At 65.9% G+C, this 223470-nt stretch carries 225 protein-coding genes and 1 riboswitch (1 of these 226 cut by a window edge); of the genes, 109 read left to right on the top strand and 116 right to left on the bottom strand.

What is annotated here, in order from left to right:
• The first annotated feature begins 18 nt into the window (after positions 1-18).
• Entirely contained in the window at positions 19-447 is a 429-nt protein-coding gene (locus L7H23_RS12510; RefSeq protein ID WP_237836200.1) for a DoxX family protein, read from the top strand.
• 3 nt (positions 448-450) lie between these two features.
• On the opposite strand, the gene L7H23_RS12505 is transcribed toward L7H23_RS12510, so the two are convergent.
• Positions 451-1722, bottom strand: a complete 1272-nt coding sequence (locus tag L7H23_RS12505) for a dipeptidase (RefSeq protein ID WP_237836199.1) — start codon at positions 1720-1722, stop codon at positions 451-453.
• A gap of 78 nt (positions 1723-1800) precedes the next feature.
• Between L7H23_RS12505 and L7H23_RS12500 the strand changes: the two genes are divergently transcribed.
• The gene (locus tag L7H23_RS12500) at positions 1801-2976 is read left to right on the top strand and encodes an acyl-CoA dehydrogenase family protein (protein ID WP_237836198.1); all 1176 of its coding nucleotides are present in this window, start codon (positions 1801-1803) and stop codon (positions 2974-2976) included.
• Here L7H23_RS12500 and L7H23_RS12495 read toward each other — a convergent pair.
• Positions 2973-3290 (bottom strand): metalloregulator ArsR/SmtB family transcription factor, encoded by a 318-nt coding sequence (locus tag L7H23_RS12495; RefSeq protein ID WP_237836197.1) that lies wholly within the window; start codon positions 3288-3290, stop codon positions 2973-2975. The genes L7H23_RS12500 and L7H23_RS12495 overlap by 4 nt on opposite strands.
• Positions 3291-3374: 84 nt before the next feature.
• On the opposite strand from L7H23_RS12495, the gene L7H23_RS12490 reads away from it, so the two are divergent.
• The 5 genes from L7H23_RS12490 to L7H23_RS12470 all read left to right on the top strand — a co-directional run bounded on the left by L7H23_RS12490 (position 3375) and on the right by L7H23_RS12470 (position 7645).
• On the top strand, positions 3375-4331 hold the full coding sequence (locus L7H23_RS12490; protein ID WP_237836196.1) for an acyl-CoA desaturase: 957 nt from the start codon (positions 3375-3377) through the stop codon (positions 4329-4331).
• Positions 4328-5704, top strand: a complete 1377-nt coding sequence (locus tag L7H23_RS12485) for a hypothetical protein (RefSeq protein WP_237836195.1) — start codon at positions 4328-4330, stop codon at positions 5702-5704. Before L7H23_RS12490 ends, L7H23_RS12485 begins: the two co-directional genes overlap by 4 nt.
• Positions 5688-6890, top strand: coding sequence for a M20 family metallopeptidase (locus L7H23_RS12480; protein WP_237836194.1), 1203 nt, complete (start codon positions 5688-5690; stop codon positions 6888-6890). Before L7H23_RS12485 ends, L7H23_RS12480 begins: the two co-directional genes overlap by 17 nt.
• Complete coding sequence (locus L7H23_RS12475; RefSeq protein ID WP_237836193.1) at positions 6887-7132, top strand: GlsB/YeaQ/YmgE family stress response membrane protein; 246 nt, start codon at positions 6887-6889, stop codon at positions 7130-7132. The genes L7H23_RS12480 and L7H23_RS12475 overlap by 4 nt, the downstream gene beginning before the upstream one ends.
• 78 nt (positions 7133-7210) lie before the next feature.
• A complete protein-coding gene (locus tag L7H23_RS12470; RefSeq protein ID WP_237836192.1) occupies positions 7211-7645 on the top strand; it encodes a hypothetical protein in 435 nt (144 codons plus the stop codon).
• On the opposite strand, the gene L7H23_RS12465 is transcribed toward L7H23_RS12470, so the two are convergent.
• Both L7H23_RS12465 and nadB read right to left on the bottom strand, forming a co-directional pair.
• Positions 7642-8334 (bottom strand): Crp/Fnr family transcriptional regulator, encoded by a 693-nt coding sequence (locus tag L7H23_RS12465; RefSeq protein ID WP_237836191.1) that lies wholly within the window; start codon positions 8332-8334, stop codon positions 7642-7644. The genes L7H23_RS12470 and L7H23_RS12465 overlap by 4 nt on opposite strands.
• Complete coding sequence (gene nadB, locus L7H23_RS12460; RefSeq protein ID WP_237836190.1) at positions 8331-9908, bottom strand: L-aspartate oxidase; 1578 nt, start codon at positions 9906-9908, stop codon at positions 8331-8333. Before nadB ends, L7H23_RS12465 begins: the two co-directional genes overlap by 4 nt.
• Positions 9909-9980: 72 nt before the next feature.
• On the opposite strand from nadB, the gene L7H23_RS12455 reads away from it, so the two are divergent.
• Positions 9981-10805 (top strand): endonuclease/exonuclease/phosphatase family protein, encoded by an 825-nt coding sequence (locus L7H23_RS12455; RefSeq protein WP_237836189.1) that lies wholly within the window; start codon positions 9981-9983, stop codon positions 10803-10805.
• 3 nt (positions 10806-10808) lie between these two features.
• Here the strand turns inward: L7H23_RS12455 and L7H23_RS12450 are convergent, their stop codons facing one another.
• Positions 10809-11729 carry an ABC transporter ATP-binding protein gene (locus L7H23_RS12450; RefSeq protein WP_237836188.1) on the bottom strand — a complete coding sequence of 307 codons (921 nt, stop codon included), beginning with the start codon at positions 11727-11729 and terminating at the stop codon, positions 10809-10811.
• A gap of 101 nt (positions 11730-11830) precedes the next feature.
• Here L7H23_RS12450 and L7H23_RS12445 point away from each other — a divergent pair, with 101 nt between their 5' ends.
• Positions 11831-12385 (top strand): DUF4402 domain-containing protein, encoded by a 555-nt coding sequence (locus L7H23_RS12445; RefSeq protein ID WP_237836187.1) that lies wholly within the window; start codon positions 11831-11833, stop codon positions 12383-12385.
• 2 nt (positions 12386-12387) lie between these two features.
• On the opposite strand, the gene L7H23_RS12440 is transcribed toward L7H23_RS12445, so the two are convergent.
• Complete coding sequence (locus tag L7H23_RS12440) at positions 12388-12825, bottom strand: cupin domain-containing protein (RefSeq protein WP_237836186.1); 438 nt, start codon at positions 12823-12825, stop codon at positions 12388-12390.
• A 164-nt stretch (positions 12826-12989) separates the two neighbouring features.
• Here L7H23_RS12440 and L7H23_RS12435 point away from each other — a divergent pair, with 164 nt between their 5' ends.
• The 12 genes from L7H23_RS12435 (at position 12990) to L7H23_RS12380 (ending at position 23945) form a co-directional block, all read left to right on the top strand.
• Positions 12990-13184, top strand: coding sequence for a zinc-finger domain-containing protein (locus L7H23_RS12435; protein ID WP_237836185.1), 195 nt, complete (start codon positions 12990-12992; stop codon positions 13182-13184).
• Between the two features lie 83 nt (positions 13185-13267).
• Entirely contained in the window at positions 13268-13819 is a 552-nt protein-coding gene (locus L7H23_RS12430; RefSeq protein WP_237836184.1) for a DUF4402 domain-containing protein, read from the top strand.
• A gap of 39 nt (positions 13820-13858) precedes the next feature.
• Positions 13859-15301 carry a metalloprotease TldD gene (gene tldD, locus L7H23_RS12425; RefSeq protein WP_237836183.1) on the top strand — a complete coding sequence of 481 codons (1443 nt, stop codon included), beginning with the start codon at positions 13859-13861 and terminating at the stop codon, positions 15299-15301.
• A gap of 152 nt (positions 15302-15453) precedes the next feature.
• Positions 15454-16662 carry a hypothetical protein gene (locus tag L7H23_RS12420; RefSeq protein WP_237836182.1) on the top strand — a complete coding sequence of 403 codons (1209 nt, stop codon included), beginning with the start codon at positions 15454-15456 and terminating at the stop codon, positions 16660-16662.
• 85 nt (positions 16663-16747) lie between these two features.
• Positions 16748-17149 (top strand): hypothetical protein, encoded by a 402-nt coding sequence (locus L7H23_RS12415; protein ID WP_237836181.1) that lies wholly within the window; start codon positions 16748-16750, stop codon positions 17147-17149.
• 132 nt (positions 17150-17281) lie between these two features.
• Positions 17282-17851, top strand: a complete 570-nt coding sequence (locus tag L7H23_RS12410) for a DUF924 family protein (RefSeq protein ID WP_237836180.1) — start codon at positions 17282-17284, stop codon at positions 17849-17851.
• A gap of 28 nt (positions 17852-17879) precedes the next feature.
• Positions 17880-18458, top strand: a complete 579-nt coding sequence (locus L7H23_RS12405; RefSeq protein WP_237836179.1) for a pyridoxamine 5'-phosphate oxidase family protein — start codon at positions 17880-17882, stop codon at positions 18456-18458.
• The gene (locus tag L7H23_RS12400; RefSeq protein ID WP_237836178.1) at positions 18458-18670 is read left to right on the top strand and encodes a DUF2007 domain-containing protein; all 213 of its coding nucleotides are present in this window, start codon (positions 18458-18460) and stop codon (positions 18668-18670) included. Before L7H23_RS12405 ends, L7H23_RS12400 begins: the two co-directional genes overlap by 1 nt.
• Positions 18671-18740: 70 nt before the next feature.
• Positions 18741-19433, top strand: a complete 693-nt coding sequence (locus tag L7H23_RS12395; protein ID WP_237836177.1) for an endonuclease/exonuclease/phosphatase family protein — start codon at positions 18741-18743, stop codon at positions 19431-19433.
• 163 nt (positions 19434-19596) lie between these two features.
• Positions 19597-19935 carry a P-II family nitrogen regulator gene (locus tag L7H23_RS12390; RefSeq protein ID WP_003043080.1) on the top strand — a complete coding sequence of 113 codons (339 nt, stop codon included), beginning with the start codon at positions 19597-19599 and terminating at the stop codon, positions 19933-19935.
• Between the two features lie 17 nt (positions 19936-19952).
• Entirely contained in the window at positions 19953-21314 is a 1362-nt protein-coding gene (locus L7H23_RS12385; RefSeq protein WP_237836176.1) for an ammonium transporter, read from the top strand.
• Between the two features lie 267 nt (positions 21315-21581).
• Positions 21582-23945 carry a TonB-dependent receptor gene (locus L7H23_RS12380; RefSeq protein WP_237836175.1) on the top strand — a complete coding sequence of 788 codons (2364 nt, stop codon included), beginning with the start codon at positions 21582-21584 and terminating at the stop codon, positions 23943-23945.
• 235 nt (positions 23946-24180) lie between these two features.
• Here the strand turns inward: L7H23_RS12380 and L7H23_RS12375 are convergent, their stop codons facing one another.
• Together L7H23_RS12375 and L7H23_RS12370 are read right to left on the bottom strand one after the other, a co-directional pair.
• The gene (locus tag L7H23_RS12375; RefSeq protein WP_237836174.1) at positions 24181-24657 is read right to left on the bottom strand and encodes a hypothetical protein; all 477 of its coding nucleotides are present in this window, start codon (positions 24655-24657) and stop codon (positions 24181-24183) included.
• Positions 24654-25028 carry a VOC family protein gene (locus L7H23_RS12370; RefSeq protein WP_237836173.1) on the bottom strand — a complete coding sequence of 125 codons (375 nt, stop codon included), beginning with the start codon at positions 25026-25028 and terminating at the stop codon, positions 24654-24656. Before L7H23_RS12370 ends, L7H23_RS12375 begins: the two co-directional genes overlap by 4 nt.
• Before the next feature lie 95 nt (positions 25029-25123).
• Here L7H23_RS12370 and L7H23_RS12365 point away from each other — a divergent pair, with 95 nt between their 5' ends.
• Positions 25124-25663 carry a winged helix-turn-helix transcriptional regulator gene (locus L7H23_RS12365; protein WP_237836172.1) on the top strand — a complete coding sequence of 180 codons (540 nt, stop codon included), beginning with the start codon at positions 25124-25126 and terminating at the stop codon, positions 25661-25663.
• A 10-nt stretch (positions 25664-25673) separates the two neighbouring features.
• Here the strand turns inward: L7H23_RS12365 and L7H23_RS12360 are convergent, their stop codons facing one another.
• The 12 genes from L7H23_RS12360 to L7H23_RS12305 all read right to left on the bottom strand — a co-directional run bounded on the left by L7H23_RS12360 (position 25674) and on the right by L7H23_RS12305 (position 37331).
• Positions 25674-26231, bottom strand: a complete 558-nt coding sequence (locus tag L7H23_RS12360; protein ID WP_237836171.1) for a DUF3617 family protein — start codon at positions 26229-26231, stop codon at positions 25674-25676.
• A 67-nt stretch (positions 26232-26298) separates the two neighbouring features.
• Positions 26299-27888 carry a GMC family oxidoreductase N-terminal domain-containing protein gene (locus L7H23_RS12355; protein ID WP_237836170.1) on the bottom strand — a complete coding sequence of 530 codons (1590 nt, stop codon included), beginning with the start codon at positions 27886-27888 and terminating at the stop codon, positions 26299-26301.
• A gap of 172 nt (positions 27889-28060) precedes the next feature.
• Entirely contained in the window at positions 28061-28975 is a 915-nt protein-coding gene (locus tag L7H23_RS12350; RefSeq protein WP_237836169.1) for a sterol desaturase family protein, read from the bottom strand.
• Entirely contained in the window at positions 28968-29375 is a 408-nt protein-coding gene (locus L7H23_RS12345; protein ID WP_237836168.1) for a hypothetical protein, read from the bottom strand. The genes L7H23_RS12350 and L7H23_RS12345 overlap by 8 nt, the downstream gene beginning before the upstream one ends.
• Positions 29372-29806 (bottom strand): TIGR01244 family sulfur transferase, encoded by a 435-nt coding sequence (locus tag L7H23_RS12340; RefSeq protein WP_237836167.1) that lies wholly within the window; start codon positions 29804-29806, stop codon positions 29372-29374. Before L7H23_RS12340 ends, L7H23_RS12345 begins: the two co-directional genes overlap by 4 nt.
• A 51-nt stretch (positions 29807-29857) precedes the next feature.
• The gene (locus L7H23_RS12335) at positions 29858-30463 is read right to left on the bottom strand and encodes a hypothetical protein (protein WP_237836166.1); all 606 of its coding nucleotides are present in this window, start codon (positions 30461-30463) and stop codon (positions 29858-29860) included.
• 71 nt (positions 30464-30534) lie between these two features.
• A complete protein-coding gene (locus tag L7H23_RS12330; RefSeq protein ID WP_237836165.1) occupies positions 30535-31347 on the bottom strand; it encodes a sterol desaturase family protein in 813 nt (270 codons plus the stop codon).
• 74 nt (positions 31348-31421) lie between these two features.
• Positions 31422-32486 carry an AraC family transcriptional regulator gene (locus L7H23_RS12325; RefSeq protein WP_237836164.1) on the bottom strand — a complete coding sequence of 355 codons (1065 nt, stop codon included), beginning with the start codon at positions 32484-32486 and terminating at the stop codon, positions 31422-31424.
• 44 nt (positions 32487-32530) lie between these two features.
• Positions 32531-32830 (bottom strand): UrcA family protein, encoded by a 300-nt coding sequence (locus L7H23_RS12320; protein ID WP_237836163.1) that lies wholly within the window; start codon positions 32828-32830, stop codon positions 32531-32533.
• A gap of 145 nt (positions 32831-32975) precedes the next feature.
• Entirely contained in the window at positions 32976-34754 is a 1779-nt protein-coding gene (gene recQ / locus L7H23_RS12315) for a DNA helicase RecQ (protein ID WP_237836162.1), read from the bottom strand.
• A gap of 69 nt (positions 34755-34823) precedes the next feature.
• Positions 34824-36461, bottom strand: a complete 1638-nt coding sequence (ybaL, locus tag L7H23_RS12310) for a YbaL family putative K(+) efflux transporter (protein ID WP_237836161.1) — start codon at positions 36459-36461, stop codon at positions 34824-34826.
• Between the two features lie 105 nt (positions 36462-36566).
• Positions 36567-37331, bottom strand: coding sequence for an SDR family oxidoreductase (locus L7H23_RS12305; protein ID WP_237836160.1), 765 nt, complete (start codon positions 37329-37331; stop codon positions 36567-36569).
• Between the two features lie 119 nt (positions 37332-37450).
• On the opposite strand from L7H23_RS12305, the gene L7H23_RS12300 reads away from it, so the two are divergent.
• Positions 37451-38353, top strand: coding sequence for a LysR family transcriptional regulator (locus tag L7H23_RS12300; RefSeq protein WP_237836159.1), 903 nt, complete (start codon positions 37451-37453; stop codon positions 38351-38353).
• Positions 38354-38356: 3 nt separating this feature from the next.
• On the opposite strand, the gene L7H23_RS12295 is transcribed toward L7H23_RS12300, so the two are convergent.
• The 6 genes from L7H23_RS12295 to L7H23_RS12270 form a co-directional block, all read right to left on the bottom strand.
• Positions 38357-38908: a hypothetical protein gene (locus L7H23_RS12295; RefSeq protein ID WP_237836158.1), complete on the bottom strand. Its 552-nt coding sequence runs from the start codon at positions 38906-38908 to the stop codon at positions 38357-38359.
• A gap of 41 nt (positions 38909-38949) precedes the next feature.
• Positions 38950-40764 (bottom strand): ABC transporter ATP-binding protein/permease, encoded by a 1815-nt coding sequence (locus L7H23_RS12290; RefSeq protein ID WP_237836157.1) that lies wholly within the window; start codon positions 40762-40764, stop codon positions 38950-38952.
• 42 nt (positions 40765-40806) lie between these two features.
• Positions 40807-40959, bottom strand: coding sequence for a hypothetical protein (locus tag L7H23_RS12285; RefSeq protein ID WP_237836156.1), 153 nt, complete (start codon positions 40957-40959; stop codon positions 40807-40809).
• Positions 40960-41062: 103 nt separating this feature from the next.
• Positions 41063-41638: an LptA/OstA family protein gene (locus L7H23_RS12280; RefSeq protein WP_237836155.1), complete on the bottom strand. Its 576-nt coding sequence runs from the start codon at positions 41636-41638 to the stop codon at positions 41063-41065.
• Positions 41635-42276 (bottom strand): LPS export ABC transporter periplasmic protein LptC, encoded by a 642-nt coding sequence (lptC, locus tag L7H23_RS12275; RefSeq protein ID WP_237836154.1) that lies wholly within the window; start codon positions 42274-42276, stop codon positions 41635-41637. The genes L7H23_RS12280 and lptC overlap by 4 nt, the downstream gene beginning before the upstream one ends.
• Positions 42277-42300: 24 nt before the next feature.
• Entirely contained in the window at positions 42301-42918 is a 618-nt protein-coding gene (locus L7H23_RS12270; RefSeq protein WP_237836153.1) for a ribonuclease H-like domain-containing protein, read from the bottom strand.
• A 261-nt stretch (positions 42919-43179) separates the two neighbouring features.
• On the opposite strand from L7H23_RS12270, the gene L7H23_RS18550 reads away from it, so the two are divergent.
• Positions 43180-43965, top strand: a complete 786-nt coding sequence (locus tag L7H23_RS18550) for a cold-shock protein (RefSeq protein ID WP_275671200.1) — start codon at positions 43180-43182, stop codon at positions 43963-43965.
• Positions 43966-44050: 85 nt separating this feature from the next.
• Here L7H23_RS18550 and L7H23_RS12255 read toward each other — a convergent pair whose 3' ends face one another.
• The 4 genes from L7H23_RS12255 to L7H23_RS12240 form a co-directional block, all read right to left on the bottom strand.
• Positions 44051-44506, bottom strand: coding sequence for a DNA starvation/stationary phase protection protein (locus tag L7H23_RS12255; protein ID WP_237836152.1), 456 nt, complete (start codon positions 44504-44506; stop codon positions 44051-44053).
• 119 nt (positions 44507-44625) lie between these two features.
• Positions 44626-45186: a TMEM165/GDT1 family protein gene (locus L7H23_RS12250; RefSeq protein WP_237836151.1), complete on the bottom strand. Its 561-nt coding sequence runs from the start codon at positions 45184-45186 to the stop codon at positions 44626-44628.
• Between the two features lie 42 nt (positions 45187-45228).
• A complete protein-coding gene (locus tag L7H23_RS12245) occupies positions 45229-45558 on the bottom strand; it encodes a hypothetical protein (protein ID WP_237836150.1) in 330 nt (109 codons plus the stop codon).
• A 52-nt stretch (positions 45559-45610) separates the two neighbouring features.
• Positions 45611-46255: a diguanylate cyclase gene (locus L7H23_RS12240; protein ID WP_237836149.1), complete on the bottom strand. Its 645-nt coding sequence runs from the start codon at positions 46253-46255 to the stop codon at positions 45611-45613.
• Positions 46256-46446: 191 nt separating this feature from the next.
• Here L7H23_RS12240 and purE point away from each other — a divergent pair, with 191 nt between their 5' ends.
• The 9 genes from purE to L7H23_RS12195 all read left to right on the top strand — a co-directional run bounded on the left by purE (position 46447) and on the right by L7H23_RS12195 (position 55720).
• Positions 46447-46944 (top strand): 5-(carboxyamino)imidazole ribonucleotide mutase, encoded by a 498-nt coding sequence (gene purE, locus L7H23_RS12235; protein WP_237836148.1) that lies wholly within the window; start codon positions 46447-46449, stop codon positions 46942-46944.
• 4 nt (positions 46945-46948) lie between these two features.
• The gene (locus L7H23_RS12230; protein WP_237836147.1) at positions 46949-48022 is read left to right on the top strand and encodes a 5-(carboxyamino)imidazole ribonucleotide synthase; all 1074 of its coding nucleotides are present in this window, start codon (positions 46949-46951) and stop codon (positions 48020-48022) included.
• Positions 48019-48513, top strand: a complete 495-nt coding sequence (locus L7H23_RS12225) for a dihydrofolate reductase (protein WP_237836146.1) — start codon at positions 48019-48021, stop codon at positions 48511-48513. The genes L7H23_RS12230 and L7H23_RS12225 overlap by 4 nt, the downstream gene beginning before the upstream one ends.
• Positions 48510-49691, top strand: coding sequence for a dipeptidase (locus L7H23_RS12220; protein WP_237836145.1), 1182 nt, complete (start codon positions 48510-48512; stop codon positions 49689-49691). The genes L7H23_RS12225 and L7H23_RS12220 overlap by 4 nt, the downstream gene beginning before the upstream one ends.
• On the top strand, positions 49688-50617 hold the full coding sequence (locus tag L7H23_RS12215; protein WP_237836144.1) for a bifunctional riboflavin kinase/FAD synthetase: 930 nt from the start codon (positions 49688-49690) through the stop codon (positions 50615-50617). The genes L7H23_RS12220 and L7H23_RS12215 overlap by 4 nt, the downstream gene beginning before the upstream one ends.
• Before the next feature lie 15 nt (positions 50618-50632).
• Positions 50633-51673, top strand: a complete 1041-nt coding sequence (locus L7H23_RS12210) for a glycerophosphodiester phosphodiesterase family protein (RefSeq protein ID WP_237836143.1) — start codon at positions 50633-50635, stop codon at positions 51671-51673.
• A 114-nt stretch (positions 51674-51787) separates the two neighbouring features.
• Positions 51788-54748, top strand: coding sequence for an isoleucine--tRNA ligase (gene ileS / locus L7H23_RS12205; protein WP_237836142.1), 2961 nt, complete (start codon positions 51788-51790; stop codon positions 54746-54748).
• Positions 54748-55272 (top strand): signal peptidase II, encoded by a 525-nt coding sequence (gene lspA, locus L7H23_RS12200; protein WP_237836141.1) that lies wholly within the window; start codon positions 54748-54750, stop codon positions 55270-55272. Before ileS ends, lspA begins: the two co-directional genes overlap by 1 nt.
• A 28-nt stretch (positions 55273-55300) precedes the next feature.
• Positions 55301-55720, top strand: coding sequence for a DUF3035 domain-containing protein (locus L7H23_RS12195; protein ID WP_237836140.1), 420 nt, complete (start codon positions 55301-55303; stop codon positions 55718-55720).
• Positions 55721-55784: 64 nt separating this feature from the next.
• On the opposite strand, the gene L7H23_RS12190 is transcribed toward L7H23_RS12195, so the two are convergent.
• The 4 genes from L7H23_RS12190 to L7H23_RS12175 form a co-directional block, all read right to left on the bottom strand.
• Positions 55785-56453: a hypothetical protein gene (locus L7H23_RS12190; RefSeq protein ID WP_237836139.1), complete on the bottom strand. Its 669-nt coding sequence runs from the start codon at positions 56451-56453 to the stop codon at positions 55785-55787.
• Positions 56450-56917 carry a hypothetical protein gene (locus L7H23_RS12185; protein ID WP_237836138.1) on the bottom strand — a complete coding sequence of 156 codons (468 nt, stop codon included), beginning with the start codon at positions 56915-56917 and terminating at the stop codon, positions 56450-56452. Before L7H23_RS12185 ends, L7H23_RS12190 begins: the two co-directional genes overlap by 4 nt.
• Positions 56918-56989: 72 nt before the next feature.
• Positions 56990-58918, bottom strand: a complete 1929-nt coding sequence (gene dxs, locus L7H23_RS12180; RefSeq protein WP_237836137.1) for a 1-deoxy-D-xylulose-5-phosphate synthase — start codon at positions 58916-58918, stop codon at positions 56990-56992.
• A 46-nt stretch (positions 58919-58964) separates the two neighbouring features.
• Positions 58965-59192 carry a hypothetical protein gene (locus L7H23_RS12175; RefSeq protein WP_237836136.1) on the bottom strand — a complete coding sequence of 76 codons (228 nt, stop codon included), beginning with the start codon at positions 59190-59192 and terminating at the stop codon, positions 58965-58967.
• Positions 59193-59365: 173 nt separating this feature from the next.
• Between L7H23_RS12175 and L7H23_RS12170 the strand changes: the two genes are divergently transcribed.
• The gene (locus L7H23_RS12170; RefSeq protein WP_237836135.1) at positions 59366-60394 is read left to right on the top strand and encodes a MipA/OmpV family protein; all 1029 of its coding nucleotides are present in this window, start codon (positions 59366-59368) and stop codon (positions 60392-60394) included.
• Here L7H23_RS12170 and L7H23_RS12165 read toward each other — a convergent pair.
• Positions 60391-61284, bottom strand: a complete 894-nt coding sequence (locus L7H23_RS12165) for a LysR substrate-binding domain-containing protein (RefSeq protein WP_237836134.1) — start codon at positions 61282-61284, stop codon at positions 60391-60393. The two genes, L7H23_RS12170 and L7H23_RS12165, sit on opposite strands and share 4 nt — an antisense overlap.
• A gap of 146 nt (positions 61285-61430) precedes the next feature.
• Here L7H23_RS12165 and L7H23_RS12160 point away from each other — a divergent pair, with 146 nt between their 5' ends.
• The 3 genes from L7H23_RS12160 to L7H23_RS12150 are packed head-to-tail and all read left to right on the top strand — an operon-like array spanning position 61431 to position 62953.
• Positions 61431-62057 (top strand): pyridoxamine 5'-phosphate oxidase family protein, encoded by a 627-nt coding sequence (locus L7H23_RS12160; RefSeq protein WP_237836133.1) that lies wholly within the window; start codon positions 61431-61433, stop codon positions 62055-62057.
• Positions 62054-62464 (top strand): VOC family protein, encoded by a 411-nt coding sequence (locus tag L7H23_RS12155; RefSeq protein WP_237836132.1) that lies wholly within the window; start codon positions 62054-62056, stop codon positions 62462-62464. The genes L7H23_RS12160 and L7H23_RS12155 overlap by 4 nt, the downstream gene beginning before the upstream one ends.
• Before the next feature lie 12 nt (positions 62465-62476).
• Positions 62477-62953: a nuclear transport factor 2 family protein gene (locus L7H23_RS12150; RefSeq protein ID WP_237836131.1), complete on the top strand. Its 477-nt coding sequence runs from the start codon at positions 62477-62479 to the stop codon at positions 62951-62953.
• Here the strand turns inward: L7H23_RS12150 and L7H23_RS12145 are convergent.
• The gene (locus L7H23_RS12145; RefSeq protein WP_237836130.1) at positions 62950-63390 is read right to left on the bottom strand and encodes a DUF6265 family protein; all 441 of its coding nucleotides are present in this window, start codon (positions 63388-63390) and stop codon (positions 62950-62952) included. The two genes, L7H23_RS12150 and L7H23_RS12145, sit on opposite strands and share 4 nt — an antisense overlap.
• A gap of 83 nt (positions 63391-63473) precedes the next feature.
• Between L7H23_RS12145 and L7H23_RS12140 the strand changes: the two genes are divergently transcribed.
• Entirely contained in the window at positions 63474-64157 is a 684-nt protein-coding gene (locus L7H23_RS12140; RefSeq protein WP_237836129.1) for a helix-turn-helix domain-containing protein, read from the top strand.
• Here the strand turns inward: L7H23_RS12140 and L7H23_RS12135 are convergent.
• Positions 64154-64537: a helix-turn-helix domain-containing protein gene (locus L7H23_RS12135; RefSeq protein WP_237836128.1), complete on the bottom strand. Its 384-nt coding sequence runs from the start codon at positions 64535-64537 to the stop codon at positions 64154-64156. The two genes, L7H23_RS12140 and L7H23_RS12135, sit on opposite strands and share 4 nt — an antisense overlap.
• Before the next feature lie 105 nt (positions 64538-64642).
• Here L7H23_RS12135 and L7H23_RS12130 point away from each other — a divergent pair, with 105 nt between their 5' ends.
• Positions 64643-65245, top strand: a complete 603-nt coding sequence (locus tag L7H23_RS12130) for a flavodoxin family protein (RefSeq protein WP_237836127.1) — start codon at positions 64643-64645, stop codon at positions 65243-65245.
• Between the two features lie 46 nt (positions 65246-65291).
• Here L7H23_RS12130 and L7H23_RS12125 read toward each other — a convergent pair whose 3' ends face one another.
• The 3 genes from L7H23_RS12125 to L7H23_RS12115 all read right to left on the bottom strand — a co-directional run bounded on the left by L7H23_RS12125 (position 65292) and on the right by L7H23_RS12115 (position 68579).
• Positions 65292-65588, bottom strand: a complete 297-nt coding sequence (locus L7H23_RS12125; RefSeq protein ID WP_237836126.1) for a hypothetical protein — start codon at positions 65586-65588, stop codon at positions 65292-65294.
• A 98-nt stretch (positions 65589-65686) separates the two neighbouring features.
• Complete coding sequence (locus tag L7H23_RS12120) at positions 65687-66916, bottom strand: cytochrome P450 (protein ID WP_237836125.1); 1230 nt, start codon at positions 66914-66916, stop codon at positions 65687-65689.
• A gap of 160 nt (positions 66917-67076) precedes the next feature.
• On the bottom strand, positions 67077-68579 hold the full coding sequence (locus L7H23_RS12115) for a hypothetical protein (protein WP_237836124.1): 1503 nt from the start codon (positions 68577-68579) through the stop codon (positions 67077-67079).
• Positions 68580-68717: 138 nt separating this feature from the next.
• Positions 68718-68828: riboswitch (TPP riboswitch) on the top strand.
• 43 nt (positions 68829-68871) lie between these two features.
• On the opposite strand from L7H23_RS12115, the gene thiC reads away from it, so the two are divergent.
• The 4 genes from thiC (at position 68872) to L7H23_RS12095 (ending at position 73653) form a co-directional block, all read left to right on the top strand.
• On the top strand, positions 68872-70758 hold the full coding sequence (gene thiC, locus L7H23_RS12110; RefSeq protein WP_237836123.1) for a phosphomethylpyrimidine synthase ThiC: 1887 nt from the start codon (positions 68872-68874) through the stop codon (positions 70756-70758).
• Between the two features lie 110 nt (positions 70759-70868).
• Positions 70869-72299: a hypothetical protein gene (locus L7H23_RS12105; RefSeq protein WP_237836122.1), complete on the top strand. Its 1431-nt coding sequence runs from the start codon at positions 70869-70871 to the stop codon at positions 72297-72299.
• 248 nt (positions 72300-72547) lie between these two features.
• Positions 72548-73033 carry a 2'-5' RNA ligase family protein gene (locus tag L7H23_RS12100; RefSeq protein WP_237836121.1) on the top strand — a complete coding sequence of 162 codons (486 nt, stop codon included), beginning with the start codon at positions 72548-72550 and terminating at the stop codon, positions 73031-73033.
• 311 nt (positions 73034-73344) lie between these two features.
• Complete coding sequence (locus tag L7H23_RS12095) at positions 73345-73653, top strand: hypothetical protein (protein ID WP_237836120.1); 309 nt, start codon at positions 73345-73347, stop codon at positions 73651-73653.
• A 15-nt stretch (positions 73654-73668) separates the two neighbouring features.
• Here the strand turns inward: L7H23_RS12095 and L7H23_RS12090 are convergent, their stop codons facing one another.
• Positions 73669-74424, bottom strand: a complete 756-nt coding sequence (locus L7H23_RS12090) for a hypothetical protein (protein WP_237836119.1) — start codon at positions 74422-74424, stop codon at positions 73669-73671.
• Between the two features lie 149 nt (positions 74425-74573).
• Here L7H23_RS12090 and arr point away from each other — a divergent pair, with 149 nt between their 5' ends.
• Positions 74574-74999: an NAD(+)--rifampin ADP-ribosyltransferase gene (gene arr / locus L7H23_RS12085; RefSeq protein ID WP_237836118.1), complete on the top strand. Its 426-nt coding sequence runs from the start codon at positions 74574-74576 to the stop codon at positions 74997-74999.
• A gap of 68 nt (positions 75000-75067) precedes the next feature.
• The gene (locus L7H23_RS12080; protein WP_237836117.1) at positions 75068-75508 is read left to right on the top strand and encodes a nuclear transport factor 2 family protein; all 441 of its coding nucleotides are present in this window, start codon (positions 75068-75070) and stop codon (positions 75506-75508) included.
• Positions 75509-75521: 13 nt separating this feature from the next.
• On the opposite strand, the gene L7H23_RS12075 is transcribed toward L7H23_RS12080, so the two are convergent.
• The gene (locus L7H23_RS12075; RefSeq protein ID WP_237836116.1) at positions 75522-76409 is read right to left on the bottom strand and encodes an arylamine N-acetyltransferase; all 888 of its coding nucleotides are present in this window, start codon (positions 76407-76409) and stop codon (positions 75522-75524) included.
• A gap of 188 nt (positions 76410-76597) precedes the next feature.
• Here L7H23_RS12075 and L7H23_RS12070 point away from each other — a divergent pair, with 188 nt between their 5' ends.
• Entirely contained in the window at positions 76598-77449 is an 852-nt protein-coding gene (locus L7H23_RS12070) for a hypothetical protein (RefSeq protein WP_237836115.1), read from the top strand.
• A 33-nt stretch (positions 77450-77482) separates the two neighbouring features.
• On the opposite strand, the gene L7H23_RS12065 is transcribed toward L7H23_RS12070, so the two are convergent.
• Genes L7H23_RS12065 through L7H23_RS12050 form a run of 4 tightly spaced genes read right to left on the bottom strand, consistent with a single transcriptional unit; the run spans position 77483 to position 79464 of the window.
• Positions 77483-78340: a TauD/TfdA family dioxygenase gene (locus tag L7H23_RS12065; protein ID WP_237836114.1), complete on the bottom strand. Its 858-nt coding sequence runs from the start codon at positions 78338-78340 to the stop codon at positions 77483-77485.
• 49 nt (positions 78341-78389) lie between these two features.
• Positions 78390-78614, bottom strand: coding sequence for a hypothetical protein (locus L7H23_RS12060; RefSeq protein ID WP_237836113.1), 225 nt, complete (start codon positions 78612-78614; stop codon positions 78390-78392).
• The gene (locus L7H23_RS12055; protein WP_237836112.1) at positions 78611-79021 is read right to left on the bottom strand and encodes a DUF1801 domain-containing protein; all 411 of its coding nucleotides are present in this window, start codon (positions 79019-79021) and stop codon (positions 78611-78613) included. The genes L7H23_RS12060 and L7H23_RS12055 overlap by 4 nt, the downstream gene beginning before the upstream one ends.
• Before the next feature lie 11 nt (positions 79022-79032).
• Positions 79033-79464 (bottom strand): DUF1801 domain-containing protein, encoded by a 432-nt coding sequence (locus L7H23_RS12050; RefSeq protein ID WP_237836111.1) that lies wholly within the window; start codon positions 79462-79464, stop codon positions 79033-79035.
• 191 nt (positions 79465-79655) lie between these two features.
• On the opposite strand from L7H23_RS12050, the gene L7H23_RS12045 reads away from it, so the two are divergent.
• The 4 genes from L7H23_RS12045 to L7H23_RS12030 all read left to right on the top strand — a co-directional run bounded on the left by L7H23_RS12045 (position 79656) and on the right by L7H23_RS12030 (position 82433).
• Positions 79656-80558 (top strand): hypothetical protein, encoded by a 903-nt coding sequence (locus L7H23_RS12045; protein WP_237836110.1) that lies wholly within the window; start codon positions 79656-79658, stop codon positions 80556-80558.
• 26 nt (positions 80559-80584) lie between these two features.
• A complete protein-coding gene (locus L7H23_RS12040; RefSeq protein ID WP_237836109.1) occupies positions 80585-81193 on the top strand; it encodes a DUF6445 family protein in 609 nt (202 codons plus the stop codon).
• Positions 81194-81222: 29 nt separating this feature from the next.
• Entirely contained in the window at positions 81223-81768 is a 546-nt protein-coding gene (locus L7H23_RS12035) for a hypothetical protein (protein WP_237836108.1), read from the top strand.
• 80 nt (positions 81769-81848) lie between these two features.
• Entirely contained in the window at positions 81849-82433 is a 585-nt protein-coding gene (locus tag L7H23_RS12030) for a hypothetical protein (protein ID WP_237836107.1), read from the top strand.
• Here the strand turns inward: L7H23_RS12030 and L7H23_RS12025 are convergent.
• From L7H23_RS12025 to L7H23_RS12015, 3 genes are all read right to left on the bottom strand, one after another.
• On the bottom strand, positions 82430-82858 hold the full coding sequence (locus tag L7H23_RS12025; protein WP_237836106.1) for an OsmC family protein: 429 nt from the start codon (positions 82856-82858) through the stop codon (positions 82430-82432). The two genes, L7H23_RS12030 and L7H23_RS12025, sit on opposite strands and share 4 nt — an antisense overlap.
• Positions 82859-82904: 46 nt before the next feature.
• Positions 82905-83108 (bottom strand): DUF2061 domain-containing protein, encoded by a 204-nt coding sequence (locus L7H23_RS12020; RefSeq protein WP_237836105.1) that lies wholly within the window; start codon positions 83106-83108, stop codon positions 82905-82907.
• An 84-nt stretch (positions 83109-83192) separates the two neighbouring features.
• Positions 83193-83534 (bottom strand): DUF962 domain-containing protein, encoded by a 342-nt coding sequence (locus L7H23_RS12015; RefSeq protein WP_237836104.1) that lies wholly within the window; start codon positions 83532-83534, stop codon positions 83193-83195.
• 99 nt (positions 83535-83633) lie between these two features.
• Here L7H23_RS12015 and L7H23_RS12010 point away from each other — a divergent pair, with 99 nt between their 5' ends.
• Positions 83634-83855 carry a hypothetical protein gene (locus L7H23_RS12010; protein ID WP_237836103.1) on the top strand — a complete coding sequence of 74 codons (222 nt, stop codon included), beginning with the start codon at positions 83634-83636 and terminating at the stop codon, positions 83853-83855.
• A gap of 250 nt (positions 83856-84105) precedes the next feature.
• On the opposite strand, the gene L7H23_RS12005 is transcribed toward L7H23_RS12010, so the two are convergent.
• Genes L7H23_RS12005 through ung form a run of 3 tightly spaced genes read right to left on the bottom strand, consistent with a single transcriptional unit; the run spans position 84106 to position 86020 of the window.
• Positions 84106-84564: a YaiI/YqxD family protein gene (locus tag L7H23_RS12005; RefSeq protein WP_237836102.1), complete on the bottom strand. Its 459-nt coding sequence runs from the start codon at positions 84562-84564 to the stop codon at positions 84106-84108.
• Positions 84561-85319 (bottom strand): sulfite exporter TauE/SafE family protein, encoded by a 759-nt coding sequence (locus L7H23_RS12000; RefSeq protein WP_237836101.1) that lies wholly within the window; start codon positions 85317-85319, stop codon positions 84561-84563. The genes L7H23_RS12005 and L7H23_RS12000 overlap by 4 nt, the downstream gene beginning before the upstream one ends.
• Complete coding sequence (gene ung / locus L7H23_RS11995; RefSeq protein ID WP_237836100.1) at positions 85316-86020, bottom strand: uracil-DNA glycosylase; 705 nt, start codon at positions 86018-86020, stop codon at positions 85316-85318. The genes L7H23_RS12000 and ung overlap by 4 nt, the downstream gene beginning before the upstream one ends.
• A 186-nt stretch (positions 86021-86206) precedes the next feature.
• On the opposite strand from ung, the gene L7H23_RS11990 reads away from it, so the two are divergent.
• From L7H23_RS11990 to L7H23_RS11960, 7 genes are all read left to right on the top strand, one after another.
• Positions 86207-86533, top strand: coding sequence for a phosphoribosyl-ATP diphosphatase (locus L7H23_RS11990; RefSeq protein WP_237836099.1), 327 nt, complete (start codon positions 86207-86209; stop codon positions 86531-86533).
• Between the two features lie 10 nt (positions 86534-86543).
• On the top strand, positions 86544-86921 hold the full coding sequence (locus L7H23_RS11985; RefSeq protein WP_237836098.1) for a histidine triad nucleotide-binding protein: 378 nt from the start codon (positions 86544-86546) through the stop codon (positions 86919-86921).
• Between the two features lie 136 nt (positions 86922-87057).
• Positions 87058-92895 carry an MG2 domain-containing protein gene (locus L7H23_RS11980; protein ID WP_237836097.1) on the top strand — a complete coding sequence of 1946 codons (5838 nt, stop codon included), beginning with the start codon at positions 87058-87060 and terminating at the stop codon, positions 92893-92895.
• Between the two features lie 4 nt (positions 92896-92899).
• Positions 92900-95041 carry a penicillin-binding protein 1C gene (pbpC, locus tag L7H23_RS11975; protein ID WP_237836096.1) on the top strand — a complete coding sequence of 714 codons (2142 nt, stop codon included), beginning with the start codon at positions 92900-92902 and terminating at the stop codon, positions 95039-95041.
• Positions 95042-95154: 113 nt separating this feature from the next.
• The gene (locus tag L7H23_RS11970) at positions 95155-96681 is read left to right on the top strand and encodes an amino acid permease (RefSeq protein WP_237836095.1); all 1527 of its coding nucleotides are present in this window, start codon (positions 95155-95157) and stop codon (positions 96679-96681) included.
• 285 nt (positions 96682-96966) lie between these two features.
• Complete coding sequence (locus L7H23_RS11965) at positions 96967-97299, top strand: hypothetical protein (RefSeq protein WP_237836094.1); 333 nt, start codon at positions 96967-96969, stop codon at positions 97297-97299.
• Between the two features lie 172 nt (positions 97300-97471).
• On the top strand, positions 97472-97855 hold the full coding sequence (locus L7H23_RS11960) for an SMI1/KNR4 family protein (protein ID WP_237836093.1): 384 nt from the start codon (positions 97472-97474) through the stop codon (positions 97853-97855).
• A gap of 38 nt (positions 97856-97893) precedes the next feature.
• On the opposite strand, the gene L7H23_RS11955 is transcribed toward L7H23_RS11960, so the two are convergent.
• The 5 genes from L7H23_RS11955 to L7H23_RS11935 all read right to left on the bottom strand — a co-directional run bounded on the left by L7H23_RS11955 (position 97894) and on the right by L7H23_RS11935 (position 107110).
• Positions 97894-99132 carry a multidrug effflux MFS transporter gene (locus tag L7H23_RS11955; protein WP_237836092.1) on the bottom strand — a complete coding sequence of 413 codons (1239 nt, stop codon included), beginning with the start codon at positions 99130-99132 and terminating at the stop codon, positions 97894-97896.
• Positions 99133-99261: 129 nt separating this feature from the next.
• On the bottom strand, positions 99262-99564 hold the full coding sequence (locus tag L7H23_RS11950) for a hypothetical protein (protein WP_237836091.1): 303 nt from the start codon (positions 99562-99564) through the stop codon (positions 99262-99264).
• A 25-nt stretch (positions 99565-99589) separates the two neighbouring features.
• Positions 99590-102469, bottom strand: a complete 2880-nt coding sequence (locus L7H23_RS11945; RefSeq protein ID WP_237836090.1) for a pitrilysin family protein — start codon at positions 102467-102469, stop codon at positions 99590-99592.
• 92 nt (positions 102470-102561) lie between these two features.
• Entirely contained in the window at positions 102562-104718 is a 2157-nt protein-coding gene (locus L7H23_RS11940; RefSeq protein ID WP_237836089.1) for an acylase, read from the bottom strand.
• Positions 104719-104845: 127 nt separating this feature from the next.
• The gene (locus L7H23_RS11935; RefSeq protein ID WP_237836088.1) at positions 104846-107110 is read right to left on the bottom strand and encodes a TonB-dependent receptor; all 2265 of its coding nucleotides are present in this window, start codon (positions 107108-107110) and stop codon (positions 104846-104848) included.
• A 222-nt stretch (positions 107111-107332) separates the two neighbouring features.
• On the opposite strand from L7H23_RS11935, the gene clpB reads away from it, so the two are divergent.
• Positions 107333-109912 carry an ATP-dependent chaperone ClpB gene (gene clpB, locus L7H23_RS11930; RefSeq protein WP_237836087.1) on the top strand — a complete coding sequence of 860 codons (2580 nt, stop codon included), beginning with the start codon at positions 107333-107335 and terminating at the stop codon, positions 109910-109912.
• Between the two features lie 50 nt (positions 109913-109962).
• Here the strand turns inward: clpB and L7H23_RS11925 are convergent, their stop codons facing one another.
• The 4 genes from L7H23_RS11925 to L7H23_RS11910 all read right to left on the bottom strand — a co-directional run bounded on the left by L7H23_RS11925 (position 109963) and on the right by L7H23_RS11910 (position 112330).
• Positions 109963-110286: a hypothetical protein gene (locus L7H23_RS11925; protein WP_237836086.1), complete on the bottom strand. Its 324-nt coding sequence runs from the start codon at positions 110284-110286 to the stop codon at positions 109963-109965.
• Between the two features lie 10 nt (positions 110287-110296).
• The gene (locus L7H23_RS11920; protein WP_237836085.1) at positions 110297-110656 is read right to left on the bottom strand and encodes a hypothetical protein; all 360 of its coding nucleotides are present in this window, start codon (positions 110654-110656) and stop codon (positions 110297-110299) included.
• Positions 110657-110691: 35 nt separating this feature from the next.
• Complete coding sequence (locus tag L7H23_RS11915; RefSeq protein ID WP_237836084.1) at positions 110692-111027, bottom strand: hypothetical protein; 336 nt, start codon at positions 111025-111027, stop codon at positions 110692-110694.
• 118 nt (positions 111028-111145) lie between these two features.
• A complete protein-coding gene (locus tag L7H23_RS11910) occupies positions 111146-112330 on the bottom strand; it encodes an aspartyl/asparaginyl beta-hydroxylase domain-containing protein (protein WP_237836083.1) in 1185 nt (394 codons plus the stop codon).
• Between the two features lie 43 nt (positions 112331-112373).
• Here L7H23_RS11910 and L7H23_RS11905 point away from each other — a divergent pair, with 43 nt between their 5' ends.
• Complete coding sequence (locus tag L7H23_RS11905) at positions 112374-113399, top strand: hypothetical protein (RefSeq protein WP_237836082.1); 1026 nt, start codon at positions 112374-112376, stop codon at positions 113397-113399.
• A gap of 109 nt (positions 113400-113508) precedes the next feature.
• On the opposite strand, the gene L7H23_RS11900 is transcribed toward L7H23_RS11905, so the two are convergent.
• The 4 genes from L7H23_RS11900 to xseA form a co-directional block, all read right to left on the bottom strand.
• Positions 113509-116571, bottom strand: a complete 3063-nt coding sequence (locus L7H23_RS11900; RefSeq protein WP_237836081.1) for a TonB-dependent receptor — start codon at positions 116569-116571, stop codon at positions 113509-113511.
• A 265-nt stretch (positions 116572-116836) separates the two neighbouring features.
• On the bottom strand, positions 116837-117772 hold the full coding sequence (locus L7H23_RS11895) for a M23 family metallopeptidase (protein WP_237836080.1): 936 nt from the start codon (positions 117770-117772) through the stop codon (positions 116837-116839).
• The gene (locus tag L7H23_RS11890; protein ID WP_237836079.1) at positions 117769-117975 is read right to left on the bottom strand and encodes a DUF2093 domain-containing protein; all 207 of its coding nucleotides are present in this window, start codon (positions 117973-117975) and stop codon (positions 117769-117771) included. Before L7H23_RS11890 ends, L7H23_RS11895 begins: the two co-directional genes overlap by 4 nt.
• 75 nt (positions 117976-118050) lie before the next feature.
• Positions 118051-119490, bottom strand: coding sequence for an exodeoxyribonuclease VII large subunit (xseA, locus tag L7H23_RS11885; RefSeq protein ID WP_237836078.1), 1440 nt, complete (start codon positions 119488-119490; stop codon positions 118051-118053).
• On the opposite strand from xseA, the gene purD reads away from it, so the two are divergent.
• Positions 119489-120766 (top strand): phosphoribosylamine--glycine ligase, encoded by a 1278-nt coding sequence (gene purD, locus L7H23_RS11880; protein ID WP_237836077.1) that lies wholly within the window; start codon positions 119489-119491, stop codon positions 120764-120766. The genes xseA and purD overlap by 2 nt on opposite strands.
• Positions 120767-120825: 59 nt before the next feature.
• Positions 120826-121647, top strand: a complete 822-nt coding sequence (locus tag L7H23_RS11875; protein WP_237836076.1) for a hypothetical protein — start codon at positions 120826-120828, stop codon at positions 121645-121647.
• On the opposite strand, the gene L7H23_RS11870 is transcribed toward L7H23_RS11875, so the two are convergent.
• A complete protein-coding gene (locus L7H23_RS11870) occupies positions 121644-122969 on the bottom strand; it encodes a hemolysin family protein (protein WP_237836075.1) in 1326 nt (441 codons plus the stop codon). The two genes, L7H23_RS11875 and L7H23_RS11870, sit on opposite strands and share 4 nt — an antisense overlap.
• Positions 122970-123172: 203 nt before the next feature.
• Between L7H23_RS11870 and L7H23_RS11865 the strand changes: the two genes are divergently transcribed.
• Positions 123173-123862 (top strand): OmpA family protein, encoded by a 690-nt coding sequence (locus L7H23_RS11865; protein WP_237836074.1) that lies wholly within the window; start codon positions 123173-123175, stop codon positions 123860-123862.
• A gap of 54 nt (positions 123863-123916) precedes the next feature.
• Here L7H23_RS11865 and L7H23_RS11860 read toward each other — a convergent pair whose 3' ends face one another.
• The 7 genes from L7H23_RS11860 to L7H23_RS11830 are packed head-to-tail and all read right to left on the bottom strand — an operon-like array spanning position 123917 to position 130021.
• Positions 123917-124543, bottom strand: coding sequence for a MarC family protein (locus tag L7H23_RS11860; RefSeq protein WP_237836073.1), 627 nt, complete (start codon positions 124541-124543; stop codon positions 123917-123919).
• A complete protein-coding gene (locus L7H23_RS11855) occupies positions 124540-125184 on the bottom strand; it encodes a hypothetical protein (RefSeq protein ID WP_237836072.1) in 645 nt (214 codons plus the stop codon). The genes L7H23_RS11860 and L7H23_RS11855 overlap by 4 nt, the downstream gene beginning before the upstream one ends.
• 20 nt (positions 125185-125204) lie before the next feature.
• Entirely contained in the window at positions 125205-126110 is a 906-nt protein-coding gene (folD, locus tag L7H23_RS11850) for a bifunctional methylenetetrahydrofolate dehydrogenase/methenyltetrahydrofolate cyclohydrolase FolD (RefSeq protein ID WP_237836071.1), read from the bottom strand.
• Between the two features lie 4 nt (positions 126111-126114).
• Entirely contained in the window at positions 126115-126414 is a 300-nt protein-coding gene (locus L7H23_RS11845) for a YggT family protein (protein ID WP_237839238.1), read from the bottom strand.
• A 43-nt stretch (positions 126415-126457) separates the two neighbouring features.
• Positions 126458-127366 carry an acetylglutamate kinase gene (gene argB / locus L7H23_RS11840; RefSeq protein ID WP_237836070.1) on the bottom strand — a complete coding sequence of 303 codons (909 nt, stop codon included), beginning with the start codon at positions 127364-127366 and terminating at the stop codon, positions 126458-126460.
• Positions 127363-128022, bottom strand: coding sequence for a queuosine precursor transporter (locus L7H23_RS11835; RefSeq protein ID WP_237836069.1), 660 nt, complete (start codon positions 128020-128022; stop codon positions 127363-127365). Before L7H23_RS11835 ends, argB begins: the two co-directional genes overlap by 4 nt.
• Before the next feature lie 43 nt (positions 128023-128065).
• Positions 128066-130021: a S9 family peptidase gene (locus L7H23_RS11830; protein WP_237836068.1), complete on the bottom strand. Its 1956-nt coding sequence runs from the start codon at positions 130019-130021 to the stop codon at positions 128066-128068.
• A gap of 147 nt (positions 130022-130168) precedes the next feature.
• On the opposite strand from L7H23_RS11830, the gene L7H23_RS11825 reads away from it, so the two are divergent.
• The 3 genes from L7H23_RS11825 to L7H23_RS11815 all read left to right on the top strand — a co-directional run bounded on the left by L7H23_RS11825 (position 130169) and on the right by L7H23_RS11815 (position 132578).
• On the top strand, positions 130169-131509 hold the full coding sequence (locus tag L7H23_RS11825; RefSeq protein ID WP_237836067.1) for a NupC/NupG family nucleoside CNT transporter: 1341 nt from the start codon (positions 130169-130171) through the stop codon (positions 131507-131509).
• A 129-nt stretch (positions 131510-131638) separates the two neighbouring features.
• Positions 131639-132253 (top strand): beta/gamma crystallin-related protein, encoded by a 615-nt coding sequence (locus L7H23_RS11820; RefSeq protein ID WP_237836066.1) that lies wholly within the window; start codon positions 131639-131641, stop codon positions 132251-132253.
• A gap of 13 nt (positions 132254-132266) precedes the next feature.
• Positions 132267-132578, top strand: a complete 312-nt coding sequence (locus L7H23_RS11815) for an MliC family protein (protein WP_237836065.1) — start codon at positions 132267-132269, stop codon at positions 132576-132578.
• Here the strand turns inward: L7H23_RS11815 and L7H23_RS11810 are convergent.
• The 8 genes from L7H23_RS11810 to gluQRS form a co-directional block, all read right to left on the bottom strand.
• A complete protein-coding gene (locus tag L7H23_RS11810; RefSeq protein ID WP_237836064.1) occupies positions 132573-133715 on the bottom strand; it encodes an epoxide hydrolase family protein in 1143 nt (380 codons plus the stop codon). The two genes, L7H23_RS11815 and L7H23_RS11810, sit on opposite strands and share 6 nt — an antisense overlap.
• A gap of 22 nt (positions 133716-133737) precedes the next feature.
• Positions 133738-134226: a hypothetical protein gene (locus L7H23_RS11805; RefSeq protein ID WP_237836063.1), complete on the bottom strand. Its 489-nt coding sequence runs from the start codon at positions 134224-134226 to the stop codon at positions 133738-133740.
• A 175-nt stretch (positions 134227-134401) separates the two neighbouring features.
• Entirely contained in the window at positions 134402-135268 is an 867-nt protein-coding gene (locus tag L7H23_RS11800) for a 3-hydroxyacyl-CoA dehydrogenase NAD-binding domain-containing protein (RefSeq protein ID WP_237836062.1), read from the bottom strand.
• A 69-nt stretch (positions 135269-135337) separates the two neighbouring features.
• Positions 135338-136324: an L-histidine N(alpha)-methyltransferase gene (gene egtD / locus L7H23_RS11795; protein ID WP_237836061.1), complete on the bottom strand. Its 987-nt coding sequence runs from the start codon at positions 136322-136324 to the stop codon at positions 135338-135340.
• A gap of 1 nt (position 136325) precedes the next feature.
• Positions 136326-137591, bottom strand: a complete 1266-nt coding sequence (egtB, locus tag L7H23_RS11790; protein WP_237836060.1) for an ergothioneine biosynthesis protein EgtB — start codon at positions 137589-137591, stop codon at positions 136326-136328.
• A 92-nt stretch (positions 137592-137683) separates the two neighbouring features.
• The gene (locus L7H23_RS11785) at positions 137684-138265 is read right to left on the bottom strand and encodes a cob(I)yrinic acid a,c-diamide adenosyltransferase (protein WP_237836059.1); all 582 of its coding nucleotides are present in this window, start codon (positions 138263-138265) and stop codon (positions 137684-137686) included.
• A gap of 13 nt (positions 138266-138278) precedes the next feature.
• On the bottom strand, positions 138279-138503 hold the full coding sequence (locus tag L7H23_RS11780; RefSeq protein ID WP_237836058.1) for an HIG1 domain-containing protein: 225 nt from the start codon (positions 138501-138503) through the stop codon (positions 138279-138281).
• 9 nt (positions 138504-138512) lie between these two features.
• Positions 138513-139364: a tRNA glutamyl-Q(34) synthetase GluQRS gene (gluQRS, locus tag L7H23_RS11775; protein WP_237836057.1), complete on the bottom strand. Its 852-nt coding sequence runs from the start codon at positions 139362-139364 to the stop codon at positions 138513-138515.
• Positions 139365-139534: 170 nt separating this feature from the next.
• Here gluQRS and L7H23_RS11770 point away from each other — a divergent pair, with 170 nt between their 5' ends.
• From L7H23_RS11770 to ppc, 3 genes are all read left to right on the top strand, one after another.
• Positions 139535-140101, top strand: coding sequence for an HNH endonuclease (locus tag L7H23_RS11770; protein WP_237839236.1), 567 nt, complete (start codon positions 139535-139537; stop codon positions 140099-140101).
• Between the two features lie 30 nt (positions 140102-140131).
• The gene (locus L7H23_RS11765; RefSeq protein ID WP_237836056.1) at positions 140132-140548 is read left to right on the top strand and encodes a YbaY family lipoprotein; all 417 of its coding nucleotides are present in this window, start codon (positions 140132-140134) and stop codon (positions 140546-140548) included.
• A 63-nt stretch (positions 140549-140611) separates the two neighbouring features.
• On the top strand, positions 140612-143281 hold the full coding sequence (gene ppc, locus L7H23_RS11760; RefSeq protein WP_237836055.1) for a phosphoenolpyruvate carboxylase: 2670 nt from the start codon (positions 140612-140614) through the stop codon (positions 143279-143281).
• Between the two features lie 37 nt (positions 143282-143318).
• On the opposite strand, the gene L7H23_RS11755 is transcribed toward ppc, so the two are convergent.
• From L7H23_RS11755 to L7H23_RS11740, 4 genes are read right to left on the bottom strand one after another with little or no spacing between them, the layout of a single operon-like run.
• Positions 143319-143840: a hypothetical protein gene (locus L7H23_RS11755; protein ID WP_237836054.1), complete on the bottom strand. Its 522-nt coding sequence runs from the start codon at positions 143838-143840 to the stop codon at positions 143319-143321.
• 58 nt (positions 143841-143898) lie between these two features.
• Complete coding sequence (locus tag L7H23_RS11750; RefSeq protein WP_237836053.1) at positions 143899-144702, bottom strand: SDR family oxidoreductase; 804 nt, start codon at positions 144700-144702, stop codon at positions 143899-143901.
• A gap of 16 nt (positions 144703-144718) precedes the next feature.
• Positions 144719-145837: an acyl-CoA dehydrogenase family protein gene (locus L7H23_RS11745; RefSeq protein ID WP_237836052.1), complete on the bottom strand. Its 1119-nt coding sequence runs from the start codon at positions 145835-145837 to the stop codon at positions 144719-144721.
• Between the two features lie 3 nt (positions 145838-145840).
• Positions 145841-147022, bottom strand: coding sequence for an acyl-CoA dehydrogenase family protein (locus L7H23_RS11740; protein WP_237836051.1), 1182 nt, complete (start codon positions 147020-147022; stop codon positions 145841-145843).
• A 170-nt stretch (positions 147023-147192) separates the two neighbouring features.
• On the opposite strand from L7H23_RS11740, the gene L7H23_RS11735 reads away from it, so the two are divergent.
• The 11 genes from L7H23_RS11735 (at position 147193) to L7H23_RS11685 (ending at position 159297) form a co-directional block, all read left to right on the top strand.
• Positions 147193-148050, top strand: coding sequence for an SDR family oxidoreductase (locus L7H23_RS11735; protein ID WP_237836050.1), 858 nt, complete (start codon positions 147193-147195; stop codon positions 148048-148050).
• Positions 148047-149501 carry an MFS transporter gene (locus L7H23_RS11730; RefSeq protein WP_237836049.1) on the top strand — a complete coding sequence of 485 codons (1455 nt, stop codon included), beginning with the start codon at positions 148047-148049 and terminating at the stop codon, positions 149499-149501. Before L7H23_RS11735 ends, L7H23_RS11730 begins: the two co-directional genes overlap by 4 nt.
• Positions 149502-149609: 108 nt before the next feature.
• Positions 149610-150899, top strand: coding sequence for an acyl-CoA dehydrogenase family protein (locus L7H23_RS11725; protein ID WP_237836048.1), 1290 nt, complete (start codon positions 149610-149612; stop codon positions 150897-150899).
• Positions 150900-150925: 26 nt separating this feature from the next.
• Positions 150926-152017: a Zn-dependent alcohol dehydrogenase gene (locus L7H23_RS11720; protein WP_237836047.1), complete on the top strand. Its 1092-nt coding sequence runs from the start codon at positions 150926-150928 to the stop codon at positions 152015-152017.
• Positions 152014-153087, top strand: a complete 1074-nt coding sequence (locus L7H23_RS11715) for a phosphotransferase family protein (protein WP_237836046.1) — start codon at positions 152014-152016, stop codon at positions 153085-153087. Before L7H23_RS11720 ends, L7H23_RS11715 begins: the two co-directional genes overlap by 4 nt.
• Entirely contained in the window at positions 153084-153860 is a 777-nt protein-coding gene (locus L7H23_RS11710) for an SDR family oxidoreductase (RefSeq protein ID WP_237836045.1), read from the top strand. The genes L7H23_RS11715 and L7H23_RS11710 overlap by 4 nt, the downstream gene beginning before the upstream one ends.
• Positions 153860-154663: an SDR family NAD(P)-dependent oxidoreductase gene (locus L7H23_RS11705; protein WP_237839234.1), complete on the top strand. Its 804-nt coding sequence runs from the start codon at positions 153860-153862 to the stop codon at positions 154661-154663. Before L7H23_RS11710 ends, L7H23_RS11705 begins: the two co-directional genes overlap by 1 nt.
• A gap of 11 nt (positions 154664-154674) precedes the next feature.
• Positions 154675-155622, top strand: coding sequence for an aldo/keto reductase family protein (locus L7H23_RS11700; RefSeq protein ID WP_237836044.1), 948 nt, complete (start codon positions 154675-154677; stop codon positions 155620-155622).
• The gene (locus L7H23_RS11695) at positions 155619-156821 is read left to right on the top strand and encodes a serine hydrolase domain-containing protein (protein ID WP_237836043.1); all 1203 of its coding nucleotides are present in this window, start codon (positions 155619-155621) and stop codon (positions 156819-156821) included. The genes L7H23_RS11700 and L7H23_RS11695 overlap by 4 nt, the downstream gene beginning before the upstream one ends.
• Positions 156822-156882: 61 nt before the next feature.
• The gene (locus L7H23_RS11690) at positions 156883-158916 is read left to right on the top strand and encodes a 3-hydroxyacyl-CoA dehydrogenase NAD-binding domain-containing protein (protein ID WP_237836042.1); all 2034 of its coding nucleotides are present in this window, start codon (positions 156883-156885) and stop codon (positions 158914-158916) included.
• Positions 158917-159060: 144 nt separating this feature from the next.
• Positions 159061-159297, top strand: a complete 237-nt coding sequence (locus L7H23_RS11685; RefSeq protein WP_237836041.1) for a hypothetical protein — start codon at positions 159061-159063, stop codon at positions 159295-159297.
• On the opposite strand, the gene mmsB is transcribed toward L7H23_RS11685, so the two are convergent.
• From mmsB to L7H23_RS11640, 9 genes are all read right to left on the bottom strand, one after another.
• Positions 159291-160163, bottom strand: a complete 873-nt coding sequence (gene mmsB / locus L7H23_RS11680; RefSeq protein WP_237836040.1) for a 3-hydroxyisobutyrate dehydrogenase — start codon at positions 160161-160163, stop codon at positions 159291-159293. The genes L7H23_RS11685 and mmsB overlap by 7 nt on opposite strands.
• A gap of 120 nt (positions 160164-160283) precedes the next feature.
• A complete protein-coding gene (locus L7H23_RS11675) occupies positions 160284-161066 on the bottom strand; it encodes an enoyl-CoA hydratase-related protein (protein WP_237836039.1) in 783 nt (260 codons plus the stop codon).
• A gap of 76 nt (positions 161067-161142) precedes the next feature.
• On the bottom strand, positions 161143-162189 hold the full coding sequence (locus tag L7H23_RS11670; protein WP_237836038.1) for an enoyl-CoA hydratase/isomerase family protein: 1047 nt from the start codon (positions 162187-162189) through the stop codon (positions 161143-161145).
• On the bottom strand, positions 162186-163331 hold the full coding sequence (locus tag L7H23_RS11665; protein ID WP_237836037.1) for an acyl-CoA dehydrogenase family protein: 1146 nt from the start codon (positions 163329-163331) through the stop codon (positions 162186-162188). Before L7H23_RS11665 ends, L7H23_RS11670 begins: the two co-directional genes overlap by 4 nt.
• A 2-nt stretch (positions 163332-163333) precedes the next feature.
• The gene (locus L7H23_RS11660; RefSeq protein ID WP_237836036.1) at positions 163334-163744 is read right to left on the bottom strand and encodes a RidA family protein; all 411 of its coding nucleotides are present in this window, start codon (positions 163742-163744) and stop codon (positions 163334-163336) included.
• Positions 163737-164039 (bottom strand): I78 family peptidase inhibitor, encoded by a 303-nt coding sequence (locus L7H23_RS11655; protein WP_237836035.1) that lies wholly within the window; start codon positions 164037-164039, stop codon positions 163737-163739. The genes L7H23_RS11660 and L7H23_RS11655 overlap by 8 nt, the downstream gene beginning before the upstream one ends.
• Before the next feature lie 25 nt (positions 164040-164064).
• Positions 164065-164586, bottom strand: coding sequence for a hypothetical protein (locus L7H23_RS11650; protein ID WP_237836034.1), 522 nt, complete (start codon positions 164584-164586; stop codon positions 164065-164067).
• A gap of 47 nt (positions 164587-164633) precedes the next feature.
• On the bottom strand, positions 164634-165545 hold the full coding sequence (locus tag L7H23_RS11645) for a polysaccharide deacetylase family protein (protein ID WP_237836033.1): 912 nt from the start codon (positions 165543-165545) through the stop codon (positions 164634-164636).
• A gap of 34 nt (positions 165546-165579) precedes the next feature.
• The gene (locus L7H23_RS11640) at positions 165580-167073 is read right to left on the bottom strand and encodes a CoA-acylating methylmalonate-semialdehyde dehydrogenase (protein WP_237836032.1); all 1494 of its coding nucleotides are present in this window, start codon (positions 167071-167073) and stop codon (positions 165580-165582) included.
• Positions 167074-167170: 97 nt separating this feature from the next.
• On the opposite strand from L7H23_RS11640, the gene L7H23_RS11635 reads away from it, so the two are divergent.
• Positions 167171-168058, top strand: coding sequence for a LysR family transcriptional regulator (locus L7H23_RS11635; RefSeq protein ID WP_237836031.1), 888 nt, complete (start codon positions 167171-167173; stop codon positions 168056-168058).
• A gap of 108 nt (positions 168059-168166) precedes the next feature.
• Here L7H23_RS11635 and L7H23_RS11630 read toward each other — a convergent pair whose 3' ends face one another.
• From L7H23_RS11630 to L7H23_RS11615, 4 genes are read right to left on the bottom strand one after another with little or no spacing between them, the layout of a single operon-like run.
• Positions 168167-169489: a mannitol dehydrogenase family protein gene (locus L7H23_RS11630; RefSeq protein WP_237836030.1), complete on the bottom strand. Its 1323-nt coding sequence runs from the start codon at positions 169487-169489 to the stop codon at positions 168167-168169.
• The gene (gene uxaC / locus L7H23_RS11625; RefSeq protein WP_237836029.1) at positions 169486-170898 is read right to left on the bottom strand and encodes a glucuronate isomerase; all 1413 of its coding nucleotides are present in this window, start codon (positions 170896-170898) and stop codon (positions 169486-169488) included. Before uxaC ends, L7H23_RS11630 begins: the two co-directional genes overlap by 4 nt.
• 4 nt (positions 170899-170902) lie before the next feature.
• A complete protein-coding gene (locus L7H23_RS11620; RefSeq protein WP_237836028.1) occupies positions 170903-172210 on the bottom strand; it encodes an MFS transporter in 1308 nt (435 codons plus the stop codon).
• Between the two features lie 23 nt (positions 172211-172233).
• Complete coding sequence (locus tag L7H23_RS11615; protein WP_345790407.1) at positions 172234-173028, bottom strand: 2-keto-4-pentenoate hydratase; 795 nt, start codon at positions 173026-173028, stop codon at positions 172234-172236.
• Positions 173029-173196: 168 nt separating this feature from the next.
• Here L7H23_RS11615 and L7H23_RS11610 point away from each other — a divergent pair, with 168 nt between their 5' ends.
• Both L7H23_RS11610 and L7H23_RS11605 read left to right on the top strand, forming a co-directional pair.
• Positions 173197-174249, top strand: a complete 1053-nt coding sequence (locus L7H23_RS11610) for a LacI family DNA-binding transcriptional regulator (protein ID WP_237836027.1) — start codon at positions 173197-173199, stop codon at positions 174247-174249.
• A gap of 4 nt (positions 174250-174253) precedes the next feature.
• Positions 174254-175768, top strand: a complete 1515-nt coding sequence (locus L7H23_RS11605) for an altronate dehydratase family protein (protein WP_275671199.1) — start codon at positions 174254-174256, stop codon at positions 175766-175768.
• Here the strand turns inward: L7H23_RS11605 and L7H23_RS11600 are convergent.
• Together L7H23_RS11600 and L7H23_RS11595 are read right to left on the bottom strand one after the other, a co-directional pair.
• The gene (locus L7H23_RS11600; protein ID WP_237839228.1) at positions 175765-177345 is read right to left on the bottom strand and encodes a family 43 glycosylhydrolase; all 1581 of its coding nucleotides are present in this window, start codon (positions 177343-177345) and stop codon (positions 175765-175767) included. The genes L7H23_RS11605 and L7H23_RS11600 overlap by 4 nt on opposite strands.
• A 95-nt stretch (positions 177346-177440) precedes the next feature.
• On the bottom strand, positions 177441-180278 hold the full coding sequence (locus L7H23_RS11595; RefSeq protein ID WP_237839226.1) for a TonB-dependent receptor: 2838 nt from the start codon (positions 180276-180278) through the stop codon (positions 177441-177443).
• Between the two features lie 252 nt (positions 180279-180530).
• Here L7H23_RS11595 and L7H23_RS11590 point away from each other — a divergent pair, with 252 nt between their 5' ends.
• Genes L7H23_RS11590 through L7H23_RS11580 form a run of 3 tightly spaced genes read left to right on the top strand, consistent with a single transcriptional unit; the run spans position 180531 to position 183276 of the window.
• Entirely contained in the window at positions 180531-181910 is a 1380-nt protein-coding gene (locus L7H23_RS11590; RefSeq protein ID WP_237836026.1) for a pectate lyase, read from the top strand.
• Complete coding sequence (locus L7H23_RS11585; RefSeq protein ID WP_237836025.1) at positions 181907-182308, top strand: cupin domain-containing protein; 402 nt, start codon at positions 181907-181909, stop codon at positions 182306-182308. The genes L7H23_RS11590 and L7H23_RS11585 overlap by 4 nt, the downstream gene beginning before the upstream one ends.
• Positions 182305-183276, top strand: a complete 972-nt coding sequence (locus L7H23_RS11580) for an alpha/beta hydrolase (protein ID WP_237836024.1) — start codon at positions 182305-182307, stop codon at positions 183274-183276. Before L7H23_RS11585 ends, L7H23_RS11580 begins: the two co-directional genes overlap by 4 nt.
• On the opposite strand, the gene L7H23_RS11575 is transcribed toward L7H23_RS11580, so the two are convergent.
• Genes L7H23_RS11575 through kduI form a run of 4 tightly spaced genes read right to left on the bottom strand, consistent with a single transcriptional unit; the run spans position 183273 to position 187421 of the window.
• The gene (locus L7H23_RS11575; RefSeq protein WP_237836023.1) at positions 183273-184823 is read right to left on the bottom strand and encodes a carboxylesterase family protein; all 1551 of its coding nucleotides are present in this window, start codon (positions 184821-184823) and stop codon (positions 183273-183275) included. The genes L7H23_RS11580 and L7H23_RS11575 overlap by 4 nt on opposite strands.
• The gene (locus L7H23_RS11570) at positions 184810-185820 is read right to left on the bottom strand and encodes a sugar kinase (RefSeq protein ID WP_237836022.1); all 1011 of its coding nucleotides are present in this window, start codon (positions 185818-185820) and stop codon (positions 184810-184812) included. The genes L7H23_RS11575 and L7H23_RS11570 overlap by 14 nt, the downstream gene beginning before the upstream one ends.
• A gap of 9 nt (positions 185821-185829) precedes the next feature.
• The gene (gene kduD, locus L7H23_RS11565; protein WP_237836021.1) at positions 185830-186585 is read right to left on the bottom strand and encodes a 2-dehydro-3-deoxy-D-gluconate 5-dehydrogenase KduD; all 756 of its coding nucleotides are present in this window, start codon (positions 186583-186585) and stop codon (positions 185830-185832) included.
• Positions 186585-187421 carry a 5-dehydro-4-deoxy-D-glucuronate isomerase gene (gene kduI, locus L7H23_RS11560; RefSeq protein WP_237836020.1) on the bottom strand — a complete coding sequence of 279 codons (837 nt, stop codon included), beginning with the start codon at positions 187419-187421 and terminating at the stop codon, positions 186585-186587. Before kduI ends, kduD begins: the two co-directional genes overlap by 1 nt.
• Positions 187422-187640: 219 nt before the next feature.
• Between kduI and L7H23_RS11555 the strand changes: the two genes are divergently transcribed.
• From L7H23_RS11555 to L7H23_RS11530, 6 genes are all read left to right on the top strand, one after another.
• Entirely contained in the window at positions 187641-188831 is a 1191-nt protein-coding gene (locus L7H23_RS11555) for an efflux RND transporter periplasmic adaptor subunit (RefSeq protein ID WP_237836019.1), read from the top strand.
• Positions 188832-188837: 6 nt separating this feature from the next.
• Positions 188838-192035 (top strand): efflux RND transporter permease subunit, encoded by a 3198-nt coding sequence (locus tag L7H23_RS11550; RefSeq protein ID WP_237836018.1) that lies wholly within the window; start codon positions 188838-188840, stop codon positions 192033-192035.
• Positions 192032-193435, top strand: coding sequence for an efflux transporter outer membrane subunit (locus L7H23_RS11545; RefSeq protein WP_237836017.1), 1404 nt, complete (start codon positions 192032-192034; stop codon positions 193433-193435). The genes L7H23_RS11550 and L7H23_RS11545 overlap by 4 nt, the downstream gene beginning before the upstream one ends.
• 79 nt (positions 193436-193514) lie before the next feature.
• The gene (locus tag L7H23_RS11540; RefSeq protein WP_345790406.1) at positions 193515-194306 is read left to right on the top strand and encodes a hypothetical protein; all 792 of its coding nucleotides are present in this window, start codon (positions 193515-193517) and stop codon (positions 194304-194306) included.
• Positions 194209-195747, top strand: coding sequence for a DNA polymerase Y family protein (locus L7H23_RS11535; protein WP_237836016.1), 1539 nt, complete (start codon positions 194209-194211; stop codon positions 195745-195747). Before L7H23_RS11540 ends, L7H23_RS11535 begins: the two co-directional genes overlap by 98 nt.
• Positions 195744-199040 carry an error-prone DNA polymerase gene (locus tag L7H23_RS11530; protein WP_237836015.1) on the top strand — a complete coding sequence of 1099 codons (3297 nt, stop codon included), beginning with the start codon at positions 195744-195746 and terminating at the stop codon, positions 199038-199040. Before L7H23_RS11535 ends, L7H23_RS11530 begins: the two co-directional genes overlap by 4 nt.
• A gap of 150 nt (positions 199041-199190) precedes the next feature.
• On the opposite strand, the gene L7H23_RS11525 is transcribed toward L7H23_RS11530, so the two are convergent.
• On the bottom strand, positions 199191-200012 hold the full coding sequence (locus L7H23_RS11525) for a flagellin (protein WP_237836014.1): 822 nt from the start codon (positions 200010-200012) through the stop codon (positions 199191-199193).
• 247 nt (positions 200013-200259) lie between these two features.
• On the opposite strand from L7H23_RS11525, the gene fliE reads away from it, so the two are divergent.
• From fliE to L7H23_RS11440, 17 genes are read left to right on the top strand one after another with little or no spacing between them, the layout of a single operon-like run.
• Entirely contained in the window at positions 200260-200619 is a 360-nt protein-coding gene (fliE, locus tag L7H23_RS11520) for a flagellar hook-basal body complex protein FliE (RefSeq protein WP_237836013.1), read from the top strand.
• 3 nt (positions 200620-200622) lie between these two features.
• Entirely contained in the window at positions 200623-202281 is a 1659-nt protein-coding gene (gene fliF, locus L7H23_RS11515; RefSeq protein WP_237836012.1) for a flagellar basal-body MS-ring/collar protein FliF, read from the top strand.
• Positions 202274-203317 carry a flagellar motor switch protein FliG gene (fliG, locus tag L7H23_RS11510; RefSeq protein ID WP_237836011.1) on the top strand — a complete coding sequence of 348 codons (1044 nt, stop codon included), beginning with the start codon at positions 202274-202276 and terminating at the stop codon, positions 203315-203317. Before fliF ends, fliG begins: the two co-directional genes overlap by 8 nt.
• Entirely contained in the window at positions 203310-203906 is a 597-nt protein-coding gene (locus tag L7H23_RS11505) for a FliH/SctL family protein (RefSeq protein ID WP_237836010.1), read from the top strand. Before fliG ends, L7H23_RS11505 begins: the two co-directional genes overlap by 8 nt.
• Positions 203903-205234: a FliI/YscN family ATPase gene (locus L7H23_RS11500; protein ID WP_237836009.1), complete on the top strand. Its 1332-nt coding sequence runs from the start codon at positions 203903-203905 to the stop codon at positions 205232-205234. The genes L7H23_RS11505 and L7H23_RS11500 overlap by 4 nt, the downstream gene beginning before the upstream one ends.
• A complete protein-coding gene (locus L7H23_RS11495) occupies positions 205231-205674 on the top strand; it encodes a hypothetical protein (protein WP_237836008.1) in 444 nt (147 codons plus the stop codon). The genes L7H23_RS11500 and L7H23_RS11495 overlap by 4 nt, the downstream gene beginning before the upstream one ends.
• Positions 205671-207002 carry a flagellar hook-length control protein FliK gene (locus tag L7H23_RS11490; RefSeq protein ID WP_237836007.1) on the top strand — a complete coding sequence of 444 codons (1332 nt, stop codon included), beginning with the start codon at positions 205671-205673 and terminating at the stop codon, positions 207000-207002. The genes L7H23_RS11495 and L7H23_RS11490 overlap by 4 nt, the downstream gene beginning before the upstream one ends.
• A gap of 17 nt (positions 207003-207019) precedes the next feature.
• Complete coding sequence (locus L7H23_RS11485; protein ID WP_237836006.1) at positions 207020-207637, top strand: flagellar basal body-associated FliL family protein; 618 nt, start codon at positions 207020-207022, stop codon at positions 207635-207637.
• Positions 207634-208548 (top strand): FliM/FliN family flagellar motor switch protein, encoded by a 915-nt coding sequence (locus L7H23_RS11480; protein WP_237836005.1) that lies wholly within the window; start codon positions 207634-207636, stop codon positions 208546-208548. The genes L7H23_RS11485 and L7H23_RS11480 overlap by 4 nt, the downstream gene beginning before the upstream one ends.
• Positions 208541-208870, top strand: coding sequence for a flagellar motor switch protein FliN (fliN, locus tag L7H23_RS11475; RefSeq protein ID WP_237836004.1), 330 nt, complete (start codon positions 208541-208543; stop codon positions 208868-208870). The genes L7H23_RS11480 and fliN overlap by 8 nt, the downstream gene beginning before the upstream one ends.
• Positions 208870-209151 carry a flagellar biosynthetic protein FliO gene (locus L7H23_RS11470; RefSeq protein ID WP_237836003.1) on the top strand — a complete coding sequence of 94 codons (282 nt, stop codon included), beginning with the start codon at positions 208870-208872 and terminating at the stop codon, positions 209149-209151. Before fliN ends, L7H23_RS11470 begins: the two co-directional genes overlap by 1 nt.
• Complete coding sequence (gene fliP / locus L7H23_RS11465) at positions 209141-209923, top strand: flagellar type III secretion system pore protein FliP (protein ID WP_237836002.1); 783 nt, start codon at positions 209141-209143, stop codon at positions 209921-209923. The genes L7H23_RS11470 and fliP overlap by 11 nt, the downstream gene beginning before the upstream one ends.
• A 3-nt stretch (positions 209924-209926) precedes the next feature.
• Entirely contained in the window at positions 209927-210196 is a 270-nt protein-coding gene (locus tag L7H23_RS11460) for a flagellar biosynthetic protein FliQ (protein ID WP_237836001.1), read from the top strand.
• Positions 210197-210212: 16 nt separating this feature from the next.
• Complete coding sequence (fliR, locus tag L7H23_RS11455; RefSeq protein ID WP_237836000.1) at positions 210213-210998, top strand: flagellar biosynthetic protein FliR; 786 nt, start codon at positions 210213-210215, stop codon at positions 210996-210998.
• A gap of 3 nt (positions 210999-211001) precedes the next feature.
• Positions 211002-212141 carry a flagellar type III secretion system protein FlhB gene (locus L7H23_RS11450; RefSeq protein ID WP_237835999.1) on the top strand — a complete coding sequence of 380 codons (1140 nt, stop codon included), beginning with the start codon at positions 211002-211004 and terminating at the stop codon, positions 212139-212141.
• Between the two features lie 60 nt (positions 212142-212201).
• On the top strand, positions 212202-213569 hold the full coding sequence (gene fliD, locus L7H23_RS11445) for a flagellar filament capping protein FliD (RefSeq protein ID WP_237835998.1): 1368 nt from the start codon (positions 212202-212204) through the stop codon (positions 213567-213569).
• On the top strand, positions 213569-213973 hold the full coding sequence (locus L7H23_RS11440; RefSeq protein WP_237835997.1) for a flagellar protein FliS: 405 nt from the start codon (positions 213569-213571) through the stop codon (positions 213971-213973). Before fliD ends, L7H23_RS11440 begins: the two co-directional genes overlap by 1 nt.
• Before the next feature lie 126 nt (positions 213974-214099).
• Here the strand turns inward: L7H23_RS11440 and L7H23_RS11435 are convergent, their stop codons facing one another.
• The 11 genes from L7H23_RS11435 to L7H23_RS11385 all read right to left on the bottom strand — a co-directional run.
• Positions 214100-215164, bottom strand: coding sequence for a sigma-54 dependent transcriptional regulator (locus tag L7H23_RS11435; protein ID WP_237835996.1), 1065 nt, complete (start codon positions 215162-215164; stop codon positions 214100-214102).
• A 187-nt stretch (positions 215165-215351) separates the two neighbouring features.
• The gene (locus L7H23_RS11430; RefSeq protein WP_237835995.1) at positions 215352-216200 is read right to left on the bottom strand and encodes a flagellar motor protein MotB; all 849 of its coding nucleotides are present in this window, start codon (positions 216198-216200) and stop codon (positions 215352-215354) included.
• Positions 216201-217064 (bottom strand): flagellar motor stator protein MotA, encoded by an 864-nt coding sequence (gene motA / locus L7H23_RS11425; RefSeq protein ID WP_237835994.1) that lies wholly within the window; start codon positions 217062-217064, stop codon positions 216201-216203. It abuts the gene before it with no gap.
• 90 nt (positions 217065-217154) lie between these two features.
• Complete coding sequence (locus tag L7H23_RS11420) at positions 217155-217985, bottom strand: flagellin (RefSeq protein WP_237835993.1); 831 nt, start codon at positions 217983-217985, stop codon at positions 217155-217157.
• A 13-nt stretch (positions 217986-217998) separates the two neighbouring features.
• Entirely contained in the window at positions 217999-219324 is a 1326-nt protein-coding gene (flgK, locus tag L7H23_RS11415) for a flagellar hook-associated protein FlgK (RefSeq protein ID WP_237835992.1), read from the bottom strand.
• Positions 219321-219632 carry a rod-binding protein gene (locus tag L7H23_RS11410; RefSeq protein WP_237835991.1) on the bottom strand — a complete coding sequence of 104 codons (312 nt, stop codon included), beginning with the start codon at positions 219630-219632 and terminating at the stop codon, positions 219321-219323. The genes flgK and L7H23_RS11410 overlap by 4 nt, the downstream gene beginning before the upstream one ends.
• Entirely contained in the window at positions 219629-220708 is a 1080-nt protein-coding gene (locus L7H23_RS11405; protein ID WP_237839222.1) for a flagellar basal body P-ring protein FlgI, read from the bottom strand. The genes L7H23_RS11410 and L7H23_RS11405 overlap by 4 nt, the downstream gene beginning before the upstream one ends.
• Positions 220709-220751: 43 nt before the next feature.
• Positions 220752-221411 carry a flagellar basal body L-ring protein FlgH gene (locus tag L7H23_RS11400; RefSeq protein WP_237835990.1) on the bottom strand — a complete coding sequence of 220 codons (660 nt, stop codon included), beginning with the start codon at positions 221409-221411 and terminating at the stop codon, positions 220752-220754.
• Positions 221392-222177, bottom strand: a complete 786-nt coding sequence (flgG, locus tag L7H23_RS11395; protein WP_237835989.1) for a flagellar basal-body rod protein FlgG — start codon at positions 222175-222177, stop codon at positions 221392-221394. The genes L7H23_RS11400 and flgG overlap by 20 nt, the downstream gene beginning before the upstream one ends.
• Positions 222178-222188: 11 nt before the next feature.
• Positions 222189-222932, bottom strand: a complete 744-nt coding sequence (locus L7H23_RS11390; RefSeq protein WP_237835988.1) for a flagellar basal body rod protein FlgF — start codon at positions 222930-222932, stop codon at positions 222189-222191.
• 35 nt (positions 222933-222967) lie between these two features.
• On the bottom strand, positions 222968-223470 hold the 3' portion of the coding sequence (locus L7H23_RS11385) for a flagellar hook-basal body complex protein (protein WP_237835987.1). The gene runs 328 nt beyond the window's last position; the window shows 503 of its 831 coding nt (coding positions 329-831); its start codon lies off the right edge, out of view; it ends in the stop codon at positions 222968-222970.

Here is a 223470-nt window from a genome sequence, read left to right as displayed (position 1 = left end):
GCGGTGTAAGGGAAGGCGATGGGCGCAAGCAAGCCGAAACAATCGCCGGTCCGGACCGTGCTGCGCTGGCTGCTCGCGCTGGCCTATTCCTATGCGGGTTATCGCCACCTTGCGACGCCCGCCCCCTTTCTCGCGATCACGCCCGACTGGGTGCCGCAGCCGGCATTTGTCGTCGCCGCGACCGGCGTCGCCGAACTGGCAGGCGCGCTTGGGCTGATGCTCCCGCAGACGCGCAAGGCCGCTGGCTGGGGCCTGGCGCTCTATGCGCTCTGCGTCTGGCCCGCGAACTTCCACCACGCACTGGCAAACGTCGCCATAAACGGCGAGACGTTGGGCTGGTGGTATCACGGCCCGCGCCTTGCCGCGCAGCCGCTGATCATCTGGTGGGCACTGTGGGCGAGCGGCGCGACCGACTGGCCCTTCCGCCGCCGCCCTGACCTTCCTTGAGCCTTACTTTGCGACCGGCGTCTCGACGGGCGGCTGGCCCTTCTGGCTCGCCGCATAGGCCTCGACCGCCTTCAGCACGCGCAACATGTTGCCGCTCGCGATCTTCTCCAGATCGGCCTGCGTGTAGCCGCGCTTCGCCAGCTCGGTGAACAGCGCGGGATATCCCGAGACATCTTCCATGCCGACGGGCGCCGAATCCATCCCGTCATAGTCGCCGCCGACCCCGATATGATCGACGCCGATCGTCTTTTTGAGATGGTCGATATGATCGGCGACCTTCTGGACATTGGTCTTGGGTACCGGGTTTGCCGCGTCCCACGCCTTGAGCGCGGCATCCGCCGCCTCCGGATCGCCCGGATACATCGCCTTGAGCCGCGCCTGTTCGGCGGTGCGCGCAAGGCCTTGCGCGCGGACGTCGGCATCGAGGAACGTCGGCAGAAAGACGACCATGACGATCCCGCCGTTTGCCTTCACCAGCGGCAGCACGCTGTCGGGAACGTTGCGCGGATGCGGATTCACCCCGCGCACGCCCGAGTGGCTGAACATCACCGGCGCCTTCGACACTTCGAGCGCGTCCTTCATCGTCGCTTCGCTGACGTGGCTCAAATCGACGATCATGCCGATGCGGTTCATTTCGCGAACGACCTGCCGCCCGAAGTCGTTGAGACCGTCGAGCGCGGGCGCATCGGTCGCGCTGTCGGCCCACGGGATATTCTTCGAGTGGGTGAGCGTCATGTAGCGCGCGCCGAGGTCGTACATCTGGCGCAGCACGGCGAGCGACGAGCCGATCGACTGGCCGCCCTCCATGCCCATCATTCCGGCGATCTTGCCCGCCTTCATCGCCTTTTCGAGTTCGGTGCTGTTCGATGCGAGCGCGAGGTCGTTCGGGTAGCGCGCGACGAGCCGCTTGGTGACGTCGATCTGTTCGAGCGTCTGCTGCACCGCCTGCTGCTCGTTGCTGTTCGCGGGCACATAGACCGACCAGAATTGCGCGCCGACATGGCCCTTGCGCAGGCGCTGGAGATCGGTGTGCATCGCGATCACCGGCGGGTTCGCATCGGGCTTCGCGGTGTCGGTGGTGTCGACGAAATCGAAGCCGTTGATGACATTATCGACGCGTCCGCGCAGCGCCCACGGCACGTCGTTGTGCCCGTCGAACACCGGCGCCTTGGCGAGCGCGGCCTCGGCGGTCGCCTCGGGCGACTTTTGTGCGGCGGCAGGGGTGGAAACGAGGGCGAGTGCGGCGAGGCCGGCGAGCAGGGGGGCTTTGTTCATGGCGCGCGACCTTACGTCCTTGGCGGCGCAGCGCAAGCCTCGCTTGACGTTCGCGTAAAGGCCGCGCAGCATCAGACCATGACAGCCTTCGACGACTGGCGCGCCCGCTCGCCCTATTATGACGAAACCCACGACGCGCTGGCGCAGAGCGTCCGCCGCTTCGTCGAGCGCGAGGTCGCGCCGCATATCGACCGCTGGGAAGCCGAGGGCGAACTGCCGCGCGAGCTGCACCGGAAAGCCGCCGAGGCAGGCATCCTCGGCCTGCGTTACCCCGAACAATATGGCGGGCACAGCGAAGGCTTCGACAATTTCCACGGCCTCGTCCTGACCGAGGAACTCGCCGCGGTCGGCGCGGGCGGGCTCGGGGCGTCGCTGATGACGCACGGCATCGGCCTGCCACCGATCCTCGCGCTCGGTTCGGACGAATTGAAGCAACGCATCGCGCCGCCAGTCCTCGCGGGCGACAGGATCATCGCGCTCGGCATCACCGAAGCGGGCGGCGGCAGCGACGTCGCCAACCTCAGGACCACCGCGGTCAAGGACGGCGACAGCTACATAGTCAACGGCGGCAAGATGTTCATCACCAGCGGCATGCGCGCCGACTGGCTGACCTGCGCCGTCCGCACCGGCGGCCCGGGCGCGGCGGGCATCTCGCTGCTGTTGATAGACATGGCGAGCCCCGGCGTCGAACGCACGCGGCTCGACAAGATGGGCTGGCGCTGCAGCGATACCGCCGCGATTCACTTCGGCGACGTCCGCGTCCCCGCCGAAAACCTGATCGGGCAAGAGAACGCCGGCTTCATCGGCATCATGCGCAATTTCAACAGCGAGCGGCTCGGTATGGCGATGGGCTGCTGCGCGATGGCGCGCGTCGCGATGGCCGAAGCCGCCGAATGGGCGCAGCAGCGCGAGACCTTCGGCAAGCCGCTCGTCGGCCACCAGTCGATCCGCATCAAACTCGCCGACATGGAACGCCAGATCGAGGCGACGCAGGCGTGGGTCGACCTCTGCGCCTGGCAGGTGAAGGAGGGCAAGGACCGCCCCGCCGACTTTGCGATGCTCAAGGTACAGGCGACGCGGATGCTGGAGGCCGTCGCGCGCGAGGCGGCGCAGGTTCTGGGCGGCGCATCCTATATCACCGGAAGCAAGGTCGAACGCATCTACCGCGAGGTCCGCGTCAACGCGATCGGCGGCGGCAGCGAGGAAATCATGCTCGACCTTGCGGGACGGCAGCTCTTCGGCGGGAAGCGTTAGCCCTCTTCGCGCCGCTTGTCGGCCAACACGCGCGATTCGGCTTTCAAAGGTCGCGACACCGGGCAGACTTCCTGCACATAACCGTTGAGCACGTTGGTCAGCGCCTCGGGCACGAGCCGGTAGAAAACGAACTGGCCGCGTTTCTCGCTGACGATCAGCCCGGCATTTTCCAGCACCGACAGATGCTGCGACACCGCAGGCTTGCTCATCTCGAAACGCGCCGCAATGTCGCCCGCACTCAGCTCGGCATGCGCGAGATAGGCCAGAATCTTGCGTCGCGGCGTCGACGCCAATGCCTGAAAAACCCGTTCCATAGGCGCCTAGATGGCCATCCATTCGCTTCTTGACAAGGATTTAGATATTTAAGTAATTTCTTATTCTCTTGAAGGAGTCGGGCGATGCGCAGCGATCATGATCCCCATGCCGTCAATTTCCTGATCGATGAAGCGGGGCCCGATCCGCGCGCGGGCCATGTTCGTGCCGATATGCCGGGCATCGTCTGGAACGGCGGCATGGCGGCCATCGCCCTGATCGCTGGCCCATTCCTTCTCAGCCCGTCGGCGGCTGCCCTGTTCGTTGTGACGACCGGCGCCGCGCTGCTGCTCGGACATAGCGTCGGCTATCATCGCATGATGATCCACGGCAGCTTCCGCGCGCCGCGTTGGCTGACCCGCACGCTCGTCTGGTTCGGCGCCTTCGTCGGCATGGCCGGCCCCTATGGCATCATCCGCGCGCACGACACGCGCGACTGGGCACAGCGGCAGGCCGATTGCCACCCCTTCCTCCGCCACGGCACAACGATACTCCGCGACGCGTGGTGGCAGATCTATTGTCGGCTCGACCTCGACCGACCGCCGCGCTTCGACTTCGCAGAGATCGACCGAGATCCCTTCTATCGCTGGCTGGAGGCGACATGGCGCTGGCAGCAGATCCCGGTCGCACTGATCTTTTTCGCGATCGGCGGATGGGGCTGGGTCGTTTGGGGGGTGGCGGCGCGCGTGGCGGTCGCGACGCACGGCCACTGGCTCGTCGGCCATCTCGCGCACAATCGCGGACCGCAGCACTGGACCGTCGACGCGCATGGCGTGCAGGCATTCGACGTTCCCTGGGCTGCGATCCCGACGATGGGCGAGGCGTGGCACAACAACCATCACGCCTATCCGGGCTCGGCACGAATCGGCCTCCATCCCGGCCAGAGCGACTGGGGTTATGCCGTCATCCGCCTCTTCGAACGGCTCGGGCTCGCCTCGGACGTCCGCACACCTGCGACGATGGGCCGGCGTGACGGCCTGAGCCGCGTCGGGCGCGCGGCGAGATGGCGTTCTCCCGCGCTGCCCCGGGCCGCCCGGCGATGAAGCGCCTCCTGTTCCCCGAAGCGCCCGGCGCGCTGCGATATGCGGCGACCGCCGGCGCGCTGATCGCGGTCCAATATGGTTTTGCGGCGCTCGCGCTCCTTTCGGTCAACGCGCCCTTTATCCCCGATCGCGACTTCTGGCTGTTCCCGATCCGCACGGTGGCGACCGTTCCCGACGCGGGCCTGTTTCTGACGATAGCGGGCTTCGCGCTCTGCCTGCTGGTTGCCGCGCAGCTGGTTGCGCTGTCGCTGCGCCGGGCCGCCGCGCTGGACCGCGGCGGCATGCTGGCCCTGATCACGATGGTCCCGACATTCCAGATCCTCGCCGTCCTTGCCCTGACGCTGCTCCCGCGCCGGCGCGTTCCGGCACCGGAATCCGGGGGCCGTCCCGTCCCGCCGCACCAGATGGCGATCGGCATACTCGCCGGCATGGCGCTGATCGTTACCGCCGTTGCCGTCTCGGCGCTGACCTTCGGCTCCTATGGCTGGGGCCTGTTCGTCATGACGCCCTTCCTCGTTGGCCTCATTACCGGCTTTCTGGTCAACCGCGGCCTCGAGCGAAGCAAGACCGATACGTTGAACGCGGTCGCCATCGCAGGCCTGCTCGGCACGCTCGCGCTGCTGATGCTGGCGCTCGAAGGCTTCATGTGCATCATGCTGATCGCCCCGCTGGCGATCGTTCTGGCGGCGATCGGCGGCCTCGTCGGACGCGCCGCGGCCAGGCAGGTCAATCCGCGCCAGCCTTTTTACAGCATCGCCATCCTGCCGTTGCTGTTCGCATTCGATGCGGCGATGCCGCCCGAGATTCCCGTCGTGACGCGAACCGCCATCACCATTGCCGCTCCGCCCGGGGCCGTGTGGCAGAGCCTTACCGCCGATCGACCCGTCGCCGAGGCGCCGGGCATCGTCGGCCTCGCGGGCCTTGCCTATCCCGTCGCCAGCCGCCTCGTGGGCGAGGGCGAGGGGGCACATCGCGTGGGCATCTTCTCGACCGGAATCGCCGACGAACGCGTCACCGTCTGGCGCCCCGGCCGCACGCTGGCGTTCCGCGTCATCCACCAGCCGCCCGCGATGGAGGAGATGAGTCCCTACCGGAAGCTGCACACGCCGCACCTCGTCGGCTATTTCGATACGGGCGAGACGCGCTTCGACCTCACCCCGCTTCCCGGCGGCCGGACGCGGCTGACCGCCACCGCCGACCATGTACTGCGCATCGATCCCGCCCCCTATTGGGAGCCGATCGCGCGTTGGGCGATCAAACGCAATGTGACACGTGTGCTGACCGATATCCGGACCGATGCCGAAGCGCGCGCCAAGACGGGTCGACAGAAAGCGCAAGCAGCGGCACATTCATCCGATGGACACACTGCATAGCTGGCCCGCAGAGGCCGAAACCTTGCTCGACGACCTCGTCGACCTTCGCCGCGCGATCCATCGCGAGCCCGAGCTCGGGCTGCAGAACCCCAAGACGCTCGCGAAGATCAAGGCGGCGCTGGCCGGGCTGCCGCTCGAATTTCGCGAGGGGCCCTCGACGACCGGGCTGGTTGCGATCCTCCGCGGCCCCGCGAACGGGCGCACCGTGTTGCTGCGCGGCGACATGGATGCGCTGCCGCTGCTCGAAGAGACCGGGCTCGACTTCACCTCGGAGATCAACGGTGCGATGCACGCGTGCGGACACGACACGCATGTCGCGATGCTCGTCGGCGCCGCGAAGCTGCTGTGCGCGGCGCGCGACCGGCTGCCCGGAACCGTGATGTTCATGTTCCAGCCCGGCGAAGAGGGCCATCATGGCGCGCGCTTCATGCTCGATGACGGGATCATCGACCCGCTCCCCGACGCGGCCTTCGCGCTCCACATCATGCCCAACGCGCCCCACGGCATCTTCGCCGGACGCGCGGGACCGCTGCTCGCCTCGTCCGACGTGCTGAACATCACCGTCAAGGGAGCTGGCGGTCATGCGTCGATGCCGCAGGATGCGATCGACCCGATCCCCGTTGCGTGCGCGATCGTCACCGCGATCCAGACCATGGTGACGCGCCGTATCTCGGTCTTCGATCCCGCGGTCGTGACGATCGCGAAGATCGCGGCGGGCACGACGAACAATATCATTCCCGAGACCGCCGAGATGCAGGGCACGATCCGGACCCTGTCGCCCGAGCGCCGGGCGATGGTCGCGCGCGAGTTGAAGCGCCTCGCCCCGGCGATCGCAGAGGCGCATGGCTGCACCGCCGAGGTCGAGATTATCGAAGGCTTTCCCGTCACCGTCTGCGATGCGCGTGCCGTGACGTTCGGCCAGTCGGTCGTCGAAGAGACCTTCGGCGAGGAAGCCTGGCTGACGATGGACAATCCGGTGATGGGCGCCGAGGATTTCTCCTATGTCCTCGAGAAGGTTCCGGGGGCGATGTTCTGGCTCGGCGCGAGCGAGGCGGGCAGCGACTGGCGCCAGTGCTGCGGGCTGCACAGCAACCATATGGTGCTCGACGAAAAGGTTATGGCGCGCGGCGCTGCGCTGCATGCGGCGCTCGCCGAACGCTTCCTCAATGAAGGATTCAATGCATGATCAACATCATCGGCGCGATCATCTCGGGCCTGATCATCGGCGCGCTCGCGCGTTTCTTCTATCCGGGCGCGGTGCAGATGGGGTGGATCGCGACGATCCTGCTCGGCGTCGGCGGTTCGCTGCTCGCGGGACTTGTCACCTCGCGGGGCCGGGCGGACTTCCATCGCGCCGGGTGCCTTGCCTCGGTGATCGGTGCGATCGTGCTGATCTTCGTCGGACGGCTGATGGGAATCGGCGGCTGACGCACCGCTTTTGACATCGGTCAAAGCACAGGCGGCAACCCGGGCGCATAGCGTGGCTCATCACCAAGGAGCCCCGCCATGAGCAAGCATATCCCGGCCAATGCCTTCCGCATCGTCGACACCCCGGCGCCATTCGCCGCCATCGCGCCCGACCATAGCGTAAAGGTCGTCCGCAGTTTCGATCTGCCCACCGGGCTGTTCGCTGCAACGGTCGCGCTCTATTTCGCCTTTCTCGGGGTGATGGCCTGGACCTTCGCCGACAAGGGGCTCGCGATCCCGATGGCGATCTTTTCCATCTATATCGCGATGGCCTTTGGCACCCCGGCGATGTGGGTGCGGATGAAGCCCGGTCACGCCGCGACGCCGCTGACATGGAACCGCTTCATGCGCGAAGGCGTCGACACGCTGACCGGCCGCCTCGACGGCAAGGGCGCCGCCGTGCAGATCCTCATGCTGCCGGTGCTGATTTTGGGGTGGGGCCTCATCGTCGCGACGATAGTCGCGACGCTCTAATCGGCGAGAAGCGCATGCAGGGCCGGCGCGTCGCGGACCTCGAGCCCGCGCGCGCCGTGCCGCCGTATCAGCCGCGCCTCTTCGAGCGCGCCGAGCTGACGGCTTACCGTCTCGATACTGATCCCGAGCAGCGCCGCCATCTCGCCGCGCGTCAGCGGCAACTCGAAGCGCGCTGCCGGCGAACAGGGCGCCGGGCCCGCGGCGTCGGATAGTGCGAGGATCAACCCCGCGACCTTCGCTTCGGCTTTCCGTCGTCCGACAAGATCGAGCAGTGCGCGCGTTTCCGACGCCGCCTTCATCGCCCGCCGCGCGACACCGGCCGCGAGGCGCGGATTTTCGGAAACCATCCGCGCATAGTCGGCACGCGGAAAGATGCACACGCGTGCGGCGCCTGCCGCGGTCACCTTGCAATCGTCGGGTGCCGTGAATATCTCGCCGGCGAACCCGGCCGGATGGATCAGCGCAACGATCCGCTCGACCCCCTCGGCATCGGTGCGCACGACCTTGAGCACGCCCGACAGCAAGGTCGCGCACGCGCTGTCGTCACCCGGGGCGAACAGCATCTCGCCGCGATCGAGGTCGCGATGCCGCCCCATCCGCGCGAGGATGGCCCGCTCGCCGTCGGGAAGCGCCGCACAGGCGGCACGATCGCGCACGGGGCAGCCGGCGCAATCGAGCGCATCGCTCACGGCACCAGCACCGTATCGCGCGCCTCCGCCAGCAGCTTCGGATAGTCGAGCGTATAGTGCAGCCCGCGGCTTTCCTTACGGTGGAGCGCGCTGCGGACGATCAGGTCGGCACATTGCAGCAGGTTGCGCAGCTCGATGAGGTCGGTCGTGACGCGGAAGTGGCCGTAATAATCCTCGACCTCGCCGGTCATCATCTTGATCCGGTGCTGCGCGCGTTCGAGGCGCTTGGTCGTGCGGACGATGCCGACATAATTCCACATGAAGCGGCGGATTTCGGTCCAGTTCTGCTTGATCACGACCTCTTCGTCGGAGTCGGTCACGCGGCTCGCGTCCCACGGCCGGATCGCCGGCGGCGGTTCGAGCTGGTCCCAGCGCGCGATGATGTCCTTCGCCGCCGCCTCGCCGAAGACGAAGCATTCGAGCAGCGAATTCGACGCGAGGCGGTTCGCGCCGTGCAGCCCGCTCTCGGTGCATTCGCCCGCTGCATAGAGCCCGGGCAGGTCGGTGCGCCCGTCGAGATCGATCAGGATGCCGCCGCAGGTGTAATGCTGCGCAGGGACCACCGGGATCGGCTGCTTCGTCATGTCGATGCCGAGCGTCAGCAGCTTTTCATAGATGTTCGGGAAATGCCCCGCGACGAAATCGGGATCCTTGTGGCTGATGTCGAGGTGGACATAGTCGAGGCCCGAGCGCTTGATCTGGTCGTCGTTCGCGCGTGCGACGATGTCGCGCGGAGCGAGTTCGGCGCGCTCGTCGTAGTCGGGCATGTAGCGGTGCCCGGTAACGGGATGCTTCAACAGGCCGCCCTCGCCGCGCACCGCCTCGGTGATCAGGAAATTCTTGACCTCGAGATTGTAGAGGCAGGTCGGGTGGAACTGCATCATCTCCATGTTCGAGACGCGGCAGCCCGCGCGCCACGCCATCGCGATGCCGTCACCCGTCGCGCCGCGCGGCGCGGTCGAGAATTGATAGACGCGCCCTGCACCGCCGCTCGCGAGGATCGTCGCGCGGCCGACATGCGCGTGAACCTTGCCGCTCTTCTCGTCGAGCGCATAGACGCCCCAGACGTGGCCGGATCCCGAATAGCGTTCCTCGTGTCGGCCGGTGATCAGGTCGATGCACGCCTGCCCCGGCAGCAGGGTGATGTTCGGATGTGCCTCGGCGGTCTTGAGCAGCGCCGCCTGCACCGCCCAGCCGGTCGCGTCGTCGACATGGACGATGCGGCGGTGCGAGTGGCCGCCCTCGCGCGTCAGGTGCAGCGCCTCGGCTTCCTTGTTGAAGGGGACGCCCATCTCGATCAGCCGCTCGATCGCATGCGGGGCGTTCTCGACGACGAACTCGACCGTCTCGCGCCGGTTGAGCCCTGCGCCCGCGACCATCGTATCCTCGATATGATTTTCGAACGTGTCGCCCGCGTCGAGCACCGCGGCGATGCCGCCCTGCGCCCAGGCGGTCGACCCGCCGGTCAGTTCGCCCTTGGCGAGGACGAGGACCTTGCAATGATCGGCGAGCGCGATCGCGGCGGTGAGGCCCGCGGCGCCCGATCCCACGATGATGACGTCGTATTCACTCATGGCGCCTCTGTTGCACAGCAAGGCGCCGCATGACAGGGGGATCGAAGACGCCGGCCAAGGGAATTTGTCGCCATGCTCAAAGCGGAACTTGACCGGCGCGTGCTGCTCGCCGCCATGGCGGGGCTTCCGCTAGCAGCCTGCGCGCATCGTATCGGGGCCGCCGGTGCCGGCGAACTTGGGGTTGCGACGTTCAACATCTGGCACGACGCGGGCGGACAGTGGCCGAAGCGCCTGCCGCTGCTGGTCACGGCGCTCCGCGGCGCCGACGCCGACGTCATCGCGCTGGAAGAGGTGCTGGAGGACGCAGGCAAAGGCCTGCCCAATCAGGCGATCGCGATCGCGCGCGAGCTCGGCTATCCGGAGGTTCATTTCGTCGCGCCCGATCCCGAGGGGGCGCCGAAACGCTTCGGCAATGCGATCCTGACGCGACTGCCGGTGATCGAGGTCGCGCGGCGCAAGCTCGAACCGCTCTCCGACTATCGCACCGCGATCCGCGTGCGCGTCAAAACCGGCCGCGGCCCGGTCGACGTCGTCGCGGCGCATCTCGCGTGGCAGCCCGAGGCGGCGGCGGTGCGCGCCGAGCAGATCGCCGACCTGCTCGGCTGGCTGCCGACCGATGGTACGCCGCTCGTCGTGATGGGCGATTTCAACGCGCCGCTCGATGATCCGGGGCTCGCCGCGATGGGACCGCCGCGCTTCACCTCGGCGCTCGCGCCCGGCGCCGTGCCTACGACGCTCAACCCCGCGCGCGGCCACGCCCCGCGCGTGATCGACCATATTTTCGCGGATTCAGCCCATTTCGCTATCGCCGTTGCAAAGGTCATCGGCAGCGAGCCGGTCGACGGCGAATATCCGTCCGACCATTTCGGGGTCGCGGCGCGCCTGATACGGCGCTGAGGCTCAGGCGGCGCTGCGCGTCAGGTTGAGGAACACATCCTCAAGGTCGGCTTCGCGCGTCGAGACGTCGACGATGCCGTGGCCCATCGCATTGACTGCGGCGAGCACCTCGCCCGCGTTCATGCGGTCCTTGTTGTAGCTGATCGCCAACCCGCGCTCGCCCTCGCGCTCGACCTTCTCGAACGCCGGATGCGACGGCAGCACGGTGACGTCCGCGTCGAGCGTCACGACTACGATTTTCTCGCGCGCCATGTCGACCAGCTCGCGCGTCGGCTTGTTCGCAATCAGCTTGCCATGGTTGATGATCGCGATCCGGTCGCAAAGCTCCTCGGCTTCCTCCAGATAATGCGTCGTCAGCACCACGGTGACGCCGCGGTCGTTCAAGGACTGCACATATTCCCAGAGCTGCTGGCGCAGTTCGATGTCGACGCCCGCGGTCGGCTCGTCGAGGACGATGATCGGCGGCGAATGCACCATCGCCTTGGCGACGAGCAGGCGGCGCTTCATGCCCCCCGACAGCGTGCGCGCATAGGCGTCGCGCTTGTCCGACAGATGCACTGCGGCGAGCAGCGCGTCCGAAATGCGCTTGTCCTTCGGCACGCCATAGAGGCCCGCCTGATTCTCCAGCGTCTCGAACGGCGTGAAGAAGGGATCGAAGACGATCTCCTGCGGCACGATGCCGATCGAATATTTGGCGTTGCGCGGATCGGCGTCGATGTCGAAGCCCCAGATGCTCGCATGCCCGCTCGTCTTGTTGACGAGGCCGGCAAGGATATTGATCAGCGTCGACTTGCCCGCGCCGTTCGGACCGAGCAGCCCGAAGATCTGCCCGCGCGGCACCTCGAAACTGACGTTGTCGAGCGCCTGTTTGCCCCCGGCATAAAGTTTGGAAACGGAGTCGATGCGGATGGCGGCTTCACTCATGGGCGCCTCCATAGCCGCGAGGAAGCGACCGCGAAAGCCGCCTTCGACTGATAAGCGCCGCGTTAACGCTAAATTGGAAAGTCGCCGCTATCTGGGGCGATGTGAGGACCAGCCACATCTTTCGCCCGCTGCATACGCAGCGGGGCCTAGCCGCCCTTGTGCTTCTGTTCGTGCCCGCCGCCCCGGCGCTGGCGCAGAACAGCTCGCAGGTGCAGACCGACGCCATCGTGCTGCGGCCGCTTTCCTTCTTCAAGGTCAACGACCTCGATTTCGGCGACATCATCGCCTCGGGAACTGCGGGCACCGTACGCATCGCGCCCGACGGGACGCGCACGCGCACCGGCGGCGCGACGCTCGCCGGCAACGCGGGCGAGCCCGCGCGCTTCGCGGGACTCGGAACGCCGAACCGGCAGGTCAATATCTCGCTCGGCGCGAACTCGATCTTCATCACCGGACCGGGCACGCGAATGCGCGTGCGCGATTTCGAGATCGGATCGACCCCGACCGCGATCCTGTCGACCACCCCGACGCGCTTCACGATCGCGACCGCGATCGGCAACTACAACTTCCCCGTCGGCGCGACGCTGGAAGTGGGGGCGAACCAGACACCCGGCGACTATGCCGGCACCTTCACGATCACGCTCAACTATCTCTGACGCTATTTCGCGTCGGGGATGGTGAGAACCGTGTCGGTGTCGTCGACGACGAACACCGCGAGCACCTTTGCGGGTTTCGTCTCGCTGGCGTTCGCGCTGACGCCGTGGTGGTCGCCCGGCATCTCGGTCCAGTTCTCGCCCGCACGATAGGTTTTGACCGGGCCGCCGTTGAGCTGGCAGCGTACCTCGCCTTCGAGCACGGTCGCGTAGATCAGCGCCGACGCGGCATGGCGGTGCGAGGGCGAATAGCCACCCGGACCATATTCGACGAGCACGCCCTTCAGGCTCTTGCCCGGCATGCCCGGAATCGGCTGCCGATAGACAGGGGTAACCGTTGCATTCTTCGCGCCCGCAAGCTGCGTAGCGGCTGGCGCACTGTCGTGCGCCATTGCGGGAACCGTCATCGCGACCAGCGCGAACGCACCCAGAATCGCTTTCATGGCCTTGCTCCTTCTCTCGTCATCTTCGGCGGAAACTGGCAGGCGGGGTAAAGCCGTTCAATCGAACGAAGGGCGGCCTGTACCTGCACCTTGGTCCAGGGTGGCGCGGCGGACCGCCGCCTCCCCCGTTGCGTTCGGCCCGCGCGCTTGCTAATCGCCCGCGCATGACCGACACCCCGGAAACGATCCGCACGCCCAAGACCCGCATCGCCTGCGACGGCACCGGCGACGGCCTCGCCAATGCGGCGCTAGGCCATCCGCGCGTGTGGCTCGAGATCGATCCCGAGCAGGGCTATGCCGACTGCGGCTATTGCGACCGGCGCTTTGTCCTCACCGGAGGCGTCGCCGACCACGCCTGAACGTTAAGCGCGGCTTTACCATCCCCGCGCATCATCGATTCATGTCCCGATGGCATTAGTCTGTTCCAGACAGGAGCAGAATCGTGGGGATTCGAGGGACCAGCAATTCGCGAGCGGCGCTCCGCCGCCTCGCCATCGCCGCCGCTGCGGCGGGCACGCTTGCGTGCAATCCGGCCTTTGCCGCGAACCAGACGGGCACCGCCACGTCGGTCGTCGTGCGCCCCAATACGCTCGTCAAGGTCGACGATCTCGATTTCGGCACGATCGCTGCGGGACCGACGGCCGGTACCGTCACAGTCAACGCGCTGACTGGCGCGCGCAGCTCGACGGGCGGCCCCACGCTGGTCGGCACGACCGCGCAACGTGCAGTGTTTCAGGGTACGGGCGGCATTTTGCTGATCACCGTGAGCGGCGACACCAGCGTCACGTTGACCCGCTCCGGCGGCGGCGGGACGATGACCGCAAGTCTTGTGCGCGCCGCGAGCACCAGCGGCGGCGGCATCGCGCTGCTCGGCGGCACCCTGCTGCCGAGCGGCGTCCAGACCTATTATATCGGCGGCACGCTCAATGTCGGGGCGAACCAGCCCGCGGGCGACTACAGCGGCACCTTCACGCTCACCGTCAATTATCTCTGAGCGCTGGCGCCGTGGCGCCCGCGTGCCTATATCGGGTGGATGACCAGTCCCACCGATCCCCGCCGTTTCCTCTATCGCGCCGACGCGCTCGACCCCGATCTGGCGCAGAAGCTGGCGCGCGAAGCGCTCGCCAAGGCCGACGACGGCGAGCTGTACCTGCAGTACCGCGCGACCGAGAGCTTCGGTTTCGACGACGGGCGCCTGAAGACCGCCGATTATTCGACCGACGCCGGCTTCGGCCTGCGTGCCGTGTCGGGCGAGATGACGGGCTTTGCCCATGCGAGCGACGTCAGTGCGGGGGCGATCCGCCGCGCCGCCGAAACGCTTGCGCTGCTCGATCCGGCCAACCAGCCGCACGCCGCCCCTCCACCGCGGACCAACCGCCACCTCTATGACGAGGCGAACCCGCTCGACCTCGTCCCCTTCGCGAAGAAGGTCGAGCTTTGCCAGAAGGTCGACGCCGCCGCACGCGCGCGAGACCCGCGCGTCGTGCAGGTGTCGGTCGCGCTCGCCGGCAGCTGGTCGGTGGTCGAGATCGTCCGCGCCGACGGCTTCCTCGCGACCGACATCCGCCCGCTCGTCCGCCTCAACGTCTCGATCGTGGTCGAGGAGAACGGGCGGCGCGAAAGCGGCTATTTCGGCCTCGGCGGCCGTTACATGTACGACCATCTGTTCGAGGAAGCGCAGTGGAACCGCGCGATCGACGAGGCGCTGTCGCAGGCGCTCGTCAACCTGCGCGCGGTCGACGCGCCCGCGGGCGAATTCACCGTGCTGCTCGGCCCCGGCTGGCCCGGCGTGCTGCTCCATGAAGCCGTCGGCCACGGCCTCGAAGGCGATTTCAACCGCAAGGGCACCAGCGCCTTTTCGGGCCGCATCGGCGAACGCGTCGCTGCGCCGGGCGTGACGGTGGTCGACGACGGCACGATGGAAAGCCCCGTCGGCGGCGGTCGCCGCGGCTCGCTCAGCATCGACGACGAGGGCACGCCGACGGGCGAGACGATCCTGATCGAGGACGGCATCCTCAAGGGCTATATGCAGGACCGCCTCAACGCACGCCTGATGGGGGTCGAGCCGACGGGCAACGGACGCCGCGAGAGCTTCGCGCACGCGCCGATGCCGCGAATGACGAACACCTTCATGAAGGGCGGCAACGACGATCCCGCCGAGCTGCTATCCCGCGTCAAGAACGGCATCTTCGCCAAGAGCTTCGGCGGCGGGCAGGTCGACATCGTGTCGGGCAAGTTCGTCTTCAGCTGCACCGAGGCGTACAAGATCGAGAACGGCAAACTGGGCGATTCGATCAAGGGCGCGACGCTGATCGGCGACGGGCCGAGCGTGCTGACCAAGGTCATGGGCATCGGCAACGACATGGCGATCGACGAGGGCATCGGCATCTGCGGCAAGGGCGGCCAGAGCGTCCCCGCGGGCGTCGGACAGCCGACGCTGTTGGTCAGCGGTCTCACGGTGGGCGGCACCGCCTAGGCGAAGTCTCGTCGGAATGACGGAGATCCGGAGCCCTGTGACCCTGCTCACTTGGCGAGGCGGGTTTCCGCGCCTATACCCCCTTCAAAGAGAAGAAGAATTGGGCCGCATCGTCATCCGCGAGGGAACCCCTTCGCAACAGGGAGGATTTCATGCGTTCGAGTCTGCGTTTCGTTTCCATTGCCGCCGTCGCCGCGATGCTCGCCGCCGTTCCTGGTTCGGCGCAAAAGACGACCGGCCCCAAGGAACGTTATGAGATGGACGTCGCGACGATGTCCGGTTTCGCCGCAATGGGCGGCGGCAAGGGCGGTCTCGGCGGCGCGATGAGCCTGGCGTTCGGCGGCGATCCGAACAGCAAGGTCGCGTATCAGCTCCTCCTCCGCCTCGGCTCCGATCAGGGACCGACCGCGCCGCCCCCGAAGGGCGACCATTTTTTCCAGCCGCAGGCGAAGCTCGGCAAATCGGTGCCGCTGATCGCCCCCGAGCGCAAGGAAGGCACCTATCCGACCGAGTTCGAACGCCCGAAGGGCCGCCTGCTCCTCTATTGGGGCTGCGGCGCAAAGGCCGGACCCGGCCAGCCGGTCGTGATCGACTTTGCCAAGGTCGCGGCGGGGCAGGTTCCGCCGAACCTCTTCTCGACCGCCGTTCCCGTGCTCCGCGAGGTCAGCCAGGCAAACAGCAAATCCTATGTCGACTGGCCGAATACGAAAGGCGGCAAACAACCCTCCTCGGGTTCGTCGCTGATCGGCGCGCACCGCGTCGCGAGCAACGTCGGATCGGACATCAACTTCACCCTCGCACAGGACTATATGCAGGGGCTCAGCGCCTCGACCACGATCCAGCCCGACCAGTCGGTGATGATCCGCTGGAACCAGCTTCCCGCCGCGACCGGCTATGTCGCGTGGACGATCGGCGGCATGAGCCGCGGCGGCGGCAAGAACGATGTCGGCGACATCGTCTGGTGGACGAGCAGCGCCTCGCAGCAGTTCGGCGGCGGGCTGTGGGACTGGCTGCCGCCCGCGACGGTCGCGAAGCTGATCACGCAAAAGATCGTGATGCCGCCCGCCCAGACGAGCTGTCAGGTGCCGGCCGAGGTCAAGAAGGCGTCGGGCGAGTTCATGCTGGGCAACCTCAACGCCTTCGGACCCGAAGCGAATTTCTCCTATCCGCCGAAACCCGCGGGCAATGCGGTCTGGAATATCGACTGGACCGCAAAGGTGCGTTTCCGCTCCTACACCATGCTGATGGTCGGCGCCGATTTCGGCGGCATGAGCGGTTCGGGCGGCGGCAGCACCCCGGCCGAGCCCGAGAAGAAGAAAAAGTGCAAGGGTCCGCTCGGTATCCCGCTGCCGACCTGCTGATCGATTCGTCGCCGGTCATTCACGGTTCATCGGCCATGGTGTACAAGGCGCGCGGGTAGGGTGTGTTGAAGACAGGAGTCTAGCCATGCGTCTACTGATCCCGACGCTTCTCGCCGCGGCCGCTGTGGCCGTAACCCCCGCCGCTTCGGCGCGCGAAAAACTGTCGCCCGAAGATCAGCTCACCAAGCTGATCGGAAATCGCGTCGCGGGCGAGCCGCAGAATTGCATCTCGCTTGCCAGCATCGGCAGCAGCCAGGTGATCGACAAGACGGCGATCGTCTATCGCGTCGGCAGCACCCTCTGGGTCAACCGTCCGCGCGGCGGCGCCGAATCGCTCGACGACGACGATATCCTCGTCACCAAGACGATCGGCAGCCAGCTGTGCAGCATCGACGCGGTGCAACTGCGCGACCGTACCAGCCATATGTACAGCGGCTTCGTCACGCTCGGCGATTTCGTCCCCTACCGGCGTCCGAAAGCCGAATAGGCCCCGCGGCAGCCACCAGGCCGTTGAATATATTTCGTCATCCCGGCGAAGGCCGGGATCTCACCGTCGCGATTTGGCGTTAGGTTGAGATCCCGGCCTTCGCCGGGATGACTTTTCAGGAAAGCGACAGACTTGTCGGAAAATGAACCCTCCCCGCCGCCGGCCGATTGGGCAAGGCAACTCCTGACCTTCTGGTTCGACGCGCATGGCTTCGACGACTGGTACGGCGGCGGCCCCGATTTCGACGCCGAGGTCGGCGCGCTGGCCGGCGAGTGGCATGAAGCCCTGCGCGCATTCCCTGCGGACCATTTTCTGACCGACCGCGACACGGCGCTCGCCGCGACGATCCTGTTCGATCAAGTGCCGCGCAACATCTGGCGCCACCACGCCGATGCCTTCGCGACCGACGATCTCGCGCGCGCCGTCGCCCGGGGGATTGTCGCGCATGGCTGGGACCGCGATTATCCCGAGGGGTGGCGGCAATTCGCCTATCTACCCTTCGAGCATAGCGAGGACATTGCCGACCAGCGCGAATCGCTGCGGCTGATGGCCGGGCTCGCCGACCCCCGCTCGCTCGAATATGCGCAAAAGCATTTCGACATCATCGACCGTTTCGGCCGCTTTCCGCATCGCAATGCGGTGCTCGGCCGTGCGTCGCGTCCCGAGGAAGCGGCGGCGATAGAAGAGGGCAAGGATTGGTGATAGGGCGGGCGGATCACGGAGAGCAGCCATGGCCGAATTCACCGACACGCTGACCGACAAGCATATCGCCTTCGTCGAGAAGCAGCCGATCTATTTCACCGCGACCGCGGCATCCGAGGGCCGCATCAACCTGTCGCCCAAGGGCTATGCCGACAGCTTTCGCGTGCTGTCCGAGCATCAGGTCGCCTATCTCGACCTCGGCGGATCGGGGAACGAAACGCACGCGCACCTCGCCGCCGATGGCCGGATCACGATCATGTTCTGCGCCTTCGACCGGACCGCGCTGATCCTGCGCATCTATGGCCGCGGCCGCGCGGTGCTGCCGCAGGATGCCGAATGGGATGCGCTCGCGGCGAATTTCACCCTGATCCCGGGCACGCGCCAGATCTTCGTCATCGACGTCGAAAGCGTCCAGACGAGCTGTGGCTGGGGCGTGCCGATGATGGAATTGCAGCACGAGCGCGACACGCTGCAGAAATATCACCGCCAGGCCGACCCGGAGCTGTGGGTCGAGAAATTCCAAGGCCGCACGAAAAGCATCGACGGCCTGCCGACGCGCCCGACCGACCGGTTCATCACCGGCGAAGCCGCCAAGACATCCTCCTGATGGCACTCGTCGAACTCGTCCGCCTGCCCAACGGCGCCGAGGCCGAGCTGCTGCGCGGCCGGCTCGAAAATGCCGGCATCCATGCCGTGTGCTTCGATGCGGGAATGAACATCGCCGAAAGCGTCGGATTGCTGATCCCGGTGCGCGTGATGGTGCTCGACGAGGATTTGGGCGAGGCGCAAGCATTGCTGGCCGAGTTCGGCGCGGGCTAGATTCGCAACCGAACCCTTCCCCGTTCGTCCTGATTATAACGAAGCCAACGGAAAGCAGCCGCTCCCGCTCATGATCAAGGTCGCCAGCTACAATATGCGCAAGGGTATCGGGCTCGACCGGCGCCGCGATCCGGGGCGGGTGCTTTCGGTGCTCGGCGAACTCGACGCCGATATCGTCGCGCTGCAGGAGGCCGACCGCCGCTTCGGTACCCGCGCGAGCGCGATTCCTCCGCACATGCTTGTCGAGCATAGCGACTATGTTCCCGTCGAACTGACCGACCGGCCGCACAGCATCGGCTGGCACGGCAATGCGCTGCTCGTGCGCAAGGGGATAGAGGTCGAGGAAAGCCACGCGCTGCACCTGCCGACGCTCGAACCGCGCGGCGCCGTGGCAGCGACGCTGCGCATCGGCGACACGCGGCTGCGCGTCGTCGGGATGCATCTCGACATTTCGGGCCTCAGGCGGCGGCAACAGGCGCGCGCGATCCTCGATCATGTCGCCGGGGGCGAAAATCTGCCGACGATCCTGATGGGCGACTGCAACGAATGGCGCAATCGCGGCGGCTGCCTCGCCGATTTCGGCGCGCAGCACCGGCTCGTCGACACCGGGCACAGCTTCCACAGCCGCCGCCCCGTGGCCAAGCTCGACCGGATATTCGCGTCGCCTGACCTCGAAGCGCTCGAGGCCGGTGTGCATCAGAGCGCGCTCGCCGCCCGCGCCTCCGACCACCTCCCGATATGGGCCCGCTTTAAAGCCTTGTGATGCCCAAAATTTAGGCAAAGCGCTGCCTCGCTTGCCCACCGAACGCACGATCCGTTGCGCGTCCGACTCAAAAACCGTCACAAAATGTTAACTTTCACGGCTCCGGCGCAATCTGGCACGGCTGTTGCACTGCAGCATGGTGCCATAAGCAAAAGGGGGCATCATGAAGCTGATCCTGGCTATCATCAAACCGTTCAAGCTCGACGAGGTGCGCGAAGCGCTGACCGGGCTGGGCATCGCTGGCATGACCGTGACCGAGGTCAAGGGTTTCGGCCGGCAAAAAGGGCAGACCGAGATTTATCGCGGCGCCGAATATGCAACCAACATGGTCCCGAAGGTGAAGATCGAGCTCGTCTGCGACGATGCGCTCGCGCCGCGGGTCGTGGAAACGCTCCAGCAAAGCGCCGGAACCGGGTCGATCGGCGACGGCAAGATTTTCGTCCTCGACGTGGGTCAGGCCGTGCGCATCCGCACCGGCGAGACCGGCGAGGCGGCTCTCTAATGACGAAGGGGGATAATATGACGTTCGCAAAGAAGATTGCGGCGAGCGCCGGGGCCGCCGGCCTCGCGCTGTTCGCGGCGCTGCCCGCCTGGGCACAGGAAGCGGCCGCCGCGGCGCCCGAACCCGTCGTCGACAAGGGCGATACGGCGTGGATGATGACCTCGACCGTGCTCGTCCTCGCGATGATCCTGCCGGGTCTTGCGCTGTTCTACGGCGGTCTGACGCGCACCAAGAACATGCTCTCGACGATGACGCAGATCGGCGCGCTCGCGTGCCTCGCGATGATCATCTGGGTCGTCTATGGCTATGGCCTCGCCTTCGGCCCCGAGGGCAATGCCTTCATCGCGTGGGGCAAGTTCTTCCTCGCCGGCGTGACGCCCGACAGCCTGGCCGATACTTTCTCGGACGGTTTCAAGCTGCCCGAATATGTGTTCATCAGCTTCCAGATGACCTTTGCCGCGATCACCCTCGCGCTGGTCCTGGGCGCGACGGTCGAGCGCATGAAATTCTCGGCGGCGCTCGTCTTCGGCATCATCTGGCTGACGATCGTCTATTTCCCGATCGCGCATATGGTGTGGGCGGCCGGCGGTTTCCTCTTCGAAGGCGGCATGTTCGGCAGTTCGCTTCCGGCGGCGCTCGACTTCGCCGGCGGCACCGTGGTGCACATCAACGCGGGTGTCTCGGCACTCGTCGCCTCGATGATCCTCGGCAAGCGCATCGGCTACCAGAAGGAAATCATGGCCCCGCACTCGCTGACGCTGACGATGGTCGGCACCGGCCTGCTGTGGGTGGGCTGGTTCGGGTTCAACGCCGGCTCGGCGCTCGAAGCCAACGGCTCGGCGGCGCTCGCGATGATCAACACGTTCGTCGCCACCGCCTCCGCCGCGCTCTTCTGGATGCTCGCCGAAAAGGTCGCCGGCCACAAACCCTCGGCGCTCGGCTTCTGCTCGGGGATCATCGCCGGCCTCGTCGCCGTCACCCCCGCGGCGGGCAACTCGGGTCCGTTCGGCGCCATCGTCCTTGGCGCGGTCGCTTCGGTGATCTGCTTCTATGCGGTGACCGTCCTCAAGCCGAAGCTCGGCTATGACGACGCGCTCGACGCCTTCGGCATCCACGGCATCGGCGGCATCGTCGGCGCTATTGGCACCGGCATCGTCTATGCACCCAGCCTAGGCGGCCCTGGCGGCGAAGATTTCGCCATGGGTCCGCAGGTCGCAACGCAGGTCGTCGCGGTACTGGTCGCCATCGTCTGGGCAGCTATCGGCACCGTGATCGCGACCTATGCGGCCAAGGCGCTCACCGGCCTGCGGGTCAGCGAGGAAGTCGAACGCGAAGGCCTCGACCTCGGCGAACACGGGGAGCGCGCCTACAATATCTGACGAGACAGGATACCCGCCGCCGCTCTCTCTCCTCTTTCAAACGGCGGCGGGATCCTACCGGGGTTCCTCCTGCGAACCACTGGCCGGCCATTGATTGGCCGGCCTCTTTTTTGGCCAGACCGTTTTGGGTGACCGTGGCCGCGATGCAACAGTCCGCCGCCATTTTTGCGCGCCGATTCGCACCCCATTGCCTTGGACTCGGCAAAAGCGCACCATCCTCTTCACGTAGGGGCAAAATAGCCCCGCGTTTGCAACTGGGAGGATATTATGGTTCGCACGACCCTATTGGCGGGGCTTTCTACGCTCGCGCTCGCAATTACCACCAACGCTGCAGCGCAAGACGCATCCAACGACGACTATGACGGCAACGCCATCATCGTCACCGCGACCAAGCGCGACACCAGCATTCAGGATATTCCCTTCTCGATCAACGCGCAGACCGCCGAGGACATCCAGAAATCGGGCGCGGTGACGCTCGAGGATCTCTCGCGCAACGTTGCCGGCCTCTCGGTCCAGAATCTCGGGCCGGGGCAGAGCCAGGTCTCGGTACGCGGCGTCTCGGCCGGCCAGGTCGTTCGCGACCAGCCGGGCGTCAAGGAACAGGTCGGGGTCTATCTCGACGAAAGCGTGATTTCGCTCTCGCTCTTCACCCCCGACATCGACCTTTACGATCTCAACCGCGTTGAAACGCTACGCGGCCCGCAGGGCACGCTCTTCGGCTCGGGCTCGGTCGGCGGCACGATCCGCTACATTACCAACCAGCCGAAGCTCGGCGTGACCGAAGGCAGCGTCGAGGCGAACCTCAACCTCGTCGACGGCGACGATATCGGGGGCCACCTCAAGGGCGCGGTCAACATTCCGATGGGCGACAAGGCGGCGCTGCGCGCGGTGGGCTATTACACGCGCTATGGCGGCTTCATCAACGCGATCGGCCCGGCGGGCGGCAACGACGTCAACAGCGGCGAACGCTATGGCGGCCGTCTCGCGCTGACCTTTGAACCCTCGGACAATTTCTCGATCACGCCGCGCTTCGTCTATCAGAAAGTGACCGCCGACGGGTTCAACCGGCAGGACATCTACAATCTCTATGGCAACCAGTTCACGACCACCCGCCCGCAAGTGACCTATGACGAGCGCGAGCAATATCTGTTGCTGCGCGAGGGCTTCAGCGACGAGACGCTGATCGCCGACCTCAACATCAACGTCGGGCTCGGCGGTGCCAAGCTCACGTCGGTGACCTCGTACATCAACCGCGACATCCTCGTCAGCCGCGATGCGAGTGCACTCACCGGTTCGGTGTCGGTCGACCTCGGCTTCCCCGATGCCGGCGTGCTGCTACCGTCGAATCTGGTCGACACGACCGACCTCGAAACCTGGACGCAGGAAGTCCGCATCGCGTCGGACAACGACAGCCCGTTCCAGTGGGTGCTCGGCGCCTTCTATTCGAAGATCGACCGCGTCTATACCCAGACGCTGCCGACCCCCGGATATGATGCGGTGACCGATGCGACGCTCGGCGCGGGAACGTCGGCGGCCGTTGCGAACGGCTTTGGCCCCAATTCGCCGTACAATGCCTTCCTGCCATACGACATCAAGCAGTTCGCGCTGTTCGGCGAGGTCAGCTACGACATCACCGACGCGTTCACCGCGACCGCGGGCGGCCGTTATTATGACTTCAAGGAAACGCGCAGCTTCGTCTCGGGCGGGCTGTTCGCCAATGGCGACAACCGCACCGACAGCACCAAGTCGAGCGGCTTTACCCCGCGCTTCCTGCTGTCGTACGACGTCGCCAAGGACGTCACGATCAACGCGCAGGCGTCGAAGGGCTTCCGCCTCGGCGGGGTCAACGATCCGCTCAACCTGCCGCTCTGCTCACCGGCCGACGCCGCATTGTTCGGCGGTTTCCAGAGCTACAACGACGAATCGCTGTGGAACTACGAACTCGGCGTGAAATCGGGCGGCCGCGGCTTCACCTTCAACGCGGCCGGTTTCTATAACGACATCCGCAACCTGCAGGTGACGCTCGACGCCGGCAGTTGCTCGTCGCGCATCGTCTTCAACGTGCCGAAGGCGCATTCGATGGGGCTCGAGTTCGAGCTGGGGCTGCACCCGACCGACGGGCTCGACTTCAACCTGTCGGGCAGCATCATCGAGGCCGAATTCGATACCACCCTGCCCGGCGCGCTCGTCACCGCGACGGGTATCCGCGACGGCAACCGGCTGCCTTCGGTGCCGAAGTTCCAGCTCTCGGCATCGGGCAGCTATGAATTCCCGGTCACCGACACCGCCAAGGCCTATGTCTCGGCATCGTTCCAGCATGTCGGCACGCGCTACACGCAGCCGGCGGACCAGGAAAACAACCCGCGGACCTTCGTCCACGGCCTGCCCTTCGGCGGCGCGCCGGCGAACGCGTCGACGACGGTCGATCTGCAGCTGCCCGACTATCAGCTGGTGAACCTCAGCGCCGGGGTCGATTTCGACAACGGCCTGTCGCTGATCGCTTACGTCAACAATCTGTTCGACGAAAATGCGCTGCTCTCGTTCGACCGCGAACGCGGCGGCCGCGCCCGCCTCGGCTACACCGTCGGGCAACCGCGGACCTTCGGGATCACGGCGCGCAAGACCTTCTAGAAAGGTAAAGGGAGCGGGCTTTTCCGGCCGAAAATCCGCTCCCGAAACTGCACAAAAACCTGCACAATTTTTGGGCGCGACTGCCGCAATTTTAGCCTTCCCAACATGACATTAATGTGGCATTCATTGCGTCAACAGTTTCAGGAGGGGAGAGCCTGAAAGGCTGGGCCGGGACGAAAGTCCCGGCCCTCTTTTTTTGTGCGCAATACGCGCCCCTTCCGAAAATCCTAGCTTTTCAGCCTTTTGTGCTGCGATAGCGCAGCATTGCAAAGACTCGCCAGCTGCCGTCGGGCTGCAGAATCGAATCGCTGACGGTAAGCGTTTCGCCGTTTTCGAGCACATAGGTCGACCGCCCGATCTCGACGTCGGCGCTGCCCCATGTCGTCCACCATGTTGCACCCTCGACGCCTCCCGAGACGGGGCGCGTGCGGCCATGGCTGTCGCTCCATTTTCCGCGCAGCCGGCCCTTCGCATCGAAGGCATATTGCGCCTCGGCCGAATAGCTCACGGGGGGCGTACCCGGGATGCTCAGGCTATAGGCAAGCCCCGTCGCCCCGCTCTCGCCCGCAGCAATTTCCAGCCTCGCGGTTGCGGGCTTGCCGAATGCCTGCCCTTCGCCCGTCCAGCTTCCGTGCCAGGCATCGAGCGATGGCGCTTCGGCCGGCACCGCCGGCGCAACCAGCGCCGCCACCACCCACCCGAGCGGCGTCATCCTGCCATCTCGGACTGCGAGAACATGAAGGCGTTGCCATCGGGATCGTAGAAGGTGATGAGCTTCACTAGCCCCGGGATATGCTGGATGTCGCCGTCCTGCCGCACGCCTTCGCTGTCAAGATGCGCCTTCGCCGCCTCGATGTCTGCGACCTCGAACACGTTGGTGGCGCCGCCGCCCTGCACGACGTCCTCGACCTCGCTCAGCCCGATATTCACCCCCGCCATCGGGGTCTTCAGTTCGCACCAACCGATCTCGTCGGCGCGATAGAGCAGCGTGCACAGCATCACCCGCTCATACCATGCGATCGACGCGGTCATGTCCTTAACCCCCATCGAGCAGGTGAGTTCGGATCCGATCTGAAGCGCCATCGACAATCTCCCTGTTTGCGAAGCGACCGGCCGCAACAGAATCGCCCGGACCATATCGCTTGCCTCTATGGTCTGGTTTGTATAGTTAGTTGCAAATGCGGTCAAGCTCGCCCGACTTCCTGCTCGCACAGCTTACCAGCCATCGCTGGCTGGTGCCGCTGCTCGCCGATCTTGCTGCGCACAAGGGAGCCCGCTTCGTCGAGTTGCTCCACCGTCTCGGGCTCTCGCGCGACAGCCTGACGCGCACGCTCGACGCCGCCGCCGCGATCGGCTGGGTGCAGCGCAACCCCGGCCACGGCCATCCGCTGCGCCCCGAATATATCCTCACCGAACAGGGTCAGGCCGCGGCCGCCCGCGCCGGGCCGATCGCCCGGGCACATGGCGCGATCGGCTTGCCCCCCGGGGCCGCAACGCGCTGGGGCCTACCGCTCGTCGCGGGAATCGGGGCAGGACACGACCGCTTCAACGCGCTGTCGCGCTTGCTGGCGCCCGCGACCCCGCGCGCCCTGTCGCAGGGACTGACCGCACTCGGCAGGCACGGGCTCGTGATGCGCGAGGTGCTCGATATGCGTCCCCCGGCAAGCCGCTATGCGCTGACCGCCAGCGGCGAACATCTGGCCGCTGCCTGCGGGTAGCGCCGGACGATCAGGTGCAGTCGCCGGTGCGTTCCGCCTTGATGCGGATGGTCAGGCTTTCCATCAGCTTGGCGCCCTGTTTCACCTGCGCCGCCTGTTCGGGAGACATTCCCGCGGTGGCCGAATCGGGAAGATCGAACTTGACCTGCCCGTCGAGCTCGACGTGGTCGGCGGCCAGCGCCCCATGAATTTCGGTCGATATCATGCCGCCCGGCGCACGCTGGCCATCGGTCTGGCAGACCGACTTGCCCGCGATGGCATTGCCCTTCCGTTCCTCCCATTCGAAGGAACAACCGGGATGGAAGGACAAATAGTTGCGCGCCAGATTGCGTGGAAACTCGCCGGTCTCGCTCGGCAGGACACAGATGCTGTCGTCGACGCTCCCCGGCCCGTCGCCGGTCTTGAAGAAGACTCCCATCTTGCCGCCCTGCATCGTCACCCGGTACTGACCGGCGGCGAGCTCGACAGGCTCCTCGGTCGCGGGATCGCGCCCGCCCGAACAGCCGGCAAGCAGCGCAGGCACGAGCGCAACCGGCAGGATCAGTTTGCAAAGCGGTGACAAGGCCATCAGCATTCTCCGGCTAGCACGTTGAAATCGCGCACCGGCGTATGGATGACAGGACTTAAAGACCGATTTACCCGGCGAGCGCCGCCTTCACGAAATCGGCTGCACGTTCGCCGATCATGATGCTCGGCGCATTGGTGTTGCCCGACACGAGGCGCGGCATGATGCTCGCATCGGCGACCCACAATCCGTCGATACCGTTCAGCTTCAGCGTCGGGTCGACCACCGCATCCGCGTCGCTGCCCATCCGGCAGGTGCCGACGGGATGATAGACGGTGTCGGCGCGGCTGCGGATCAGCGCGTCGAGCGCGGCATCGTCGTCGATATCCACCGGATGGCGATCGACCCCGGCATAGTCCGACAAGGGCGGAGCCGCGACAACGCGGTGCATCATCCGCACGCCCGCACGAAGTGTCGCGACATCGCGCGCGTCGGTCAGGAAGCCCGGATCGATTGCCGGCGCCGCGGCAGCATCGGCCGACGCGAGCGTCACCGATCCGCGGCTTTCGGGGCGCAACACACAGGCATGGACCGAAAATCCGTGCCCCTTCACTTTCGTCCGCCCGTGATCCTCGAGCATCGCGGGGACGAAATGATACTGGATGTCGGGTGCGGGCAGGTCGGGACGCGATTTCCAGAAGCCGCCCGCCTCGGCGAAGCAGGTCGTCATGATACCGGTCCGTTTCGTGCGATGCTCGAAGATCGCCTTCACCATCCGCCACGTGCCGCCGAGGCTGTCGCCGAGCGGATCGGTCGAGCGCGTCTCCCAGCTCGACACATAGTCGATATGATCCTGCAGGTCGGCACCGACGGCGCCGCGATCGGCGACGACGTCGATCCCCTTGTCCTTCAGATGCGCGGCGGGGCCGATCCCCGACAGCATCAATATCTGAGGGCTGTTGAACGCGCCGGCCGACAGGATCACGCCGCCGCGGGCCTTCAGCGTCTCGCGCTGCGAACCGCGCCGGATCACCACGCCCGTCGCGCGGCCGTCCTCGACGACGATCTTCTCGACCAGCGCTCCGGTGCGGATCGCGAAATTCGCCTTCTCGCGCAGCGGCTCGACATAGGCACGCGCCGCCGACCAGCGCTCGCCCGCCTTCTGCGTCACCTGATAGAGGCCGAAGCCCTCCTGTTGTGCGCCGTTGAAATCATCGGTGCGCGGCAGTTGCAGCGCCGCCGCGCTCTCGACGAAGCGCTTGCTCGTCACATTGGGCCAGCGCTGGTCCATGACGTTGAGCGGCCCGTCGGCGCCATGAAACGCATCGGCGCCGCGCTCGTTGCCCTCGGCGCGCTTGAAGTACGGGAGCACGTCGGCGTAGCTCCATCCGGTCGCGCCGAGCTGGGCCCACTGGTCGTAATCGAACGCATGGCCGCGGATATAGACCATCGCGTTGATCGCGCTCGACCCGCCCAGCCCGCGCCCGCGCGGCTGATATCCGATGCGGCCGTTCAGCCCCTTCTGCGGGACCGTCTCGTACCGATAGTTTGACGCGTCGGGGATGAAAGGCATGAAGCCCGGCGTCTTCACGCGGATCGTGTCGTTGCGTCCGCCCGCCTCGATCAGGCAGACGCGGCGCGATCCATCTTCGGCAAGCCGTCCCGCCGCCGCGCTGCCGCCGCTGCCTCCGCCGATAACGATGATGTCGAACTGATCCATGAAAGCGACTCTCCCTCGCGCCGCCTGCTGGCGGTCGTCCGGGTGCTTACATGAATGTCATTAAGTAGCGAAGCAAGACCCATTCCCGTCACCCCGGACTTGATCCGGGGCCTGCCTTACCTCGAAAGAAGAATAGGCGGATGCCGGGTCAAGCCCGGCATGACGGCATGTATCACTCCGCCGGCTCGTCGACCGGTCGCCCCGCCGCCCAGCGCTCCTTGATCATCGCACTCGTCGCGCGGCTGCCATCGTGGCTCCAGCCGGGTTCGCGCCACATATAGCTGAGCTTGTGCCGCCACGGCGCATGCCAGACGTCCTTCGCGATCCCGACCCATTCGTGGACCGCCGCCCAGAGGATATTGAAGCTGCCGAGCTGCTTGACGATGCCGTATCGCACCGGTTCGTCGTCGCGTTCGGCGACGAAGCTGCCGAACATCTTGTCCCAGATGATGAAGACCCCGGCGTAATTGGCATCGAGGTAGCGCGGGTTCACGCCGTGATGGACGCGGTGATGCGACGGCGTGTTCATCACCGCCTCGAACCATTTGGGCAGCCGCTTGATCGCCTCGGTATGGATCCAGAACTGGTAAATCAGGTTGAGCCCCGCACAGAAGAACACCATCGCGGGCGGGAAGCCGATCAGGAACAAAGGCAGGCGGAACAGGAAGGTCAGGCTGAAGAAGCCCGTCCACGTCTGCCGCAGCGCGGTCGAGAGATTATAATGCTGGCTGCTGTGGTGGATGACATGGCTCGCCCAGAACCAGCGCACGCGGTGCGCGCTGCGGTGAAAGGCGTAATAGGCCAGATCGTCGAGGAAGAAGCAGAGGATCCACGCCCACCACCATTGGCGAAACGCGATGCCGATGTCGAACAGGTGGAACTGATAGACCCACACCGACATGCCGACGACCGCCGCCCCGACGAGCGCGCCCGCGACCTGGCTCACCGTGCCGAGCATCAGCGAGGTCAGCGTGTCGCGCGCCTCGTAACGGCTTTTGTCGGCGCGCAGCGAGATCACCATTTCGGCGATCAGCAGCAGGATGAAGGCGGGTACCGCATAGACGACGGGATCGGGCAGCTTATCCACAGTTGAGGTCCCGCATCCGGCTCGCCCACATCCCCGCTTCCTTCCCCAGTTGCAGCGTTACCGATCCGAAGGTCTTCTCCGGCATGGTCAATGTCAGGAAATCCTTGTCGAGCCGGCCGACGACTTCGGTGTCGACGGGCCGCGCCGCGAAGTGATTGCCGTGCGCCCGCACCAGCATCATCCGCCCCCCGGCATTGCGCACGATTGCCGAAAAACCTGCACGGTCGCGCGCGACTTCGACGCCGTTGAACCCGGCCTCGGCCTCTTCGGCGAGCCGGATCGCATGGTCGGCATCCTGAATGCGCGGATCGGCGCCGAGTCCCATGCGCTTGACCAGCCAGGCAACGAAGAACACCGCGACCAGCGATGCGCCGAGCTGGATCAGATCATTGAGGCTCATTCGCCCCCCGCGAGCGCATCGAGCATCGGGCGGAGGCCCGAGAGGTCATAGCCCGCCTTCGCCGCGGCCTCGACAATACCCCCGACATCATCGCCCGCCCGCGCGCGCGTCAGCGCCCAGAGGTGCGTCGAGCGCGTCCCCGAACGACAATAAGCGAGGATCGGCCCCGTCGCATCGGTCAGCAATTTGTCGAGCGCGTCGATCTGCGCATGGCTGAACCCCGAATGGCCGATCGGGATCGCGGCATAGGCGAGCCCCTCGGCCGCCGCCGCATGCCCGATATCGAGCCCCTGCGGCGCCGACGGCTCCTCGCCGTCGGGGCGGTTGTTGACGATCATCGCAAAGCCCTGCGCCTTGGCCTCGGCAACATCCTCGATGCTGATCTGCGGGGCGACGCTGAAGCCGGCGGACAGGGGTCTGAAATCGCTCATGCCAGCGATCTACTCCCGCCGCCCGCTTGCTGACAAGCGTGAAGGTGCGCCTCAGCCGTTCGGATACTGGTTGATGCAGTCCTGCATCTCGTCCCACAGGCCCGCCGCGGCCGGAAGCCGGATCACCGTCGCTTCCTTGCCGAGTATCTTGACCCTGAGCTCGGTCCCGGCCTTGAGCTTCGGCCACACGCGGCTCTGCAGCGTACCGAAGCGATAGGTCGTCGCACCATTCTCGGTGAGGCCGAAATCGAAGCGCGCGGCGATGCCGCCATCGACGAAGAGCGCGCTGCCCGGAAAGTCGGCATAGGTCACGCCCGGGGCGAACTGCTCGACCGGATAGCCCTCGGCATCCTCGGTCACCGCGATGCCCGCGCCGTGCAGCGCACCCAGCGCCTCCATCCGGTCCTCGGGAATCTTCGGCAGCCCCTTGCCGGTCAGCGACACCGCGCCATCCTCGAAATTCGTGAAGCCGAGCCGCAGCGTAACATCCTTGCCGATCGACCGCGTCGCCGTGCAATTGTTGCCGCGCGACTGAAAGGTCCAGCCATCGCCGAAGGTCAGATCCTTTTTCGGGATCGGCGGCGGCTCGAACGCTGCCGACGGCACCGCGGCGAGGAGCAAGGCGAGCGGCAAGAGCCGCGCGGGTGATGCGCGCATGAAATCTCCCAACTTCATTGCGACCCGTCTTTCAGGCTATTGCGCCCGCCGCGCCTGTCAAGCGCCCGCCTTCAGGCGGCTGCCCCCGCCCGCTCGCCGGCGTGCGCCGGCTCGCGCGAAACGACCTCGTGGAACCGCTCTGCATATTTCGGATGCTCGGTCCCCATCCATTTGTCCCACCAGGTGAAATAGAGGCCGTAATTGCTGTTGAAGCCGCCCGAATGATGCAGGTCGTGGTGCGTCGTCGTGTTGATCCAGCGCGTTGCCGGGGTCGACAGCCACCAGCGCGGGTGCAGCTCGAAGCCGGCGTGACCCATCGCGTTGCGGATGATCTGGAAGTTGATCCACAGGAACATGACCCAGACCGGCGTCGCGACGAAGAACAGCCAGATCGGCACGAACAGGATCATTACGAACGCCTCGGGGATAGCAAAGCTATAGGCCGCCCATGGGGTCGGGGTGATCGAGCGGTGATGCGCGCGGTGGAAATGCTTGAACAGCTTCGGATGGTGCATCGCGCGGTGCACCCAATAGAAGTATGCGTCGTGCGCGACGACGATCGCCGCAAGCAGCGCTGCATCGCCCCAAAAGCCGTAGCTGCCCTGGAAGCGGTGGAGCACGCCCGAATTGGTGCCCCAGACGATGAACAGCCCGACGAACAGATAGACGCCGACGGTCTGCAGCGATTGCAGGAACTCGCGGCGCCTGTCGGCGGCGGCCGCCTCGCGCGCCTGAATCTTGCGCGCGGCGATGCTCGAGCGGCGGAGGCCCCAGACCACTGCGCTCGTGACACTCGCGGCGACAAGGTAGCGGCCGAAGTCGAAGGCGAACATCGCCGGGCCCTGTTCGAGCAAAATGGCGAGGGGAGGAATCTGGTCGATCATGCAGCCGTCCTTTGCAGCGATGACGGGCATGAAGCAGTTTCGCGCGGCCCTCGCCCCGCGATGTCGAAAATCGGCTAGCCGATTCCGGAATCGGCCAGCCGGGCGGCGCGATACTCGGTCGGCGTCATCCCTTCGGCGTCGCGGAAGGCGCGGTTGAACGGACCCAGCGATCCGAACCCCGCATCGAGCGCGATCGTCAGGATCGGCACCTCGCGCTGCGCCCGATCGGCGAGCGCCGCGCGCACCTCGTCGAGGCGGAAGCCGTTGAGGAAGGCGGTGAAGTTGCGATGCCCCATCTCGCCGTTGATCGCACGGCGCACGCGATATTCGGGCTCGCCGAGGCGCGCCGCGAGCGCGGTAATCGAAAAACCCTCGGCGCGGTACGCACGCTCGTCGGCCATGACGGCCTTCAACCGCTGCGCGAGCGATGACGGCTCGGCCGACGGAGTCGCGCGGCCTCGCGCGACCGGCGCGCCCGGCGCTGCGAACAGTTCCGCCGCGCGGAAGCGATAGAGGCCGATCGAGACGATGAAGGTCGCGACGAAAATCGCTGCGAGCGTCACCGCGCGCCAGACTTCATGGCCGCTTTCTCGGTTGTGGAACATCTCGACGAAGGTGACGAGCAGGACGAAACCGCCGATCGCGCAGATCAGCCCGAGGCGGAAGCCGCGCCGCGCCTCGACCAGATCGGCGGCGCGCCCGCGCCAGGCGATCCACATCCCGGCGAGCGCAAAAGCGAACATGCCGGCCCGCACGACCACCCAGATCGTCTGGCTGAACTGCCCCGTCACCGCGATCAGTGCGATCTGCGCCAACGGCAACATCCAGAAGGCAAGCACGATCAGCCAGCTCTGCCAGCCGATCCACTGGCGGTCGTCGAACCATGTCCGCGCGAACATCCAGAACAGCGCAGGCACCATCACCGACAGCGCGTCGAGCAGCACATAGGGGAACTCGGTCGGCCCTTCGTGGCTGAACGATTTCCCCGCAAGGTAGGCGATGATCGTGAAATTCATCGCGATCGCGACGCGCGCCGACAGCACCGCCCGATGATCGCGCCACAGGATCGCGATCCACAGCAGGAACAGCGCGATCGCGCCGCCGCGAATCATCGGGTCCAATATGTCGAGTGCCGCCATGGCCGCCTGCTAACCCAGGACCGGCGGCGGCGCCACGGGAGCGATCACCGCGCGGCCAGCTGCCGCAGCCGCTTGTCGGCGAGCTGCGCCAGCGCATCGCCGCGCACCGATTCGCGGCATTCGCGCGCCGCCCGGCGTGCCTTGATGGTCAGATGCTCGACATCGTTGCGGCAATAGTCTGCGACCGCGCGGTCGATCCGCCGCTGCGCGGCCTGCACCCCGCGCGGAGTGGTGAGATCGAGCCCGCCCAGCGCGATGTGCAGCGGCTGCATGGGTTCGGAAGCCAATGCGGCGGGCGAAAGCAGGGCGGCGCCGAGCACGGCGAGGATCGTCATCTGTTTCATGATTCTTGCTCCTTTTTCGGTCGACGCCGCAGAGGGGAGAGCGTCGATGGACAAGGGATGCGGGAGATTGTGCGGCGGGTCGCCGCAGGTTCGAAACCCGGCTAGCCGGTTTCGGAATCGGCAAGTCGCTTCGCCAACCGAGCCATCAATATTGCCGGATCACGCCCAGAAACGCGTCGCCCCATGACTCGAGTTTTTTCGTGCCGACCCCGGGAATCGCTCCGAGCGCCGAACGCGTCGCAGGCCGATCGCTCGCCATGGCGCGGAGTACCGCGTCGTGGAAGATCACATAGGGCGGCACGCCCGCCTCGGCGGCGAGCTCGCGGCGCATCGCGCGGAGGGCATCGAATAGCGGATCGCCGACGGGATTCGCCGCCGCGCCGTCGCCGCGGCGCGGCGCGCGCTGCGTGCGCTTCACCGGCGGCTCGGCGATCAACACCTGCGTCTCGCCCTTCATCATCGCGCGGCCGGCAGGGCCGAACATCAGCCCACCATGCTCGGTCGTCTCGAGCGCCTCGCGCGCGACAAGGGTGCGCACAAGCGGCTTGATCAGCCGCGCTTCCTCGCCCTCGACGATCCCGAACACCGAGAGCTTGTCGTGGCCGCGCTGGGCGATGCGTTCGTCACTCTTCCCCGTCAAAACCGCCTCGACATGCCCAGCGCCATAGCTCTGCCCGGTGCGATAGACCGCCGAGAGCAGCTTCTGCGCGAGGACGGTCGCATCGACCTGCCGCGGCGGCTCGAGACAATTGTCGCAATTGCCGCAGCGCTCGGACGGATTTTCGCCGAAGTGGCGCAGCAGCAGCGCGCGGCGGCATTCGACCGTCTCGACCAGCGCCGCGAGCGAATTGAGCCGCGCGCGCTCGCCAGCGATCCGCGCTTCGGGCAGCTCGCCGAGCCGCATCCGCGCGCGCGCGAAATCCTCGGCGCCCCATAGCATCAGTACCTCGGCCGGATCGCCGTCGCGCCCCGCGCGGCCCGTTTCCTGATAATAGCTTTCGATCGACTTCGGCAGCCCGGCATGCGCGACGAAGCGGACATCGGGTTTGTCGATCCCCATGCCGAAGGCGACCGTCGCGGTGACGATGCCGTCCTCCGACGCGACGAAATCATGCTGCACCTGCGCGCGCCGCTCGGGATCGAGACCCGCGTGATAGGCGGCTACGCTGCGCCCCGTCGCTGCAGCCAGCTTCTCCGCCATCCGCTCGGTCCCGTCGCGCGTCGGGCAATAGACGATGCCGGGTCCGGGGTTGGCGGCGATGAAATCGGTGAGCTGCCTTGCGGGCGAGATGCGCGGCGTCACGCGATAGCGGATATTCGGCCGGTCGAAGCCCGCCAGCACAAGCCCCTCGGCAGGAATGCCGAGCTGGACGAGAATGTCCTCGCGCGTGTGCTTGTCGGCGGTCGCGGTCAGCGCGAGCCGCGGCACCGCAGGAAAAGCATCGAGCAGCGGCCGCAGCAGCCGATAGTCGGGGCGGAAATCATGCCCCCATTCGGACACGCAATGCGCCTCGTCGATCGCGAACAGCGCGGGCGTCCGCGCCTCCATCAACGAGCGGAACCCCTCGCCCGTCGCACGCTCGGGCGCGATATAGAGCAGATCGAGCTGGCCGTCGCGATACGCCTGCCGCGTGTCGGCGAAATCGGCGTCAACGCTTGTCAGCGACGCCGCGCGAATCCCCGCCACACGCGCGCCGCGCAGCTGATCGTGCATCAGCGCGATCAGCGGCGAGACGACAACGACGCAACCGTCGAGCGCGACCGCAGGGAGCTGGTATGTCAGCGACTTGCCCGCCCCCGTCGGCATCACCGCGAGCGTGCGCTCGCGCGCCATGACGCGCGAAACGACCTCGGCCTGCTTCCCGCGGAAGGCGTCGAAACCGAAGGTGGATTTAAGCAGCGGGAGGAGAGCGTCGGCGGACATTGTCGGGCGGCGATAGAAAGGAAGCGGCGGCGAGGGAAGTCCAAACCCGTCCGGATTCGTCGAAGCGCGTCAGGCCCGCGCCAGCATCGCCCGTTCAGCCATCCGCGACGCGGTCTCGCGCTCGGCCATCACGACATGGTCGGCGCCGCGTCGCACCAGATCGTCGACCTCTTCGTCCGAATGCGCACGCGCGACGATCACCAGCCCGGGGTTGATCGCGCGAGCGCGCCGGACGATCGCCCCCGCCTCGGCGCCCTCGGGGATCGCGACGAGCAAGGTCTGCGCGGTGTCGAGCCCCGCCTTGCGCAGCACGCTTTCCTTTGTCGCATCGCCGATAATCACCGTCGCCCCCGCGGCCTCGGCGGCGGCGGCCATATCCTTCTGGTCCTCGATCACCGTCAGCCCCTCGCCGCGCCCGCAGATGAGGCCGCCAATATGGCTACCGACGCGGCCATAGCCGATCAGCACCACGCCCGCGTTGCACGGCGCGGGGACATCGGCCTCGTCCGTTTCGATCTCCCCGGGTTCCCCGGCGCGGATGCGCTTCACCATCAGCGTGAAGAAGATCGGGTTGAACAGGATCGACAGGATCGAGCCCGCAAGGATCAGGTCGCGCGCTTCCTCGGGCATGACTTTCAGGTCGACGCCCAGCCCCGCGAGGATGAACGAGAATTCGCCGATCTGCGCGAGGCTGACCGCGACGGTCATCGCGGTCTGGTTCGGATGGCCGAACGCGCGGACGAGCGCATAGGCGGCGAGCGACTTGCCGAAGACGATGATCGCCACCGTCGCCAGCACCGGCAGCGGCTGCTCGACGAGTACCTTGGGGTCGAAGAGCATCCCCACCGAGACGAAGAACAGCACCGCGAACGCGTCGCGCAGCGGCAGCGTCTCCTCGGCGGCGCGCCGCGACAGTTGCGTTTCGCCGAGGATCATCCCTGCGAAGAAGGCCCCGAGCGCGAAGCTGACGTCGAACACAACGGCAGCACCGAACGCGACGCCGAGCGCGATCGCCAGCACCGCAAGCCGGAACAGCTCGCGCGAGCCCGAATGCGCGACCCAGTGCAGCACCCATGGCAGCACCCGGCGCGCGACGATCAGCATGAAGGCAACGAAGGCGACGACCTTGACCAGCACGATCCCCGCCGATTGCAACAGCCCAGCGCCGTTCGCCTCGTCGCCGCGCGACCCGAACATCGCGGGCAGCAGCACGAGCGCGAGCACCATCGCCAGATCCTCGACGATCAGCCAGCCGACCGCAATGCGGCCCTTTTCGGTTTCGACCATGTCGCGCGCCTGCAGCGCGCGCAGCAGCACCACCGTACTTGCGACCGACAGCGCGAGCCCGAAGATCGCCGCGCCCGCGAGCGACCAGCCGAGCCACAGGCCGAGCATCACGCCCAGCGCGGTCGCGACCGCGATCTGCAAGATGGCCCCCGGCACCGCGATCTTGCGCACCGACAACAGGTCTTTCAGCGAGAAATGGAGACCGACGCCGAACATCAGCAGGATCACGCCGATCTCGGCGAGCTGGAGCGCAAGGTCGGTGTCGGCGACGAAGCCCGGCGTGAACGGACCGACCATCACCCCCGCGAGCAAATAGCCCGCGATCGGTGAAATCCGCAGCCGGTGCGCGAGCGCGCCCATCAGGAAGGCAACCCCGAGGCCCGCCACGACCGTGCCGATAAGGGTCGTGTCGTGTGGCATGTCCCAAGCCTAGGGGGCGGGGGCGCCGGGGGTCAAGTTTCGCAGCGCACAAAAATACGCCGGGCGCTCTTTCGAGGCCCGGCGCGGTCTTGCAAGGTCCGCCGATCAGCTGCGGGTGATCGAGGCTCCCCCGTCGAGCAGCGACGCGGTGCCGGTGACGAAGCTCGCATCGTCGGAGGCGAGATAGAGCACCGACTTCGCGATCTCGACCGGCTGCGCGACCCTCTTCAGGGCGTGCAGGTTGGTGACGAAATCCTGCTTTTCGGCGCTGTCGTTGACCGCTTCGAACATGTCGGTCGCGACCCCGCCGGGAAGCACCGCATTCACGCGGACATTCTGCGGGCCATATTCCGCAGCGAGCGCCTGCGTCAGGCCGATCAGTCCCGACTTGCTCGCCGAGTAAGCAGCGCTGCCCGGGAAGGAGAAGCTGTAGCCGACGAAGGTCGAGGTGAAGATCACCGATCCGCCGCCATGCTTCACCATCTCGGCGATCTGGTGCTTCGCGCCGAGGAAGGGCGCGGTCAGGTTGACCTGCAGCGCGTCGTTGAAGCCCGCTTCGGACACTTCGGTGCTGGGGCCGGCTTCGCCGAACACGCCGGCGTTGTTGAAGGCGATGTCGAGTCGGCCGAAGTTGGCGACCGCCGCGGCGACGAGCGCAGCGTGATAGGCTTCGCTGCGGACGTCGCCGGCGACCGCGACGGCCTTGCCGCCCGCGGCGGTGATTTCGGCCACCAGCGAGTCGAGTTCGGCCTGACGGCGCGCCCCGACGACGACGCTCGCGCCTTCGGCGGCGAAGAGCTTCGCGGTTTCGCGGCCGATGCCGGCGCTGGCGCCAGTGACGATCGCGACTTTGTTCTGCAAACGGTTCATGGGTCTTCTCCTGTTCGGCGGCGGGCCCGATGCCCGTGGTCGATGAGGAGAAAGTGGACTTTGATCGCCGTTCGGAATAGACGGCAACTCTTGTTTCTATAATTCGGAATAGCCGAACAATGATCCGCATCGAGGGAATCGCCGCATTCGTCGCGACGGTCGAGCAGGGCTCGATCAGCGGTGCCGCGCGCCAGCTTCGCCTGTCGAAATCGGTGGTAAGCGAGCGCCTCGCCGAACTCGAACGCTCGCTCGGCAGCGCGCTGCTCCACCGCACGACCCGCAAGCTCAGCCTGACCGAGGACGGCACCGCCTTCCTCCCGCGCGCGCAGCGCATCACCCGCGACGTCACCGAAGCCGCCGCCGACATCGCCGAGCGCCGCGGCACGCTTGCGGGACCGCTGCGCATCGCCGCGCCGGTGACCTTCGGCCATATGCACCTCGGCCCCGCGCTCTATCCGTTTCTGAAGAGCCACCCCGACATCCGCCTCACGCTCGACCTCGACGACCGCCGCATCGACGTCGCGTCGAGCGGCCATGACGCGATCATCCGGCAGGGGGTGATCGACGACACGCGGCTCGTCGTCTGGAAGCTCGCTAAAAGCCGCCGCATCCTGACCGCGTCGGCCGCCTATCTCGCCGAACATGGCACACCGGCCTGCTTTCAGGACCTGCGCGATCACCGCGGCATCTTCTACACCAACCGCGGCGCCAGCGACTGGCACTTCCGCACCGAAGACGGCCCCGTCACCATCCAGGCGAAGCAGGCGCTCGGCGTCAACAACGGCGACATGATCCGCGACGCGGTCGCCGCGGGCCTCGGCATCGCGATGCTCCCCGCCTTCATCGCCGGCCCGGCGATCAAGGCCGGCAAGCTCGTCGCCATCCCGCTCGCCATCGCGCCCGACGAGGAGTGGATCTATATGGCACATTCGCAGGGCCGCGACCCGTCGGCGAAGCTGCGGGCATTGAGGGATCATCTGAAGGAAGCGTTTGGCGATCCGCCCTATTGGGAAGCCGACTGAGGCTTATTCGCAGCGCGGCGCTTGCCCATTGGTCCAGGATTCGAGTCGAAAATCGGCCATCAGGATGCGCTCGGATGCATAGGGCCAATGCTCGAACGCATGCGTGCCCGGTGGCACCATGCAGACGTCGGTATATCGGTCCTCGCCCTTTACCCGGATCTGCGCCCGATAGACGAGTGCCCGGTCATAGCCGTTCGCGATGACAAGAAGCCGGTGGTCGCTGTCTCCGATCTTCCGGAAGGCAAATCCGATCTGACCCGGCACCACCGGGTCCGGCTCCTCAAGCGTCGCGTCGCCGCGAAGCGATATCGACTTCTCGCCCTTCGCCCAATCATATTTCCCATTTGTGAAATGCAGGGCGACCGACCGCACCCACGGGGTCGGCTCGTCAAGCTTCTTGCCTTCGAGCGCTGCGACACCCGTTCCGTCGTCACCGATCTGCATGACCGCACCGCTGTCGACCGCAAGCGCGACTGCGATCTTCTGCCCCTCGCGGGCAGCGGCAGGATGGGCCAGAGCGAAGGCGAGCAGCGCGCCGATCAGGAAGGACTTCATGCCCTTGGTCTATGCCGCGCTGCGCGACCGCGCAACGCCCGTCAAACCGTCCCCTCTTCCCGCTCCGCCTGCTGCCGTGCCCACATGTCGGCGTAGAGCCCGCGCATCGCGAGCAGCTGATCGTGCGTCCCCGTCTCGGCGACGCGGCCCTTTTCAAGCACGATGATCCGGTCGGCGTTGACCACGGTCGACAGCCGGTGCGCAATCACCAGCGTCGTACGCCGCTCGGCAATCCGTTCGAGCGTATCCTGAATCGCCGCCTCGGTGCGACTGTCGAGTGCGCTCGTCGCTTCGTCGAGGATCAGGATCGGCGGGTTCTTGAGCAAGGTGCGCGCGATCGCGACGCGCTGCTTCTCACCCCCCGACAGCTTCAGCCCGCGCTCGCCAACCTCGGTCTCATAGCCCTGCGGCAGCATCGCGATGAAGCCGTCGATCGCCGCGCCCTTTGCGGCTTCCGCGATCTCGTCAACGCTCGCATCGGCGCGGCCATAGGCGATGTTGTAGCCGATGCTGTCGTTGAACAGCACCGTGTCTTGGGGGACGATCCCGATCTCGGCGCGGAGACTCGCCTGTGTGACCGCCTTGATATCCTGCCCGTCGATCAGCACGCGCCCGCCCTGCGGATCGTAGAAGCGGAAGAGCAATCGCGCGATCGTCGATTTGCCTGCCCCCGACGGCCCGACGATCGCCAGCGTCTCGCCGGCTTGGGCAGCGAAGCTGACGCCCTGCAGGATCGTCCGGTCGTCCTCATAGCCGAAGACGACATTGTCGAACGCCACTGCGCCGCCGGTCACAACCAGCGCGGGAGCCCCGTCGGCATCGCGGATCTCGGGCGGGGTGTCGATCAGGCGGAACATCGCCTCCATGTCGATCAATCCCTGCCGGATCATCCGGTACACCATGCCGAGCATGTCGAGCGGACGGAACAGCTGCGCGAGCAGCGTGTTCACCAGCACCACGTCGCCGACCTTATATTCGCCGACCGACCAGCCCCAGACGGTGTACGCCATCGCCGCCGCCATCGCGGTGTTGGTGATCAGGCTCTGCCCGATGTTGAGCCAGGCGAGGCTGTTCTCGCTCTTTACCGCCGCGCGCGCATATTGGTCGGCGACGTCGCGGTAGCGCGCCGCCTCGCGGCCTTCGGCGCCGAAATATTTGACCGTCTCGTAATTGAGCAGGCTGTCGACGCTGCGCCCGACGGTCAGCGTGTCGAGGTCATTCATCCGCGTGCGCAGCGCGTTGCGCCAGTCGGTCACCTTGCGGGTAAAGACGATATAGACGACGACCATCAGCGCAGTGCCGCTGGCGAGACCGAAGCTGAATTTGGTCCAGAAGATGATCAGCACCGCGACCAGTTCGATCACCGTCGGCGCGATGTTGAAGAGCAGGAAATAGAGCATCGTGTCGATGCTCTTGGTGCCGCGTTCGATCACCTTGGTGACTTCGCCCGTCCGTCGCGCGAGGTGGAAACGCAGGCTGAGCGCATGGAGGTGAGTGAAGGTCGTGATCGCGAGCTCGCGCGTCGCATCCTGCCCCACGCGTTCGAACACGACGTTGCGGAGGTTGTCGAACAGCACCCCGGCGAAGCGCGCGCCGGCGTAGGCGAGCACCAGCCCGATCGCGAGCGCGACGCCTTCCTCCATCCCCGGCACCATCTTGTCGATCGCGGCGCCATAGAGAAAGCCCATCGACAGCTGCACGCCCTTCGACGCGAGCACGATGAGCGCCGCGAGGACGATGCGGACCTTCGCCTCGGTCTGCCCCGCAGGCCAGAGATACGGCAGGAAGCGCCGCAGCGTCGCCAGGACGGGCGGTTCTTCGCGGGGCGTGGAGGAAGAGGGTATCTGGGGCGGCATGCGCGCCCCATGTAGGATGCCGCTTCGCTTACGCCAAGCGGATCAACGCCCCTGACGCTTTCCCATGTGGCTGACAATGCGGTCGAGCAGCCGCCGTTCCTCGCGCGTCGGCGCCGCAGGTTCGGCCTCGCCGGCATCGGCGATGCGGCGGCCGAAGATCGGGCGACGGGTCGGAAGCAAAGGGGAATATCGCATGGGGACGCCTCGCTTGCGCGGCCGCCCCCCGGCACCGCAAATGGGTCTGGTCCCCGCGTGGAAAATCACCCCGCGGCGCTTTCGCAATCCTTAAAATTCAGGGTTACTGCTTTCTTTCGGGTACCGTGAAGGTGCCCGTGACGCGCCCGCCGCTCTGGCCGCTGACCGGGTTGCCGTCGGGGCCGCGCGCGGCACCCCGGCCGTCGACCGTCGCCTTGCCGCTGTTGAGGTCGATCAGCAGCCGTCCGCCGTTCAGCCGGTTCGCGCCCTGCGTCAGCTGGACGTTTCCGACCATCGTGATCAGCCGCTTGTCGAGATCGTAGATCGCGACATTGCCCTTCGCGACTTCATTGCCCTTGGTCACGACGACGCCCCCTGTCGCATCGAGCCGATTGACGTCGGTGCTGCCCGAACGCGTGTAGGCGACGGTCATGCGCTGCGACGTTACGGTCATCCCGGCCTGCGTCACCTTGACCCCGCCCGACAGCACGACGCGGTCGGCGCGGTCCTGCACCTCGATGCTGCCCGCGTCGAAATCGACCGGCGCATTGCTGTTGTGGTTGGCGAGCGCCTGCGCCTGCGCGGGGGCACCGCCTCCGGTCGCGAGGATCGCGAGGCTGGTCAGCGCGAAGCTCGCTCCTGCGAGCAGTCCGCTCTTCATCGTCCAAAGCCCCTTCATTTCTTCAGCGCTCCCTGATTGATCCTGAGCTTGGCATTGCCCTGCAGGCGGACGACCCGCGCATCAAGGTCCGCCGTCATCTGGTTGGCGGAAAACTGCCCGATATTCAATGCGCCGTTGACGCCGCCGGTCCCGGCGAGGCTGCGGCTCTTGAGGTCGATCGCGACGTTGCTCGCATCGAGGCTGTAGCCGTTCGCGCTCCGCACCCGGACCGTACCCGGCACCGAAACCTTCTCGGTATCCATATTATATTGCCCCGCCGCCGCCGCGATGGTGGCCGGACCGTCGTTCAGCCTGATCGCGCCCGAAAGCTGGCTCATCCGTACGACGGGTTCGGCCGAACTTTTCTGCACCGCACTTCCCGCGAGCAACGCGAAAGGCTGGCCCTTCGAATCCTGCCCGCGATATTCGGCGCGCGTCACCTTCATCCGCTCGCTCGCCATGTCGACCTTGTCCTTGGCGAGCAGGAAGCTGATCTCGGTGCGCTGGGTGAAGGGCGAGAAGACGAGCACCGCCGCGACGACCCCGATCACCAGCGGCAGGCCGAAGCGCAGGATGCGCACGACCCGGTCGTGGCTCGACCCGCTGGCCGCCCACATCCGGCGCATCGTGCGATCATGATCGGCGCGTTCTGACATAATCTATCTGCGAATCACTCTCAATCAGGTGTGCGCAAAGATGTCGACTTCGGGCCAACCCGCGAGATCGAGGGCGGCGCGCGTCGGGAGAAAGTCGAAACAGGCCTGCGCCAGATCGGTGCGTCCCTCGCGCGCGAGCCGGACGTCGAACACCTCCTTCATCGCGTGCAGGAAGCGCACATCGCTCGCGGCATAATCGCGCTGCGCATCCGAAAGCTCCGGCGCACCCCAGTCGCTCGACTGCTGCTGCTTCGAGATATCCTGCCCCAGCAATTCGCGCACCAGCTCTTTCAGCCCGTGGCGATCGGTATAGGTTCGAACCAGCTTCGATGCGATCTTGGTGCAATAGACGGGCGCGGTCACGACGCCGAGCGCCTGCTGCAGCGCCGCGATGTCGAAGCGCGCAAAATGAAAGAGTTTCAACCGGTTGGGATCGGTCAGGATCGCCTTCAGCACCGGCGCGCCATAGCTGCTGCCGGGCTTGAAGCGCACGAGATGCTCGTCGCCCGAACCGTCGCTGATCTGGACAAGGCACAGCCGGTCGCGCAGCGGGTTGAGCCCCATAGTCTCGGTATCGATCGCGACGGCGCCCGGCCCGAGCACGCCTTCGGGCAGATCTTCTTCATGAAAATAGACAGTCATGAAAGCCGCCTTAGGCCAAGCCGCCTTGCCGCTCAATGACTGGATTCGCGGGCGGACGACAAGCGACGCCAGGGCACGGCAAAGCGTGCAAGTTTCCGTATCGCTTTCTTGAATTTTCCGTTCGCAGCCTGTGGATAATTAGGTTATATGTTGCGCCGTTAGCGGCATAGGGCGAGTCTGTGCCCAGGGTGAACTGCGTCTCCGTCCGGCGCAAGGAGCCGGTTCAATGGGGTGTGGACGACCGAAAGCGACTATTAGACTATGAGTTTCAACAAGGATCGCCGCGGCCAGCGGGGGCGCGGCAAGCGCGACGATTTCGGCAATTTCGACAGCTTCGAACCCGCTCCCTATGGCGGCGACAGCTATGGCGGCGGCAATCGCGGCGGCTTCGGCGACCGCGATCGCGGCGGCTTCGGTGGTGGTGACCGCGGCGGCTTCGGCGGCGGCGATCGCGGCGGCTTCGGCGGCGGCGGTGGTGGTGGCTTCGGTGGCGGACGTGGCGGCGGCATGCCGGCACAGGTCGTCGGCGAAGGCCAGGGCACAGTGAAGTTCTTCAACCCGTCGAAGGGTTTCGGCTTCGTTGCGCGTGACGATGGCGGCGAAGACGTGTTCGTGCACATCAGCGCGGTCGAACAGGCGGGTCTTCAGGGCCTCGCTTCGGGCCAGCCGCTCGGCTTCACCCTCGTCGAACGCAACGGCAAGGTGTCGGCGATCGACCTCAAGATCGAGGGCGAACCGCTCCCGATCGAGGAATTCGCTCCGCGTCGCGACGATCGCGGCCCCGGCGGCGACCGTCCGGGCGGCGCCCGCGGCCGTCGTCAGCTGACCGGCGAGCGCACCTCGGGTACGGTGAAGTTCTTCAACACGACGAAGGGCTTCGGCTTCATCGCGCGTGACGACGGACAGGCCGATGCCTTTGTGCACATCAGCGCCGTCCAGCGCGCCGGCATGGCAGGCCTCGAGGAAGGCGACCGCGTCGCTTTCGATATCGAGGTCGATGATCGCGGCAAATTCGCCGCCGTGAACATTCAGCCGCATCAGGACTGAACGGCAGAATCACGAAACGGAAAAGGGCGCCCTTGGGCGCCCTTTTTTGTTGCCCGACACCCCTTCCCGCAGGGAAGAGAGGCGATCAATATCCGAGCGTAGCCTCCAGAAACCAGATCCGCTGTTCGGTTTCATCGGCCCAGGTGTCGACAAGCCCGCTCGTCGCAATGTCGCCATCACCCTCGGCCGCAGCCTTTACCTCCTTCAGCTGCGAGAGCAGCGTCCGGTTGTCGGCGGCGAGCGTACGGACCATTCCGTCGGCCTCGACCATCGCCGCGTCATCGTCGCGCACCGACTGGCGGCGTGCGATGTCCCCGATCGAACGGAGCGTCGGGGCGCCATTCTTGCGCACGCGTTCGGCGATCAGGTCGGTCGTCGCCAGAATCTGCGTCGCCTGTTCGTCGAACAGCAAATGAAGTTCGCGAAAGCGGGGTCCCTGGACGTGCCAGTGATAGTTTTTCGTCTTGAGATAGAGTGCGAAGCTGTCGGCGAGCAGCGCGTTGAGCGCGTCGGCAACGGCAGGCTGGTTGTTCTGTGACATGGGGAGCATCCTTTCTGTTGCCCCGCCGATGTAGGGAGTGCCGCCGGTAAAATCCTATTGAACCATTTGGTCGCTATCATCGAAAAAAGCGATGAAACCGGGATATCGGGCGAATGTCCCTACAACAGACCGAACGCGCCGAGCGCGGTTCGCGCGCCCCATAGTGTCAGAATGAGGGCGGCACCCCAGCGGATCAGCCGCGCGGCGCGGCGCTCCGCCAGCACAGCGCCGAAGGCAAGGAAGGGCAGCATCGCCAGAATCCAGCCGATGGTTCCGCCCGCCGCTGCCCACAGGCCCGATCCGCTCGTCGCCGCGAGCGCGCCGATCAGGAAATGGCTGCGGTCGCCGAATTGTGTGACGAGCATCCGTCCGGCAAGCAGCACCGGCGCGGTGTCCCCCGCGGCCTCGCTCGCGCCAGGGCGGCGCCACAGCAAGGCGACGGCGGCCGACAGCATCGCCATGGCGACGAGCAGGGCGACAACCCCCTGCCCGATCAGCCGGTTGGCGATCGCGCCGAAGGCGGCAGCGACCAGCGCATTGACCAGAAAGGCGCCGAAGAAGATCAGCGTGACGACCCGCCGGTCGCGCCGCACATTCAGCAGATCCGAAAGAAAGGCCCCGGTGCGTCCGTCGGCATTGGCAAGCGCGACCGCGACGAGGGCAAGCATGATGGCGTCCATGCGAAAGTCGTGCGACGTCAGCCGTTTGGCGTCAATGCCCGATCAATGCCCCAGCCGCATCGCGACCGAGGCAAGCCACGCTTCCTGCGCCGCAGCGGGCAACGGGCCGCGCGGTGCCAGAACCGCATCGCTCATCGCGTCGAGATAGGTGAGCACCGCAGCGCGATAACCGCCCGCGGCAACCGCCGATTCGAGACGGCTGGCGAGCATCTCGACCGCGGCGAAGCCATGGTCGCGCGCCAGGCAGCGGATATCGTCCACGCCTTGCACCAGTTGCCCGATCGCGCAATGCGGCAAGGCCTCGGCAAGCGCGCCGATCTGTCCGGAAATCCGGTCCTGAATATCGATGAAATGGTCGGTCTGGATACGCATCGTCCACCCCCTGTCCCTGCGACGAGGATGCGCTTCAATGGTTAATGGCAGGTTAGCGCTGGCCGGGGACGCCCGGCTGCTGCTGCTTGTTCCGATACATGTCGCGGTCGGCGGCAGCCAATATGTCGGATTCGGTCATCCCGATCTGCAGCATCGCGATGCCGAAGCAGGCCGACAGCGTGATCGCGTGCCCGTCATAGATTGCGGGTTCGGCGCTCAGCACATGGCCCAGACGATTGACCTGGACGCGCGCACCCTCCTCGGTCGACTGGTCGAGGATCAGCCCGAATTCGTCGCCGCCGATGCGCGCCGCGACGTCGGTCGCGCGAATCGCACTATCAAGGCGCTTGGCGATTTCCATCAGCGCGAAGTCGCCCGCGGCATGGCCGAAGCTGTCGTTGATGAACTTGAGCTGGTTGACGTCGACGAACACGACGGCGGCGCATTCGCTGTGCCGCTCGAAGCGCGCAAGGCGCTGGTGAATTGCGGTCAGGAAATAGCGGCGATTGAACAGCGGGGTCAGCGTATCGCGCTCGGAGACGCGCTCGAGCTCGGCGACGGCGATCTTCAATATCCGGTTTTCGCGGCGCAACGCGTCGCGTTCCCGGCGCAGTTCGCGCAGCTGATCCTCAATGGAGTCAATGGATGCGAAGCCGAGCTGGTCGACTGCGATCCTTGCCCCCCCTACGCTATCCATTCCCTAGTCCCCGGTGCATACCCAGATGGTCCGCCGGCGCGCGCCGGCACGATATACTGCCGGGACGTTAGACAGGACTTCATACCAAGAGGTAAACGCGCCGCGAACATTTGCGCGGCGTTGCCAGCGCGCGGCACAGACTCTAGGGGGATAGCGGCGGCGATTCATCGCCGGGGCAGGAGGGTCGGATAATGAGCGACAGCACGCCGCTCGTCGGGGTCATCATGGGCAGCCAGTCGGACTGGCCGACGATGGCGCATGCGGTCCAGATCCTCGAGGAATTCGGCATCGCGCACGAGGTCCATATCGTCTCGGCGCACCGCACGCCCGACCGGCTCGTCGATTATGCGAAAAGCGCCGCGGATCGCGGGCTGAAGGCCGTTATCGCCGGCGCGGGCGGCGCGGCACACCTGCCCGGCATGGTTGCCTCGATGACGCGCGTGCCGGTGCTCGGCGTTCCCGTCCAGTCGGCTGCACTCAGCGGCGTCGACAGCCTCTATTCTATCGTCCAGATGCCCGGCGGCATTCCCGTCGCGACCTTTGCGATCGGCAAGGCGGGGGCGACCAACGCCGGTCTGTTCGCTGCGGCGCTGCTTGCGAATGGAGATGCCGGCCTCGCGGCGAAGCTCGACGCCTGGCGCGCACGGCAGACCGAAAGCGTCGCGCCGACGCCCGTACGCGAGGGCTGATCCCTTGCTGCCACCCGGTTCCACCATCGGCATACTGGGCGGCGGCCAGCTCGGCCGGATGCTCGCCGTCGCTGCGGCGCAGCTCGGCTACAAGGTTCATATCTACGCGCCCGACGCCGAAAGCGTTGCTGCCGAGGTGACGGCGCATCACAGCCAGGCGGCGTGGGACGATGAACCGCGTCTCGCGGCCTTCGCTGCGGCGTGCGATGCCGTAACCTTCGAATTCGAGAATGTCCCCGTCGACACCGTCCGCTTCCTGTCGGGCCATGTCGCGGTGCACCCCGGTGCGCTCGGGCTCGAAATCGCGCAGGATCGCCTTGCCGAGAAGAATTTCGTCGCCGGCCTTGGTGGCCGCACCGCGCCCTTTGCAGCAGCGCCGAACAACGATGAACTCACTCTTGCGCTCGCCAGGATAGGCGCGCCCTCGATCCTCAAGACCGTGCGCATGGGCTATGACGGCAAGGGGCAGGCGCGCCTCGCGACGCCGGCCGACGCAGACGCCGCATGGGAGACGATCGGCCGCCACGCCGCGATCCTCGAGGGCTTCGTCGCCTTTGCGCATGAATTTTCGGTGATCCTCGTCCGCGGCATCGACGGCGAGGTGCGCTATTGGGATTCGACCGCCAACGTTCATGAAGGCGGCATCCTCGCGACGGCCAGCCTGCCCCCGCCGCAGATCGTCGCCGAGCAGCAGGACGAGGCGCGGGCGATGATGAAGGAAATCGCCGACGCGCTCGATTATGTCGGCGTGCTCACCGGCGAGTTCTTTGCGACCGAAGACGGCCCTGTCTTCAACGAGATGGCGCCGCGCGTCCACAACAGCGGGCACTGGACCATCGAGGGCGCGGTGACGAGCCAGTTCGAGAACCATATCCGCGCCATCGCCGGCCTGCCGCTCGGCAGCACCGCGACGCGCCAGCTTCCGGTCACGATGCGCAACCTGATCGGCGCCGACATCGGCCTGATCCCGGCGCTGCTCGCCGACGAAAACTGTCACGTCCATCACTATAGCAAGACCGAGGTGCGCGAAGGCCGGAAACTCGGCCACGCGACCTGGGCCGGAGCCTCTCCCGCATGAACCGCCCTGAAATCACGCTCATTCTCGCGCGCGCGGAAAACGGCATCATCGGCGCCAACGGCAAGATGCCCTGGCACCTTCCGGCCGATCTCCGTCGCTTCAAGCAGCTCACCATGGGCCGCCCGATGATCATGGGGCGCAAGACCTTCGACAGCCTGCCCGCGATTCTCGAAGGTCGGCGCCACATCGTCCTGACCCGCGATCCCGAATGGCAGGACGAGGGCGCCGAGCCGGTCGCCACCGTCGAGGAAGCCCTGAAGCTCGCCAACGCGCCGCACGTCATGGTGATCGGCGGCGCGGAAATCCATAACCTGTTCCTGCCGCTCGCCGACCGCATCGAACTCACCGAAGTCGCCCTGTCGCCCGAAGGCGACGCGTCGATCGCGGCGCCCGACAGGAACGAGTGGCAGGAAATCGCGCGCGAGGACCAACCCGCCGCCGACGGTCGCCCGGCCTTCGCTTTCGTCACCTTCGCCCGGAAACGCCCATGAAACGCTGGCTCCTCGGCATCCTGCTCCTGCTGATCATCGCCGCAGGCGCCTTCTTCGCGCTGGCGCCGGGGATGACCGAGCGCAGCCTCAACAAGATCGACGGCAAGCCGCTGATTGCGGTCAGCGAACATGCAAGGGCGCTCCACAAGACGCTGACGATCGTCGACCTCCACAGCGACACGCTGCTCTGGCAACGCAGCCTGCTCGATCGCGGCAGCCGCGGCCATGTCGACCTGCCGCGCCTGCAGGACGGCAATGTCGCGCTGCAGGTCCTGTCGAGCGTCACCAAGACGCCGAAGGGCCAGAATTATGACGCGAACGGCGGCGACAGCGACAACATCACCCCGCTGGTGATCGCGCAGCTTCAGCCGACACGGACGTGGAATTCGCTCCTGCAGCGCTCGCTTTGGCACGCCGAAAAGCTGCACGGCGCGGTCGCCGGTTCGCACGGCAAGCTGCAGGTCGTTGCCGACCCGTCCGATTTCGACGCGCTGCTCGCGGCGCGCCGCGGCGATCCCGCGCACACCGGCGCGATGCTCAGCATCGAGGGGTTGCAGGACCTCGAAGGCAATATCGGCAACCTCGACCGGCTCTACGCCGCGGGTTTCCGGATGGCGGGGCTGGCACATTTCTTCGACAATGACGTCGCGGGGTCGATGCACGGGCTGAAGAAATACGGCCTGACCCCGCTCGGCCGGAAGGTCGTGCCGCGCATGGAACAGCTCGGGATGATCGTCGATATCGCGCATTGCAGCCGCGCCTGCGTCGCCGACATTTTGAAGATAGCGCGCCGTCCCGTCGTCTCCAGCCACGGCGGGGTACAGGCGACGTGCAAGGTCAACCGCAACCTCGATGACGACCAGATCCGCGGCGTCGCTGCGACCGGCGGGCTGATCGGTATCGGCTATTGGGATGCCGCGATCTGCGACACCTCGCCCGCCAGCATCGCAAAGGCGATGAAGCATGTTCGCGATCTGGTCGGCATCCAGTATGTCGCGCTCGGCAGCGACTATGACGGCGGCACCACCGTCCGCTTCGACACGTCGAAGCTGGTACAGGTGACGCAGGCGCTGATCGACGCGGGCTTCACCGACGACGATATCCGCGCCGCGATGGGCGGCAATGCGATCCGCGTGCTGCGGGCCGGCGTGCTGCCGTTGAGCGCCGCCGCAAAATGATCCGCCTCGACGGCCATCGCCGCATCGAGGGGGACTTGCGCGGCGGGGTGATCGCGCTGGGCAATTTCGACGGCTTTCATGCCGGCCATCAGGCGGTCGTCGGCCGCGCGGTGCGCCATGCGAAGGACGAGAGCCGTCCCGCGATCGTCGCGACCTTCGACCCGCACCCAGTGCGCTTCTTCAAGCCCGACGTCCCGCCGTTCCGGTTGACCACGCTCGCGCAGCGGCTCGAACTCTTCGGCGCCGCCGGCGCCGACGCGATGCTCGTCCTGCCCTTCGACGCGACGCTCGCTGCGACGACGGCCGAGGATTTCATCACCGGACTGCTGCTGGATCGCTACGGCGCTGCAGGCGTCGTGACCGGCGCCGACTTCGTCTTCGGCAAGGGCCGCGGCGGCGATGTCGTGACGCTCGCCGACCACGCCCGCCGTCTCGGCTTCTTCACCGAAATGGTCGCGCCGGTCGACGATGCGGAGGAAGTCATCTCGTCGAGCCGCATTCGCGATGCCCTTCGCGCGGGCGACTGCGCGACCGCGACGCGGCTTCTCACCCGGCCGTTCACCGTCCGCAACGTGGTGCAGCACGGCGACAAGAACGGCCGCCTGCTCGGCTTCCCGACCGCGAACCTCGAAATGGGGCAGTATCTCCGCCCGCGCTACGGCATCTACGCGGTCACCGGAAAGCTTCCCGACGGCCGCGTGCTGAAGGGCGCGGCGAACCTTGGCATCCGTCCCAGCTTCGACCCGCCGAAGGAATTGCTCGAACCGCATTTCTTCGATTTCGCCGAAGATCTCTACGGCCAGGAAATCGACGTCGCCTTCCACGCTTTCCTTCGTCCCGAGGCGAAGTTCGACGATATGGACGCCCTGATGGTTCAAATCGCGGTGGATTGTGAGCAGGCAAAGGCGCTACTGGCCGATCTGTAATTCCGGGGGGAACGAATGAGCGACCAGGACGATTGGGCGGAAGGCCTTGAAGGGCCGAAGAAAAAGCCGCTGAAGCGCAGCACGAAAATCTTTCTCTGGTCGTTCACCGCGCTCGTCGCGTGGTTGACCCTGTCGAACGCAAGCTGGCTTGCCCCCGACGCGACGGGCAAGCGCATCCTGATCGCGCATCGCGGCGTGTCACAGCTCTTCGACCACCAAGGCATTACCGACGAGACCTGCACCGCGACGCGCATCTTCACACCCGAGCATCCCTATATCGAAAACACCCTGCCCTCGATGAAGGCGGCGATCGGCCGCGACGCGGGGATGGTCAAGTTCGACGTCGCGGCGACGAAGGACGGGCAGGTCGCGGTCTTTCACGACTGGGGGCTCGATTGCCGCACCGACGGCAAGGGGCCGATCCGCGACCGTACGATGGCCGAACTCAAGCAGCTCGACGTCGGCTATGGTTATACCGCTGACGGCGGCAAGACCTTTCCGCTGCGCGGCACGGGCGTCGGCCTGATGCCCAGCCTCGACGAGGTGCTGCACGACCTCGGCCACGCCTCGCTGCTCGTCAATTTCAAGTCGCGCGACCCGAAGGAGGCCGAGCTCGTCCTCGCCAGCTTCGCGCGCGCCGGGATCGACCCGAACCAGCCGCGCTTCGGATTCTTCGGCAAGGCGCCGCTGATGGCAGTCATCCGCGCAAAGGCGCCAAAGGCGTGGACGATGGACCCCGCAAGCGCCAAGCGCTGCACCAAGGATTATATCAAATTCGCCTGGTCGGGCTGGTATCCCGCAAGCTGCGTCGGCGGGACGATCATCGTGCCGCTCGATTATCAGTGGGCGTTCTGGGGCTGGCCCGACCGGCTGCAGGACCGCGCCGCGAAGCACGGCACCCGCGTCCTGATGACCGGTCCCTATGGCGGCGACAAGGACGGCATGGGGCTGAGCCAGGTCCAGCAACTGACCCGCGTGCCCGCCAGCTTCAAGGGCTATGTCTGGATCGACGATATCTACAATCTGGGTCCCGCGCTGCGGCCACGGCAGAAATAGAAGCTGACCCGATTGTCGATCGCCACCCCGGATCAAGTCCGGGGGTGACGAAGCGTTATGGTCCGGCTCCCAATTTCTTTGCTCGCACGCGAATCTGCGCTAAGCGCCGCGGCCATGACCGAAAGCACCTCTGCCCCCGATCAGCGCGACTATCGCGACACCGTCTTCCTGCCCAAGACCGACTTCCCGATGAAGGCCGGCCTGCCGCAGAAGGAGCCGCTGATTCTGGCCAAATGGATCGAGGGCAATCTCGAAGGGCAGATTCGCGAAAGCCGCAAGGGCCGCGATCAGTTCATCCTCCACGATGGCCCACCCTACGCCAATGGCGACATGCACATCGGCCATGCGCTCAACCATATCCTTAAGGACATGGTCGTCCGCACCCAGACGCTGAAGGGCAAGGATTCGCCCTACGTCCCCGGCTGGGACTGCCACGGCCTGCCGATCGAGTGGAAGGTCGAGGAGCAGTATCGCAAGAAAAAGCTCAACAAGGACGAGGTTCCGGTCGAGGAATTCCGCGCCGAATGCCGCGCCTATGCGCAGCATTGGGTCGACACCCAGCGCGAGCAGTTGAAGCGCCTCGGCATCGGCGGCGACTGGGACCATCCGTATCTGACGATGGACTATGAGGCCGAGGCCACCATCGTGCACGAACTGCTCAAGTTCGCCGCCAACGACATGCTCTATCGCGGCGCCAAGCCGGTGATGTGGTCGCCGGTCGAAAAGACCGCGCTCGCCGAGGCCGAGGTCGAATATGAGGATATCGTCTCGACGCAGATCGATGTGGCGTTCGAGATCGTCGAGAGCAAGTCGCCCGCGATCCAAGCGTTACTAGACAAGGGCCACCTCAAAACCTTCGCTGTAATCTGGACCACAACGCCGTGGACGATCCCGGTGAACCAAGCTTTGGCTTACGGTCCCGAAGTGAACTACGTACTCATTCCCGATGGCGGGACCGCTAATACATATTTGGTTGCCGAGCCGCTCGCTGCGGAATTCATCAAGCGGTGCGGTGATGAGTATCGCGGCTTGTATTCGCTTCATGAGAGCGAGTGGCAGGTCGTCAAAGGCGCCGAACTCGCCGGCACCATCGCCCGACATCCGATGCACGCGCTCGGCGGCTTCTTCGCACGCCCGCGTCCCTTCCTCGCGGGCGATTTCGTCACCACCGACAGCGGCACCGGGCTCGTCCATATGTCGCCCGACCATGGCGAGGATGATTTCGACCTCTGCAAGGCGAACGGGCTCGACCCCGTCTTCGCGGTCGAGGGCGACGGCAAATATCGCGCCGACTGGGGCTGGCTCGGCGGTCAGGGATCGGTGATCAACCCCAAGTTCAACGCCCCCGACGGCCCGATCTGCACCGACCTTCGCGAAGCCGGCGCGCTGCTCGCCGCCAGCGCCGATTACAAGCACAGCTATCCGCATAGCTGGCGCTCGAAAGCGAAGGTCATCTATCGCTGCACGCCGCAATGGTTCGTGCCGATGGACAAGGTGATGACGCATATCGAGCCCAAGACCCCGCGCGAAAAGCGCTGGGAGAATGAGGGCGGTGCGATCAATCCGCATGAGGAGGATCTCTGCGACGCCCCGACGCTGCGGCAGGCGGCGATGCAGGCGATCGACGACACGCGCTTCGTCCCCGCCAAGGGCCGCAACCGCATCGGTAGCATGGTCGAGGGCCGCCCCGACTGGGTGCTCAGCCGCCAGCGCGCATGGGGCGTGCCGATCACGCTCTTCGTCGACCGCAAGACCGGCCATTATCTGAACGACCCCGTCGTGAACGACCGCATCGTCGCGGCGGTGAAGGCGGGCGGCGTCGACGCGTGGAACGACGCGCGCGCGCAGGAATATCTCGGCGATCAATATGACGCCGCGAACTATGAGCGCATCGTCGACATTCTCGACGTGTGGTTCGATTCGGGCTGCACCCATGTCTTCGTGCTCGAAAGCGGCCGTTGGCCCGCGCTCGTCCGCCACGACGGCGGCACGCACAGCGCCGACCTCTATCTCGAAGGCAGCGACCAGCATCGCGGCTGGTTCCAGTCGTCACTGCTCGAAAGCTGCGGCACGCGCGGGCAGGCGCCGTACAAGGCGGTGCTGACGCACGGCTTCACGATGGACAGCAAGGGCTTCAAACAGTCGAAGTCGCTCGGCAACACGACCGATCCGGTCAAGGTAATGGAAACCAACGGCGCCGACATCATCCGCCTGTGGGCGCTGTCGGTCGATTTCACCGAGGATCACCGCATCGGCGACGAGATACTGAAGGGCGTCGCCGACCAGTATCGCAAGCTGCGCAACACCTTCCGCTACCTGCTCGGCGCGCTCGACGGGTTCAGCGAAGAGGAACGTGTTACCGACGTCGCGGCGATGCCCGAGCTGGAGCGCTACATGCTCTCGCTGCTCGCCGACCTCGACGCGAAGATGCACCGGGCGGTCGATGATTTCGACTTCAACGGCTACACGCGCCTGCTCGCCGATTTCTGCAATGAGGATCTGTCGGCCTTCTATTTCGACATCCGCAAGGACGTCCTCTACTGCGATCTCGGCCCCGCCGCACCGCTCGGCACGGACACCCGCCGCGCGTACCGCAGCGTGCTCGACATCCTGTTCCACGCGCTGGTTCGTTATGCGACCCCGGTGCTGGTCTTCACCGCCGAGGAAGTCTGGGGCACGCGCTATCCCGGCGCGGGCAGCGTCCATCTGCTGGAGTGGCCGACATTGCCAGCATTGGAACACGACAAAGGCCTGATTCTTCGGAACACCGAGCTGCGCGAGCTGCGCAGCAAAGTTACAGAAGCGATCGAACCATTGCGTCGCGATAAAATTGTACGTTCGAGCCTCGAAGCCGAGGTGACGATGAACGATCTTGAGACGATCCTCCGCGACCTCGATCCCGCGCATCTGGCAGAGACCTTTATCTCCGGGACAGTCCACCTCGTTCCGGGCCATGAAGCCATCACGATCAGGCCAACCGAAAATCACAAATGCGGCCGCTGCTGGCGCCATCTGCCCGAGGTGACCGAGGACGGCAGCTTGTGCAATCGCTGCGAGACGGTATTGGACGCGTGATGAGCCAACGTTCCCCCCATCTCGGCTTCGGCCTGTTCATTGCCGCGGTCGCCTTCGTCCTCGATCAGGTCGCGAAATGGGTCGTCACCGTGCCGCTGTCGCTCGAAACCAAGCCCGGCGGATCGATCGAGATCGTCTCCTTCTTCAACCTGACCTGGGCGCAGAATTACGGCATCTCGCTGTCGATGTTCGCCGACCAGTCGCCGACGACGCGCTGGATCCTCGTCGGCGTCACCGCGCTCGTCGCGACCGCGGTCGCTATCTGGATGACGCGCGAAAAGGCAAAGGGCGACGTGATCGCGCTCGCGCTGATCCTCGGCGGCGCGCTCGGCAATATCGTCGACCGCGTGCGGCTCGGCTATGTCGTCGACTATGCCGACCTGCATTTCGGGTCGTTCCGCCCCTTCATGATCTTCAACGTCGCCGATGCGTGCATCACGATCGGCGTGCTTTTGTTGGTTGCGCGCGCGCTGCTCTTGGGCGAAAAGGCCCCAGCCGCGGACGCCAGCCCGTCCGCCGAGTAAACGGGGCGCATTGGGAGTATTTTGTAAAGTGAACCGGACCACCGCCATTCTCGCCGCCTCGGTGCTTGCAACGACGCTTTCGGCCTGCGGGTCGAACAATCTGTTCAGCCGCGACCGGCCCGACGAGTTCGCGGTGTCGCGTCAGGCGCCGCTCGTCGTGCCGCCCGATTTCTCGCTGACCCCGCCGGCGCCGGGCGCCGCGCGTCCGGGCGGCGAAACCACCGCCGAGCAGACGCTCCGTGCGCTCTTCGGCGGCGCCGCACCGCGCAGCGCAACCGAAACCTCGATCATCGGCAGCGCCGACGGCCAGCGCGGCGACCCCGGCATCCGCAGCAATGTCGGCAGCCCCAACACGCAGGTCGTCGACAAGGGCCTCGTCACCCGTGACATCATCTTCGCCCCCGAAGGCGACGGCCGCGACGCGAGCGCCGCGATCCCGACCTCGTAAGGCGCGACCAGCAATCGACGGATGACGGCCCGGTGATCCCGGGCCGTTTTCTTTTGGCCTGCGCTCAGTTGAACAGGCTCGACAGCAATATCACCGCGACCAGACTTTCGATCATCGCACGCGACGCATGGCCGAACGCCTTCAGCCGCCCGCATTTCAGATGCTGATTGAACCAGGCGGTCTGCAGGAAACCGAACCACAGCAGGCCGAACAACCCGAGCGCGCCGCCCGCCAGCACCGACCAGTCGTGCGCCAGCTTGATCAGGATTTCGCTCGTGCCGAGCAGGATCGACAGCACCGCGGCAACATAGCATTGGCTGTAGAAGGGCGCGCGCAGCGTGTCGCGGTCGACCCGCAATTTCTGGGCACGCACCATCCGCGTCGCCATCATCACCGGAAACAGGCTGTAGCTGACGATGCGCAGAATGATCAGGTCGGTGTTGTTGCTGACCAGCGCCGACAGCCCGACCTTGCTCGCGACCACCGCATCGTTTCCGACCAGCGCGATCTCGGCCGCATGGACGAGGATCAGCGACAAGAGCAGGAACAAGGGCGGGCTCAGCGTATCGGTATATTGCTGGTCGGGCTTGTCGCCCTGTTCACCGTCCGAATAATCCATCATCTTCAGCGGCCGCACCAGCGTGCGCCACAGCGTGACCGGATAGAAAACGAGCCACGACATTACCTCGTAGAGCAGCTCGTCGAGCGACTGCAGGAGGTTGAAGAAGTTCATCCAAGCCCGGCCCAACGGGCGCCCATGCCGACGCCAACCCACGCCAAGCCGAATAGTCCGGCGAAAAGCCCCAAAAGCACGGCCGTCCTGACGATCTTGACTGGCGCGCGAGCATGCCAAGGAGATTTGCCCCGGATCAACCGGCTTCCGAGAAGGAAGAATGTAGCTAGCCCGGCCAAGAAAAACATCATCACTGGAAAACGAAAGGCGCCCGCCCAGCCCAGCGCCGAATCGAGCCCGTTATCGTTAGCCGCAAAATCGAGCAACAGCATGATGATCGACACTAACGGTGCGAAGAGTAGAGAAAGTACGGTTATGCAGCCGGGCATGCTGCTGTTCTGCAAATCGAAGCTCGCGGTCACCAGAACAACTAGCGGGACGAACAGGAGTATCTGGGTCCACGGGATGGGGTCGCGATCCGTAGACAGCAGAAAATCGACGCCGCCAAGGATCAGCACGGCCACGATAGCTAGACCAATCAACGGACCTGCCGACCGCTTCACGGACACAAGGCGCCGTCGATCACGCCGCGCCGCTCACGCCCGCGCGCCGGCCTCTTCGACGCCCGCGCTGTTGTGACGAAGCGCCTTCAGCACGGTATCGACGATCTGCGGCGCGTTGAGGCCCGCCTGGTCATATTGCAGCTCGGGCTTGTCCTGATCCTGAAAGACGTCGGGCAGCCGCATCGTGCGCAGCTTCAGTCCCGCATCGATCAGCCCCTCGTCGCTCGCCATCGTCAGCACATGCGCGCCGAGGCCGCCGATGCTGCCCTCCTCGATGGTGACGCAAACCTCGTGGCTCGCGAGCGTCTTGCGGATCAGCTCCTCGTCGAGCGGCTTGGCGAAGCGCAGGTCGATCACGCTGGTCGACAGCCCGCGCGCCTCCAGCGTGTCGGCCGCCTTCAGCGCTTCGGCGAGGCGGGTACCAAGCGAGAAGATCGCGACGGTCTTGCCTTGGCGCACGACGCGGCCTTTGCCGATCTCCAGCTTCTGCGGAACTTCGGGAAGCGGCACACCGGTGCCGTTGCCGCGCGGATAGCGGAAGGCGATCGGGCCGTCGTCATATTCGGCCGCCGTATAGGTCATATGGACCAGCTCGGCCTCGTCGGCCGCCGCCATCACGACCATGTTCGGCAGGGTCGCGAGATAGGTGACGTCGAACGAGCCGGCGTGTGTCGAGCCGTCGGCGCCGACGAGCCCCGCGCGGTCGATCGCGAAACGCACCGGCAGGTTCTGGATCGCGACGTCATGCACGACCTGGTCGTAGGCGCGCTGGAGGAACGTCGAATAGATCGCCGCGAACGGCCGCATGCCCTGCGCGGCAAGCCCGGCGGCAAAGGTCACCGCATGCTGCTCTGCAATCCCGACGTCGAAGGTGCGCTCGGGATGCGCCTTCGCGAACTTGTCGACCCCGGTCCCCGACGGCATCGCCGCAGTGATCGCGACGATCCTCTTGTCGGTGTCGGCCAGCTTCGCCAGCGTCTCGCCGAAGACATTCTGGTACGCGGGCGGTCCCGGCGGCGCCTTCGCCTGCTCGCCGGTGATGACGTCGAACTTCTGCACGCCATGATATTTGTCGGCGGCGGCCTCGGCGGGGGCATAGCCCTTGCCCTTCTTGGTCACGGCATGGATCAGAACCGGACCATGGTCGCTGTCGCGGACATTCTCCAGCACCGGGATCAGATGGTCGAGATTATGCCCGTCGATCGGCCCGACATAGTAAAAGCCCAGCTCCTCGAACAGCGTCCCGCCCATCGCCATGCCGCGCGCAAACTCGTCGGTCTTCTTCGCCGCCTTGTGCAACGGTTGCGGCAGCTTCCGCGCGAAACGCCGCGCGATCTCGCGCAGCTCGACGAACGGCCGCGACGACACCAGCTTGGCAAGATAGGCCGAAAGCCCGCCCACCGGGGGCGCGATCGACATGTCGTTATCGTTGAGGATGACGATCAGCCGGTTGCCCGCCTGCTCGGCGTTGTTCATCGCCTCATAGGCCATGCCCGCCGACATCGACCCGTCGCCGATCACCGCGATCGCGCGGCCGGGCTCGTCCTTCAGCTTGTTGGCGACCGCGAAGCCCAGCGCAGCGCTGATCGAGGTCGAGCTGTGCGCCGCGCCGAACGGGTCATATTCGCTCTCGCTGCGCTTGGTGAAGCCCGACAATCCGCCGCCGGTGCGCAGGGTGCGGATCCGGTCGCGGCGTCCGGTGATGATCTTGTGCGGATAGCATTGGTGCCCGACGTCCCACACGATCTTGTCGCGCGGGGTCTCGAACACATAGTGGAGCGCGACGGTCAGCTCGACCACGCCGAGCCCCGAACCGAGGTGCCCGCCGGTGGTTCCCACGGCCGAAATCATTTCGGCGCGCAGTTCGTCGGCGAACTGGCGGAGGTCTTCGGGCTTCAGCTTGCGGAGGTCGGCGGGGACATCCACCGTGTCGAGCAGCGGCGTATGCGGACGGTCGGTCATCGCGCCGTCATACTGGTAACCGCAGAAACTGTCGAACGAAAAGGGGCTATTCGCCCTCTTCCTCGCGCGTCTTCGCCGCATCGACCTGTGCATAAAGCCCGCGCACCATCAGGTCGGTGAACACCAGCATGACCCCGATCATGCCGACGAACAGCACGACCGCGACCGCCGGGAACGGCCCGATCATGTCGGCTCCGCCGCGCCGCGTCAGCGCCGCGACCAGCACAGCCGCCGCCATCAGCGCATAACCGGCCAGACGCGGAGCCCGGCTCATATCGCGCCTCGCAGGGAACCAATGGCGGTTCCGGGGCATATCCCAAGGGCAAAAGGGGGTTGGTGCATGAAAGTCACGATGAAGTGAAAAGCATCCCCCCGCAAGACGAAGTCTTTGCATTGTCCCGACAATCCCATACACCCGCACGCCGGGGGCAAGAAAATAGGATGGATATGCCTGATTTGACGTCGTTCTTCCGTTTTGCTGCCGTGCCGCTGGCCGCCGCTGTCGCCGCCATCGCCGCGGTTCCCGCAGCGGCCCAGGACATGGCGCTTCCTTATGATCTGCCCGTCATGCCCGAGACGACGATCAGCCCGGGCATCGCCCAGGGCCTCCTCCCCGACGCCGATGCACCCGTCCGCTTCGTGCAGGACAGTGGCGACATCGACGAGAATATCCTGCTTCCCGCCCAGGGTCCGCATTCCGAAGACGACCGCAAATATGCGCGCGACTATTTCGCGATCGCCGGCGGCGTGATCACCGTGCCCAGCTACAACGGCTCGGACGAGCGCAACGTCCTTCCCGCCTTCTATTTTCGTGGCCGTTACAAGGGCTTCGCCTTCTCGACCCGCGGCACGAACTTCCAGGTCGACCTGATCCGCCAGAAGCGCGGGCAGAAGACCGACATCAAGTTCGGCCCGATCATCAACCTGCGCAGCGACCGCACCGGCCGCATCAAGGACGCACAGGTCGAGGCGCTCGGCGACAGGAAGCTCGCGGTCGAGGCGGGTATTTCCGCCGGGGTCACCCACACCGGCGTCGTCACGAGCGGCTATGACCAGGTCGGCATCCGCCTCGTCGCGCTAAAGGATATCTCGGGCCGCCATGGCAGCTGGGTCGTTTCGCCGACGATCGACTATGGCACCCCGCTGTCGAAACGCGCCTATATCGGCGTTTCCGCCTCGATGAACGTCTATGGCAAGGGCTTCGGCCGCTATTATTTCGACGTCGACCCCGTCGGCAGCGCCGCGAGCGGCCTTCCCGTCTATTCGGGTGCAGGCCGCAAGGCGACGCTCGGCAAATATACGATCGGACTCGCGGGCGCCTATGGCCTGTCGGGCGACCTGCGAAAGGGATTCGTGCTGATCGGTGGCGCCCAATATGGCCGCATGACCAGCCGCTTCGCCGATTCGCCGATCGTCGACATCGCGGGCAGCAAGAACCAGTGGCTCGCCGGCGGCGGGGTCGCGTACCAGTTCTAGGCGGCGAACCCCGCCATCCGCATCCGCGCCTTCATCGCATCGACGAACAGCCGCACCGACGGCAGCGCCGCGCGTGAGGGTTCGAAAAGCAGGTGGATCGGCAGCGGCGGCGGTGCCTCGTGCGCCAGCAGCGCGATCAGCCGCCCCGCGTCGATCGCTTCGGCGACCTGATAGCTCAGGAGGTTCGCGATCCCCTGACCGGCCTCGGCGGCGGCGATCGCGCCGTCGACGGTGTTGACGATCAGCCGCGGTCGCCGCTCGAAACGCCAGCGCCCGCTCGCGAGCTGCCATTCGTTCGTCGTGCGCGGTCCTTCCATCCCGATCACATCATGCCCGCCGAGATCGGCGATCGCAGACGGCGCGCCGCGCCGCGCCAGATAGGCGGGGCTGGCGACGAGCATCTGCCGTACCGTCGCGATCCGCACCGCTTTCAGGCTCGAATCGGCGAGCGCGCCGATCCGTACCGCGACGTCGATCCCCTCCTCGACGATGCGGACATTGCGGTCGATCAGCATCATCCGCACCGAAAGCTCGTCATGCCCGACCAGCATCGCGTCGACGACGGGCACTACATGCAGGCGGCCGAACATCACAGGGGCGGTCAGATAGAGCTGGCCGCGCGGTTCGGCCTGCGCACCGCGCACCGCGCGCTCGGCATCGGCCAGTTCGCCGAGCAACCGCCGCGCCTCGCCCAGAAAGGCAGTTCCGGCATCGGTCAGTGCAACTGCGCGCGTCGAGCGATGGAACAGCGCCGTTCCCAGCCGCGCCTCGAGCGCCGCGATCCCCCGCGTTACCGCGGGGGGCGAGCTGCCCAGCCTGCGCGCCGCGGCAGCGAACCCGCCCTCCCCCGCGACCGCAACGAACATCTCCAGCGTCTGCAACCGATCCATGATTATTCCACTTACCGGAATTAACTTGTGCGATCTTTCCCGATTATCACCCCACACGCAACGCCCTAGATTGGTGACGCGAACGGAGAGCCGCACCCCCTCCTCCGGCTGCTTCGTTCGCACTTTCGCTCGGAAAGACCCCCAAGATGGCACGCAATTACCGGCACACCCTCTTCGACGACACGGTCAAGGCCCTTCAGGAGCAGCACGGCTCGCGGGCTTCCTATGCGAAGATGGACGCCGGTGCCGACGGCACCCCTGACACGCTGACCGACAAGGAAATCGCCTTCATCGAGGCGCGCGACAGCTTTTATATGGCGAGTGTCAATCCGGAGGGCTGGCCCTATATGCAGCACCGCGGCGGCCCCGCCGGGTTCCTGCGCCACATATCGGGCAACCGCATCGGCTTCGCCGACTATCGCGGCAACAAGCAATATATCAGCACCGCAAATCTGATGGGCAACGACCGCGTCTCGCTGTTCCTGATGGATTATCCGAACAAGGAACGGCTGAAGCTCGTCGGCCATGCGCATGGCGTCGAGCTCGCCGACGATCCCGCTGCGGTCACCGCGCTGATGCCCGAGGGCTATCGCGCGACGCCCGAGCGCGCCTTCTTCATCGATGTGATCGGCTGGGAATGGAACTGCTCGCAGCACATCACCCCGCGCTTCACCGAGGCCGAAATTTCGGCGGCGATCAAGCCGATGGCCGCCGAACTCAACCAGCTGCGCGCCGAAGTCGCCGCGCTGCGTGCAGAAAGGAACGGAAAATGACCACGACCTTCACCGAGGGTGCGCACCATATCGGCCTCGCCGTCCGCGACGTCGCCGAGGCGCGCGATTTCTTCGTCGAAGCGCTGGGCTTTGCCGTCGCCGCCGAACGCCCCGACTATCCCGCGATCTTTGTCAGCGACGGCACGACCTTGCTCACGCTCTGGCAGGTCGCAGACCCGGCGAGCGCGACGCCATTCGACCGCCGCGCGAACATCGGCCTCCACCATCTCGCACTCCGCGTCACCGACATCGACACGCTCCGTACCGTCTTTGCGCGCGTCCAGAACCATCCCGGCACCGTGATCGAGTTCGACCCCGAACCGATCTGCGAGGGGGCGACGACGCATCATTTCATCTGCGCAATGCCCGGTGGTATCCGCATCGAATTCGCTACGCCCTTCGCCTGAAAGGTCCAGTCAATGTCCCGTCCCCCGCTTCCGCCATTCGACCACGACAGCGCCGTGCAAAAGGTCCGCCTTGCCGAGGATGGCTGGAACAGCCGCGACCCGGCGCGCGTCGCGCTCGCCTATACGCCGGACAGCGTGTGGCGGAACCGTTCGACCTTTATTACCGGCCGCGCGGCGATCGTCGATTTCCTGACCGCCAAATGGCAGCGCGAGCACGACTATCGGCTGGTCAAGGGCCTGTGGGCCTTCACGGGCAACCGTATCGCGGTGCGCTTCGCCTATGAATGGCACGACGACGCCGGCCAGTGGTGGCGTTCTTACGGCAACGAGAATTGGGAATTCGCCGACGATGGCGAGATGCGCCGCCGCATTGCGGGCATCAACGACGTTGCGATTGCCGAAACCGACCGCCTGCTGCACTGGGCACGCGACGGCGCGGGCGACCGCCGCCCCGAAGATCATCCCGGGCTGGACGAGCTCGGCCTTTAGCGCCGCGTATAGACCCAGCTCATCGCCTTCGACCCGTCGATCGCGGAGATCGTCGCCGTCATGACGTCGCCATCGCGCGCATACCGGATCCGCTGCGGATAATCATGCGCGGGGTTTTCGAAGGTCGCCGACGTGACGTCATGTTGCGCGAGGCGGAATTCGACCGGCGCGCCACCGCCGGGCTGCGCGATATAGGCAAGCGTGCCGTCCTTGCCGGGCTGTATCCGCAGAAACTCGAATTCCCGTAGCGCGTCGGCGCGTCCCGACCGGCTCGCGCCGAGCATCGCTCCGCCGCGCGGCACGGTCCAATATTCCTCGGTCCAGCGGCCCTCCTTCTCCTGCACCCAGCTCCCCGCCATCCACGCGAGGGCGTCGATCTTTGCGGGTGCAGCTGCGGCAAGGAGCAATGCCGACAATCCGGCGAGCAGGATTTTCATGAAACACCTCCCTTTGCCGCCTTGTGCCACGTCCGGGACGCCCCGTCTTGAACCGACGCGACAATCGGGGTCTAAGTCCCACGATGGACTATAGCGAAAGCGCTCCGCCGCCGCATCTCGCGGGCCTGATCAAGGCGCGCTGGTCGCTCGCCGCCGGCGCGCGTCCGGGCGAATGGATCGAACAACAGGCGACGCCCGACGGCTGCGTCGAGATCATCCGCCGCACCGCGGGCCGCTCGCGCTGGGATGGCGACCAGCCCGACAGCTTCGTCGTGGGGCTGGTCGACCGCGTGCAGCCCTTCGAGGTAAGCGGTGATTCGCGGTTCGAGGCGCTGCGCCTCTGGCCATGGGCGTGGTCGCTGGTCGGCGACATCCCGCTCGCCTCGCTCCACGGCCGCTGGGCGCCGTGGCGGGCAGATTTCGACGCGATCGGGATGCGCCTTGCCATGGCAACCGATCTCAACGCCATCGGCGGCGCGCTGATTTCCGCCCAGGGCGTCGCCGCCATGGGCGCCGCCACCGGCATGCCGCCGCGCATGCTCCAGCGCTGGTTCGCGCGCCATGTCGGCCTGCCGCCGCGCACATGGCTGCGCCTGATCCGTTTCCAGAGCGCGTTCGAAACACTACCCGGCGAGCCGAGCCTCGCCGGCCATGCCGCAGCGCAGGGCTTTGCCGACCAGGCACATATGGCGCGCGAATTTCGGGCGCTCGCCGGGGTTCCGGCAACGACAGCGCGTCGCCGGGCGCGGGGCCCCTTCCTCGGCTAGGCCGTCTCGCGCCCGGCAAAGGCAGCGCGCGCCGCCAGCACCGCGTCGAACTCGCTTTCGATCCACCCGAACAGCGGCGCCATCGCCTTTTGCAGCGAGGCGCCGAGCGACGTCAGATGATATTCGACATGCGGCGGCACCGTCAGGAAATCGCGCCGCTCGACAAGCCCGTTCGCCTCGAGCGCGCGTAGCGTCTGCGTCAGCATCTTCTGGCTGATGCCCCCGATGCGGCGCTTGAGTTCGCCGTTGCGATGGATCCCGCGCCCCACGACGAGCAGGATCAGCAGACTCCAGCGGTCGCCGATCAGATCGAGTATCTCGCGCGACGGGCAATTCTGCGCGAGCGGGTCAGCTTTTTCTATACAGGCCGCAACAATCATTTCTGCAGTTACCTATAGGTGCGTACTACACTATTGGTTCCTACCTCATCATCTTCGCTTCCGCAAGCCGCCGGCTCCCTTGGCGGCAGAGGAAGGACGCGTATCATGACCCAAATTGCCATCATCTATCATTCGGCCTTCGGCCACACCGACGTGATCGCGAAGGATGTCGCGGCGGGCGTAGCCGCCGCCGGGGCGACGCCGGTGCTGCTCGCAATCGAGGCCGGCCAGACCGATTTCGACGAATTTTTCGCGGTCGCCGCCGAATCCGACGCGCTGATCTTCGGCTCGCCCACCTATATGGGCAATGTTTCGGCTCCGGCGAAGACCTTCATGGACGCCAGCGCCAAGGTCTGGTTCGGGCAGGGCTGGAAGGACAAGATCGCTGCCGGCTTCACCGTCTCCGCCTCGCCCTCGGGCGACAAGCTCAACACGCTGACCAGCCTCGCGATCTTCGCGGCGCAGCACGGGATGGTGTGGATCGGGACCGGCCAGATGCCGGGCAACAACGACGACACGTCGGCGGCAACCGACGTCGAAAACCGTCTCGGCAGCTTCATCGGCGCGATGGCGCAGGCGGCGAACGAAAGCGCCGAAGTGACCCCGAAAGCCGGCGACCGCGCCACCGCCGTCTCGCTCGGCAAGCGCGTTGCCGAAGCCGCGGCGCGCTGGCGCGCCGGCGCGCGCGAAACCGTCGCGGCCGCCTGACGCGTCGACCCGCGCGCTGCCGATTCGGGCAGCGCGCGGGCGATGCTTACATCTTGCGGGCGGGGGCGGCCTTCGCCGCGACCTTGCGGTGCGGCGCTGCCGGATGCTTCGCGGCGACGCGATGCTTCGGCGCCGCCCGGTGCTTCGCCGCGGCATGACGCTTCGGCGCGACGCGATGTTTCGCCGGCGCGCGGTGCGGGGCGACCGCATGACCTTCGCGCTGCATGCAATTGTCGGTCACCGTCTTCGAACAGATCGGCGTCGCATCCTGCGCGCTCGCTGCCGTCCCCGACAGCGCGAGAAGAGTAGCGGCGCCCAGCGCCTTGAGCATGATCCTCTGCATGATTTTGCCTTCCTTTCATCCCGTGGATGGGAAGGCAGGATCATCGCACGGCCATCATGGCCGCGCGGCGTCCGCGACATTACAACCGCGCAATGCGGTCAGCGGACGATCCGCACCGGCATATGCACGAAACCGTGCAGGAACGGGCTCGGCAGCCGCTCGGCCGGACCCTGCGGCTCGATGCGAATCCCGCGCGCGACGATCTCCTCGATCAACGTGCAGAGCTGGATTTCGGCGAGCCGCGCCCCGACGCAGCGGTGGATGCCGTGGCCGAAGGCGACGTGCCGCCGCGCATTGTCGCGACCGACGTCGAAGCGTTCGGGATCGGGAAACAGGCTGTCGTCGTGATTGCCCGAAATATACCAGAGGATCACCTTCTCGCCCTTGCGCAGGCTTTGCCCGCCCAGCTCGACGTCGCGCGTGCAGGTGCGGCGCATATGCGTCACCGGTGACTGCCAGCGGATGATCTCCTGCGCCGCATTGGGGATCAGCGACGGATCGGTGCGCAGCCGGTCGAGCTCGCCCGGAAAGCGGTGCAGCGCCTCGACCAGCCCGCTCATCGAATTGCGCGTCGTGTCGTTGCCCCCGACGATCAGCAGCGCGATATTCGCGAGCCGTTCCATCGGATTGAGGCTCCCCATCGCCTCGCTATGCACCATGCGCGAGAGCAGGTCGTCGGTCGGCGGCATCGCCTTGCGCTTGGCGAACTCCTCGTCGAAGCGCGCGAGCATCGCGGTCATCTCGGCCATCCATTGCGCGCGATATTCCTCGGTCGCGGTTTCGGGCGAGACATTGCCGCCATAGTCCGACCAGCGCTTGAGGTCGTGGCGCTCCTCCCACGGGAAATCGAACAGGATGCACAGCATCCCGATCGTCAGCGGCACCGACACACTCTCGACCCAGTCGAAGGTCTCGCCGACGGGCAGCGCGTCGAACAGCTCGCGCGTCCGCTGCTTCACCGTCTTTTCGCGCTCGGCCATCTGGCTGGGGTTGAAGGCGGGGGCAATCACCTTGCGCTGCGCGGTGTGGACCGGCGGGTCGGCAGCGATGAAATTGGGCAGGTTCGACTGCGGCGGCGGGTCGGCGATGACGATGTTGCCATTCTCCCACGACGAGGAAAAGGTCATCGGATCGAGTTCGACCTGCTGGATCAGCGCGTGGCTCGCGACCGACCAATATCCGCCATACGGGCTGTCGGGACACCAGCTCACCGGCATCTCGGCGCGCAGTTTCGCGAAAGGCACGCGCCAGCGATCCTCGACATAGAGCGCGATGTCGCTGACATCGACCGGGTTCACCGCACGCGCTTCGTCCATCACCGACGCCATATCGCTCTCCCGCCGCCCGCGATGGTCGCGGGTCTTGCACCGGCGACTATGGCATGGCCTGAAAACGAGTCCACCCATAGTGATCCCCGGCGAAAGCCGGGGCCCACAGAAGCCTTGCGTTCACCTCATACAGGCCCCGGCTTTCGCCGGGGATCACGGATTACATATCATTCTCGCGCAGATAGCGGTTGATTTCCGACGGCGACGCCGCGCCGCTGCAGCCGCCCTTGCGGACGTACACGCACTGCTTCTGTTCGCCGCCGCTGCACGCCGTCTTCTCGAACGCCGGCGACAGCTCCTTCTCGAAGCCGTCCCAGACCACGGCATAATTATAGAGCGCAGGATCGATCTTCGCGTCGCCGCGCCCGCGGATGAAGATGGGCACGTCGCGCCGCAGCCGCGCATAGCCGTAGGTGCCGTCGAACTCGCGCCCGACCAGCGCGAAGCCGCAAAGATCGGGTCGCGCCCGCGCGGCGTCGATCGCCTTCGCGGTGAAGTCCGTCACGATGAAAGTGTCGCGCGCCTTGTACACCGGCACCACCGTCGCCGCGGCGAGCAGCCAGACGATGACCAGCAGCCGTATCCTGCTCTCCGCGCTCAACCCGCGCTGCTTCGCCCACCACTCGGCAAAGTCCGCCGTCGCCACCCCCGCGAGCAGGATCAGCGCGCTCAGCGACGGGATCAGGAAGCGATATTCCTTATGCCCGATGAAGCTGTGGACGACGATATTCGCCACCGCGAAGAACAGCAGCAGCGGGTAGCGCTTTGCGCCCCACGCGGCGAGCGCGAGGATGGGAAGTGTCCAGACGGACCAGACTTGCCAAACTTCGCTCACATAGCCCAGCGGGCCGGAGACGCCGTAGCGGGCGGAGACGTTGTCGACGATGTTGCGGGTGAAATTATTCACCATCCATTCAAAGGGATAGTCGCCGCCGAGCCAGTCGCTGCCCGCGCCGACCGTGAGCGCCAGCAAACTGCCGCCAAGCAAAGGCACGAAGCCCGCAAAGCGCACCGTCCAGAGATACCACAGCGCCGTCAGCCCGATCGCGGGCGCGAGGTGCGGGCGGAACAGGAAGGCCAGCCCCAGTGCGAAGCCGATGCTTGCCAGCACCCGCGCGCTCCAGTCGCGCCTGGCCAGCAGCGCGATCGCGGGGACGGTCAGCAGCGCCGCCATCTGCTCGGTCAGCGGATGCGGCGCGAAGCCGACAAGGTCGGTCCAGACGGCCGCGACCAGCCCCGCAGTCCAGAAATGCGCCCGCGACACCCGCGCCCCGAGCCATCCCGCCGCACCGACGATCCCCAGCGACAGGATCGCCATGACGACCCGCGGCAACAGGATCGGCAGGCGGCTGTCGGGGGCGATCCACTCGCCGAGCCGCATCGGCCACGACAGCAGCCACGGATAGAGGTCCGCGCGCATCCCGTCGCGATATTCCCAGGTCATCACCGAATAGGCGTGCGTCGTGCGGAACGCGCCCTCGAGATATTGATACACCTCGTCGGGGTGCAGCACCGTCTCGAACCACGCCGACACCAGCCGCAAGGCCAGCGCCAGCCCGAGCACGACCATCCAGTCGCGCCGCGTCACTTGTTGTGTTGGATTGTCCCCCATGCGCTGGTCGTAGCTTGCGCGATTCGCGATGTCACCGCCCCACTTCGTCATTCCCGCGAAGGCGGGAATCCCGCTTGATACCGATGGTGCGCGAAAAAGCGGGATCCCCGCCTTCGCGGGGATGACGGGAAGGGGAGCGGAATGGCGAGAGATTGGGATAGCCACCGGCCATCGCTCCCCCTATAACCCTCCCCATCCCCGGGGAGCCTGTGTGAAGCAGCAGGTTGAGAGCGGAACATCCCGCGACCCGTCGAACCTGATCCCGGTAACTCGGGCGGAGGGAGGGCCGGCGTTCCTACCGGAAAACCGTCTTTCGCTCCGATCAAAAATGGAGCGACTGCACATGGCCGACATCGACGCGAAATTCGAAAACTCCGCCCCCATCGGGGTGACGACCGGCCCAATCCGCGGCAGCCGCAAGATCCATGTCGCGACCCAGACCGGCAGCGGCATCCGCGTCGCGATGCGCGAGATCGACCTCGACCCGCATTCGGGCGAGCCGCCGGTCCGCGTCTATGACACCAGCGGGCCTTATACGGACGCCAATGCGACGATCGACATCAACGCCGGCCTCGCCGAACTCCGCCGCGACTGGATCTTCGGCCGCGGCGACGTCGAGGAAGTCACCCAGCGCGAAGTCCGCCCCGAGGACAACGGCCAGCTCGGCCCCGACCGCAGCGGCGGCGTCCCCGCCTTCCCCAACGTCAAGAAGCAGGTGCTCCGCGCCAAACCCGGCGCGAACGTCAGCCAGATGCACTATGCCCGCCGCGGCATCATCACGCCCGAGATGGAATATGTCGCCGAGCGCGAGAATCTCGGCCGCGCGCGCCTCGCCGAATACAAGCGCGACGGGCAGGACTGGGGCGCCAGCATCCCCGATTACGTCACCCCCGAATTCGTCCGCGACGAGGTCGCGCGCGGCCGCGCGATCATCCCCAGCAACATCAACCACCCCGAAAGCGAGCCGATGGCGATCGGCCGCAACTTCCTCGTCAAGATCAACGCCAATATCGGCAACAGCGCGGTCGCGTCCGACGTCGCGTCCGAGGTCGACAAGATGGTCTGGTCGATCCGCTGGGGCGCCGACACCGTCATGGACCTGTCGACCGGCCGCAACATCCACGACACGCGCGAATGGATCATCCGCAACTCGCCCGTCCCGATCGGCACCGTCCCCATCTATCAGGCGCTCGAAAAAGTCGGCGGCATCGCCGAGGACCTTACCTGGGAAATCTTTGCCGACACGCTGATCGAGCAGGCCGAACAGGGCGTCGACTATTTCACCATCCACGCGGGCGTGCGCCTTCCCTACGTCCCGCTCGCGGCAAAGCGCATGACCGGCATCGTGTCGCGCGGCGGAAGCATCATGGCGAAATGGTGCCTCGCGCATCACAAGGAAAGCTTCCTCTACGAACGCTTCGACGAGATTACCGAGATCATGAAGGCCTATGACGTCGCCTACAGCCTCGGCGACGGCCTCCGCCCCGGCAGCATCTATGACGCGAACGACGAGGCGCAATTCGCCGAACTCTACACGCTCGGCGAACTCACCAAGCGCGCCTGGGCGCAGGATGTGCAGGTGATGATCGAGGGGCCGGGCCACGTCCCGATGCACAAGATCAAGGAGAATATGGACAAGCAGCTCGAAGCGTGCGGCGAGGCGCCCTTCTATACGCTCGGGCCGCTCACCACCGACATCGCGCCGGGTTATGACCATATCACCAGCGGCATCGGCGCCGCGCAGATCGGCTGGTACGGCACCGCGATGCTTTGCTACGTCACGCCCAAGGAGCATCTCGGCCTGCCCGACCGCGACGATGTGAAGGTCGGCGTCGTCACCTACAAGCTCGCCGCCCACGCCGCCGACCTCGCCAAGGGGCATCCCGCCGCACAGGTCCGCGACGACGCGCTATCGAAAGCGCGCTTCGAATTCCGCTGGCGCGACCAGTTCAACCTGTCGCTCGACCCCGACACGGCGGAGCAATATCACGACCAGACGCTCCCCGCCGAGGGCGCCAAGTCGGCGCATTTCTGCAGCATGTGCGGTCCCAAATTCTGCTCGATGAAGATCAGCCAGGAAGTCCGCGACTTCGCGAAGCTGCAAAATCAGGACAGCGCCGGCTTCATCGCCGCCGAAGAGGCCGAAAAGGGCATGGCGAAAATGAGCGAGGTTTATGAGGAAACCGGGCGCGAGCTGTATATGGGGGCCGGTGGGCGGGAGCATGATTGAGCCATAATGCCAGCTTTGACGCCCCTCGACTCAATCAACAAATATGATACTTTCATTAAATAACGAGCATCGCATCAACATGGCGCGAGACAATGGGAACAGGGGCTGCAATGAGCGAGTTCAAGAATATAAACTTCGGATTTGCGAGTGCTGAGAAGGAAAAAGCAAAGAATCCAGAATTGCTTATAAATGGGTACGTGGATTTCGAGGGGGCGTATAAAAGCGCCATAAAGGGCGATGAGTTCCTCTATCTTGGATATAAAGGATCCGGAAAATCAGCAATTGGCAAAAAGATCGAGCTAGAATCAGAGAACTCTCACGATCTTTTTGCAAAAATCATATTTATTGGTGACTTCCCATTTACGTCATTCGCCAAGATGGTGAAGGGCACGCCCGAACCGGAAGCGCGGCTCCCAACAGCATGGGCTTGGCTTCTTCTTCTCTACGTCATGCAATCGCTCGATTCCGACAACGGTCTATCTCACTCCAACAAGGACGTTTGGGATAGATCAATCGCCGCCCTAAGAACCGCCGGCATGATAGGCGATGCCGACATCAGCTCACTAGTTAAGAGAACAACTAAGCGCGGATTTCGGGTCGGAATACCGAAAGTTCTAGAATTCGAAAAATCCAGTGAAGAAAATTCTGATGCAGATCTTGCTGTTTACGTTGATTCCCTAAAAGAAATTATAAAGGGATCATCAACTGAAAGCAGGCACATTATCGTTCTAGATGGCCTAGATGACATTGTAACAAAAAGAGAAATACAATTCACATCAATTGGATCACTTATACTTGAATCAGGCAGGCTTAACGAGCTTTTTGCTGAGTATGGCCTTCCAGTTAAGATAGTCATATTGTGCAGAACGGATCTATTCGAAAAAACCTCCAATGCAAATAAGAACAAAGTGAGACAAGACTACGCCGTCGAACTTGATTGGTATCACGACCCGAGAGAACCAAAAAATAGTCATCTGGTAGAAATAGCTAACGCTAGAGCAGCCCTGAGCCTGAAGAAAGAAATTGATGTGTTTCACGATTTCTTTCCTATAGAAGTAGATCGGACGCCTTCTGTCACTTACTGCTTAGAAATGACTAGGCACACCCCTAGGGATTTTCTACAAATCCTGTCTCACACTCAAAAATTTTGCGATGGAAGCCGCCTCACAGTTGAACAGGTAAAAAGTGGCCTCAGAGATTATTCCATAAAGTATTTTCTTCCCGAAATAAAAGATGAGTTAAATGGATACTGCACTCAGGCAGAGATCGACGGATTTGTTAGAGCCGTATCACGATTGAAGAAGAGAGAGTTTGCATATCAGGAATTTATCGCTGAAATGAAAGAGGAGAGAGTAGAGGAGTCTGAGGCAAGAAAAGTTCTTGAGGCTCTTTTTGAATGCAGCGCCCTAGGCACAATATCAAAGCGGCCAAGCGGAATGAGCTATTTCACATTTAAGTTCAGAAATAGGAATTCTGTATTCAATTCTAATGAGAGGATAATTTTACATCGTGGCGTGTGGAAAGCATTGAATTTGGTATAGATTTCCGCTTGTCCATTACATCATCGACACGCGTGAACGTTAAGCCGGTGATTTGAAATTTACGCATCACGCTACCTCTTACGGCCGCCATTGCCTCTTAAGGTTCGCCTGTCGATTGAGCCGTATACTCGTTTTCGCTCTCGTGACGTCCATCGCCAGAATCTGACCGGCACCAATCGAGAGCGAGTCGGCCCCGCCCACACCATGCTACACTCCCACCCATGCGCGCCCGGAATCCCCTTTACATCATGGCCAAGCCGCCGCCGGAGGTGCAGGCGGCGATCGCCGCGTTGCCGCGCAACGACCCCGGGCGCGGCCCCGAGCTGCTCCATGTCACGCTCATCTCGCTCTACGACCTCTATTATTCGCCGCCCGAGTGGCTGCCCGCGACCATCGCCGCGCTGGACGGCTTCGCCGCGAACCCCTTCCCGCTCCGCTTCGACCGGATCGAGAACCGCAAGGCGGTGACTTTGCGCACGCGCGATCCGCTGGCCGAGGCGCGGGCGTTCCAGAAGGCGCTGGTCGACCATCTGCTGCGCGAAAAGGCGCCGATCATGGACGGCACCACCCCCGAACCGCACATCACGATCAACTATCGCGGCGACCGGCTGAATGCCCAGAAGATGCCGCCGATCGGCTGGACGGTCGACGAGATCATCCTGACCGAAAGCATCGTCGGCAAGACCACCCATGTCGAACATGGGCGCTGGCCGCTGCGCGGGGGTGCGGGCTGACAGCCGTTTTTGGGTGGGGAGCGGACGCCTCTTTATCGTCATCCCGGCGAAGGCCGGGATCTCACCCTATCGGAAAAACGCACCGGCGAGATCCCGGCCTTCGCCGGGATGACGAAAGGGAGAAATCCTCCCTGTCGCGAAGCGATGGGGAGGGGGACCGCTCGCCAAGCGAGTGGTGGAGGGGCCGCGACGGCAGCTCCCATGCCCCTCCGTCAGCGCTGCGCACTGCCACCTCCCCACGGCTACGCCGCAGGGAGGAGTGGATCGCGCCTTCCATTGCCAGCCCCCGCCTGCAAGCCTATCCTCCCGCCATGTCGCACGCCTCGAACATCGTATATTGCACCGGCCCCGGCGACCCGCATGCGCTCGACGGGATTTCGCGGCGCCACCGCAGCGGCGATCTCGACAAGCTGTGCCCGGTCTGCGCGGGCTATGGTCAGTGGAATACGCAGATCGACCTGGTCAGCCACCGCTCGATCCGCCACGCCTGCCCCAAATGCGACGGGCGCGGGTGGATCGAGACCGGCGACGACTTGGTCCCCTCGCACACCATCGAGCGGAGCGAAGCGGGGCATCCGGTGTGGACGGTGCGGCTCGATCCGTCGGACGATATCGAGTGATCGCGCGCGCCGCGCTTACCCCGCCGTCAGACCCAGCGCGCCGCGCACCCATGCGGGCCACCAGTCGCTGAGATAGGCGACCGCCGCCCCCGCGAACGCGAGCGCATAGATACCGCCGCCCCACAGCAGCACCCGGTGCACCCGCCCGCGCGTCGCGACATCGTACAGCGCCGCGGCCGCGACCAGCGCGATCGTCCCCGCCCAGTTGCCGAGGAGGGTGCCCCAGAAACCGTCGCCCAGCAGCATGCCGATCGGCTCGCCCCACCAGCGCCCGAACGCCGCCGACAGGATCACCGCGGTCGCGAGCAGGATCAGCCTTTTATGCGCCGCCGGGTCGCCGCGCTTCACGAATGCCAGCGTCGCCGTACCCGCGAACAGGATCATCGACGTCAGCGGCAACGCGAAAAAGCGCGCATTTTCGGGATCGCGCGGCGCATAGAAGCGCTGGCTGTGGATCTCGGCGGCGATCGCCGACACCGTCATCACCGGAACCAGTATGACGAGGCTCAGCCCCAGCAGCCGATGCAAATCGTGCCGCCGCGCGCCGATCAGCAGCGCCTGTACGGTCAGGATCGCCATCCACGCGAAAAAGGCCCAGACGTGGATTTCGAGCATCGCGGGCGCGGGATAGTCGGCCGTGCCGCCGAAGCGTTTTGCGATCTGCGGCGCAAAGCCCATCGCGACGCCGATCCACGACATGGCGATGAACGCCAGAAAGAACAGCCGGTCGGCGCGATGTCCCGCCGCGAACCCCGGACGCGTGCCCGCCATATATCCCCCTCACCGACCCGCGGGCACAGCATCATGCGCGTACCGCAGGGTCAAATGAAAACGCCCCGCCGGCTTTCGGCCCCCGCTCGCAGGCACCCCCTTCCCTCGCGGCGCGCGCCATGCTTCACCGGCAAGCGGAGGATTGATCGATGACCGACACCGGACCCGCACCCGTCGGCCCCGACATGGGGGCCACCTTCTATCACGGCACGCGCGCCGACCTGAAAACCGGCGACCTGCTCACCGCCGGGCGGGGGAGCAATTATCGGGCGGCGCCGATGTCGTGGATCTATTTCTCGGCCGCGCTCGAATCGGCGATCTGGGGCTGCGAGCTGGCCGCCGGCGACGGCCGCGAGCGTATCTATATCGTTCAGCCGACGGGCGACTGGTTCGACGATCCGAACCTGACCGACAAGAAATTCCCCGGCAATCCGACGCGCAGCTATCGCAGCCGGGCGCCGCTGCGGATCGTCGGCGAGGTCGAAAGCTGGACCCCGCACGCGCCAGACGTGCTCGCCGCGATGAAGGCGAATCTGGCGCGGCTGCAGGCCGAGGGCGCGCCGATCATCGACTGACGGCTTGCCAAAGCGGCGCTACAAATGTAGCGCATGGGTCGGTTCAACTTGCCCGCCCGGGAGCCCCGATGCTTACGCCCCTGCTCACCCTCGCCGCTGCCGCAACGCCCGCGGCCCCCGCCGCCTCACCCGCCGACCTCGCCGCGATCGAGGCGACCTGCTTCGACTATGTCGACGGCCAGCTCGAGGGCGATCCCGAGCGCGTGAAGCGCGCGCTCCACCCCGATCTCGCCAAGCGCCGCGTGCTCGGCGACACCCCCGACGAGCGGCTGGGACTGCAGCGGATGAGCCGCGGGGAGCTGGTCGACCTGACCAAGCGCGGGGCGCTCAAGACCCCCAAGGCCGAATGGAACCGCTCGTGCCGCATCCTCGACGTCGCGGGCGATGCCGCCGCTGTGCGCGTCGAGACGCCGTGGTTCGTCGACTATTTCCACATGGGCAAGTTCGGCGAGCGCTGGGTGATCGTCAACGCGATGTGGCACATGAAGCCGCGCGAGGCGGCGCGGTGAAGTCCCGCTGCGGCTAGCCCGCGATCTCGGCGGTCGCCGCGCCCTCGATGACGCGGCGCCAGCCGGGTTCGGGGTTCAGCAGGAAGATGTCGCGCAGCGCCGCTTCGATCCCGTCGGCCGACAGATAGCGCTGCTCGACCGATCCGTCGGTGCGGCGGATCGTCAGACGGTTGTCGCGAAGGCCGTGCCGCGCTTCGGCGGTGGTCCGCGCCGCGATCAGCTGGTGGCGGAAATGCGAGGCGGGATGCTGGCTGGTGTACCAGTTGCCGAGTTCGTAATCGATCGCCGGCGCCGCGGCATCCTCAAGGTCATAGAGCACGCGCCATTCGCCCGCGATATCGGCCTCGACGCGGTGATGCCCCTCGCCATGCCGGGTTAGGCGATAACTCTCGTGCCGCGTCGGCTGGGCCACGCCCTCGCGGTCCATCGCCAGCGGCTGCGGCGGCACCGCGGCGCCGAAGCCGACATCGGCGAGCCACGGCCGGCCGCCGAGCCACACGCGCACCGTCATATGCGTGCGCGGCGTCGGCGGCGCATCGTCGGGCAGCATCCAGCGCACGCGCCCGATCAGCCCCTCAGCCTGGAAGCCGAGCTGGCGGAGGACGCGGAGGAACAGCGCATTCTGTTCGAAGCAATAGCCGCCGCGCCGGCGCCCGATCAGCTTCGCCGCGATCGCCTCTGCGTCGATGTCGACCCCCTCGCCGGTCAGTGCGTCGAGCGCCTCGAACGGGATCGCCGCGATGTGCGCCGCCTGCAGTTCGGCGAGCCCGTCGAGCGTTGCGGCGGGCGCCACGGCAAGGCCGATCCGCGCCAGATAGCGGGAAAGGAAGTCGCCGCGGCCTTCGGGCGCCGCCTCGGGCGAACCATCCTCGAACGGGGGTGTGGGGGTCTGGTGCAACATCGGCAAAGGCTCCTAGCGAATCACTGGCCCCGCTTATGAAAGCTCAACCCCGGTTGAGATCAAGCGCAAGATGATACGGCGGAAAGCGGCACCATCCCCGTAACTTAGCCATTGCGGGAACGGTCGGGCTGCGGCAGACCCGTCACATAACATAATGTCGCAGACCGTGAATCTGTCCAGGAGCCCCCATGTTCATCCCTTCCCCTTACCGCCTCGGCGCCGCGCTCGCGCCCGTTCTCTTCTGTCTCGCCACGCCCGCCCATGCGGCAACCTGTGAAGAGGCCTTCGTCAAGAAGGGCAACGCGATCACCGGGCTGCGCTTTACCGCCGCGGTGACCGTCGCCGACTTGCCGCCCGCGGTCGCGATCGGCCAGATGCGCGGGATCGCCGCGGGCAAGGGCTATGACATCATGGCCGACGAGGCCGCCTATGGATCGATGCTGATCGAACAGCCGATGACAGGCAGCGCGCGCGCCTTTCCGATCCAGATCACCGCGACCCAGACCGGCGGCATCGGCACCGTCGTGATGGAGGCGAAGCTGCGCGCCGGACAGTCGACCAAGAGCGAGCTCGCGATGGGCGAGATGTGCGGAATGCTGAACGCGATCAAGGGCGGCAAGGCGGGCGCCGCCGCGGCAAAGAAGGGCGCGACCGCGACGACCGTTGCCGCCGCGCCGGTCAAGATCAGCGCGCTCGGCCTGTCGCAGCAGGTGTCGAAAGACACCGAACGCAACGCCGCGGGCGTCCTCACCCGTTACAAGGGCAAGCAGTTCACCGTCGACGGATCGGTCGACTATGTGACCAAGGACGGCAGCAGCTTCCGCGTCGGTTACAAGGTGCCGCAGCCGTACGAGCAGGCGATCCGCCTGCCCAATCAGGCGCCGTTCAAAACCGATATCGTCTGCTATATGGCGCCCGGACAAGCCGCCTATTCACTGCAGCTGAAGCCGGACAAGGGGATCAAGCTGACCGGTACCGTCGAGGATTTCGACGAGTACAAGCATGTGCTGTGGCTGAAGGACTGCCGTCCGGCGCAATAGCGCGCCGGAGCGACAGGATCGGGTGAAGCCGGCTCAGCGCTCGTCGCGATAGAAGGGCCGGTCGCCCGCGATCGTCACGCGCTCCATGCGCCGCACAGCGGGGAAATAGTCCGACGCGGCATAATGCTGGCCGGCGCGATTGTCCCAGAAGGCGATCGAGCCCGGCTCCCAGTGGAAGCGGCACTGATATTCGGGGATCGCCGCCTGCGCATAAAGATGCGCGAGCAGTCCCTCGCTCTCCTTCGCCGACAGCCCCTCGATATGGCTGGTGAAGGCGATGTTGACGTAGAGCGCCTGTTCGCCGGTTTCGGGATGCGTGCGCACGACGGGGTGCGTCTGCGGCGGATATTGCTTGTGCAATTCCTCGACGGGCTTGCCGAGCCGTCCCGCAAAGACGCGCGCGATATCGTGCACGGCATTCAGGCCGCGGCACCAGTCCTGCATCGCCGGCGACAGGCCGCGGAACGCCGCGCCCATGTCGGCGAACAAGGTATCGCCGCCGACTGCGGGTACCTCGACCGCGCGCAAGATCGACCCGAGCGACGGCTCGGCGCGCCAGGTGACATCCGAATGCCAGGCATTTTCCTTGCCCCGCGATTCCGGGCCATGCGCGATGTGCAGCACCTCGGGATCGGGCTGGTCCTTCGGGGTGGCGGGATGGATTTCGAGCGTCCCGAAACGCCGTGCGAAGGCAATATGCTGCGCCGGCGTGATGTGCTGGTCGCGAAAGAAGACCACCTTGTGCGCGAGCAGCGCGGCGCGGATTTCGGCGATCACCGCCTCATCCTGTTCCTGCGACAGGTCGACGCCCGAAATTTCTGCGCCGATCGCGGGGGTCAGCGGCGTGACGCCCAGCCGTTCGAAGGCGCGCTGCGATGCGGCGATATTCATGGGGCCTCTCCTTGTCTTTCGTCCATTAGCGGCGCCGGCGCGCGGCGAGTCAAGCGCCGCGCGGCCACACCGCTTCGACCGCCTTGTCCAGCGCGTCGGCGGCATAGATGCTCGCGGCCGAACCGCCGCGAGCGCCATAGAGCCAGAGCAAGGCGTTCAAGATCGCTTCGGCATTCTCGCGCGCGATCGCCGGCTGCCATCGCTCGCGCTCGCGATTTTCGGTCTCGACCGCATCGAGCAGTGCCGCCGCGAGCGCATCGGACCCGCGACTCATCCCTTCTTCGCGCGCGCGGGCTTGGCGAGATTGGCCTCGACCGCGCCGCGGATCAGCGCCTGGAACGCCGCCGCATCGACGGTGTCGCCCTCGGCAAAGTCGATCGCGCGGCGGACATTGCCGTCGAGGCTCGAATTGAACAGCTTCTTGGGATCGTCGACCGCCGCGCCCTTGGCGAAGGTCAGCTTGACCTTGTCCCTGTATGTCTCGCCCGTGCACAGCACCCCGGCGCGCTCCCATGTCGGCATGCCCGCCGGGTTCGTCGGCTTGCGCCACTTCACCGCTTCTTCAATTTCGGGATCGGCCTCACGAATCAGCGCGCGCAGCTTCGCGAGCGTGGCGCCGCGCCAGTCGGTCAGCGACGCGATCTTCGCGTCGATCAGCGCCGAAGCGTCTTCGTCCTCCATGCTCTCTCCTCTCACAATTTCTCCCCGGGCAGCGCGATCGCCTGCCGCACCCAGTCGGCGAACGCCGCCTCGTCGACCGCATCATCTTCGTGGATGTGGAAATAGGCCGTCTGCCCGCTCTTCGACGCGACCGGCGGCACGGGGTCGAGACGCTTGCCGTCGAAGAAGGCGACCTTGATATAGCGGTCGTAGCAATGGACGCTGAGGAACCAGTGGCCGGGCAGCGCATCGGGCGCGGCATAGAGCGGCGAGTTCCATTTCACCGCCTTGCGCACCCCCGGCACCTCATGCGCGATCAGCGCGTCGAGCCGCGCCCAGACGGGCGACTTCCATCCCGGCATCGCGGCGATATAGGCCTGCACCGGCGCATCGCCGTCGCCCTTCGCGATTTGCGGATTGCCGCCCGACAAGAGGACGACGCTCGCGGGCTTGTCTTTGGTCATGGCACGACTCCCGCGAACAGGATATCCGGCGGAAAGCAAATGACAAGTTGCGAGCCATCCTCCAGCCGCCGGTTCGCTCCGATCCCCCCTCCGCTCGTCGACGCGTGCCTGCCTCGCGTCGAAGGACGCTGGGCGATCGGGGTGCCCGGAACCCATGTCATGTCATCCGCATCCGGACCAGGGAGCCCTTCATGCGCATTGCGCGTACCGCCGCCGCCTTCCTTCTTGCGGGACTGGCAATTGTCACCGCCGCCCCCGCAGCGGCGCAAGCCGACGCCCCGATCATCGTCACGGGGCAAAAGGATATCGAAAAGCAGGTCGAGAGCTTTATCGGCGCGCTGACGCCCACGGGACCGCGCGCGCAGATCGCGCGGTTCGAGAACGAGATATGCCCGCGTGCGGTCGGCTTTACGGAGCCCCAGCGCCTCGCGCTCGAAGAGCGTATCCGCCTCGTGGCGGGTGGCGTCGGGCTGAAGGTCGGCGATGTGGCCGACTGCCGGATCAACCTGCTGATCGTCGCCGCTCCCGACAAGGTCGCCTTCGTCAAATCGCTCGGCCGCAAGCACGCCTATATGTTCGGCGACCAGTCGCCCGCCGAAGTCCGCCGGATCCTCGCGCAGCCGGGCTCGGCCATCGCCTGGCAGGTCGAGGGGATGCTCAACGCCGACGGGCATCCGGTGATGCTGACGCAAGGCATACCGGTCAACCGGACCACCCACGCCGGTTCGCGCATTACCGCGCCCGCCCGCACCTATATCGCCGGCGCAGTGGTGGTGTTCGACAGCAAGGGGCTGGAGGGGCTGACGATCACGCAGGTCGCCGACTATGCGCTGATGCGCAGCTTTTCGAAGGTCGATGTCGCCCGGCTCGACAAGACCTCGGCCCCGACGATCCTGCGCGCGCTCGACGCCGGCGAGGACGAGGAGGTGCCGGTCACGCTCACCCAGTGGGATTTCGCTTTCCTCAAGGGGCTTTATTCGGGCGCGAACAATCTTTACGCCCCGTCGCAGAAGTCGGATATCCGGCGTGAAATCGAAAAGATCGGTGAACCGGACAAGGGAGACGAGCCCGCGTCTGCACAGCCGAAGGGGTAAGGGCCGGCAACGCCCGACGGGACCATATGACGCCAAGCTTCGTCATGATCGACGATTTCGTCGCCAACCCGCACGAGTTGAGGCGGCAGGCGCTGGGGCTCGGTTACGAGCCGAAGCCCGCGGGCGCCAACTATCCGGGCATCACGTCGACCCGCGCGCTGCCGATCAAGGGGATCGACGATTACGTCTCGCGCCTCACCGGGCTGAATCTCGTCGGCGCGCCGGGGACGCTTCACGGCCATTGCCGCCTGACGCTGAAGAACGATCGCGGCAAAAGCGGGGTGCATATCGACCCCGCGGCCTGGTCGGGCATTCTTTACCTCACCCCGCCCGAACATTGCCGGGGCGGGACCGACTTCTATCGCCATCGCCGCAGCGGTCTCGACCGCGTGCCGACGACGGCCGAGGGAATCCACGGCGCGGGCTATCCCGACATCAACCGGCTGGTCGACGACGTCGTCAACCGCGACACGCTGAAACCCGCGGCGTGGGAGAAGAGCTTCACCGCGCCGATGCGCTTCAACCGGCTGATCCTGTTCAGCCCGTGGATGTTCCATAACAGCGCCGCGGGCTTCGGTACCGGACCCGACGACGGCCGCCTCGTCTATCTGATGTTCTTCGCGCAGGCTGCGTGATAGGATGGTGCGATAGCAGGAGAAGCCGCATGCCCCCTCGCCACCTCCCCCTCCTCGCGCTTGCTCTTGCGCTCGCCGCCTGCGGTACGAAGGCCGACAAGGCGGCAGCCGAAGCGCCGAAGGCCGAGGCATCGAAAACCGCCCCGACCGGCAACCCGCCCGACGCGAGCGGCACCAAGGCGGGCGCGGCCGAAACTTCGCCGCTGCCGCCGACCGCGGGCACGAAGCTCGCCGCCTATGTGGGCAAATATCCGTTCGACAAGGTCGACGGTGTCGCGTGGAACGACCATGTCCTCGTCAAGGCGGGGATCGTCGCGAGCGTGAAGGACGCGGCGGTGCTGAAAGCGATCACCACGACCGAAGGCCCCTCCGCGCCGATCGAGATGAAGGACGGCAAAGTCATGGCATGGGCTTGCGAGGCGCATAATTGCGGGTCGCACCAATGGTCGGTGCTGATCGATCCGCGCACCGGCGCGACCGACGTCTGCTATTTCGACGATTCGGCCGACAATGCCCGATCGCGCTGGTTCCTCGCCAGCGGCAAGGAAGAAAAGCGCGAAGGCAACTGCCAGTAGGCGCCGCCGGCACATGCGGATTCGACTCTCGCGCCGAATGGGAACATAAAGAGAACATTATCCGATTCGGAGGAAGACCGATGACGCCGATGTTCCGCTATTTTCTGGGCTTTCAGGTTCCGGCCGATCGTGCGGGGTGGCTGGCGCGCCAGTTGCCGCCGGTGTCGGGCGATTTGTTCGCCGGGCTGAAGCCGCAGAATTATCATCTGACGCTCTGCTCGATCGACGAGACCATGGTACCGCACCCGTTTCTGCGGCAGCGCGTAGCCAAGGCATTCGAGGCCGGCTTGCCTGCTGCGGCATCGATCCCCTTCGGCCGGATCGTCAGCAAGGACGCCGGCGCCGAATTGATCACAGCCGGGGGCGTTACAGGCATTCGCCAGCTTTACGAAGCGATCGTCGCGCGCCTCGCCCCGCACGGAATCGAGCCCTGGTATCGGCAGTCGGGCCTCCGTCCGCACGTCACGCTCGGCTATGGCCGGCATCCCTTCGATCCGGTGCCGGTCGCATGGAACTGGATTCCACGCGACCTTGTCCTGATCGAAAGCCATGTCGGCCACGGCCGCCACCGCGTGCTGCAACGCTGGACGCTCGACGCGCCGGTTCAAGGCATGTTCGATTTCATGGCCGACGAACTGCCGCCCCCGCTGCGCTTCGCCGCCTAGCTTTCGAGCGTGTGTTCGAGCGTGATTTCGCAATCGAGCAGCTTCGACACCGGGCAGTTCATCTCGGCCTCTTTCGCGATCGCCGCGAATTCCTCGGCCGAAATCCCCGGCACCTTGCCGGTCAGTGTCAGCGCCGATTTCGAGATTTCGAAACCGCCATCGACCTGATCGAGCGTGACCTCCGCGCTGGTTTCGAGCGTGTCGCCCGAATAGCCCGCTCGCGCGAGCCCGAACGACAGCGCCATGGTGAAGCAGGCGGCATGCGCCGCGGCGATCAGTTCCTCGGGGTTTGTCCCCGGCTGTCCCTCGAAGCGCGTGCCGAAGCCATAGGGCTGGGCGTTCAGCACCCCCGATCTGGTCGTGATCGATCCCTTGCCCTCCTTGCCGAAGCCTTCGTAGCGGGCGGATGCGCGATTGACGGTCATGCGGGGTCTCCTTCGGTTTTGAACGGCGGGACTCGGGAAAGGGCGCTCAGGCCGCGAGCAGCTTACGCCCGGCCCCGACGCGCTTCCACGCCTTTTCATGGAAGAAGAAAGCGACAGCATTGATACAGGGCTCGACGATCGCGATCCCGCCCGCCAGCGCGACCGATCCGGTCATCACATAGGCGACGCTGAACCCGATGGTCAGATGGAGCGACAGATAGGTGAGCGTCTTGATGAGGTCGGTCGGCATGGCGGGTCTCCGGTACGAGACCTCTAGTTAAGAATGATTCGCAACAATCGCCAGTGCAGCCTCTCGCTCACTCTGATCGATTTGTCAGTGCGAAACGCGCTCGACCCCCGCGCGATCGAGTTCGGGGCCCAGCCGCCCGGTCAGCCACAACGCCCACATTTTGAAATCGGCGGCGAGGCTCCACAGCGGATAGGTAAAGGTCGCCGGCCGGTTCTTCTCGACCCCGAAATGCGCGACCCAGGCAAAGAAATAGCCCGCGACCGGCAGCGCGACCAGCCAGCCCCATCGCCCCGTCAGCACCGCCGCAATCGCGATTCCCACGACGAGGCTCGTCCCGACATAATGGAGCGCGCGTGTCGACGCCTTGCTGTGCTCGCGGAGGTAAAAGGGCCAGAAGTCGGCGAAGGTCGTGTAGAGGCGCGCCATCGCGCAAGAATGCGCCGCGAACACCGTCGGGTCAAACGGAATGGACCGCGTCCGCCAATCTGATAGGGTCGGCGCAAATCGAAAACGGGGGAGACCAAAATGAAGAAATCGATGCGTGCCCTGCTGGGGCTCGTACTGCTCGACGCGATCGTTGTCGCGGGGGCGTGGTGGATGATCGATCGCACGACGAGCGGCGCGTGGAATTCGAACAACCCGGCCGAATCGATCAACATGATCACGACGACTGCGGGGATGATGGTCGGCGTCATTTCGGTCGTGCTGGTGCTTGCCTTCTTCCGTCACCGCGCCGCCGGAAACTGACGCCCCGAAAATTAGTCCGCCCGGCCATCACGGGAGTGGCGGTCGGGCGGCGCCGGCGGTTCGATCCGGTCCCCCGATCGGAGAACCGCCGCCGGATATTCGTGCCCTCCCGCCGGGGTCGCGAGTGGCGGGAGGGCTGATCCCGCACCGGCGTGGTGGGCCGGCACAGGACGAAATCGTCTTTCGTTGATCCTGTTTTGCCGCGAGCCGGGGCGCGGCGCGGTGATTTCCGTCACTCGCCCGAAAAAATTCAGCCCGCGCGCTTCAGCCTGACAAGCGCGCCGTCGAGCGCCTGCAGGAATTGCGAACGGTCGGCCTTCGAGAAGGGCGGCGGGCCGCCCATCCCGTCGCCCATTCCCGCGCGCAGGTCGGCCATGATCGCGCGCGTCGCGATCGCGGGGCCGATCGATGCGGCGGTGAAGGGCTTGCCAGTCGGTGCCAGCACCGTCGCCCCCGCCTTCAGCGAGCGATCGGCGAGCAATATGTCGGCGGTCACCACGATGCTCTTCGCATCCGCCGCGTCGGCGATCCAGTCGTCGGCGGCGTCGAAGCCGTCCGACACCACCACACGCTCGATCAACGGATGCTCGGGCACGCGCAACCGGCTGTTGCTCACGACCTTCACCGGCACTTCGTGGCGCCACGCGACCTTGTAGATCTCGTCTTTCACGGGGCAGGCATCGGCATCGACGAGGATCATGACGCTCATCCGTGCACTCCGTCCCAGATCAGCTTCGCGCCGAGCAGCACCATCAGCACATAGATCAGCACATAGAAGCGCTCGGGATTCATCCGCTTCATCCAGCGCACCGTGACCAGCGTCGAAACGATCGCGAGCGGCATCAGCAGCAATGCCGCGATGACGACCTCATGCGGAAAAGCGCCGAGCGCGAGATAGGCGGGCACCTTCATCCAGTTGACGATTGCGAACAGGATCGCGCTGGTGCCGATGAAGGTCAGATGCGGCAGCTTGCGCGGCGTCACCCACATCTGGAACGGCGGCCCGCCGGCATGCGCAATCTGGCTCGTCAGCCCCATCAGGCCGCCGAAGATCGTCCCGACCCAGCCCGGCAAGGTCGAGGCCGCGACGATCCGCCCGCCGCGCTCGACCCACAGGCGATACAGGCCGAACGCCAGCGTGATCGCGCCCAGCGCCAGCATCAGCTGCGCCTCATCGACCTTCTCGGCATAGTACCAGCCCGCCGCGATACCGACCGCCGCGCCCGGCAGCATCCAGCCGATGATCCAGCCGTCCCACGTCTTGCGGAACGCCCAGACGCTGATCACGTCCTGCACGATCAGGATCGGGAGCAGGATCGCCGCCGCGGTCGCGGGCGGCAGCACCAGCGCCGCAAGCGGGGTCGCGAGCGCGCCGACCCCGGCCAGCCCGCCCTTCGCCATGCCGACGAGGATTACCGCGGCGACGAGCACCGCCAGCGTCGCCGGGTCGGCCAACAGGCTCATGCTTCCGGGTTGTCCGGGAGGCGCCAGTCGATCGCTCCGCGACCATGCGCCTCGAGAAAGGCATTCGCCTGACTGAAGGGCTTCGTCCCGAAGAAGCCGTTGCGCGCCGACAGCGGCGAAGGATGCGGTGCGCGCAGGATCAGGTGCGGGCTCCCCGCGCCCAGCCCCGGCACGTTGGCGGCCTTGCGCTGCGCATGGCTCCCCCACAGGATGAAGACCTTCGGCGCCGGATCGGCGGCGACCGCAGCGACCGCCGCGTCGGCGAACTTCTCCCACCCCTTGCCCTGATGCGAAGCCGCCATGCCGGCTTCGACCGTCAGGCAATTGTTGAGGAGGAGCACGCCCTGTTCGGCCCAATGTTTGAGATAGCCGTGCGAAGCGGGCGCGATGCCGAGGTCCGCCTTCATTTCCTTGTAGATGTTGACGAGGCTGGGCGGCGTGCGGACGCCGGGCTGGACCGAGAAGCAGAGGCCGTGTGCCTGCCCCGGCCCGTGGTACGGGTCCTGCCCCAGGATCACGACGCGCACATCCTGCGGCGGCGTCGCGTCGAGCGCGGCGAACCAGTCGCGCGGTCGCGGATAGATCGTCTTCCCTTTGCTGCGTTCGTCGGCAAGGAACGCCTTGAGCTGCGCCATATAGGGCTGCTCGAACTCGCCGCCGATCGCTGCGAGCCAGTCGGGATGCAATTTGACCTCGGCCATGCCCCGCGCTTCACCAGAGGGATCGCGGCTTGTCCAGCGCCTTTCCCGTCGCTAGGCCATCGAACCATTGTTCCTATCCGCTCGTGCTGAGCTTGTCGAAGCACCGCCCTTCCTCTTTCCAATGTCGAAAGAAAGAACGGCCCTTCGACAAGCTTAGGGCGAACGGCTTTTGGGTGAGTTTCGATTATGGCGATCGGCGAAGCATTGACGCAGCTCGAAGCGGTGGTGAGGGACCGGATCGCCGCGGGCGACGCGGAAGCTTCCTACGTCGCCAGCCTCGCGGCCAAGGGCACCGGCAAGATCGCGCAAAAGGTTGGCGAGGAAGCCACCGAAACCGTCATCGCCGCGCTGACCGAGAGCGACGCCGCGCTGACCGGCGAAGTCGCCGACCTTGTCTTCCATCTCTCGATCCTGCTCGCCGACCGCGGCCTGTCGTGGGCCGACGTCGCCGACGAACTGGGTCGCCGCCACGGCACTTCGGGCCATGCCGAAAAAGCCGGCCGAACCCAATAGGAGCTCCCCCATGCCGATCGACGCGACGCTTTCCTATGACGACAACAACATCTTCGCGCGCATCCTGCGCGGCGAGCTGCCGTCGAAGACGGTCTATGAGGACGAGTTCGCGCTCGCCTTCCACGATATCAATCCGCAGGCGCCGCTGCACATCCTCGTGATCCCCAAGGGTCCCTATGTGAGCTGGGACGATTTTTCGGAGCGCGGCAGCAACGAAGAAATCGCGGGTTTCGTACGCGCCGTCGGCAAGGTTGCGCGCGATCAGGGGCTCGTCGCGCCCGGCTACCGCCTGCTGGCGAACGTCGGCTTCGACAGCAATCAGGAGGTACCGCACCTCCACGTCCACATCTTTGCGGGGCAGCGACTCGGACCGATGCTCGCGCGCTGATTTCGCGTTTGTCAGTGACCGCTGTCACAGCATTTTCCCTGTCTGCGATTAACCGTGCGCGATGCGCGGCGACGGGTGGACTTGGCTCCCTGTTTCCAGCAGGATAGGACCAGCTCGACACCGGGGAGACGAGACGATGGCAAAGGGATGGCAGGCGCTGGCGAAAGGTCTCGCCGGCAGGGTGAAGCTGGCCCTTGTCGTCCCGCTCGGGCTTGCGCTTGCTGCGGCGGGCGGCGACACCGTCCCGCAGGTCACGCTCGCGACCCCGGGCTCGTCGGGCACCGGCGACGGCACGATCAGCCGCTTCACGCTCCGCTTCTCCGAAGACATGGTGCCGCTCGGCGATCCCCGCGCCAAGGCCCCCGCAACGCACGACTGCAAGGTCGGTGCGACGAGCCGCTGGGTCGACACGCGCACCTGGGTCCTCGAATTCGACAAGTCGCTCCCCGGCGGCGTCAGCTGCCACGTCCAGCTCAATTCGGGCCTGACCACCGCGCGCGGCGTCGGCGTCGTCGGCAACGACCGGTTCGAGATCGATACCGGCGGCCCCTCGGTGCGCGCCGTCATGGCGGGCGGCATCTACGACGGGGTCGAGGAGGACCAGATCTTCCTCGTCGCGACCAATGTCGCCGCCGACCGCGCGTCGGTCGGCCGCTTCGCCTATTGCGCGGTCGACGGGATCGGTGAGAAGATTCCGGTCGACGTGCTGAAGCGCGATACCGCGGTCGAGATTCTCGACGGCATGTCGAACGAATGGTCGTCGCAATCCTTCGCCTATGACGCCGGCCTTCCGCTTCGCCTGCCCGCCGCCGGCGCCGACCGCGACCAGCTCCTCGAGCGCGTCGTCCCCGTCAAATGCCGCCGGCCGCTGCCGCCGGGGCGCGAGATGGCGCTCGTCTGGGACGCGCGCATTTCGCAGGCGGGGGTGCCAACCCGCACCGCGGGCCGCGACCAGCGCTTCGACTATGACGTCCGCCCGGCCTTCACCGCGAAAATGTCGTGCAGCCGCGTCAATCCGCAGGCGGGCTGCAACCCGCTGAAGGACGTCAATGTCATCTTCGCCGCACCGGTGCTGCGCGAGATCGCGCTCGCGGCGACGCTCAAGACCGCCGACGGCAAGAGCTACGCCGCAAAGTTCGACGACGACGACAAGAATGACAAATATCTGGAGCGCATCCATTTTTCGGGTCCGCTGTCGCAGAATGTCGACGCGACGCTCGTCCTGCCCGCCGACATCGCCGACCAGAGCGGCCGCAAGCTGCAGAACCAGTCGAATTTTCCGCTGAAATTCCACATCGACCGCGCCCCGCCGCTGGTCAAATTCGCGGCCGAATTCGGCATCCTCGAAGCGTCGGAGGGCGGCATCCTGCCCGTCACCGTGCGCGGGGTCGAGGCGTCGATGGTCCAGTCGAACCTCAAAATGCCCGCGACGACGCTGAAGGTCGGCGACGACGATGCCGCGATCGCGCGCTGGCTGAAGCGTGTCGCCGACGCCGACGACACCGATTATCGCGAGGAAAAGAACGCGAAGGGCGAGGACGTCACGGTCAACTACACCGGCACCAAATCGGTGTTCGAGGATGCGCCCGCGGGCGGCGAACGCCGCGACATGCAACTTGCACCCGCCGCCGGTGGCAAGGAGTTCGAAGTCGTCGGCATTCCGCTTGCCGAAAAGGGCTTCCATGTTGTCGAGATCGCCAGCCCCGAGCTTGGCGCGGTGCTGCTCGGTCGCAAGGCGACGCGCTATGTCGCGACCGCCGCGCTCGTCACCAACATGGCGGTGCATTTCAAATGGGGCCGCGAAAGCTCGCTCGCATGGGTGACCGCGCTCGACACCGGCCTGCCCGTCGCGGGCGCCGAAATCCGCGTCACCGACAGCTGCACCGGGCGTCTGCTCGCGCGCGGCACCGCCGACAAGGCCGGACGCCTCGCCTTCCCGAACGGCCTGCCCGAGCCCGAGACCTATTCGAGCTGCGAGGAAGACCCCGACCCCGCCAGCAGCGACGGCCATGCATTGATGGTCAGCGCGCGCAGCGGCGACGATTTCAGCTTCACGCTCACCGACTGGGGCAACGGCATCCGACCCTATGACTTCGACCTGCCCTATGGCTGGTCGGAGCGCGACGATATCCTTCACACGCTCTTCGACCGCGCGCTCGTCAAGGCGGGCGAGACCGTCCATATGAAGCATATCCTGCGTCGTCCGGTGGGCACCGGCTTTTCGACGCCGAAGCCGCTCGCAGGCAAGCTCCGCCTGATCCATCGCGGATCGGACACCGAATTCGAAATGCCGTTCAGCATCGACGCAAACGGCAGCGGCGAGACCACATGGAACGTCCCCGCAACCGCCCCGATGGGCGACTATGAGCTCGTCTTCGTCACCAAGGACAAGGACGGCGAGGACAAGACGATCTGGTCGAACCAGTCGGTCAAGGTCGACGAATATCGCCTGCCGACGATGAAGGCGACGGTGACCGGCCCGAAAGCGCCCCCCGTGCGCCCGACCGCGGTCCCGCTGTCGCTGTTCGTCGGCTATCTCTCGGGCGGCCCCGCGCCGAACCTGCCGGTCGAGGTCCGGACCAATTTCCGCGCCAGCTGGAACGCGCCCGAGGATTATCAGGACTGGGATTTCGACGGCCAGCCTGTGAAGGAAGGCGTGATCCAGCTCGACGACAGCGGCGAGGAACCCGAGGCCGACCTGCCGCTCGCACGCTCGGTCCCGCTCAAGCTCGACGCGAACGGCGGCGCGACGACCAGCATCGCCGTCGACCAGCCGATCATCGAGCCGACGCAGATGGCGGTCGAGATGGATTATGAGGATGCGAATGGCGAGACGCTGACCTCCAGCCGCCGGATCATGCTCTTCCCGTCGGCGGTGCGCCTCGGCGTGAAGACCGACGGCTGGCTGATGCGCGACAATGATCTGCGCCTCAACTTCGTCGCGCTCGATCTCGACGGTCGCCCGATCGCGGGCCAGCGCGTGCAGGTGGCGCTCTACAACCGCGAGATCATCACCGCGCGGCGGCGCCTGATCGGCGGCTTCTACGCCTATGACAACCAGATGCGCACGACGCGCCTCGACGCGACATGCAGCGCGACGACCGACAAGCTCGGCCGCGCGAGCTGCGCGATGGCGCCCGGCGTCTCGGGCGAGGTCACCGTCGTCGCGACGACCGTCGACGCCGACGGCAACGAAGCGCGCGCGGTGCGCTCGATGTGGCTGGCCGGCGACGACGACTGGTGGTTTGGCGGCGACAATGGCGATCGCATGGACGTGATCGCCGAAAAGCCGCGCTATGCCGCGGGCGATACCGCCCGCTTCCAGGTCCGCATGCCGTTCCGCGAAGCGACCGCGCTCGTCACCGTCGAGCGCGAGGGCGTGCTGTCGAGCTTCGTCGTCCCACTGAAGGGCACCAACCCCGTCGTGCAGGTCAAGCTGCCCGCGACTTATGCGCCCGACGTCTATGTCTCGGTGATGGCGGTGCGCGGGCGCGTCACCGGCAACGAAAGCTGGTTCCGCCAGATGAAGCGCGCGGTCGGCTTCAAGATCGAGAACAGCGAGGGCGCACCCGCGACCGCGCTCGTCGACCTTGCCAAGCCGAGCTATCGCCTCGGCATCGCGAAGATCAAGGTCGGCTGGGAGGGCCATCAGCTCGGCGTCAAGGTGAAGGCCGACAAGGAGAAATATGCGATCCGCGAGACCGCCAAGGTCGGGATCGAGGTCAAGAATCCCTCGGGCAAGCCGGCAAGCGGAGCGGATGTCGCCTTCGTCGCGGTCGACGAGGCGCTGCTCCAGCTCGCGCCGAACGAAAGCTGGAAGCTGATCGATGCAATGATGGGCGAGCGCACGCTCGACGTCCTCACCTCGACCGCGCAGATGCAGGTCGTCGGCAAGCGCCATTACGGCCGCAAGGCGCTCGAACCGGGCGGCGGTGGCGGCGGCGACCTGTCGGGGCTGACCCGCGAGGACTTCCGCCCCGTGCTGCTGTGGCAGGGCCATGTCCCGCTCGACGGCAAGGGCCGCGCGAGCGTCGACGTCCCGCTGTCCGACAATCTTTCGGGCTTCCGTCTCGTCGCGATCGCGACCGACGGATCGCAATATTTCGGCACCGGCGAAACGAACGTGCGCACCGTGCAGGATCTCGGCGTCTTCGCCGGACTTCCCGAACTGGTCCGCACCGGCGACAGCTTCGACGCGCGCTTCACGCTGCGCAACGGCACCGACAAGGCGATGACGGTCACCGCGACACCGACGCTGTCGCCCGCCGTCGCGACCGCGCCGCCGCTGACCGTCACCATCCCGGCGGGCGGCGCGGTGCCGATCAGCTGGCAGGTGACGGCGCCCGAGCAGACCGGCCCGATCCAGTGGACCGTCGACGCGGTGTCGAAGGACGGCAAGGCGCGCGACCGCCTCGTCTTCGATCAGATCGTCGAGCCGGCGATCCCGGTCGAGACATGGGCCGCCAGCCTGTTCCGCGTCGGCCCGAACACCACGCTGCCGATCGCGATCCCCGCGGGGGCGCTGCCCGGCGGTTATGTCGATGTCGCACTCGCCGGCACGCTCGCGCCGCCGCTCTCGGGCGTCCGCGACTATATGGCGATCTATCCATACAACTGCTTCGAACAGTCGACCTCGCGCGCGATCGCGCTCGGCGATGTCGGCCGCTGGCAGGCGCTGGCGGGAGCGATGCCGACCTATCTCGATAAGGATGGGCTGCTTCGTTACTGGCCGAACGAACGGATGGACGGATCGATCGAGCTCACCGCCTATGTGATGGCGGTGACCGCGGCGAACGGCTTCGCAGTTCCCGACGCGTCGAAGGCGAAGATGGTCAAGGCGCTGCAGGCGGTCGTCGAAGGGCGGCTGACGCGCAAGGGCTATGGTCCCTACGACCTTCGCCCGATCCGCATCGCCGCGCTCGCGGCGCTCGCGCGCAACAATGCCTCGACCCCCGCGCTCGTCGCGTCGATCGATACGCAGCCGATCGACATGGCGACGGGCACACTCGCCGACTGGCTCGTCGCGATCGAGCGGACGCCGGGCGTGCGCAACGCCGCCGCGCTCCGCGTTGCGGCCGAGGCCGAACTGCGCAAGCGGCTCGTCTATGAAGGCACGCGCCTCGACCTCGTCGACGACGGCAATGCGCCGTGGTGGATGATGACGAGCGGCGACGAAATGGCGATCAAGGCGCTCGAAGCCGTGCTCGGCCGCAAGGGCTGGGAGGATGACGCGGGCAAGCTGATGGTCGGCGTCGCCCAGCGCCAGCGCAAGGGCCATTGGGACACGACCCCCGCCAACGCGTGGGGCGCGGTCACCGTCCGCCGCTTCGCCGAGCTGTATCCGGCGAGCGCGATCACGGGCGTCACCAACATCGGCCTTGCCGGCGAAACCGCTTCGCAAAGCTGGCCGCTGCCTGCCGAAACGCCCTCGCCGCTCCGCGTTGCGCTGAACGCCGCGACGATGAGCCTCCAGCATCAGGGCACCGGCGCGCCATGGGCGACCGTCAGCGTCAAGGCGGCGGTGCCGCTCAAGGAGCCGCTCAACGCCGGCTACCGCATCAAGCGCTCGGTCAGCGTCGTGAAGGCGGCGAATCCCGATCGCCTGACGCGCGGCGACGTGATCAAGGTGCGGATCGAGGTGATCGCAGCAGCGGGCCGGACCTGGGTCGTCATCAACGACCCGGTCCCGCCGGGTGCAACGATCGTTGGCAACCTCGGCGGCCAGTCGGAGATGCTCGGCGCGCAGGCGGGCGGGTCGAACTGGCAGCCCTCCTATGTCGAGCGCGGCAAGGACAGCTGGCGCGGCTATTACGGCTGGATGCCCGCAGGCACGCACGCGGTCGAATATGTCGTGCGCCTCAACGGCTCGGGCAAGTTCACCCTGCCCCCGACGCGCGTCGAGGCGATGTACTCGCCCGCGATCCGCGGCCAGTGGCCGAACGCGCCGGTGACGATCGCCGCGTCGGCGGAGTGAAGCGATGGCCTCGACGCCCGTTCCCGGGCGCCGGCGGCGCTGGTCCGATGCTCTGGCATGGGCGGCGCTCGCGGCGCTCGTCCTCACCACCGCCGCGCATCTGCTGACGCGCCCGCCGGCGATGCCGGACTATGCGGCGGTGCGTGCCGACTGGAAGCCGAGCGAGGCGTGGCTCTACGATCGCGATGGCCAGCTCCTCGACAGCGAGCGCGTCGATTTCGAGCGCCGCCGGCTCGCCTGGGTTGCGCTGAAGGATATCAACCCCGCGGTCCGCGACACCGTCGTCGCGGCCGAGGATCACCGTTTCTGGTCGCACGGCGGGGTCGACTGGCTCGCGATGGCGAGCGCGGCGCGTACCCGCTGGACCGGCGGCCGCTCGCGCGGCGCATCGACGCTGCCGATGCAGCTCGCCGCCTTCCTTGCGCCCGAACTTGCGCAGCCCGGCCAGCGCGGCTGGCTCGCCAAGATCCGCCAGATGCGCGCCGCGCAGGACCTCGCCTCGAACTGGACGCACGAGCAAATGCTCGAGGCCTATTTCAACCTCCTGCCGCTGCGCGGCGAGGCGCAGGGGATCGGCGCCGGCGCGCAAAGCCTGTTTGGCAAGACCCCCGCCGAGATGAACCGCACCGACGCGGCGCTCTTCGCGGGCCTGCTTCCCAATCCCGCCGCCAGCGCTGAAGTTCTGGGCAAGCGCGCCTGCCGCATCGCGAAGGCCGGTGATTGCGGCGCGATCGATGCCGCCGCCGCGACGCTCGTCTCGGGCGAACGCGCCGCGCGCTTCGACCCCGGGCTCGCCCCGCACCTCGCCACGCGGCTGCTCGACAAGCCGGGGAAGCGCGTCGTCACCACGATCGACCGCCGCATCCAGACCGCGGCGATCGTCGCGCTCCGCCGCCAGCTCGCAGGCCTCGGGTCGGACCGCGTCCGCGACGGCGCGGTCGTCGTGCTCGACAATGCGACCGGCGAGGTGCTCGCCTATGTCGGCGGCGTCGGCCTCAAATCGACCGCAGCGCAGGTCGACGGCGCCAACGCGCCGCGGCAGGCGGGCTCGACGCTCAAACCCCATCTCTATGCGCAGGTGATCGAACATGGCTGGCTCACCGCCGCCTCGATCCTCGACGACAGCCCGGTCCAGCTCGACACCGCGTCCGGTCTGTATGTGCCGAAAAATTACGACCACAGTTTTCAGGGGCCCGTCAGCGTCCGCCATGCGCTCGCTTCGTCGCTCAACGTCCCCGCGGTGCGCGCGCTCGTCATCGACGACGTGCAGGAATTCCGCGACCGCCTCTGGGCGCTCGGCTATCACAGCCTTGTCGAGGACGGCGAATATTATGGCTTCAGCCTCGCGCTCGGCTCGGCCGAAGTCAGCCTCGTCGAACAGGCGAACGCCTTTCGCGCCCTTGCCAATCAGGGCCGCTGGTCGCCGGTCCATTTCCGCAGCGGCGAAAAGGGCGGAGAGCCGCGACAGATCGTCAAGCCCGCCGCGGCCTTCATCGTCGGCGACATCCTTGCCGACGCCTCCGCCCGCGCCGACGCCTTCGGCGCCGACAGCGCGCTCCGCCTGCCCTTCTGGGCGGCGGCGAAGACCGGCACCTCCAAAGGCATGCGCGACAATTGGTGCGTCGGCTGGTCCGACCGTTACACCGTCGCGGTCTGGGTCGGCAATCTCGAGGGGGATTCGATGCGCGCCGTCTCGGGCACGTCCGGCGCCGCCCCCGTCTGGCGCGACGTGATGATGGCGCTGCATGCCGGCAGCCCGGGCAAGCCGCCGAAGATGCCCGCGGGCGTCGAGGCGCGCCAGATCAGCCTGCCGGGCACGCGCGAACCGCCGCGCCGCGAATATTTCCTGGCCGGCACCGCGCAGAGCGAAATGGCCGCCGCACCGCAGGCTGCCCGCCGCCCGCGCATTACCAGTCCGGTCAGCGGCAGCGTCTATGCGCTCGATCCCGACATCCCGATCGATCGCCAGCGCCTTGCGGTGATCGTCAGCGGCGACGTGCCCGGATACCGGCTGATCCTCGACAAAAAGCCGCTCGGCGACGCCGATGCGGGGCAGCAGATTCTCCCTCGTCCCGGCGTCCATATGCTCACCCTCGTCGATCCGGGCGGCAAGCCGATCGACCGCGTCCGCTTCACGGTGCGCTAAACTGCGACAAACCCCCTGTCACACGCCTGAAATTAAGTTGCGCTGACGCGCGGAGCGTTTAGTCTGCCCCGCCAGGAGAAGGCCCGCACCCGGGCCCCAAAGGGGAATTTTGGATGATATTTGGTCGCGTCAAATCGCTCGACGCCATCTTGGCCACCGCCGAGAAAAAGTCGTTGCACCGATCGCTCGGTGCGTTCCAGCTCACCATGCTCGGCATCGGTGCCGTCATCGGCACCGGCATCTTCGTGCTGACCGCCGAAGCCGCGCAAAAGGCGGGTCCGGGCATGATGATCAGCTTCATCATCGCCGGCGTCGTCTGCGCGGTGGCGGCACTCTGCTACGCCGAAATGGCGTCGATGGTGCCTGTATCGGGATCGGCCTATACCTATAGCTACGCCGTGATGGGCGAGCTGATCGCCTGGATGGTCGGCTGGGCACTAATCCTCGAATATGCGGTCGCCGCGGGCGCTGTTTCGGTCGGATGGTCAGGCTATATGATCGGCTATATCGAACACGCGTTCAGCATCGATGTGCCAGCGGCATGGACTTTGGGGCCGCTCGACGGCGGCATCATCAACCTGCCCGCGATGGTCATCGCCGGACTCGTCACCTGGCTTCTGGTCATCGGCACCAAGGAGAGCGCCACGGTCAATGCTGCGCTGGTCGCAATCAAGATCGTCGCGCTGACGGTGTTCGTGATCCTGGCTGTTCCCGTCATGAACATGAAGGAGTTCGAGCCCTTCTCGCCGCTCGGCTTCGGAGGCATCTCTGCCGCCGCCGCTTCGATCTTCTTTGCCTATGTCGGCTTCGATGCCGTTTCCACTGCGGCCGAAGAAACGAAGAATCCACAGCGCAATATGCCGATCGGTCTCATCGGATCGCTCGGCATCTGTACGATCTTCTATTTGCTCGTTTCGGCTGGCGTGATCGGCTCCGTCGGTGCGCAGCCGGTGATGACCGCGTCAGGCGGTGCGATTGAGCCGGGGACGGCGGAACTGACCGCGCGCTGCGCCGAGATCGGCAACCAAGCAGTCGTCTGCTCGAAGGAAGCACTGGCTTGGACGCTGCGCGAAATCGGTTGGCCGCAGATTGGCAACCTTGTCGGCCTCGCGGCGATCATCGCTCTGCCTTCGGTTATCCTGATGATGATGTTCGGTCAGACACGCATCTTTTTCGTCATGAGCCGGGACGGTCTGCTTCCGACCGCCTTCTCGAAAATCCATCCGAAGTATAACACGCCGCACTTCATCACGATCCTGACGGGCATCGCGGTCGCGTTGTTCGCCGCCTTCTTCCCGGTAGGCCAGCTCGCGAATATCTCGAACTCGGGAACGCTCTTCGCGTTCGCCGCAGTTTCGATCGCGGTGATGGTGATCCGTCGCACCGATCCGGGCCGCCATCGCCCGTTCCGCACGCCGATGCTATATTTGACGGCACCGTTGTCGATCATCGGCTGCATCTATCTGTTCGCCAGCCTCGATCACAAGAGCATCATCCTCTTCCTGATCTGGGCCGCGATCGGTCTGCTCGTCTATTTCGGCTACAGCCGCTCGCGCAGCCATGTCGGGCTCGGCCATGTCGACGAGGTCCATGAAGAGGATCCCGACGCGCCGCCGCAGCCGGTCCCGCCGGTGAGCTGAGGCTACACAAGAAATGGGAAGGGGGCTTCGGCCCCCTTTCTTTTTGACGCACAGGCGGCTGTTTTGGGGTGGAGAGCGGCCGTTGCAGGAGCGAGCTGGTGTCCCCTCCCGCTTGCGGGAGGGGCAGTGAGGCTTGCCAGCTTGCTGGCTAGCCGCAGCGGGGTGGGTTGATCGCAACGTCGCTGCCCACCCCCGACCCCTCCCGCAAGCGGGAGGGGAGAAGAACGTCCACAACCGGTCGTTAGCTGGCATTGTGCATTCTGCCGCATTGCCTAACATCAGTTCATGGACACAGTTACGCTTCGTCTCCGATTGGGCGACATTCTGCGGGAAGAAGAGCGCGCCGACGCCGATTGGGGCGCGGTTGAGCGTATGTGCCGCGATCTCTACTTAAGCCTCGAACCTCGGTCCGAGCTGGATTATCCGCACGTCGTGGAGCATTTCCTGTCCGATGTCGATATCAGGGCACGAGATGCCGATTATGGCAAAAGCCAGCGGATCGAGATCGCGCGGTTTGTCGTGACGGGCAAATTTGCTGACAGCAAACCGGTTCCCGGCTGGATTCTGATCCCCTTCGCGATTGCCGTCACGGCATTGCTGTTCTGCCTACTAGTATAAGGGATCGAGCGTACCGGATCGGTCGTTTCCCGTCGACGCAGCGGCGAGGGTGCGACGCCGGTTTGGCGTGGGAAGCCGAGCTTCCGGTTTTGATCGCGCGGCAATAGAGAGCGGACGACGATATGCGCCTGCGGAGGGGCTGCTGATGCTAGAAGGCCGAGATTGGTTCCGGATGGAAGGCGCAACGCCGGAGGAGCTTGTTGAATTGCAGGCGCTCGCGCCCGGAAAACTACCGGCACGCTATCTTGAGCTGCTGGCCTTCAGCAACGGCGGTGAAGGCCCATTGGCTATGCAGCCCTATAATCTATGTTTGGACTCAGCGACGACGGTCGCGAAGTCAATAAAGAGCGCGAACCAAGACCAACCCGATTTGCAGGGATTTCTGATTTTCGGCGGCAATGGTGGTGGAGAATATTTGGCTTTCGACACGCGGCATGATGCCCATTGGCCGATTGTCGCCATAGATATGGTTGCGGGCCGCGATAGCGCCGAGGTAATTGCTGCCGACTTCGACAGGTTCTTTGACGGGATCGGGATCGAAGACGAAACAGCTTAAACGTCCGCAATCCGTCGCTAGCGGCCCTTGCCTGCGCCTCAATAGGGCGTCTTCGGCGCAGTTCCCGGCCGGGTGAACAGCTTGCCGCGCTCGGCCCAGAAAACCAGCGTAAGACCGACCCCGCCCGAGATCAGGAAGGCATAGGCAAGCGGCAGCGTCGTGCCGTTGTACTGCTGGCCGATCAGCGCCCCGACGGTCGCCGCAAGCAGCGTCTTGGCAAAGCTCTGATAGGAGGACGCGACCCCGGCCATATGGCCGAAGTCTTCCATCGCGATCGATCCGAAGTTGCTGCCGATGAAGCCGATCAGCCCGACATTGACCATCATCAGCACGGTGAACATCCACAGCGTCTCGGCGCCGCTCAGCGCCACCGCGATCTGGATGATCGACGTGATCATGAACGCGAAGGTCGCACTCTGCGACACACGCCGTGCGCCGAAACGCTCGACGATCGCGGCGTTCGAGAAATTGGCGGTCGCAATGCCGAGCGCGACGCAGGCGAAGACGAGCGGGAACCAGCTGCGCGCATGAAAGATGTCGGCGATGATCTGTTCGCTGCTGTTGAGATAACCGTAGAGCGCGCCCTGCATCATGCCCGAGGCGATCATATAGCCCGCGGCGCGGCGGTGCCGCGTTACCGTCGCCCAGCCCGCCATCATCGTCCGGAGATCGAGCGGGCGGACATCTTCCGGATGCAATGTCTCGGGCAGGCGGCGCAGCCACAGGATCATGACGACGCCCATCACCGCCAGCACGATGAAGATCGCCCGCCAGCTCGCAAACAGCGTAATCCCCGCGCCCATCGTCGGCGCGATCGCGGGAACGATCATGAAGACGAGGAAGATCATCGACAGCCGCTTTGCCATCGCGTCGCCCGAGAAGAGATCCCGGATGACCGCAACGACGATCACGCCGAGCGCGGCGCTGATCAGCCCGTGCCCGAAACGCAGCGCGAGCAGCATCGGAAAACTGGTTGCGAGCCCGCAGCCGATCGAAAAGGCGACATAGGCGAAGAGCGCGGGAACGAGCACGCCCTTGCGCCCGAAACGGTCGGAGAGCGGCCCATAGACGAGCGATCCCGCGCCAATGCCGAAGAGATAGGTCGAAATGACATATTGGCGGTCGTTCGCCACCGCGACGCCCAGCCCCTCGCCGATCGCCGGCAAAGCGGGCAGCATCGAATCGATGGCGAGCGCGTTCAACGCCATGACCATCGCCATCATGAACACCATTTCGCGGTCGCCGGGCATGCGGGACCGCTGGGAGGCTTCGGTCATTTTGTGCATTGCGGGAGGCCTATGCGCCTCCGGCTCCGCTTTGGATAGCCCCCGGGCCACGAAAAGCTATGCAAAAGCAAAAGGGCCGCCCGCGAGGGGCGGCCCTTTCCGTTTTGTTTGCCCTGAAAATCAGGCCTGGCGCGTTCCGGTCATCGCCATCGATCCGAAGGCGCCGGCCTTGATCGTGCCGGTCAGCGTGTCGCCGTCGATCGTCGCTTCGCATTCGAGCGTCATCGGCATCGGCACCTTCATGTTCATGGTCCAGGTCAGCTTGTTGCCATCGACCTTGCCATTCTCGACATCGAGCGATCCCATCGCACCGGCATTCTGGCCGGTGAAGCCGTCGCCGCTGCTGTTGACGGTGAAAACCGACTTCTGGTCGCCCATCGGCGACTTGGTGACGCAATCATAGCTGCCATCGACACCGGACATAAAATCTCTCCTACTGAAACTGATGTTAGTTAGCGGGTGTCGCTATTTCCACCGGCAGCCCCAGTCCGTCAAGCTGCGGTTTCACGACCGACGCGTCGCCGACGACCACGTAAACGAGATCGCCGGTACTGAGCGCCTTGCGCGCCGCCGCGTCGACCTCCGCCGCCGTCATCGCCTCATAGGTGGCGGGCAGCTTTTCGTAATAATCGTCGGGCCGGCCGAACTTGACGATCTGGCGCATCCCGCCGAGCACGTCGGTCGAGGTTTCGAAGCTGCCCGGCAGCTCGCGGACGCTGCCATTGATCGTACGCTCCAGCTCTTCCTTCGTCGTTCCCTTGTCGCCGAGATAGGCCTTGAGGTCGCTCTGGAATTCCCTGATCGAATCGCCCGTCCGGTCGGCCTGTACCGGCGCGATCGCGACCCAGGTCAGCCGGTCACTGTCGTTCGAGATGCGCGAGCGCACGCCATAGGACCAGCCCTTCGTCTCGCGCAGGTTGGTGTTGAAGCGCGACAGGAAATTGCCGCCGAAAATGTCGTTTGCCGAGCGCAGCACTTCCAGATCCTCGGTGCCTTTCGCGGCGAGCACCTTGCCCGCCATGATCACCGACTGCGGCGACTTCGGCCGGTCGAAGAGCAGGATGCGCGGCTTGGGCGCCGGGACCGGAGTCTCGAAATGCTTGGTGCCCTTTGCTGCGGCGGGAGCCTTCCAGTCGCCGAACGCGGCATCGAGCTGCTTCGTCACCTCTTTCAGCGTCGTATCGCCGACGACGAAGATGCGGGCATTGTCGGGACGGATCCACGCCGAATGGAACGCCGCCAGCTGCTCGCGCGTCGCTGCGGTCACCGCCGCGGTGGTGCCGAGGCCCGAGGGCGGAATGCCATAGGGATGGTCGGCGCCGTAAAGCACCGGCATCAGCACGCGGCTGGCGATCGCATTGGGATTGTTGAGCTCGGCCTTGAGGCGGTTGAGCTGCTGCGCGCGCACGCGGTCGAGTTCGCCCGCATCGAACGCCGGATTGCGGATATAGTCGGCAAGCAGGCCCAGCGAAGCTGCGAGGTTCGGTTTCAGCGCGAACAGGCTGAACACCGTCTCGTCGGCAGTGGCCGATCCGTCGATCTGCGCGCCAAGGCGTTCCTTCGCTTCGGCGAAGGCGATCGAATCGCGGCTCGTCGTGCCTTCGTCCATCAGGCTCAGCATCAGCGACTGGGTGCCCAGCGCATTATGCGGATCGGCGGCATAGCCCGCGTCGAAGCTGACCGCGACATTGACCGTCGGCACTGTCGTGCGGCGCGCGAACAGGACCTCGATCCCGTTCTTGAGCTTCGCGCGCTCGATGGCGGGGAAGTCGAGCGCCTTCAGGTCGGCAACCGTCGGCAGCTGCGAACGATCGGCAATCGAGGTGCCGACGCCCGTGTCGGGACCGATATCGCCAAGCGCGGGGTTCCAGTACCGGTCGGGTGCGACGGCGTCCCCCATCTTGCCCCCGGTCACCGCGCCGCCACGATTCTCGCCGCCCTCGGTACGCTCACCCGGCGTATAGGTCAGCGAAAAGGCCGGCCGCGACATCCATTTGCGCGCGATCGCCGCCGTCTGTTCGGGGGTCGCCTTGGCGAGCCGGTCGAGCTCGGTCTTGTAGTAGGAGGGATCGTTCGAATAGAGCGCGCCCTCGGCAAGCGTCACCGCCTTGCCGCCAAAACCGCCGACCGATTCGAGGCCCGAGATGGTCCCGCCGAGGTAGCTCGCGGCTGCGCGCTGCAACTCGTCGGCGGTCGGACCTTCGGCAAGGAATTTTGCGATTTCGGCGTCGAGCTTGTCGCTGACGACCTTCACATCGACGCCGGGCTTCACATCGGCCTGGACGATCAGGATACCGGCGTCCTCGAACGTCTGCGCGCCGGCGCTGACGCTGACCGCCACCGGATCCTTGCGCACCATCGCATTGTCGAGCCGCGACGACGACAGGCCGCCGAGCACCGTCGCCGCCATCTGCAGCGGCACCGCTTCGGCGTCGTTGAGACCCGGGATGGCCCACATGCGATAGATGCGCGTCGTGGGGATCAGGTCCTTGACCTCCTTGGCCAGCGGCGCCGGCAAGGTCGGCACCGAAGCGGCCGGGGCCTTCACCTCGGGGCCGCGCGGAATATCGCCGAACCACTCGGTGACCTTGGCCTTCGCGGTCGCCAGATCGACATCGCCCGCAAGGACGAGCACGGCGTTGTTCGGACCGTAATTGTCGGTGAACCACTTTTTCACATCGGCGAGGCTTGCCGCGTCGAGGTCGCCCATCGAGCCGATCGTGCTGTGATGATAGGGATGCCCCTTGGGGAAGAGATTCTCGAAAATCTCGTAACGCAGCAGGCCGAAGGGATTGTTGTCGCCCTGGCGCTTCTCGTTCTGCACGACGCCGCGCTGGTTATCGAGCTTCTCCTGCGTCACCGCGCCGAGCAGATGCCCCATGCGGTCGCTCTCGAGGAACAGCGCGCGGTCGAGCGCGCCGGTCGGCACCGTCTCGAAATAATTGGTACGGTCAAAGCTGGTCGTGCCGTTGCTGTCGGTCGCGCCGACCTGTTGCAGCGGCTCGAAGAAATCGCCCGGCGCATTTTCCGAACCGTTGAACATCAGATGCTCGAACAGGTGGGCAAAGCCCGTCTTTCCCGCGGGCTCGTTCTTCGACCCGACGCGATACCAGACCGACACTGCGACGACAGGCGCCTTGCGATCCTCATGGACGATGACGCGCAGTCCGTTGTCGAGCGTGAAGCTCTGATACGGAATGTCGACCGCCTTCACCAGGTCGGCGACGGGGGCCGGTTTGGCCTCCTTGGCCTTGGCGAGCGCGGGACCGGCCGCGACGAGCGAGGTCGACACCGCGAGGGCGAGAGCGAAATGACGGAAAGCGGGCATGAAATTCCTCTTGGATGGCAGGCACATGGGCCCACGCGCGACCTGTGCCGGACGGCACTCCATCACCGGTCTAGGGCGGGCGTCACGGGCTTTCAAGGCCGATAGAAACGCGCTCCACTGGCCCGGAGCGCCGCCGGATCGAAGAGCACGGGTTTCAGCCTGTGCTGTACGAACAGCTTCGCCTGGTCGTTGTAATGCGGACTGTCGGGCCGCGTCGTCGCCGCGCCGAAGGGCTGGATCGATTCCGAATGCACCTGCCCCGCCTTGTCCCATGTCACGAACATGATGAAGCTGTCGCCGTGGCGCACCTTCAGCCGCCCGTCGGGCTCGACGTCCCACAAGGTCGAGGCGCGCACGGTGTCGTTGCCGCCGTCGAGCGGCAAGTCGACGCGGTGGGCGCCCTCGCCGTGACGCAGGCGCAGCACATCGCCAAGCTTCGGGTCGAGCCCCGCGAAATGCTCCTGCAGATGATTGACCGTGTCGCTGAGCACCTGCCGCGGGTCGGGTTCGGGCTTGCGCTGGTAATGACTGCCGTTCGCCGGGCGCAGCACCATCAGCGCCAGCGCGTCGCCCTTGCCCTTGCCGTCGAGGTTCCAGTCCCATTGGCGGAGCAGACCCTGCGCCTCGGCGAGCGCCGGATCGCCCTTGGTGTCGAGCGCGAGCAGCTTTGCCATCCACGCCTTCGCATAGCCGGTCTTCGCATAGGCGGTGTCATATTTGATCGTCTTCAGCCGCGCCTCGTCGATCTGGCCCGATGCCTCGAACAGCTCGATCAGCCGCACCGCGCGGTTGGTCATGTCGTCCTCGACCCCGAGCAGGGGCGAGAAGGCGGCAGCATCAAGCTCATCACCCGGCCCCGCCGCGACCCACGGCGTGTTGTTCGCGTTCATCACATAGCCCGAGCGCGGATTGACCAGCGCGGGCACGCGGTCGAACGGCAGCGTCTTCGTCCAGACATCGGCCGAGGTATCGCCGGGCAATATGCCCCGCCAGTTGAAGCCCGCCGGCCGGTCGGGGAACATCGCGTTGTAGAAGAGGCCGATATTGCCCTTGGCATCGGCGTAGATGAAGTTCGTCGCCGGCACACCCTGCCCCGCCATCGCCGCGCGCCACTCGGCGAAGCTCTTCGCCTTGTTGAGCCGATAATATTGGGTGACCATGTTCGACTGGTCCATCCCGGCATAGCGGATCGCGAAGGCGCCCTTGTCGTTCCTGATCACCGGCCCCTGCACCGAGCGGTAGATCGTCCGCGGCACCGGGATCACGAACGGACCGTATTTGACGCGCAGCCAGATGCGCTTTTCCTCGAGCGGCAGCCATTTGCCGTCGAAACGATATTTCTTGCCGCTTTCGTCGAGCACCAGCTTGTAGATGTCGATCAGGTCGGGACGGTTCACCGTATTGGTCCAGCCGAGATATTTGTTGTGGCCGAGGAAGGGGTACGGCGATCCGGGGAAGTTCGCACCCGCGAAATCCCAGCCCTCGCCCGAATGCACGACCAGCTCGTACCATGCGACCCCGCCGGTCCACGGCTGGTGCGAGTTGGAGACGAGCCGCGTCGCGCCGTCGGTCGAGCGCGCCGGCGCGACCGCCATGCCGTTCGAGCCATTGGCTTCGGGATCGCGGCCGACCGGAGTCAGCTCGCGCGGAACCAGCTTGCCCTTGGCGTCGAGCGACGGCCCACCTTCACGGCCCATCGGCTTGTCCTCGGTCAGTCCGCCGAGCACCGAATCGAGCCCGAAGAAGAAAGGCGAGCGCAGGACGAAGCCCGCAACGACATCCTCGCCGGTCACCGGGAACAGCCCTGACAATCGCACTTCGTCCGGATGCTTGTCGGCATAATGGTTGAGTCCCGCCGCATAGGCGGTGAACAGCGCCTGGACATCCTTGGGCAGCCGCGGCCAGTCGCGCGTCGTCGTCTTGCGGATGTCGAGCAGTTCGGCGGCATAGTCGACCTTCGCGCCATCCTCGCCGAGCATCGCACCGGCACGCCCGCGCGTCATCGCCAGCACTTCCTGCAGGGTCGAGAAATCATCCTCGGCGTGCGCATAGGCCACGCCATAAGCGACGTCGGCGTCGGTCTTTCCGAAGATATGCGGCACGCCGAACTTGTCGCGCGCGATCTGAACATCGGTCGGCTTGAAGGCCGGCGCCTTCGGCGCCTCGGCGGTCAGCGGTTCCCAGAGCGCGAGCGAGGCCGCGGTCAGCACCACCAGCAACAGAAACCCCAGGAAAATCCGTCGTAGCATTCGGGGCCCTCTCGCAACCGCTCGTCGAGCGCCTGTGTGGCGAGGCTTGGCGCCGATGGCAAGCCGCCGTCGATGGCCGGCTCTATCCGGGTGAAGCAGGGGCGGCGCGCGCCGCCCCTGCTTCGATTCAGAAATTGACCTTGATCGTGCCGAAGAACTGCTGCGGCGCGCCGATCAGCAGGGTCTGGCTATCGCCCCGATTGCCGAAGCCGTTCGAGCCGATCGTCCCGACATAATCCTCGTCGAACAGGTTGGTCGCGTTGAGCTGCACCTCGATATTGTCGGTGACGCGATAGCCGATCGTCGCATCGACGACGATGCGGCTGTCGACCTTCCGGTCATTCTCGTACGTGAAAAAGCGTTCCGACATATAATTGGCGCCGATCCGCCCGAAGATCGGACCGTTGTCGTAGGCGAGCTCGCCGCGCGCGACATGCTTCGGCGCGTCCACCACCTGCTTGCCCTTCGTCGCGGCGACGATCGCACCCAGCGCGTCGAGCACATTGTCGCGATAGGTCGCATCATTATAGGCGTAAGACACATAAGCGCTGAACCCGCCGCCGAAGCGGACTTCGCCAGCGACCTCGACGCCGAGCGAGCGCACCGAGCCGACGTTCTGCAGCACCGCCGGATTGCCCTGGATCCCCGCGCCGGGCGAGAAAGCGAGCAGGCGATTGCTGAAATCGACATAATAGCCGGCCAGCACGCCATTGAACCACGAGCTGTTATAGCGGAGGCCGAGTTCGTAGGTGTCCGACGTCTCGGGCTTCAGCGTGTCCCTGATATTGTCGAAACCGACCTGCGTGGTCGCGAAGGGGCCGGCGGTGCTCGCAGAGACGAACGCGCGCGTCACCTGCGTGAAACCGCCGAAGACTTCGGCATGGTCGCCAAGCTCGACTGCGAAGCCGGCGTGCGGCTGGAACCAGTCCTCGGTCTTGATCCTGCCCGACGCGAGCGTCGCCGCGACGACCGGTGTCGCTTCGTTCGTCACGCGAAAGCCCTTCCAGCCGAGATTGATCGTCAACGCACCGAGGTCGATCTTGTCCTGCACATAATATTGCAGTGTCTCGGTCGAGAAATCGAACTCCCACTGGGTGAAAAAGGGATTCTTCTGAAAACCCGTGAAGCTGCGACCCGGATCGTCGCGGCTGGTCAGCGCGTAAAAGCGCCGTGCCTGCGAGAAGTCGGTCTGTTCGTACCAGCCGCCGACGGTCAGGTCGGTGGTCGCGACCGGCAGCGTGACCGAACCGAACAGGCCGTAGCGGTCGATGTCATATTCGGTGGTGCGGATCGAGATCGGCACGCCGTTCGGGCTCGGCACATAGGGGGTCCCCCACAGCCCCTGCCCCTTGTTGTTGTGATAATAGCCGCGGAGCAGATATTTGCCTTCGCTGCCGATGTCGCCGCGGATGCCCAGATAGGCCAGATGGTCGCGGCGGATGCCCGCAGCGTCGAAATAGGCGTCGTCGACGGTTCCGATCGGCGCCGGATAGGCAGTGCCTGCAGCCGGATTGCTCACCGGCGCGCCGGTATCGCCGCGGTTGTTTGCGATGTCGGCAACACGGATCGCCAGTGCATACTGGCCGGGGCCGAAATTGTCCCAGTCGGTGCCGAGCCGACGGATCATGTCGAGCGACATGTCCTGATAATCCTGCTCGTTGCGGCGCGAGAAGCTGTACCAGAAGTCAAGCTTGGCGGTCCCGACCGGCACGACCAGCTTGGCATTGAGCTGGCGCTGTTCCTGCACGCCGTCGCCCTTCCACTTGTCGGTGGTGCCATAGAGGTAGGAAACATAGCCGGCGAGGCCCTGCTCGTTGCCGAAGTCGGCGCGGACATAGCCGCGGATCGTGTCGTCGCTGCCGTAGGTGCCGTTCGCCTGGACTGCGAAACTGCCGACCGGGTCGGCCGAGAAGGTTTCGACCGTCCCGCCGAGATTGTTCGTCGCCTGCGTGCCGATCGAGCCCGAGCCCTGCGAGACGCGGACGCTGCCGACATTTTCGGAGATCACTGCGCGCGAGACATGCAGGCCGTTGTTGTTGCCATAGCTGCCGTCGCCGAGCGGGACGCCGTCGAAGGTGAAGCCGATCTGGTTCTGGTTGAAGCTGCGGATCGAGACGCGCTGCGACCATTCGTAATTGCCGAAGGCGTCGGCCGACTGGAAATTCACCCCGGGCAGTTTCTCGATCGCCTTCAGCGGGCTGGTTCCGGGTGCCAGCGTGACGATTTCACTCCCCGACAGATCCTGCACCTGCCGCGTTTCTCCGCGACCGAAGACGACGATTTCCGCGTCGGCATTCGCCTCGTCGGCAGGCAGCGGAGCCTCCTGTGCAAAGGCGGGAACGGCGACTAGGGCGCTGCCGGCGAGCAGCAGCGAGGAGAGAGAGCGCGTCATGGGAACCCCTTTTGGTTATGGACCGGCGGGGTTGGATCATCTGGTTTTCCCCCGACCGGACGCGCTCCTAGAAGGTGCATGTGACAGGCAAACGGTCGGTTCGATGACAGATTGACGCGCCCGAAAAGACGCTTTGAAGAAAAGCCCCTGTCGACGCGTACCGGCCCTTGTGTTGCAGAATGGCAACACTATCTTGGCGGGCAGGAAAGGGGCTTATCCAGCATGAACCTCGAAAAATTTACCGACCGCGCCAAGGGCTTTCTGCAGGCGGCGCAGACGATCGCGATCCGCATGAACCATCAGCGGATTTCGCCCGAGCATGTCGCAAAAGCGCTGCTCGAAGACAATCAGGGGATGGCCGCGGGCCTGATCCGCGAGAGCGGCGGCGATGTCGCGCGCGCGACGCAGGGCATCGACGCACTGCTCGCCAAGGTGCCCGCCGTATCGGGCTCGGGCGCGCAGCAGACGCCCGGGCTCGACAATGACGCCGTGCGCCTGCTCGACCAGTCCGAGCAGATCGCCGCCAAGGCCGGCAGCGAATTCGTCGCGGTCCAGAATATCCTGCTGGCGATGGTGCTCGCGCCGAACACGCCGGTGGGCAAGGCGTTCGCCGACGCGGGCGTGAAGCCCGAGGCGCTCAACGCCGCGATCACCAAGCTGACCGGTGGCCGCACCGCCGACACGGCGTCAGCCGAAGACCGCTATGATGCGCTCAAGAAATTCGCGCGCGATCTCACCGAAGTCGCGCGCGAGGGCAAGCTCGACCCCGTGATCGGGCGCGACGAGGAAATTCGCCGCACGATCCAGATTCTCGCGCGCCGTACCAAGAACAATCCCGTCCTCATCGGCGAGCCCGGCGTCGGCAAGACCGCGATCGCCGAAGGCCTCGCGCTGCGCATCGTCAACGGCGACGTACCCGACAGTCTGAAGGATCGCCGGCTGCTGTCGCTCGACATGGGCGCGCTGATCGCGGGTGCCAAATATCGCGGCGAGTTCGAGGAGCGGCTGAAGGGCGTGCTCGACGATGTGAAGGCCGCCGAGGGCGAGATCATCCTCTTCATCGACGAGATGCACACGCTGGTCGGCGCGGGCAAGGGCGAGGGTGCGATGGACGCCTCAAACCTGTTGAAGCCCGCGCTCGCACGCGGCGAACTCCATTGCATCGGCGCGACGACGCTCGACGAATATCGCAAGCATGTCGAAAAGGACCCCGCGCTCCAGCGGCGCTTCCAGCCGGTGTTCGTCGGCGAGCCGACGGTCGAGGATTCGATCTCGATCCTGCGCGGCATCAAGGAGAAGTATGAGCTGCACCACGGCGTGCGGATCACCGACGGCGCGATCGTCGCCGCCGCGACGCTGTCGAACCGCTATATCTCCGACCGTTTCCTGCCCGACAAGGCAATCGACCTGATGGACGAGGCCGCCAGCCGCATCCGCATGGAGGTCGAATCGAAGCCCGAGGAGATCGAGGGTCTCGACCGCCGCATCATCCAGATGAAGATCGAGGAGGCCGCACTCGGCAAGGAAAGCGACGCCGCGTCGAAGGACCGGCTCAGGGCCCTGCAGGGCGAACTGGCAAACCTCGAGCAGCAGTCGGCCGAGCTCACCCAGAAATGGCACGCCGAAAAGGACAAGATCCACGCCGAGGCGAAGATCAAGGAAGAGCTCGACGCGGCGCGTTCGGCGCTCGATCAGGCGCAGCGCGCGGGCGACCTCGCAAGGGCGGGCGAGCTCAGCTACGGCACGATCCCCGGCCTCGAAAAGCAGCTCGAAGCGGCGCAGGCTGCGGCGGGCAACGCCATGCTGCGCGAGGAAGTCACCGCCGACGATATCGCCGCGGTAGTCAGCAAATGGACCGGCATCCCCGTCGACCGGATGATGGAAGGCGAGCGCGAGAAATTGCTCGGCATGGAAGAGACGCTGGGCAAGCGCGTGATCGGGCAGGACGAAGCGGTTCGTGCCGTCTCGACCGCCGTTCGCCGCGCGCGCGCCGGCCTGCAGGACCCCAATCGTCCGCTCGGCAGCTTCCTGTTCCTCGGCCCCACGGGCGTGGGCAAGACCGAGCTGACCAAGGCGCTCGCACGCTTCCTGTTCGACGATGACAATGCGATGGTCCGCATCGACATGTCCGAATTCATGGAGAAGCACAGCGTCGCGCGGCTCGTCGGCGCTCCCCCGGGCTATGTCGGCTATGAGGAGGGCGGCACGCTCACCGAAGCGGTGCGCCGCCGGCCCTATCAGGTCGTGCTGTTCGACGAGGTCGAGAAAGCGCATCCCGACGTGTTCAACATCCTGTTGCAGGTGCTCGACGACGGGCGGCTGACCGACGGGCAGGGGCGCACGGTCGACTTCACCAACACGTTGATCATCCTGACGTCGAACCTCGGCAGCCAGGCGATCGCCGCGCTTCCCGACGACGCCCCGGTCGAGCAGGCCGAACCCGCGGTGATGGAGGTGGTGCGCGCGCATTTCCGGCCCGAGTTCCTGAACCGGCTCGACGAGATCGTGCTGTTCCACCGTCTCGCGCAGCAGCATATGGGCGGCATCGTCGACATCCAGGTCGCCCGCGTCCAGAAGCTGCTCACCGACCGCAAGGTGACGCTCGACCTCACCGACGCCGCGCGGGCGTGGCTCGGGCGCGTCGGTTATGATCCGGTCTATGGCGCACGGCCGCTGAAGCGTGCGGTGCAGAAATATCTGCAGGACCCGCTCGCCGACCTGATCCTGAAGGGCGAGGTCAGGGACGGCTCGACGATCAAGGTCGATGAGGGTGACGGGGCGCTGAAACTCTCCGCCGTATAATGAAAAAGGGCGGCAGAAATGCCGCCCTTTTTTCGTCTCGTCCGGCCGCCTCAGCAGGTATCGGTCGCCCGGCAATCGCCCGCCTTGCTGGCATAGGCGTCCATCGTGTCGCGCGAATCCTGATTGCCCTGCACCCAGAGCGCCTTCCACTCGTCGTTGGTGTGGCAGACGCGCGCCTTTTTCACCAGCGAACCGATCTCCTCGATCTTGCGGCACTTGATATAGGCGGCGTCGGTCGGCGCCAGCCCTTCGTTATAGGCCTTGATCTCGGCATTGGTCATCGTCGAGGCCGGGCGATCGAGCGGTACACGCTCGACCGTGGCAGGAGCAGGCGCGGCAGCCGCCGCGAGAAGAAACAGCGCCATCATCTGCATTGCCATCTCCCTAGCGCGGGCGTCCGATCATCGGTTCCGACTGGTCGCGCGGTTCCTGCCCGTTGTTGAAGCTGCGCGACACCGCCTCCAGCGTATCGCGCGCGTCCTGATTGCCCTTGTCGGTGATCCGCCGCCATTCGGCATTGGTGTTGCAGACGCGCTGCTTCTTCACCAGCGATCCGATCTGCTCGATCCGGCGGCAGCGGATATAGTCGGGCGAGGTCGCGGCGCGCCCGACATTATAGGCGTCGATCTCGTCGCCCGTCATGTCAGAGGGTGCGCGCGCAAGCGGCGCATCGGCGTCGCTCGCAAGTGCCGGCGCTGCCGACGACAGCGCCATGACGATTCCCAGGCTTGCGATTCTAAGCATCCGGTCCTCCCGTAATCGAACTGCAGGGGCAGCTATCAGTTGGAGCTGTTGCCCGCCTTGCTCTGCATCGCCTCGGCGGTTTCGCGTGCGCTGGTGGCGCCCTTTTCCAAGGCGATCTTCCAGTCCGCATTGGTGTGGCACACGCGGTTCTTCTTCACCAGCGAACCGATTTCCACCGATTTGCGGCACTTGATGTAATAGGGATGGGTCTGCGGCAGACCCTCGTTATACGCCTTGATCTCGGTCGGCGTCATCAGCGACGGGGTCTTGGGCGGCGGCGCGCGATCGGCCGGCACCGTGGTTTCCGCAGCGAAAGCGGCCGGTGCGGCCAAAAGAGCGACCGCAACGAAAGCGGGCAAAATCCTGGTCATGCAAATCCTCCTACCGCGGGTCCCGCCCCGCAGCCTCGATGGCGCATCATATTTGCGAGACGGGCTTTCGCAAAGCTGAATTTCGGCCAATGACAGCCACCTGCCGACCGGCGCCCTGTCAGCGCGGTACGGCGTAGCCCGACCCGTCCGCCGACGCGAAATAGCGCAGCAGCAGCTCGCGCTCACCGCTGGTCAGATGCGGGTTCCACACGTCGAAAATGAGCACCGCGCGCAGATCGTCGCTGTCGTTCCACGCCTCATGTTCGATCGTGTCGTCGAAGGCGAAGGCCCGGCCCTCCTCCCACATGCGCGTCTCGCCGCCGACACGAAAGCCGCAGCCCGGCGGAACGATCAGCGGCAGGTGGACGATCGCACGCGTATTGGTGACGCCGGTATGCGCGGGAATGCGCGTGTGCGGTTTCAGCATCGAGAAGAAAGCGCTCGGCGCCCGCCCAGGAATGCGCGCGCCCGGAATGGCGGCCAGCGCCGCGGCGGTGGCAGGGCAGCGGTCCAGAACCAGCTGGTTCGGTTCGCCATATTCCCACAGGAAACAGGCCCCCCAGTCGAGCCGGTTGTCGAGCCCGGTCCAGATCGAATCGGGAGTTCCCGCGTCCATGCGGACATAGGGGCGAAGCGCTTCCCCCGGATCGTCGAGCAAAGCGACCAGCTCGGCGCGGATGGCGCCGGTTTGCGCTTCGATTTCCGCCATCCACGGAAAATGACCACGGTCGAAAAACTCGTCGGCGGGCAGGAAGGGGTAATAGGTCCCGGCACATTCATTCCGGTAGATGCGCCGGCGACCGAGAGCGCTGGCGATGAAGGCCTCGCCGCGACGCGCTTCCCCCTCCGACAAGCCGCCGCGAAGTTCGCCGAATGCGCCAGAGGCAGCCGCGAACATCGCGCCCGTTGCGCGATCGATGAAGGTCCGGCCCTGCGCGAGCAGGGGTTCGAGCGGCGCGGGCACGGCATCGAGCTGGGCGCCGAGCGATACCGCGGCGCTCCATGCCGCCAGCGCCTGACCGCCCTCGCCCCGTATCTCGTGCCGTTCGGCCTTGCGGACCCACGCCATCAGATCGCGGCGATCGACGGCGAGCGCGGCATCGAGCGCCGCCAGTTCACGGGTTTCGTCGCCCAGCGCCCGCCATGCCGACGCAAGATTCCGCTGCAGCGCGCCCGAACGGGGATCGGCGGCAACGGCGGCGGCGAAATGGGCGGCGGCGGCTTCCGCATCGCCGGCCTGCAACGCCGCGATCCCGAGGCGGTTGGCTTCGATGGCAGCGGCTGGCGGGGTCGGATTGGCCATGGCCATGCTTGCCATCGGCAAGGGCAGTCGGCAAGGTCGATTGATGACCGCGGAGCTCTCAATCGCTGCCATATTGGGCGACGCCGAATGGCTTGCCCATCGCTATGACGCCGGACACGACGCCTTCCATTTCCGCCGCGTCCCGCGCGAGGCGCGGAACGGGGTCCCGTTCCTCACCGACCTGCATCTGGGCGAGGAGACAGCGCCGCTGGTGCTGCGGCGGGAGGATTGCAGCGCCGCAGCGAAACCCTCGATCACGCCGATCCATTTTCTCTTTCATTCTGCCTTTTGTGCCTCGACGATGCTCGTCCAGGCACTCGACCGCCCCGGCTCCGCGACGGGCCTGTCGGAACCGGTTCTGCTCAACGACATGGTCGGCTGGCGCCGCCGCGGCGCCGATCCGCGCGAGCACGGCCGCGCGATGAACGATGCGCTGACGATGCTGGCGCGCGGTTTCGTTGCCGGCGAGGCGGTCGTGGTAAAGCCCTCGAACATCTTCAACCCGCTCGCCCGGGGCGCGCTGATGCTGCGACCCGAGGCGCGGGCGATCCTGCTTCATGCGCCGCTGCGTTCCTTTCTGCTGTCCGTCGCGCGCAAGGGCATGTGGTGCCGCCTCTGGTGCCGCGAACTGCTCGAATCCTATCTGGCCGACGGCTATGTCGGGCTCGGCTTCGACCCCCGCGACTATTTCCGCCAGTCGGACCTGCAGGTCGCGGCAGTCGGCTGGCTCGCCCAGCAACAGGCGTTCGCCGCGCTTATCGAGTGGGCGCCCGACCGGATCGCGTCGCTCGACAGCGAAACGCTGACCGGCGATCCGGTGGCGGCCGTGACGGCCGCGATGGATCATTACGGACTGGCTGGCGAGCGTACGGCGATCGCCGGGCATCCCGCGCTCGGCCGCAACAGCAAGTCCGGCGCGCCCTTCGCGGCAGGCGAGCGCCAGCAGGATCTCGCCCGCGCCGAAGCAGCCCATGGCGAAGAGATCGCACAGGTGGTCGTCTGGGCGGAGGCCGTTGCGCAGCAGGCCGGCATCCCGCTCACGCTTCCGCAGGCGCTTCCCCTGCGCTGAAACCTCGCGACTCCGGGCTAGTGAAGCCCGATCTGCCTTTTCATCATGACATAGAAAAAGGGGCGGACATTGCTGTCCGCCCCCGATTCTTGCCGTAGCTTGAAGTCGATTAGAACTTCAGCTTCGCCGACACCGCAAAGCGACGGCCCAGCGCGTCGTAGGACGACGGGAAGGTGTTGCCGCTGTTGTAGGTGGTCGAACCGATCGAGTTGCCGACGATCGGCGGCTTCTGGTTCAGCAGGTTCTGGACCGTCGCAGTGAAGGTCAGATTCTCGCTGACGTTGAAGCGCGTGGTCAGGTCGAAATAGTTGTGCGCCTTGATCTTGCGGTAGGCAGGATCGACGACACAACCGCCCGGATCGGCACCGGTCGGGTTCGGACAGTCGGCCGGGTTGGCCAGCGCGAAGTCCAGATCGTCCTGGAACTGCTGCGGTTCGAACGACATTCCGTCCTGCCAGCGCCACAGCAGCGAGACGTCGACCTTGTCGAAGCCCAGCGTGAAGCGGTTCGAGAACTGGAATTCCGGCTGCATCGAGCCCGTGAACGAGCAGTTCACGCTGTAGTAGCCGACGCATTCGCGGTTGAGCGAAGCCGGATCGGCTGCGTTCGCCTTGAACTTCGAGCTGTGCGTCCAGTTACCGACAAACGACCAGTCGAGGCTCGCGAAGCCCAGATCCATGTTGTAGTTCATGAGCAGGTCGACGCCGTCGGTGAACAGGCGGCCGAGGTTGTTCGTGGTACCGAACAGACCACCGGTGGTCGCCGGATCGCCGTCGAGGCCGCCGGTGAGCGGGTTACGACGGATCGCCGTACAAGCCGGGTCGGTCGCGCTGCCGGCCGTGACGTTATCGAAGCAGGCTGCGATAATGTCGCCCGGAAGCGGAACGCCAAGCACGTCGGTGACTCGGATGTTGTAATAGTCGAGCGACAGGTTGAAGCGCGGCAGGAATTCCGGCTGGAAGACGACGCCCAAGGTCCAGGTGTTCGCCTTTTCCGGCTTCAGGTTCAGGTTACCACCGGTGGTGATGTTGGCCTGAGCCGCGGTCGGGTTGGTGATCGAACCGATCTGGCCAGCCGTCGCGCCCTGCGCGATACAAACCGCACGCAGGTTGGCGTTGCCGACCGGAGCCGAGCCCGCGCAGGGGTCGAGCGCCAGGTTGGTCAGACCAACCGAGGTCGGGGTGAACAGCTCGCCGATGTTCGGAGCGCGAACAGCGTGGCTGTAGTTGCCGCGGAACTTGACGCCGGCGCCCGGTTCCCAGCTGCCGCCGGCTTTCCACGTGGTGGTGTTGTAACCACCGGCACCCTCGATGCTGTAATCCGAATAACGGATACCGGCTTCGAGCGTCAGGCTTTCGAAGAAGGGCTTGTCCTCGATCAGCGGCGCGACGATTTCGGCATAAGCCTCGTAAACGTCATAGCCACCGTCGATGTCTGGGGCCGCGCCGCCGGCGCCACCCAGTTCACCCGCGGTCTTCGCGAGAAGATCCGACTGCTGCTGTGCCTTGTACTTGCGATATTCGCCACCGATCGCGAAGCCGATCGGCTGAACAGCGCCCGGCGACGAGAAGCCGAGGTCACCCGAGATGATCGCCCGTGCCTGCGCAAGCGAGGTACGGTTGGTCGAGGTGCTGTTTTCCGTCAGGAAGTCAGCCATCTGCGGGGTGATCGAGCCTTCGGGGCCGAACAGGTTGAGCGGGACGCAGCCGTTCGACGAGTCCTGGCAGACCGGGTTGGCCAGCGTGCCGTTGACGAGCGAACCCTGCCGCCAGCGCGACTGGAGCGTATAGCCCTGGATGTTCTGGATATTTTCCGATTCGCCATAGGCGCCTTCGATGTTCCAGTCGATCGTGTCGGTGATGCCGCCGCGGGCGCCGACGCGATAGTCGAAGAAGGTCGTCTGATAGTCGCTGACGCGCGGACCGACTTCAGGCGTACGACGCGACAGGGCGGTCGTGACCGTGCGATAGTTCGGATCGCTCGGGCCGGTCGCCGTGGCAGCCGCCGCGCACTCCGCTGCGGTGAAGCGCGGGGTGTAGAGACCCGATTCCGGGGTCGCCGTGTTGAAAGCGCAGAACTGGTTGCGCAGCGCGGCGGGCAGGAACGGGTTGTTCAGGTTGATCGTGACCGAACCGCCGAACGAACCCGACGGAGCGATGATGGTCGAAACCTTGTTCTTCGAGAACATGCCGCGAGCGTAGACCTCGACCGCGTCCGACACTTCGTAGTTCGCCTGGCCATAGATGTTATAGCGCTGGAACGGCGTCTGGAAGATGTTGTACGGGTTGAAGTTGAACGACGCGAAGGGGGCGACTGCCTGACCCTGCGCGTTGATCTGGCGCACGCCGCCGTTGCCGACCGTGGGGTCGACGCTGGGCAGGCCCGTGAGCGGATCGATCGGACGGGTGCCCGAGAAGCGCGACGGAACCGCCGTGCCCGAACCGCCGGCGCCGCCGGTGTAGCTGTCGACCTGGAAGACCGAGAAATCGCGGTCGCCCTGATAGACGGCGTCGGCCTGCTGGTAGCCGATGCTGAGAACTGCGTTACCGCGGCCGTCGTCGAAGTTCGCACCGATCGTCGCGTCGACGCGGAAGACGTTGCCGTCGCCCTGCTCGGTAATCTGCTCCGAAGCCTGGACTTCCAGGCCGGCGAAGTCCCGCTTGGTGACGAAGTTGACGACGCCGGTGATGGCGTCCGCACCATAGGTGGTCACCGCCGCGCCGGTCAGCGCGTCGACGCGCTCGATCAGGGCCAGCGGAATATTGTTGAGGTCGACGCGGCCGTTCACGTCCGACGGAGCGACGCGGTTACCGTTCAGCAGGACGATGTTGCGGGTCGAGCCGAGGCCGCGAAGGTCGACGTACGAACCGCCGGTGTTACCGTTGTTCACCGCCGAACCCATGTTCGGGACGACGCCGGGCAGTTCGCGCAGGACTTCTTCCGCGACGTTCGACTGCTTCAGCTCGATGGCGTCCGAGGTGGTGACGTTGACCGGGGTCGACTGTTCGAGGTTCGGATTGCGGATCAGCGTACCGGTGACGACGATTTCCGAGTTCGTCGTCGCCTCTTCCGCCGGCGCGTCCTGCGCGAAGGCAGGAGCCGAAACCAGCGCAACGCCCATGACGAGCGGTGCCGCGCTGAGCTTCAGCTTGGAATATTGGGTGGTTTTCACAGTGCAGTCCCTTGCTACTGATGGTGATGGTACCCGAGCCCCCGGCACGACGGCATGACGCCGACACACAGATGCCCCGATAGCGTGCGGGATGAGGCTTCATTCATGTCGAGTAAAGGGAATTTGCCGCCGCTTCTGCGGTTTCGGCAGCCATTGTGACGTATTTGCAACAACCGCGAGAAACTGCGAAATACTATTTTGCTGCAGCGCGACATCCGTGAAATTTTGTTTCACGGGAAACGAAATTCCGCGCCTTTCGTGGCGATCAGCCGCCGTTCGGCCCCGCAAGCTTTCCGGGGTCGAGCCGCGCGTCGCGCCATTTCAGGCCCCAGTGCATATGCGGCCCCGTGGCGCGTCCGGTCCGGCCCACGGTGCCAAGCTGTTGCCCCTGCACCACATGATCGCCGACCTTCACGTCGAGCCGCTGGCAATGGAGAAAGGCGCTCGACAGCCCCATGCCATGATCGACGATCAGCAGGTTCCCCTCGAGCGTGAAGGGCGCCGCTGCCGCGAGCGTCACGACGCCGTCGGCGGGTGCCACGAACGGGGTGCCGGCGGGGACCGCGATGTCGGTTCCGCCGTGATAGGTGCCCGGCTTGCCCTGGTAGACGCGCTGCGATCCGAAGAAGCCCGACAACCGCCCGGTCACCGGCCAACGGAATTTCTGCTTCCAGCCATCGGACTGGACGGGAACGGTCCGCGCCGCCGCGATCTGCGCCAGTTCGGCCGGACGCCGGCGTTCGAAATCGGCGTCGCTCGACGCGCTGCCGCGATAGGGCGCATTGATATATTCGATCCGCCAGCTGCCCGATGCGACAGTCAGCGTCCGCTCCGCGGTGCGGCCGTCGGCCAACGTCACCGCAAGCAGCGCCGACGGTCCGGCATCGCGATCGAAGGCGATCAGAAAGCCGCCGTCAGAGGCGACCGGCACCGCCTTGCCGTCGAGCGTCAGTACGCGCGTTCCGGGGGGCGCCTGCCCGGTCATGACCGCTCCCTGCTCGGGAACCCCGCGAAGGCCGAAGTCGGTGCGCAGCGGCGGCAACGGCGCCGGAGCAGGAACGGGAGCGGGAGCGGGAGCGGGCAGCGGGGCCGCAGGAGCAGGCTTCGCGGCCACCGGTTCCGCCGTGGGAACGCAGCTCGCAGCGGCGACAAGCAAAGGCAGCGCCGCGGCGAGCCGCCGCGGATATCGAGTAAAGCTCATGCCTTGTGGTCGAGCTCAGCCTGCACCGAGAGGGCGGCGGTCGCATAGGGCTCCTGCCGCGCGACCGACCAGTATCGCAGTTCGTCGAGCCCGATCGGCACGCCGCTGACCGCGCACAGCACATGGTCGCCGGGCGAGAGCACGCGGAATCCGTTGGGCCCGTAGTGCAGGCGGGCGAGGCGGTTGCGGCTGGCGATCAGCATGATTTCAGGTCCATCGAAGCGTAAGTCATTGCAGGCAATATAGCAGCTTCGTGTATCCGGGCCACCCCGACGCGATCAGAAAAGCTCGCCCTGCCCCCGGCCGGTCGCGCCGGGCGGCGGCTTGCGCACGGGTTTCGGCGCAGCGGGAGGGGCGACGGGAGGCAAGGGCTGCTCACCCTCCGCCACGGCAACCGCCACGTCGCCGTCGGCAAATTGCAGCCGCAGATGCCCGGCCGCCTGCGCCTTTCCTGCAGTCGTCACGATCGCGCCTTCGCCGTCGCGCACCATGGCATAGCCGCGCGACAGCAGCGCGCGCGGGTCGAGCGAGCCGAGCAGCCGCCCGAGCCCCTCGAGCTTCGCGCGGTCGCGGTCCCAGCGCCGTTCGAGCAATGCCGGCCGCAGCGCGACCGAGCGCGTCGCGAGCCGCTCGGCCACGACCGCCAGCCGGTGCCGCTGCGCGCGGTCGAGCCGTTCGCCATTATCGTCGAGCCGCTGGCGCTGCGGCGCATAGAGCGCCTCGCGCTTCGGCAAATGCCGCGCCAGCGCGGTCAACCGCTCGCCGCGCAAGGACTGCTGACGGTTCGCGGCGCCGATCATCCGCCCCTGCCATGTCGCGAGCTGCGCCTGCAGCTCGGCGCGCACCGGCACTGCCATCTCGGCCGCGGCGGTCGGCGTAGGCGCGCGCACGTCGGCGACATAGTCTGCAAGCGTCACATCGGTCTCGTGCCCCACCGCGCTGATCGTCGGGATGCGGCAATCGGCGATCGCGCGCACCACGACTTCCTCGTTGAACGCCCATAGATCCTCGATCGACCCGCCGCCGCGCGCGACGATGACGAGGTCGGGCCGCGGCACCGGACCGCCGGGCGCAAGCGCATCGAACCCGCGTACCGCACCCGCAACCTGCGCCGCCGCACCTTCGCCCTGCACCAGCACCGGCCACACGATCACGCGCGTCGGGCATCGGTCGGCAAGGCGGTGCAGGATATCGCGGATCACCGCGCCGGTCGGCGAGGTCACGACACCGATCACTTGCGGCAGATAGGGCAGCGCCTGCTTGCGTTCGCGGTCGAACAGTCCCTCGCCGCCGAGCCGCGCCTTCAGCTTCTCGAAGAGCAGCATCAGCGCGCCCTCGCCGGCGACCTCTAGCGTGTCGACGACGAGCTGATATTTGGAGCGCCCCGGATAGGTGGTGAGCTTGCCCGTCGCGATCACCTCGATCCCGTCTTCGGGCCGGAAGGCGAGCCGCGCCGCCTGCCCCTTCCACATCACCATGTCGATGAGCGCATTATCGTCCTTCAGCGCGGCATAGAAATGCCCCGACGCGGCGCGTTTCGTACCCGAAAGCTCGCCGCGCACGCGCACGCGTGCAAAGCCGTCCTCGACCGTCCGCTTGATCGCCGCCGACAATTGGCTGACCGACAGCGCGGGCGCATTGTCGCCGGGCGCCGCCTCGGCTAACAGCCGCGCTTCGGTGCCATCGTCGGACGCCGGATCGGGAAAAGGGACTGACATGAATATCCTGCTGGTGGGCTCTGGTGGCCGCGAACATGCGTTAGCCTGGCAACTGGCACAATCGCCGAGTTGCGCCAAGCTCTATGCCGCGCCGGGCAACCCGGGAATCGAGCTTCACGCCGAATGCGTGCCGATCGCCGCCGACGATATCGACGGGCTGCTCGCCTTCGTGAAGGCGCATGCGATCGACTTCGTCGTCGTCGGTCCCGAAGCCCCGCTCGTCGCCGGCCTTGCCGACCGCCTGCGCGAGATCGGCATTCCCGCTTTCGGCCCCGGCGCCGCCGCCGCGCGACTCGAAGGATCGAAGGGTTTCACCAAGGATCTCTGCGCGCGCGCCGGCATCCCGACTGCGGGCTATGTCCGCTGCACCAGCGCCGAGGAAGCGCTCGCCGTCCTCGAAGGCTTTTCGATTCCCGTCGTCATCAAGGCCGACGGCCTCGCCGCGGGCAAGGGTGTGATCATCGCCGAAACGCAGGTCGAAGCCGAAGCCGCGATTGCCGACATGTTCGACGGCGCCTTCGGCGGCGCGGGCGCCGAGGTCGTGATCGAGGAATTCATGACCGGCGAGGAAGCGAGCTTCTTCGCGCTATCCGACGGCACCGACGTGATCGCCTTCGGCAGCGCACAGGACCACAAGCGCGTCGGCGACGGCGATGTCGGCCCGAACACCGGCGGCATGGGCGCCTACAGCCCCGCCCCCGTCCTCACCCCCGATCTCGAAGCGCAGGTGATGGACCGCATCATCCGTCCGACCGTGGCGACGCTCGCCGCCGAGGGCACGCCTTACGTCGGCGTGCTGTTCGCAGGGCTGATGCTGACCGACGAAGGTCCGAAGCTGATCGAATATAATTGCCGCTTCGGCGACCCCGAATGCCAGGTGCTGATGATGCGTTTCAAAGGGGATTTCGCCGCGCTGCTTCACGCGGCCGCGACCGGCGCGGTCACCTCGGCCGACGCCCCCAATTTCTCGCATGACTATGCCCTCACCGTCGTCATGGCGGCGAACGGCTATCCCGGCACCCCCGAAAAGGGCGGTGCGATCCGCCGCATCGCCGATGCCGAGGCAGGCGGCGTCCGCGTTTTCCACGCCGGCACCGCACGCGAGGACCGGACTCTGGTGGCCGCAGGCGGCCGCGTTCTCAACGTCACCGCAACGGGCAAGAGCGTCACCGAAGCACAGGCGCGCGCCTATGCCTCGGTCGACAAGCTCGATTTCCCGACCGGCTTCTGCCGCCGCGACATCGGCTGGCGCGAGGTCGCGCGCGAGGCGCAATAGGCGGCGCTGGACGGCGCGAACGCGTGCGCATAGGCTGACCGCAAGACAGGGAGATCATCATGGCGTGGCTTCAGGAAAATTGGATCATCGCGGTTGTCGGCCTCGTCGTCGCGGTCGTGCTGCTGTGGTGGCTCTTCGGCCGCAAGGCACCCGAAGAGATCGAAACCCCGGTCGCGCCGCCCGCCGAGCCTCGCAAACCGCTGGAGGCGGTGAAGCCCGAAATCATAGCCGCCGAACCCGCGCGCTTCAAACCGAAGGAGCCGGCGCCCGCGCCCGTCGCTGCCCCTCCCCCACCGCCGCCGGCACCGGAATCCATAACCGAAGCGCCGCCAGCGCCCGAACCCGAACCGGCGCCTGCCGTGGCGCCCGAACCCGCACCCGAGCCGGTCGCCGGGATTCCCGAAGAGCCGACCGTCCCCGCCGAACCGGTCGCTGAAACGCCCGCTCCGGCCGCGCCCGAACCCGAGCCGCAGCCGGTCCCCGAGCCGGAGCCCGAACCCGCAGCGATCGTGCCTGAGGAACCCACCGTTCCGCCGCCGGCGCCCGAACCGCTTCCGGAAGTTGTTGCAGCGCCTGAGCCGGAGCCTGCACCGGAACCCGCCCCTGAACCGGCGCCCCCGCCCGTCGCCACGAGCGACAATCTGCAACTACTGAAGGGCGTCGGCCCCAAAATGGTCGGGCTGCTGAACGGCCTCGGCGTCACCAGCTTCCGGCAGATCGCCGACTGGACCGACGCCGACGTGGCACGGATCGACCCGCAACTCGGCGCCTTTCAGGGCCGCATCGCGCGCGACGCGATCGTCGATCAGGCAGGTTATCTCGCCCGCGGCGACAAGGAAGGGTTCGAGGCGAAATATGGAGCGCTGGGCGGCGAGCTCTAGTCGCCGGCAGCTTCGTCCCGCGGCTTGCGCACTTCGCTGACCAGCAGCTTGTCGATCTTGCGGCCGTCCATGTCGACGATCTCGAACTTCCAGCCCTTGTCGGTGAAGCTCTCGCCTTCCTTCGGCAGATGCTTCAGGATCGCGAGCGCGTGGCCCGCCGCGGTCGCATAGTCGCGGTCGTCGCCAAGCTCGATCCCCAGCCGTTCAGCCATCTGGTCGGCGGGCATCGAACCCGCGATCAGCAGGCTGCCGTCGTCGCGTTCGGTGACGAAGGGCTCGCTGCCGATATCCTGATCCGACGCGAATTCGCCCGCGATCGCCGAGAGCAGGTCGGCGGGCGTCACCAGTCCCTCGAAATGGCCATATTCGTCGTGGACGAGCAGCATCGGCACTTCGGCGGCGCGCAGTGCCTCGAGCGCGTCCATCGCGTCGATCTGGTCGTGGATGACCTTTGCCGAGCGCGTCAGCTTTTCGAGGTCGAGCGCTTCGCCGCGGAACAGTGCCCCCGCGATGTCGCGCGCCTGGACGATGCCGACGATATCGTCGACCGACCCTCGCGCCACGGGGATGCGCGTGTGCGGCGTCTCCAGCAGCTTTGCGCGCACCGCATCGGCATCCGACGCGATATCGATCCAGTCGACGTCGATGCGCGGCGTCATCACCTCACGCACCGGCCGGTCGGCGAGGCGCACGACGCCCGAGATGATCGCGCGTTCGCTTTCCTCGATCACCCCCGATTTGGACGCTTCGGCGACGATCAGGTGCAGTTCCTCGGCGGTGACGCGCTCCTCGGACTCGCGATTGAGCCCGAGCAGACGGAAAATCAGTGCCGAACTGTTGTCGAGCAGCCAGACGAGCGGCGCCGCGACCCGCGACAGCCAGTACATCGGCACGGCCATCAGGATCGCGATTCGCTCGGGCGTCCGGAGCGCAAATTGCTTGGGAACCAGTTCGCCCGCGATCAGCGAGAAATAGGTCGTTGCCGCGATCACGATCGCAAAACCGATATTCTCGGCATTTTCGGGATCGAGCCCGACCCACGCCTCGAGCCGCTGCGCGACCGGCCCGCCCAGGCTCGCGCCCGAATAGGCGCCGGTCAGCACGCCGATCAGCGTGATGCCGACCTGCACAGTCGACAAAAAGCGTCCCGGATCGGACGCGAGCTGGCGTGCGAGTTTCGCGCCGCGACTGCCGCGCTTTTCGGCCGCCTGCAGGCGGGGATCGCGCGACGAGACGATCGCGAGTTCGGACATGGCGAAAGCGCCGTTGAGGAATACCAGGATCGCGATGATCGCGACGTCACCCCAGGGAAAAGGGCTCATTGGGCGGTCATGTGGCGCTGCGGCGCCCGGCCCCTGTCATCTTCGGTCATGCGCCTCCCTATAAGCGAAAGCCGTCCGATTACAAATGGCACGCTCAGCCAGCGTTCAGCCGAGGAATGGAACCACATCGGCGGCCAATATGTTATCGGCTTGAACGCAGCGCGGAGGACCAGTCCCGCCGCCGGAGAAAAGGGAGCGATACAATGAACAGCAAGACCATCAGGCTCACCGCCGTCGCCAGCATCGGCGCGCTGGTGCTCACCGGCTGCGTCACCGATCCCGAGACGGGCAAACAGACCATCTCGAAGGCCGCAATCGGCGGCATCGGCGGCGCGCTCGGCGGCTATCTGCTCGGCGATCTCGTCGGCGGCCGCCGCGACCGCACCGAGAAGATTCTGGGCGCGGGCATCGGCGCGGTCGCGGGCGCGGGCGTCGGCTATTATATGGACCAGCAGGAAAAGAAGCTGCGCGAACGCACCGCAGGCACCGGGATCGACGTCGAGCGCCAGGGCGACCAGCTGGTGCTCAACATGCCCGGCGACGTCACCTTCGACTATAACAGCGCGCTCGTGAAATCGCAGTTCCGCAGCGCACTCGACAGCGTCGCCTCGACGCTGTCGGAATATCCGAGCACCTATATCGACGTCTATGGCCATACCGATTCGACCGGCAGCGACAGCTATAACCAGGGGCTGTCCGAGCGGCGCGCGGCATCGGTCGCCGACTATCTCGCCGGCCGCGGCATCAACCGCGCGCGCATGGCGACGATGGGCTATGGCGAATCGCAGCTCAAATGCGCGCCCGAGCGCAGCGAGGCCGACTATCAGTGCAACCGCCGCGTCGAAATCCGCATCGCGCCGGTGACGCAGAACGACGTCAACAACGCCGGCTGAACCTGTTCCATTCCCGTGGAACATGGGGCGTCGCCGAAAGGCGGCGCCCCTTTCTTATGCGAGGTTGAAGCTGGCCTTGATCCCGTCGATCACGAATTGCGCCGCGAGCGCGGCGAGCAGGACGCCGAGCAGCCGCGTGATCACCGCCTCGCCCTTGTTACCGATCAGCCGCATCAGCGGCCCCGCCGCGAGCAGCGCGGCGAGCGTCAGCAACAGCACGAGCAGCAGCGCGCCGAAGATCACGAAGGCGCGGTCGAGCCCGTTGTTCTGCGACACGAGCAGCATCACCGAGGCGATCGAGCCCGGTCCCGCAAGCATCGGCATCGCCATCGGAAAGACCGAGACATCCTCGACCTCGGGGGTCGCCTTGACCTTTTCGGCGCGCTGTTCGCGCCGTTCGGTGCGCTTTTCGAACACCATGTCGATCGCGATGATGAACAGCATCAGCCCGCCGGCGATGCGGAAGCTGTCGAGGTCGATGTGCAGGAAGCTGAGCAGCGCCTCGCCGAACATCGCGAAGAAGACGAGGATGAAGCCCGCGATCAACGTCGCGCGGATCGCCATCGAGCGGCGCTGATCGGCGCTCGCCCCGGCCGTCAGGCTGGCATAGATCGGCGCGCAGCCCGGCGGGTCGATGACGACGAACAGCGTCACGAAGGCCGAGATGAAAAGGTCGATCATTTCGGTGCCGCGACCTCATTGTCGATGACGGTCGCCATCTCCTTGCCGTCCCAAAGCCGGATCGTGACGCGCCGCGACTTGTCCGGACGGACCGTCGACGTCCAGCTGAGCGTCTGGTCGGGCGACAGGCCGACCACCATATCGTCGCCCTCGGCGCCAGCCGTGATCGGCACCGCCGGACGCGTGCCGCACTTGGCCTGCTTCGATTCGATGAAGTCGGGCGCGGCGCGCGGGGTCGCCAGCGCGTCGCCATGGTCGAGCACCCACGTCATCTTGCCCTTCTTGGGGTCGCGGAGCCAGACGGTGGTGAAATAGCCGTTCGCCGGCCCTTTCTGCCATGCGCCGGTCGTCACCCCGACATTGCCGTCGCAGCTGACATAGACTGCGTGCGGCTGCCACTTCACCGCCTCGGCGGGATTCTTCTGCGACTTCAGCCAGTCCTGCGCCTTCACGCGCTGCGGCACGAACATGACCGCGTCGGGCGCCGCGGTCTCGCGGAACGCCGTCCACTGCCCCTTTTCCTGCGCCAGCCGCGCAAAGGCGATTTCGGCGGCGATGAACCCGCTGGGATTAGCGGCAAGCGGGCGATTGCGTTCGCGCGCCGCCACCGCGCCGCCCGCAACGACAGCAAATGCAGTCATGGCAACAAGCAGCCGGCGCATCAGAAACCCTCCGGATCGGCAAGGCCGGCGCGGCGGTGCGCGGCGACGAGCGTGTTGCGAAGCAGGCACGCGATCGTCATCGGGCCGACGCCGCCGGGAACGGGGGTGATGGCATCGGCGACCCCCGCGGCTTCGGCATAGTCTACGTCGCCGACCAGCCGGCCTTTCGTTTCGCCGTCCGCCGGCGGCAGGCGGTTGATCCCGACGTCGATCACGACCGCGCCGGGCTTGATCCAGTCGCCCCGGACCATCTCGGGACGGCCGACCGCCGCGACGACGATGTCGGCGCGGCGCACGAGATCCGGCAAATCCTTCGTACGGCTATGCGCCATCGTCACCGTCGCATTCGCGCCGAGCAACAATGCCGCCATCGGCTTGCCCACCAGGATCGAGCGGCCGATCACGACCGCATCCTTGCCCGACAGATCGCCGAGCCGGTCCTGTAGCAGCAGCAGACAGCCATAGGGGGTGCAAGGCACCATGCCGGCTATACCCAGCGCGAGGCGACCGGCGCTGACCGGAGTCAGCCCGTCGACATCCTTGTCGGGGTCGATCGTCGCGACCGCGGCCTGTTCGTCGAGATGTCCGGGCAAGGGAAGCTGGAGCAGGATGCCGTCCACCGTTTCGTCGGCATTGAGCCGGGCGAGCAACGCCTCGACCTCATCCTGCGTCGCCGTAGCGGGCAGACGATGCTCGAAGCTCGCCATGCCGGCGGCAACCGTCGCCTTGCCCTTCGATCCGACATAGACGGCGCTCGCCGGATCGTCGCCGACGAGAACGACCGCAAGACCGGGCGCGCGTCCCGTCGCGGTTTCGAAAGCGGGGACGGCGGCGGCGATCCGCGCACGCAGGCCGGCCGCGAACGCCTTGCCGTCGATGACTTGCGCGGCGGCGGATACGGTCATCGCGTCAGGCCATCCCGGCCTGCATGCCGAGCCGGTAAAGATAGGGCAGCACGGCCTGCTGGGCGATGATCAGCAGGATCAGGACGGCCATCGGGGTCAGGTCGAGGCCACCGAAATCGGGCATGATCCGCCGGAACGGGCGGTACAGCGGCTCGGTGATGCGGTCGAGGACGTACCAGAGCTGGCCGACGAAATCATTGTGTGTGTTGATCACGTTGAACGCGATGAGCCACGACATCACCGCCTGCACGATGATGATCCACCACAGGATGTTGAGCAGGATCGCCACGATATCGAGAAGCATGAAATACAAGGAAGGTCTCCGGCCGAAAGGTCGAGGGCTGGTCTTAGCGGTGAATGAGCGTGCCCGCACCCCTTGCGGTGAAAATTTCGAGCAACATCGCGTGAGGGATACGACCATCGAGAATGACGGCCGCCTCGACCCCCGCATCGACCGCGGCGACGCAGGTTTCGACCTTAGGAATCATTCCGCCGGTGATCGTCTCGTCGGCCTTCAGAGCGTCGATCGCCGTGCGGTCGAGGTCGGTGAGCAGCGAACCCGACTTGTCGAGCACGCCCGCAACGTCGGTAAGCAGGAAGAAGCGCTTCGCGCCGAGCGCACCCGCGATCGCTCCCGCCATCGTGTCGGCGTTGATGTTGTAGGTCGCGCCGTCGGCGCCCAGCGCGACGGGGGCCACCACCGGGATGAAATTGTCGCCCGACAGGTTGCGCAGGATCGTCGCGTCGACCGCGACGGGCTCGCCGACGAAACCGAGGTCGACGTGCCGCTCGATCCCCGAATTGGGGTCGGGTTCGGTGCGGCTGACCTTTTCGGCGAGTACCAGATTGGCGTCCTTCCCCGAAATGCCGACCGCACGCCCGCCGAGCCCGGCGATCCAGCTCACGATTTCCTTGTTGATCTTGCCCGCGAGCACCATCTCGGCGACTTCGGCGGTCGCGGCGTCGGTGACGCGGAGGCCGCCGACGAAGGTCGATTCGATCCCGAGCTGCTTCAGCATCCGTCCGATCTGCGGCCCGCCGCCGTGGACGACCACCGGATTGATCCCGACCGCCTTCAACAGGACGACATCCTCGGCAAAGTCGCGCTGCGCCTCGGGGTCACCCATCGCGTGGCCGCCATATTTGATCACGAAGGTCTCGCCGGCGTAGCGCTGCAGATAGGGCAGCGCCTCCACGAGCGTCTCGGCCTTGGCGAGCAGATCGGGCATTTTCGAGGGATCGGTCGTGGACATCATCCGGCGACCTCTGATGCCTGCGTTCCGTCGAGCTTGCGACCGATCGCGACCACCGCCATCACCAGCAGCGGCACCATCACCGCCGACAGCACGACCTTCGCGAGCATCTGGCCGAGCATCAGGTCGGCGATCGGACGCACACCGTAGAAGCTGACGGTAATGAAGATCAGCGTATCGATAATCTGGCTGAGCGCCGCGGCGATAAAACCGCGCAGCGGAAGCAGCCGGCCGTTGTTCGCGGTCATGCGCGCGAAAATCCAGACGTTGAGGCTGACCGATACGCCATAGGCAAGGATACCCGCGGCCATCATGCGCCAGCCCTGACCGACGATGATCGGGAACGCCTCCTTCGCGGGTGGGTACATCCCTTCGTCGGTTGGCAGTTGCAGAACGAAAACGGTCAGGATGATCGCGAGGATCAGCGGAATGAAACCGAACCGAACCAGCTTGTCGGCGACGGCGCGTCCATGCAGTTCGGCGATGCCGCTCGAGATCGCGATCAGGGTCAGAAAGGGGAAAATCCCTGCTTCGACCGCGAGCGGGCCGAGCGCGACCTGTTTCGCGCCGAGGAAGCCACCGAGCGGAACCATGCCGCCGTAGAGGATCGCGAACAGCAGCAGCGAGGGCGCGATCAGGCGCGAAGAGCTATTTTCCATCGGGGCCGCTTAATCGCTTTTGACCGCGCTGGAAAGATACCGCTCAATCCGGCGGATTATGTTTCTTGAGGAACGCCTCGATCGAGTTCAGCAGCGTCAACCGGTCGGCCTCGCGGGTGAAATAATGGTCTGCCAGCGGAAGCGACACGAACTCGACCGGCTTGCCCGCCTTGTTCATCGCCGAATACATCAGGGTCGACTGGCCGTGATCGACCGTGATGTCCTTCTTTCCGTGGATCAGGAGCAGCGGCGCCTTGATCCGGTCGATTGCGTTGATCGGTGAAACCGCGGCGAAATCCGGGGTCATGCGTTGCCATTGCCCGCGATGCAGGTTGGCGCGTACCGACCCGCCGAAGTCGTTGACCTCGCGGCGCAGGTTCGCAACCCCTGCGATCGAGATTGCGCAGCGATATTGCTCGGGATCCTTCGCGATGCCCCACATCGCAGCATAGCCGCCATAGGACGCGCCGACGATGCAGACGCGCCCCGGATCGGCAATCCCTTCCTTCACCGCCCATCGGACGCCGTCGCTGATGTCGTCCTGCATCGCAAAGCCCATCTGGCCCTGACCCGCGCGCTCGAATTCGGAACCATATCCCGTCGAGCCACGGAAATTGGGCTGAAGCACCGCATAGCCGCGTTCGGCCAGGAACTGCGCCCAATAGTCATAGGACAGCTCGTCGTGCCCCCAGGGGCCGCCGTGGGGCATGACGATGAAGGGCAGCGCCTTGGGATCGCGCCCGCGCGGCAGCGTCAGCACGCCCTCGATCTGCAATCCGTCGCGCGCCTTGTACTGGACATATTTGGCCCGCGACAGTCGCCGGCCGCCGATCGTCTCGTTCATTGTCGCAAGCTTCGACAGTTCGCCCTTGGTCGCATCATAATAGTAAAGCAGCCCCGGACTGTCGGGCGTCGCGATGCGCACCAGCAATTTCGTAAGGTCGCGGCTGTAGCTGTCGATCGTGACCCGCGACCTCGGCGATGTCGATGCCAGCCCCTCCTGCAGCTTTGCCATCACCGGGTTGATCCATTGCACCGGCTGCTCGTCGTTGGATGTATAGACGCCGAGGATTCCCGTCGCGTCAGGCGAACGGATCGCCCCCTCGACGTCGAATTTTTCGGGCGAGAACACCGTCCGGACTTCCTGCCCGGTCGCGAGATTCAGCTCGACGATGGCCGTCTTGCCGTTGGCGAGGTCCTTGTACACAAGGCCGTTGTCGGTCCCGGGAACAAAGACGAAAGGGATCGCCAGCCGCTCGTCGTCGCGAAGCCGTGCGCTGTCGATGGTGCGAAAGGTGCTGCGACCGTCGGGACGATAGAGCAAGGTCGCCTTCGTCGTAGTATCGCTGTAGCCGATGCCATAGCGGACGCGACCGAGGTGATCGGCGCCCCAGTCGAGGACGCTCGCCCGTCCCTTGACCTCCAGCTTCTTGCGCCCGGTCGTCACATCGACGCGATAGACCGACGGCCAGAAATGCTCGCCCTCATAGATCGAATTCTGCGCGGCGACGAGAATCTCGCTGCTGCCGTCGGTCGGAATCCACAGAACATCCGATGCATTCTGCCCGCCCGCGTCCCACAACAGCCGGGTGACCTTGCCCGTCGTGCGGTTCACGGCGATCAGTCGCGAGACATACCAGTTGTCGGCCTCCACCGGCACGAGGGCGCGCAGGCCGACGATGATATTGTCGTCATTGACCCACTGGATCCATCCGATCTGCGTCTGGTCGGGAACGGCGATCCCGACAGTCTTGCTCCGGTCGCCGACCGCGGGGAGGATTCCGATATGCTGCGCGCCGTTGACGGCGAACAGGCCTGCGAGATGGCTCCCGTCGGGCGAGAGTTCGGTCATTTCCGCGAAGGGAAGGCGGGCAAAGGCCGCCGTCGGCAGAGGCTCGAAACCTGCCGACGCTACGGATGGTGGCGCCGCGGCATCCGTTTGCGCCGCCACCGGCGAAACGAGGACGAACGACAGCACCGCACCGATCAGAAACCGCATTCCATATCCCCCTGCAACGATGGAGGATTATCGAGCGACACGCCACCCGCCAAGCAGCTTTGCGACCGATCTGGCGGCCAGCCCCTTGCCCCCTCGCCAAACCCCGTTAGACAGGCGCAATAAACTTGCGGGGGACGCACGGAAATCATGGAACGGCTTATCGGGTTACTCGGCATCGTCGCATTGCTTGCGATTGCCGTACTCTTTTCATCGAACCGGCGCTGGATCCGCCCGCGCGTCGTCATCCCGGCCTTCCTGCTCCAGGCTGGTTTCGCGCTTCTCGTCCTTGGAACCCCTTGGGGTCGTGCGATCATCCAGGCGATGTCGAGTGCGGTGTCGAACCTGCTCGGCTACGCCAAGGCGGGCACCGACTTCATCTTCGGCCCGCTCGCCGGGCCGGACATGGGCGGGCACAGCTTTGCGATCGCCGCGCTTCCGGTGATCATCTTCTTCGCCTCGATGATCTCGATCCTTTATTACCTCGGCATCATGCAACTGGTGATCAAATGGGTCGGCGGCGCAATCCAGAAGATTACCGGCATCACCAAGGTCGAAAGCCTCGGCGCCGCCGCCAACATTTTCGTCGGGCAGAGCGAAAGCCCGCTCGTCATCCGCCCCTATCTCGCGGCGCTGACGCCGTCGCAGCTCTTCACGGTGATGACCGTCGGCATGGCCGGCGTCGCGGGGACGATCCTCGGCGCCTATGCCAGCATGATCGGCGAACAATTGCTGCCCTATCTGCTCGCAGCGAGCTTCATGTCGGCGCCCGGCGGCATCCTGATGGCCAAGATCATGATGCCCGACGATCCCAAGGATCTGGGTATCGAGCCGGTGATCATGCCCGAGGCGAGCCACGACGAGGAAAAGCCCGCCAATATCATTATGGCCGCTGCCCAGGGTGCACAGACGGGCGTGCGGCTTGCGGTTGCGGTCGGTGCGATGGTGCTGGCCTTCGTCGCGCTTGTCGCGCTCGCCAACGGCCTGCTCGGGGGCATCGGCGGCTGGTTCGGCTATCCCGATCTGTCGTTTCAGGCGATTATAGGCACGATCTTTCGCCCGGTGATGTGGCTGATGGGCGTGCCGTGGGACGAAAGCGCCGCGGTCGGCGGGCTGTTCGGCACCAAGATCGTCCTCAACGAATTCGTCGCCTTCATCGACCTCGGCAAGGTGCAGGGCGCAATGTCGCCCGCCTCGATCGCGGTCGCGACCTTTGCGCTGTGCGGTTTCGCCAATTTCAGTTCGATCGCGATCCAGATGGCGGTGACCGGCGGCCTCGCGCCCAACCAGCGGCCGATGATCGCCAAGCTAGGGCTGAAGGCACTGCTCGCGGGCAGCCTGTCGAACCTGATGTCGGCGGCGCTTGCCGGGCTGATGCTCGGTATCGCGCCGCCTGCGGCTCCGCCGCCGCCCGCGCCTGTCGAAACGGTGAAGGCGCCCGCGACCGAAACTGCGCCCGCCGCTGCGACGGAGCCGGCCAAAGCACACTGATGCTCGCCGGGCGCCGGCACGACCGGCGCCCCCTTGATCTGTGATAATTTGCAAGCCGCCCCGGCTTGGCGTAAGCTTCGGGAACATAACGAATCCCGGGTCGCGTTTCGCTGAAAATGGGAGGCTGTGATGAAAACCGCTTATCGTTTGTCGATCCTTGCCGCGGCCGCGGCGTCGATAGGGGCGGGTTTTCTCGCCACCTCGAGCGCCCAGCCCCCTCAGGACAAGATGTACCGGCCGCCCGAGGCGACGATCTATCGCGACGCCGCCTATAAGGGACCCGCGGTCTTCATCGGCGAGGCGAAGGAAAATCTCGGGCTTGCCTGGCCCGTCAACTCGATCCGCGTCGCAAACGGCCGCTGGGAACTTTGCGAGAAGACGCGCTTTCGCGGCAATTGCCGTACCGTCGATCGCGACACGCCGATGCTCAACAATATCCTGCGCGGGATCACCATCCAGTCGATCCGTCCGCTGGGTAGCGGAGGCGGGGGCTGGAACCCCGCTCCGCCCGCGAACGGCCAGAGCACGCGCGGCAATTTCGCCGAATTCCACACCCAGCCGGGCACCAACGGCTATCGCGTCCTCGCCTGTACCAGCGGATCGTCGACCGCGGCGTGCGCCGCGCGCTCGGCCGACACCTGGTGCCGCTCGATCGGCTGGAACGGGTCGGCGCGCGAACATATGGAAACGGTGAACGGGCGGGAATATCTGGCCGACGTGCTGTGCGTCCGTTCGGGCTATTGAGAGGAGAACGGGTATGAAAACGACGATCCTGATCCTCGGCGCAGCCGTCGCGCTCGCCGGCTGTTCGGGCGTGCCGCGCAACACCGGCACCAGTTACGACTGCAGCGGCGGGACGAAGCTGAAGGTCGACTATGTCGGCAACACGGCAATCGTGCGCGTCAACGGCATGCGGTCGATGGTGCTGAAGCAGACCCCGTCGACCGGCGGACCGGTCTATGAAAACAAGACCGGCGCCCGGCTGCAGCGCAATGGCAACGAGGTCGTATGGAATACCGCCGCGCGAACCGCGCCGGAAAGCTGCCGCGTCGTCTATACGCCGCTATAGCGTCATTTCGGCGAGCGCCGCACGAACCTCGCCGACGAACAGATCGGGCTGCTCCCACGCGGCGAAATGGCCGCCGCGGGGCAGTTCGTTCCAGTAGACGATATTCTTGTACCGCCCTTCGGCCCAGCGGCGCGAGAGGCGCATGATCTCGTTCGGGAACAGGCTGCACCCCGTCGGCACATGGATTTCGCCGAACCCGAATTGCGCAAAGCTGTGCCAATAGAGCCGCGCCGACGACGCCGCGCTGTTGGTCAGCCAGTAGAGGCTGACGGTGTCGAGCATCGCATCCTTCGACAGCGCATTTTCGGGGTGGCCGCCGATCGACTGGCCGCCCGGCTGGTGCCCGCAGTCGGTCCAGCCATGGAATTTCTCGACGATCCAGCACATCTGTCCGACCGGCGAATCGGCGAGGCCGTACCCCACCGTCTGCGGCCGCGTCGCATGCTGGGTCGAATAGCCGTTATCCTTCGCGCGGTACCAGCCGAAGCGCGCGAGATAGGCCTTCTCGTCGTCGGTGAGGTCGGACATCGTCGCCGGGTCGGGCTGGCCGACAATCATGTTGACGTGGATACCCGCGCAATGGTCCGCATGATTGCCACCGATCGCGCAGGTCACCGCGCTGCCCCAGTCGCCGCCCTGCGCGAAATAGCGGTCGTAGCCGAGCGCGACCATCAGCGCGTCCCATCCCGCGGCGATATGCTCGACGCTCCATTTTGCTTCGTCGGGCTTCCCGGAGAAGCCGTAGCCGGGGAGCGACGGGATCACGAGATGATAATCGGAAGACAACGGCTCGACGACGTCGAGGAACTCCAGCACCGAACCCGGCCAGCCGTGCGTCAGCACGAGAGGGCGCGCGGCGGGATTTTCCGAACGGATATGGAGAAAATGGATGTCGAGGCCGTCGATCGTGGCGAGGAAGTTCGGATAGCTGTTGAGCTGCGCCTCGACCTTCCGCCAGTCATACCGGCCCTGCCAATAGGCGGCGAGTTCCTGCGCATAGGCAAGCGGGACGCCCTGGTCCCAATCATCGACCGTCTCCTTTTCGGGCCAGCGCGTGTTCGCAAGCCGCGCCCCGAGATCGTCGAGCGCCGTTTGCGGAACATCGACCGCAAAGGGCCGGATATTATCGACCTTCATCAAGCCCTCCCCCTTTCGCCGCTCACGGACGCGCCGGCGCCTTGCACCCGCGCTCGAGACCGACGCCCTTCAGGAACCCGCGCCGCACCGTGCCGGCGTAGACGGCTTCGGCGTAGCGGCGGCGTTCGGCATTCGCGCCGGTCACCTCGCCGATCAGCCCGCGAAACGGAATGACCGACCCGGCAACGCTGCCCGCGACGCGGCCGGCTGTTTCCTCGCGCTTCTTGTCCCGGCTCTTCTCGACCGTCTGGTTGACGTCGGGGCCGAGGACGGCATCGAGTTCGGTGACTTCGCGGATGATGGCCGAACATTTGCCAAGCCCCGCGAGCGAATAGGGATCACCCTGTATCGCGATCAGCTTGGCCGGCACTTCCTTGCCGTCGAAGGGCTCGGCCACCGTGTTTGCGGTGTCCTTGATCGTCGAATCCTTGGGTGCGCCCTCCTGGGCCAGCGTCGGCGCACCGGACAAAAGGACCAGAAGCGACAGACCCAAAGCGGTTGTGCGAAGCATGCCAGTCTCCCTTTGCGCCCCAGGGGCTTTCGAGATCCAACGCCGTGCGGGCCGATCGGCTCCCGGCTTTTCGTCACTTCTTCTGTCGCGCCGCCTTGGCGGGGCTGCGCTGCGCCACGATCCTGTGCAAGCTTGCGCCGGTCGTCCAGTCCCAAAATTGTGGGGACCGCGCGCGTTACCGCGTCGGAACCGGCTCGGGCCCGGTCCAGTCGTAGAAGCCGCGCCCCGCCTTCTTGCCGACCCAGCCCGCCTCGACATACTGGACGAGCAGCGGCGCAGGGCGGAATTTCGGGTCGCCGGTGCCGCTCTGCAGCACGCGGATGATCTCGAGGCAGGTGTCGAGGCCGATGAAGTCGGCGAGCGTGATAGGGCCCATCGGATGATTGAGGCCGAGGCGGCAGCCGGTGTCGATGTCCTGCATCGTTGCGACGCCTTCGCCCAGAGCAAAGACCGCCTCGTTGATCAGCGGCATCAGCACGCGATTGACGATGAAGCCCGGCGCGTCGTTGGCGTGGACGATCTCCTTGCCGAGCCCGCGGCCATAGGCCTCGACCTTGGCGAGCGTATCGTCGCTCGTCGCGAGACCGCGGATCAGCTCGATCAATCCCATCACCGGCACGGGGTTGAAGAAATGCACGCCGATGAAGCGCGCCGGATCGGGCGCCGCCTGCGCGAGGCGGGTGATCGGGATCGAGCTGGTGTTCGACGCGAGGATCGCGGTGGCCGAGAGATGCTGGCCGACGCTGGCGAAGATCGCGCGCTTGATCTCCTCGCGCTCCGTCGCGGCCTCGACGACGAGGTCGGCGGGAGCGAAGGCGGCATGGTCGGCGACGGGCGTGATGCGGCCGAGCAGCGCGTCGGCGTCGGCCTGCGTCATCTTTTCCTTCGAGACGAGGCGGCCGAGCGCCTTGGCGATGCCGGCCTTGCCGGCTTCGGCGCGCGCGAGGTCGATGTCCGAGAGGAGCACATCATGGCCGGCGCCTGCCGAAACCTGCGCGATGCCCGCGCCCATCTGTCCCGCACCGATAACGCCGACAATCATGATATGCCCTTTCGCTGAAGCCGTGCCTGTGCCCCTACGGCCTCGGCCATAGGCGTCAAGGGTCGAGCGTCAGGGGGCGGAACGAAACTCGGTCGCTTCGGCGAGGATCAGCGCGAAGGCGGGATCGGCGTCGTCCCACGTCGCAACCGGGGTCCAGCCACCCGCACGGAGCAGCAGGTTCGCGTCGCGCGGGCCATATTTGTGGCTGTTCTCGCTGTGGATCGTCTCGCCCTTCACCATCGCATAGCTGCGGCCGTCGACGGTAAACTCCATGTCGCACGCCGCGACGAGATGCATTTCTATGCGGGCGTGGACATCGTCCCAGATCGCGCGATGGCTGAAATTCTCGACCGGGATCGTGCCCGAAAGCTCGCGGTTGATGCGTTCGAGCAGGTTGAGATTGAACGCCGCGGTGACCCCCGCCGGATCGTCGTAGGCGCGTTCGAGGATGGCGATATCCTTGATCCGGTCGACCCCGATCAGCATCAGCGAGCCGTCGCCGAGCGCCGCACGCCAGTTGCGCAGCAGGTCGATCGCGGTCCGCGCAACCATGTTGCCGATCGTCGAGCCCGGAAAGAAGCCGAGTTTGGGCAGGGGGCAGATTTCGCGCGGCAGGTCGACGCGCTGGGTGAAATCGGCCTCGACCGGATAGATGGCGAGCGCCGGAAAGCGCTCCGCGAGCGCCTCTGCGCTGTCGCGGAGGAAGTCGCCCGAAATGTCGACGGGGACATAGGCGACCGGGTCGATCGCCTCGAGCAGCAACGGCGTCTTGGTCGAACTGCCCGAGCCGAGCTCGACGACCGCGCGGCCCGGCCCGATCGCCGCCGCCATTTCGTGCGCATGGCGCGTCAGCAGATCGGTTTCGCTGCGCGTCGGATAATATTCGGGCAGCGCCGTGATATCCTCGAACAGCGCCGATCCGGTCGCGTCGTAGAACCAGCGGGCGGGTACCGCCTTCGGCTTTTGCGAAAGCCCGGCGTGGACGTCGGCACGAAACGCAATGTCGACGCCCGCATCATCGGCGGAAATCTGCCGAAGTTGACGCACAACGCCCATGTCAAAGATCCTTCGCGAGGCGGACGCCGGTGAACTGCCAGCGCTGGTGGGGGTAAAAGAAATTGCGGTAGGAGGCGCGCATATGGCCGCGCGGGGTCGCGCAGCTGCCGCCGCGGAGGACGAACTGTCCGCTCATGAACTTGCCATTATATTCGCCGACCGCGCCGGGTGCGGCGCGGAAACCCGGATAGGGGCGATAGGCGCTGCCGGTCCATTCCCACACGCTGCCGAACATCTGTTGCAGATCGGTGTCGCCGGTCGCGGGGGCGGGGCGCACAGGTCCGGCACCGTCAAGCTGCTGTCCGCCGGCGGGATCGAGCGCGGCCGCCGCTGCTTCCCATTCCTGCTCGGTCGGCAGACGCGCGCCCGCCCAGCTTGCGAAGGCATCGGCCTCGAAGAAGCTGATGTGCGTGACCGGCGCAGCGGGATCGATGTCCTGCCAGCCCGACAGGGTGAAATGCGCATCCTCGCGCCAATAGGCCGGCGCCTGCACATCGTCGGCCTGCACCCACGCCCAGCCATCGCTGAGCCACAGCGAGGGCGTATGATAGCCGCCATCGTCGATGAACTGCCGCCATTCGCCGTTGGTGACCGGACGGCTGGCGAGTGCATGCGGAGCGAGCAGCGTGTCGTGACGCGGGCCTTCGCAGTCGAAGGCGAAGCCCTCACCCGTATGGCCGACCGCCGCAACGCCCTCGGCGCCCCTTACCCATTTCATTGCGGAAAACTGGGCAACTTCACTCGCGATTGCAGTGTCCCAAACGGCCGGGCCGAGCGGGTTCTGCGCGAAGAGATGCTTGAGGTCGGTGAGCAGCAATTCCTGATGCTGCTGTTCGTGATGGATGCCGAGGGTGACGAGCGCCTGCGCAGCGGGCGACAGATCGGGGAGCGCGGTCTGCACCGCCGCGTCGACATGCGCACGCCAGACGCAGATTTCATCGAGCGACGGGCGCGTCAGCAGTCCGCGGTGCGGGCGCGCGTGGCGCGGCCCCTCGGCCTCGTAATAGCTGTTGAAAAGATAGGCGTAGCGATCGTCGAACGCGCGATAGCCGGGCAGGTGATCGCGGAGGACAAAGGTTTCGAAGAACCATGTCGTATGTGCGAGGTGCCATTTGGCCGGCGACGCGTCGGGCATCGACTGCGCACTCGCATCGGCATCGGAAAGCGTCGCGACAAGGTCGAGCGACAGGCGCCGCGTGGAGGAAAAGCGGCGCGCCAGCTCCTCCAGCGGATCGGTGCGGTTCGAAGCGTCGGTGCGGCTGGCCATGACTCAGACAATCCCCCGAGGTGCGATTCGGTTTCGCTGTGGAACCGGTTATGGTTACAGCGCGGCGGAATGTCTAGAACATTAGGGGAACATTATCGCGTCGCGCCGGGTTTCCACAATATGTCGCCGCCCGCCGCCGCGTTGATATGCCGCGTCATCACGAACAGATGATCCGAGAGGCGGTTCAGATAGTTGAGCGCGAGCGGGTTGAGATCGCGGTCGGCATTCGCGGCCACCGCCGCGCGTTCGGCGCGGCGCGTCACGGCGCGCGCAAGATGGAGCCGCGCCGCGGCCTCGGTCCCGCCGGGCAGGATGAAGCTTTTGAGCGCGGCGAGATCGTCGTTCATGCGGTCGATCTCGTCCTCGAGCCGCGCGATCTGGCTCGGCACGATGCGCAGCGCCATTTCGTGCGGGCCGAAGCCGAACTGGATGTCGGGCGGGGTCGCAAGGTCGGCGCCAAGGTCGAACATCTCGTTCTGGATGCGGACAAGCATCGCGGCATGCTCGCTGCCCGCATCGAGCGCCGCCGCGGCGAGGCCGATCGCGCTGTTCGCTTCGTCGACGTCGCCGATCGCTGCCATCAAGGGCGCGGACTTGGCGATGCGCGTGCCGTCGACGAGGCCGGTGGTGCCGTCGTCGCCCGTGCGCGTGTAGATCTTGTTGAGCTTGACCATGGTCCCGCGCGGATCAGCGCGTGCCGGCCGTCACGCCGATGATGATGAGCAGGATGATGGTGATCGCCTGCCACTTTACGCGGGCCATCATCATCTTGTTCTGCATGACCTGGTTTTCGCGGACGGTGCCGTCGATTGCGGCCTGATGGCCCTTGGCGAAATAGATCAGCCCGCGTGCAAGCGAGAAGAGGACGAGGCCGGCCGCCGCAACGACACCGAGAACGAGCAGGAGTTGCATGGGTCCTATTTAGGGCATCTGCAGCGAATATCCAGCGGGAAGCCGTCCCGCAGCGAGATCGGCAGCAAGCGCGCGCCCGTCGACCCCGCTCGCCCGCAGCGACGCGAGCGAAGCCGCGGCATCGCGCTTGGCGAGGCGCTTGCCATCGGGGCCGCAGACGAGCGCATGGTGGCGATAGAGCGGAGTCGGCAGGCCGAGCAGCGCCTGGAGCAGCCGGTGGACGTCGGTCGATGCGACGAGGTCGGCGCCGCGGATGACGTGCGTCACCCCCATGGCGGCGTCGTCGAGCGTGCTCGCAAGATGATAGCTCGCAGGAGCGTCCTTGCGCGCGAGAACGACGTCGCCGTGCGCGAGCGGATCGGCGATGCGTAGCCCCTGCCCCGCCTCTTCCCAAGTCAGATCGCCGGCAAGCGCAACGGCGCGCGCCATGTCGAGGCGCCAGCAATGCGGTTCACCGGCAAGGCGGCGCTCGCGTTCGGCTCCGGACAGCGAACGGCAGGTGCCGGGGTAGATCGCGCCGGAAGGGCCATGCGGTGCGGCGAGGCTCGCCGCGATATCGGCGCGCGTGCAGAAGCAGGGATAGACCAGACCGCGTGCGCGGAGCGTGTCGAGCGCGGCGCCATAGGCACCCAGATGGGTCGACTGGCGCACCGGATCGCCGTCCCGGTCGATCCCGAGCCAGTCGAGATCGGCGAGCGACGCAGCGACAAACTCCTCGCGCGAGCGGCTGCCGTCGATATCGTCGATCCGGATCCGGAACCCCCCGTTGGCGGCGCGCGCCGTTTCGTGCGCGAGCACCGCGCTATAGGCATGGCCGAGATGGAGTTCGCCCGTCGGGCTGGGCGCGAAACGGGTCAACATGATCCTGGGCATGAATCCAGATGCTGTGGCGCGGCTTTTCGAATCATTCCATATCTTGCGGCAGATGCCCCCTTGACGTCAGATTCTGATGCGGCATGTAATGAGGCTGTCACTCGGGGAAGGCAGTGGCGCGCCATCCCGCGAAGAAATGGGGGCAGCGTTACCAAGCCATGTTCCATCCCGATCTTGCCCGGCATCCCGATTCCTGTCCGGCCCTCGTCCTCAATGCCGACTATACGCCGCTGAGTTACTATCCGCTGAGCCTGTGGCCGTGGCAGACCGCGGTCAAGGCGGTTTTCCTCGACCGGGTGACGATCGTCGAAAATTACGAACGCGAGATCCATTCGCCGACGCGGACGATGCCGATCCCGAGCGTGATCGCGCTCCGCCAATATGTGAAGCCGTCGGAGCATCCGGCGTTCACGCGCTTCAACCTGTTCCTGCGCGACCGCTTCGCGTGCCAATATTGCGGGTCGGGCAAGGACCTGACCTTCGACCATGTCGTCCCGCGCCGCCTCGGCGGACGCACGACGTGGGAGAATGTCACGACCGCCTGCGCGCCGTGCAACCTCAAGAAGGGCGGACGCACGCCGAAACAGGCACATATGCCGCTCTATCGCCAGCCGTGGCGCCCGACGAGCTGGCAGCTGCAGGACAATGGCCGGGCGTTTCCGCCGAACTATCTGCACACGAGCTGGATCGACTGGCTCTATTGGGACGTTGAACTGGAGGGCTGATCGTTCGGCCCCGGACAGGGAGGACAGATCATGCTTCGTTTCGCCACCGCGCTCGTCATGAGCCTTTCGCTCGCCGGCTGCGCCTCGACCGGGGTTCCCGCCGAGCGCACGATCGCCGTCACCGGCAGCATCGCCTATCGCGAGCGCATCGCACTGCCTCCGACCGCGCAGATCGAGGTGCGGCTCGACGACGTCAGCCTCGCCGATGCGCCCGCGAACAATATGGCGACGCAGAGCTTTGCGAGCGAAGGCAAGCAGGTGCCCTTCGCGTTCACCTTGACGGTCGACCGCGCCGACATCGATCCGCGGCACAGCTATGCCGTCTCGGCGCGCATCACCGACGCCGGCGGCAAACTGATGTTCATCACCGACACGCGCAATTCCGTTACGTTCGATGGCCGTTCGGTGATCGATCTGGGAACGTTGATGCTCGTCAAGACGCACTGATCTTTCGCGGCATAGCTATGCGTTGCTTGACGTAGCGTCTGCTGCGGTGCAGCAAGCCGGCTCATGGGCCCACCGATCCAGATCTCGCAAAATCCCGACATCCGCTATCTCGGGCGGATCCTCGGCGACGTCATCCGCGCCTATGGCGGCGAGAAGCTGTTCCGGCAGACCGAATATATCCGCTCGTCGAGCGTCGACCGGCATCGCGGCATCGCGGGGGCCGAGGCGATCGACCCGGGGCTCGATGCGCTGAGCCTCGACGATACCGTCGCCTTCGTGCGTGGCTTCATGCTCTTCTCGATGCTCGCGAACCTCGCCGAGGACAGACAAGGGGTTGCCGCCGAACCCGAGGCGACCGTCGCCGCGGCGCTAGAAAAGCTGCGCGCCGACGGGATCGACGGCGACGCGGTTGCGGCGCTGCTGAACGCCGCGCTCGTCGCGCCGGTGCTGACCGCGCACCCCACCGAGGTGCGGCGGAAATCGGTTCTCGATCACAAGAACCGCATCGCCGAGCTGATGCGGCTGCGCGACGCGGGGCTCGACGAGACCCCCGAGGGCGACATCGTCGAGGAGGCGATCCGGCGGCAAATTGTGCTGCTGTGGCAGACGCGGCCGCTGCGCATGGAGAAGCTGTTCGTCGCCGACGAGATCGACAATGCGCTGACCTATCTTCGCGACGTCTTCCTGCCCGTACTACCTAAGCTTTATGCGCGCTGGGAGGCCGAGCTTGGCCAGCGCCCGGCGAGCTTCCTGCGCGTCGGGAGCTGGATCGGCGGCGATCGCGACGGCAACCCCTTCGTCACCGCCGAGACGCTGACCATGGCGACGAGCCGCAACGCCGCCGCGGTGCTCGGCCATTATGCCGATGCAGTGCACGCGCTCGGCGCCGAACTGTCGGTGTCGTCGGGGCTCGCCCCCGTGCCCGAGGCCGTCGAGGCGCTGGCCGAGGCGAGCGGCGACGATGCGCCGAGCCGCCGCGACGAACCCTATCGCCGCGCGCTGTCGGGGATCTATGCGCGCGTCTGTGCCACTTACGCCGGCATCGTCGGCAAGGCGCCGCCGCGCCCGTCGGCGCTGAAGGGCGAGGCCTATGCGACCCCGGCCGATTTCCGGCACGACCTGCTGATCATCGCGAACGGGCTGTCGGCGAGCGGCGAGGGCCAGCTTGGCGGGATCGGCGCGCTCGGGCGGCTGATCCGCGCGGTCGAAGTGTTCGGCTTTCACCTCGCGACGCTCGACATGCGGCAGAACAGCGCGGTGCACGAACGCGTGCTCGCCGACCTGCTCAAGGTATCGGGGGTAGAGGGCGACTATCTGGCGCTGGACGAAGAGGCGCGCGTCGCACTGCTCCGCAGGGAGCTGGGCGTGAACCGCCCGCTCGCCGCAACATGGCACGAATGGAGCGAGGAGACCGCGGGCGAACTCGCGATCATCCACACTGCCGCGGGCATCCGCGCAAAGCTTGGCCATCAGGCGATCGTCCAGTGGATCATCAGCAAGGCCGAGAGCCTGTCCGATCTGCTCGAGGTTCATGTCCTCGCGCGCGAAGCCGGGCTGTGGTCGGCCGAGGGCAAGGACACGCTGATGGTCGTGCCGCTGTTCGAGACCATCGCCGACCTCGACGACGCGCCCGCGATCATGGCGCGCTATTTCGCGCTGCCCGAGATCGCACCGCACATCGCGGCGCGCGGGCATCAGGAAGTGATGATCGGCTATTCGGATTCGAACAAGGACGGCGGTTACCTGACCTCGACCTGGGGGCTGCATCAGGCCTCGGACGCGCTGACCCCGGTGTTCGACGCCGCCGACACTTCGATGCAGCTCTTCCACGGCCGCGGCGGCGCGGTCGGGCGCGGCGGCGGCAGCGCCTTTGCCGCGATCCGCGCGCAGCCCGCGGGCACGGTGCAGGGGCGCATCCGCATCACCGAACAGGGCGAAGTGATCGCGGCGAAATATGGCACCGCGGACAGCGCGGCGACGAACCTCGAGGCAATGGTATCGGCGAGCCTGCTCGCGAGCCTTGAACCCGAGGCGATGAGCGACGCCAATTGCGGACGCTTCACCGCGGCGATGGATGCGCTGTCGAACAGCGCGTTCAAGGCCTATCGCGGGCTCGTCTACGAAACCCCGGCGTTCAAGGATTTCTTCCGCGCAATGACCCCGATCGCCGAGATCGCGGGCCTCAAGATCGGGTCGCGGCCGTCGAGCCGCACCAAGTCGACCGCGATCGAGGATCTGCGCGCGATTCCCTGGGTGTTCAGCTGGGCGCAGGCGCGCACGATGCTGCCGGGCTGGTACGGCACCGGCGAGGCCTTTTCGGACTTCGGCGACAAGGCGCTGCTCGCCGAAATGGCGGAAAGCTGGCCCTTCTTCGGCGCGCTGCTCGGCAATATGGAGATGGTGCTCGCGAAATCCGACATGGGGATCGCGGCACGCTATGCCGAACTGGCGAGCGGCGTGGACGGCCACGCCGAAATCTTCACGGCGATACGCGACGGGTGGAACCGTGCGCATGACGGGCTGCTCTCGATCACCGGTCAGTCGCGGTTGCTCGAAAAGAATCCGGCACTCGAAGCGTCGATCCGGCTGCGCCTGCCCTATATCGAGCCGCTCAACCTGCTCCAGATCGAGCTGATGAAGCGCCACCGCGCCGGCGAAGCCGATCCGCGCATCGCCGAGGGAATCCAGCTTACGATCAACGCGATCGCCACGGCGCTTCGGAACAGCGGGTAGTTTGTGAACCCCGGCGAAAGCCGGGGTCCACATCAACTCAGCTCTTGGTGATCGTCACCTTGCCCTTGGCATTCGCACCATCAGGGCCGAAGTCGATCCTGAAGTCGTCGCCATCTTTGGTCGTGCCGCGCAGCGTATCGCCGGCGCGCTGAACCTGGATATTCTTCTTCGCGAATTCGCCCGCCATCCAGTCGGCCGCCTTCTCGGGCGCGGCGGGCGAGGTGAAGCCGAGCTCGACGGTCGCCTTGTCCTGACCGTTCTTGTCGCTCGCGTCGACATTGACCGTCGTGACGTTGCTGCCCGGATAGAGCTTCACCCCGTCGATGTCGAAATCGCCCTCGACGTCGAGATCGACGAAATCGGGAATCTTCATGTCGATATCGACGCCGTCGCCGCCGATCTTGAGCCGGCCGTTGCCGTCCTTGCCCGTGGTGATCTGAACCCCGCCATGCTCATCGCTGGCGTTGATCGAAACCTCGGTGGCCTTGTCCTTTTTCTCCTCGCCCTGCCCGCAGGCGGCGAGAAGCATCATCGGGGGGATCAGAAAGGCGAAACGCATGGCACATCTCCTTGGTGCATTAGTTGCATAATACACCAAGGAGATGTCGAGTCAATTATCAGGCGTCGATGCTGGTCTTGAGGTCGCCGTGGACCAAACCGCCGTCGACCGCGATCGTGTCGCCGACGACATAGTCGCCCGCCTTCGACGCGAGGAAGATCGCCGCGCCGGCCATGTCTTCGGGCACACCGATGCGCTTCACCGGAATGCTCTTCGCAACCGCATCGCCATGATCGCGCGCGGCCTTGTTCATGTCCGACTGAAAGGCGCCGGGGGCGATCGCGGTGACGATGATATTGTCGTGCACCAGCCGCGCCGCGAGGCGCTTCGTCAAATAGAGGATTGCCGCCTTCGACGCATGATAGCTGTAGGTTTCCCACGGATTGAGACGAAGGCCGTCGATCGAGCCGATGTTGATGATCTTCGCGGGGCGTTCGGGCGTACCCGCCGCCTTCATCAGCCCGTGGAGCGCCTGCGTCAGGAAGAAGGGCGATTTGACGTTGATGTCCATCACCTTGTCCCAGCCCGCCTCGGGGAAGCCCTCGAACGGCTCGCCCCACGCCGCGCCGGCATTGTTGACGAGGATGTCGAGTTTTTCCTCACGCGCCTCGAGTTCCTTGGCGAGCGCACGGCAGCCCTCGACCGTCGCGAGGTCGACCGGCAGGCCGATGACCTTGCCGGGGTAGCGCGTCTCGAAATCGGCGACGGCTTCCTCGACCTGTGCGGTCTTGCGCGCCGAGATATAGACGCGCGCGGCACCCGCGGCGAGATAGCCCTCGACGATCATCTTGCCGATGCCGCGCGAGCCGCCGGTGACGAGCGCGATGCGGCCGTCGAGGCCGAACATGTCCTGAAGGTTCATTGTCATTCTCCCCGGCTCAATAGCCGTTCATGCGGGCGACCTGGTCGATGTGGTAGTGCACATCGCCCATAAATTCGGCGAGCGCGCGGTCGCGCTTCATATAGAGGCCGATGTCATATTCGTCGGTCATGCCGATGCCGCCGTGCATCTGCACGCCTTCGCGGACGGCAAGATTGGCGGCGCGGCCGGCCTTCGCCTTGGCGACCGAGACCATCAGCTTCGCGCCCTCGCTGCCTTCGTCGAGAAGCTGCTGCGCCTTCATCACCGTGGCGCGCGCGACTTCCATCTCGCCATAGAGATGCGCGGCGCGGTGCTGGAGGCCCTGGAACTCGCCGATCAGCTTGCCGAACTGCTTGCGTTCCTTGAGGTAGGTGACGGTCATGTCCATCGCGCCCTGCCCGACGCCGACCATTTCGGCGGCCGCGCCGGTGCGGGTAGCGGCGAGCAAAGCGTCGAGGATCTCGCCGCCGGCATCGACCTCACCGATCACAGCGTCAGCGTCGACCTCGACGCCGTCGAGCGTCACATGGCTCGCGAGGCTGGAATCCACAAGCCGGCGCGGATCGGCAGTCAGGCCTTTCGCGTCCTTCGGCACCGCGAACAAGGTGATGCCGCCGTCGGTCTTCGCCGCGACGATGCTCATGTCGGCGACATGGCCGTGGAGGACGAAGCTCTTCTTGCCGTCGAGACGGAAGCCGTTGCCCGCGCGCGTCGCGGTCGTCGCGATGCGATCGGGGCGGTGCTTCGCGCCTTCGTCGATCGCCAGCGCGACGATCGCTTCGCCCGATGCAATCGCGGGGAGCCAACGCCCCGCCTGCGTGCCGCCCGCCTTGGCGAGCGCGGCGACCGCGCCGACGCCGGTCGACAGGAAAGGCGACGGGGTCAGGTTGCGGCCGATTTCCTCGAGCACGATGCCTGCTTCCATATGTCCCATGCCGAGCCCGCCGTGCGCCTCCGGCACCAGCATGCCGGGCAGGCCCATTTCGGTGAACTGCGTCCAGAGGTCGCGCGAGAAGCCGGTGGCGTCGGCCTCGTCGCGCAGCTTGCGCAGGTGCGAGACGGGCGCCTGTTCGGCCACGAAGGGAGCGACGCTGTCCTTGAGCATCGCCTGGTCGTCATTGTGATACAAAGGCATGGGTCAGGCTCCGGGCAGGTCGAGGATACGCTTGGCGATGACGTTGAGCATGACTTCGCTCGTCCCGCCTTCGATCGAATTGGCCTTGGTGCGCAGCCAGCCGCGCGCGCGGGCGCCGCCCTTGGTCTCTTCGCTGTCCCATTCTAGCGCCTCGCTGCCGCCGCCCGACATGACCAGTTCGTGGCGGCGCTTGTTGAGTTCGGTGCCGACATATTTCATCATGTTCGACGACGCCGGATGCGCGCGGCCGGTCTTCCACATGTCCATGAAACGCTCGCCCATCGCACGGTACGCAAAGACGTCGGTGTCGAACGCCGCCATTTCGGCACGCAGGATCGGGTCGTCGAGTTCGCCCGCCGCATTCTTGCCGAACGCCTTCGCGAACGCACCGCCGATGCTGACCATGTCGCCGCCGGCGCCGCCCCCCGAGATCATCTCGCGTTCGTGGCCGAGCAGATATTTGGCGACGTCCCAACCGCGGTTGATCTCGCCGACATATTGCGTCTTCGGCACTTCGACATCATCAAAGAAGGTTTCGCAGAAGGGCGAGTTGCCGCTGATCAGCAAGATCGGCTTGGTCGTGACGCCCTTGCTCGCCATGTCGAAGAGCATGAAGGTGATGCCCTGATATTTGTTCGTCTTGTCGGTGCGGACGAGACAGAAGATCCAGTCGGCCTTGTCGGCATAGCTGGTCCAGATCTTCGATCCGTTGACGACCCAGTGATCGCCCTTGTCCTCGCCGAAGGTCTGGAGCGACACGAGGTCGCTGCCCGAGCCGGGTTCCGAATAGCCCTGGCACCAGCGGATCTCGCCGCGCGCGATCGGGTTCAGATAATGGACCTTCTGCTCCTCGGTCCCGAACTGCAGCAGCGCGGGGCCGAGCATCCAGATACCGAAGCTGTCGAGCGGCGAGCGCGCGTTGATGCGCTTCATTTCCTGCTTCAGAACCTTGGTCTGCTCGGGGGTCAGCCCGGCGCCGCCATAGGGCGTGGGCCAGTCGGGGACGGTATAGCCCTTCGACACGCACGCATCGAGCCATTGCTTCTGGGCATCGTTCTTGAACACCCAGTTGCGGCCACCCCAGCAGACGTCGCCTTCCTCACGGATCGGCTCGCGCATTTCGGGGGGACAATTGGCTTCCAGCCACGCGCGCACTTCGGCGCGGAAGGCGTCCAGATCGCTCATCTTCAGGCTCCTCTTCTGGCCTCGAAACTAAGGCCTGATCGCTACTTTACGCAAGCGTCAACTTGAGCGCCCGAACCGACGCTACGGCGCCGTAACGGAAGGTCGAGAGCCGTTGACGCGCCCCGCCGCGCGCCTAAGTTGCGTGGCAAAATAAAACGGGAGCAGAGGATATGCGATTCGCAGGCAAGGTCGCCGTGGTCACCGGCGCGGCATCGGGCATCGGCAAGGCCGCGGTGCTGAAACTCGCGGGCGAAGGCGCGCATGTCTTTGCCGCCGACATCGACGAAGCGGGCGGCAAGGCGCTTGCAGAGCAGTCGAACGGCAAGATCAGCTTCGTCCGCTGCGACGTCACCGTTCCCGCCGATATCGAGGCGCTGATGAACGAAGCCGCGGCGAAGGCCGGCGGGATCGACATCGTCTTCAACAATGCCGCGGCGGGCGGCGACCGCGCGCCGATCGACGAGATCAGCCCGGAAGGCTGGGACCGAACGATGGACCTCGTCCTCAAATCGGTCGCGATGGGCATCCGCTACGCCGCGCCGCACATGAAGCACCGCAAGGGCGCGAGCATCGTCAACACGGCGAGCGTCGCGGCGCTCGGCGCGGGCTATTCGCCGATCGCCTATGCCGTCGCGAAAGCGGGCGTGCTGCACCTCAGCAAGGTCGCGGCGACCGATCTGGCGCAGTATGGCATTCGCGTGAACGCGATCTGCCCCGGCTTCATCAACACCAACATCTTCACCGCCTCGCTCGAGGTGCCGGGCGAGCTCAAGACGCAGGCGAACGCCGTGATCGCGCAGATGAGCGCGCAGGCGCAGCCCGTCGCGCGCGGCGGTCAGCCCGAGGATATCGCGAACGCGGTGGCATATCTGGCGAGCGAGGAATCCTCCTTCATGACGGGCACGCATCTGCTCGTCGACGGCGGGCTGACGATCGGCCAGCGCCACGCGTGGGACAAGGAAACGCCGGGCATGTTCGACGCCCTGCTGGCCATGGAGGAAGCGGCGAAAGCCGGAGCCGCAGCGTGACTGCAGCAGCAGCGTTGCCGCCATCGGAGCGGCTGCCGTTCCGGGTCAAGCTCGGCAACGGCTTCGGGTCGATCGCCTATGGCGTCAAGGACAACGGCTTCGCCACGCTGCTGATGCTGCTCTACAATCAGGTGCTGGGGCTCGACGCGCGAATCGTCGGCTTCATCCTGCTGATCGCATTGTTCATGGACGCGATCATCGATCCGATGGTCGGTTACTGGAGCGACAAGACGCATAGTCGCTGGGGCAAACGGCACCCGTGGATGTACGGTTCGATTCTGCCCATGGCTTTCGCGTGGATCATGCTCTGGCACCCGCCGCAGCTCGATCAGCAATGGCTCTATGGCTATCTTCTGCTCTTTGCCTTTCTGATGCGTGCGGCGGTTTCCTGCTATGAAATCCCCGCGCTTTCGGTCGTACCTGCGCTGACCAGCGACTATGACGAACGCACCTCGCTGACGCGCTGGCGGTTCGTGTTCGGCTGGGCCGGCGGGCTGGTCATGCTCACGCTGGCATTCGGCTTCTATCTGGTGCCCAGCGAGAAATACCCCGTCGGCCAGCTCAACCTCGACGGCTATCAGCTCTACGGCTGGACCGGCGCGGTGCTGATGATCCTTGCGACCAGCGTGTCGGCATGGACCACGCACCGGCGCCTTGCACACCCCGACAGCACACCGCCGACGCATCTGCCGCTGGGTCAGACGCTCCGCAAGATCGGCACCATCCTGTCGAACAAGGCGTTTCTGATCCTGCTCGGCAGCTCGATCTTCGCTTTCGTCAACCAGGGGCTGACCTTTTCGATCACCACCTATCTGCTGAGCTATTACTGGGAGATGCCGCAGACCGGTTTCATCGCCTATTCGGCGACGCTGTTCGTCGGTGTCGTCGGCGCCTTTCTGGTCGTGGGACTGTTGCAGAAGCGGATGGAAAAGCGCACCGGCGCGGTAGCGGCGGGCGTGCTCGCACTGTGCTTCGGGCTTTCGCCCTATCTGCTCCGCTTCGCGGGATCGTTTCCCGCCAACGGCGACGCGGCGCTGATCCCGACGCTTTTCACGCTGATCACGATCTCGAACGCTTTCTCGGTGGCGTCGATGATGCTGGCGCAGTCGATGGCATCGGACATTGTCGAGGCGTCGCAGGAGCAGACCGGCGAGCGCTCCGAAGGCATTTTCTTTTCGGCCTATTTCTTCGTCCAGAAATGCGCGACCGGCATCGGCCTGTTCCTGACCGGGCAGATCATCGGCGCCGCGAATTTCCCGGCGCAGGCGAAACCCGGACATGTCGACCAGACGGTTCTCGACAATCTGGCGGTCTATTTCCTGTGGGTGCTGGTCGCCTTCGCGCTCGCCAGCATCTGGTTCATATCGCGCTTCCCGATTTCGCGGGCCGATCATGAAGCGCGTGTCGCCGCGATGGCCGCCGCCGCAGAGGCCGCGCGGCCGCACCCGTAACGCAAAATGTCACGAAGCGGCGGAAGGACGTAATTTTCCGCCCGCAGGACTTGGCAAGGCCGGCGAATCGGTCCAAGGGTTTACGTAAACGTAAAGGAGGATGCTCAGATGGATTTCGACCTTACCGACCGGCAGAAGCACTGGCAGGGCCGGGTTCGCGAGTTCATCGAGCGCAAGGTCCGCCCGGCGGTACCGACCTATTATGAACAGGACAAGGCGGGCGACCGCTGGAAGGTCATCCAGATCGTCGAGGATCTGAAGGCCGAGGCGAAAGCCGCGGGCATCTGGAACCTGTTCATGCCGCCCAAGTCGGCGGCGCATCATCATGTCGACGAGACGTTCGAGTTCGAAGGCCCCGGTCTCACCAACCTCGAATATGCGCTCTGCGCCGAGGAAATGGGCCGCGTCGGCTTCGCGAGCGAGGTCTTCAACTGCTCGGCGCCCGACACCGGCAACATGGAAGTCTTCCACCGCTACGGCACGCGCGCGCAGAAAGAGAAATATCTGGGCCGACTGATGAACGGCGAGATCCGCTCGGCCTTTCTGATGACCGAACCGCAGGTTGCCTCGTCCGACGCGACAAACATCGAAACGCGCATCGAGCGCGACGGCGACGATTATGTGATCAACGGCCGCAAATGGTGGTCGTCGGGTGCGGGCGATCCGCGCTGCGAGGTCGCGATCGTGATGGGCAAGACCGATTTCGCCGCCAAGCGCCACGCACAGCAGTCGATGGTGCTGATGCCGCTGAACGCGCCCGGCGTGAACATCCTGCGCCACCTGCCCGTCTTCGGCTATGACGATGCGCCGCACGGCCATATGGAAATCGAGCTGAAGGACGTCCGCGTCAACGCCGAGGAAGCGATGCTGCTGGGCGAAGGCCGCGGCTTCGAGATCGCGCAGGGCCGCCTCGGGCCGGGCCGCATCCATCACTGCATGCGCACGATCGGTGTCGCCGAGGAAGCGATCGCCAAGATGGCGAAGCGGCTGCAGTCGCGCGTCGCCTTTGGCAGGACGGTCGCCGAGTACAGCATCTGGGAACATCGTCTGGCGCGCGCGCGCATCGATATCGACATGACGCGCCTGCTCTGCCTGAAGGCCGCGGACATGATGGACAAGGTCGGCAACAAGGCCGCCGCGGCCGAGATCGCGATGATCAAGGTGCAGGCGCCGAACATGGCGCTGCAGATCATCGACGATGCAATCCAGGCGCATGGCGGCGGCGGCGTGTCCGAAGATTTCGGGCTGGCGAAGGCCTATGCGCACCAGCGCACGCTGCGCCTCGCCGACGGTCCCGACGAGGTTCACGAACGCGCGATCGCCCGCATCGAATTCGCCAAGCACAGCGACGCGGGCGAACCCGGCTTCTCGTCGGGCGACATCGGCGTTTCGCGCTAAACAGCAGCAGATTTCGGAGAGACACCTTGACCAAAGCCGCCGTTCTGATCGAGCCGGGCAAGCCGCTCGTCATCGAGGATGTGATCATCGACAAGCCGGGTCCGCACGAGGTGCTGATCCGCACCGCCGCGTGCGGGCTCTGCCATTCGGACCTGCATTTCATCGATGGCGCCTATCCGCATCCGTTGCCCGCGATCCCGGGGCATGAGGCGGCCGGAATCGTCGAGGCCGTCGGCAGCGAAGTGCGCACGGTGAAGCCCGGCGACGCGGTCGTCACCTGCCTGTCGGCCTTCTGCGGCCACTGCGAATTCTGCGTTTCGGGCCGCATGTCGCTCTGCCTCGGCGGCGACACGCGCCGTCCGGCGGGATCGGCGCCGCGCATCACGCGCCCCGACGGGTCGCCGGTCAACCAGATGCTGAACCTCAGCGCCTTCTCCGAAGCGATGCTCGTTCACGAACATGCCTGCGTGCGCATCGACCCAGACATGCCGCTCGACCGCGCCGCGGTGATCGGCTGCGCCGTGACCACCGGTGCCGGCACGATCTTCAACGCGTGCAAGGTGACCCCGGGCGAGACCGTCGCGGTCGTCGGCTGCGGCGGCGTCGGGCTCGCGACGATCAACGCCGCGAAGATCGCCGGCGCGGGGCGCATCATTGCGGCCGACCCGGTTCCCGAGAAGCGCGAACTCGCGAAGAAGCTCGGCGCGACCGACGTCGTCGACGCGCTTGCCGACGATGCCGCAAAGCAGATCGTCGAGCTGACCAAAGGCGGTGTCGACCATGCGATCGAGGCGGTCGGCCGCCCCGCTTCAGCGAGCCTCGCAGTCGCCTCGCTCCGCCGCGGCGGCACCGCGACGATCCTTGGCATGATGCCGCTTGCCGAAAAGGTCGGCCTCAGCGCGATGGACCTGCTCTCGGGCAAGAAGCTGCAGGGCGCGATCATGGGCGGCAACCGCTTCCCGGTCGACATCCCGCGCCTCGTCGACTTCTACCTCCGCGGCCTGCTCGACCTCGACAGCATCGTCGCCGAGACGATCCCGCTCGCCAAGGTCAACGAAGGTTTCGACAAGATGCGAAAGGGCGATGCCGCGCGGTCGGTGATCGTGTTCGACCAATGACCACGGGCATCGACGCGCAAAAGGCCTTCAGCGGCACCGTCGCCCCCGAAGGCGCCGACGTCCTCGACGAGGCGAAGCTCACCGCTTGGATGGAAGCGAATGTCGAGGGCTTCGAGGGTCCGCTGACGCAGGGCAAGTTCGCGGGCGGCCAGTCGAACCCGACCTACAAGATTTCGGCTCCGTCCGGGAACTACGTCCTCCGCCGCAAGCCCTTCGGCCCGCTGCTTCCTTCGGCGCACGCGGTCGACCGCGAATACAAGGTACAGGCCGGGCTTCACAAGGTCGGCTTCCCCGTCGCGCGCCAGTACGGCCTCTGCACCGACGACAGCGTGGTCGGCAGCTGGTTCTATGTCATGGGCATGGTCGACGGCCAGACGATCTGGGACGGGTCGATGCCCGGATCGACCCCGGAGAACCGCCGCGCCACCTATCACGCGATGATCGACACGCTCGCGGCGCTGCACAGCGTCGATGTCGAGGCGGCGGGGCTGTCGGACTTCGGCAAGCCCGGCAATTATTTCGGCCGTCAGGTCGACCGCTGGACGAAGCAGTACAAGCTCTCCGAAACCGAGACGATGGACGAGATGGAGCGGCTGATTGCATGGCTGCCCGCGACCCTGCCCGAACAGACACGCACCAGCGTCGTCCATGGCGACTATCGCATCGACAACATGATCTACGCCAAGGACCGGCCCGAGGTGCTCGCGGTGCTCGACTGGGAGCTGTCGACCCTCGGCGATCCGCTGGCCGATTTCACCTATGTCGCGATGGCGTGGGTGACCGAGAATGGCGGCCGATCGGGCGTGATGGATCTTGATCGCAAGGCGCTCGGCATTCCCGAGCTAGACGAAGTGGTCGAACGCTATTGCCAAGCCACGGGCCGCGACGGCGTCCCCGACATGAACTGGTATTTCGCGTATAATTTCTTTCGCCTCGCAGGGATCATGCAGGGGATCAAGAAGCGCGTCATCGACGGCACCGCCTCCTCTGCGCACGCCAAGGCGATGTCCGAACGCGTCCTGCCGCTCGCTGAAAAGGCGTGGGACTTTGCGAAAAAGGCCGGCGCATGAGCCTGTTCGACATGAGCGGGCAGGTCGCGCTGATCACCGGATCGTCGCGCGGCATCGGCAAGGCGACCGCCGAGGCGATGGCCGAACAGGGCGCGAAGGTCGTGATTTCGAGCCGCAAACAGGACGCGTGCGACACAACCGCGGCGGAGATCAACGCCCGCTTCGGCGCGGGAACCGCGATTGCGGTCGCGGCGAACATCTCGTCGAAGGACGACCTTCAGCATCTGGTCGACGAGACGCGCGGCAGCTTCGGCAAGATCACGACGCTCGTCTGCAACGCGGCATCGAACCCCTATTACGGCCCCGGCCTCGGGATCAGCGACGACCAGTTCCGCAAGATCATGGACAACAACATCCTGTCCAATCACTGGCTGATCTCGATGGTCGCGCCCGAAATGCTCGAACGCGGCGAGGGATCGATCATCATCATCAGCTCGATCGGCGGCCTCAAGGGATCGCCGATTATCGGCGCCTATGGGATTTCGAAGGCGGCCGACATGCAGGTCGCGCGCAATTTCTCGGTCGAGTTCGGACCGAAGGGCGTGCGCGTCAACTGCATCGCGCCCGGCCTGATCCGCACCGACATGGCGCGCGCGCTCTGGGAAAATGAAGAGAATCTGCGGCGCTCGACCGCCGCATCGACGCTGAAGCGCATCGGCGAACCGCACGAGATCGCGGGCGCCGCGGTCTTCCTTGCCAGCAAGGCGGGAGCTTTTACCACCGGCCAGACCATCGTCTGCGATGGCGGGGCCACGATTTCGGGAGGCGCATGATGGGCGCATTGGACGGCAAGGTTGCAATCATCACGGGCGCGGGGAGCGGCATCGGCCGCGCGAGCGCGCTGCGCTTCGCCGCCGAGGGCGCAAAACTCGTCATCGGCGACAAGACCGCGGCGGTGCACGAAACCGCGCAGTTGGTGAAGGATGCGGGCGGCGAGGCCGTCGCGCTCGAAATCGACGCGGGCGTCGAGGCCGATGTCGCGAAACTGGTCGCGACCGCCAAGGACAGCTTTGGCGGGCTCGACGTCGCTTTCGCCAACGCCGGGATCATCGGCGACATGGGCGGCATCTTCGATTTCGACCCCGCCGCGTGGGCCGAGACGCTGCGCGTCAACCTGATCGGCCCCGCGCTGATGGTGAAGCATGCCGGCAAGGCGATGGTCGACCAGGGCCGTGGCGGCGCGATCGTGCTGACCGCCAGCGTCGCGGGAATCAATTCGGGCGCCGGCCCGGGCGCCTACTCGGCATCGAAGGCGGGCGTGATCAACCTCGCCAAGGTCGCGGCGCAGCAGCTTTCGACCAGCGGCGTGCGCGTCAACGCGGTGTGCCCCGGCCTGACCGAGACGGGCATGACCAAGCCGACTTTCGACTATGCGAAGGCGAAGGAAGTCACGCACAAGCTCGGCCAGCTCAATCCGCTCCGCCGTGCCGCGCAGCCCGAGGAACTGGCGAATGTCGCGCTTTTCCTCGCGAGCGATCAGGCAAGCTATGTCAACGGACAGGCGATCGCGGTCGACGGCGGGCTGACAAGCTCGCACCCGGTCACGCGCCAGCTTCTGGGCCAGACCTCGCACTGAGGAGGAAGACGATGCAATATCGGCAGCTTGGCGACAGCGGAATCGAGGTTTCGGCAATCTGCCTCGGCAGCTGGCTGACCTATGGCGTCGGGGTCGATGACAATGCGGCGCGCGCCTGCGTCGATGCATCGTTCGACGCCGGGATCAATTTCATCGACACCGCGAACATCTATGGTCGCGGGGCAGCCGAAAGCTTTCTCGGCGACACGCTGAAGGGCCGCCCGCGCGACAGCTATGTGCTCGCGACCAAGCTCTTCTTCCCGATGACCGCCGAGGACCGCGGCCTGTCGGCGACGCAGGTCGCGAAGCAGATCGATGCGAGCCTGACGCGCCTCAGGACCGACTATGTCGACCTCTATCAGTGCCACCGCTACGACCCCGAAACGCCGCTCGAAGAGACGATGGACGCGCTTTCCGAGGTCGTACGCAGCGGCAAGGCGCGCGCGATCGGCTTTTCCGAATGGGCCCCCGACGAGATCGAGGCCGCGCTCGCGCTGGCGCCGCCGTCGGTCAAATTCGTATCGAGCCAGCCGCAATATAATCTGCTCTACCGCCGCCCCGAGGCGAAGGTGATCCCGATCAGCATGGCGAACGGGATCGGCCAGATCGTCTGGTCGCCGCTCGCGATGGGCGTGCTCAGCGGCAAATATGCGCCCGGCGCCGAACCGCCCGCGGGCAGCCGCGCCGCGAGCGAGGACGAGCAATATATGCAGCGCTATCTCGCCGACCCCGTCCTCGAGGCGGTGCAGCGGCTGAAGCCGGTCGCCGAAAAGGCAGGATGTTCGATGGCGCAGCTCGCCATCGCATGGGTGGTCGCACAGCCGGGAATCACGAGCGCGATCATCGGCGCGAGCCGGCCCGAACAGCTCAGGGAAACCGCGGCCGCGGCCGACCTTGCCATTGACCCCGCGCTGCTTGCCGAAGCCGCCGCCATTCTCGAAGGAGTCCGCGTGACGTGAGCCACGGATTCGATATCAAACGCCTCGACCGCATTCCGGCCTTTCTCGACGCCAAATATGTCAGCACAGGCCGCCTGCCGCACGCCGCCACGCTCGTGTCGCGGCGCGGCGAGATCGCGCATCGCTCGGTGATCGGCGAGGCGCGGCCGGGCGAGGCGCTGAAGGACGATGCGATCTTCCGCATCGCCAGCATGACCAAGCCGATCACGAGCATCGCGTTCATGATGCTGCTCGAAGAGGGCAAGGTCGCGCTCAGCGATCCGCTGGTGAAGTTTTGCCCCGAGTTCAGGGATACCGGCGTCTTCGTCGCGGGCGGCGGCAATGTTCCCTTCCTCACCCGCCCGCCGGCGCAGCCGATCCGGATGGTCGACCTGCTCCGCCACACGGCAGGCCTGACCTACAGCTTTCAGGAGCGCACCCCGGTCGACGCCGCCTATCGCAAGACGAAGATCGACGATTTCGATGCCGACCTCGACATGGACGGCTTCATTGCCGCGCTCGCGAAAATCCCGCTGCAGTTCGATCCCGGCGCGCACTGGAATTATTCGATGGCGACCGACGTGCTCGGCGCGGTGATCGAGCGCATCGAGGGCAAGCCGTTTGCCGATGTTCTGCAGGAGCGCATCTTCAGGCCGCTCGGCATGGTCGATACCGGGTTCAAGGTGCCCGCCGACCAGCAGCATCGCCTGACCGACGCCTATGCCTTCGACCCGAAGGAGAAAATGAAGGGCTTCGACGCCGGCGACCGCAGCCGTTGGGCGAAGGACCGCAGCTTCCATTCGGGCGGCGGCGGGCTCGCCTCAACACTCGACGACTATCACCGTTTCTGCCTGATGCTGCTCGGCGGCGGCAAGCTCGGCGATACGCGCATCGTCAGCCGCAAGACGCTCGATCTGATGACGTCGAACCATCTCGTCGGCGGCGGCGACCTGACGCAGCACAGCGTCGGTATCTTTTCCGAGGACGAGAATGCCGGGGTCGGCTTCGGCCTCGGCTTTGCGGTCACACTCGATCCCGCACGCGCGGGCATCCCGGGATCGGCGGGCGACTTTTACTGGGGCGGCATGTTCTCGACCGGTTTCTTCGTCGATCCGGTCGAGGAGATCTGCATGGTCTTCATGACCCAGCTGATGCCCTCTTCCACCTATCCCGTCCGGCGCGAGGTCAAGACGCTCGTCCACGCCGCCATCGACGACTGAAATGCAACACCACCTTTCCGTTCGCCATGCGCGGGCGGTCCATTGATCGAAGGAGTCTCCCATGTCCGATGAAACCCCCGTCAGCGTGACGATGCAGAAGGACGGCGACGTTGCCGTCGTCATCGTCAACAATCCGCCGGTGAACGCGCTGTCGTGGCACGTCCGCGAGGGCCTCAAGACCAATTTCGAAGCCGCGCTTGCCGACGATGGCGTGAAGGCGATCGTGCTGCGCTGCGACGGCGCGACCTTCATCGCCGGCGCCGACATCAGCGAGTTCGGCAAGCCGCCGCGCGGTCCCGACTTCAACGCGGTGCTCAACATGATCGAAGCCGCATCGAAGCCCGTTGTCGCCGCAATCCACGGAACCGCGCTCGGCGGCGGGCTCGAGACCGCGCTCGTCTGCCACTATCGCGTCGCGGTCCCGTCGGCGAAGCTCGGTGTACCCGAAGTGAAGCTCGGCCTGCTGCCCGGCGCAGGCGGCACGCAGCGCCTGCCGCGCATCGTCGGCGTCGAAGCCGCCGCGACGATGACCTCGCTCGGCGATCCGCTCCCCGCATCGAAGGCGAAGGACCTCGGCCTCGTCGACCAGCTCGCGGGCGAGAACAGCCTGGCCGCCGACGCAATCGCCTTTGCCCGCGCGAAGATCGCCGACGGCCCGCGCCCGACACGCGAACGTGCCGTGTTCGGCGACGTCGCGGTGATCGAGCAGCTCAAGACCGCCAATGCCAGGCGCTGGCGCGGGTTCGAGGCGCCTTATGCGAACCTCGCCTGCGTCGAGGCCGCGACGAGACTGCCCTTCGACGAAGGCCTCGCCTTCGAGCGCGAGCAGTTCATGAAGCTGATGTTCGGCAGCCAGTCGGCCGCTCAGCGTCACATCTTCTTCGCCGAGCGTCAGGCCGCGAAGATCGACGGCCTGCCCAAGGATACGCAGCTGCGCGACATCAAGAAGGTTGGCGTCATCGGCGCCGGCACGATGGGCGGCGGGATCAGCATGAACTTCCTGCAGAAGGGCATCCCGGTCACGATCGTCGAGATGCAGCAGGAAGCGCTCGACCGCGGCGTCGGCGTGATCCGCAAGAATTACGACGCGTCCGCCGCCAAGGGTCGCTTCAAGCCCGAGCAGGTCGACCAGATGATGGGCATCCTGACCCCGACGCTGAACCTCGACGATCTCGCCGATTGCGACCTGATCATCGAGGCGGTCTATGAGGACATGGGCGTCAAGAAGGATATCTTCGGCAAGCTCGACACGATCGCCAAGCCCGGCGCGATCCTCGCCTCGAACACCAGCTACCTCGACGTCAACGAAATCGCGACCGCGACGAGCCGTCCCGGCGACGTGCTCGGCATGCACTTCTTCTCGCCCGCAAACGTCATGAAGCTGCTTGAGGTCGTGCGCGGCGACAAGACGGCCGACGATGCGCTGGCGACGGCGATGGCGATCGGCAAGAAGATCGGCAAGGTCGCCGTGGTCGCCGGCGTGTGCGACGGCTTCATCGGCAATCGCATGCTGAAGCCCCGCCAGCTCGAGGCGATGAAGCTGCTGATGGAAGGCGCCACCCCGGCGCAGGTCGACAAGGTTCATGTCGAATTCGGCATGCCGATGGGCCCATTCCAGATGAGCGACCTTGCCGGCGTCGACATCGGCTGGCACCGCGATCCGAACCGCATCGAGAGCATCCGCGACGCGCTCTGCGCCGAAGGCCGCTGGGGCCAGAAGAAGCAGGCGGGTTTTTACGACTATGACGAAAAGCGCAATCCGTCGCCCAGCGCACGCGTCGAGGAAATCATCGACGAGTTCCGCAAGAAGGCGGAGGTCGAGAAGCGCGAGATCACCGATCAGGAGATCATCGAGCGCACGCTCTATCCGATGGTCAACGAGGGCGCACTGATCCTTGCCGAGGGCAAGGCGCAACGCGCGAGCGACATCGATGTGGTGTGGATCTATGGCTATGGATGGCCGGTGTATCGCGGCGGCCCGATGTTCTGGGCGGGCCTCGAAGGCACCGACAAGATCGTGGCGGCGCTGGAGAAGCATGGCTTCGACATCGCACCGCTGCTGAAGGAAAAGGCCGACGCGAAGACGGGCTTCTGATCCTTTAATCGGCAAGCAAAGCAGGGCCGCCTGTCCCACGCCGGGGCGGGCGGCCTTTGCTTTGTTGCGAAGCCGGTATGGGCGGGGCGAACCGGGGGCGATTCAGGGTTAAAACCATGGTCATGGCTGCCGTTACGGCAAAGCATGACCGCCATGTCGCTGATTGCAGCCCTGCTCCTCGCCGGAAGCTCCTCGACGCCGCCGGCCGCGGCGCCGCCGCAGGCTACCGCAGTCGGCGTGGCGCGCGCGCGCATATTGGCGCCGGCCGAGGTACGCCGCGTCGGCGACCGGCTGGAGATCAAGACCGGCGACCGCAAGGCACCGACACAGGTGCATCGGACCGAACGCCGCGACGGCGGAACAACCGCCGACTTTTACTGAAGCGTCTTGATGATCGCCGAGAAGTCACGGCCATCCTTGTCGGCCTCGACGAAAGCCTCATAAAGCTCGCGCGCCTTCGTCCCCATCGGGACGTCGGCATCGACGCTCGCCGCTGCCTCCATTGCCAGACGCAGATCCTTGAGCATCAGCGCCGCGGCGAAACCACCCTTGTAATCATTGTCGGCGGGCGTGGTCGGCCCAACACCGGGAAGCGGCGCGTAGCTGGTGAGCGACCAGCATTGCCCCGACGAGACGCTGGCGATGTCGAAAAAGCGCTGCGGATCGAGCCCCAGCTTCTGCGCGAGCGCGAGCGTCTCGCACGTCGCGATCATCGAGGCGCCGAGCAGCATGTTGTTGCAGATCTTCGCGCCCTGCCCCGCGCCCGCGTCACCGGCGTGGATCACGGCCTTGCCCATTGCGGCAAGAATCGGTTCGGCGCGCGCAAAGGCGTCGTCGGTGCCACCGACCATGAAGGTCAGCGTGCCCGCGTTGGCGGCCGCGATACCGCCCGAGACGGGGGCGTCGACCGCGACGAGGCCTTTGGCAGTCGCGGCTTCGATATTCGATCGCGCGGTCGCGACGTCGATCGTCGAGCAGTCGAGCAGCAGCGTCCCCGGCGCGGCGTTCGGGAAAACGTCGCCTTCATAGACGCCCGCGACATGCTTGCCCGCAGGAAGCATCGTTACGACCGCCTCGGCGCCCGTCACCGCTTCGGCAGCCGATGCAACGCGGGTGCAGCCAGCTTCGACGGCGCGCGCGAGCGCTTCTTCGCTGAGGTCGAAGGCGCGCACCTCATGCCCCGCCTTCGCAAGGTTCGCAGCCATGCCGCCGCCCATGTTGCCCAGCCCGATAAATGCGATTTTCATTATCTCTCTCCCCTCCCGCTTGCGGGAGGGGCCGGGGGAGGGCCTGTCCCGAATATTGAACTGGTGGAGAGGAAACAGACCCTCCCCTAACCCCTCCCGCAAGCGGGAGGGGGACCGGGCTCACCGCCCCTTCCACACGCCTTCGCGCTTCTCGATGAAGGCGGCCATGCCTTCGGCCTTGTCCTCGGTCGCGGCGAGAATCTGGAACAGGCGGCGTTCGTAGATGAGGCCCTGATCGAGCGTCGTTTCGAACGCGGCGTTGACCATGTCCTTGTTCACCATCGCAGCCATCGGCGGCATCGACGCGATCGTGGTCGCGGTCTTCACCGCTTCGTCGACCAGCGTCTCATGCGGCACGACGCGTGCGACGAGCCCCGAACGCTCGGCTTCGGCGGCGTCCATCATGCGGCCGGTCAGGCACATTTCCATCGCCTTCGCCTTGCCGATCGCGCGCGTCAGCCGCTGCGACCCGCCCATGCCCGGCGCGACGCCGAGCTTGATTTCGGGCTGGCCGAATTTCGCCTTGTCCGACGCAATGATGAAGTCGGCCATCATCGCCAGCTCGCAGCCGCCGCCGAGCGAGAAGCCGTTGACCGCGGCGATCCACGGCTTGCGGACCTTCTTCACAAAGTCGCTCGTCCATTTCGAGAAGAAGTCCTCGAGGTAGAAGTCGGCGGCCGGCTTGTCGGCCATTTCCTTGATGTCGGCGCCCGCGGCGAACGCCTTGTCGCCCGAGCCGGTGAGCACCGCGCAGCGCTGGCTGTCGTCGGCTTCGAATGCCGCGAAGGCCGCGATCAGATCGTCGAGCACGCCCGAGTTCAGCGCGTTGAGCGCCTGCGGACGATTGAGCGTCACCAGCGTGACGGCCCCGCGCGTTTCGACGAGGAGGGTTTCGTAAGTCATTCGGCAATCTCCTTCGTCATTCCGGCGAAGGCCGGAATCTCAACGGTGAGGCCCCGGCCTCCGCCGGGGCGACGGCTTAGGTTAGAGGGGTCCATTTCTCGGATTCGGGCTGCGGCGCGAAGATCGCGTCGATCCAGTCGTCGGTGACGGCTTCGGGGGTCGGCGGGTCCCATTTCGGGCTGTTGTCCTTGTCGACGATCAGCGCGCGGACGCCCTCGATGAAATCGTGCATCGCGACAACGCGGCTGCCGATCGCATATTCCTGCGTCATCTGCGCCGCGAAATCGTGCATTTCGGCGCCTTCCCTGAGCTGGCGAAGCGCGACCTTGCAGGTCTGCGGCGACTTGCTGTGGAGAGCAGCCAGCTCCTTTCCGGCCCATTCGCCGCCATCGGCTTCGAGCGCGGCGAGGATGTCCTCATAGGTGTCGCTCGCGAACAGGCGGTTGATCTTGTCGATCTGGCCGGTGATCGCGGCCGGCGGCGCGGTAACCGACAGCTCGCCCAAAATGCCGCCGATGCGGTCGGGGTGCTGCGCGATGCGGTCCTTCGCCTCGGCGAGCTTCTCCGACGGCAGATAGTGGGTCGCAAGGCCGAGCGCGACGCATTCGGCGCCGTCGAGCCGCGCGCCAGTGAGTGCGAGGAAGACGCCGACGCGGCCTTCGAGCCGCGGCAGATACCAGCCGCCGCCGACGTCGGGGAAGAGGCCGATCCCGGTCTCGGGCATCGCGAAGCGCGTATGCTCGGTCGCGACGCGATATTTCGCCGGCTGCGAAATCCCGACCCCGCCGCCCATCGTGATGCCGTCCATGAAGGCGACGACGGGCTTGGGGTAGGTGAAGAGCAGATGGTTGAGGCGATATTCGGTGTGGAAGAAGAGGCGCGCTTCGGTTCCGTCTTTCGCACCGCTCTCCGCGAGCATGCGGATGTCGCCGCCGGCGCAGAAGCCGCGGCCCTCGCTATGGTCGATGATCACCGCCTCGACGGCGTCGTCATCGCGCCATTTGAGCAATGCCTCGATCATCGCCTGGCACATCGGCAGGTTGAGCGCATGGATCGCTTTGGGACGATTGAGCGACAGGCGGCCGACGCGGCCGTCGACGCTGATCAAAACATCTTCGGTCATTGGCGCAGCAGGTCCCTTCCAACGATCATCCGCATCACCTGGTTGGTGCCTTCGAGGATCGAGTGGACGCGCAGGTCGCGCCAGAAACGCTCGATCGGATAATCACGCAGATAGCCATAGCCGCCGAAGAGTTGGAGCGCGTCGTTGACGATCTTGCTGCCATTGTCGGTCGCGAGCCGCTTCGCCATCGCCGAGAAGCGCGACTTGTCGGGGGCGTTCGCCGTGACCTTCGCCGCCGCGAGATAGAGCAGCGCGCGCGACGCTTCGAGGTCGGTCGCCATGTCGGCGAGCATGAACTGGGTGTTCTGGAAATCGGCGATCGGCTGCCCGAACTGCTGGCGGTCCTTGGTATAGGCGATCGCCTCGTCGAGACAACGCTGCGCGCCGCCGAGCGAACAGGCGCCGATGTTGAGGCGGCCGCCGTCGAGCCCCGCCATCGCGAAGCGAAAACCGTCGCCCTCGGCGCCGACCAGATTTTCCACCGGCACGCGGCAGTCCTCGAAAATCACCTGCGCGGTCGGCGAGGCATTCCAGCCGAGTTTCTTCTCGGGCGCGCCGAAGCTGAGGCCGGGCGTGTCCTTTTCGATGACGAGGCAGGAGATCCCCTTCGACTTTTCCTCGCCGGTGCGAACCATGCAGACATAGATGTCGTTGTAACCCGCGCCCGAGATGAACTGCTTGGTGCCGTTCAGCACATAATGGTCGCCGTCCTTCTTCGCGGTGGTCTTGAGCGCCGCGGCGTCCGAGCCCGAGCCGGGTTCGGTCAGGCAATAGCTCGCGATCTTCTCCATGCTGACGAGCTCGGGCAGGAAACGCGCCTTGATCTCCGCGCCGCCGAAGCGGTCGATCATCCACGTCGCCATATTGTGGATCGAGACATAGGCGCTGGTCGCGGGGCAGCCATAGGCCATCGCCTCCATGATCAGCGCGGCTTCCAATCGGCCAAGCCCGATGCCGCCCGATTCCTCGGCCACGTAGATCGCTCCGAAGCCGAGTTCGCCCGCCGCTTTCCAGACCTCGACGGGATAATGGCTTTTTTCGTCCCACTCCGCCGCGAAGGGCGTGATGCGGTCGGCGGTGAACTTGCGCGCCATGTCCTGAATGGCGAGCTGGTCGTCGGTAAGCTGAAACTGGTCGGTCATGATCATTTCTCTAAAATGGCTTCGGCTTCGATTTCGACTTTCCACTCGGGGCGGATCAGTGCGGGGATGACGAGCATCGTCGAGGCAGGGCGGATGTCGCCGAACATCGCGCCATGCGCGCGGCCGACAAGATCGGCGTCGGTGGGGTCGGTGATATACATGCGTGTCCGGACGACATCGGCGGGCGAGCCGCCGAGCGCTTCGAGCGCCTCGCTTATGATCGTCAGGCAGCGCGCAGCTTGTGCACCCGCGTCGCCGGGGGTCGAGCTGCCGTCGGGCTCGATCGGCGCGCAGCCCGCGACGTCGATGCGGTTCCCCACCCGGACCGCCCGGCTGTAGCCGTAGACCGGTTCGAACGGGGACGCCGAGCTGTGGTTACGCCGCCCCCCGGTTTTCGATTGGCCTTCAGCCACAGGTGACCTGCGTGATCTTGTAGGCGTCGTCGTACATGATGTTCACGCGGTCCTGACGATAGTCCATCGTCATCGCCGAGCGCGGCGGCCCCCAGCGCAGCGTCCGCGCGCCGGTCGCCTTGACGATCGCGGCGCCGACATCGGCGCTGGCGGTCTGGCCGACGAAGCTTGCCGCTGCATCGGCGCTGCACGTCATTTCGGCGGGGGGCGGCGGGGTCGACTCGACGGGCGGCTTCTCCTGCGTACAGGCGGCAAGCGGCAGGACGGCGGCGATTGCAAGCAAACGAATGTCCATGATGAGTCTCCCTTTCGTCAGATCTTCAGGTACAGCGCGTATAGCGCATCGGCTCGGCCGCGGCACCCTTGCCTTGGTCGCGAAGGACGAGCGTCTTGCCGTCGCCGGCGAGTTCGAGCTGCACCCGCTGGTCCCAGTCCTGCCCTTCGCCGCTGAATTTATAATCCGCAAGGACCTGCGTCGCGCCGCTGGAGCGAACGCGTACCAGTTCGCCATGCGATTCATAGAAACGCAGGTTCGTCGCGTCGATCACCAGCGCCGTCAGGTCGGTGCCGCGTTTCGCGGTGCAGTCGGCCGCCTTGAGAGCCCAGCGCCCGCGGATGGCTTCAGGAATGCCGTCGCCGTCGACGGCCCGCTCGGCTTCAGGCGCTGCGGGTGTCTTCTTCGCTTCGGCAGGCAGATCTGCATCGACCACGCCATCGGACGCAGCGGGGTCGGCCTTGTCGGGCGAGCCGGTCGCTGTCGCGTCGTCCGGCGGGGCTTTGTCATCGCCGCCGCTGCACGCGGCAAGGAGCAACAGCGCGGCGGGAAGCATCAAGCGGGGCATCTCTCGTCTCCTTCGGGAGGAGAAATGCCCGGCAGGTGAAGCGGGTTTCATTCGCCGACCCCTTCGTGGAGCACCTTGGCGCGGAATTCGGCGGTCGCGGGCGCGTCCTCGTTGTAACGGTACCAGCGCGGCGCAGGCAGACCCTTCTCCCACGCCAGCGCTTCGGTCAGCGTGCCATTCGCGGCGGGGGTGTCGGGCATGAGCGTGCCGATCGGATCGGCATAGGCCGCGTCGGCGCTGACGATGGTCCAGCCGTCCTTGCGCAGCGCACGAACGAGTTCACCGATATGGAGCGCGGCCAGATCGGTTTCGTGGAGCAGCATCATCTGGACCGGCTGGCGGCCGATAGCCTGCTGCATCAGCCGATCGGAAAAGTCCGCCGCCTCGACATGCCAGCGCACGTAAAGTTCGCCGAGCGCCTTTCGATCGACGCTCTTGCCATCACGCACCGCGTCGGCAGCGAGCGCCTCGAGCCGCCAGTCCGAGCTTTCGGCGGTGACATAGCCGTTGCGGAGCCCGCGCGCCGCGAGACCCGCGCGGACGGCGTCGCGCTTCGTCTTGTCCTTCCCGCCCTCGTCGAGGAAGGGAAAGCGGAACCAGGGGCGATGGCCGGGCTGATCCTTCAGCCACGCCTCTGCCGCGTCGATGTCGGCGAGATAGGCCTCGGCGGTGGTCGCGTTCAGATGCGGATGGGTGCAGCTGTGATTGGCAATGACATGACCCGCCGCGACATAGGCTGCGATCCGTTCGGCTCCGCCGACGCCATCGCCTGTTCCGATCCGGCAGGGATTGACGAAGAAGACGGCTTGCGGCGCCTTCGCCTTCTTCAGCTCGGCGATGATCCGCTTCGTGCGTTCTTCGGGTTTAAAGAAAGCGCCGCGACCGCGCGGCACGTCGTCGAACGACAGCGCGATCATCTTCTGCGCCGCCGCCGGAACCGGCAGCAGCAACAGAAGCATCAGGGGAATGAGCAGCCGGCGCAGCAACGCCGGCTTACCCCATCGTCGGGATGACGAAGGCGTTGCCGCCGTCGGGCGAGCCGTCGGGCCAGCGCGCGGTGACGGTCTTGACCTTGGTCCAGAACTTCACGCCTTCCATGCCGTGCTGGTTGGTGTCGCCGAACGCCGAGCGCTTCCAGCCGCCGAAGGTGTGATAGGCGACCGGCACGGGGATCGGCACGTTGATGCCGACCATCCCGACGTTGACCCGCGCAGCGAATTCGCGCGCGGCGTGGCCGTTGCGCGTGAAGATCGCGACGCCGTTGCCGTACTGGTGCTTGCTGGGCAATTCGAGCGCGGTCTCGAAATCGGGCGCGCGGACGATCTGCAGCACGGGGCCGAAAATCTCTTCCTTGTATGATTCCATGTCGGTCGTGACATGGTCGAACAGGGTCGGGCCGACGAAAAAGCCCTTTTCATGCCCCTGCAGCGTGAAGCCGCGGCCGTCGACGACCAGCTCGGCGCCCTCGTCGGCGCATTTCGCGATCCAGCCTTCGACCTTTTCCTTGTGCGCCTGCGTCACGACGGGGCCGTAATGCGCCTCGGCATCGGTCGACACGCCGACGCGCAGCGCCTCGATCGCGGGGATCAGCTTTTCACGAAGCCGGTTCGCGGTGTCCTCGCCGACGGGAACGACGACCGGCAGCGCCATGCAGCGCTCGCCCGCCGAGCCGAAGGCCGCGCCGGTCAGGTCGTTGACGACCTGGTCGAGGTCGGCGTCGGGCATGACGATGCCATGGTTCTTCGCGCCGCCCATCGCCTGCACGCGCTTCCCGGCCGAGACGCCGCGATTATAGACATAATGCGCGATGTCCGACGAACCGACGAAGCTGACCGCGCCGATGTCGGGATGGTCGAGGATCGCATCGACCATTTCCTTGTCGCCATGGACGGTCTGGAAGATGCCTTCGGGCATGCCGGCTTCGAGGAACAGTTCCGACAGGCGCACGGGGACCGATGGGTCGCGCTCGCTGGGCTTCAGGATGAAGGCGTTGCCGACCGCGGTCGCGACGCCGCCCATCCACAGCGGGATCATCGCGGGGAAGTTGAACGGGGTGATGCCCGCGCCGATGCCGATCGGCTGGCGCATCGAATAGACATCGATGCCGGGGCCCGCGCCCTGCGTATATTCGCCCTTCAGCACATGCGGGATGCCGCAGCAGAATTCGATGACTTCAAGGCCGCGCTGGATGTCGCCCTTCGAGTCCGCGATCACCTTGCCATGCTCGTTCGAGAGCATTTCAGCGAGCTGGTTCATATTGGCTTCGACAAGCCGCTTGAATTCGAACATCACGCGCGCGCGGCGCTGCGGGTTGGTCGCCGCCCAGGCCGGCTGTGCGGCCTTCGCGGCCGCGACAGCCCGGTCGAGGATCGCGCGGTCGCCGAGCGCCACCTGCGCCTGTACGCCGCCGTTGTTGGGGTCGAGGACATCCGCGAAGCGGCTGCTGCCGCCGGCCCCGCCGACGATGTGGTGGTCGATCTGTCGCATATCCGAGTCTCCCGTAAAATGTTGCCGCTGCCACAGCCGAGTTACGGGGCGATTGCAAGGGATAGACTTGCAGGCATATCCTGCATATTTGCAGCTTATGGACTGGGACAAGCTGCAATATTTCCTGTTCGTCGCACGCCATGGCACGCTCGCGCGCGCCGGCGCGGCGTTGCATGTCGATGCGACGACGGTCAGCCGTCAGGTCAGCGCGCTCGAAGCCGCGCTCCAGCAGACCTTGTTCGAACGCGCGCCGACGGGTTTCGTTCTGACCGCAGCGGGCCGGGCGCTCGTTCCGCACGCCGAAGCGATGGCGGCGGCGGCGGCGCGCATCCATTCCGCGCAGGCCGGTGGGTCGGCACTGTCCGGACAATTGCGGGTCAGCGTCTCCGAAGGATTCGGCTACAGCTTCATCGCGCCGCGGCTGGGCGGGTTCGTCGCAGCGCATCCCGAGCTCGAGATCGACCTCGTCGCCTCGTCGGGCTTCCTCAACCCCTCGCGGCGCGAGGCCGATATGGCGGTGCTTCTCGCGCGGCCGCGCAAAGGCCCGCTGATCACGCGCAAGCTGTCCGACTATAGCCTCGGCCTCTACGCCCCCGCCGATCGGCCCGACTGGCAGGAGGCGGTCGCCGCCGCGCCGCTGTCGCGCGCGGGCATCCCGGTGATCGGCTATATGCCCGATATCCTCTACGCGCCCGAACTGGACTATCTGGGCGAGATAGAGCCGGGGCTGCGCGCCAATGTCCGCTCCTCGTCGATCCTCGCGCAGCGGCGGATGATCGCGGGCGGTGCGGGGGTCGGCGTTCTGCCTTGCTTCCTCGCCGCGGGCGATCCGGGGCTGGTGCGCGTGCGGCGCGATCAGGTCGTCGCGCGCGCTTTCTGGCTGGCGCTCCACCGCGACGTTGCGCCCCAGCCGCGCATCCGCGCCTTCATCGACTGGCTCGACGCCGAGGTACGCGAGAGCCGGGGATTGCTGGTGCCGGTTTAGCGTTCATCCCAAATCCGTTCGTGCTGAGCTTGTCGAAGCACCGTTCTTCCCCTCAGCACCGCAAAAGAAAGAACGGCCCTTCGACAAGCTCAGGGCGAACGGATGTAATTAGGTCTCCGGTCGCCAGTCCGAGGCGATCAGGCCGCCGTCACCGAACAGCTTTTGCATCGCGTCGGGAGCTGCGGCGGCTTCGCGCAGCTTGTCGGCCAGCGGATCGTCAACCGGATGCTCGCTCCGCAGGAAGGCGATCCATGCCGCGATGGCGGCTTCGAGCGACGGACAGCGCCGCCCCCGCTTCTGATGCCAAGCGAGCGTCTCCAGCCAGCGCTGCGGAATCTTCTGGCTGCCGTCCATCGCGATCTGGATCAGCCTGTGATGGAGCGCCGGATTGGCGAAGCGGTCGAGCAGCGCGTCGGCATAGGCCGACAGATCCTGCCCCGGCGCGGCATCGATCGTCGGCGCGGCTTCATCGCGCATCAGCCGTTCGATGACCGGACGAATGGCGGGGTCGGCGATCGCCTGATGGACGAATTCATGCCCCGCCCCCAGCCCGATGTAGGCAAGCGCCGAATGCGCGCCGTTGAGCATGCGCAGTTTCGCGGTCTCATAGGGCGCGACGTCGGCGACCAGTTCGGCACCGACCTTTTCCCAGCGCGGACGCGGACCGGCGAAATCATCCTCGATCACCCACTGGCTGAAGCCTTCGGTGACCACCGCACCCTCGTCGCGTACACCGAGCGCCGCTTCGACGGCGGCGCGGTCGGCATCGGTCGTCGCGGGAACGATGCGGTCGATCATCGTCGCGGGGCAGCAGCATTCGCGGTCGAACCAATCCACCAGATGGGAATATTCCGCGGCAAGATACTGGCGCATCAGCGCCTTCAGCGCCGCGCCATTACTGGCGAGGTTGTCGCAGCTGAGCAGGGTCAATCCGGACAGGCCAGACGCCTTGCGCGCGGCAAGCGCCGCACCGACGAAGCGGTAGAGGCTCGACGCACCCTTGGCAGCGTCGAGATCGAGCGCACCGTCGGAGCCGCGCAGATAACCCTTCTCGGTGACGGTGAAGCTGACGATATGTGTCGTCGGTGCAGCGATCGCATCGACCACCGCCTGCGGATCGTCCGCCGCGACCAGCACCTTCTGTACGGCCCCGATCAACCGCAATTCGCTACCCGCCGCGCTGCGCATGCTCACCGAGTAGAGCCCGTCCTGAGGATTCAGCTGCGACGCGACATCGCCAGAACGCAGCGACACGCCAACGATGCCCCAATCGCGGTCGCCCGCCGCCATCGCGTCGTCGGTGTAGACCGCCTGATGCGCGCGATGAAACGCGCCGATGCCGATATGGACGATCCCCGCCGCCTGCACGCCGCGGTCATAACCCGGTGCCTGCACCGACGCCGGGAGCGGCGTTTCAGCCGACAGCCTCACAGCTTGTACGCGGCCTTGGCGAGATTGTAGCTGAGGTCGGTCGCGAGTTCGGCCGCTTCCCATTCCTCCATCCGGTGCTCGGCGACGAGCTGCGCGAGGAAGCCGCAGTCGATGCGGCGCGCGACATCGTGGCGCGCAGGGATCGACAGGAAAGCGCGGGTGTCGTCGTTGAAGCCGACCGTGTTGTAGAAGCCCGCGGTCTCGGTCATCTGATTGCGGAAGCGGCGCATTCCTTCGGGACTGTCGTGAAACCACCAGGCGGGGCCGAGCTTCAAGGCCGGATAGTGCCCTGCAAGCGGCGCCAGTTCCCGCGCGTAGCTGGTCTCGTCGAGCGTGAAGAGGATGATCGTCAGCCCCGCCTCATTGCCATAGCGGCCGAGCAGCGGGCGCAGCGCATGGACATAGTCGGTCGACATGGGAATATCGGCACCCTTGTCGCGCCCGTAATGCTTGAACAGCCAGGGATTGTGGTTACGGAACGCACCCGGGTGGATTTGCATGACCAGACCGTCGTCGAGGCTCATCCCCGCCATGACGGTCAGCATATGCGCGCGGAACAACTCGGCATCGGCGGCGCTGACATCGGCGCCGGTGACGCGCGCGAACAGCGCCTCGGCCTCGGCGTCCGACAGGTCAGCGGTTGCTGCGGTCGGGTGGCCGTGGTCGGTCGAGGTCGCGCCCATGTCGGCGAAGAAGGCGCGGCGGTTGCGGTGCGCGGCGAGATAGCCGGCGTAACTGTAGGCATCTTCGCCCGATAACTCGGAGAAGCGCGCGAGATTGGCGTAGAAGCCTTCGAATTCCGGGTCGACCACCGGATCGGGGCGATAGGCGGTGATGACGCGACCGCTCCATTCGCCGTTCGCGTTCGCGACGCGGATCTCGGCATGATGCTCGAGCGTATCGAGCGGGCTTTCGGTCGTCGCGATCACCTCGATCCCGAAGCGGTCGAACAGAGCGCGCGGGCGGAAGGCGTCGGTCGCGAGCGCCTCGGTGATACGATCATAATAGAGGTCCGATGTTTCGGCCGAGAACTGTACATCGAAGCCGAACGCCTCGGCGAACACCCAGTCCATCCACATCCGCGACGGAGTGCCGCGAAAGAGGTGGTAATTCTGCGCGAACAGCCGCCAGCTCTCGCGCGGATCGGCTTGCGGGTTGCGGATGCCAAGAGCATCGAGCGGAATCCCCTGCGAATAGAGCATCCGGAACACATAATGGTCGGGGTGCAGCAGCATCTCTGTCGCGTTGCCGAAGGGCGCGTTGCCAGCGAACCAGCGCGGATCGGTGTGCCCGTGCGGGCTGATGATCGGCAGCCCCGCAACCTCCTTGTAGAGCCGGCGCGCAATATCGCGCTGGACCGGATCGGACGGAAAGAGGCGGTCGGGGGAGAGCAGCAGCGGGCGCGACATGGAATCAGGTTTTGCTTTCGACGGTCACCGGCTCGAGGCGCGGGCTGAGGATGTGGATCGCCAGCACGGCGAGGAAATAGACGGTGGTGCAGGCCGCAAAGATGAGCGTGTAATTGCCGCCGGTCGCATCGAGTACGAGGCCGGTCGACTTCGCCATGATCATTCCGCCGACGCCGCCGGCAAAGCCGCCCAGCCCGATTACCGAACCGACGGCGCGCTTCGGAAACATGTCGGGCGGAATCGACAGGATCGTCGACGAAAAGGCCTGATGCCCGGCGAGCGCGATGCCGATCAGCACGACCGCGAGCCACATATTGTCGAGCCCAGAGACGAACAGCAAAGGCAGGACGCAGCAGCCCGCGCCGAGCATCGTCGCCTTGCGCGCGAAGTTGACGCTGCGCCCGGTCTGGATCAGCTTCGACGACACCCAGCCGCCGAGGATGCTGCCGACGTCGGAGAGCAGGTACATGATGATCATCGGCAGCAGCACGACCTTCAGATCGACATTGTAGGTGGTGCTGAAATATTTGGGCAGCCAGAAGAGCATCAGGAACCAGACCGGGTCGGTCAGGAACTTGCCGGTCGCATAGGCCCAGGCCTCGCGCTTGGTGACGATCGCACCCCAGCCGAGCCGCTCGATCTTTTCGGGCGGGTCATGCTCGATCCACGCCAGTTCGGCCTCGCTGACCTTCCCGCTCTCGCGCGGATTGCTGTAGAGCCAGAGCCATAGCAGCAGCAGGATCACGCCGAATGCGCCCGTGACGATGAAGGTCTCGCGCCAGTCGAAGCCGAGGAAGCGCATGAACAGCGCGATCGTGGGCGCGGTCAGGATGACGCCGATCGTCGTCGCGCTGTTGACCCAGCCGATGGCATAGGAGCGCTCCTTCTGGGGAAACCATTCGCTCGATGCGCGAACGACCGACGGGAAATGCCCCGCCTCGCCCACGCCGAGAATGACGCGCGCCAGCATGAACGAGACGACCGAGGAAGCGAAGCCGTGCGCGACATGGCCGATCGTCCAGATCGAGATCGCGACCGCATAGCCGATTTTCGGCCCGAAGCGGTCGATCATCCAGCCCATGAGGAGGAAGCCTAGCGCATAGGCGGCCTGAAAGGCGGTGACGATGTTGCCATAGTCATTCTCGCTCCACCCGAGCTCGGTGCCGAGCGTCGGCGCGAGCAGGCCGAGCATGGTGCGGTCGATATAATTGACCGTGGTGGCGGCGAACAGCACCCCGACGATCAGCCAGCGGTAGCGACCGGACCGGGGAACCGGCGACGCCGCACCTCCGTCCGCAAATGCCTGCGCCATATCTCTCTCCCGATTCTTGTGTCTTATCCGGTAATCGTGCAGCCGACGCGGATTTTTCCGTCGAAGAGCGCATCGCCCCGCTGACCGGGACGGATTTCGTGGATGCCGGTGATCGCGCCGGTCGACACCCACGTACCGGCGTGAATCGCGATACCGCGCGCGCGCAGCGTGCGGATCAGGAACAGCGCCGATCCGAACGGACCGTCGAGCATCGTTTCCATCGTCGCCGCACCCACCGGCGTGTCGTCTATGAAGAATTCGACCGGCATGCGGATCAGGTCGGCGGTCCGCCAGTCGGGGATCGAAGGGCCAAGGATCAGTCCCTTGTTGTTGCCATAGTCCGAAGCAGTGACCGCGGGGCCATGCCGGTTGATCGCCGGATAAGGCGAACTTGCGATCTCGATCCCCGTGCGGGCGTCGGTGATGCAGTCACGCACCGAATCGATGTCGTAATCGCGCGTACCGACATCGCCGAGGCACAGCAGAACCTCGGCCTCGGCAGCAGCGAAGCCGTCGGTATAGACCGGCATGACGGGGCGCTCGCCCGCACCGCCGTCGAAAATTTCGTCGCTGAAGATGGGGCCGGCCAGCCGGTTGTCGCCATAGCGGCCGACCAGCTCCGCCGGGATACGCCCGACCTTCCAGCCGCCGACCATCCGGCCGTCGAATCCGATCGCCGCATCCTGAATCGCATAGGCCTCGCCCATCGTTTCGGGCATTGCGCCGGGATACAGGGTAAGCGGTGTCTTTTTCGCGCGTGCCGCGAGAAACGCCTTGGCGATATTTTGCTGTTCGTTCGTTGCCGGCATCTTTGTCATTTCCCTCTTCCGCCGGATGTCCTAAAAGACACCGGTGTCAAAAGCAAGCAATTAGCCGTACCCACGGTTGATTTTGCCCGGCCGAGTCCCCACTAGGACAAGGAATCGGCCGGAGAATTCGAGGACAGGCGCTTTGGTGCGCAGCGCGGAGTGGGAAGAAAACAGATCATGGCGGCACGCACGGGCGGACAGAATGGAAAGCAACCGACGATCAACGACGTCGCAGCCCTCGCCGGGGTTTCGAAAAAGACCGTCAGCCGCGTCATCAACCGTTCCGAGTTCATCAGCGACAAGACGCGCGATGCGGTGCGCAAAGCGATCGAGACGCTGGGCTTCGTTCCGAATCCGCAGGCGCGCGCGCTGGCCTTTCGCCGCAACTTCCTGATCGCGCTGCTTCACGACAATCCGAATGCGCAGACCGTCCTGAACTTTCAGCAGGGCGTGCTCGACGCGATCAAGGACAGCGACCTTGCGCTGCTCGTCCGTCCGGTCGATCGGGGGTCGGACAGGATGCTCGAGGACGTCCGCGTCTTCCTCGAAAAGCAGCGCCCGATCGGCGCGATGCTGCTGCCGCCGATTTCGGAAAACGACGATCTCGCCAAGCTCTGCGAGGATCTGGGCGTGCGCTACGTCCGCGTCGGCTCGGCGCTGCTCGACGATGCGCGGCATTGCGTGTCGTCGAACGACCGCGAGGTCGTCGCCGAGGCGGTCGGCAAGCTGATCGCGCTCGGCCATCGCCGCATCGGCTTCGTCCGCGGCCCCGTCGGCTTCCGGTCGGCCGCCGAGCGCGAGGAGGGCTTTCGCGAAGCGCTCGCCGGGGCGGGCCTGTCATTGCCGGACGAACTCTATGCGCCCGGCAATTATCGCTACACCGCAGGCGTCGAGGCCGGAGAGTCGCTGCTCTCCCTGCCGCAGCCGCCAACCGCGGTGTTCGTGTCGAACGACGAAATGGCCGCGGGCGTGATGAGCGTCGCGCACGGCAAGGGCCTCTCGGTCCCTGCCGACCTGTCGATCATCGGCTTCGACGATTCGCCGACCGCAACCCATATCTGGCCCGCGCTGAGTACGGTACGTTGGCCAATCCGCGAGATGGGATCGCGCGCCGCCCGCACGCTGGTGTCGGACTTCCTCGGCCCGAACGCGAAGGCCGCCGACGACGAAAGCCCGGTGATGCCCTCGACCTTCATCGAGCGCCAGTCGGTCGCGCCACCGAAAGGCTGACGGGATGGCGAACGATGGCCCTGCCGCGGTCGATATGACACCGGTGACGGCGCTGCATATCCATCCGTCGGACAATGTCGCGACAGCGATCGCCGATCTGGACGCGGGTACCGATCTCTCGATCGGCGGTATCAACCTCCGCCTCGCCGATCAGGTCGCGCGCGGACACAAGGTCGCGCTGGTGCCGATCGCCAAGGGTGCGCCGGTAATCAAATATGGCTTCCCGATCGGGCTGGCGACCGCCGACATCGAGCCCGGCGCGCACGTCCACAGCCACAATCTGGCGACCGCGCTGAGCGGTGCTGGAGATTATCATTACGAAGCGCCTGAGGCTGCGCAAACCCACCCGTCTTCGAAGACCTTCGAGGGCTATGTCCGCGCCGACGGACGCGTCGGCACGCGTAACGAGGTCTGGATCATCCCGACCGTCGGCTGCGTCGGCAATCTCGCCGCGCGCGTCGCAAGGATTGCGGGAACGCGCCACGCCGGGCGCGTCGATGGCGTGCATGCCTTCAAGCATCCCTTCGGCTGCTCGCAGCTCGGCGACGACCTCGGCCACACGCGCGCGCTGCTTGCGGCGCTCGCCCAGCACCCCAACGCCGGTGGCGTGCTGATCGTCGGGCTGGGGTGCGAGAGCAACCAGCTCGCCCCGCTGCTGGAGGGAATCGCGCCCGAACGCCGCGTGAGCATCCGCACCCTGTCGGCGCAGGCGGTCGAGGACGACGAGGCCGCGTGCCTCGCGCTGGTCGACGAGCTGGTCGACGCCTGTGCCGACACCCCGCGCACAGAAGTGCCGCTGTCGAAGCTGGTGCTGGGCGTCAAATGCGGCGGGTCGGACGGGCTGTCGGGCCTGACCGCGAACCCGCTCGTCGGGCGCATGGCCGATGCGGTCGCCGCTGCGAACGGCAAGGTCATCCTCACCGAAATCCCCGAAATCTTCGGTGCCGAGCAGATGCTGATGGAGCGCGCGGTGTCGCGCGATGTGTTCGACGCGACTGTCGCGCTGGTGCAGGACTTCAAGCAATATTTCATCCGCAACGGCGAGCCTGTCAGCGAGAATCCCTCGCCCGGCAATATCGCCGGTGGGATCACCACGCTCGAGGAAAAGTCGCTCGGCGCGGTGCAGAAGGGCGGCAAGGCGCCGGTGGTCGATGTCCAGCGCTATGGCGGCGAGGCCAGCCTGCCCGGCCTGACCCTGCTTGAAGCGCCTGGCAACGACGCGGTGTCGTCGACCGCACTGACCGCGGCGGGCGCGACGGTGATCCTGTTCACCACCGGCCGCGGGACACCGCTTGGCTTTCCCGCGCCGACGCTGAAGATCGCGTCGAACAGCCCGCTTGCGCAGCGCAAGGCGGGCTGGATCGATTTCGATGCGGGACAGGTGCTCGACGCGGGCTTCGACGACAGCGCCGACGCGCTGCTCGACCTGATCGCCGCGACCGCCTCGGGCATGCCGACGAAGGCCGAACTCAACGAGGAACGCGACATCGCGATCTGGAAATCGGGTGTGACGCTCTAGGCGAGCGCCTCGAATTTGAAGTTGCGGAAGCGCGCTTCGCCTTCACCAGCCGAATAGAGGCCGGGCCGCAGCATCAGGAAACCGCCGCGGACATTGTGGTGATAGCCCGACACCTCCATCCCGCGATCAAAGCGAACCCACGTCTTCCCGCCGTCGCCGCTGGTGTCATAGGTGACGATATGGCGATCGTTGGTGACCCGCATCCGCATCTTGCGGCCGTGCGGATTGGCGGGGCGTGCGCGTTCGATCCCATATTGGTGCGTCACGAAGCGCTCGCCGTCGAAGCCGAGTCCGCAATAGAGCCGCTCGTCGTAGAAGAGGATCAGCCCGGCAGTGCCGCCCGGTGCGATCTCGATGTCGCATTCGAAGCGGTACGCCTGATCGCCCGCAATCAACAGCAAGGGCGAACTGTCGACCGGCGCCTTGCCGCGCGCCTTCAGCACCAGCGTATTGTTTTCGACGCGCGCGCGGCTGCGTTCGTCGGCGGCGGGCTTGAAGAAATTCCATCTGGCGCCGAGCGCGAGCGTCGCAAAATCGTCCGACAGTGCCATGCCATGCGGTCCCGCGACGCCGCCTTTCGGTTTGGCGATCGGCTGCGACAGATCGCCGCCCTTCATGCGGAACCAGCCGTCGTCGGTCCACTCGACCGGGTCGAGCAGCGTCTGCCGCCCGAGGGTCCAATAGCCGTTTTCGAAACCGTGATAAACGCTCCACCAGTCGCCCGCCGGGCCTTCGATCAGGGTCGCATGACCACGCGACCACCATTTCTCCGTCAGCGAGGTCGTGCGCACGATCGGGTTCGCGGGGCAATTTTCCCAGGGACCATGGATCGACTTCGAACGCGCAGCGATCACCATGTGCCCGGTGGGGGGCCCGGCCGTGCCGCCCACTGCGGTGATCATGTAGAAATGGTCGCCGTGCCGCATGATTTTCGGCCCTTCGGGCGAGAATCCCTCGACCACCCAGTCCGACGGATAGCGCCACGGGTCATAGACATGTTCGGGATCGCCGATGCGACTGAGCCCGTCATCCGACAGCCGCACGCGATCGCCCCCTGACAGGAACAGCCAGCGCGACCCGTCCTCGCCAACCGCATGGCCGGGATCGATATGGTTCGGCAGGTTCAGGTCGACGGGATCGCTCCACGGTCCTTCGATGCGGTCGGCCCAGATCACCCAGCTCGTGTTCGGGCCCTTGGTCGGGATGTAGAGAAAATAGCGTCCCTTGTGCTTCACCAGTTCGGGCGCCCAGACCGCTCCGATATTCTTCGTCAGCGCGGGACCGACCGGTCGCCAGTTCACCAGATCGCGCGAATGCCAGATCACCAGCCCCGGATAGGAATCGAAGGTCGAGAAGGTCATGTAATAGTCGCGCCCGTCCTTCAGGATCGAAGGATCGGGATGGTCGCCGGCCATGATCGGATTGAGGAAACGCCCGTCGCCGAGGTCGGCCTTGCGCTGGCCGTCGAGGCCCCTCGCCCAAGAAGACGCCGGCGCCGCCGACGGCTCGGCTGCCTCCGCACGCGCGGCGCCGGGCAGCCCGCTCGCGATCAGGCCCGCGCCCGCCAGTTTCAGCATCTCGCGCCGGTCGGTCACATTCTTCTCCTCGGACAAAGAAAAGGCCCGGCCCTCGCTTGGAAGACCGGGCCTTTTCCGGGACTATCTGTCGATCATCACATCTTGAAGCGCGCACCGAACAGGATGGTGCGGCCGAAATGGTTGTTCTCGTAATTGCGGTCGGCGTCGAAATCGGTGAAGCGATAGCGGTAGGTATCGAGCAGATTGTTGCCCTCGACCGACAGCTCCATCCATTCCGTCACCTTGTAGCGGACCGACGCGTCCATGTTCCACGTCGCGCCATAGCCCTCGAAGACGTTGCCGGTGCCGCTGTTCGCATCGATGTACCGGCTACGATAGCTGGCCGAGATACGCGCGCTGAACGCGCCATCATCGTAATAGAGCGTTCCGTTGTAGGCGCGCTTCGACACCCCGAACAGCGTCGCCGAACGCACCGCGTTCACCAGCGCGCCGCCGGGCGTCGTCGCCGGACCCTGAACATTATAGTCGGCGTCCGACTTGATGAAGGTCGCGTTCGCGAGGATGCCGAAGTGGCTGATGAAGCCTTGGTCGACGAAGGCCGTGAACGGCACCTGTGCCGCCAGCTCGACCCCCTTCAGCGTCGCACCCGCGCCATTGACGTTCGCGGTGATCGTATAGAGCTGGTTCGGATCGAAGTTGATGAAGGCGGGCGAGCTTGGCGGCAGCGCCTCCTTCGGCAGCCCGGTCGACGCGAAGGTCGCGGTGAAGGCCTGGCTGATCGGGAAGCTTTCGACCTTTTTCACGAAGCCCGCGGCCGACAGCACCGCTCCCGGCGCGAAATACCATTCGACGCCAAGGTCGAAGTTGGTCGCGCGGTAGGGGTCGAGCTGCGGATTGCCGTAGCTGATGCGATAGTTGAACCCGTCGATCGTGCCGCCCGGGGTCAGGTTGCCGAGCGTCGGGCGCGTGATGACCTTGGCGATGGCGCCGCGGACGATGACGTCGTGCGCCGGATAGAGGGCGATGTTCATCGACGGCAGCCAGTCGTCGTAGCTGCGCTTCACGGTAACCGTGCTGCCCGACAGCACGCCGCGCGACGATTGCGCGGTATGCGCATAGCGGATGCCGGCATTCCCCGCATATTCGAGACCGAAGAGCTCGCCCTTGACGTCGAACTGCAGATAGCCGCCCGAAGTCGTTTCCTGCACCGCACGCGTGTTGCCGGTGTCAGGCGCCGCCGTGCGATTGTAGAGCTGCGTGAAATCGGTCGCGGCGGGGAAGGACGGGATCAGCCACTGCGTCGTCGTACCCGAGGGCTGCCCCGCCTTGCCGAGGGTGAACAGTTCGGCCAGCGCCGGAGTGACCGGGAAGCCGTAGACCGCGGTCGGGCCGAACAGGCTGGTCGGCGAGCAGGCGATCGTCCCCGATGTGCTGGTGACGAGGCTGGTGCCGCCGTTGCCGCATACCGCACTGTCGCGGGTGAAGGCGACCGCGTCGAAGTTGAAACGGCGCCACATACCGCCCGCCTTCACCTGGAAGCCGTCGGTGACGTCCCATTCGGTGCGGAGCTGCGCGGTCTTGAACTTGTTGGTGACGTTCGACGGGCGGTCGCGGATCTCGGCGAGCTGGAAGTTCGCAGGATCGGTGACGCTGGTGCCGAAGGTCAGCACCGGCCGCTTCATGTCGCTATAGTCGTAGCTGTATCCCTGCGCGTCGCGGTCGTCGAAGACGATCGTCGTCTCGACCGGAATGTCGGCATCCGACTTCGAGAAGCCGCCGAGCAGGGTGAAACGGAAGCTGTCGCCGAGATCCTGATCCCAGCTGCCGCCGAACTGGGTGAATTCGGTTTTCGACTGGCGGAGATAGTGTTCGGTGCGGACCCAGGCGTCGTTGAGCGTCGCCGAGATCATGTTGTTGTTCGAATCATAGACCGGATTGACGACGTTGATCGACCGTTCGTTGGACCGGAGCAGGACCTCGCCCCACTTTTCCTCGCGATCCTCGCGAAACCGCGAATAGAGCGCATCGAGCGAGATCTTGGTGCTTTCGGTGGGCGCGAACTGGATCGAACCGGTCAGGCCCAGGCGCTCGCGGCGGTGGTCGATTTCACCGTAGCGCGGAATACGCGGGTGAAAGGCAAGCGCGGCCTGATTGCAGGCGGTGCCGGGCACATAGGTGCCGCCACTGTTCGCGGTCGTCCAGCAGTTGGTGCCGTTGACCGAATCGAAGCGCGCCTGCGCCCAGCGGACGCTGTTGTTGCCGAGCTCGAGCGTGTCGCTCTTCGAATAGGCGCCCGAAACCGAGACGCCGAAGGTACCGTCGACATTGCGCCAGCTGAGCAGGCCCGCGACGCGCGGCCCCAGATCCTTCGACAGGTCGTTGTACGATCCGACGAGCGAGAGAGCGCCATGGAGGCCGTCTTTCGCACCGAGCGGGTTGCCCGTGTTGAGGTCGACGACCGCCCCGAGCGAACCTTCGTCGAGCGAGGCTTCCGCGGTCTTGTGGACAACGATGCTGCTGAAGAGTTCCGACGCAAAGACGTTGAAGTCGAACGCACGGTCGCGGTTCGACGATGCACCGTCGGTCGAGGTTGCAACCGTCTCCAGCCCGTTCAGGCGAACACGGGTGAACTGCGCGCCGAGACCGCGGACCGTGATCGCACGGCCCTCGCCGCCGTCGCGCTGGATCGAAATGCCCGGAATGCGCTGGAGCGATTCGGCGAGGTTCTGGTCGGGGAATTTGGCGATATCCTCGGCGACGACGGCATCGACGGCTGCGACCGAGTCGCGCTTTACGTTGAGCGCCGCCTCGAGCGAGGCGCGAAAGCCGGTGACGACGATCTCATCTTCCGCTGCGGGTGCAGCCTCAGCCGTATCTTGTGCCCAGGCGGGCGAAGCTGCGAGCACCGCGAGCGACGCGCCGCAGGCCAATCTGGTGAGCGTGCGAATGCCCCGCGCGTTGTGAATTGCCATCATCATCCTCCCTTATCGCAGTGCCTTCCCGCCTCTGGCAAGAATTGACACCGGTTACCTTTGCGAGACAGGCAAATCGAGCAATCGCCCGTCCCGAATTTTCAGAGAGTACGCATTCGACCGCCGCGATGCGGCTGGCAGGGCGCCCTCTCCCCCTTGGCTCTGTTTTTGACCGGCTTAGGTAACCGGTGTCAAAAAGGATTGAAGGATTGTGACGTCTATGTCAAGACCCCTTTCAACAAGGAGAGAGCGATGCTGAAAAAGCTGTGGTTTGCGACACTTTTGCTGGCGCCGGCACTGACCCCGCCACCCCTGTTCGCAGCTGATTCGACGACGGTCGCCTTCCCCGGCGCGGTCGGTCCGGCGGCGGTGACGGCAGGAGGACGCGGCGGGAAAATCATTCGCGTGACGACGCTCGCGGCCGACGGCCCGGGGTCATTCAGGGCCGCGGTCGAAGCGAAGGGGCCGCGCATCGTCGTGTTCGAGGTCGGCGGCGTCATCGATCTGGGACGCGAGACGCTCACGATTACCGAGCCCTGGCTGACGATCGCCGGCCAGACCGCGCCCGGTCCCGGCATCACGCTGATCCGCACCGGCATCGACCTCAAGACGCACGACGTCGTGATGCGCCATCTGCGCGTCTATACCGGGGTCGACGGCCAGCCGAAGCGAAGCGGCTGGGAAGCCGACGCCTTTTCAACCGTCGGCGCACACAACGTCATCGTCGATCACTGCACCTTTCTGTGGGCAATCGACGAGAATATGTCGGCGTCGGGCCCGCGCTTCAACGGCAAGGATGTCGCCGAATGGCGCGAGGGAACGAGCAAGAACGTTACCTTCTCGAACAATCTCGCCGCCGAGGGACTCGCCGATGCGAGCCACCCGAAGGGCGAGCACAGCAAGGGCTCGCTCGTTCATGACAATACCAGCGGCATCGTCTTCTACCGCAACGTCTGGGCACATAATGTCGAGCGCGCGCCACTGGTGAAGGGCGGGGCGCAGGTGCTGATGATCAACAATCTGATCTACAACCCGAAGCACCGCGCGGTGCACTATAACCTCATGAATCTCGAATGGACCGGCCATCCCTATGTGACCGGCCAGATCACCGCGATCGGCAATGTCATGCGCGGGGGCAACGATACCGACGAGGGCCTGCCCTTCCTGATGCTCGGCGGCGACGGCGACCTCGATTATTATGGCAAGGACAATCTGGCGGTCGACCGCCATGGCAATGCGCTACCCGAGTTCGGCCGCTACGGGGAGACGCAGGCCAAGCTGATCCGCGCCAAGGTGCCGCTCGCGCCGGTCGGCGGCTATCACATCCTGCCGGTGCGCGATGTCGAAACCTCTGTTCTCGCAACCGCGGGCGCGCGGCCGTGGGCGCGCGACGCCGAGGAGATCCGTATCCTCTTCTTCGTCGCCGAAGGCCGCGGACAGGTGATCGACGACGAAAAGCAGGTCAGCGCCTATCCGAAGGTCGCTGCGCCCGTCCGCGCGCCTTTCGTCGAGGCCGAATGGGATCTCGCGACGATGGAGCCGAAGTCGGGGATGTACCCCGCGCAGACCGCGCCGATGCCGCAGGAACATCTGTCGGCGCGCGATCTCGATTCGCGCGGAGGCGTGAAGTGAGTGCACTGCTCGCACTGCTGCTGAGCGGGGCAGCTGCGCCCGCGATGGTCGTGATCGACGAAGCCACGACGGTGCGCGAGGAAGCGCCGCCGCACGGTGCGATCGGCATGTCGACCGCCTACCGGATCAGCGACAGCGTTCCGGCCCCGCGCAGCTTCGAATTCCGCAAGCGCGCGCTGCACGTCGGCGCCGCGATCGGGGTGCATCCGATCGACCATGACGAAATCTATTATGTCCTGTCGGGCACCGGCGTCGTCCATTCGGATGGCGAGGAAAAGGCGCTGAAGGCGGGGACCGCCGCGTGGCTTTACAAGGGTGCCAAGGTCGGCATCCGCCAGACCGGCGGCGAACCGCTGGTGCTGATCGTCGCCTATCCGAACAAGGCGCCCGCGCCGTGACGCTGGACCGCCGCGCGCTGCTGTCGGCAAGCCTCGCGCTGCCCTTTGCGAGCGCGGCGGCGAAAGAGGCGTGGACGCGGCCCGCGGGCCTGACGCCCGATGCGAGCGTCGCGCTCTGGCCCGGGGGCCATATCAAGCCCCCGCCCGGCCTCGTCGAGCAGGTCGTCCAGCGCAGCGACGATCCGGATGCGAGCGACCGGATGCTACAGGGGATCACGCGCCCGCGGCTCGACATCTTCCGCCCGGCAAAGCCCAATGGCGCCGCGGTCATCCTCGCTCCCGGCGGCGGCTATCGTTACGTCGTGGTCGACAAGGAAGGCTATGAGCTCGCGCGCTGGCTGAAGGATCGCGGGATCACCGTCTATGTCCTCTTCTACCGCCTGCCTGGCGACGGCTGGATCGACGGCGCCGACGTCCCGCTGAGCGACGCGCAGCGCGCGATGCGGCTGGTACGCAGCCGCGCGGGTGCCGACGGCATCGATCCTGCGCGCGTCGCTTTCGGCGGTTTCTCTGCGGGCGGACAGGTCGCCACCAGCCTGCTCACGCGTTTCGACGCGAAGGTTTACGCGCCCGTCGATTCCGCCGACGCGCTGTCGGCAAGGCCCGATGTATCGGCGGGCTTCTATTCCGTCGTCTCGATGGACCCGGCGATTGCGCATGCGGTCAGCCGCGAGAAGCTGATCGGTATCAACCCCGACGCCGCGCGCGAGAAACTCTACTCGCCCGAACGCAACGTCCGCACCGACATGCCGCCGCTGTTCCTGCTCCACGCCGAGAACGACAGCGTCGTGAACATCGAAAACAGCCTTCGCCTCCACGAAGCCGCTCGAACGGCCGGCGTGCCGTGCGAGGCGCATTATTTTGCCGAAGGCGAACATGGCTTCGGCATATTGAAAGCCGCCGGCCTGCCCGTAGCGATCTGGCCCGAGCTGTTCCGGAACTGGCTCGCGGCGCGTAAGATCGTCTAGCTGCCCGGCTGGATATACGGCACGCGCGCGAACAGCTCGCGCTCCCATTGCCGCGGATCCTTCTCGACGCGGCTCTCGCGATCGAAGATCATCGTCTGCCGCTTGGCCAGCGTATAGGCGGGCCAGCCCGGATTACCGGTGCGTGCGAAGCGGACGAAGGCATCCATCACCCGGTCGCTCATCGCCTGCTGCGCGAGCGTTGCGTCGGCGACCGTGCCGAAGCTGAGGGCGATATCGTCGGCGTGCTTGGCGCTCTCGAAATCGAGCTGATAAACGAACCCCGGATGCCCCGCCCGATCGCGCGCTTCGGCTTCCTCGACCTGCCCGCGCCAGCTCCGCGCCGACGTGACGATGCGGTGGAACAGCTCGAGCGGTTCGGCCTTCGGATAGCGGGCGCGGAATTGCTTCACGACCCATGACGGCTCGATATCGATCCGCATCTCGGGCGCGACGCGCTGGGCAAGATTGTCGAAGCCGAGGCCCGCAAGTTGCTTGCTGTCCGGCGCATAAAAGGCGCGCGTCTCCATCACCACATTGCCGAGCATCATCGGAATGCGGAGCGACTGCGGCGGCGCGTCGGGCCAGAAGGGGTGGCGTGTCAGATGCTTCATGTCGACCACCGGCCCCATATAGACGCCGCCGCCGAGCACCGGATCGGTCGCCGAGAGCGCCGCGACGATCTGCTCGACCGGCGCGGTCGCGGGATCGACGCCCTTCCCCAGCGTATCGAGAAACGCCTGTGCGCGCTTCGTCGCGTTGAGCGGCCCCGAGGCGGTAACCTGTTGCCCGCTCATCGTGATCGCCTTGTGGAACAGGCCCTTCGCCTCGGGCATCGCCATCAGCGTCGCGATCTTCGCGCCGCCGCCCGACTGGCCGAAGACGGTGACATTGCCCGGATCGCCGCCGAAGGCCGCGATGTTCCGCTGGACCCATTGCAGCGCGACCATCAGATCGAGCTGCCCGGCATTGCCGCTGTCGGGAAAGCGCGGGTCGAGGCCTGCCAGATAAAGATAGCCGAGCGCGTTCAGCCGGTGGTTCACCGTCACCAACACGACATCGCCGCGCGCGGCGAGCCTTGCGCCATCGTTGACCGGATCGGTGACGCTGCCGGTCGAATAAGCGCCGCCGTGAAAATAGACCATCACCGGCCGCTTGTCGGACGGCCGCGGCAAGACGTTGGGAGTCCAGATGTTGAGGAACAGGCAGTCTTCGCTGACCGGCGCATAGCGGTCGCCCCGCTGCGGGCAGGCGGGCGCGAAGTCGCCGGTAGCGTCGAAGGGCTCCCGGTGATCAGGCGGCACGACGGGCGACCGGAAGCGGCGGCGGCCGGTATCGAGACCATAGCGGATGCCGCGAAAGCGGATCGCCGCGAGCGCACCGTCGCGCGGCGGCGCGACGATCGATCCGACATAGGGGCCAACTGGAGCATTGACCGTCACTCGGGTCTCCGCCGACGCGATATAGGTCCGCGCCGACACCGTCGAACTAACGGCCAGTCCCAGCCCGCCCGCAAGCAGGCCGCGCCGCGTCAGTTCAGCGCCGGACATCGAGCCCGCCGCCGTGGAAGGCGTCGATATCGCCTTGGCCGAAACGGCTCGCATCGCCCGGCAGCGAATGTTTGAGACAGGTGAGCGCAAGGCCGGATTCGGCCATCGCCCTGGCATCGCCGCCGGCCAGATGCGCATGCAGAACGCCTGCCGCAAAGGCGTCGCCCGCACCGATCCGGTCGACGATGCCGGTGACGTCGATCTCGTCGGTCTGGTGGCAGCTCGCGCGCAGGTCGACGCGTGCAGCGATCCGGTGATGATCGGCGGTGACGGTGTGCCGCGCGGTCGACGCGATCAGCTTGAGGTCCGGAAAGGCAGCGAAGCCCGCCTCGGCCGCTTCGCGCCGCCGGTCCTCGCCCTCGCCGCTGAATTCCTGTCCCAGCACCAGCGACAGGTCGCGGTGGTTACCGAACAAGATGTCGGCGCTACCGATGAGCTCGGACAGGATGGCGCGCGGATCGCTGTCCCACGCCTCCCACAGCATCGCGCGATAGTTGCCGTCGAAGCTGACCGGAACGCCGAGCCGCTTCGCCGCGCGCGCCGCCGCCAAGGCCGCCGCGGCCGAGCGCGGGCGGAGCGCAGGCGTGATGCCCGACAGATGGAGCAGCCCCGCGCCTGCCAGCAGCCGGTCGAAATCATAATCCTCCGGCCCGGTCGCCGCAAAACTCGACCCCGCGCGGTCGTAGACGATTTCGGACGCGCGAAGCCCCGCCCCGACGCTCAGGAAATAAAGCCCCATCCGCCCCGGGTGAGGCGTGACGGCGGTGCAATCGACGCCTGCGCCGCGCACCGCCGCCACTGCTCCGCGACCCAGAGCATTCGAGGGTATCTTGCTGACCATCGCGCAATCATGGCCAAGATGCGCGAGCCCGATCGCGACATTCGCCTCGGCACCGCCGACATGCAGCGCCAGTGACGGCGACTGCATCAGCAGCTCGTTGCCCGGCGCGGTGAGGCGGATCAGCAGTTCCCCGAAAAAGACAAGGCGGCCGGTCATGGGACGATGCTAGCGCGCGAGCCAGCCGCCGTCGACGGCGAGGATATGGCCCTGCACATAGTCCGACGCCGAAGAGGCGAGGAAGACCGCCGCGCCGCCGATGTCCGCAGGATCGCCCCAGCGGCCCGCGGGGATGCGCTCCATGATCTGACGGTTGCGCGTCTCGTCGGCCTGCAGCGCGGCGGTGTTGTTCGTCGCGATATAGCCCGGCGCGATCGCATTGACCTGCACACCCTTCGCCGCCCATTCGTTCGCGAGCAGCTTGGTGAGACCGCCGACGCCCGATTTCGACGCGGTATAACTCGGCACGCGGATGCCGCCCTGGAAGGTCAGCATCGAGGCGATGTTGATGATCTTGCCCGATCCGCGCGCGATCATATGCTTGCCGGCCGCCTGACACAGGAAGAAGAGCGTCTTGAGATTGGTATCCATCACCGCGTCCCAGTCGGCTTCGGTGAAATCGACCGCGTCGGCGCGGCGGATGATCCCCGCATTGTTGACGAGGATGTCGATGCGTCCGAATTCGGCGAGCACCGCATCGACCAGCGGCTGTGCCGCACCCGCGCTCGACAGGTCGGCGCTGAAATTCTCCGCCCTGCGGCCAAGCCCGCGCACCTTGCCCACCGTCTCGTCAGCGGGCGAGCGGCCCGCGGCGGCGATATCGGCGCCCGCCCCGGCGAGCGCCACCGCGATCCCCTGCCCGATGCCGGTGTTGGCACCGGTGACCAGCGCGACCTTGCCCGAAAGATCGAAGAGGCCCGCCATCACTTGAGCTGGCAGATATCGAGGACGTTCATGTCGGTATAGTCGAGATTCTCGCCGCCCATCGCCCAGATGAAGGCGTATTTCTTCGTCCCCGATCCCATGTGGATCGACCAGGGCGGGCTGATCACCGCCTCCTCGTTCGCGATGACAATATGCCGCATGCTGTCGGGTTCGCCCATGTAATGGAAGACGCGGTCGTTCGCCTCGGGCAGATCGAAATAGAGATAGATTTCGCTGCGACGGTCGTGGAGGTGCGGCGGCATCGTGTTCCAGACGCTCCCCTCTTCGAGCACGGTCAGGCCGAGCAGAAGCTGCGCGCTTTCGCACACGCCCGGAATCACCAGCTGGTAGATCGTCCGCTGGTTCGAATTGGCCAGATCGCCGCGGGCGAGCGGGTTTGCCTGATCGAGCGTGATGTGCCGGATCGGGCAGACCTTATGCGCCGGAAGCGACGCGAGATAGAAGCGCGCGCCGTCGCCTTCGAAAACGACCTCTTTCGAGCCCATCGATATGTATAGACATTCCTTGTTCTTCATCTCGAAGCGCTGGCCGTCGACCGTGATGGCACCCGAAGTGCCGATATTCACCGCCGCCATCTCGCGCCGTTCGAGGAAAGGACGACCGGCCGCCGATGCGGGTTCGCTCTGGTCCGGAAGCCGGAGCGCAGCGCCCTTCGGCACCGCGCCGCCGATCACGAAGCGTTCGTTGTGCGAGTAATTGAGATTGACCTTGCCGTCCTCGAACATCCCACCGACCAGATAGCGGTCGCGCAGGTCTTCGTTGTCGACGCATTCCATCATGTCGGGGTGCGTGGCGTGATAGGTCTTGGCAAACATCGGCGGCATCCTCGCTCATCGAAAATTATCGGGTGTTGGTCTCTCGCTATCGCCAACGGTAACCGGTGTCAATATCACGACAGGGTCGTTTCGATCGTTGCGAACTAAAGTGTCGCACTTTGTCGCAACGGCCTGAAAGCGCTTGCATGGTGCATTGCAATAGGTTGAATAGCGCCGACTCCCCGGCCGCCCGGCAATAACCCGAGACGGATCTATCGAATGACGAACAAGACGCCGTTGCTCCTGATCGGGGCCCTTTGCATTGCAACACTTTCGCTCGGCGCCTGTTCGGGCAAGGAAGACGAAGGACGCGGCAACCGCACGCCGCAGGTCGGCTATGTCGTGGTGAAGGTCGAACCGGTACCGCTCACCACGTCGCTCGGTGGGCGCACCGTCGCATTCGAGACGAGCGAAGTGCGGCCGCAGGTCAATGGTATCGTGCGCCGCCGGCTGTTTACCGAAGGCGGCTTCGTACGTGCCGGTCAGCCGCTCTATCAGATTGACGCGAGCCTCTATCAGGCGGCGGTCGATCAGGCCGAAGCCAATCTCGCCAGCGCGCGGGCCAATGTGCAGGCGGCCGAGGAGAAGGCACGGCGTTTCGAACCGCTGGCAAAGATCCAAGCGGTGTCGCAACAGGATTACAGCGATGCGCTGGCGGCCGCCCGCGCCGCCCGGGCTGCGGTGGCGCAAAATGCCGCCGCGCTGGAAACCGCACGGATCAACCTGCGCTATACGACGCTGTCCGCCCCGATCAGCGGGCGCATCGGCCGTTCGCTCGTCACACCGGGCGGACTGGCGAGCGCGGGGCAGGCGACCCCGCTCGCCGTGATCCAGCAGACCGATCCAATGTATGTCGACATGCAGCAGTCGAGCGCCGACCTCACGCGCCTGCGTCAGGCGCTCGCGAGTGGCGGGGTGACGCCGGGCAGCACCTCTGTGCGGCTGAAGCTCGAGGACGGCAGCGATTATGGCTTCGCCGGCACGGTCCAGTTTTCCGAAGTGACGGTCAATGAAGGAACCGGAACGGTGACGTTGCGCGCGCGCTTCGCCAACCCGCAGGGATTGCTGCTGCCCGGCATGTTCGTGACCGCGCTGTTCGACCAGGCGATCAATCCGACCGCAATGCTGGTACCGCAGGCGGCGGTGCAGCGCGATTTCGACGGATCGGCTTTCGTCTATCTGGTCGGCAAGGACAACAAGGCGGCGCGGCGCAAGATCGTCGCCGAACGCACCGTCGGCCCGAACTGGGTCGTTACCGACGGGCTGAAGCCCGGCGACAAGGTCATTACGCAGGGGGTCGGCAACCTGAAGCAGGGTGCTCCGATCAAGCCGGTTCCGGCAAGCAGTCCGCAGCGTCTGGGCGCGCCCGCGGGCAAGGGCGCCGAAAAGGGCGCGGCGAAAGGAAACTGAGCCCCCATGTCGCGTCTCTTCATCGACCGGCCGATCTTCGCCTGGGTGCTGGCGATCATCGTCATGCTCGGCGGACTCGGGGCCCTGCGCGCCCTGCCGATCGAGCAATATCCCGACATCGCGCCTGCCCAGGTCAATATCCGCGCCACCTATCCGGGTGCATCGGCCGAGGCGATCGAGAACAGCGTTACGCAGGTGCTCGAACAGCAGCTGACCGGAATCGACGGCCTGCTCTATTTCAGCTCGCAGTCGAGTTCGCGCGGACAGGCGAATATCACCGCAATCTTCGCCAAGGGAACCGACCCCGACATCGCGCAGGTGCAGGTCCAGAACAAGATCGCCTCGGCAATCTCGCGTCTGCCGGCGCAGGTGCAAAGCCAGGGAATCCGCGTCACCAAGGCCAATTCGGATACGCTGCTGCTCGTTGGCGTCTATGACACCACCGACACGCGCTCGTTCCAGGACGTGTCGGATTTCCTGTCGTCGAACATCCAGGACCCGCTGTCGCGCGTCGAGGGGGTCGGCGACGTCAACGTCTTCGGCTCGCCGCATGCCATGCGCATCTGGCTCAACCCGCAGCGGCTCGCCGCGGTGTCGCTGATGCCCGGCGACGTCGTCACCGCAATCACCGCGCAGAATGCCGAGGTTGCTGCGGGCGAGGTCGGCGGCACGCCGGCGCCGCAGGGCCAGATGCTCAACGCGACGGTCACCGCACAATCGCGGCTCCAGACCGCCGAGCAGTTCGAGAATATCGTGCTGAAGACGCTGCCCGACGGGTCGAGCGTGCGGATCAAGGATATCGCGCGGGTCGAGATCGGCGCCGAAAATTACGCGACGATCGTCCGCATCAACGGTCACCCCGGCGCGGGCATGTCGATCTCGCTCTCGCCCGGCTCCGACGCGCTCGAAACCGCCGACCGCGTCAAGGCGCGCATGGAGGAATTGTCCGCCGACTTCCCCGACGGGCTCACCTACAGCTACGCCAATGACGCGACCGCCTTCATCAAGCTGTCGGTCAGCGAGGTGCAGAAATCGCTGTTCGAGGCGATCCTGCTCGTCGTGCTCGTGATGTTCGTATTCCTGCAAAGCTGGCGCGCGGTGCTGATCCCTGCGATCGCAGTGCCCGTCGTGCTGCTCGGCACCTTCGGCGTTTTTTACATATTGGGTTTCAGCATCAACACGATGACGCTGTTCGGGTTGACGCTCGCCATCGGCCTGCTCGTCGACGACGCGATCGTCGTCGTCGAGAATGTCGAGCGCCTGATGGAAGAGAATCCCGGCATGTCGGCGCGCGAGGCGACGATCCAGTCGATGAAGGAGCTGCAGGTCGCGCTGATCGCGATCGCGCTCGTGCTGTCGGCGGTGTTCCTGCCGATGGCCTTCTTCGGCGGCTCGACCGGCGTCATCTATCGCCAGTTCTCGGTGACGATCGTCTCGGCGATGGCGCTGTCGGTGCTCGTCGCGCTGATTCTGAGCCCGGCGCTGACCTCGACCTTGCTCAAGCCCCCGCAGCATGGAGACGTGCCCGAAAAACCGCACCGTTTCCCGCGCGCGCATGCCGCGATGACGCGCGCGCAGCATGGCTTCAACACCTGGTTCGACCGCCGGGTGAACGCCTATGTCGGCAGCGTCACCAAGGTCGTCGACCGCAAATGGCTGTTCCTCGGCATCTATGCGCTGATCCTCGTCCTGCTCGCGGTGATGTTCCTGCGGCTGCCGAGCGGCTTCCTGCCGAACGAGGATCAGGGCCGCGTCCAGATCCAGTTCCGTCTGCCCGCGGGCGCGACGCAGGAGCGCACGCTGCAGGTGCGCGACCAGATCGAGAAATATCTGCTGACGCAGGAAAAGGCGAACGTCGGCGCGCTCTTCCTCGTCGCGGGCGGCGGCGGGGGCGGCGGCGCCGTCGGCCAGAACACCGGTCAGGGCTTCATCAACCTCGTCGACTGGGACAGCCGGCCGGGCAAGGAGAATACCGCCGATGCGATCGCCGACCGCACACGCAAGGCTTTGTCGGGAATCCGCGATGCGCAGGTATTCGCACTCGTTCCGGGCGCGGTCCGCGGGCTCGGCGACGCGTCGGGCTTCACGATGGAGTTCCAGAACCGCAGCGGAATGAGCCGCGACGAATTCGTGGCGGCGCGCGAAAAGCTGCTCGCCGCGGCCAACGCCAATCCGAAGCTGACTTCGGTGCGCCTCTCCGACCTTCCCGACGTGGCGACGCTCAAGATCGACATCGATTCGCAGCGACTGACCGCCTACGGCCTGACCAACAGCGACGTGAACAACACGCTGTCGACGGCGTGGGGCGGGCGCTACGTCAACGACTTCATCGACAAGGGGCGCGTCAAGCGCGTCTATGTCCAGGGCGACGCGCAATATCGCGCCAAGCCCGAAGACCTCGGCCAATGGTATGTCCGCTCGTCGGACGGCGAGATGTCGCCCTTCTCGGCCTTCGCCGACCTCGGCTGGTCGACGACGCCGAGCAGCACCTCGCGCTTCCAGGGAGTCCCAGCGTTCGAAATCTCGGGCCAGCCCGCAGCCGGCACCAGCTCGGGCGAGGCGATGGACGAGATGGAGCGGATGGCCGCCGAAATCCCCGGCACCAGCGTCGCCTGGGCGGGTTCTTCCTATCAGGAACGGCTGTCGTCGGGGCAGGCCCCGTTGCTCTATGCGCTGTCGCTGCTCGTCGTCTTCCTCTGCCTCGCGGCGCTTTATGAAAGCTGGTCGATCCCGCTTGCGGTGCTGCTCGTCATTCCCCTCGGGCTCGTCGGCTCGGTTTTCGCGGTGACGCTGCGCGGGCTCGAAAATGACGTCTATCTGCAGATCGGCCTGCTCACGACGATGGGGCTCGCGGCGAAAAATGCGATCCTGATGATCGAATTCGCCGAGCAGGAAGAGAAAAAGGGCAAACGCGTGATCGAGGCCGCGGTCGAGGCGGCCCGCATCCGTCTCCGCCCGATCCTGATGACGAGCTTTGCCTTCATTTTCGGCGTGCTGCCGCTCGCGATCGCAACCGGCGGCGGTGCGAACAGCCGCGTCGCGATCGGCACCGCGGTGATCGGTGGCATGCTGACCGCCGCGCTGCTCGCGATCTTCTTCATCCCGCTCTTCTTCGTCCTTGTGCGCCGCGGCGTGCGCGATGGGCTTGCCGCGGTACGCGCACGGTTCGGCAAGAAGAACGGCGGCGCCGAGGTGACGGCATGAAGCGCAATCTAACCCTTGTCGTCGCCCCGCTGCTCCTCGCCGGATGCTCGCTCGCGCCGAAGACGGTGCTGCCCGCACCGCCGGTGTCGCAGAGCTGGCCGGTCGGCGATGCTTATCTCCTCCAGAGCGAGGAAGCGCTGCCGGTCCTGTCGTACAAGACGGTGTTCACCGACGCGCGGCTACAGAGTCTCGTCGACCAGGCGCTCGTCAACAATCGCGACCTCCGCGTCGCCTATGCCAATGTCGCCGCCGCCCGCGCGCAGGCACGCGTCAGCCGCGCGGGGCAGTTCCCGGCGCTCGGACTGAGCGCGGGGGCGGGCTATTCGGACAATGGCGGTACCGGCGGCGGTGCGGGCGATTTCTCGCTGCGCGGCGGGGTAACCGCGTTCGAACTCGACCTGTTCGGCCGCCTCGCCAACGCCGCCGAATCCGACCGCAACAGCGCGCTGGCGACCGAGGCGGCGTCGCGCACCGTACGCGTCGCGCTGATCGCCGATCTCGCCAATGCCTGGGCCGCCTATGGCGCCGATCGCGACCTGCTCAAGATCGCCGAGGATACTGCCGCCAACGCGCGCGAGAATGTCCGGCTGACGCAGGCACGGCTCGACGGCGGGGTCGCGCCGCGCACTGACCTGCGCCAGGCCGAGCAGATACTCGCAACCGCCGAGGATTCGATCGCGCAGCAGAAGACCGCGCTCGCGCAGGACGAGAATCTGATCCGGCTGCTTGTCGGCGGCGACATCGACCGCGCGCTTCTGCCCGCCGGACTCGCCGAGGTAACGCCCGGCGTCGTATCGTTGCCCGCCGGGGTCAATTCGCAAATCTTGCTCCGTCGCCCCGACGTGATCGAGGCCGAATATCGCCTGCGCGCCGCCAATGCCGACATCGGCGTCGCGCGCGCGCGGCTATTCCCGACGATCTCGCTCACCGGACTGCTCGGCTTCGCGAGCGACGCGCTCGGCAGCCTGTTCGACGGCGGCTCGTTCAATTACTCGGTCGGCGGCGATGCCACCGCGACGATCTTCGACTTCGGTGGCCGCCGCGCGGGTGTCGACGTGACGAAGGCGCAGCGCGATGCCGCGCTCGCATCCTATGAAGGCGCGATCCAGACCGCGTTCCGCGAAGTCGCCGACGCGCTCGCGGTGCAGGGCACGATCGCCGAGCGCGTCCGCGCCGCCGCCGCGAACACATCGGCCGCCACCGATACCGCGATGCTCAGCGACGCGCGCTACAAAGGTGGGGTCGACAGCTTCCTCGCCAGCCTCGATGCCCAGCGCAGCCTCTATTCGGCACGGCGGAGTGAGATCGGGACGCAATTGCTGCTCGTCCAGACTCGAATCGCGCTGTTCCGTGCGCTGGGCGGGGATAGTGCCGGAGCAAGCGAAACGGCCGCGCGCTAACCCCTTCCGGAAGGGGCATTTCCTGACTCTTGTTGACAAGCGCCGTGCGTCGGGCGCTAATAGAACATATCAGGAACATATGATGCGCGAGTCGTCCCAACCTCTCGCCGGGCTGCGCAAGCGTATCGCCCGGCTGGCCGTCACCGACGGTCCCGCCAGCCGCCAAGCCGAGGGCTGGCTGGCGAGCGGGCATGCGGGTTTCGACGCCGCACTCGGCGGTGGGCTCGCGATCGGAAAGACCCACGAATTTTTCGCCGCCGACGCACTCGATGGAACGAGCGCTGCGGCCTTCGCCGCGCTCCTCGCGCTTCGCACCCCCGGCAAGGCGCCGCTGATCTGGCTCCGCAGCGCCGATGCCGCGGGCCGATCCGGGCATATCTACGCGCCCGGGATCGCCGAGCTCGGCGGGGACCCCGACCGGCTTCTGCTTGTCGAAACCCCCGATCCCAAAATGCTGCTCGCCTGCGCGAACGACGCGATCCGCTGCGCCGGATCGGCGGCGGTGATCGTCGAAAGCTGGGGGAAATTCCCGCTACTCGACCTGACTGCAGGTCGCCGTCTTGCGCTCGGCGCACGCGACGCCGGGACGACGCTGCTGATGCTCCGTCTCAATGCCGTGCCCGCGCCGAGCGTCGCCGAAACGCGCTGGGGCGTCGCCGCGGCGGCCTCACGCGCACTCGAAGCCAATGCCCCCGGCGCGCCTGCCTTCGATCTCGAACTCTTGCGCTGGCGCGCCGGGCCCGCGGGCGGCCGCTGGCGACTGGACTGGAACCATGACGAAAATCGCTTCGGGGAGCCGGCGCTATCTGGCACTCTTCTTCCCCTACCTGCCCGCCGAGCGGCTGTACCGCACGGCGCCGCGGCCGCCTGACGCCCCGCTGATCTTTGCCGAGAAGGTCCGCGGCGCGCTGCGCATCGCGAGCGTCGATCCGGCTGCGCAGGCAGTCGGGCTCACCGTGGGCATGCCCCTTGCCGACGCGCGCGCGCAGGTGCCGGGGCTGATCACCGTCCAGCACGACCCGGTTGCCGATCATGGCTGGCTCGACCGGCTTGCACTCGGCTGCAACCGCTATACGCCGCTCGTTGCGCTCGACGCTCCCGACGGGCTGATCCTCGACATTGCGGGGGCCGAGCATCTGGCGGGTGGCGAAGCCGGTCTGATCGCCGATGTCGAAATGCGGCTGTCGCGGCTGGGGATGACCATGCGCCACGCGCTCGGCCCAACCGCCGACGCGGCGCGGGCGCTCGCGCGCTACCAGACGCGACCCGCCCCCGATGAGGGGCAAGCCATCCGCCGCCTGCCCGTCGCGGCACTCGAGCTTGAGCCCGAGGCGACGACCGCGCTCGTCCGCGCGGGACTCAAGACGCTCGGCGATCTTTCCAGCCGACCTATGGCAAATATCGCCGCGCGTTTCGGCGCCGGTGCCGCGCTGGCTCTCCGCCGCATCCTCGGCGACGCGCCGAGCCCGCTCGACCCGCGCATCGCGCCGCCGCCGGTCGCGGTCGAGCGCCGCTTCGCCGAACCGCTCGCCAGCACCGCGCATGCGACCAAAATCCTCGCCGAACTCGCCGATGAAGCGATCGCGGACCTCACCGAACGCGGCAAGGGCGGCCGCCATTTCCGCGCGACCTTCTTCCGCAGCGACGGGCTCGCGCGCAGCATCGAGGTAGAGACCGGTCATGCCACGCGCGACACGCGCCTCGTCATGCGGCTGTTCGCCGAGCGGATGGACAGCCTCGCCGACCCGCTCGACCCCGGCTTCGGCTTCGACATGATCCGCCTCGCGGTGCCGCGGCTCGACCCGCTCGGCGCGACGCAGCTGAAACTCGAAGGCGGAGAGGTCCGCGAAGCGGCGATGGACGAGCTCGTCGACCGGATGACGACGCGGCTCGGTCGGCGACGTGTCAAAAAATTGATGGCCGAGGATACGCATATCCCCGAGCAGGCACAGCTCGCGCTCCCCGCGATCGACGCGGCGGCACCGCTGCCCTGGCAGGCACCCGTTCCCGGCGAACCCCCGACACGCCCCTTCCACCTCTTCGACCCGCCGCAGCCGATCGAAGTGATCGCCGAAGTCCCCGACGGCCCGCCGCACCAGTTCCGCTGGCGCCGTGCGACGCATGCCGTGCGCCGCTACGAAGGTCCCGAGCGTATCGCCGCCGAATGGTGGCGCCGCCGCGACAATGGCGGACTGACGCGCGACTATTATCGCGTCGAGGATGTCCAGGGTCGTCGCTACTGGCTCTTCCGCCATGGACTTTATGACGAGAAACCCGATCCGCGCTGGTATATCCATGGGGTCTTCGCATGAATGAAGAGCCCGCCGACCCCGGCTTCGCCGAATTGGTCGCTGCGACCAACTACAGCTTCCTGCGCGGAGCTTCGCATGCGCGCGAGATGGTGGCCGGGGCGATTGCGCTCGGCATGCCCGGCATCGGCATCGCCGACCGCAACAGCGTCGCGGGGGTGGTGCGGGCGCTCACTGGACTGCGCAAGCTGCGCGAGGAAGCCGCCGAAGAAGGGATCGGGCTGCCGCCGTTCAAGCTCGTCGTCGGCGCCCGGCTAGTCTTCGACGACGGCACCCCCGACATCATTGCCTATCCGACCTCACGCCATGGCTGGGGGCGCCTCACGCGCATGCTGACCATCGGCAATCGCCGCACCGTAAAGGGCGACTGCGTGATGAGGCTCAAGAATCTGCTGATCCACTGCGAGGATCTGCTGCTGATCGCGATGGCGACCGAGAAGGATGAAGCGATACTCCACCGCCTCGCTGAAAGGGCACCTGGTTCGCTATGGCTCGGTGTGACGATGCCCCATGGCGGCTGCGACCGCCGTCATCTCACCCGGCTGAGCGCCTTGGCTGACCGGGTCGGCATCCCCTTGCTCGCGACCAACGATGCTCTCTACGCGACGCGCGAACAGCGGCCGCTCCATGACATCATCACCTGCATTCGCGAAGGGACGAACCTGAACGATGCCGGCCGCCTGCTGCGCGCCAATGGCGAGCGCCATTTGAAATCTCCGCAGGAAATGCGCCGCCTTTTCCGCCCGTGCCCCGAGGCGGTCGACGAAAGCGCAAGGATTCTCGATCTCATCGGCTTTTCGCTGCGCGATCTCGAATATGAATATCCGCACGAGCCGGTCCCTAAAGGATGGGAGCCCCAAAGCTGGCTCGAACATATGGTGATGGAAGCTGCACACAGACTCCATCCCGATGGATTGCCTGATCGCTGGCAGGAGGTGCTCGACGAGGAGCTCTCGCTCATCCGCAAATGCAACTTCGCCTGCTATTTCCTGACTGTCCACGACATCGTTCAGCATGCGCGAACGCGAGACCCGCCCATCCTTTGTCAGGGGCGCGGTTCGGCAGCCAATTCGCTGGTCTGCTACCTGCTCGAGATCACCTCGATCGATCCCATCCATAACAATCTGCTCTTCACGCGCTTCCTGTCCGAGGAGCGGCGCGAGCCGCCCGACATCGACGTCGATTTCGAGCACGAACGGCGCGAGGAGGTGATGCAATATGTCTATCGCCGCTACACACGGCGGCGTGCGGGTATCGCCGCGACGGTGATCCACTACCGACCACGCAGCGCAGTCCGCGAGGTCGGGAAGGCGCTGGGCCTCAGCGAGGATGTCACGCAGCGGCTTGCCGACACGACTTGGGGCAGCTGGGGTAGCGAGATGCCGGTCGAACGCTTCATCGAAGCGGGTCTCGACCCCGAGCTGGACGATATCGCGAGGCTGCAATGGATCGTTGCACAATTGCTGACCTTTCCTCGCCACCTGTCGCAGCATGTCGGCGGCTATGTGCTCACCGAGGACCGGCTCGACGAGACGGTGCCGATCCACAATGCCGCGATGGAGGACCGCACCTTCATCGAGTGGGACAAGGACGATATCGACGAACTCGCCTTGATGAAGGTCGACGTCCTCGCGCTCGGCATGCTCACCTGCATCCGCAAATGTTTTGACCTGATGCGGCTTCACGATCTGGGCGACCATGACCTGAAGTCGGTCCCGCCCGAAGACGGGGTTGTTTATGACATGCTCTGCAAGGGCGACAGCATCGGCGTCTTTCAGGTCGAGAGCCGGGCGCAGATCAACATGCTGCCACGGCTGCGTCCCAAAAAATTCTACGATCTCGTCATTCAGGTGGCGATCGTCCGCCCCGGACCGATCGAGGGCGATATGGTCCATCCCTATCTGAGGCGGCGTAACAAGGAGGAAAAGCCCGAACTACCATTACGCGCTGGATCGGAAGCCAACGAGCTGGAAGAGGTGCTGGGGAAGACCGAAGGCGTTCCCCTGTTTCAAGAGCAAGCAATGAAGCTGGCCATCGTCGCGGCGGGCTTCACACCCGATGAAGCCAATGGATTGCGGCGAGCGATGGCAACCTTCCGAAACGTCGGAACGATCCATCAGTACAAGGAGAAGATGATCGGAGGCATGGTCCGCCGCGGCTACGAACCGGACTTCGCCGCGCGTTGTTTCAAACAGATCGAGGGCTTCGGCAGCTATGGCTTTCCCGAAAGCCATGCCCAGTCATTTGCCAAGCTCGTGTATGTGTCGTCGTGGCTGAAATGCCACCACCCCGCGGTCTTCGCGTGCGGCATTCTCAATTCGCAACCGATGGGCTTCTACGCCCCCGCGCAGCTCGTGCGCGACGCGCGCGAGCATGGTGTCGAAGTGCGCGAGGTCGACGTCAATGCAAGCGGTTGGGACAACAGCCTCGAACAGCGCGAAGACGGCAGCCTCGCGCTGCGGCTCGGCTTCCGGCAGGTCGACGGGTTTCGCGAGGAATGGGCGAAGGCAATCGCTGGGGCGCGTGTCGGTGCCCCCTTCGCTTCGGTCGAGGAGCTTGCGCGCCGCGCGAACCTGCCATCGCGGGCGCTGCGCCTGATCGCCGATGCCGATGCGTGCCGGTCGATGGGGCTCGATAGGCGGCCAGCGCTGTGGGATGCACGGCGGGTGCGGCAGGGGGTATTGCCGTTGTTCGGCGCGGCCGAGGCGAACGAGCTTGGCTTCGAGGAAGATGCGCAGCTGCCGCCGACGCCGATGGTGGAGCATGTGTTGACCGATTACCAGACGACGCGGCTGTCACTGAAGGGCCATCCGATGGCATTTCTGCGCCCCGATTTCGAACGCGAAGGCGTGCTGAGCGCTACCCGGGTCGCGGCGGCAAAGAACGGGTCGATCGTGCGAACCGCGGGCGTGGTGCTGATCCGCCAGCGCCCCGGCAAGGGCAATGCGATCTTCATCACGCTTGAGGACGAGGGCGGGATCGTCAACATCCTGCTCTGGGCGCGCCATTTCGAACGCTATCGCCGCGCCGTCATGGCGTCGCGGCTGATGCTCGCCGATGGCGAGGTGCAGCGGAGCAAGGAGGGGGTGATCCACCTGATGGCGACGCGGATCGTCGATCGCACCGCGATGCTCGACGCGCTGGGAAGCGACCGGCGCTTCGATCCCGAGGTCTGCCGCGCCGACGAGGTGAAGCATCCACAAGTACCGCGCGGGCGGTCCGAAGGCGATTATGCCCAGCGGCACGGACATCCGCGTAACGTCCGCATTCTGCCCAAGTCGCGCGATTTTCATTGAGGAGGTCTTGTCCCGGCTCGCGCCGGGAACGGTTCCTGTCACGCCGAAACAGAAAACAAAGACGCCCCGGCTGTGGGGAGCCGGGGCGTCGGATCAGGCATTAAAGGGACCAACCAAATAGTGCCTGAACTTGTTTGCGACCCTTACCGCTTAGCCGCGGAGCAGGTTCATCACGCCCTGCGCGCTCTGATTCGCCTGGGCGAGCATCGCGGTCGATGCCTGCGACAGGATCTGGGCGGCAGCGAGCTTCGTCGATTCCGCCGAGAAGTCGGTGTCTTCGATGCGCGAGCGCGATTCGTCGAGGTTGGTGACGCGGGCCGTCAGATTGTCGACAGCTGCGGTCAGGCGGTTCTGCTGCGCACCGAGGTTGGCGCGTTCGCCGGCGACCGTGGTGATCGCGGTGTCGAGCGTCGCCAGGGCAGCGGTAGCACCGGCAGCGGTGGCAACCGAGAGGGTGCCGACGCCCAGCGTCGTGGCGGTGAGGTTGCCGATCGTGATGTTCACCTTTTCACCGGTGTTGATGCCGGTCTGGATGTCGAAGCCGGCGGTGACGCTGCCGTCGAGCAGCTTGTTGCCGTTGAAGGTCGTCTGCGTCGTGATGTCGCCGATCTGCGAGATCAGCGCGGTGACTTCCTTCTGCACCAGCGTACGGTCGGCATCGCTCAGCGTGCCGGTCGAAGCCTGCATCGCCAGGTCACGCATACGAACGAGGATGTCCGAGATGCTGCCGGCGCCGCTGTCGGCGGTCTGGGCGAGCGAAATGCCGTCGTTGGCGTTACGGATCGCCTGCGTGAAACCACGCGAAGCAGCCTGCATGCGGGTCGCGACGGCGAGGCCGGCGGCGTCGTCCTTCGCGCTGTTGATGCGCTTGCCGCTCGAGAGGCGTTCCATCGCCTGCGACTGGGCGCGCTCGGCAACACGCGAGCTGTTCTGGGCGCGGAGCGCGCTCACATTGGTGTTGATGACAGTCATGTTGTTCCTTTCCGGCCTCGATGGCCATTCCCGTGATGTGAGGGCTCGAGAGCGGTCACGGATGCAGTAACGGCGAGCGGCGGCAGCGATTAAGCCGGCGTGTCAAAAAAATGCCGAAGGCGGCGTTAACGGTCATCCCCAACCACTTATGGCACTGGAAAAGCGCCAAAAAGATTTTTGGCACGCGCTTTGCATTACTCTTTGGGCGTGCGGGCCCACCGCTACGCACCAGGACGGATGAAAGCTTATGAGCACGATTGACCCGAGCCGGCTGCTGCAGATGCGCAGTACGATTCTCAATCAGAACCAGGCGCTGCAACGCGCCGCGGGCCGCGGCGCCGCGGGCGGCATCGACGGCGGCGTTGGGGGTCCCGGTCAGGGCTCCACCCCCGATTTCGGCGCGGCGATCAGCAACGCGCTGCAGCAGGTCAACGCCCAGCAGTCGAAAGCCAGCGAACTCAGCGAGGCCTATGAACGCGGCGACACGCACGACATCGTCAGCGTGATGATCGAACGCCAGAAGGCCTCGCTCGGCTTCGAGACGACCCTGCAGGTCCGCAACAAGCTTCTCTCCGCGTATCGCGACATCATGAACATGCCGGTGTAACCCATGGCCGAAACCCAGACCCTCACGCCCGTCGACGGCACCGCCAACCGCCTCCCCGCCCCGATGGGCGGCCGCTTTGCGCCGGTACAGCAATTCATGCGCCAGCCCGCCGTCCAGCGCGCGCTGCCGATGATCGCAACCACCGGCGCGATCGGCATTGCCGCCCTCGCCTATTTCATGACCACCTCGGCGCCGCAGGCTCCGCTGTTCGCGGGGCTCGACGACGCCGACAAGGCTGCGGTCGCCGATGCGCTGCAGTCGCAAGGCATCGCACACACGATCGATCCGACCACCGGCGCGCTGACCGTCGATGCCGACAAGCTGTATCAGGCGCGCATCGCGCTCGCGGGGCAGGGCCTGCCCAAGGCACAGCCGAGCGGCGACAGCCTGATCTCCTCGCTCCCGATGGGATCGAGCCGGGCAATCGAGGGCGAGACGCTGCGTTCGGCGCGCGAAGCCGACCTGTCGCGCACGATCGAGACGATCGACGCGGTCAAGGTCGCGCGCGTTCATATCGCCGCCGCCGAACCGAGCCTGTTCGTCCGCGAAGACAAGCCCGCGACCGCGTCGGTCATGCTGACCCTCCAGAACGGCCGTTCGCTCAGCGACGGTCAGGTCCAGGCGATCCGCTTCCTCGTCGCGTCGTCGGTCCCCGGCATGAACGCCGACGAGGTTCAGGTCATCGACCAGCGCGGCTCGCTGCTCAGCGATGGCGTGTCGAACGCCGACATGAAATCCTTCCAGCTGCAGACGCAGATGGAGGAACGCTTCCGCCGTGCGCTCGACACCCTGCTCGGGCCGATGCTCGGCACCGGCAACTACACCGTGGAAGTCCACGCCGACGTCGACATGTCGGAAAGCCAGGCGACGCGCGAGAGCTTCCCCAAGGACGACCGTGCGCTCACCAGCGAACAGGTCACCCGCACCGTCAGCGGCGAAGGCACTGCCCCCGCGGTCGGCATTCCGGGGGCGCTGTCGAACCAGCCGCCGCAGGCTTCGACCGTCACCGACACCGCGCCCGTTCCCTCGACCCCCGGCGCACCGCCGCCGGCGCAGACGAACAGCAATGAAAACGCCACCCGCGCCTATGAAGTCGGCCGCGAGATTTCGGTCACGCACCAGCCGCAGGGCCAGCTCCGCCGTGTTTCGGTGGCCGTCGCGCTCAACCAGGGCAAGAAGGCACTGACGCAGGCCGACATCGCAAAGATCGATGCGCTGGTGAAGGGCGCGGTCGGCTACGACGCCACGCGCGGCGATCAGGTTGCAATCAGCCAGCGTCCCTTTGCCAAGGTCGAGGACGCCGAGCCGGCCTTCTATGACGCACCCTGGTTCATGCCGCTGCTGAAGCAGGTGGGCGCAGTGCTCGCCGCAATCCTCGCCTTCTTCTTCATCGGTCGCCCGATGATCAAGGCCGCCAAGGCGCGCGCCGCCGAGCGGGCCGAACGCAACACGAAGCTGGAAGAAAGCCTGCTCGCCGTCGCCGACCGGCAGGCGCTCGCCGCCCCGGCAAGCAGCTCGGGTCGTGAAATCACGCTCGAGATGATCGAGGCCGCGCCGAGCTATGAAGCCCGCGCAAACCTCGTCCGCGCCTTCGTCCGCCAGGATTCGGCGCGCGCCGCGCTCGTCGTCCGCCAGCTGATGCAGGAGGGCGCCCGTGGCTGACGATTTCGACGTCGATATGGAAATCGAAACCCCGCGCGCAAAGCCTGCGCTCGAAGGGGCCTCGGCCGCCGCCATCCTGCTGATGCTGCTCGAGGAAGAAGAAGCCGCGACGATCCTGAAGCATCTCGACGCCGACGAGGTTCGCCAGCTTGCGAAGTCGATGTTCGACAGCGCCAATGCGAGCGAGGGCCAGATCGACCAGGCGCTCGACCAGTTCGTCAGCCAGAGCCGCGGTGTCAGCGCGCTGGCCGTGGGCGCCGACACGCGCATTCGCACCGTGATCCACCAAGCGGTCGGCAACGTCCGCGCCGACAATATCCTCGCCGCCGTCGCGCCGCAGTCGAGCGCGGCCTCGCTCGAGATGCTGCGCTGGATGGACGTCGATGCGATCAGCGCGCTGCTCGCCAACGAGCATCCGCAGGTCGGCGCGCTGATCCTGTCGGTGCTCGTCCCCGATGTCGCAGCGCGTGCGATCGAAACGCTCGACGAGGGGCTCCAGTCCGAACTAGTCCTGCGCGCTGCCCAGCTCACCGCCGTTCCGGCCGCCGCGATCGAGGATCTCGAAGCCGTGCTCGCCGCCGCGAATGTCGGCGGCCAGCGCGTCGCCAAACAGCCGATCGGCGGTCCGAGCGACGTCGCCAAGATCATGAAGAAGATGCCGAAGCAGCTCAGCGAACGCACGATCCGCGCGCTCAAGAAGCAGGACAAGTTCCTCGCCCAGACGATCGAGGAAGAGATGTTCATCTTCGAGAACCTGCGCGACCTCGACGCCAAGAGTCTCGGCACCGTGCTCCGCTCGGTCGACGCGGCGCAGCTTGCGATCGCGCTCAAGGGCACCGACACCGACATGGTCGATCGCTGCCTCGCCACCATGTCGAAGCGCGCATCGGAAACGATCCGCGACGAGATGACCGAAATGACGATGGTCAAGCGCGTCGATGTCGACGAAGCGCAGAAGGCGATCATGCAGGTCGTCCGGCAGATGGCGTCCTCGGGCGAAATCATGATCGCGGGTGCGGGCGACGATTATGTCTGACCGCTCTGCCGAAACCGGCGCGATCTCGCTCGCGCAGATCATGGCCGAAGCCCGCGGCTTTCGTCCGCTGCACTTCGGCGGCGTGTCCGTCGCCCCGGCGGTACCTGCCGAATCCGCCTTTGCGCCCGAAGCCGACGATCCGTTCGCGCTCGGCCTCGCCGAAGGCCAGCGGATCGCCGAAGCGGCGTTCGCAGTCGAACGTGGCCAGTTGCTCGCGCTCGTCGCAGGGGCCGAGGCGCTGCAGGACGAGCCGAGTGAGGAACTCGCGCAACTGATCGCCGAGACGGTCGAACGGCTCGTGCGTCAAATTGTCGACAGCGCCGCGATCGACGCCGGATGGCTGCAGTCGCAGGCCGAAACCGCTGCCGCAATGGTTGCCGAGGCCGACAAGGCACGCACCCTGTGGGTCAACCCCGCCGATGCCGCGCTGCTGATGGATGCGCCGATTGCCCTGCCGATCGAGGCCGATCCGTCGATGGTGCGCGGCACCGTCCGCATCGAAACCTCGGCAGGCTGGATCGAGCACGGCCGTGCCGTATATCTGAACGAACTGCGCGCCGCGCTCGGCAGCGAAGGCGTCGCCGCATGACGCGCCGCCTCGCCATGACCGCGCAGCAGCTGCTCGCTCCCGTCGACCTGACCGACGCAAGCCCGCGCCGTATCGGCACGCTCGTCGCCCACGAAGGCATCATGCTCGAGGTGTCGGGCTTTCCCCAGCCGCTTGGCAGCAATGTCCGCATCAAGTCGGCGAACAACGACTATGTCTATGGCGAGGTCGTCGGCTTCCGCGGTCATCGCAGCCTCGTGCTCCCCTTCGACACCAACATGCCGCTGGTCACCGGCGCGCCGGTCGAACCGCATGGCGCAAGCTCGATGGTTCCGGTCGGCAAGGCGCTGCTCGGCCGCATCATCGATGCGCAGGGCAATCCGCTCGACGGCCGCCCCGCGGTGAAATCGCAGTTCCAGTGGCCGCTCGCCGGCCGCAAGGTCAATCCGCTTCGCCGTGGCCGCGTGACGAAACCGCTCAACATGGGCGTGCGTGCGATCAACGGTCTGCTGACCGTCGGCGAGGGCCAGCGCGTCGCGATCATTGCGGGTTCGGGCGTCGGCAAGTCGGTCCTGATGGGCCAGATGATCGCTGGCACCGAATGCGACGTGATCGTTGTCGGGCTCATCGGCGAGCGTAGCCGCGAAGTCAGCGATTTCGTCGAAACCAAGCTGCCCCCGTCGGTCCGCAAGAAGTCGGTCGTGGTCGCGGTTCCCGCCGACCATCCGCCGCTGCTGCGCCTGCGCGCCGCGATGCGCGCAACCGCGATTGCCGAGTCTTTCCGCGCCGACGGCAAGAAAGTGCTTCTCCTGATCGACAGCCTGACGCGCGTCGCGCATGCGCAGCGCGAGATCGGGCTGACGCTCGGCGAACCGCCGACGATGAAGGGCTATCCGCCCTCGACCTTCGCGCTGATCCCCTCGCTCGTCGAACGCGCGGGTAACGACAATGCGACCGGGGGTTCGATCACCGCACTTTACACCGTCCTTGCCGATGGCGGCGACATCGACGACCCGGTCGTCGACAGCGCGCGCGCGATCGTCGACGGGCACATCATCCTGTCGCGCACGCTCGCCGAACAGGGCGTCTATCCTGCGATCGACGTCGCGCGTTCGCTGTCGCGCACGATGGCCGATTCGGTCGATCCCGACCATGCCGCCGCTGCGGCGCGCTTCCGCCAGCTCTGGTCTGCCTATGAAGAGAACCGCGACCTGATGCTGATGGGTGCCTATGTCGCCGGCGCCGATCCGGTGCTCGACGAGGCAATCGCGCATCACGCGCACCAGCTCGCCTTCGTCTCGCAGCCCGCGAACGCCCAGGTCGATTTCGAAAATTCCCGCCAAGCCCTGATTGAAGGATATTCCGCATGAACGCCCGCACCGCACGCCGCAAACGTATCATCCGCGTGCGCACCGTCGAACATCAGATGGCCGAAGCCAATCTGGCGCGCGCCACCGGCGAGCTCGCGAGCCTGGTCGAATTGTCGAAGCGCCTCGAGGCGCTGCGCGCCGATCTCGCGATGGCGAAAGGTGCGGTCGCGGGCCGCGCGCTCAACACCATCGGCGAACTCGGCATGCGGCTCGACATGGCGAAGGAAAACCTCGCGACGCCGCTCGTCAACGCCAGCGTCCGCCGCGACGAGGCCGGCATCATCGCCCAGAGCGCGATGGTGAAGGAAGAATCGGCCGTCCGCCTTTACGAGCGCAGCCGCCGTTCGGCCGAGGCCGAGCTGGAACGCCGCACCGACGCCAACCGTCCGCATCGCCGCCGCGCGATGAGCCTCCGCCTGCTCGACGGCGGCGCGGCATGATGGCCTCGCTTCCCCAGACGCCGGCGCAGACCGGACTCGCGTCGATCCTTGCCGCGCTCGGCCAGACCGCGCCCGCTGGCACCGCGACCGACGCGCCGGGTTTCGAACAGCTGTTCGCGAGCCTGCCCGAAGCCGCGACGACGGAGACCCCGACAATGACGATCCCGAACGCGGCTAACCCGGCCGCTGGACAGCCCGGCATCCAGACCGTGGCGGCAGCAGGCATCATGGCGTCCGGCGTCGAAGCGCAGGCTGTTCCGGCCGTAACGCCGGCGCCTCCGGCGGCTGCCCTCTTCGGGCTGCCCCAGCCGATCGCCGGCGAGGCAACCGCCGACGCGCTTCCCGCCGGAACGCCGATCAAGACCCCGGCTGCGCCGAAGACGGAAGCCCGTCCCGTGGCCGATACGGTCGACGCCGCGGCCGCCGCGACGCTTCTGATCGCGGTTGCGACACCGACAAAGCCCGCTGCGCCCGCCGCTGGCGACAAGGGCGCTGGCATCGCCGAAGCCGGCGAACCGGACGGCAATGAGACCGCCGCCCCGGCCATCGCAGTGCCGGTCGTCTTGCCGGCCACCGCCGTCGCCGAAGCACCGGTCGCCGCAACCGTGATCGCCGCCGCGATCCCGACGGCCGACAAGCCGTTGACCGAGAAGGCATCGAAGCCCGCAGCAGCCGCGGCGGCATCCGTCACGCGCCAAGCCGACGCGGCTCCGGTCGCATCGACCCCGGCCGAGGTGGTCGAGGCGACGCGGCCGCAGCCGGTGCCGGCCACCCGTGCCGAACCCGGGACCGCCAAGCCCGTGGTCGACGCCGGCGCAGCAATGACCGTTCTCTTCGCGCAGCCCGAGCTGCAGGGTGGTGCACCGCTCATCGAAGCCGCAAAGGCAGCGCCGCTCGCCGAACGCACGCTCGACATGACGAGCGACGATCAGTGGATCGCCCAGCTCGCCGCTGACATCGCGGCGACCAAGTCGGACAAGGGCGACATCAGTTTCCGCCTGATGCCGCGTCATCTCGGTCGCCTCGACGTCTCGATGCTGAGCGGCGACGAGGGCGTGACGCTGAAGCTCGACACGCACCATGAGGCAACCGCGACGATCGTCCAGGCCGCGCAGCCGCGGCTCGTCGAGGATCTGCGGCAGCAGGGCGTCCGCGTCGCCGATGCGCAGGTGACGCACACGCCGGCAGAAGCCGGTCGCCAGCAGCAGAACCAGAGCCAGGGCCGCAGCAGTGCGCCCGATGCCAGCCATCTGATCGAAACCGCCGCCGACCAGGCGGATCCCACCCATGACGAACGCACCGCGGATCGCCGCGGCCGCTTTGCCTGACCAGGAAGGACCTGACCATGAGCAAGGAAAAAACCCCCGAAGGCGCCGAACCCAAAAAGGGCGGCAAGATGAAGAAACTGCTGGTGCTCGGCATCGGCGGCACCGCGCTGATCAGCGCGGGCGCCGGCGCAGGCATCTATCTGGGCGGCGGCCTCGGCGGCCATGAAGCAAAGCCTGAGGATCATTATCCCAAGCTCGTCGCGCGCAGCGAAGGCGGCGAGGAAGCCGCAGCCGAAGGCGGCGAAGGCGGCGAGGCGGCACCGAAGGTCGGCACCGTTTCGGTCCCGAACGACCGCTTCAAGGTCGACCCGAGCAAATATGAGGTCACCTATTATCCGATCACCGATGCCTTCACGACGAACCTCGCCGACGGCTCGGGCTTCCTGCAGGTCGGGATCAGCCTGTCGACCTTCTACGACGGCAAGGTGATCAACAACATCAAACGCCAGCAGGTGCCGATCCGCTCGGCGGTGCTGATGGTGCTCGCCGAACAGGATCCGGCGCTGCTTTCCACCTCGCAGGGCAAGCAGCAGCTGCAGCGCCAGCTCACCAACGCGATCAACGATGTGCTGCGCGACAAGGAAGGCTTCGGCGGCATCGACAATGTCTATTTCACGAGCCTGGTGATCCAGTGAGCCTCGAACCGAAACCCGTCGATGCCACGGCCAAGCAGGCCGCCGACGCGAAGGCGTCGCTGCTGCTGCGCAAGTCCGAGGACAGCTATGCCTTCCCGGTGCTCGACAGCGTCGGCAACCAGTTCGCGCGCAGCCTGCGCGATCTCGTCCGCGCGCTCGGCGCGCCGACGGTCAATGTCGAGCGCGCGCCGGCGGTGCAGATGCGCTTCGCCGACTGGTGCAACGAAGTCGCGCCCGGCCTGTTCTGGCGCTATCACGCTCCCCCGCTGAAGGGCCCGGTGCTGCTCGCCGCGACGCGCCCGCTCGTCCTCCAGCTCGTCGACATCTTCTATGGCGGCAAGGGGCAGAATGTCGCCGAACGCGAAGAACTGACCGACGCCGAGGAGCGGTTCGCCGCCCGCCTCGGGCGCGATATGGGAATGCAGCTCGCCGCCGCATGGAAGTCGGGGATCGAACCCGAACTCGACGCCGTCACCGGCGATCCGGCGAAGCTCGCGGCCGTCCGTGCCGACGACGAATTGCTCGTCCAGCGCTTCACGCTGCGCGGCGGCGTGTTCGAGGGACGCACAATTCTCTGCGCCTATCCGCAGGCGGCGCTGCGCGGAATCGCCGGCGCCGATCCGGTTCCCGAGATGCGCGATGCGCCCGCCGTCGACCCGGTGTGGACCGCAACACTGAACAAGGCGCTCAAGACCGTTCGCCTGCCCGTCCGCTCGGTTCTGGCACGCCCCGAAATTTCTTTGGTCAAACTGCTCTCTTTGGAGGTCGGTGATATCATTCCGTTAACCATTCCGCGCAATGTTCCAGTAACCGTCGCCGGCCGCAATTTTGCGTCGGGCAGCATCGGTGAAGCCAATGGCAACGCCGCGATCATGATCGAACGTATCGAAGAAGGACCCGACAATGACTGACATGGCCGAAGCACCCGCCCGGGCCGACCGGCGCGACAAGAGCATCGCCGGGGCGCCCAATTTCGACCTGCTCGCCGGCGTCTCGCTGCGCGTCTCGGTCGAGGTCGGCTCGACCTCGATGACGCTCGCCGAACTGCTCGCGCTGTCCGAGGGCAGCGTCGTCGAACTCGACCGCGCCGCGAACGAGCTTCTCGACATCTATGCCAACGGCACCCTCATTGCGAAGGGCGAGATCGTCAGCGTCGACGGCCGCTATGGCATCCAGGTCTCCGAAGTCGTCGCGCCCGAGCGCGGCATCGCCGGTTTCGACCGGAGGGCCTGATGCTCGAATATATTCTCCGCCTGCTCATCCTGCTGCCGCTCGTCGGCGGTATGGCGTGGGGCAGCCTGTGGCTGTGGAAGCGCGTCCAGATGGGCGTTCCGCTGACCGGTGGCGCCGGCAAACAGGCGCGCCCGGTCGAGATGATCGGAGTCCTGCCGCTCGGCCCCGGCACCAAGCTCGCGGTCGTCGAATTCGCCGGCCAACAGATCCTGCTCTCGGTCTCGCGCGGCAATGTGACGCGCCTTGCCGACAACAGCCAGGGCGATTTCCATGTCGGCTAGGAGCCTTTCACCGCGCGCCCGCTGGCTGCGCCGCGCCGCCGTCGTCGGCGGCCTTGCGCTGTTCGCCGCCGCGACCCCTGCGCTCGCGCAGGAAGCGAGCGGCCTGACCCGCGCGGTCGAGGAAATCGGCGGCAACGGCCGCCCGCTGTCGCTGTCGCTGCAGATCCTGGTCCTGATGAGCCTGCTGACGGTTCTGCCGTCGCTGCTCCTGATGATGACCAGCTTTACACGCATCATCATCGTGCTCTCGATCCTGCGCCACGCGCTCGGGCTCCAGCAGACGCCGCCGAACCAGGTGCTCGTCGGCCTCAGCCTGTTTCTTTCGCTGTTCGTGATGCAGCCGGTGATCAGCGAGGTGAATCGCGTCGCGATCGAGCCCTATGGCCAGGAACAGATCGACATCGGCACCGCGGTCTCGCGTTCGGGCGATGCGCTGCATGGCTTCATGATGGCACAGACGCGCAAGTCGGACCTGATGATGTTCGCGAAGATCGCCAAGGCACCCAATTATGCGAGCCCGAAGGATGTGCCCTTCTCGATCGTGCTGCCCGCCTTCGTCACCAGCGAACTCAAGACCGCGTTCCAGATCGGCTTCCTGATTTTCCTGCCCTTTCTGATCATCGACCTGATCGTCGCCTCGGCGCTGATGTCGCTCGGCATGATGATGCTCTCGCCGACGGTCATATCGATGCCCTTCAAGCTGCTGCTCTTCGTCCTCGTCGACGGCTGGGCACTGACGATGGGCTCGCTCGCTTCCTCTTTCGGAACATAGCCGATGGAAGCCGATTATTTCGTCGGAGTTGCCCAGCAGTCGCTGTGGGTGCTCGCGCTTGCCTCCGCGCCGATCCTGATCCCGATCCTCGTGGTCGGCGTCCTGCTCGGCATGGTGCAGGCCGCAACCTCGATCAACGAACAGACGCTGAGCTTTGTGCCCAAGCTGATCGTCACCGCCATCTGCCTTGCGATCTTCGGCAGCAGCATCCTGGTGCTGCTCACCGATTTCACGCAGGACATTTTCGCGCAGATCCCGAACCTGGTCCGCTAGGGCGCCAAGGGCTGCGATGACCCCCGATATCCCCGTCCCGAATATCGAGGCGATGCTCCAGCTGTGGATGCTGGGGATGATCCGGCCCGGCGCCGCCTTTCTGGCCGCGCCGGTTTTCGGTGCTGCCGGCGTGCCGGTACAGCTCCGCCTGGTGATCGCGCTGGCAGTCGGCGTGCCCGCCGTTGCCGCGTCGGGAATGACGTTGCCGCCAGAGGGCATCGTTTCGCTTCCCGGCTTCCTGACGATCATCGGCGAGGTCGTGATCGGCCTCGCGATCGGTTTCGTGCTCCAGATGGGACTCGCCGCAGCGTTGCTCGCGGGCGAGGCGATCAGCAACGCCATGGGCCTCGGCTTTGCATCGATGGCCGATCCGCTCAACGGCACGTCGAGCAGCGTCGTCGGCCAGTTCCTCTCGATGCTCGCGACCGCGCTCTTCCTCGCGGCGAACGGTCACCTGCTGCTGATCGAGATTATCGTCGACAGCTATCGGGCGCTGCCGCCGGGCAACGCCTTCCCCTCCTTCGCCGCAATCGGCGGCATCCTGCATTTCGGCAGCCTGATGTTCGCGGCCGGGCTGACGATCGCGCTGCCCGTCGGCTTCGTTCTGATCCTCGTCCAGATGATCATGGGCGTGATCGGCCGTTCGGCCCCCGCAATGAACCTGTTCGCGGTCGGCCTGCCCGCGACCCTGCTCGCCGGCATCATCCTGCTCGGCATGGCGACCCCGGCGATGGCCGAGGCGATCGCCCGCTTCCTCTCCGACGCGCTCGACATGGCGCGCACCCTCGCCGCGGGGCGCTGAGCGATGGCGGGGACAACCGAGCGCGACCAGAAGACGGAACAGCCAACCGCCAAGAAGCTCGCCGATTCGGCACGCGAAGGCGATGTGTTGATGTCGAAGGAGCTGGCGACCGCGCTGATGATGCTCGCGGGCGCCGGCTGGCTGCTCGCTGCGGGCGGCTGGCTCGTTCAGTCGGCGGGCGAACTGCTGAAGCGTGGCCTGACGCTCGACGCCGACGATGTTGCCCATTTCGCGCCCGGCGAGGCGGTGATGCGCAACGGCGTCGAAATCCTCCTGCCGCTCGCCGCGCTCTTCGGCCTCGCGCTCGCTGCGAGCATCGCGGCGCCCGCGATGCTCGGCTCGCTCGGCTGGCGCGGCAAGGCGCTGGGCTTCAAGGGCAACCGGATGAATCCGCTGTCCGGGCTCAAGCGCATGTTCGGTCCGCAGGGCGTCATCGAGCTGGTCAAATCGCTCGCCAAGGTGCTCCTGCTCGGTACGATCGGCTATTTCCTCGTCGCCGACGCGATGCCGCAGATCATGGGTCTGGCGCAGTCCGACCTGCAAGGCGCGATCGGGATGGCCGGCAAGGCGATCGGCCATGCGATGCTTGCGATGGCGGGCGGTCTTGTCGTCATCGCGCTGATCGACGTCCCCGCACAATGGTTTCAGCGCAACCGCCGCCTGATGATGAGCAAGCAGGAAGTGAAGGAAGAATCGCGCGAATCCGACGGCGCCCCCGAACTCAAGCAGGCGCAGCGCCAGCGTGCGCACGAAATCCTGAGCGGCTCGGCGCGCAAGGCGGTATCCGACGCGACGGTCGTGCTCACCAACCCGACGCACTTCTCGGTCGCGCTCCGCTATCGCCCCGGACAGGATGCCGCACCGGTCGTCGTCGCGCGCGGGCGCGGCGATGTCGCGCTGTCGATCCGCGAACTGGCGCGCGGCGCCAATGTGCCGATCCTCGAATATCCGCAGCTCGCGCGTGCAATCTACTTCACCGCGCGCGCCGGCCGCACGATTCCCGAGGAATTGTTCGTCGCGGTCGCGACCGTCCTCGCCTTCGTCTTCCAGCTCGAACGCATGGTCGCCGAAGGCACCGGCCAGCCGTCGGTCGACGTGCCACCCTCGCATCGCTTCGACCCCGACGGCCGCCGACAAAATTGATCCCTCGGCGCTTAAAGCCCCGAAAAGGGGGCCGTTAAGAGGTCCGAAGGATATTCTGTCATGCTCACGTCCATTGCGTCTTCGCTCGGTGCCGGTTCGGGAATCGACGTCAAGCAGCTCGTCACCGACCTCGCGGCCGCGTCGCGCGATCCCAAGGTCGCGCGTCTCAGCGGCCTCGCCACCGCAAACTCGGCGCGGATCAGCGCCGTCGCGCAGGCACGGTCGGACCTCGTCGGTTTCGCGGATTCGCTCGAGCAGATGATCGCCGACGGGTCGCTGCGCAGCAAGGCGACCGTATCGGACGAGAGCGTCCTCAGCGCCACCGCGCGGGCGGGGCTCCAGGCCGACAAGTTCGCCGCGACGATCGTCGTCAACAGCCTCGCGCGGGCGCAGAGCAGCTATTCGGGCGTCGTCGCCGACAAGACCGCCGCGATCGGGACCGGGGCGATGACGCTGACCGTGGGCGGCGTCCAGAAGACGATCACCGTCGGCAGCACCAACAACAGCCTCGAAGGGCTTGCCACCGCGATCAACGCGAGCGGCGCGGGCGTCACCGCGACGATCATTGCCGATCAGGGCGGCAGCCGCCTGATCCTGAAAGGCGCGACCGGCGCCGACAATGCCTTCACGCTGACGGCCGATGCCGGCGCGGATCCGGGCCTTTCCGCCTTTGCAACCAATGGCGGACTGTCGGTCGGCCAGAGCGCCGCCAATGCCGAGTTCACGATCGACGGCGTCGCGTTCAGCCGTCCCGGCAACACGATCGACGACGTCGTGCCCGGCGTTTCGCTGACGCTCAAGAAGGCCGCCCCCGGCCAGCCCGTCGACCTTGGCGCGAACCGTCCGCTCGACATGATCAAGCAGACGGTCGGCGACTTCGTCGACGTCTATAACCAGCTGAAGAAGAGCCTGCAGGCCGCATCGAAGCTTTCAGGCGTCACCACGGGTCTCCGCGAACTTGAAACCCAGCTTCAGGGGCTCGTGAACAAGGTGCTGACCAGCCACGGAAGCATCAGCAAGCTGTCCGACATCGGTATCTCGACCGCCAAGGACGGGACGCTGACGCTCGACAAGACCAAACTCGACAAGATGCTCGAAACCGACGCCGGCGCGGTCGAGGGCCTGTTCAATCCGCTGCGCGACGGCACCCATAACGAGATCAGCGATCCCGGCATCGCCGGCGTCCTCGACGCAATCCGCGACAAGGCGATCGCGAGCGACGGCGTGATCGGCCGGGTCGAAAAGTCGCTGACCGACAAGGACAAGTCGCTCGCCGACCAGCTGAGCAAGGTCGAGGAACGCGAAGCCGCCTACAAGGCGCGGCTCGAGAAGCAATATGCCGCGCTCGACGTCAAGCTGAACGCCTTCAAGGCAACGCAGGCCTATCTTGAACAACAGATCAAGATGTGGACGAAATCGGACGACTGATGATCACGACCGTGCCCGCAACCGCATCCACCGTCCGCGCCGCCGGACTTTACCGACGCATGCAGAGCGAAAGCCGGGCGGTCGCGTCCGACCCGATCGAGCTCGTCACCATGCTCTATGACGAGCTGGAAACGGCAGTAGGCGTGCTCGTGTCGATGGTGCGTCAGGGCCAACGCGTTTCCGCGACCGAACCCGCCCACCGCGCGCGCGCGATCCTGATCGGGCTCGACGTCGGGCTCGATCATGACAAGGGCGGCGACGTCGCGGTCGCGCTTTCGCGCGTCTATCGCAGCATGCGCCGCAAGCTCGACGACGCGGTCGCGGCGAACGATGCCGACGATCTCGACGAGCTGCTCGGCGGCATCGTCACCGTCAGCTCGGCCTGGCGCCAGCTGCGCCAGTAATATTCCATGATCCTGAAAGGGGTTCGGCACCGGCCGCTTCCCTGCGGCCGCCAAGTGGGGACAGGCGGCAGAGGGAAAGGTGCGACCGGTGCCGATTCAGCGGCGCCGAAACTGGTGGGGTAGTTATCAGGCTGCCTGCTGCTGAACTCCGTACTTGCGCATTTTCTCGATCAGCGTCGTCCGCTTCAGCGTGAGCAGACGCGCGGCTTCGGAGATGATCCCGTCGGCCAGGTCGAGCGCATTGTGGATCTGTTCGAGTTCGATCGTCTCGATCTCGCGCTTGAGATCGATCGGACGGCCGGGTGCCGGCGCCTTCGCGAAAGCGGGCGCTGCGGGCTGGTCGTCGTCGCTGGCGGGCACCGCGGCCGGGCTGGTGGGGCCAGCCGGACGCGGCGCCAGCGCTGCGGTGGGGTTCAGGAGCATCAGGACGTCCTCGGCGCCAAGCGTCTCGCCGCTGTGCAGAACGCTGGCGCGTTCGACGAAGTTACGAAGCTCGCGGACGTTGCCCGGCCAGCCGTGCTGCATGAGGATCGCCATCGCGGCATTGTCATAGCGGCATTTGGCGTCGGCGGGCATCTGGCGCTGGAAATGACGGATCAGTGCGGGAATGTCCTCGACACGGTCCGCAAGGCTCGGGACCTGGATCACGACGACGCCGAGACGGAAGAACAGGTCCTCGCGGAAACGGCCATCGGCGATCGCGGTACCCAGATCCTGATGCGTTGCCGAGATGACGCGGATGTCGACGCTCTTCACTTCGCTGCTGCCGACGCGGACGATCGTCCGGTCTTCGAGCACGCGGAGAAGCTTGACCTGCATGTCGAATCGCATGTCGCCGATTTCGTCGAGGAAGAGCGTGCCGCCTTCGCTCGCTTCGAAATGGCCGATACGGCGGGCGTGGGCGCCGGTGAAGCTGCCCTTTTCATGCCCGAAAAGTTCGGATTCGATGAGTTCGCCGGGGATGGCTCCGCAGTTGATGGCCGAGAAGGGCTTGCCTGAACGGACGCCTTCGTCGTGAATGGCGCGGGCGACGAGCTCCTTGCCCGACCCCGAAGGGCCGCACAGCATGACCGAAGCGTTCGAGCGGGCGACCCGCTGGATCATTTCGCGCAAACGGACCACCGCCGGGCTGTGCCCGATGATCAGCGCCTCGAGCGCCGCCTGATCCTTGTTCTGCCCCACCACAGTCATGTTCGTCTCCACCGCGCCCCCCATGGCGCCTTCGATGAGGACAGAGATTGAGGAAAATGGTAAACGAAACCTTATCCAAGCCGACACAAGCCTTTGAAAACAAAGGGTTATTGCCAGATTGGCAGTAATAGCGTCGCGATTGCGCCGTTGAGGATTTTCAATGCTGCCAGATTGGCAATAATTGTGATTAATCGGTGCGCCAGCCGAGCGTGATCGAGATGCGGCGATTGCGCGGATCGAATCGATCCGAGGGATTATAGGGCTCGCGATCGGCCACTCCCTCGATGCGCGCGTACCGGTTTCCGGCGACCCCGCGATACTCAAGGAAGTTGCGAACGACCTCGGCCCGGTCGACCGAAAGCCGCCAGTTGTTCATCCCGGCCTTCGCCGACCAGGGCGCTGCATCGGTATGGCCGCGAATCATGACCTGGTTCGGGGTTTCCGCGATCGGCTTCGCGATCTCGCTGAACAGCTTTGCGCCCGCCGGCGTCAGCTGGCTGGTCCCGATCACGAACATCGAGAAGTCGGCGTCGTCGACGACGTCGATCCGCATGCCCTCGGTGGTGACGGTGAAGCGCAGGTTGCGTGCGAGCCGCTTGAGGTCGCCCTTCTTCTGGACGCGGTCCATCATGGATTTGGCGACCTGTGCGAATTTTTCCTTCTGGCGTTCGCGCCCGGCCGCTTCCTTGGGGCCGCCGACGGCGTCCTTCGGAATCGTGATCGATCGCGTCCCGGTCTGGCCGGCGCGGTGCGGATAGTCGTCGGCAGACACGATCGAATCGCCGCCGAACAGGCCGTTCGAACCGGCGCTCCCCTCCTTGGTCTTGACGATGGTCGGCGCGAAATAGTCGGCGAGCGCCTTGCGCTGCTTCTCGGTCGTCGCGCCGAGCAGCCACATCAGCAGGAAGAAAGCCATCATCGCGGTCACGAAGTCGGCATAGGCGACCTTCCAGGCGCCGCCGTGATGGCCGCCATGCGCTTCCTCGATCACCTTCTTGACGATGATCGGCCGCACCATGTTGGGACGCGCGGCCATTTAGCGGCCCCGCATCCCGTCGAAGACTTCCGCGAAGCTCGGCTGGTTGTGATGGTCGACGCCCGAGCGGGCCGCCTCGATCACCAGCGGCTGCGGATGGCCGTGAAGCGAGGCGACGATCAGCTGCTTGACCGTATGATAGATGGCGGCATCGCTTTCGATCACCGTCTTCGCCCGCGCCGCGAACGGACCGACGAGGCCATACGCGAGCAACACGCCGAGGAAGGTACCGACGAGCGCCGAACCGATCATCGCGCCCAGGATCTCGGGCGGCTTGTCGATCGAGCCCATCGTCTTCACGACGCCGAGCACCGCGGCGACGATCCCGAGCGCGGGCAGCGCGTCGGCAAGGCTTTGCAGCCCGTCGGCGGGTTTGATCGCATGATGGCGATGGTTCTTCAGCGCATTGTCCATGACATCCTCGACCGCGTGCGGATCGAGCGTGCCCGACGACACGACGACGAGGCGCAGCGTATCGCAGATCAGGTGGACGAGCGTGTCGTCCTTCAGAAGCTTGGGATATTGCTGGAAGATCGGCGAGCTTTTCGGATCCTCGATATGCGGCTCGACCGCGACGGGGCCGTCGGTCCGCATCATTTTCATCAGCGTCGAGACGAGCAGGATGCAATCGAGATAGTCCTGCTTCTTGTAGGCTGGCCCCTTGAAGACCTTCCCCAGTCCGCCGCCGAGCGCCTTCAGGTCGGCGCCCGAATTGCCGATGATCAGCGAACCGATCGCGGCGCCGCCGATGATCAGCATCTCGTGGGGCAGCGCGTGGAGGACGGGCTCGAGGTTACCGCCGGTCAGCGCGAAACCCCCGAACACCAGCAGGATCAGGACGACAATGCCGATTACGGGAAACATGCGCAGGCCACTCCAATCGGGGGGTCGGACCCCGGAAAAATCAGGACATCATTATGCTTAACGGCAGCAGACGGCAGAAATTGAGGCCGCTCAGTTCAAAAGATCGAACAAAGTCTGCCGGTTGATCTTGGCAAAGGCCGCCTGGGCGGCGCCCAGGGTCAGGTCCTGCGCATTCAGGAGCGCGATCGCGGTCTCCAGATCGGTATCCTCGATCGACTTGCGTTCGTCGGCGACCTCGATTCCGCGCGCCGAAAGCCCGTCGCCGATGCGTTCGAGCCGGCCAGCCGAGAGGCCCAGCGAGGCATTCTGGTCTGCGACATGCGCCACCGCGGCGGTAATGCCGGTCATCGCCGCGCCGATTCCCGTCGCGTCGCTTGCAGCGACCGCGGTGGCGGCGTCGCGAAGGCTGGTCGTCAGCGCGTTGCCGCCGATCACAAAGGCGGCCGCGGCCGACTGCACCGGGGCAAAACTGACATCCGAATCGAAGCGGACGACCCGCGCGACGCCGGTGGCGAACAGCGGCTCGCCGTTCGAATCGCGCGTCGCGGCAAGGCCGTCGATCTCGTCGGCAATGGCGTTGAGTTCGGCCGCGATCGTCGCGCGATCGGCCGGGTTCATCGTCCCGTTCGCCGCCGACAGCGCGAGTTCGCTGGCGCGCGCGAGCAGGTCGCTCGTCGAACCGAGCACGCCGCTTGCCTGCGCCACCTGCGCCTGCGCCGTCTTTATGTTCGCCTGCCAGGTCGTCATGCTCGCCTGCGTGGTACCGATCGTCGCGATGCGGCGCGCGGCGACCGGATCGTCCGACATGCGCTGAAGGCGCTTGCCGGTGGAAATCTGGATCTGCGTGCGCTCGAGAGCGTCGGCGAGTTTCGACTGGCGCGCAATTTCGCGCGTCATGCGATTGCCTACGGCGTTGATCATCGTCCGGCCTTTCCTACAGCGAGCTCAGGAGCGTCTGCATCGTCTCGCGCGCCACCTGTATGGTGCGCGCCGCCGCCGAATAGGCTTGCTGGAATCGCAGCAACTCGGCGGCTTCATTGTCGAGATTGACCTCGCTCACGGCGTCGCGCGCCGCGGCGGCGCCATCGGCGCGGGTGGTCGCGGCCGCGTCCTGCGCGCGCGCCGACGCGGTCGCCTGCGCCTGATTGGCAAGATGCCCCGACCATTGCGCCTCGGGATCGTTCGCCCCGCGCATCGCGCCCAGCGCGAGCATGTTGCCGTTCGTCGAAGTCGGCGTCGCGGCCGCGACCTGGCTTGCCGTGAGCGCGGTCGCGCTCAGCGTCGCCGCGCTGGTACCCGTGAAGAGCGGCTGTCCGGGATTGCCGTTCGCGTCGACCCCCGCCTGATGGGCGGTGTTGAGCTGGGTCGCAAACTGCGTCGCCATCGTATCGAGCCCGGCGCGCTGGTCGGCGATATGGTTCGACGCTTCGGCGAAGCCCGCGAGCGAGCCGGTGGCATTCGGAAAGGGCGAACCGCCGATCGTGTAGGAAACACGCCCGTCGGCCGCCGTCGTCATCGCGATCGGGGTCACGACGCCGCCACCGACCAGCAGGTCGCCGCTGCCCGTCGCGCGCAGCGTCACCGCGCCATGGTCGTCGAAGGTGGCGCTGACGCCGGCCTGCGACGACAGCTGGTCGAGCAACCGGTCGCGTTCGTCCATCAGCGCAGCCTGGTTGGTCGAGCCGTCGCGCGCCTTGCGCAGGCCGACGTTGATCTGTTCGAGCGCGTTCAGATTGGTGTTGAACTGCGACACCCCGTCGGTCGCCGCTGCGGCGGTCCCCTCGGAAAGGCTCGACAGCCGGCTGGCGGCGGTCTGGAAGCCTGCGGCGACGTCGCTCGCCGCCTGCAGGAACTGCGCGCGCAGCGTCGGGTTGGCCGGGTCGGCGGTCAGCTGGTCGGCGGTCGTGTATAGTTTGGTGAGCGCGGTCTTGATGCCGTTGGTATCGTCGCTGAGGGCGCTTTCGACGCGGTTCATCCAGTCGAGCTTTGCAGCGGCGCGTTCGGAATCGCCCGACGATATGCGCGCGTCGTTGATCAGCCACTGGTCGACCGAGCGCACAACACCCTTGATATCGACGCCGCCCGGCGAGGTCGTGCCGCGATAGAGCACCATGTTGGTGCCCCCGGGGACTTCGGCGAGTTCGAGCCGGCGCCGGGCATAGCCCGGCGTCTGCGCGTTCGCAATATTGTCGCCGACGGTCGACAGCGCCTTCGAATAGGCGCGCAGACCGGTATAGCCGATGCTGAGAAGGTCGCTCACTGGACGCCTCCGGTGCCGGCAGCGGCGACGCGGCCGCGAAGCTGTGCCTCGACCATGTCGGCGATCCCGAACTGGCGAAGCGAGGCCATCGAGTCCGCGGTCTTGGCATCGGCCATCTCGCGGAAATTGTCGGTCGCGCTCGATCCGAAGATATCGTCGCCGAGCTTCGCCTGCCGCATCGAGGCCATCAGCTGGCGCAGGATCACCGCCTCGAAGGCCTCGGCCGCCTTGCGCAGCCCGCCGTCGCCGCCCCCCGCTGCCGCGGGGGCCGGGGTCGTCGATCCGATCGAAGAAATGGGCGTCGTCATATGATCACCAGTTCCGCAGTCAGCGCGCCGGCCTGGCTCAGCGCTTCGAGGATGGCGACAAGGTCGCCGGGAGGAACGCCCATGCGATTGATCGCATCGACGAGCTGGGAGAGCGAGGCAGTCGGTTTCACCATGATCATCGGACGATATTCCTGGTCGACGGCGATATCGCTCGACTGTTCCACCGCTGTTTCGCCGCGACTGAAGGGCGCGGGCTGGACGACGGTCGGCGATTCCTTGATCGAGACGGTGAGCTTGCCCTGCGACACCGCCGCGGTACCGACACGGACCGCGCCGTTGATAACGACCGTTCCGGTCCGGGCATTAACAATTACTTTCGCCGGCGGTTCGGCCCGGATTACGTCGAGATTCTCGATTCGGGACATCAGCCGCATGCGTTCGTCGCCGCCACCGCCCGCCCGGATCGCGATGCTGGCGCCGTCGAGCATGACCGCAGTCCCAGGCATGGCCTTGTTGATCGCGTCGGCAACGCGCTGCGCGTTGGTCGCGTCGAACTGGTGGAGGTTGAAGGTCAGCTGGTCGCCCGTAGCAAAGCCGGTATCGACCGCACGTTCGACCGTCGCACCACCGGCGATGCGGCCACTCGACGGCACATTGACCGTCAGCTTCGATCCGTCGGCGGCATCGACGCCAAGGCCGCCGATGACGAGGTTGCCCTGCACCATCGCATAAATCTGTCCGTCGGCGCCATAGAGCGGCGCGAGGACGAGCGTACCGCCGCGAAGCGACTTTGCCTTGCCGATCGCCGAAACGGTCACATCGAGACGCTGGCCGGGCTTCGCGAAAGGCGGCAGTTCGGCGGTGATCATCACCGCCGCGGCATTCTTCAGCGCCGGATTGACGCCCGCCGGCAGGGTGAGGCCGAAGCGCGACACCGCGCCCTTCATCCCCAGCGTCGAATAGTCGAGGCTGTCGTCGCCCGTGCCCGCAAGGCCGACGACGAGGCCATAGCCGGTGAGCTGGTTCGCGCGCAGGCCCTGGAACTGGCCCATATCCTTGATCCGCTCGGCATGCGCCGGTGCGGAATAGCCAAGGCTTGCCAGAAGCAGCAGCAGGAAGGTGACGAGGGTCGGACGCTTGGTCACTTCATTATCCTCTTCAGAAGGGGCTGATGATCGAGAAGAAGCGCTGCAGCCAGCCTTGCTTGCTGGCGCGCGCAATCTCGCCCTTGCCCACGTACCGGATGTTGGCGTTGGCGACCCGGGTCGACAGGACGCGGTTGTCGGGACTGACGTCGATCGCGCGGACGATGCCGGAGATCTGGACGCGTTCGTCGCCGCGGTTGAGCGTCAGCAGCTTCTCGCCCTTCACGAGCATCGTACCGTTCGGATAGACGGCGGCGACGGTCACGCTGACCTCGCCCGACAGCGCATTCGACTGCGAGGCGTCGCCCTTGCCCTTGAAAGCCTGATTGCCGCTCGCGCCGACATCGCTCGGGTTGAAGAGCGACAGCGGGCCGGTCGCCGGCGGGGTGAGCCCGACGCTGCCGTCGCGCTGCATGTTCGCGGCGTTGCTCTTCGTCGCGGCGGTGCGCTCGACGAGCTGGATCGTGATGATGTCGCCGACCTGTCCCGCGCGACCGCCCGAGGTGAGCGGCGTGTAGCCGCCCTGGAAGATCGACCCGTTCGCCGGCGGCGGCGGGGGCGGCGCGGACAGCGACACGGAAAAGGCGTCGGGCGCGACCTTGTCCTTCGCGGCGGCAGGAGCCGCCGCGAGCGCAAGCGCGATCAGGCCGAGGTTACAGAGTTTGCGCGGCATTTTTCATCATCTCGTCGGTGGCCGAGATCATCTTGGAATTGACCTCATAGGCGCGCTGCGTCTCGATCATGTCGACGAGTTCCTCGACGACGTTGACGTTCGATCCCTCGAGCATTCCGCCGCGCAGGCTGCCGCGGCCTTCTTCGCCGGCGGCACCGACCTGCGGCGCGCCCGAAGCCTGCGTCTCGACGAGCAGATTGTTGCCGATCGCCTGCAGCCCCGCCGGATTGGCGAAACGCGCAAGTTCGATGCGGCCGAGTTCGGTGAGCGTACCGTCGGGGCCGGTCGCCGAGACGGTACCGTCGGCGCCGATCGACACGTTCGTCGCGTCCTCGGCGATCTGGATCTGCGGCTGGACGGGCTTGCCGTCCGAGGTAACCAGCACGCCCTCTGGCGAGCGGCCGAAATTGCCGGCGCGGGTGTAGCCGATACGCCCGTCGGGCATCTGGACCTGAAAATAGCCGGCGCCGTCGATCGCAACGTCGAGGCCGTTGCCCGTGGTTGCGAACGTGCCTTGCGTATCGATGCGCGCGGTGCCCGAGATCGTGACGCCGGTGCCGAGATTGAGACCGGTCGCATAGCGGTTTTCCGCCGACGACGGCGTCCCCGCCTGCGTCATCATCTGATAGCTCAGCGTCTCGAAGCTCGCGCGGTCGCGCTTGAACCCCGTCGTGTTCACGTTGGCGAGGTTGTTCGCAATGACCTGCATGCGGAAGCCCTGGGCATCCAGACCGGTCCGTGCGACGTGAAGGGCACCGAAGCTCATTTCAATTCTCCTTAACGGGGCAGCTGCATCAGGTTCGCCGTCGCGCTGTCCATGTCGCGCGCGTCGGTGATCATCTTGAGCTGCGTATCCCAGCTCCGGCTCGCCTCGATCATCTCGACGAGCGCGGTGGTAGCGGCGACGTTCGATCCTTCGATCGAGCGGGTAACGAGACGCGCTTCGGGATCGTCGGGAAGGATCCCGCCGCCCTTGACGCGGAACAGGCCGTCGAGGCCCTTGACGACGTCCGACCCGGTCGGGGTCGCCAGCCGCAGCCGGTCGACCTCCTGCGGGTTCTGCGGATCGCCGCCGGTCGGAACGATCCAGACGCGGCCGTCGACATCGATGCTGATCGAGTCGGCGGGGGGGATGGTGATCGGGCCCTGCGCGCCCTGGACGGGGCTGCCGTCGCCGGTGGTCAGAAGCCCGCTGGGCGACAGTTGCAGGTCGCCGCGGCGGGTATAGGCTTCCTCGCCATTCTTCGCCTGCACGACCAGCATCGCATCGCCCTGCACCGCGACGTCGAGGTCGCGGCCGGTCGCGATGACGGTGCCGGCCTTCATGTCGGCGCCGAGCACCTCTTCCGAAGACAGCGCGCGCGATTCGAAACCGCTGCCGTTGAGCCAGAGCGACTGTGCCTCGGCCATGTCGGCGCGAAAGCCCGGCGTCTGGGCATTGGCGAGATTGTTCGCGATCGCCGTCTGCCGGGACATGCTGCCCCGCATCGCGGTGAGGCTGGTATAGATGAGACGGTCCATCTGGATACTCCCGGCAGGCGGCTGATCGCGCGGTCTTAGGTGCGCATGTTGATGACGGTCTGGGTCAGCGTCGACGCGCCCTCGATCGCCTTGGCATTCGCCTGGAAGTTGCGCTGGGCGGCGATCAGCATGACCAGTTCCTCGGTGATATCGACGTTCGAACGTTCGAGCGTGCCCGAACGGACGGTACCCATCGGGCCGTTGGTTGCGGCATCGATCGTCGGATCACCGCTCTCGCCGGTCGACTGCCAGTGCGCGTCGCCGATCGGGCGAAGCCCTTCCATCGCGGGGAAAGTCGCCATCGCGACCTTGCCGAGCACCTGGTCCTCGCCATTGGCGTAGGTCGCGGTGACGAGGCCGTCGAGATCGACCGAAACGTTGATCAGCGACGCCGTCGGATCGCTCGGCGCGCCGTCGGGCAGCACGAAGTCGAACGCGCCCGCGAGCGTGCGGTCGGTGACATTGCCGTTGGCGTCGACCGGCAGCAGCTGGAGCTTCTGGCCGGTCGAGTCGACCACCGTGCCGTCAGGCAGCGGCG

The sequence above is a fragment of the Sphingopyxis sp. BSN-002 genome (assembly GCF_022024275.1).
GTDB lineage: Bacteria > Pseudomonadota > Alphaproteobacteria > Sphingomonadales > Sphingomonadaceae > Sphingopyxis.
The sequence above is the reverse complement of the archived record's forward strand: the minus strand, read 5'-3'. Positions and strand labels throughout refer to the sequence as shown.

Excerpts from the sequence above, each read along its gene's own strand:
- L7H23_RS12510 (WP_237836200.1), top strand. The coding sequence starts at position 19 with ATGGGCGCAAGCAAGCCGAAACAATCGCCGGTCCGGACCGTGCTGCGC.
- L7H23_RS12505 (WP_237836199.1), bottom strand. The coding sequence starts at position 1,722 with ATGAACAAAGCCCCCCTGCTCGCCGGCCTCGCCGCACTCGCCCTCGTT.
- L7H23_RS12500 (WP_237836198.1), top strand. The coding sequence starts at position 1,801 with ATGACAGCCTTCGACGACTGGCGCGCCCGCTCGCCCTATTATGACGAA.
- L7H23_RS12495 (WP_237836197.1), bottom strand. The coding sequence starts at position 3,290 with ATGGAACGGGTTTTTCAGGCATTGGCGTCGACGCCGCGACGCAAGATT.
- L7H23_RS12490 (WP_237836196.1), top strand. The coding sequence starts at position 3,375 with ATGCGCAGCGATCATGATCCCCATGCCGTCAATTTCCTGATCGATGAA.
- L7H23_RS12485 (WP_237836195.1), top strand. The coding sequence starts at position 4,328 with ATGAAGCGCCTCCTGTTCCCCGAAGCGCCCGGCGCGCTGCGATATGCG.
- L7H23_RS12480 (WP_237836194.1), top strand. The coding sequence starts at position 5,688 with ATGGACACACTGCATAGCTGGCCCGCAGAGGCCGAAACCTTGCTCGAC.
- L7H23_RS12475 (WP_237836193.1), top strand. The coding sequence starts at position 6,887 with ATGATCAACATCATCGGCGCGATCATCTCGGGCCTGATCATCGGCGCG.
- L7H23_RS12470 (WP_237836192.1), top strand. The coding sequence starts at position 7,211 with ATGAGCAAGCATATCCCGGCCAATGCCTTCCGCATCGTCGACACCCCG.
- nadB (WP_237836190.1), bottom strand. The coding sequence starts at position 9,908 with ATGAGTGAATACGACGTCATCATCGTGGGATCGGGCGCCGCGGGCCTC.
- L7H23_RS12455 (WP_237836189.1), top strand. The coding sequence starts at position 9,981 with ATGCTCAAAGCGGAACTTGACCGGCGCGTGCTGCTCGCCGCCATGGCG.
- L7H23_RS12450 (WP_237836188.1), bottom strand. The coding sequence starts at position 11,729 with ATGAGTGAAGCCGCCATCCGCATCGACTCCGTTTCCAAACTTTATGCC.
- L7H23_RS12440 (WP_237836186.1), bottom strand. The coding sequence starts at position 12,825 with ATGAAAGCGATTCTGGGTGCGTTCGCGCTGGTCGCGATGACGGTTCCC.
- L7H23_RS12435 (WP_237836185.1), top strand. The coding sequence starts at position 12,990 with ATGACCGACACCCCGGAAACGATCCGCACGCCCAAGACCCGCATCGCC.
- tldD (WP_237836183.1), top strand. The coding sequence starts at position 13,859 with ATGACCAGTCCCACCGATCCCCGCCGTTTCCTCTATCGCGCCGACGCG.
- L7H23_RS12420 (WP_237836182.1), top strand. The coding sequence starts at position 15,454 with ATGCGTTCGAGTCTGCGTTTCGTTTCCATTGCCGCCGTCGCCGCGATG.
- L7H23_RS12415 (WP_237836181.1), top strand. The coding sequence starts at position 16,748 with ATGCGTCTACTGATCCCGACGCTTCTCGCCGCGGCCGCTGTGGCCGTA.
- L7H23_RS12405 (WP_237836179.1), top strand. The coding sequence starts at position 17,880 with ATGGCCGAATTCACCGACACGCTGACCGACAAGCATATCGCCTTCGTC.
- L7H23_RS12400 (WP_237836178.1), top strand. The coding sequence starts at position 18,458 with ATGGCACTCGTCGAACTCGTCCGCCTGCCCAACGGCGCCGAGGCCGAG.
- L7H23_RS12395 (WP_237836177.1), top strand. The coding sequence starts at position 18,741 with ATGATCAAGGTCGCCAGCTACAATATGCGCAAGGGTATCGGGCTCGAC.
- L7H23_RS12390 (WP_003043080.1), top strand. The coding sequence starts at position 19,597 with ATGAAGCTGATCCTGGCTATCATCAAACCGTTCAAGCTCGACGAGGTG.
- L7H23_RS12385 (WP_237836176.1), top strand. The coding sequence starts at position 19,953 with ATGACGTTCGCAAAGAAGATTGCGGCGAGCGCCGGGGCCGCCGGCCTC.
- L7H23_RS12380 (WP_237836175.1), top strand. The coding sequence starts at position 21,582 with ATGGTTCGCACGACCCTATTGGCGGGGCTTTCTACGCTCGCGCTCGCA.
- L7H23_RS12375 (WP_237836174.1), bottom strand. The coding sequence starts at position 24,657 with ATGACGCCGCTCGGGTGGGTGGTGGCGGCGCTGGTTGCGCCGGCGGTG.
- L7H23_RS12370 (WP_237836173.1), bottom strand. The coding sequence starts at position 25,028 with ATGGCGCTTCAGATCGGATCCGAACTCACCTGCTCGATGGGGGTTAAG.
- L7H23_RS12365 (WP_237836172.1), top strand. The coding sequence starts at position 25,124 with ATGCGGTCAAGCTCGCCCGACTTCCTGCTCGCACAGCTTACCAGCCAT.
- L7H23_RS12360 (WP_237836171.1), bottom strand. The coding sequence starts at position 26,231 with ATGGCCTTGTCACCGCTTTGCAAACTGATCCTGCCGGTTGCGCTCGTG.
- L7H23_RS12355 (WP_237836170.1), bottom strand. The coding sequence starts at position 27,888 with ATGGATCAGTTCGACATCATCGTTATCGGCGGAGGCAGCGGCGGCAGC.
- L7H23_RS12345 (WP_237836168.1), bottom strand. The coding sequence starts at position 29,375 with ATGAGCCTCAATGATCTGATCCAGCTCGGCGCATCGCTGGTCGCGGTG.
- L7H23_RS12340 (WP_237836167.1), bottom strand. The coding sequence starts at position 29,806 with ATGAGCGATTTCAGACCCCTGTCCGCCGGCTTCAGCGTCGCCCCGCAG.
- L7H23_RS12335 (WP_237836166.1), bottom strand. The coding sequence starts at position 30,463 with ATGCGCGCATCACCCGCGCGGCTCTTGCCGCTCGCCTTGCTCCTCGCC.
- L7H23_RS12330 (WP_237836165.1), bottom strand. The coding sequence starts at position 31,347 with ATGATCGACCAGATTCCTCCCCTCGCCATTTTGCTCGAACAGGGCCCG.
- L7H23_RS12325 (WP_237836164.1), bottom strand. The coding sequence starts at position 32,486 with ATGGCGGCACTCGACATATTGGACCCGATGATTCGCGGCGGCGCGATC.
- L7H23_RS12320 (WP_237836163.1), bottom strand. The coding sequence starts at position 32,830 with ATGAAACAGATGACGATCCTCGCCGTGCTCGGCGCCGCCCTGCTTTCG.
- recQ (WP_237836162.1), bottom strand. The coding sequence starts at position 34,754 with ATGTCCGCCGACGCTCTCCTCCCGCTGCTTAAATCCACCTTCGGTTTC.
- ybaL (WP_237836161.1), bottom strand. The coding sequence starts at position 36,461 with ATGCCACACGACACGACCCTTATCGGCACGGTCGTGGCGGGCCTCGGG.
- L7H23_RS12305 (WP_237836160.1), bottom strand. The coding sequence starts at position 37,331 with ATGAACCGTTTGCAGAACAAAGTCGCGATCGTCACTGGCGCCAGCGCC.
- L7H23_RS12300 (WP_237836159.1), top strand. The coding sequence starts at position 37,451 with ATGATCCGCATCGAGGGAATCGCCGCATTCGTCGCGACGGTCGAGCAG.
- L7H23_RS12295 (WP_237836158.1), bottom strand. The coding sequence starts at position 38,908 with ATGAAGTCCTTCCTGATCGGCGCGCTGCTCGCCTTCGCTCTGGCCCAT.
- L7H23_RS12290 (WP_237836157.1), bottom strand. The coding sequence starts at position 40,764 with ATGCCGCCCCAGATACCCTCTTCCTCCACGCCCCGCGAAGAACCGCCC.
- L7H23_RS12285 (WP_237836156.1), bottom strand. The coding sequence starts at position 40,959 with ATGCGATATTCCCCTTTGCTTCCGACCCGTCGCCCGATCTTCGGCCGC.
- L7H23_RS12280 (WP_237836155.1), bottom strand. The coding sequence starts at position 41,638 with ATGAAGGGGCTTTGGACGATGAAGAGCGGACTGCTCGCAGGAGCGAGC.
- lptC (WP_237836154.1), bottom strand. The coding sequence starts at position 42,276 with ATGTCAGAACGCGCCGATCATGATCGCACGATGCGCCGGATGTGGGCG.
- L7H23_RS12270 (WP_237836153.1), bottom strand. The coding sequence starts at position 42,918 with ATGACTGTCTATTTTCATGAAGAAGATCTGCCCGAAGGCGTGCTCGGG.
- L7H23_RS18550 (WP_275671200.1), top strand. The coding sequence starts at position 43,180 with ATGAGTTTCAACAAGGATCGCCGCGGCCAGCGGGGGCGCGGCAAGCGC.
- L7H23_RS12255 (WP_237836152.1), bottom strand. The coding sequence starts at position 44,506 with ATGTCACAGAACAACCAGCCTGCCGTTGCCGACGCGCTCAACGCGCTG.
- L7H23_RS12250 (WP_237836151.1), bottom strand. The coding sequence starts at position 45,186 with ATGGACGCCATCATGCTTGCCCTCGTCGCGGTCGCGCTTGCCAATGCC.
- L7H23_RS12245 (WP_237836150.1), bottom strand. The coding sequence starts at position 45,558 with ATGCGTATCCAGACCGACCATTTCATCGATATTCAGGACCGGATTTCC.
- L7H23_RS12240 (WP_237836149.1), bottom strand. The coding sequence starts at position 46,255 with ATGGATAGCGTAGGGGGGGCAAGGATCGCAGTCGACCAGCTCGGCTTC.
- purE (WP_237836148.1), top strand. The coding sequence starts at position 46,447 with ATGAGCGACAGCACGCCGCTCGTCGGGGTCATCATGGGCAGCCAGTCG.
- L7H23_RS12225 (WP_237836146.1), top strand. The coding sequence starts at position 48,019 with ATGAACCGCCCTGAAATCACGCTCATTCTCGCGCGCGCGGAAAACGGC.
- L7H23_RS12220 (WP_237836145.1), top strand. The coding sequence starts at position 48,510 with ATGAAACGCTGGCTCCTCGGCATCCTGCTCCTGCTGATCATCGCCGCA.
- L7H23_RS12215 (WP_237836144.1), top strand. The coding sequence starts at position 49,688 with ATGATCCGCCTCGACGGCCATCGCCGCATCGAGGGGGACTTGCGCGGC.
- L7H23_RS12210 (WP_237836143.1), top strand. The coding sequence starts at position 50,633 with ATGAGCGACCAGGACGATTGGGCGGAAGGCCTTGAAGGGCCGAAGAAA.
- ileS (WP_237836142.1), top strand. The coding sequence starts at position 51,788 with ATGACCGAAAGCACCTCTGCCCCCGATCAGCGCGACTATCGCGACACC.
- lspA (WP_237836141.1), top strand. The coding sequence starts at position 54,748 with ATGAGCCAACGTTCCCCCCATCTCGGCTTCGGCCTGTTCATTGCCGCG.
- L7H23_RS12190 (WP_237836139.1), bottom strand. The coding sequence starts at position 56,453 with ATGAACTTCTTCAACCTCCTGCAGTCGCTCGACGAGCTGCTCTACGAG.
- dxs (WP_237836137.1), bottom strand. The coding sequence starts at position 58,918 with ATGACCGACCGTCCGCATACGCCGCTGCTCGACACGGTGGATGTCCCC.
- L7H23_RS12175 (WP_237836136.1), bottom strand. The coding sequence starts at position 59,192 with ATGAGCCGGGCTCCGCGTCTGGCCGGTTATGCGCTGATGGCGGCGGCT.
- L7H23_RS12170 (WP_237836135.1), top strand. The coding sequence starts at position 59,366 with ATGCCTGATTTGACGTCGTTCTTCCGTTTTGCTGCCGTGCCGCTGGCC.
- L7H23_RS12165 (WP_237836134.1), bottom strand. The coding sequence starts at position 61,284 with ATGGATCGGTTGCAGACGCTGGAGATGTTCGTTGCGGTCGCGGGGGAG.
- L7H23_RS12160 (WP_237836133.1), top strand. The coding sequence starts at position 61,431 with ATGGCACGCAATTACCGGCACACCCTCTTCGACGACACGGTCAAGGCC.
- L7H23_RS12155 (WP_237836132.1), top strand. The coding sequence starts at position 62,054 with ATGACCACGACCTTCACCGAGGGTGCGCACCATATCGGCCTCGCCGTC.
- L7H23_RS12150 (WP_237836131.1), top strand. The coding sequence starts at position 62,477 with ATGTCCCGTCCCCCGCTTCCGCCATTCGACCACGACAGCGCCGTGCAA.
- L7H23_RS12145 (WP_237836130.1), bottom strand. The coding sequence starts at position 63,390 with ATGAAAATCCTGCTCGCCGGATTGTCGGCATTGCTCCTTGCCGCAGCT.
- L7H23_RS12140 (WP_237836129.1), top strand. The coding sequence starts at position 63,474 with ATGGACTATAGCGAAAGCGCTCCGCCGCCGCATCTCGCGGGCCTGATC.
- L7H23_RS12135 (WP_237836128.1), bottom strand. The coding sequence starts at position 64,537 with ATGATTGTTGCGGCCTGTATAGAAAAAGCTGACCCGCTCGCGCAGAAT.
- L7H23_RS12130 (WP_237836127.1), top strand. The coding sequence starts at position 64,643 with ATGACCCAAATTGCCATCATCTATCATTCGGCCTTCGGCCACACCGAC.
- L7H23_RS12125 (WP_237836126.1), bottom strand. The coding sequence starts at position 65,588 with ATGCAGAGGATCATGCTCAAGGCGCTGGGCGCCGCTACTCTTCTCGCG.
- L7H23_RS12120 (WP_237836125.1), bottom strand. The coding sequence starts at position 66,916 with ATGGCGTCGGTGATGGACGAAGCGCGTGCGGTGAACCCGGTCGATGTC.
- L7H23_RS12115 (WP_237836124.1), bottom strand. The coding sequence starts at position 68,579 with ATGACGAAGTGGGGCGGTGACATCGCGAATCGCGCAAGCTACGACCAG.
- thiC (WP_237836123.1), top strand. The coding sequence starts at position 68,872 with ATGGCCGACATCGACGCGAAATTCGAAAACTCCGCCCCCATCGGGGTG.
- L7H23_RS12105 (WP_237836122.1), top strand. The coding sequence starts at position 70,869 with ATGAGCGAGTTCAAGAATATAAACTTCGGATTTGCGAGTGCTGAGAAG.
- L7H23_RS12100 (WP_237836121.1), top strand. The coding sequence starts at position 72,548 with ATGGCCAAGCCGCCGCCGGAGGTGCAGGCGGCGATCGCCGCGTTGCCG.
- L7H23_RS12095 (WP_237836120.1), top strand. The coding sequence starts at position 73,345 with ATGTCGCACGCCTCGAACATCGTATATTGCACCGGCCCCGGCGACCCG.
- L7H23_RS12090 (WP_237836119.1), bottom strand. The coding sequence starts at position 74,424 with ATGGCGGGCACGCGTCCGGGGTTCGCGGCGGGACATCGCGCCGACCGG.
- arr (WP_237836118.1), top strand. The coding sequence starts at position 74,574 with ATGACCGACACCGGACCCGCACCCGTCGGCCCCGACATGGGGGCCACC.
- L7H23_RS12080 (WP_237836117.1), top strand. The coding sequence starts at position 75,068 with ATGCTTACGCCCCTGCTCACCCTCGCCGCTGCCGCAACGCCCGCGGCC.
- L7H23_RS12075 (WP_237836116.1), bottom strand. The coding sequence starts at position 76,409 with ATGTTGCACCAGACCCCCACACCCCCGTTCGAGGATGGTTCGCCCGAG.
- L7H23_RS12070 (WP_237836115.1), top strand. The coding sequence starts at position 76,598 with ATGTTCATCCCTTCCCCTTACCGCCTCGGCGCCGCGCTCGCGCCCGTT.
- L7H23_RS12065 (WP_237836114.1), bottom strand. The coding sequence starts at position 78,340 with ATGAATATCGCCGCATCGCAGCGCGCCTTCGAACGGCTGGGCGTCACG.
- L7H23_RS12060 (WP_237836113.1), bottom strand. The coding sequence starts at position 78,614 with ATGAGTCGCGGGTCCGATGCGCTCGCGGCGGCACTGCTCGATGCGGTC.
- L7H23_RS12055 (WP_237836112.1), bottom strand. The coding sequence starts at position 79,021 with ATGGAGGACGAAGACGCTTCGGCGCTGATCGACGCGAAGATCGCGTCG.
- L7H23_RS12050 (WP_237836111.1), bottom strand. The coding sequence starts at position 79,464 with ATGACCAAAGACAAGCCCGCGAGCGTCGTCCTCTTGTCGGGCGGCAAT.
- L7H23_RS12045 (WP_237836110.1), top strand. The coding sequence starts at position 79,656 with ATGCGCATTGCGCGTACCGCCGCCGCCTTCCTTCTTGCGGGACTGGCA.
- L7H23_RS12040 (WP_237836109.1), top strand. The coding sequence starts at position 80,585 with ATGACGCCAAGCTTCGTCATGATCGACGATTTCGTCGCCAACCCGCAC.
- L7H23_RS12035 (WP_237836108.1), top strand. The coding sequence starts at position 81,223 with ATGCCCCCTCGCCACCTCCCCCTCCTCGCGCTTGCTCTTGCGCTCGCC.
- L7H23_RS12030 (WP_237836107.1), top strand. The coding sequence starts at position 81,849 with ATGACGCCGATGTTCCGCTATTTTCTGGGCTTTCAGGTTCCGGCCGAT.
- L7H23_RS12025 (WP_237836106.1), bottom strand. The coding sequence starts at position 82,858 with ATGACCGTCAATCGCGCATCCGCCCGCTACGAAGGCTTCGGCAAGGAG.
- L7H23_RS12020 (WP_237836105.1), bottom strand. The coding sequence starts at position 83,108 with ATGCCGACCGACCTCATCAAGACGCTCACCTATCTGTCGCTCCATCTG.
- L7H23_RS12015 (WP_237836104.1), bottom strand. The coding sequence starts at position 83,534 with ATGGCGCGCCTCTACACGACCTTCGCCGACTTCTGGCCCTTTTACCTC.
- L7H23_RS12010 (WP_237836103.1), top strand. The coding sequence starts at position 83,634 with ATGAAGAAATCGATGCGTGCCCTGCTGGGGCTCGTACTGCTCGACGCG.
- L7H23_RS12005 (WP_237836102.1), bottom strand. The coding sequence starts at position 84,564 with ATGAGCGTCATGATCCTCGTCGATGCCGATGCCTGCCCCGTGAAAGAC.
- L7H23_RS12000 (WP_237836101.1), bottom strand. The coding sequence starts at position 85,319 with ATGAGCCTGTTGGCCGACCCGGCGACGCTGGCGGTGCTCGTCGCCGCG.
- ung (WP_237836100.1), bottom strand. The coding sequence starts at position 86,020 with ATGGCCGAGGTCAAATTGCATCCCGACTGGCTCGCAGCGATCGGCGGC.
- L7H23_RS11990 (WP_237836099.1), top strand. The coding sequence starts at position 86,207 with ATGGCGATCGGCGAAGCATTGACGCAGCTCGAAGCGGTGGTGAGGGAC.
- L7H23_RS11985 (WP_237836098.1), top strand. The coding sequence starts at position 86,544 with ATGCCGATCGACGCGACGCTTTCCTATGACGACAACAACATCTTCGCG.
- L7H23_RS11980 (WP_237836097.1), top strand. The coding sequence starts at position 87,058 with ATGGCAAAGGGATGGCAGGCGCTGGCGAAAGGTCTCGCCGGCAGGGTG.
- pbpC (WP_237836096.1), top strand. The coding sequence starts at position 92,900 with ATGGCCTCGACGCCCGTTCCCGGGCGCCGGCGGCGCTGGTCCGATGCT.
- L7H23_RS11970 (WP_237836095.1), top strand. The coding sequence starts at position 95,155 with ATGATATTTGGTCGCGTCAAATCGCTCGACGCCATCTTGGCCACCGCC.
- L7H23_RS11965 (WP_237836094.1), top strand. The coding sequence starts at position 96,967 with ATGGACACAGTTACGCTTCGTCTCCGATTGGGCGACATTCTGCGGGAA.
- L7H23_RS11960 (WP_237836093.1), top strand. The coding sequence starts at position 97,472 with ATGGAAGGCGCAACGCCGGAGGAGCTTGTTGAATTGCAGGCGCTCGCG.
- L7H23_RS11955 (WP_237836092.1), bottom strand. The coding sequence starts at position 99,132 with ATGACCGAAGCCTCCCAGCGGTCCCGCATGCCCGGCGACCGCGAAATG.
- L7H23_RS11950 (WP_237836091.1), bottom strand. The coding sequence starts at position 99,564 with ATGTCCGGTGTCGATGGCAGCTATGATTGCGTCACCAAGTCGCCGATG.
- L7H23_RS11945 (WP_237836090.1), bottom strand. The coding sequence starts at position 102,469 with ATGCCCGCTTTCCGTCATTTCGCTCTCGCCCTCGCGGTGTCGACCTCG.
- L7H23_RS11940 (WP_237836089.1), bottom strand. The coding sequence starts at position 104,718 with ATGCTACGACGGATTTTCCTGGGGTTTCTGTTGCTGGTGGTGCTGACC.
- L7H23_RS11935 (WP_237836088.1), bottom strand. The coding sequence starts at position 107,110 with ATGACGCGCTCTCTCTCCTCGCTGCTGCTCGCCGGCAGCGCCCTAGTC.
- clpB (WP_237836087.1), top strand. The coding sequence starts at position 107,333 with ATGAACCTCGAAAAATTTACCGACCGCGCCAAGGGCTTTCTGCAGGCG.
- L7H23_RS11925 (WP_237836086.1), bottom strand. The coding sequence starts at position 110,286 with ATGCAGATGATGGCGCTGTTTCTTCTCGCGGCGGCTGCCGCGCCTGCT.
- L7H23_RS11920 (WP_237836085.1), bottom strand. The coding sequence starts at position 110,656 with ATGCTTAGAATCGCAAGCCTGGGAATCGTCATGGCGCTGTCGTCGGCA.
- L7H23_RS11915 (WP_237836084.1), bottom strand. The coding sequence starts at position 111,027 with ATGACCAGGATTTTGCCCGCTTTCGTTGCGGTCGCTCTTTTGGCCGCA.
- L7H23_RS11910 (WP_237836083.1), bottom strand. The coding sequence starts at position 112,330 with ATGGCCAATCCGACCCCGCCAGCCGCTGCCATCGAAGCCAACCGCCTC.
- L7H23_RS11905 (WP_237836082.1), top strand. The coding sequence starts at position 112,374 with ATGACCGCGGAGCTCTCAATCGCTGCCATATTGGGCGACGCCGAATGG.
- L7H23_RS11895 (WP_237836080.1), bottom strand. The coding sequence starts at position 117,772 with ATGAGCTTTACTCGATATCCGCGGCGGCTCGCCGCGGCGCTGCCTTTG.
- L7H23_RS11890 (WP_237836079.1), bottom strand. The coding sequence starts at position 117,975 with ATGCTGATCGCCAGCCGCAACCGCCTCGCCCGCCTGCACTACGGGCCC.
- purD (WP_237836077.1), top strand. The coding sequence starts at position 119,489 with ATGAATATCCTGCTGGTGGGCTCTGGTGGCCGCGAACATGCGTTAGCC.
- xseA (WP_237836078.1), bottom strand. The coding sequence starts at position 119,490 with ATGTCAGTCCCTTTTCCCGATCCGGCGTCCGACGATGGCACCGAAGCG.
- L7H23_RS11875 (WP_237836076.1), top strand. The coding sequence starts at position 120,826 with ATGGCGTGGCTTCAGGAAAATTGGATCATCGCGGTTGTCGGCCTCGTC.
- L7H23_RS11870 (WP_237836075.1), bottom strand. The coding sequence starts at position 122,969 with ATGAGCCCTTTTCCCTGGGGTGACGTCGCGATCATCGCGATCCTGGTA.
- L7H23_RS11865 (WP_237836074.1), top strand. The coding sequence starts at position 123,173 with ATGAACAGCAAGACCATCAGGCTCACCGCCGTCGCCAGCATCGGCGCG.
- L7H23_RS11860 (WP_237836073.1), bottom strand. The coding sequence starts at position 124,543 with ATGATCGACCTTTTCATCTCGGCCTTCGTGACGCTGTTCGTCGTCATC.
- L7H23_RS11855 (WP_237836072.1), bottom strand. The coding sequence starts at position 125,184 with ATGACTGCATTTGCTGTCGTTGCGGGCGGCGCGGTGGCGGCGCGCGAA.
- folD (WP_237836071.1), bottom strand. The coding sequence starts at position 126,110 with ATGACCGTATCCGCCGCCGCGCAAGTCATCGACGGCAAGGCGTTCGCG.
- L7H23_RS11845 (WP_237839238.1), bottom strand. The coding sequence starts at position 126,414 with ATGCTTCTCGATATCGTGGCGATCCTGCTCAACATCCTGTGGTGGATC.
- argB (WP_237836070.1), bottom strand. The coding sequence starts at position 127,366 with ATGATGTCCACGACCGATCCCTCGAAAATGCCCGATCTGCTCGCCAAG.
- L7H23_RS11835 (WP_237836069.1), bottom strand. The coding sequence starts at position 128,022 with ATGGAAAATAGCTCTTCGCGCCTGATCGCGCCCTCGCTGCTGCTGTTC.
- L7H23_RS11830 (WP_237836068.1), bottom strand. The coding sequence starts at position 130,021 with ATGCGGTTTCTGATCGGTGCGGTGCTGTCGTTCGTCCTCGTTTCGCCG.
- L7H23_RS11825 (WP_237836067.1), top strand. The coding sequence starts at position 130,169 with ATGGAACGGCTTATCGGGTTACTCGGCATCGTCGCATTGCTTGCGATT.
- L7H23_RS11820 (WP_237836066.1), top strand. The coding sequence starts at position 131,639 with ATGAAAACCGCTTATCGTTTGTCGATCCTTGCCGCGGCCGCGGCGTCG.
- L7H23_RS11815 (WP_237836065.1), top strand. The coding sequence starts at position 132,267 with ATGAAAACGACGATCCTGATCCTCGGCGCAGCCGTCGCGCTCGCCGGC.
- L7H23_RS11810 (WP_237836064.1), bottom strand. The coding sequence starts at position 133,715 with ATGAAGGTCGATAATATCCGGCCCTTTGCGGTCGATGTTCCGCAAACG.
- L7H23_RS11805 (WP_237836063.1), bottom strand. The coding sequence starts at position 134,226 with ATGCTTCGCACAACCGCTTTGGGTCTGTCGCTTCTGGTCCTTTTGTCC.
- L7H23_RS11800 (WP_237836062.1), bottom strand. The coding sequence starts at position 135,268 with ATGATTGTCGGCGTTATCGGTGCGGGACAGATGGGCGCGGGCATCGCG.
- egtD (WP_237836061.1), bottom strand. The coding sequence starts at position 136,324 with ATGGGCGTTGTGCGTCAACTTCGGCAGATTTCCGCCGATGATGCGGGC.
- egtB (WP_237836060.1), bottom strand. The coding sequence starts at position 137,591 with ATGGCCAGCCGCACCGACGCTTCGAACCGCACCGATCCGCTGGAGGAG.
- L7H23_RS11785 (WP_237836059.1), bottom strand. The coding sequence starts at position 138,265 with ATGGTCAAGCTCAACAAGATCTACACGCGCACGGGCGACGACGGCACC.
- L7H23_RS11780 (WP_237836058.1), bottom strand. The coding sequence starts at position 138,503 with ATGCAACTCCTGCTCGTTCTCGGTGTCGTTGCGGCGGCCGGCCTCGTC.
- gluQRS (WP_237836057.1), bottom strand. The coding sequence starts at position 139,364 with ATGTTGACCCGTTTCGCGCCCAGCCCGACGGGCGAACTCCATCTCGGC.
- L7H23_RS11770 (WP_237839236.1), top strand. The coding sequence starts at position 139,535 with ATGTTCCATCCCGATCTTGCCCGGCATCCCGATTCCTGTCCGGCCCTC.
- L7H23_RS11765 (WP_237836056.1), top strand. The coding sequence starts at position 140,132 with ATGCTTCGTTTCGCCACCGCGCTCGTCATGAGCCTTTCGCTCGCCGGC.
- ppc (WP_237836055.1), top strand. The coding sequence starts at position 140,612 with ATGGGCCCACCGATCCAGATCTCGCAAAATCCCGACATCCGCTATCTC.
- L7H23_RS11755 (WP_237836054.1), bottom strand. The coding sequence starts at position 143,840 with ATGCGTTTCGCCTTTCTGATCCCCCCGATGATGCTTCTCGCCGCCTGC.
- L7H23_RS11750 (WP_237836053.1), bottom strand. The coding sequence starts at position 144,702 with ATGAACCTTCAGGACATGTTCGGCCTCGACGGCCGCATCGCGCTCGTC.
- L7H23_RS11745 (WP_237836052.1), bottom strand. The coding sequence starts at position 145,837 with ATGCCTTTGTATCACAATGACGACCAGGCGATGCTCAAGGACAGCGTC.
- L7H23_RS11740 (WP_237836051.1), bottom strand. The coding sequence starts at position 147,022 with ATGAGCGATCTGGACGCCTTCCGCGCCGAAGTGCGCGCGTGGCTGGAA.
- L7H23_RS11735 (WP_237836050.1), top strand. The coding sequence starts at position 147,193 with ATGCGATTCGCAGGCAAGGTCGCCGTGGTCACCGGCGCGGCATCGGGC.
- L7H23_RS11725 (WP_237836048.1), top strand. The coding sequence starts at position 149,610 with ATGGATTTCGACCTTACCGACCGGCAGAAGCACTGGCAGGGCCGGGTT.
- L7H23_RS11715 (WP_237836046.1), top strand. The coding sequence starts at position 152,014 with ATGACCACGGGCATCGACGCGCAAAAGGCCTTCAGCGGCACCGTCGCC.
- L7H23_RS11710 (WP_237836045.1), top strand. The coding sequence starts at position 153,084 with ATGAGCCTGTTCGACATGAGCGGGCAGGTCGCGCTGATCACCGGATCG.
- L7H23_RS11705 (WP_237839234.1), top strand. The coding sequence starts at position 153,860 with ATGGGCGCATTGGACGGCAAGGTTGCAATCATCACGGGCGCGGGGAGC.
- L7H23_RS11700 (WP_237836044.1), top strand. The coding sequence starts at position 154,675 with ATGCAATATCGGCAGCTTGGCGACAGCGGAATCGAGGTTTCGGCAATC.
- L7H23_RS11690 (WP_237836042.1), top strand. The coding sequence starts at position 156,883 with ATGTCCGATGAAACCCCCGTCAGCGTGACGATGCAGAAGGACGGCGAC.
- L7H23_RS11685 (WP_237836041.1), top strand. The coding sequence starts at position 159,061 with ATGACCGCCATGTCGCTGATTGCAGCCCTGCTCCTCGCCGGAAGCTCC.
- mmsB (WP_237836040.1), bottom strand. The coding sequence starts at position 160,163 with ATGAAAATCGCATTTATCGGGCTGGGCAACATGGGCGGCGGCATGGCT.
- L7H23_RS11675 (WP_237836039.1), bottom strand. The coding sequence starts at position 161,066 with ATGACTTACGAAACCCTCCTCGTCGAAACGCGCGGGGCCGTCACGCTG.
- L7H23_RS11670 (WP_237836038.1), bottom strand. The coding sequence starts at position 162,189 with ATGACCGAAGATGTTTTGATCAGCGTCGACGGCCGCGTCGGCCGCCTG.
- L7H23_RS11665 (WP_237836037.1), bottom strand. The coding sequence starts at position 163,331 with ATGACCGACCAGTTTCAGCTTACCGACGACCAGCTCGCCATTCAGGAC.
- L7H23_RS11655 (WP_237836035.1), bottom strand. The coding sequence starts at position 164,039 with ATGGACATTCGTTTGCTTGCAATCGCCGCCGTCCTGCCGCTTGCCGCC.
- L7H23_RS11650 (WP_237836034.1), bottom strand. The coding sequence starts at position 164,586 with ATGCCCCGCTTGATGCTTCCCGCCGCGCTGTTGCTCCTTGCCGCGTGC.
- L7H23_RS11645 (WP_237836033.1), bottom strand. The coding sequence starts at position 165,545 with ATGCTTCTGTTGCTGCTGCCGGTTCCGGCGGCGGCGCAGAAGATGATC.
- L7H23_RS11640 (WP_237836032.1), bottom strand. The coding sequence starts at position 167,073 with ATGCGACAGATCGACCACCACATCGTCGGCGGGGCCGGCGGCAGCAGC.
- L7H23_RS11635 (WP_237836031.1), top strand. The coding sequence starts at position 167,171 with ATGGACTGGGACAAGCTGCAATATTTCCTGTTCGTCGCACGCCATGGC.
- uxaC (WP_237836029.1), bottom strand. The coding sequence starts at position 170,898 with ATGTCGCGCCCGCTGCTGCTCTCCCCCGACCGCCTCTTTCCGTCCGAT.
- L7H23_RS11620 (WP_237836028.1), bottom strand. The coding sequence starts at position 172,210 with ATGGCGCAGGCATTTGCGGACGGAGGTGCGGCGTCGCCGGTTCCCCGG.
- L7H23_RS11615 (WP_345790407.1), bottom strand. The coding sequence starts at position 173,028 with ATGACAAAGATGCCGGCAACGAACGAACAGCAAAATATCGCCAAGGCG.
- L7H23_RS11610 (WP_237836027.1), top strand. The coding sequence starts at position 173,197 with ATGGCGGCACGCACGGGCGGACAGAATGGAAAGCAACCGACGATCAAC.
- L7H23_RS11605 (WP_275671199.1), top strand. The coding sequence starts at position 174,254 with ATGGCGAACGATGGCCCTGCCGCGGTCGATATGACACCGGTGACGGCG.
- L7H23_RS11600 (WP_237839228.1), bottom strand. The coding sequence starts at position 177,345 with ATGCTGAAACTGGCGGGCGCGGGCCTGATCGCGAGCGGGCTGCCCGGC.
- L7H23_RS11595 (WP_237839226.1), bottom strand. The coding sequence starts at position 180,278 with ATGGCAATTCACAACGCGCGGGGCATTCGCACGCTCACCAGATTGGCC.
- L7H23_RS11590 (WP_237836026.1), top strand. The coding sequence starts at position 180,531 with ATGCTGAAAAAGCTGTGGTTTGCGACACTTTTGCTGGCGCCGGCACTG.
- L7H23_RS11575 (WP_237836023.1), bottom strand. The coding sequence starts at position 184,823 with ATGTCCGGCGCTGAACTGACGCGGCGCGGCCTGCTTGCGGGCGGGCTG.
- L7H23_RS11570 (WP_237836022.1), bottom strand. The coding sequence starts at position 185,820 with ATGACCGGCCGCCTTGTCTTTTTCGGGGAACTGCTGATCCGCCTCACC.
- kduD (WP_237836021.1), bottom strand. The coding sequence starts at position 186,585 with ATGGCGGGCCTCTTCGATCTTTCGGGCAAGGTCGCGCTGGTCACCGGT.
- kduI (WP_237836020.1), bottom strand. The coding sequence starts at position 187,421 with ATGTTTGCCAAGACCTATCACGCCACGCACCCCGACATGATGGAATGC.
- L7H23_RS11555 (WP_237836019.1), top strand. The coding sequence starts at position 187,641 with ATGACGAACAAGACGCCGTTGCTCCTGATCGGGGCCCTTTGCATTGCA.
- L7H23_RS11550 (WP_237836018.1), top strand. The coding sequence starts at position 188,838 with ATGTCGCGTCTCTTCATCGACCGGCCGATCTTCGCCTGGGTGCTGGCG.
- L7H23_RS11545 (WP_237836017.1), top strand. The coding sequence starts at position 192,032 with ATGAAGCGCAATCTAACCCTTGTCGTCGCCCCGCTGCTCCTCGCCGGA.
- L7H23_RS11540 (WP_345790406.1), top strand. The coding sequence starts at position 193,515 with ATGATGCGCGAGTCGTCCCAACCTCTCGCCGGGCTGCGCAAGCGTATC.
- L7H23_RS11535 (WP_237836016.1), top strand. The coding sequence starts at position 194,209 with ATGACGAAAATCGCTTCGGGGAGCCGGCGCTATCTGGCACTCTTCTTC.
- L7H23_RS11530 (WP_237836015.1), top strand. The coding sequence starts at position 195,744 with ATGAATGAAGAGCCCGCCGACCCCGGCTTCGCCGAATTGGTCGCTGCG.
- L7H23_RS11525 (WP_237836014.1), bottom strand. The coding sequence starts at position 200,012 with ATGACTGTCATCAACACCAATGTGAGCGCGCTCCGCGCCCAGAACAGC.
- fliE (WP_237836013.1), top strand. The coding sequence starts at position 200,260 with ATGAGCACGATTGACCCGAGCCGGCTGCTGCAGATGCGCAGTACGATT.
- fliF (WP_237836012.1), top strand. The coding sequence starts at position 200,623 with ATGGCCGAAACCCAGACCCTCACGCCCGTCGACGGCACCGCCAACCGC.
- L7H23_RS11505 (WP_237836010.1), top strand. The coding sequence starts at position 203,310 with ATGTCTGACCGCTCTGCCGAAACCGGCGCGATCTCGCTCGCGCAGATC.
- L7H23_RS11500 (WP_237836009.1), top strand. The coding sequence starts at position 203,903 with ATGACGCGCCGCCTCGCCATGACCGCGCAGCAGCTGCTCGCTCCCGTC.
- L7H23_RS11495 (WP_237836008.1), top strand. The coding sequence starts at position 205,231 with ATGAACGCCCGCACCGCACGCCGCAAACGTATCATCCGCGTGCGCACC.
- L7H23_RS11490 (WP_237836007.1), top strand. The coding sequence starts at position 205,671 with ATGATGGCCTCGCTTCCCCAGACGCCGGCGCAGACCGGACTCGCGTCG.
- L7H23_RS11485 (WP_237836006.1), top strand. The coding sequence starts at position 207,020 with ATGAGCAAGGAAAAAACCCCCGAAGGCGCCGAACCCAAAAAGGGCGGC.
- fliN (WP_237836004.1), top strand. The coding sequence starts at position 208,541 with ATGACTGACATGGCCGAAGCACCCGCCCGGGCCGACCGGCGCGACAAG.
- L7H23_RS11470 (WP_237836003.1), top strand. The coding sequence starts at position 208,870 with ATGCTCGAATATATTCTCCGCCTGCTCATCCTGCTGCCGCTCGTCGGC.
- fliP (WP_237836002.1), top strand. The coding sequence starts at position 209,141 with ATGTCGGCTAGGAGCCTTTCACCGCGCGCCCGCTGGCTGCGCCGCGCC.
- L7H23_RS11460 (WP_237836001.1), top strand. The coding sequence starts at position 209,927 with ATGGAAGCCGATTATTTCGTCGGAGTTGCCCAGCAGTCGCTGTGGGTG.
- fliR (WP_237836000.1), top strand. The coding sequence starts at position 210,213 with ATGACCCCCGATATCCCCGTCCCGAATATCGAGGCGATGCTCCAGCTG.
- L7H23_RS11450 (WP_237835999.1), top strand. The coding sequence starts at position 211,002 with ATGGCGGGGACAACCGAGCGCGACCAGAAGACGGAACAGCCAACCGCC.
- fliD (WP_237835998.1), top strand. The coding sequence starts at position 212,202 with ATGCTCACGTCCATTGCGTCTTCGCTCGGTGCCGGTTCGGGAATCGAC.
- L7H23_RS11440 (WP_237835997.1), top strand. The coding sequence starts at position 213,569 with ATGATCACGACCGTGCCCGCAACCGCATCCACCGTCCGCGCCGCCGGA.
- L7H23_RS11435 (WP_237835996.1), bottom strand. The coding sequence starts at position 215,164 with ATGACTGTGGTGGGGCAGAACAAGGATCAGGCGGCGCTCGAGGCGCTG.
- L7H23_RS11430 (WP_237835995.1), bottom strand. The coding sequence starts at position 216,200 with ATGGCCGCGCGTCCCAACATGGTGCGGCCGATCATCGTCAAGAAGGTG.
- motA (WP_237835994.1), bottom strand. The coding sequence starts at position 217,064 with ATGTTTCCCGTAATCGGCATTGTCGTCCTGATCCTGCTGGTGTTCGGG.
- L7H23_RS11420 (WP_237835993.1), bottom strand. The coding sequence starts at position 217,985 with ATGATCAACGCCGTAGGCAATCGCATGACGCGCGAAATTGCGCGCCAG.
- L7H23_RS11410 (WP_237835991.1), bottom strand. The coding sequence starts at position 219,632 with ATGACGACGCCCATTTCTTCGATCGGATCGACGACCCCGGCCCCCGCG.
- L7H23_RS11400 (WP_237835990.1), bottom strand. The coding sequence starts at position 221,411 with ATGCCGCGCAAACTCTGTAACCTCGGCCTGATCGCGCTTGCGCTCGCG.
- flgG (WP_237835989.1), bottom strand. The coding sequence starts at position 222,177 with ATGAGCTTCGGTGCCCTTCACGTCGCACGGACCGGTCTGGATGCCCAG.
- L7H23_RS11390 (WP_237835988.1), bottom strand. The coding sequence starts at position 222,932 with ATGGACCGTCTCATCTATACCAGCCTCACCGCGATGCGGGGCAGCATG.